This window comes from Salmonella enterica subsp. diarizonae (genome assembly GCF_008692785.1).
Lineage (GTDB): Bacteria > Pseudomonadota > Gammaproteobacteria > Enterobacterales > Enterobacteriaceae > Salmonella > Salmonella diarizonae.
On the sequence record NZ_VXJV01000005.1, the window covers coordinates 230,142 to 419,449 of the forward strand.

Annotated in this window: 168 protein-coding genes, 8 tRNA genes and 7 pseudogenes (1 of these 183 only partly in view); 66 read left to right on the forward strand and 117 right to left on the reverse strand. The window is 52.3% G+C overall.

Annotated elements, in window-relative coordinates; all coding sequences use genetic code 11:
- Positions 1–1,588: the 3' portion of a bifunctional UDP-sugar hydrolase/5'-nucleotidase UshA gene (gene ushA, locus F4V72_RS12295; RefSeq protein WP_023246719.1), read on the forward strand. Its footprint begins 65 nt before the window's first position; 1,588 of the gene's 1,653 nt are visible here — the last part of the coding sequence; its start codon lies off the left edge, out of view; the stop codon is at positions 1,586–1,588.
- A gap of 117 nt (positions 1,589–1,705) precedes the next feature.
- On the opposite strand, the gene ybaK is transcribed toward ushA, so the two are convergent.
- From ybaK to copA, 3 genes are all read right to left on the reverse strand, one after another.
- The gene (gene ybaK / locus F4V72_RS12300; RefSeq protein WP_000186618.1) at positions 1,706–2,185 is read right to left on the reverse strand and encodes a Cys-tRNA(Pro)/Cys-tRNA(Cys) deacylase YbaK; all 480 of its coding nucleotides are present in this window, start codon (positions 2,183–2,185) and stop codon (positions 1,706–1,708) included.
- 201 nt (positions 2,186–2,386) lie between these two features.
- Positions 2,387–3,181 carry a TraB/GumN family protein gene (locus tag F4V72_RS12305; RefSeq protein WP_136058428.1) on the reverse strand — a complete coding sequence of 265 codons (795 nt, stop codon included), beginning with the start codon at positions 3,179–3,181 and terminating at the stop codon, positions 2,387–2,389.
- Between the two features lie 138 nt (positions 3,182–3,319).
- A complete protein-coding gene (gene copA / locus F4V72_RS12310) occupies positions 3,320–5,821 on the reverse strand; it encodes a copper-exporting P-type ATPase CopA (RefSeq protein ID WP_136058427.1) in 2,502 nt (833 codons plus the stop codon).
- Positions 5,822–5,930: 109 nt separating this feature from the next.
- Here copA and cueR point away from each other — a divergent pair, with 109 nt between their 5' ends.
- Positions 5,931–6,347, forward strand: a complete 417-nt coding sequence (gene cueR / locus F4V72_RS12315) for a Cu(I)-responsive transcriptional regulator (protein ID WP_001026761.1) — start codon at positions 5,931–5,933, stop codon at positions 6,345–6,347.
- On the opposite strand, the gene F4V72_RS12320 is transcribed toward cueR, so the two are convergent.
- Positions 6,348–6,800, reverse strand: a complete 453-nt coding sequence (locus F4V72_RS12320; RefSeq protein WP_000561177.1) for an NfeD family protein — start codon at positions 6,798–6,800, stop codon at positions 6,348–6,350.
- Positions 6,797–7,714 carry an SPFH domain-containing protein gene (locus F4V72_RS12325; RefSeq protein WP_000906147.1) on the reverse strand — a complete coding sequence of 306 codons (918 nt, stop codon included), beginning with the start codon at positions 7,712–7,714 and terminating at the stop codon, positions 6,797–6,799. The genes F4V72_RS12320 and F4V72_RS12325 overlap by 4 nt, the downstream gene beginning before the upstream one ends.
- Before the next feature lie 146 nt (positions 7,715–7,860).
- On the opposite strand from F4V72_RS12325, the gene fetA reads away from it, so the two are divergent.
- Positions 7,861–8,538: an iron efflux ABC transporter ATP-binding subunit FetA gene (gene fetA / locus F4V72_RS12330; protein WP_136058426.1), complete on the forward strand. Its 678-nt coding sequence runs from the start codon at positions 7,861–7,863 to the stop codon at positions 8,536–8,538.
- Positions 8,525–9,304, forward strand: coding sequence for an iron efflux ABC transporter permease subunit FetB (gene fetB / locus F4V72_RS12335; RefSeq protein WP_053529252.1), 780 nt, complete (start codon positions 8,525–8,527; stop codon positions 9,302–9,304). Before fetA ends, fetB begins: the two co-directional genes overlap by 14 nt.
- A gap of 2 nt (positions 9,305–9,306) precedes the next feature.
- Here the strand turns inward: fetB and F4V72_RS24795 are convergent.
- The 4 genes and pseudogenes from F4V72_RS24795 to tesA all read right to left on the reverse strand — a co-directional run.
- A pseudogene (locus F4V72_RS24795) lies at positions 9,307–9,388 on the reverse strand (hypothetical protein); the annotation flags it as partial.
- Between the two features lie 4 nt (positions 9,389–9,392).
- Positions 9,393–10,247, reverse strand: a complete 855-nt coding sequence (cnoX, locus tag F4V72_RS12340; RefSeq protein WP_023246724.1) for a chaperedoxin — start codon at positions 10,245–10,247, stop codon at positions 9,393–9,395.
- Between the two features lie 59 nt (positions 10,248–10,306).
- Complete coding sequence (locus F4V72_RS12345) at positions 10,307–11,077, reverse strand: SDR family oxidoreductase (RefSeq protein ID WP_023246725.1); 771 nt, start codon at positions 11,075–11,077, stop codon at positions 10,307–10,309.
- A gap of 154 nt (positions 11,078–11,231) precedes the next feature.
- Positions 11,232–11,846, reverse strand: a complete 615-nt coding sequence (tesA, locus tag F4V72_RS12350) for a multifunctional acyl-CoA thioesterase I/protease I/lysophospholipase L1 (RefSeq protein ID WP_121768012.1) — start codon at positions 11,844–11,846, stop codon at positions 11,232–11,234.
- On the opposite strand from tesA, the gene ybbA reads away from it, so the two are divergent.
- The 6 genes from ybbA to F4V72_RS12380 all read left to right on the forward strand — a co-directional run bounded on the left by ybbA (position 11,817) and on the right by F4V72_RS12380 (position 19,026).
- Positions 11,817–12,503, forward strand: a complete 687-nt coding sequence (gene ybbA / locus F4V72_RS12355; RefSeq protein ID WP_136058425.1) for a putative ABC transporter ATP-binding protein YbbA — start codon at positions 11,817–11,819, stop codon at positions 12,501–12,503. The two genes, tesA and ybbA, sit on opposite strands and share 30 nt — an antisense overlap.
- The gene (gene ybbP, locus F4V72_RS12360) at positions 12,500–14,914 is read left to right on the forward strand and encodes a putative ABC transporter permease subunit YbbP (protein ID WP_079796338.1); all 2,415 of its coding nucleotides are present in this window, start codon (positions 12,500–12,502) and stop codon (positions 14,912–14,914) included. The genes ybbA and ybbP overlap by 4 nt, the downstream gene beginning before the upstream one ends.
- A 185-nt stretch (positions 14,915–15,099) precedes the next feature.
- Positions 15,100–16,233, forward strand: coding sequence for a porin (locus tag F4V72_RS12365; protein WP_136058424.1), 1,134 nt, complete (start codon positions 15,100–15,102; stop codon positions 16,231–16,233).
- A 257-nt stretch (positions 16,234–16,490) separates the two neighbouring features.
- Positions 16,491–17,321, forward strand: coding sequence for a MetQ/NlpA family ABC transporter substrate-binding protein (locus F4V72_RS12370; protein WP_023246729.1), 831 nt, complete (start codon positions 16,491–16,493; stop codon positions 17,319–17,321).
- Positions 17,322–17,357: 36 nt separating this feature from the next.
- Positions 17,358–18,374 (forward strand): virulence-associated ABC transporter ATP-binding protein SfbB, encoded by a 1,017-nt coding sequence (sfbB, locus tag F4V72_RS12375; protein WP_053529255.1) that lies wholly within the window; start codon positions 17,358–17,360, stop codon positions 18,372–18,374.
- A complete protein-coding gene (locus tag F4V72_RS12380; RefSeq protein ID WP_000342247.1) occupies positions 18,367–19,026 on the forward strand; it encodes a methionine ABC transporter permease in 660 nt (219 codons plus the stop codon). Before sfbB ends, F4V72_RS12380 begins: the two co-directional genes overlap by 8 nt.
- A 38-nt stretch (positions 19,027–19,064) precedes the next feature.
- Here F4V72_RS12380 and mnmH read toward each other — a convergent pair whose 3' ends face one another.
- From mnmH to ppiB, 5 genes are all read right to left on the reverse strand, one after another.
- On the reverse strand, positions 19,065–20,150 hold the full coding sequence (gene mnmH / locus F4V72_RS12385; protein WP_023246731.1) for a tRNA 2-selenouridine(34) synthase MnmH: 1,086 nt from the start codon (positions 20,148–20,150) through the stop codon (positions 19,065–19,067).
- Positions 20,151–20,245: 95 nt separating this feature from the next.
- Positions 20,246–21,313: a 5-(carboxyamino)imidazole ribonucleotide synthase gene (gene purK, locus F4V72_RS12390; RefSeq protein WP_053508502.1), complete on the reverse strand. Its 1,068-nt coding sequence runs from the start codon at positions 21,311–21,313 to the stop codon at positions 20,246–20,248.
- On the reverse strand, positions 21,310–21,819 hold the full coding sequence (gene purE, locus F4V72_RS12395; RefSeq protein WP_023246733.1) for a 5-(carboxyamino)imidazole ribonucleotide mutase: 510 nt from the start codon (positions 21,817–21,819) through the stop codon (positions 21,310–21,312). Before purE ends, purK begins: the two co-directional genes overlap by 4 nt.
- A 117-nt stretch (positions 21,820–21,936) precedes the next feature.
- Entirely contained in the window at positions 21,937–22,659 is a 723-nt protein-coding gene (gene lpxH, locus F4V72_RS12400; RefSeq protein WP_136058423.1) for a UDP-2,3-diacylglucosamine diphosphatase, read from the reverse strand.
- Positions 22,660–22,661: 2 nt separating this feature from the next.
- The gene (gene ppiB / locus F4V72_RS12405) at positions 22,662–23,156 is read right to left on the reverse strand and encodes a peptidylprolyl isomerase B (protein ID WP_023246735.1); all 495 of its coding nucleotides are present in this window, start codon (positions 23,154–23,156) and stop codon (positions 22,662–22,664) included.
- A 172-nt stretch (positions 23,157–23,328) separates the two neighbouring features.
- Between ppiB and cysS the strand changes: the two genes are divergently transcribed.
- A complete protein-coding gene (gene cysS, locus F4V72_RS12410) occupies positions 23,329–24,714 on the forward strand; it encodes a cysteine--tRNA ligase (RefSeq protein ID WP_079836136.1) in 1,386 nt (461 codons plus the stop codon).
- A 109-nt stretch (positions 24,715–24,823) separates the two neighbouring features.
- Here the strand turns inward: cysS and ybcJ are convergent, their stop codons facing one another.
- Positions 24,824–25,036 (reverse strand): ribosome-associated protein YbcJ, encoded by a 213-nt coding sequence (gene ybcJ, locus F4V72_RS12415; protein WP_000190276.1) that lies wholly within the window; start codon positions 25,034–25,036, stop codon positions 24,824–24,826.
- Position 25,037: 1 nt separating this feature from the next.
- Entirely contained in the window at positions 25,038–25,904 is an 867-nt protein-coding gene (folD, locus tag F4V72_RS12420; RefSeq protein ID WP_079836137.1) for a bifunctional methylenetetrahydrofolate dehydrogenase/methenyltetrahydrofolate cyclohydrolase FolD, read from the reverse strand.
- Between the two features lie 546 nt (positions 25,905–26,450).
- Here folD and fimA point away from each other — a divergent pair.
- The 6 genes from fimA (at position 26,451) to sfmF (ending at position 32,538) form a co-directional block, all read left to right on the forward strand.
- Positions 26,451–27,008 carry a type 1 fimbrial protein subunit FimA gene (gene fimA / locus F4V72_RS12430; RefSeq protein WP_150342456.1) on the forward strand — a complete coding sequence of 186 codons (558 nt, stop codon included), beginning with the start codon at positions 26,451–26,453 and terminating at the stop codon, positions 27,006–27,008.
- Positions 27,009–27,081: 73 nt separating this feature from the next.
- Positions 27,082–27,615 carry a type 1 fimbrial protein subunit FimI gene (fimI, locus tag F4V72_RS12435; RefSeq protein WP_023246739.1) on the forward strand — a complete coding sequence of 178 codons (534 nt, stop codon included), beginning with the start codon at positions 27,082–27,084 and terminating at the stop codon, positions 27,613–27,615.
- A 43-nt stretch (positions 27,616–27,658) separates the two neighbouring features.
- Positions 27,659–28,351 carry a type 1 fimbria chaperone FimC gene (gene fimC, locus F4V72_RS12440; RefSeq protein ID WP_023246740.1) on the forward strand — a complete coding sequence of 231 codons (693 nt, stop codon included), beginning with the start codon at positions 27,659–27,661 and terminating at the stop codon, positions 28,349–28,351.
- 30 nt (positions 28,352–28,381) lie between these two features.
- Positions 28,382–30,988, forward strand: a complete 2,607-nt coding sequence (locus F4V72_RS12445; protein ID WP_150342457.1) for a fimbrial biogenesis usher protein — start codon at positions 28,382–28,384, stop codon at positions 30,986–30,988.
- 13 nt (positions 30,989–31,001) lie between these two features.
- Positions 31,002–32,009, forward strand: coding sequence for a type 1 fimbria D-mannose specific adhesin FimH (gene fimH, locus F4V72_RS12450; protein ID WP_136058422.1), 1,008 nt, complete (start codon positions 31,002–31,004; stop codon positions 32,007–32,009).
- 10 nt (positions 32,010–32,019) lie between these two features.
- Entirely contained in the window at positions 32,020–32,538 is a 519-nt protein-coding gene (gene sfmF / locus F4V72_RS12455; RefSeq protein ID WP_053508489.1) for a fimbria assembly protein, read from the forward strand.
- Positions 32,539–32,583: 45 nt separating this feature from the next.
- Here the strand turns inward: sfmF and fimZ are convergent, their stop codons facing one another.
- From fimZ to fimW, 4 genes are all read right to left on the reverse strand, one after another.
- A complete protein-coding gene (fimZ, locus tag F4V72_RS12460; protein WP_023246744.1) occupies positions 32,584–33,216 on the reverse strand; it encodes a fimbria biosynthesis transcriptional regulator FimZ in 633 nt (210 codons plus the stop codon).
- Between the two features lie 603 nt (positions 33,217–33,819).
- On the reverse strand, positions 33,820–34,542 hold the full coding sequence (gene fimY, locus F4V72_RS12465) for a fimbria biosynthesis regulator FimY (RefSeq protein WP_136058421.1): 723 nt from the start codon (positions 34,540–34,542) through the stop codon (positions 33,820–33,822).
- An 18-nt stretch (positions 34,543–34,560) separates the two neighbouring features.
- Positions 34,561–35,286, reverse strand: coding sequence for an EAL domain-containing protein (locus tag F4V72_RS12470; protein WP_226295977.1), 726 nt, complete (start codon positions 35,284–35,286; stop codon positions 34,561–34,563).
- Between the two features lie 164 nt (positions 35,287–35,450).
- A complete protein-coding gene (fimW, locus tag F4V72_RS12475; RefSeq protein ID WP_121767838.1) occupies positions 35,451–36,047 on the reverse strand; it encodes a fimbria biosynthesis transcriptional regulator FimW in 597 nt (198 codons plus the stop codon).
- A 254-nt stretch (positions 36,048–36,301) separates the two neighbouring features.
- Here fimW and F4V72_RS12485 point away from each other — a divergent pair.
- Positions 36,302–36,378: transfer RNA gene (locus F4V72_RS12485), tRNA-Arg, on the forward strand.
- Between the two features lie 15 nt (positions 36,379–36,393).
- Here the strand turns inward: F4V72_RS12485 and F4V72_RS24425 are convergent.
- From F4V72_RS24425 to F4V72_RS12505, 4 genes and pseudogenes are all read right to left on the reverse strand, one after another.
- A pseudogene (locus F4V72_RS24425) lies at positions 36,394–36,534 on the reverse strand (integrase); the annotation flags it as partial.
- Positions 36,535–37,111: 577 nt separating this feature from the next.
- Entirely contained in the window at positions 37,112–40,225 is a 3,114-nt protein-coding gene (locus tag F4V72_RS12495; protein ID WP_136058420.1) for a chondroitinase family polysaccharide lyase, read from the reverse strand.
- Between the two features lie 121 nt (positions 40,226–40,346).
- Positions 40,347–42,575 (reverse strand): autotransporter outer membrane beta-barrel domain-containing protein, encoded by a 2,229-nt coding sequence (locus F4V72_RS12500; protein WP_023246750.1) that lies wholly within the window; start codon positions 42,573–42,575, stop codon positions 40,347–40,349.
- A gap of 102 nt (positions 42,576–42,677) precedes the next feature.
- The gene (locus F4V72_RS12505; protein WP_023246751.1) at positions 42,678–43,607 is read right to left on the reverse strand and encodes an OmpG porin family protein; all 930 of its coding nucleotides are present in this window, start codon (positions 43,605–43,607) and stop codon (positions 42,678–42,680) included.
- A gap of 1,117 nt (positions 43,608–44,724) precedes the next feature.
- Here F4V72_RS12505 and F4V72_RS24800 point away from each other — a divergent pair.
- Positions 44,725–44,811: pseudogene (locus tag F4V72_RS24800) on the forward strand (hypothetical protein); the annotation flags it as partial.
- A 20-nt stretch (positions 44,812–44,831) separates the two neighbouring features.
- Here F4V72_RS24800 and rclR read toward each other — a convergent pair.
- Positions 44,832–45,686, reverse strand: coding sequence for a reactive chlorine-specific transcriptional regulator RclR (gene rclR, locus F4V72_RS12515; protein ID WP_053508485.1), 855 nt, complete (start codon positions 45,684–45,686; stop codon positions 44,832–44,834).
- A gap of 215 nt (positions 45,687–45,901) precedes the next feature.
- On the opposite strand from rclR, the gene rclA reads away from it, so the two are divergent.
- From rclA to rclC, 3 genes are all read left to right on the forward strand, one after another.
- Positions 45,902–47,227, forward strand: a complete 1,326-nt coding sequence (rclA, locus tag F4V72_RS12520; protein ID WP_136058419.1) for a reactive chlorine resistance oxidoreductase RclA — start codon at positions 45,902–45,904, stop codon at positions 47,225–47,227.
- Between the two features lie 156 nt (positions 47,228–47,383).
- Positions 47,384–47,620 carry a reactive chlorine resistance periplasmic protein RclB gene (gene rclB, locus F4V72_RS12525; RefSeq protein WP_053529289.1) on the forward strand — a complete coding sequence of 79 codons (237 nt, stop codon included), beginning with the start codon at positions 47,384–47,386 and terminating at the stop codon, positions 47,618–47,620.
- A 12-nt stretch (positions 47,621–47,632) separates the two neighbouring features.
- Positions 47,633–48,193 (forward strand): reactive chlorine resistance membrane protein RclC, encoded by a 561-nt coding sequence (rclC, locus tag F4V72_RS12530; protein WP_023246757.1) that lies wholly within the window; start codon positions 47,633–47,635, stop codon positions 48,191–48,193.
- Between the two features lie 80 nt (positions 48,194–48,273).
- On the opposite strand, the gene F4V72_RS12535 is transcribed toward rclC, so the two are convergent.
- The gene (locus F4V72_RS12535) at positions 48,274–49,449 is read right to left on the reverse strand and encodes a DNA repair protein (protein WP_053508482.1); all 1,176 of its coding nucleotides are present in this window, start codon (positions 49,447–49,449) and stop codon (positions 48,274–48,276) included.
- 325 nt (positions 49,450–49,774) lie between these two features.
- Here F4V72_RS12535 and pheP point away from each other — a divergent pair, with 325 nt between their 5' ends.
- The gene (pheP, locus tag F4V72_RS12540) at positions 49,775–51,169 is read left to right on the forward strand and encodes a phenylalanine transporter (protein WP_136058418.1); all 1,395 of its coding nucleotides are present in this window, start codon (positions 49,775–49,777) and stop codon (positions 51,167–51,169) included.
- 41 nt (positions 51,170–51,210) lie between these two features.
- Here pheP and F4V72_RS12545 read toward each other — a convergent pair whose 3' ends face one another.
- Positions 51,211–52,458, reverse strand: coding sequence for a mechanosensitive ion channel family protein (locus F4V72_RS12545; protein WP_079836142.1), 1,248 nt, complete (start codon positions 52,456–52,458; stop codon positions 51,211–51,213).
- A 310-nt stretch (positions 52,459–52,768) separates the two neighbouring features.
- Between F4V72_RS12545 and F4V72_RS12550 the strand changes: the two genes are divergently transcribed.
- The gene (locus F4V72_RS12550) at positions 52,769–54,739 is read left to right on the forward strand and encodes an autotransporter outer membrane beta-barrel domain-containing protein (RefSeq protein ID WP_070801474.1); all 1,971 of its coding nucleotides are present in this window, start codon (positions 52,769–52,771) and stop codon (positions 54,737–54,739) included.
- A 342-nt stretch (positions 54,740–55,081) separates the two neighbouring features.
- Here the strand turns inward: F4V72_RS12550 and F4V72_RS12555 are convergent, their stop codons facing one another.
- The 5 genes from F4V72_RS12555 to F4V72_RS12575 all read right to left on the reverse strand — a co-directional run bounded on the left by F4V72_RS12555 (position 55,082) and on the right by F4V72_RS12575 (position 60,386).
- Positions 55,082–56,521, reverse strand: a complete 1,440-nt coding sequence (locus F4V72_RS12555; protein ID WP_150342458.1) for a 6-phospho-beta-glucosidase — start codon at positions 56,519–56,521, stop codon at positions 55,082–55,084.
- Positions 56,522–56,550: 29 nt separating this feature from the next.
- The gene (locus tag F4V72_RS12560; RefSeq protein WP_150342459.1) at positions 56,551–58,224 is read right to left on the reverse strand and encodes a carbohydrate porin; all 1,674 of its coding nucleotides are present in this window, start codon (positions 58,222–58,224) and stop codon (positions 56,551–56,553) included.
- A gap of 60 nt (positions 58,225–58,284) precedes the next feature.
- Positions 58,285–58,596 carry a PTS lactose/cellobiose transporter subunit IIA gene (locus F4V72_RS12565; protein WP_023246764.1) on the reverse strand — a complete coding sequence of 104 codons (312 nt, stop codon included), beginning with the start codon at positions 58,594–58,596 and terminating at the stop codon, positions 58,285–58,287.
- A gap of 31 nt (positions 58,597–58,627) precedes the next feature.
- The gene (locus tag F4V72_RS12570) at positions 58,628–59,947 is read right to left on the reverse strand and encodes a PTS sugar transporter subunit IIC (RefSeq protein ID WP_150342460.1); all 1,320 of its coding nucleotides are present in this window, start codon (positions 59,945–59,947) and stop codon (positions 58,628–58,630) included.
- 115 nt (positions 59,948–60,062) lie between these two features.
- Positions 60,063–60,386, reverse strand: coding sequence for a PTS sugar transporter subunit IIB (locus F4V72_RS12575; RefSeq protein WP_070801472.1), 324 nt, complete (start codon positions 60,384–60,386; stop codon positions 60,063–60,065).
- Between the two features lie 198 nt (positions 60,387–60,584).
- Between F4V72_RS12575 and F4V72_RS12580 the strand changes: the two genes are divergently transcribed.
- A complete protein-coding gene (locus tag F4V72_RS12580; RefSeq protein WP_053508470.1) occupies positions 60,585–61,283 on the forward strand; it encodes a GntR family transcriptional regulator in 699 nt (232 codons plus the stop codon).
- Between the two features lie 430 nt (positions 61,284–61,713).
- Here F4V72_RS12580 and nfsB read toward each other — a convergent pair whose 3' ends face one another.
- From nfsB to F4V72_RS12595, 3 genes are all read right to left on the reverse strand, one after another.
- On the reverse strand, positions 61,714–62,367 hold the full coding sequence (gene nfsB, locus F4V72_RS12585; RefSeq protein ID WP_136058416.1) for an oxygen-insensitive NAD(P)H nitroreductase: 654 nt from the start codon (positions 62,365–62,367) through the stop codon (positions 61,714–61,716).
- A gap of 107 nt (positions 62,368–62,474) precedes the next feature.
- Entirely contained in the window at positions 62,475–62,843 is a 369-nt protein-coding gene (locus tag F4V72_RS12590; RefSeq protein ID WP_023246769.1) for an MmcQ/YjbR family DNA-binding protein, read from the reverse strand.
- Positions 62,843–63,424 carry a TetR/AcrR family transcriptional regulator gene (locus tag F4V72_RS12595; RefSeq protein WP_023246770.1) on the reverse strand — a complete coding sequence of 194 codons (582 nt, stop codon included), beginning with the start codon at positions 63,422–63,424 and terminating at the stop codon, positions 62,843–62,845. Before F4V72_RS12595 ends, F4V72_RS12590 begins: the two co-directional genes overlap by 1 nt.
- Before the next feature lie 289 nt (positions 63,425–63,713).
- Here F4V72_RS12595 and F4V72_RS12600 point away from each other — a divergent pair, with 289 nt between their 5' ends.
- Positions 63,714–64,055 carry a RamA family antibiotic efflux transcriptional regulator gene (locus tag F4V72_RS12600; RefSeq protein ID WP_000155633.1) on the forward strand — a complete coding sequence of 114 codons (342 nt, stop codon included), beginning with the start codon at positions 63,714–63,716 and terminating at the stop codon, positions 64,053–64,055.
- A gap of 5 nt (positions 64,056–64,060) precedes the next feature.
- On the opposite strand, the gene F4V72_RS12605 is transcribed toward F4V72_RS12600, so the two are convergent.
- The 4 genes and pseudogenes from F4V72_RS12605 to F4V72_RS12620 all read right to left on the reverse strand — a co-directional run bounded on the left by F4V72_RS12605 (position 64,061) and on the right by F4V72_RS12620 (position 68,514).
- Positions 64,061–64,309, reverse strand: a complete 249-nt coding sequence (locus F4V72_RS12605) for a DUF1158 family protein (protein WP_000682500.1) — start codon at positions 64,307–64,309, stop codon at positions 64,061–64,063.
- 66 nt (positions 64,310–64,375) lie between these two features.
- Positions 64,376–65,494: a YbdK family carboxylate-amine ligase gene (locus F4V72_RS12610; RefSeq protein WP_053508466.1), complete on the reverse strand. Its 1,119-nt coding sequence runs from the start codon at positions 65,492–65,494 to the stop codon at positions 64,376–64,378.
- An 11-nt stretch (positions 65,495–65,505) separates the two neighbouring features.
- Positions 65,506–66,211, reverse strand: a pseudogene (gene entD / locus F4V72_RS12615) (enterobactin synthase subunit EntD).
- A 47-nt stretch (positions 66,212–66,258) separates the two neighbouring features.
- Complete coding sequence (locus F4V72_RS12620) at positions 66,259–68,514, reverse strand: TonB-dependent siderophore receptor (protein WP_150342461.1); 2,256 nt, start codon at positions 68,512–68,514, stop codon at positions 66,259–66,261.
- A 188-nt stretch (positions 68,515–68,702) separates the two neighbouring features.
- Here F4V72_RS12620 and fes point away from each other — a divergent pair, with 188 nt between their 5' ends.
- The 4 genes from fes (at position 68,703) to wzz(fepE) (ending at position 75,430) form a co-directional block, all read left to right on the forward strand.
- Positions 68,703–69,917 carry an enterochelin esterase gene (fes, locus tag F4V72_RS12625; RefSeq protein ID WP_053529297.1) on the forward strand — a complete coding sequence of 405 codons (1,215 nt, stop codon included), beginning with the start codon at positions 68,703–68,705 and terminating at the stop codon, positions 69,915–69,917.
- A 30-nt stretch (positions 69,918–69,947) separates the two neighbouring features.
- Positions 69,948–70,166: an MbtH family protein gene (locus F4V72_RS12630; RefSeq protein ID WP_053508460.1), complete on the forward strand. Its 219-nt coding sequence runs from the start codon at positions 69,948–69,950 to the stop codon at positions 70,164–70,166.
- Positions 70,163–74,047 carry an enterobactin non-ribosomal peptide synthetase EntF gene (gene entF, locus F4V72_RS12635; protein ID WP_136058415.1) on the forward strand — a complete coding sequence of 1,295 codons (3,885 nt, stop codon included), beginning with the start codon at positions 70,163–70,165 and terminating at the stop codon, positions 74,045–74,047. The genes F4V72_RS12630 and entF overlap by 4 nt, the downstream gene beginning before the upstream one ends.
- A 246-nt stretch (positions 74,048–74,293) precedes the next feature.
- Entirely contained in the window at positions 74,294–75,430 is a 1,137-nt protein-coding gene (wzz(fepE), locus tag F4V72_RS12640) for an LPS O-antigen length regulator Wzz(fepE) (RefSeq protein ID WP_070803499.1), read from the forward strand.
- A gap of 54 nt (positions 75,431–75,484) precedes the next feature.
- Here the strand turns inward: wzz(fepE) and fepC are convergent, their stop codons facing one another.
- The 3 genes from fepC to fepD are packed head-to-tail and all read right to left on the reverse strand — an operon-like array spanning position 75,485 to position 78,272.
- Positions 75,485–76,279, reverse strand: a complete 795-nt coding sequence (fepC, locus tag F4V72_RS12645; protein WP_000140616.1) for an iron-enterobactin ABC transporter ATP-binding protein — start codon at positions 76,277–76,279, stop codon at positions 75,485–75,487.
- Positions 76,276–77,265, reverse strand: coding sequence for an iron-enterobactin ABC transporter permease (fepG, locus tag F4V72_RS12650; protein WP_072162034.1), 990 nt, complete (start codon positions 77,263–77,265; stop codon positions 76,276–76,278). Before fepG ends, fepC begins: the two co-directional genes overlap by 4 nt.
- On the reverse strand, positions 77,265–78,272 hold the full coding sequence (gene fepD / locus F4V72_RS12655; RefSeq protein ID WP_053529301.1) for a Fe(3+)-siderophore ABC transporter permease: 1,008 nt from the start codon (positions 78,270–78,272) through the stop codon (positions 77,265–77,267). The genes fepG and fepD overlap by 1 nt, the downstream gene beginning before the upstream one ends.
- Before the next feature lie 110 nt (positions 78,273–78,382).
- Between fepD and entS the strand changes: the two genes are divergently transcribed.
- On the forward strand, positions 78,383–79,627 hold the full coding sequence (entS, locus tag F4V72_RS12660) for an enterobactin transporter EntS (RefSeq protein ID WP_136058414.1): 1,245 nt from the start codon (positions 78,383–78,385) through the stop codon (positions 79,625–79,627).
- Positions 79,628–79,689: 62 nt separating this feature from the next.
- Here entS and fepB read toward each other — a convergent pair whose 3' ends face one another.
- Entirely contained in the window at positions 79,690–80,610 is a 921-nt protein-coding gene (gene fepB / locus F4V72_RS12665) for a Fe2+-enterobactin ABC transporter substrate-binding protein (protein ID WP_264165272.1), read from the reverse strand.
- Between the two features lie 219 nt (positions 80,611–80,829).
- Between fepB and entC the strand changes: the two genes are divergently transcribed.
- The 7 genes from entC (at position 80,830) to F4V72_RS12700 (ending at position 88,215) form a co-directional block, all read left to right on the forward strand.
- Positions 80,830–82,005 carry an isochorismate synthase EntC gene (gene entC, locus F4V72_RS12670; protein WP_136058413.1) on the forward strand — a complete coding sequence of 392 codons (1,176 nt, stop codon included), beginning with the start codon at positions 80,830–80,832 and terminating at the stop codon, positions 82,003–82,005.
- Positions 82,006–82,014: 9 nt separating this feature from the next.
- Positions 82,015–83,625 carry a (2,3-dihydroxybenzoyl)adenylate synthase EntE gene (gene entE, locus F4V72_RS12675; protein ID WP_053529304.1) on the forward strand — a complete coding sequence of 537 codons (1,611 nt, stop codon included), beginning with the start codon at positions 82,015–82,017 and terminating at the stop codon, positions 83,623–83,625.
- Between the two features lie 13 nt (positions 83,626–83,638).
- The gene (locus F4V72_RS12680; protein WP_053529305.1) at positions 83,639–84,496 is read left to right on the forward strand and encodes an isochorismatase; all 858 of its coding nucleotides are present in this window, start codon (positions 83,639–83,641) and stop codon (positions 84,494–84,496) included.
- A complete protein-coding gene (gene entA, locus F4V72_RS12685) occupies positions 84,496–85,251 on the forward strand; it encodes a 2,3-dihydro-2,3-dihydroxybenzoate dehydrogenase EntA (protein ID WP_023246784.1) in 756 nt (251 codons plus the stop codon). The genes F4V72_RS12680 and entA overlap by 1 nt, the downstream gene beginning before the upstream one ends.
- A gap of 2 nt (positions 85,252–85,253) precedes the next feature.
- The gene (gene entH, locus F4V72_RS12690; RefSeq protein WP_023246785.1) at positions 85,254–85,667 is read left to right on the forward strand and encodes a proofreading thioesterase EntH; all 414 of its coding nucleotides are present in this window, start codon (positions 85,254–85,256) and stop codon (positions 85,665–85,667) included.
- Between the two features lie 181 nt (positions 85,668–85,848).
- Positions 85,849–87,954: a pyruvate/proton symporter CstA gene (cstA, locus tag F4V72_RS12695; protein ID WP_023246786.1), complete on the forward strand. Its 2,106-nt coding sequence runs from the start codon at positions 85,849–85,851 to the stop codon at positions 87,952–87,954.
- Between the two features lie 63 nt (positions 87,955–88,017).
- The gene (locus F4V72_RS12700; protein ID WP_000460619.1) at positions 88,018–88,215 is read left to right on the forward strand and encodes a YbdD/YjiX family protein; all 198 of its coding nucleotides are present in this window, start codon (positions 88,018–88,020) and stop codon (positions 88,213–88,215) included.
- Positions 88,216–88,250: 35 nt separating this feature from the next.
- Here F4V72_RS12700 and F4V72_RS12705 read toward each other — a convergent pair whose 3' ends face one another.
- Positions 88,251–89,339, reverse strand: a complete 1,089-nt coding sequence (locus F4V72_RS12705; protein ID WP_150342462.1) for an oxidoreductase — start codon at positions 89,337–89,339, stop codon at positions 88,251–88,253.
- Positions 89,340–89,465: 126 nt separating this feature from the next.
- Here F4V72_RS12705 and F4V72_RS12710 point away from each other — a divergent pair, with 126 nt between their 5' ends.
- Positions 89,466–90,626, forward strand: coding sequence for a pyridoxal phosphate-dependent aminotransferase (locus F4V72_RS12710; RefSeq protein ID WP_079817231.1), 1,161 nt, complete (start codon positions 89,466–89,468; stop codon positions 90,624–90,626).
- Here the strand turns inward: F4V72_RS12710 and F4V72_RS12715 are convergent, their stop codons facing one another.
- The 4 genes from F4V72_RS12715 to dsbG all read right to left on the reverse strand — a co-directional run bounded on the left by F4V72_RS12715 (position 90,627) and on the right by dsbG (position 94,585).
- The gene (locus tag F4V72_RS12715; RefSeq protein ID WP_044136115.1) at positions 90,627–91,244 is read right to left on the reverse strand and encodes an IbrB-like domain-containing protein; all 618 of its coding nucleotides are present in this window, start codon (positions 91,242–91,244) and stop codon (positions 90,627–90,629) included. It abuts the gene before it with no gap.
- Entirely contained in the window at positions 91,217–92,452 is a 1,236-nt protein-coding gene (locus F4V72_RS12720) for a phosphoadenosine phosphosulfate reductase (protein ID WP_150342463.1), read from the reverse strand. The genes F4V72_RS12715 and F4V72_RS12720 overlap by 28 nt, the downstream gene beginning before the upstream one ends.
- A 134-nt stretch (positions 92,453–92,586) precedes the next feature.
- A complete protein-coding gene (gene citR / locus F4V72_RS12725) occupies positions 92,587–93,522 on the reverse strand; it encodes a DNA-binding transcriptional repressor CitR (RefSeq protein WP_053529310.1) in 936 nt (311 codons plus the stop codon).
- A gap of 316 nt (positions 93,523–93,838) precedes the next feature.
- Positions 93,839–94,585 carry a thiol:disulfide interchange protein DsbG gene (gene dsbG, locus F4V72_RS12730; protein WP_079813417.1) on the reverse strand — a complete coding sequence of 249 codons (747 nt, stop codon included), beginning with the start codon at positions 94,583–94,585 and terminating at the stop codon, positions 93,839–93,841.
- A 440-nt stretch (positions 94,586–95,025) separates the two neighbouring features.
- Here dsbG and ahpC point away from each other — a divergent pair, with 440 nt between their 5' ends.
- Positions 95,026–95,589 carry an alkyl hydroperoxide reductase subunit C gene (gene ahpC, locus F4V72_RS12735; protein ID WP_000052802.1) on the forward strand — a complete coding sequence of 188 codons (564 nt, stop codon included), beginning with the start codon at positions 95,026–95,028 and terminating at the stop codon, positions 95,587–95,589.
- A gap of 241 nt (positions 95,590–95,830) precedes the next feature.
- Positions 95,831–97,396: an alkyl hydroperoxide reductase subunit F gene (ahpF, locus tag F4V72_RS12740; RefSeq protein ID WP_079836152.1), complete on the forward strand. Its 1,566-nt coding sequence runs from the start codon at positions 95,831–95,833 to the stop codon at positions 97,394–97,396.
- A gap of 76 nt (positions 97,397–97,472) precedes the next feature.
- Here ahpF and uspG read toward each other — a convergent pair whose 3' ends face one another.
- The gene (uspG, locus tag F4V72_RS12745; protein ID WP_000278499.1) at positions 97,473–97,901 is read right to left on the reverse strand and encodes a universal stress protein UspG; all 429 of its coding nucleotides are present in this window, start codon (positions 97,899–97,901) and stop codon (positions 97,473–97,475) included.
- Positions 97,902–98,124: 223 nt separating this feature from the next.
- Between uspG and F4V72_RS12750 the strand changes: the two genes are divergently transcribed.
- Positions 98,125–99,363 carry a zinc-dependent alcohol dehydrogenase gene (locus F4V72_RS12750; protein ID WP_053529311.1) on the forward strand — a complete coding sequence of 413 codons (1,239 nt, stop codon included), beginning with the start codon at positions 98,125–98,127 and terminating at the stop codon, positions 99,361–99,363.
- Positions 99,364–99,445: 82 nt separating this feature from the next.
- On the opposite strand, the gene rnk is transcribed toward F4V72_RS12750, so the two are convergent.
- The 9 genes from rnk to citC all read right to left on the reverse strand — a co-directional run bounded on the left by rnk (position 99,446) and on the right by citC (position 107,744).
- Complete coding sequence (gene rnk, locus F4V72_RS12755) at positions 99,446–99,856, reverse strand: nucleoside diphosphate kinase regulator (protein WP_000089752.1); 411 nt, start codon at positions 99,854–99,856, stop codon at positions 99,446–99,448.
- 234 nt (positions 99,857–100,090) lie between these two features.
- Positions 100,091–100,897: a ribonuclease I gene (rna, locus tag F4V72_RS12760; protein WP_053508431.1), complete on the reverse strand. Its 807-nt coding sequence runs from the start codon at positions 100,895–100,897 to the stop codon at positions 100,091–100,093.
- A 109-nt stretch (positions 100,898–101,006) separates the two neighbouring features.
- Complete coding sequence (gene citT, locus F4V72_RS12765; RefSeq protein ID WP_023246796.1) at positions 101,007–102,470, reverse strand: citrate/succinate antiporter CitT; 1,464 nt, start codon at positions 102,468–102,470, stop codon at positions 101,007–101,009.
- Between the two features lie 37 nt (positions 102,471–102,507).
- Positions 102,508–103,404, reverse strand: a complete 897-nt coding sequence (gene citG / locus F4V72_RS12770; RefSeq protein ID WP_053529312.1) for a triphosphoribosyl-dephospho-CoA synthase CitG — start codon at positions 103,402–103,404, stop codon at positions 102,508–102,510.
- Positions 103,376–103,927, reverse strand: a complete 552-nt coding sequence (gene citX, locus F4V72_RS12775; protein WP_053529313.1) for a citrate lyase holo-[acyl-carrier protein] synthase — start codon at positions 103,925–103,927, stop codon at positions 103,376–103,378. The genes citG and citX overlap by 29 nt, the downstream gene beginning before the upstream one ends.
- Before the next feature lie 3 nt (positions 103,928–103,930).
- Complete coding sequence (gene citF / locus F4V72_RS12780; protein ID WP_136058412.1) at positions 103,931–105,460, reverse strand: citrate lyase subunit alpha; 1,530 nt, start codon at positions 105,458–105,460, stop codon at positions 103,931–103,933.
- A gap of 9 nt (positions 105,461–105,469) precedes the next feature.
- Complete coding sequence (gene citE / locus F4V72_RS12785; RefSeq protein WP_053508425.1) at positions 105,470–106,378, reverse strand: citrate (pro-3S)-lyase subunit beta; 909 nt, start codon at positions 106,376–106,378, stop codon at positions 105,470–105,472.
- The gene (gene citD, locus F4V72_RS12790; RefSeq protein WP_023246801.1) at positions 106,375–106,671 is read right to left on the reverse strand and encodes a citrate lyase acyl carrier protein; all 297 of its coding nucleotides are present in this window, start codon (positions 106,669–106,671) and stop codon (positions 106,375–106,377) included. The genes citE and citD overlap by 4 nt, the downstream gene beginning before the upstream one ends.
- A complete protein-coding gene (citC, locus tag F4V72_RS12795) occupies positions 106,668–107,744 on the reverse strand; it encodes a [citrate (pro-3S)-lyase] ligase (RefSeq protein WP_085347752.1) in 1,077 nt (358 codons plus the stop codon). The genes citD and citC overlap by 4 nt, the downstream gene beginning before the upstream one ends.
- A 384-nt stretch (positions 107,745–108,128) precedes the next feature.
- Between citC and dpiB the strand changes: the two genes are divergently transcribed.
- Together dpiB and dpiA are read left to right on the forward strand one after the other, a co-directional pair.
- Positions 108,129–109,790 carry a sensor histidine kinase DpiB gene (gene dpiB / locus F4V72_RS12800; protein ID WP_023246803.1) on the forward strand — a complete coding sequence of 554 codons (1,662 nt, stop codon included), beginning with the start codon at positions 108,129–108,131 and terminating at the stop codon, positions 109,788–109,790.
- Complete coding sequence (dpiA, locus tag F4V72_RS12805) at positions 109,759–110,439, forward strand: two-component response regulator DpiA (protein WP_000138786.1); 681 nt, start codon at positions 109,759–109,761, stop codon at positions 110,437–110,439. The genes dpiB and dpiA overlap by 32 nt, the downstream gene beginning before the upstream one ends.
- A gap of 55 nt (positions 110,440–110,494) precedes the next feature.
- Here dpiA and dcuC read toward each other — a convergent pair whose 3' ends face one another.
- Entirely contained in the window at positions 110,495–111,880 is a 1,386-nt protein-coding gene (gene dcuC, locus F4V72_RS12810; protein ID WP_023182931.1) for an anaerobic C4-dicarboxylate transporter DcuC, read from the reverse strand.
- 379 nt (positions 111,881–112,259) lie between these two features.
- Between dcuC and pagP the strand changes: the two genes are divergently transcribed.
- Both pagP and cspE read left to right on the forward strand, forming a co-directional pair.
- Positions 112,260–112,832 (forward strand): lipid IV(A) palmitoyltransferase PagP, encoded by a 573-nt coding sequence (pagP, locus tag F4V72_RS12815; RefSeq protein WP_072162039.1) that lies wholly within the window; start codon positions 112,260–112,262, stop codon positions 112,830–112,832.
- 187 nt (positions 112,833–113,019) lie between these two features.
- Positions 113,020–113,229 (forward strand): transcription antiterminator/RNA stability regulator CspE, encoded by a 210-nt coding sequence (gene cspE, locus F4V72_RS12820; RefSeq protein WP_000034826.1) that lies wholly within the window; start codon positions 113,020–113,022, stop codon positions 113,227–113,229.
- 56 nt (positions 113,230–113,285) lie between these two features.
- Here the strand turns inward: cspE and crcB are convergent, their stop codons facing one another.
- Positions 113,286–113,669, reverse strand: a complete 384-nt coding sequence (crcB, locus tag F4V72_RS12825; RefSeq protein ID WP_000939753.1) for a fluoride efflux transporter CrcB — start codon at positions 113,667–113,669, stop codon at positions 113,286–113,288.
- A gap of 90 nt (positions 113,670–113,759) precedes the next feature.
- Here crcB and F4V72_RS12830 point away from each other — a divergent pair, with 90 nt between their 5' ends.
- Together F4V72_RS12830 and tatE are read left to right on the forward strand one after the other, a co-directional pair.
- Positions 113,760–114,548, forward strand: a complete 789-nt coding sequence (locus F4V72_RS12830) for a deaminated glutathione amidase (RefSeq protein ID WP_053508417.1) — start codon at positions 113,760–113,762, stop codon at positions 114,546–114,548.
- A 128-nt stretch (positions 114,549–114,676) separates the two neighbouring features.
- Positions 114,677–114,880, forward strand: coding sequence for a twin-arginine translocase subunit TatE (gene tatE, locus F4V72_RS12835; protein ID WP_000503937.1), 204 nt, complete (start codon positions 114,677–114,679; stop codon positions 114,878–114,880).
- 85 nt (positions 114,881–114,965) lie between these two features.
- Here the strand turns inward: tatE and lipA are convergent, their stop codons facing one another.
- The 11 genes from lipA to F4V72_RS12890 all read right to left on the reverse strand — a co-directional run bounded on the left by lipA (position 114,966) and on the right by F4V72_RS12890 (position 125,732).
- Entirely contained in the window at positions 114,966–115,931 is a 966-nt protein-coding gene (lipA, locus tag F4V72_RS12840) for a lipoyl synthase (protein ID WP_023246807.1), read from the reverse strand.
- A gap of 204 nt (positions 115,932–116,135) precedes the next feature.
- Positions 116,136–117,089, reverse strand: a complete 954-nt coding sequence (locus F4V72_RS12845) for a YbeF family transcriptional regulator (RefSeq protein WP_136058411.1) — start codon at positions 117,087–117,089, stop codon at positions 116,136–116,138.
- A gap of 301 nt (positions 117,090–117,390) precedes the next feature.
- Entirely contained in the window at positions 117,391–118,032 is a 642-nt protein-coding gene (gene lipB, locus F4V72_RS12850; RefSeq protein WP_023246809.1) for a lipoyl(octanoyl) transferase LipB, read from the reverse strand.
- A gap of 99 nt (positions 118,033–118,131) precedes the next feature.
- A complete protein-coding gene (gene ybeD / locus F4V72_RS12855) occupies positions 118,132–118,395 on the reverse strand; it encodes a DUF493 family protein YbeD (RefSeq protein WP_000850547.1) in 264 nt (87 codons plus the stop codon).
- A 107-nt stretch (positions 118,396–118,502) separates the two neighbouring features.
- Positions 118,503–119,714, reverse strand: coding sequence for a D-alanyl-D-alanine carboxypeptidase DacA (dacA, locus tag F4V72_RS12860; RefSeq protein WP_023246810.1), 1,212 nt, complete (start codon positions 119,712–119,714; stop codon positions 118,503–118,505).
- 139 nt (positions 119,715–119,853) lie between these two features.
- Positions 119,854–120,948, reverse strand: a complete 1,095-nt coding sequence (gene rlpA, locus F4V72_RS12865) for an endolytic peptidoglycan transglycosylase RlpA (RefSeq protein ID WP_023246811.1) — start codon at positions 120,946–120,948, stop codon at positions 119,854–119,856.
- Between the two features lie 10 nt (positions 120,949–120,958).
- Positions 120,959–122,071 (reverse strand): peptidoglycan glycosyltransferase MrdB, encoded by a 1,113-nt coding sequence (mrdB, locus tag F4V72_RS12870; RefSeq protein WP_000131713.1) that lies wholly within the window; start codon positions 122,069–122,071, stop codon positions 120,959–120,961.
- Between the two features lie 2 nt (positions 122,072–122,073).
- Entirely contained in the window at positions 122,074–123,975 is a 1,902-nt protein-coding gene (gene mrdA / locus F4V72_RS12875; RefSeq protein ID WP_000828702.1) for a peptidoglycan DD-transpeptidase MrdA, read from the reverse strand.
- A 30-nt stretch (positions 123,976–124,005) separates the two neighbouring features.
- Positions 124,006–124,473, reverse strand: coding sequence for a 23S rRNA (pseudouridine(1915)-N(3))-methyltransferase RlmH (gene rlmH, locus F4V72_RS12880; protein WP_023246812.1), 468 nt, complete (start codon positions 124,471–124,473; stop codon positions 124,006–124,008).
- Positions 124,474–124,476: 3 nt separating this feature from the next.
- Positions 124,477–124,794, reverse strand: coding sequence for a ribosome silencing factor (gene rsfS, locus F4V72_RS12885; protein ID WP_150342464.1), 318 nt, complete (start codon positions 124,792–124,794; stop codon positions 124,477–124,479).
- 329 nt (positions 124,795–125,123) lie between these two features.
- Complete coding sequence (locus tag F4V72_RS12890) at positions 125,124–125,732, reverse strand: adenosylcobalamin/alpha-ribazole phosphatase (RefSeq protein ID WP_023246814.1); 609 nt, start codon at positions 125,730–125,732, stop codon at positions 125,124–125,126.
- 97 nt (positions 125,733–125,829) lie between these two features.
- Here F4V72_RS12890 and cobD point away from each other — a divergent pair, with 97 nt between their 5' ends.
- On the forward strand, positions 125,830–126,924 hold the full coding sequence (gene cobD, locus F4V72_RS12895) for a threonine-phosphate decarboxylase CobD (protein WP_023246815.1): 1,095 nt from the start codon (positions 125,830–125,832) through the stop codon (positions 126,922–126,924).
- Here cobD and nadD read toward each other — a convergent pair.
- Genes nadD through leuS form a run of 4 tightly spaced genes read right to left on the reverse strand, consistent with a single transcriptional unit; the run spans position 126,899 to position 131,760 of the window.
- Entirely contained in the window at positions 126,899–127,540 is a 642-nt protein-coding gene (nadD, locus tag F4V72_RS12900) for a nicotinate-nucleotide adenylyltransferase (RefSeq protein ID WP_023246816.1), read from the reverse strand. The genes cobD and nadD overlap by 26 nt on opposite strands.
- A 1-nt stretch (position 127,541) precedes the next feature.
- Positions 127,542–128,573 carry a DNA polymerase III subunit delta gene (gene holA, locus F4V72_RS12905; RefSeq protein WP_023246817.1) on the reverse strand — a complete coding sequence of 344 codons (1,032 nt, stop codon included), beginning with the start codon at positions 128,571–128,573 and terminating at the stop codon, positions 127,542–127,544.
- Complete coding sequence (gene lptE / locus F4V72_RS12910; protein ID WP_023246818.1) at positions 128,573–129,163, reverse strand: LPS assembly lipoprotein LptE; 591 nt, start codon at positions 129,161–129,163, stop codon at positions 128,573–128,575. Before lptE ends, holA begins: the two co-directional genes overlap by 1 nt.
- Positions 129,164–129,177: 14 nt before the next feature.
- The gene (leuS, locus tag F4V72_RS12915) at positions 129,178–131,760 is read right to left on the reverse strand and encodes a leucine--tRNA ligase (protein ID WP_023246819.1); all 2,583 of its coding nucleotides are present in this window, start codon (positions 131,758–131,760) and stop codon (positions 129,178–129,180) included.
- A gap of 287 nt (positions 131,761–132,047) precedes the next feature.
- On the opposite strand from leuS, the pseudogene F4V72_RS12920 reads away from it, so the two are divergent.
- Both F4V72_RS12920 and F4V72_RS12925 read left to right on the forward strand, forming a co-directional pair.
- A pseudogene (locus tag F4V72_RS12920) lies at positions 132,048–132,236 on the forward strand (UxaA family hydrolase); the annotation flags it as partial.
- Positions 132,237–132,371: 135 nt separating this feature from the next.
- Positions 132,372–132,845, forward strand: a complete 474-nt coding sequence (locus F4V72_RS12925) for a zinc ribbon-containing protein (RefSeq protein WP_023246821.1) — start codon at positions 132,372–132,374, stop codon at positions 132,843–132,845.
- Positions 132,846–132,930: 85 nt separating this feature from the next.
- Here F4V72_RS12925 and rihA read toward each other — a convergent pair whose 3' ends face one another.
- From rihA to miaB, 10 genes are all read right to left on the reverse strand, one after another.
- On the reverse strand, positions 132,931–133,866 hold the full coding sequence (rihA, locus tag F4V72_RS12930) for a pyrimidine-specific ribonucleoside hydrolase RihA (RefSeq protein WP_063390249.1): 936 nt from the start codon (positions 133,864–133,866) through the stop codon (positions 132,931–132,933).
- A gap of 116 nt (positions 133,867–133,982) precedes the next feature.
- On the reverse strand, positions 133,983–134,708 hold the full coding sequence (gene gltL / locus F4V72_RS12935) for a glutamate/aspartate ABC transporter ATP-binding protein GltL (RefSeq protein ID WP_000631371.1): 726 nt from the start codon (positions 134,706–134,708) through the stop codon (positions 133,983–133,985).
- Entirely contained in the window at positions 134,708–135,382 is a 675-nt protein-coding gene (gltK, locus tag F4V72_RS12940; protein ID WP_000272799.1) for a glutamate/aspartate ABC transporter permease GltK, read from the reverse strand. Before gltK ends, gltL begins: the two co-directional genes overlap by 1 nt.
- On the reverse strand, positions 135,382–136,122 hold the full coding sequence (gene gltJ, locus F4V72_RS12945; RefSeq protein WP_000020930.1) for a glutamate/aspartate ABC transporter permease GltJ: 741 nt from the start codon (positions 136,120–136,122) through the stop codon (positions 135,382–135,384). Before gltJ ends, gltK begins: the two co-directional genes overlap by 1 nt.
- Before the next feature lie 160 nt (positions 136,123–136,282).
- Positions 136,283–137,191: an amino acid ABC transporter substrate-binding protein gene (locus tag F4V72_RS12950; RefSeq protein WP_053508403.1), complete on the reverse strand. Its 909-nt coding sequence runs from the start codon at positions 137,189–137,191 to the stop codon at positions 136,283–136,285.
- Positions 137,192–137,544: 353 nt separating this feature from the next.
- Positions 137,545–139,083, reverse strand: a complete 1,539-nt coding sequence (lnt, locus tag F4V72_RS12955; RefSeq protein ID WP_053508402.1) for an apolipoprotein N-acyltransferase — start codon at positions 139,081–139,083, stop codon at positions 137,545–137,547.
- A 19-nt stretch (positions 139,084–139,102) separates the two neighbouring features.
- Entirely contained in the window at positions 139,103–139,981 is an 879-nt protein-coding gene (gene corC, locus F4V72_RS12960; protein ID WP_053508400.1) for a CNNM family magnesium/cobalt transport protein CorC, read from the reverse strand.
- A gap of 132 nt (positions 139,982–140,113) precedes the next feature.
- Positions 140,114–140,581: an rRNA maturation RNase YbeY gene (gene ybeY, locus F4V72_RS12965; RefSeq protein WP_053508398.1), complete on the reverse strand. Its 468-nt coding sequence runs from the start codon at positions 140,579–140,581 to the stop codon at positions 140,114–140,116.
- A complete protein-coding gene (locus F4V72_RS12970) occupies positions 140,578–141,624 on the reverse strand; it encodes a PhoH family protein (protein ID WP_053508396.1) in 1,047 nt (348 codons plus the stop codon). The genes ybeY and F4V72_RS12970 overlap by 4 nt, the downstream gene beginning before the upstream one ends.
- Positions 141,625–141,828: 204 nt before the next feature.
- Positions 141,829–143,253, reverse strand: a complete 1,425-nt coding sequence (gene miaB / locus F4V72_RS12975) for a tRNA (N6-isopentenyl adenosine(37)-C2)-methylthiotransferase MiaB (RefSeq protein WP_121767824.1) — start codon at positions 143,251–143,253, stop codon at positions 141,829–141,831.
- 143 nt (positions 143,254–143,396) lie between these two features.
- On the opposite strand from miaB, the gene ubiF reads away from it, so the two are divergent.
- Positions 143,397–144,572 carry a 3-demethoxyubiquinol 3-hydroxylase gene (gene ubiF / locus F4V72_RS12980; RefSeq protein WP_053508392.1) on the forward strand — a complete coding sequence of 392 codons (1,176 nt, stop codon included), beginning with the start codon at positions 143,397–143,399 and terminating at the stop codon, positions 144,570–144,572.
- Between the two features lie 132 nt (positions 144,573–144,704).
- Here the strand turns inward: ubiF and F4V72_RS12985 are convergent.
- From F4V72_RS12985 to nagB, 12 genes and pseudogenes are all read right to left on the reverse strand, one after another.
- A tRNA-Gln gene (locus tag F4V72_RS12985) sits at positions 144,705–144,779 on the reverse strand.
- 106 nt (positions 144,780–144,885) lie between these two features.
- Positions 144,886–144,960: transfer RNA gene (locus F4V72_RS12990), tRNA-Gln, on the reverse strand.
- A gap of 94 nt (positions 144,961–145,054) precedes the next feature.
- Positions 145,055–145,131 (reverse strand) — tRNA-Met (locus tag F4V72_RS12995).
- A 15-nt stretch (positions 145,132–145,146) separates the two neighbouring features.
- A tRNA-Gln gene (locus tag F4V72_RS13000) sits at positions 145,147–145,221 on the reverse strand.
- A 35-nt stretch (positions 145,222–145,256) separates the two neighbouring features.
- Positions 145,257–145,331: transfer RNA gene (locus tag F4V72_RS13005), tRNA-Gln, on the reverse strand.
- A gap of 23 nt (positions 145,332–145,354) precedes the next feature.
- Positions 145,355–145,439: transfer RNA gene (locus F4V72_RS13010), tRNA-Leu, on the reverse strand.
- A gap of 8 nt (positions 145,440–145,447) precedes the next feature.
- Positions 145,448–145,524 (reverse strand) — tRNA-Met (locus tag F4V72_RS13015).
- Positions 145,525–145,745: 221 nt separating this feature from the next.
- Positions 145,746–147,410: an asparagine synthase B gene (asnB, locus tag F4V72_RS13020; RefSeq protein WP_070789306.1), complete on the reverse strand. Its 1,665-nt coding sequence runs from the start codon at positions 147,408–147,410 to the stop codon at positions 145,746–145,748.
- A 288-nt stretch (positions 147,411–147,698) separates the two neighbouring features.
- Positions 147,699–148,451, reverse strand: a complete 753-nt coding sequence (nagD, locus tag F4V72_RS13025; RefSeq protein ID WP_000153143.1) for a ribonucleotide monophosphatase NagD — start codon at positions 148,449–148,451, stop codon at positions 147,699–147,701.
- 46 nt (positions 148,452–148,497) lie between these two features.
- Entirely contained in the window at positions 148,498–149,718 is a 1,221-nt protein-coding gene (nagC, locus tag F4V72_RS13030) for a DNA-binding transcriptional regulator NagC (protein WP_023248889.1), read from the reverse strand.
- Between the two features lie 4 nt (positions 149,719–149,722).
- Positions 149,723–150,878, reverse strand: a pseudogene (gene nagA, locus F4V72_RS13035) (N-acetylglucosamine-6-phosphate deacetylase).
- Positions 150,879–150,937: 59 nt separating this feature from the next.
- Complete coding sequence (nagB, locus tag F4V72_RS13040; protein ID WP_023248887.1) at positions 150,938–151,738, reverse strand: glucosamine-6-phosphate deaminase; 801 nt, start codon at positions 151,736–151,738, stop codon at positions 150,938–150,940.
- 326 nt (positions 151,739–152,064) lie between these two features.
- Here nagB and nagE point away from each other — a divergent pair, with 326 nt between their 5' ends.
- The 4 genes from nagE (at position 152,065) to chiQ (ending at position 158,142) form a co-directional block, all read left to right on the forward strand.
- Positions 152,065–154,023 carry a PTS N-acetyl glucosamine transporter subunit IIABC gene (gene nagE / locus F4V72_RS13045; RefSeq protein WP_053529327.1) on the forward strand — a complete coding sequence of 653 codons (1,959 nt, stop codon included), beginning with the start codon at positions 152,065–152,067 and terminating at the stop codon, positions 154,021–154,023.
- A 210-nt stretch (positions 154,024–154,233) separates the two neighbouring features.
- Entirely contained in the window at positions 154,234–155,901 is a 1,668-nt protein-coding gene (glnS, locus tag F4V72_RS13050) for a glutamine--tRNA ligase (RefSeq protein WP_023248885.1), read from the forward strand.
- Positions 155,902–156,353: 452 nt separating this feature from the next.
- A complete protein-coding gene (gene chiP, locus F4V72_RS13055; RefSeq protein ID WP_136058409.1) occupies positions 156,354–157,760 on the forward strand; it encodes a chitoporin ChiP in 1,407 nt (468 codons plus the stop codon).
- A 49-nt stretch (positions 157,761–157,809) separates the two neighbouring features.
- Positions 157,810–158,142, forward strand: coding sequence for a ChiQ/YbfN family lipoprotein (gene chiQ, locus F4V72_RS13060; RefSeq protein WP_023248883.1), 333 nt, complete (start codon positions 157,810–157,812; stop codon positions 158,140–158,142).
- A 49-nt stretch (positions 158,143–158,191) separates the two neighbouring features.
- Here the strand turns inward: chiQ and tcuC are convergent, their stop codons facing one another.
- The 9 genes and pseudogenes from tcuC to ybfF all read right to left on the reverse strand — a co-directional run bounded on the left by tcuC (position 158,192) and on the right by ybfF (position 165,829).
- On the reverse strand, positions 158,192–159,496 hold the full coding sequence (tcuC, locus tag F4V72_RS13065) for a tricarballylate/proton symporter TcuC (RefSeq protein ID WP_053529328.1): 1,305 nt from the start codon (positions 159,494–159,496) through the stop codon (positions 158,192–158,194).
- 50 nt (positions 159,497–159,546) lie between these two features.
- A complete protein-coding gene (tcuB, locus tag F4V72_RS13070) occupies positions 159,547–160,686 on the reverse strand; it encodes a tricarballylate utilization protein TcuB (RefSeq protein WP_121767821.1) in 1,140 nt (379 codons plus the stop codon).
- Complete coding sequence (gene tcuA / locus F4V72_RS13075) at positions 160,673–162,076, reverse strand: FAD-dependent tricarballylate dehydrogenase TcuA (protein ID WP_053529329.1); 1,404 nt, start codon at positions 162,074–162,076, stop codon at positions 160,673–160,675. The genes tcuB and tcuA overlap by 14 nt, the downstream gene beginning before the upstream one ends.
- Positions 162,077–162,173: 97 nt before the next feature.
- Entirely contained in the window at positions 162,174–163,100 is a 927-nt protein-coding gene (tcuR, locus tag F4V72_RS13080) for a tricarballylate utilization LysR family transcriptional regulator TcuR (protein ID WP_053529330.1), read from the reverse strand.
- Positions 163,101–163,216: 116 nt separating this feature from the next.
- Complete coding sequence (gene fur, locus F4V72_RS13085; protein WP_023248877.1) at positions 163,217–163,669, reverse strand: ferric iron uptake transcriptional regulator; 453 nt, start codon at positions 163,667–163,669, stop codon at positions 163,217–163,219.
- Positions 163,662–163,747: pseudogene (locus tag F4V72_RS24250) on the reverse strand (fur leader peptide). The gene fur and the pseudogene F4V72_RS24250 overlap by 8 nt, the downstream one beginning before the upstream one ends.
- A gap of 203 nt (positions 163,748–163,950) precedes the next feature.
- A complete protein-coding gene (gene fldA / locus F4V72_RS13090) occupies positions 163,951–164,481 on the reverse strand; it encodes a flavodoxin FldA (protein WP_001018620.1) in 531 nt (176 codons plus the stop codon).
- Between the two features lie 150 nt (positions 164,482–164,631).
- Positions 164,632–164,925: a LexA regulated protein gene (gene ybfE, locus F4V72_RS13095; protein ID WP_023248876.1), complete on the reverse strand. Its 294-nt coding sequence runs from the start codon at positions 164,923–164,925 to the stop codon at positions 164,632–164,634.
- Between the two features lie 133 nt (positions 164,926–165,058).
- Positions 165,059–165,829 carry an esterase gene (gene ybfF, locus F4V72_RS13100; protein WP_121767820.1) on the reverse strand — a complete coding sequence of 257 codons (771 nt, stop codon included), beginning with the start codon at positions 165,827–165,829 and terminating at the stop codon, positions 165,059–165,061.
- Between the two features lie 184 nt (positions 165,830–166,013).
- Here ybfF and seqA point away from each other — a divergent pair, with 184 nt between their 5' ends.
- Together seqA and pgm are read left to right on the forward strand one after the other, a co-directional pair.
- Positions 166,014–166,556: a replication initiation negative regulator SeqA gene (seqA, locus tag F4V72_RS13105; RefSeq protein ID WP_023248874.1), complete on the forward strand. Its 543-nt coding sequence runs from the start codon at positions 166,014–166,016 to the stop codon at positions 166,554–166,556.
- Between the two features lie 24 nt (positions 166,557–166,580).
- Positions 166,581–168,221 carry a phosphoglucomutase (alpha-D-glucose-1,6-bisphosphate-dependent) gene (gene pgm, locus F4V72_RS13110; RefSeq protein ID WP_023248873.1) on the forward strand — a complete coding sequence of 547 codons (1,641 nt, stop codon included), beginning with the start codon at positions 166,581–166,583 and terminating at the stop codon, positions 168,219–168,221.
- A gap of 129 nt (positions 168,222–168,350) precedes the next feature.
- On the opposite strand, the gene F4V72_RS13115 is transcribed toward pgm, so the two are convergent.
- The 10 genes from F4V72_RS13115 to kdpF form a co-directional block, all read right to left on the reverse strand.
- Positions 168,351–168,836, reverse strand: coding sequence for a pyridoxamine 5'-phosphate oxidase family protein (locus tag F4V72_RS13115; protein ID WP_023248872.1), 486 nt, complete (start codon positions 168,834–168,836; stop codon positions 168,351–168,353).
- 64 nt (positions 168,837–168,900) lie between these two features.
- Positions 168,901–170,220, reverse strand: a complete 1,320-nt coding sequence (potE, locus tag F4V72_RS13120; RefSeq protein ID WP_000042655.1) for a putrescine-ornithine antiporter — start codon at positions 170,218–170,220, stop codon at positions 168,901–168,903.
- Complete coding sequence (speF, locus tag F4V72_RS13125) at positions 170,217–172,415, reverse strand: ornithine decarboxylase SpeF (RefSeq protein WP_053529333.1); 2,199 nt, start codon at positions 172,413–172,415, stop codon at positions 170,217–170,219. The genes potE and speF overlap by 4 nt, the downstream gene beginning before the upstream one ends.
- Before the next feature lie 379 nt (positions 172,416–172,794).
- Entirely contained in the window at positions 172,795–172,899 is a 105-nt protein-coding gene (speFL, locus tag F4V72_RS13130; RefSeq protein ID WP_015632840.1) for a leader peptide SpeFL, read from the reverse strand.
- A 277-nt stretch (positions 172,900–173,176) separates the two neighbouring features.
- Positions 173,177–173,854, reverse strand: a complete 678-nt coding sequence (kdpE, locus tag F4V72_RS13135) for a two-component system response regulator KdpE (RefSeq protein ID WP_023180512.1) — start codon at positions 173,852–173,854, stop codon at positions 173,177–173,179.
- A complete protein-coding gene (kdpD, locus tag F4V72_RS13140) occupies positions 173,851–176,535 on the reverse strand; it encodes a two-component system sensor histidine kinase KdpD (protein WP_136058408.1) in 2,685 nt (894 codons plus the stop codon). The genes kdpE and kdpD overlap by 4 nt, the downstream gene beginning before the upstream one ends.
- Positions 176,532–177,116, reverse strand: a complete 585-nt coding sequence (kdpC, locus tag F4V72_RS13145) for a potassium-transporting ATPase subunit KdpC (RefSeq protein WP_023248869.1) — start codon at positions 177,114–177,116, stop codon at positions 176,532–176,534. The genes kdpD and kdpC overlap by 4 nt, the downstream gene beginning before the upstream one ends.
- An 8-nt stretch (positions 177,117–177,124) precedes the next feature.
- Positions 177,125–179,173, reverse strand: a complete 2,049-nt coding sequence (gene kdpB / locus F4V72_RS13150; RefSeq protein ID WP_053510858.1) for a potassium-transporting ATPase subunit KdpB — start codon at positions 179,171–179,173, stop codon at positions 177,125–177,127.
- 20 nt (positions 179,174–179,193) lie between these two features.
- On the reverse strand, positions 179,194–180,873 hold the full coding sequence (kdpA, locus tag F4V72_RS13155) for a potassium-transporting ATPase subunit KdpA (RefSeq protein ID WP_079836160.1): 1,680 nt from the start codon (positions 180,871–180,873) through the stop codon (positions 179,194–179,196).
- The gene (gene kdpF / locus F4V72_RS13160) at positions 180,873–180,962 is read right to left on the reverse strand and encodes a K(+)-transporting ATPase subunit F (RefSeq protein WP_001670793.1); all 90 of its coding nucleotides are present in this window, start codon (positions 180,960–180,962) and stop codon (positions 180,873–180,875) included. Before kdpF ends, kdpA begins: the two co-directional genes overlap by 1 nt.
- A gap of 336 nt (positions 180,963–181,298) precedes the next feature.
- Here kdpF and F4V72_RS13165 point away from each other — a divergent pair, with 336 nt between their 5' ends.
- Both F4V72_RS13165 and phrB read left to right on the forward strand, forming a co-directional pair.
- Positions 181,299–181,505: a YbfA family protein gene (locus tag F4V72_RS13165; RefSeq protein ID WP_000401437.1), complete on the forward strand. Its 207-nt coding sequence runs from the start codon at positions 181,299–181,301 to the stop codon at positions 181,503–181,505.
- A gap of 110 nt (positions 181,506–181,615) precedes the next feature.
- The gene (gene phrB / locus F4V72_RS13170; protein ID WP_121767818.1) at positions 181,616–183,037 is read left to right on the forward strand and encodes a deoxyribodipyrimidine photo-lyase; all 1,422 of its coding nucleotides are present in this window, start codon (positions 181,616–181,618) and stop codon (positions 183,035–183,037) included.
- Between the two features lie 38 nt (positions 183,038–183,075).
- Here phrB and F4V72_RS13175 read toward each other — a convergent pair whose 3' ends face one another.
- Positions 183,076–184,557, reverse strand: coding sequence for an MFS transporter (locus F4V72_RS13175; RefSeq protein WP_121767817.1), 1,482 nt, complete (start codon positions 184,555–184,557; stop codon positions 183,076–183,078).
- Between the two features lie 328 nt (positions 184,558–184,885).
- Here F4V72_RS13175 and ybgI point away from each other — a divergent pair, with 328 nt between their 5' ends.
- From ybgI to F4V72_RS13205, 6 genes are all read left to right on the forward strand, one after another.
- A complete protein-coding gene (gene ybgI / locus F4V72_RS13180; protein ID WP_023248864.1) occupies positions 184,886–185,629 on the forward strand; it encodes a radiation resistance protein YbgI in 744 nt (247 codons plus the stop codon).
- 15 nt (positions 185,630–185,644) lie between these two features.
- Complete coding sequence (gene pxpB / locus F4V72_RS13185; protein ID WP_001188371.1) at positions 185,645–186,301, forward strand: 5-oxoprolinase subunit PxpB; 657 nt, start codon at positions 185,645–185,647, stop codon at positions 186,299–186,301.
- Positions 186,295–187,227 carry a 5-oxoprolinase subunit PxpC gene (gene pxpC / locus F4V72_RS13190; RefSeq protein WP_023248863.1) on the forward strand — a complete coding sequence of 311 codons (933 nt, stop codon included), beginning with the start codon at positions 186,295–186,297 and terminating at the stop codon, positions 187,225–187,227. The genes pxpB and pxpC overlap by 7 nt, the downstream gene beginning before the upstream one ends.
- Positions 187,217–187,966 (forward strand): 5-oxoprolinase subunit PxpA, encoded by a 750-nt coding sequence (gene pxpA / locus F4V72_RS13195; protein ID WP_053529338.1) that lies wholly within the window; start codon positions 187,217–187,219, stop codon positions 187,964–187,966. The genes pxpC and pxpA overlap by 11 nt, the downstream gene beginning before the upstream one ends.
- 308 nt (positions 187,967–188,274) lie before the next feature.
- Positions 188,275–188,397, forward strand: a complete 123-nt coding sequence (locus tag F4V72_RS13200) for a hypothetical protein (RefSeq protein ID WP_044136514.1) — start codon at positions 188,275–188,277, stop codon at positions 188,395–188,397.
- 69 nt (positions 188,398–188,466) lie between these two features.
- Complete coding sequence (locus F4V72_RS13205; RefSeq protein ID WP_000824704.1) at positions 188,467–189,033, forward strand: tyrosine-type DNA invertase; 567 nt, start codon at positions 188,467–188,469, stop codon at positions 189,031–189,033.
- The last annotated feature ends 275 nt before the right edge of the window (positions 189,034–189,308 follow it).

Sequence of the window (189,308 nt, forward strand, 5' to 3'; positions counted from 1 at the left end):
TGCACAGGCTTACGAAAAAGATAAAACCTATAAAATTACTATCCTGCACACCAACGATCACCACGGTCACTTCTGGCGCAGCGAATATGGTGAATATGGTCTGGCGGCGCAAAAAACGCTGGTGGACAGTATCCGTAAAGAGGTGGCGCAAGAGGGGGGAAGCGTCCTGTTGTTATCCGGCGGCGACATTAATACCGGGGTGCCGGAATCCGATCTCCAGGATGCGGAGCCCGATTTCCGCGGGATGAATCTTATTGGCTACGACGCTATGGCCGTCGGTAATCATGAATTTGATAATCCGCTCACCGTATTGCGCCAGCAGGAAAAGTGGGCGAAGTTTCCTTTTCTTTCCGCCAATATTTATCAAAAAAGTACCGGCGAGCGTCTGTTTAAGCCGTGGGCTATTTTTACACGCCAGGATATAAAAATCGCGGTAATCGGCTTAACCACCGATGACACAGCGAAAATAGGCAACCCGGAATATTTCACCGATATTGAGTTTCGTAAACCTGCTGAAGAAGCAAAGGTGGTGATTCAGGAACTCAATATGAATGAAAAACCGGACGTGATTATCGCGGCCACGCATATGGGACATTATGACAACGGCGATCACGGTTCGAATGCGCCGGGCGATGTAGAGATGGCGCGTAGCCTGCCTGCCGGTTCGCTGGCGATGATTGTGGGTGGCCACTCACAAGACCCGGTATGCATGGCGTCGGAAAATAAAAAACAGGTGAATTACGTACCGGGAACGCCCTGCGCGCCGGATAAGCAAAACGGCATCTGGATCGTGCAGGCGCATGAGTGGGGTAAATATGTGGGCCGCGCGGATTTCGAATTCCGTAACGGCGAGATGAAAATGGTTAACTATCAGCTCATTCCGGTAAATCTCAAGAAAAAAGTGACCTGGGATAACGGGAAAAGCGAGCGTGTACTTTACACGCCGGAAATCGCAGAAAATCCGCAAATGCTCTCGTTATTAACGCCGTTCCAGAATAAAGGTAAAGCGCAACTGGAGGTGAAAATTGGTAGCGTGAATGGGTTTCTTGAAGGCGATCGTAGTAAGGTCAGATTTGTCCAGACCAATATGGGGCGGGTGATTCTGGCCGCGCAGATCGCGCGCACTGGCGCCGATTTTGGCGTGATGAGCGGCGGCGGCATTCGCGACTCGATTGAGGCGGGAGACATTACCTATAAAAGCGTGCTCAAGGTGCAACCGTTCGGCAACATTGTGGTGTATGCCGATATGAGCGGTAAAGAGGTGGTTGATTATCTCACTGCCGTAGCGCAGATGAAACCGGACTCCGGCGCCTATCCACAGTTCGCCAATGTGAGCTTTGTCGCCAAAGAGGGCAAGCTCACCGATCTGAAAATCAAAGGCGAGCCTGTTGATCCGGCCAAAACCTACCGCATGGCGACGCTGAGTTTCAACGCCACGGGCGGCGATGGTTATCCGCGCATTGATAACAAACCGGGATACGTGAATACCGGGTTTATTGACGCGGAAGTGCTGAAAGAGTTTATTCAGCAGAATTCGCCGCTGGATGCGGCGGCTTTTGCGCCAAAGGGTGAGGTGAGCTGGCTGTAGCGGTACTGATAGCCATCACTGCCTGATGGCGCGCAGCTTTAAGGCCTACGGATTATATATGCTGTAGGCCGGATAAGGCGTTTGCGGCGCCATCCGGCAAAACTATTTCGCGCAGGCTTAATCCCGACGCGCGATATCAGCGAATTTGGCACCCAGTATGGCAGCCAAATCGTCAGCCGCCAGTTCAATATCCAGTCCGCGTTTACCGCCGGAAACATAAATAGTGGCAAACGTGCGGGCGGGCGCGTCAATCAACGTGGGCAGCCGTTTTTTCTGCCCCAGCGGACTGATCCCGCCGACCAGATATCCCGTGGTACGTTGTGCTACCATCGGGTCGGCCATATCGACCTTTTTCGCGCCCAGTGCTTTGGCGACTTTTTTCAAATCCAGTTGCCCGGCTACAGGCGTCACGGCGACTGCCAGTTGCTTCATATCGCCATTCACGGCAACCAAAAGCGTTTTATACACCTGATCGGCGTTTAGCCCGAGCTTACGCACCACTTCATCGCCAAAGTTAGTTTCATTCGGATCGTGATCGTAGGTGTGAATGTTAAACGGAATCTTGTTCTTTTCGAGTAACTTAACTGCGGGTGTCATAACGTTCCTTCTTACTACAGACGTGATTTGCCATCAGCATACGCCCGAAGGCGGACTAAAAAATAGTATAATCTTGTGCATTAGGTCTTGGCAGTTGCGGCAACTTTGAGCGACAATCTGAAGATCCGAAGCGAAAGCGTCGGGATAATAATAATGATGAAATTCCTCTTTGACGGGCCAATAGCGATATTGGCCATTTTTTTAACGCATCAATTCCGGCAGATTTCCTTCCCCATAAAGATGGAGCGCGCCAACGGCGACCACGTATTGTCCTGGCGGCATGGCATTCAGGCGATCCCGCCAGGCAAGATTACGTTGATGCATCAGCACATCATACAGTGACTGGCTAAAGGTTTTGGGTAAGGTGATATGGCCATTCTGCTGCGGCATTTTTAACCACCAATTCATCATTTGTTGTAGCAGACGGGCGTTGGTATGCCAGTGCGTCAGCGTATCATCCAGCAGCGCCAGCCCGTTATCCGGTAACTGACACAGTAGCGCAATCTGACTGGCTGCGCCTTCCAGTTCGATCACCGGTTTTTGCGTCTGTTTCGCGGCCTGCAACAGTTGATAATCGATTCCGTATTCGGGGCGTAAGCCTAACTGTTGCGCTTGCGTCGCCTGTAAAATCATGGCGATTTGCCATAGCGGCTGAGTGGAAAACAGCGACAGGGAAATGCCTAACTCTTCGACGACTTTTCGCAGGTTGCGCAACTGCTCTTCGCTGATGCGATCTTCCAGCGCAGCAAACGTCGGCAGACTGGCAAACGGGGAATCATGACCGGAGACATCGGCTTCGACAATCAGCGCATCGGCGCGTTTAAGCTTTTTAAGCAGTCTGGAGGGAAGGGGCGCCATATCGCGCGTACCCATATGGATACTGCCGACGAGGTGAAAATGACGGTTGCCAGGCAAAAAGATATCGATGGCAGGCCAGGTATAATGATTGCCGCGCAATGCGGCCCACAGCGTTTTTACCCGGTACAACAGATCCATACGACCTCCTTGAGTAGACAGCCATGCTAGCGCGTGGCCCAGGAAGATACAATGAATTCGCGACGAGAGAAAAGGCCGGATAGCAACGCGAACGCGTCTTATCCGGCCTGGAGAAATCCCGTCAGACCGGATAAGCGTTTACGCTTTTGGTTTAAAGCGCAATAATCGGTTGGCATTGCTCACGACGGTAATGGAAGACAGCGCCATTGCCGCGCCCGCCACTACCGGGTTTAACAAGGTACCGGTAAACGGCCACAGAATACCGGCGGCCACCGGAATACCAATGCTGTTGTAGATAAACGCGCCAAGCAGGTTCTGCTTCATATTGCGCAACGTCGCGCGCGAAATGGCCAGCGCATCCGCCACGCCCATCAGACTATGGCGCATCAGCGTAATCGCCGCGGTTTCAATCGCCACATCACTGCCGCCGCCCATCGCGATACCGACGTCCGCCTGCGCCAGCGCGGGTGCATCGTTGATACCATCGCCGACCATCGCGACCTGACGACCCTGGCTTTGTAGACGTTTAATCGCATCGGCTTTGCCATCTGGCAGAACGCCCGCAATCACTTCATCAATGCCCGCTTCTTTGGCAATTGCATTAGCCGTCGTTGGGTTATCCCCGGTGAGCATCACCAGACGGTATCCGGCGCTGTGCAGGCGTTCAAGCGCGGCAATACTATCGCTACGCAATGGATCGCGTACTGCCAGTAACGCCGCCGCTTTACCGTCAATCGCCAGCAGGACCGGGGTAGAGCCTTGCGAGGCCTGCGCGGTGATTTCCGCCGTCATGTCATCCGTGGCGACGTGTTGTTCGTTCAGTAACGCCTGGTTCCCAAGAAGCAGTTGATGACCTTCCGCTTCACCGCTGATGCCCAGTCCGCGCAGCGTTCTGAAACCGTTCACCTGCGGCAGTTTATCGTCGCCGGCTTTTTCCAGAATTGCATGGGCCAGCGGGTGGCTGGACCCTTGTTCGAGCGCGGCTGCCAGACGTAACGCCTGAGCTTCATCAACGCCATTAAAGGTTTTTACCGCCACTACTTGCGGCTTGCCTTCCGTCAGAGTCCCGGTTTTATCAAAAACGAGGGTATCCAACGTACTGGCGCGTTGCAGGGCATCGGCGTCGCGTACCAGCACGCCGAACTCGGCAGCGCGGCCTACGCCGGAAATAATCGACATTGGCGTCGCCAGGCCTAATGCGCAGGGGCAGGCGATAATCAGTACGGTTGTGGCGATGACCAGCGTATAAACAATTTGCGGCGCCGGACCGAAGAAATACCAGATAGCGGCGCTGATCAGCGCAATGGCCACCACCACAGGAACGAATACTGCGGAGATTTTATCGGCCAGTTGGCCTATTTCCGGTTTACTACTTTGCGCCTGGCGTACCATGCGAATAATGCGTGACAGCGTGGTATGACTGCCCACCGCGCTGGCGCGGAACAGGACGCTGCCGTCCTGTACAACGGTACCGGCATGAACGCTGTCGCCTTCGCCTTTTTGCTGCGGAATAGGCTCGCCGGTCAGCATGGCTTCATCAAGCCACGCTTCGCCCTGGGTAATGTCGCCATCCACCGGCACGCGATCGCCGGTAGTTAGCCGCAATAGCATCCCCGGCTGAACGTCCGCCAGCGGGACGCTTTTTTCGCCGTCTTCTGTCACTACGCGTGCGGTTGGCGGGGTGAGGTCGAGTAATTTTTCCAGCGCTTTTGAGGAACGCTGACGGGCGCGCGCTTCCAGCATGTGTCCGAGATTAATCAGACCGATAATCATCGCGCTGGCTTCGTAATAGAGGTGCCGCGCTTCCATCGGGAACCACTGCGGCCACAGGTTGACGCTCATGGAGTAGAGCCAGGCGACCCCGGTGCCGAGCGCCACCAGCGTATCCATCGTCGCCGTGCCGTTCAGCAGGCTTTTCCACGCGTTACGGTAAAAGTGACCGCCCGCAAAGACCATCACCGCAAGCGTGATGAGGCCAATAGCCAGCCACAGGCTGCGGTTGTCGCCGGTCACCATCATGTTATCGCCGATCATCCCCCAGACCATGACCGGTATACCGACCGCCAGAGCGACGATTGCCTGCCAGCGAAAACGTTTCATGGTGGCGATGGCGGTTTCCTGCTGACGCTCGCGGCGTTTAATGTCATCTTCAATCGCTTCTGCGCCGTAGCCAGCTTTTTCCACCGCCTGCACTAAATCAGCGGCGGACGCGCTGCCCATCACCAGCGCAGTGCGTTCCGCCAGGTTTACCCGTGCCTGCGTGACACCCGGTACGCTTTGCAGCGCGTGTTGTACGCGGGTGACACAACTGGCGCAGCTCATGCCGCTTAACAGCAACTGTTGGCTTTCTTCATCGGCCGTCGCTACCGGAAGCTCATGAGGAACCGCTGCCAGTGCTTCCGACGGGATTGATGACTCCGTCAGCGGTTTAGCCTTTGGGTGGCTTAACGTCGCACCATACCCGGCTTGTTTGATGGTTTCAATTAACGCGTCCGCACTGGCGGTACCGGTAACGTGCGCTTCGGTTACGGTGACGTCCGCCTGCTCAACATCCGGACGTTGTTCAAGACTTTCTTTCACGCGTTTAACGCAATGACCGCAGGACAAACCGTCCAGGGTCAGGTCGATAGTTTGAGACATAGTAAAAACTCCTTTATGATTGGTCATCAATTCATTGACCTTAGTAATCGTAGTGACTCACTGTGATAAAGGTTAAACCTTCCAGCAAGGTTAAGGTCAAGGGGGAAATATGAATATTAGCGATGTGGCGAAAAAAACCGGTTTAACCAGCAAAGCCATTCGGTTTTATGAAGAGAAAGGGTTAGTGACGCCGCCATTACGTAGCGAAAATGGTTATCGCACCTACACGCAGAAGCATTTAAACGAGCTGACGTTGCTGCGACAGGCGAGGCAGGTGGGGTTTAATCTGGAAGAGTGCGGCGAACTGGTCAATCTGTTTAACGATCCGCGACGTCATAGCGCAGATGTGAAAAAGCGGACGCTGGAAAAGGTCGCGGAGATTGAGCGCCATATCAGCGAGCTGCAATCAATGCGCGATCAACTGCTGGCGCTGGCGGAGAGTTGTCCCGGCGATGACAGCGCCGACTGCCCGATTATTGATAATCTTTCCGGCTGCTGCCATCACAAGGCACAAAAGTCACGTTGATTAAACAGCACGAATGCGTAGGGTGATGCCTTCCACGGCGATCACTTCGACATGCGTACCTGCGCGCAGGTCTTCGTCAGCGCATACCGGCCACGAGCTGTCGCCGACACGCATATGCCCCCGTCCGTTAACTAACGCGGCATCAAGCATAAACCGGCGGCCTACCAGTTGTTGTCCGCGTTGGTTAAGGCGGCTGTCGGTCGGCTTCTGTTCCCGCACGCGACGCGCCAGCCAGCGCCACCAAAGCCAGGCTGCCAGTAACGTTAAGGCCGCAAACAGCACGCCCTGCCATTCCCAGCCGAGCGGTAAGAGCCAAACGGTTAAGCCGGTAATCACTGCCGCCACGCCGCTCCACAGCAAATAGCCGTTACCGCCGAGCATTTCCGCGGCCAACAACAGGCCGCCGAGGCTAAGCCAGAAGATATGCGGATGTACCAGAATCATCGCTATCATGGTTTTTTCCGTTCGCTGGCGCTGTCCTTAACCAGCTCGCTGATCCCGGCGATAGCGCCCATCAGACTGCTGGCATCCAGCGGCATCATGACCACTTTGCTGTTATTCGCCGAGCCGATTTGCTGTAACGCTTCGGTGTATTTCTGCGCCACAAAGTAGTTTATCGCCTGAATATCCCCGGCGGCGATGGCTTCAGACACCATCTGCGTAGCGCGGGCTTCTGCTTCGGCGGAACGTTCGCGCGCTTCCGCCTGCAGGAAAGCGGACTGGCGTTCGCCTTCGGCTTTCAGAATCTGCGACTGTTTTTCCCCTTCGGCTTTCAGGATTTCCGCCTGACGTACCCCTTCGGCCTCAAGGATATAGGCGCGTTTGGTACGTTCCGCTTTCATCTGGGCGTTCATCGAGGAGATCAATTCCGCGGGCGGGCGGACATCGCGAATTTCGATACGGGTAACTTTAATTCCCCACGGATTGGTGGCTTCATCGACAATATGCAGCAGCCGCGTGTTGATGCTGTCGCGCTGGGAAAGCATTTCATCCAGCTCCATCGAACCGAGCACCGTACGGATATTGGTCATGGTAAGGTTAATGATCGCCAGTTCCAGGTTACTGACTTCATACGCGGCGCGCGGTGCATCGATAACCTGAATAAAACAGACCGCATCGATAGTGACGTTGGCGTTATCTTTTGAGATCACCTCCTGAGACGGAATATCCAGCACTTGCTCCATCATATTGATCTTGCGGCCAATTCTGTCCATAAACGGTACAACAAGGCTTAATCCCGGCTGCAGAGTTTTGGTGTAACGTCCAAAGCGCTCCACCGTCCACTGGTATCCCTGCGGAACGATTTTGACGCCCGCGCCGACGATCACCAGCGCGACGAAAATGAGAATAGGGATAAGAATGAGCATAGCTAAACCTCCTGTTGCGTTGTCCATAAACCAATTTTGCTGACGAATTAAGCGAATTATACCTGATTCAGTAAAGCATGTTCCCCCCTTATTAATTACAGGGATACACTATCGCTATAAAAATATGAACAACGGATGCGCAATAAATGACAGAACATAGCATGTTGCTTGAGTTAAAGCAGGTCGGTTACCAGACCGCGACAGCAAAGATATTGAATAACATCAGTTTTACGCTGCAACACGGCGAATTTAAGCTCATTACCGGCCCTTCCGGCTGCGGAAAAAGTACGCTGCTGAAAATGGTGGCCTCGTTAATAAGTCCTGATATCGGCGTGATTCTTTTTGAGGGACAGGATATTACTACTCTGAGCCCGGAAGCCTATCGCCAGCAGGTTTCTTATTGCGCTCAGACGCCAGCGCTATTTGGCGATACGGTTTACGATAATCTGATTTTTCCCTGGCAAATTCGTCATCAGCGCCCGCAGCCGAAAGCCTTCGCAGGCGATCTGGCGCTTTTTGAACTGCCGGAGACGATTCTGCAAAAACCGATTTCCGCACTTTCCGGCGGGGAAAAACAGCGTATTGCTTTAATTCGTAATCTTCAGTTTTTGCCGAAAATACTGTTACTCGACGAAATAACCAGCGCGCTGGATGAACATAACAAACGGAATGTGAATGATATTATTCATCGCTATGTTCGCGATAAGCAGGTAGCTGTTTTATGGGTAACGCATGATAAAGATGAAATTCAACACGCGGATAAGGTGATAACGCTAACACCATCTGCCGGAGAGATGCAGGAGACGCGTTATGAACGAGCATAATATTACCAATACGTCGCTGGCGTTATCGATGCTGCTGGTGGTGGTCGCGATGCTCATCAGTCACAAAGAAAAACTGGCGCTGGAAAAAGATATTCTGTGGAGCGTATGCCGGGCGGTGATACAGCTCATTATTGTCGGCTATGTACTGAAATACATCTTTGGCGTTAACCATGCCGCTCTGACGCTACTGATGGTGCTGTTCATCTGTTTTAACGCCGCCTGGAACGCGCAAAAGCGCAGTAAATATATCGATAAGGCATTTCTCTCCTCGTTTATCGCCATCACCATCGGCGCCGGGCTAACGCTGACGGTACTGGTGCTTACCGGTTCGATTGAGTTTGCGCCGATGCAAGTTATTCCCATCGCTGGCATGGTCGCCGGCAATGCGATGGTGGCGGTAGGGCTGTGCTACAACCAACTGGGGCTGCGTTTTCACAGCGAGCAGCAGCAAATCCAGGAAAAGTTAAGTTTGGGCGCCACGCCGAAAATGGCCTCCGCCGGGCTTATCCGCGACAGTATCCGCGCATCGCTTATCCCGACGATCGATTCGGCAAAGACCGTTGGGCTGGTGAGCCTGCCAGGGATGATGTCCGGGCTGATTTTTGCCGGGATCGATCCGGTAAAAGCGATTAAATATCAAATTATGGTAACGTTTATGCTGTTGTCGACAGCCAGCCTGTCTACCATCATTGCCTGCTATTTAACCTACCGGAAATTCTATAATTCGCGTCATCAGTTGGTAGCGACGCAGCTCAAGAAATCATGATATTTGCCGGATGGCGGCGTGAACGCCTTATCCGGCCTGAGGACGATGGGTAGGCCTGATAAGCGCAGCGTCATCAGGCAAGAGATGATTAGTACAGCAGCGCGTACAACTGGCGGCGGTATTTTGAGGCCAGCGCGTCGCCGGTGCCGAGCGCGGCAAGAATCTCCTGGAAGGTTTTGCGCGTCTGTCCCTCGGCGGCGGCAAGATCTTTTCTCAGATGGCTGAACAGCAATTCCAGCGCTTCTTCATTACGTCCGACCTGGTGCAACTGTAACGCCAGTTGCGTTGCCAAAGCCGCATCCTGCGGATTCTCCTCTACCTGCTGCTGAAGCTGTTGAATTTCCGGCGTATCCGCTGCCTGTTTAAGCAGCTCGATCTGCGCAACCAGCCCCTGATAACGGGTATCCTGATCCTGTAGCGGGATGGTTTTTAATACCGCCTCGGCCTCTTCAGAGCGGTTCAGAGCAATTTGCGCTTCCGCCAGTAACAGGCCAATCTCACTGTTCTGCGAAGAGAGCTGCCAGGCGTCTTTTAGCAACGGCAGCGCGTCAACGTAGTTGCCCTCCTGCATTAACTGCATCGCCTGCTGCGCTTTTAGCTCTTCTTCGCGCGGCAGTACTTTATCCAGCAGAGCGCGGATCGCCTCTTCCGGCTGCGGCCCCTGGAAACCATCGACCGGTTGGCCATTCTGGAACAGATAGACTGTCGGGATAGCGCGCAGACCAAACTGAGCGGCGATCATTTGTTCAGCGTCACAGTCCAGTTTTGCCAGAATAAACTGACCGTTGTACTGGGTAGCCAGACTTTCCAGCACTGGCGTTAATTGCAGACAGTGTTGGCTGCGTTCAGACCAGAAATAGAACAGTACCGGCGTGGTCATGGACTGTTCTAAGGTTTGCTGCAGGTTGGATTCATTAATATTGACAATGTTCTGTACGGACATGGCGTCGCTCTCTTTTGTCTGTGTCACGTTTACATGGGGGCTGACGGGCGCGCTTCAACTCAGCTTTGTAAAATTTTATCCAGTATACGGCCCGGTAATATGCGTTTCAGCGCCATCACCACCCAGGTGACCAGCGTAACGGGGTAGCGCAGCTTGGGTTTATCGCTTTCAAAAGCATGGCGGACTTTCGCCACCACTGCGTCAGGATCGCGGGTGAAACGTGCGGCAATGCCGGGATTTTCTACCGGTTTATCGCGTTGCGTTTGGTTAACGTTATCCGTAAAACGGGTACGAATCGGTCCGGGCTCTATCAGGCTCACTTTAATACCTGTGTGCCGTAGCTCCATACGCAGCGCGTCAGACCAGGCTTCAAGCGCATATTTGCTGGCGGCGTAAGCGCCGCGCCCTGGGGTGGAAATCAGCCCCATCACCGATGAGGTCATCACAATGCGCCCTTCGCCATGCGGCAACATGGCGGGAAGTAAGCGCATGGTAAGCTGATGCGCGCCGAAAAAATTACTGGAAAACTGTTGTTCCATCTGCTCGCGGCTGATGGTGGAAAGGGGGCCATACACACCGTAGCCGGCATTGTTAAAGATCCCGTACAGACGATTATCGCTCAGGGCGATCACATCGTCGGCGGCACGATCCACGCTTTCAGGGGAGTCGAGATCGATCAACACGCCGGTAAATCCCATACTGTTCATCCGGGCAACATCATCGGGTTTGCGGCAGCCCGCCAGGATTTGAAAGCCCTGGCGTTTAAGTTCAAGCGCACTGTCCAGACCGATTCCGCTGGAACATCCTGTTATTAAGACCGATTTTTGCATAACTTTACCTGTCAGGATCTCCGTTGATTTAAGAGTCGTGGTTAACTATATCCGTCATACTTCAAGTTGCCTGTGCGTTCGTTCACCCCAGTCACATAGGTATCTATGCTCCAGGAGATTCTCTTACGTGCTGCCTTCATGCAACTCGAATTATTCAGGAGAGAAAAGGGGTCAACTGCTTCGCCATCCAGTCGGCAATAAACGGCTGCGCATCGCGGTTGGGATGAATACCATCATCCTGCATCCACTGCGGTTTCAGATATACCTCTTCCATAAAAAACGGTAACAGAGGAATATCGAACTCTTTGGCGAGCTTAGGATAAATGGCGCTAAAGGATTCATTATAACGGCGACCGTAGTTCGCGGGCAGATGAATTTGCATCAGTAACGGTTGGGCATCGGCGGCTTTCACCGCCTGAATGATTTTACGTAGCGTCTGTTCGGTTTGCGCAGGCGCAAAACCGCGCAAGCCATCGTTGCCGCCAAGCTCCACCAGTACCCAGCGCGGTTGATGCTGTTGCAACAGCGCCGGCAAACGCGCCAGTCCCTGCTGCGAGGTATCACCGCTTATACTGGCATTAACGACCGGCGTTTTGTTTTGCCATTTATCATTAAGGAGCGACGGCCATGCCGCGCTGGCGGCCATACGGTAACCGGCGCTGAGGCTATCGCCCAGGATTAATAAGGTGTCTGTGGCGGCGGCGCGGAAAGTTAACAGGATCAAAAACAGGAAGGGCAAATGCCAGCGGAAAACAGTGTTGAAGTTCATCGTCTCAGGAAGTCCGTCGGTCAGGGTGAGCATGAGCTTTCCATCCTTACCGGTGTTGAACTGGTTGTCAAACGCGGCGAAACCATTGCGCTGATTGGCGAATCAGGATCGGGAAAATCTACGTTGCTGGCGATTCTCGCCGGACTGGATGACGGCAGTAGCGGGGAGGTCAGTCTGGTGGGGAAACCGCTTCACCAGATGGACGAAGAGGCGCGGGCACAGCTTCGCGCTCAGCATGTCGGTTTTGTTTTTCAATCCTTCATGCTCATTCCTACGCTTAACGCGCTGGAAAACGTTGAACTGCCGGCCCTGCTGCGCGGTGAAAACAGCGGTCAGCGCAAGGCGGGGGCGAAAGCGCTGCTTGAACAACTAGGGCTGGGAAAACGGCTTGACCACCTTCCGGCGCAGCTTTCCGGCGGCGAACAGCAGCGCGTAGCGTTGGCGCGTGCGTTTAACGGGCGTCCTGATGTGCTGTTTGCCGATGAGCCGACGGGCAACCTTGACCGTCAGACCGGAGATAAAATAGCCGACCTGCTATTTTCGCTTAACCGCGAGCACGGCACCACGCTGATTCTGGTGACGCACGACCTGGCGCTGGCGGCGCGCTGTGACCGGCGGCTGCGGTTGGTCAACGGTCAGTTACAGGAGGAGGCATGATAGCCCGCTGGTTTTGGCGCGAATGGCGCTCGCCCTCGCTGATTATTGTCTGGCTGGCATTGAGTCTGGCGGTGGCCTGCGTACTGGCGCTCGGCAGTATCAGCGACCGGATGGAAAAAGGGTTAAGTCAGCAAAGTCGCGAGTTTATGGCGGGCGATCGGACGCTACAAAGTTCGCGAGAGGTGCCGAAAGCCTGGATTGAGGAGGCGCATAAACGCGGCCTTAACGTGGGCGAGCAGTTAATCTTTGCGACCATGACGTTTGCCGGCGATACGCCGCAACTGGCTAGCGTGAAGGCGGTAGATAGCGTTTATCCGATGTACGGCGAATTGCAAACCCGTCCTGGCGGAGTGAAACCGCAGCCGGGTAGCGTACTGCTGGCGCCGCGTCTGATGGCGCTGCTTAATTTGAAAACGGGCGATACCATTGATGTCGGCGACGTGACCTTGCGTATTGCCGGTGAAGTGGTGCAGGAGCCGGATTCCGGGTTTAACCCTTTTCAGATGGCGCCGCGTCTGATGATGAATATGGCCGATGTGGCAAAAACCGGTGCGATACAGCCGGGGAGTCGCGTGATGTGGCGGTATAAATTCGGCGGAACGCCGCAACAGCTTGCTGGCTATGAAAGCTGGCTGTTACCGCAGCTTAAACCGGAACATCGCTGGTACGGACTGGAGCAGGATGACGGGGCGTTGGGGAAATCGCTCGAACGTTCGCAGCAGTTTTTGCTGCTTTCGGCGCTACTAACGCTACTGCTGGCGGTAGCTGCCGTCGCGGTGGCGATGAGCCATTACTGCCGTAGCCGCTACGATCTGGTGGCGATTTTAAAAACGCTGGGCGCGGGCCGGGCCCAGTTGCGTAAGATTATCATCGGACAGTGGTTGATGGTGCTGGGGCTTTCCGCCGTCACGGGAGGCGCGATTGGGTTACTGTTTGAAAACATATTACTGGTGCTGCTAAAACCGGTGCTGCCCGCCGATTTGCCGTCCGCCAGCCTGTGGCCCTGGCTGTGGGCGCTGGGTGCGATGACGGTCATCTCTCTGCTGGTCGGTTTACGGCCCTATCGATTGTTGCTGGCGACCCAGCCGCTACGGGTACTGCGACGAGATGTCGTCGCTCGTGTCTGGCCGTTAAAAATTTATTTGCCTGTCGCCTGCGCCGTCGTGGTGGCGCTGCTCGCCGGATTGATGGGCGGAAGTATGCTGTTGTGGGCGGTTCTGGCGGGCGCCGTGGTACTGGCGCTGTTGTGCGGCCTGGTGGGCTGGATACTGCTTAACGTGTTGCGCGGCATGACGTTGACGTCGCTACCGTTGCGTCTGGCCGTCAGTCGCCTGCTGCGTCAGCCGTGGTCAACGTTGAGTCAGCTTTCGGCGTTTTCGCTTTCGTTTATGCTGCTGGCGCTCTTGCTGGTGCTGCGCGGCGATCTCCTTGAACGCTGGCAACAGCAGCTCCCGCCGGAAAGTCCGAACTATTTCCTTATCAATATTGCTTCAGAGCAGGTTGCGCCGCTGAAAGCCTTTTTGTCGGAACATCAGGTGATCCCGCAGACGTTTTATCCGATTGTACGGGCGCGGTTAACCAGGATAAACGATAATCCGACGGAAGGTCAGCAGGATGAGTCGCTCAACCGTGAACTGAATTTGACCTGGCAGGATACGCGCCCGGAGCATAATCCGCTGGTCGCCGGTCACTGGCCGCCAAAACCGGGCGAAGTCTCCATGGAGGAGGGGCTGGCGAAGCGGCTGAACGTCAGGCTCGGCGATAGCGTAACCTTTATGGGCGATACGCAGGCGTTTAGCGCCAAAGTCACCAGCCTGCGCAAAGTAGACTGGGAAAGTCTGCGGCCTAACTTTTTCTTCATTTTTCCTTCCGGGGCGCTCGACGGGCAACCGCAAAGTTGGTTGACCAGTTTTCGCTGGGAGAATGGCAACGGCATGTTAACGCAGCTCAACCGCGAGTTTCCTACCGTCAGCCTGTTAGATATCGGGGCGATCCTGAAACAGGTGGGACAGGTGCTGGAGCAGGTCAGCCGGGCGCTGGAGGTGATGGTTGTGTTAGTCACCCTCTGCGGCATGTTGCTATTACTGGCCCAGGTGCAGGTGGGAATGCGTCAGCGCCATCAGGAGCTGGTGGTGTGGCGCACGTTGGGGGCTGGAAAGAAACTGCTGCGTACCACACTCTGGTGCGAATTCGCCATGCTGGGGTTAGTTTCCGGGCTGGTCGCCGCGATTGGCGCGGAAACGGCGCTGGCGGTCTTACAAATCAACGTTTTTGATTTCCCCTGGGAACCGGACTGGCGTTTATGGATAGCGCTGCCGTTTTGCGGCGCGCTACTGCTTTCCGTATGCGGCGGCTGGCTTGGCGTCCGTTTGCTGAAAGGTAAAGCGCTATTTCGCCAGTTTAGCGGATGATTCATAATGTGAATAATTTCGCGCCGGTTTTTAAAACGGCGCATACTTGTTTAGTTGCATAAATTGATAACTCCTTGATTTTTAGTAGCACAAATCATTAAAAAATACACAACACGTAAGGTTTTATAACAGTTATTATTAGTCTGCTAAATGATTTGGATTGGCTATCTATCAAGGAAAATATAATGACAATTAAAATAACAGCGTTGGCGGCATCGATCGGCGCGGCAGTGGCTGTCATGCCTTTCGCCACTCAGGCGGAAATCACCGTTTTAAAACAAGATCCCCAGGCGGGTAATCCACTCAGCCGACTCAATTTCACCGTCGGCGGGAGTATTCGTCCACAGTTCCAGAATATGACCGGCAATGATGGCGCTAACGGCTATAAACGTAATGGTTTTGATGGCGGGACGCGTTTCCGCTTCGCTGCGGATTACTATCTGTTTGATGATATCAATTGGATTAGCTATTACGAGCTGGGCGTCAATATCCCTGCGGTATTTGACTGGGATAACCATTATGCGAAGGGCGCGACTGATACCACTCGCCGTATGCTGTATACCGGCTTCAAGAGCGCGACGTGGGGGACGCTGACCTTCGGTCAACAGAACAGCATTTATTACGATGTGGTGGGCGTAAAAACCGATATCTGGGATTACGACATGATAGGTCAGGCGCCGGGCAACGGGATTAACGGCGATTACGATGGTTCTTACCGTACACGTAAATCATTGAAGTATAAGAAAACCGTTGGCGACGTTGATCTCTACGCGTCTTATCTGTTCAGCGACGATTATAATGCCAATAACGGCCTGAATTACAAACGTAAAGGCGGCGGTTCTTTAGGCGCGGATTACCATCTTACCGACGATCTAACCTGGGGAACGGCATGGAACTATACCCGTGCGGAGATGCGCGGCAACGGCAATAAAACTTACGATCAAAATATTGTCGGTACCGCGTTAAGCTGGACGCCGGAAAACTGGACTATCGCCGCAGGCGGCGGCTGGTATCAGAACTTTATGACCACCAAAAAAGTGTCTGTGAATGATTACTTTGTCGGCGATGCGTGGGGTCTGGAATATTTTGTCGGTTACGCTTTCCCGATTGGTCAGTATGCTGTGAAAGCTATTCAACCGTACTTTATGGGCGACCGCATTGAATATGTGAATGGCCGCGACTATCTGCGTATCGATAATGGCGTGGGGATCACCTTCCAACTGGATTATGGTTTCCGCGTTGATTATGAACATGTTTTCACCTCCAGTACTGACAACCTGGGCGATATGAACCTGGTGCGTCTGCGTTACGATTTCTAAAGCGTTTTCCTGTGCCGGATGTTGGCATTAAGACGTCTTATCCGGCATTTTTCCTTTACGCTATTCCATCCTGACAAACGCCTGAGCGCCTGCCTCGCACATTCAACGACACACCTGGAAACATCATGAAATAATTTCAAGGACAGCAGGCTGTGATCTGTGTCATGTTAAGAAATAGCCTTTCGTTTGGGCCAAAACAGACGATGCCGCATGAACGGCGTCCAGCACAGCATCACACTATTTAAAATGGAGAAATTATGGGATTGCGTCAGAGTTTACGCATTGCGGCCAGCACACTATTACTGGCCTGCGGATTACAGTTTGCCCATGCTGATGGTTCCCCGCAAACGATCGTATTTGGCGTCGCGCCAGGTCCGTATGGCGACATGGTTAAGCAGGCGATTGCGCCGACATTAAAAGAAAAAGGGTATAAGGTCGTGGTGCGCGAGTTTAGCGACTATGTCCAGCCCAATATGGCGTTAGCTAACGGCAGCATCGACGCCAACCTCTTTCAACATACCCTCTATTTTGACAAATTTACCGCTGACAAAGGGCTGAAGCTCAGCAAACTTATTGTTGTACCGACAGCCGGGATGGGCTTCTATTCACGTAAAATCAAAAGCCTGAATGCGCTTAAAAAAGGGGACATTATTACCCTCTCCAACGATCCGACCAACCTGGCGCGCGGCCTTCGCTTCCTGCAATCGTTGGGGCTTATCACGATTAAGGACAGTATCGATCCGACTAAAGCCTCTGAACGAGATATCGCCAGCAATCCAAAAGGACTGGTTTTCAAACCGCTGGAAGCCGCACAGCTACCACGCACGCTGGATGGCGTGACCGGCGCGTTGGTTAACGGGAACTTTGCGGTGGCGGCAGGACTGGATCTCTCTGGCGCGATTAAGCAGGAACAACTGGATGAGAATCTGAAAAATATCATTGCGGTACGCAGTGAAGATGCCGATAAGCCGTTTGCCAAAGATATTGTCGAGGCGGTGAAATCGCCGGCTTATCGCGCGGTCATCGACGATCCAAAGAATATTTATAGCGCCTTCCAGAAACCGGAATGGATGACCGCGACACCCTGATCACAGCGGCGATCATCCCCAATCTCTGAGGTGAATATGATTGAAATAGAAAAAGTCTGCGTCGATTTTACCGCAGGCCGCGGCACCCCGACGCGCGCGGTGGATAATGTGAGCCTGCATATCGCCGCAGGCGAGATTTTTGGTATTGTCGGTACCAGCGGCGCAGGAAAAAGCACTCTGCTGCGTACCCTGAACGCCTTAACGCGTCCCAGTCAGGGGCGCGTCAACGTCAACGGCGTGGAGATTTCGGCGCTGGACGGAAAAGCGTTACGCCAGGCGCGGCAGCGTATTGGTATGATTTTCCAGCATTTTAACTTAATGCATACCCGGACAGTGGCGCAAAACGTTGCGTTTAGCCTGAAAGCGGCTGGCTGGGAGCGCAGCAAAATCGCGCCGCGGGTGGCGGAAATTTTAACGCTGGTGGGCCTGGCCGATAAAGCGGACCGTTTTCCGGTACAGCTCAGCGGCGGGCAAAAACAGCGGGTGGGGATAGCCCGCGCCATCGCTAACCACCCGGATGTTTTGCTGTGTGACGAACCGACTTCCGCTCTGGATCTGGAAACCTCCGCCACTATTCTGGCGCTGCTCAGACAGATCAATGCACAGCTCGGGATCACTATTGTGCTGATCACCCATGAAATGAACGTGATCAAATCTATTTGCGATCGCGTGGCGGTGATGTCGGGCGGTAAGGTTGTGGAGTCTGGCGAGGTGTTTGATGTGTTTGCCCACCCGCAACATGCTTTCACACAGCAGTTGGTGTCCCATACCCTTAATTTGACCCTGCCGGAACGTTTACGGGAACACCTGCCCGGGCAGTTGCTGAAAATTTTGTTTATCGGCGATTCGGCGGAGCAGCCGGTGCTGTCGGAGGTGGCGATCAAGTTTGGTGTCGCGGTCAATATCCTGCATGGCAAGATTGAGTATATCGGCGAACGCGCGTTGGGCATTCTGATGGTGCAATTAACCGCGCCGCATAATCCAACGGCGGTGGCGGCCGCCGTGGAGCATATCCGTCAACGTACCGCACAGGTGGAGGTGATCCGTGGATGATTTACTGCCGGATTTAACGCTGGCGTTCAATGAAACTTTCCAGATGTTGAGTATTTCAACGGTACTGGCGATTCTTGGCGGCCTACCACTCGGTTTTCTGATTTTTGTCACCGATCGTCATTTGTTCTGGCAGAACCGTTTTATTTATCTCGTTGCCTCGGTTCTGGTGAATATTATCCGCTCGGTGCCATTTGTTATTTTACTGGTGCTGTTACTGCCGCTAACGCAGCTTTTGCTGGGCAATACGATAGGCCCGATTGCGGCCTCCGTCCCGCTGTCGGTGGCCGCAATAGCGTTTTATGCGCGCCTGGTAGATAGCGCGCTCCGTGAAGTCGATAAAGGGATTATTGAGGCGGCACTGGCATTCGGTGCCAGTCCGATGCGTATTATCTGTACCGTGCTGTTACCGGAAGCCAGCGCAGGGTTACTGCGCGGCCTGACGATTACACTGGTGAGCTTAATCGGCTACTCGGCGATGGCCGGGATTGTCGGCGGCGGCGGGGTAGGCGACCTGGCGATTCGCTATGGCTACTACCGTTACGAAACCGAAGTGATGGTCGTTACCGTAGTGGCGTTGATTGTGCTGGTTCAGGTCGTTCAGATGCTGGGCGACTGGCTGGCGAAACGTGCCGACAAGCGCGACAGACACTAAGCCGGATCAATGTAGCGTCATCCGGCAATAAAAATAAGCTATTGCGCTTTTAGCCAGTCGGCAGCCTCTTGCCATGTGCCGCGAAAAACGATATTCGCGGCTTTTTTCTCCAGTTGATAGCGATACATTGGGTCGTAATATTCATTCAGTAGCGGAACCAACCATGCCATATGTCCGTCTGTGCTGCCGCTGGATAATTGATCCGCCAGCGCCATATCCAGCGTGTTCGTCAGTTCAACAAAGCGTTGCAGCCCCAGACGGCGGCGAATAGCGAAAAGTCCGTGGCGCAGGTACTCGCTGTACGCCTGCCAGCCACGTTCATCGCCGTAGGCGCGGGTGAAATCGTGATGCATACGGATGAAATATTCTTCACGCAATCGTTCCAGACGAAGCGCAAATGGATCTTCCACTACCGCAATGGGTGCCTGCGCCATTCTTTCGCGTAAACACTCAGGCAGATGGTTGGCGCCGATCGTTCGCCCTTCATCTTCCAGTACCCACCTTTTTAGCGCCTGACGCGCGTTAATTTTCAGCAATTCAACGGCAAGTTTGTTTTCAAAGCTGGCCTGGCTGAGTTGTGGTTTCAGCGTGCGGCCAAAAGAGGAGCCGCGATGATGCGCGAGGCCTTCCAGATCGACACCGTTGGGCTGTTGTCGCACCAGTTGCGTTTTGCCGCTGCCAGTACAGCCGCCAATTAAGAGAATAGGTTTTTGCACCAGTTGCCAGGTCGTCTGAATTGCCGTCTGGCGCAGCGCCTTATAGCCGCCTTCAATAAGCGGGCAGTCAATCCCTGTTTCTTGCAGCCAACGTTGTACGATATGCGACCGCTGACCGCCGCGCGCGCAACACAGATATCCGTTGGGGAAACGTCGATATGCGGCTTTCCAGGTTTCAAGCCGCTGCTGGCGAATGTCGCCGCAAACCAGCCGATGCCCCAGCGCTAACGCTGCATCCGCGCCCTGACGTTTGTAGCAGGTGCCGACGGCGGCTCGCTCATCATCCATCATCAATGGCAGGTTGATAGCGCCTGGCATGGCGCCCTGTTGAAACTCAACCGGCGCGCGTACATCAATTAAAGGCGTATCGGCAAGAAGGAGCGCGCGATAATCCGTTCCATCGTTCATGTGTAATCCCGAAAAACAAAACAGCAATAGCGAGATTTTACGCGCTGAGGGAGGAGCCGGGAAAGGGGAAGATCATTCTCCCGGCATTTTATGTGTTATTTAAGCTTACTTTGCGCCCAGATAATGCCGCTGGCGTATTCTGGCGGCAGGAGCGGAGAGAGCGCTTCCAGGGTGGCGCTAAGACGTGACGTATCGCTGTCGGTCAGATTCAGATGGCCGACTTTTCGCCCCGGACGTACCGCTTTATCATACCAGTGCAGATGTATCAGCGGCAGCTTCAGCCAGTCGTAATTCAGCTCGCTGCCGATCAGATTGATCATCACCGACGGGGCGTTAATCACCGGCGCGGGCAACGGCAGGCCGGTAATCGCGCGCAGATGCAATTCAAACTGACTGATGCTGGCGCCATTTTGCGTCCAGTGTCCGCTGTTATGCACGCGCGGCGCCAGTTCATTAATTAACAGGCCTTCCGGCGTGATGAAACACTCCATCGCCATTACGCCGACGTAGTTCAGCGCCTGCATAATTGCTGACAACATCGATTCCGCCTGCTCCTGCTGTTCGGCGTTCGCCTGTGGGAACGCGACGCTGGTCCGCAAGATACCGTCCTGATGCAAATTGTGCGTCAGCGGGTAAAACACGGTGCTGCCGTCGTGAGCACGCGCGCCAACTAACGACACTTCGCCGGAAAAACGGATGCCGCGCTCAACAATACATTCGCCATAGCAGTCATCCGGTAGTTGCCCGGTTTCGTCCGCGTGTAGACGCCACTGCCCGCGGCCGTCGTAGCCGCCAACGCGACGCTTAACAATCGCCAGTTCGCCCAGTTTATTGAACAGACCAGACCATTGGCCTTTATCCGTCAACCGTTCCCAGGGGGCGGTCGCCAGTCCCAGTTTATCGAAAAGCTGTTTTTGTGTCAGACGGTCGGCGATGATCGGAAATACATCGCGATTGACAAATGCCGGGTGGCGCGCCAGCTCACGGGTAAGCGCGGTTTCCGGCCAGCGCTCAATCTCTGCGGTAATGACGCTCTGCTGTACCGGAACGGCGGTAGGCTCTGCATCCAGGCCAACCGGCCAGACGGCGATACCCAGCGGTTCGCCCGCCTGGCGCAGCATTCGGCCCAGTTGTCCGTTGCCGAGAACGCAAACTTGCTTCATAGCGTCCCCCGCGGATCGGGATTTTCCAGAACTTCATCGGTTTGCGCTTTGCGCCAGTCGCTCAGGCGCTGATGCAGCTCACTATCATGCGTAGCCAAAATTTGCGCTGCCAGCAGCGCGGCGTTCGCCGCCCCGGCTTTGCCGATCGCCAGTGTACCCACCGGAATGCCGCGCGGCATCTGCACAATGGAGTAAAGGCTATCCACGCCGCTTAGCGCAGCGCTTTGTACCGGCACGCCGAGTACCGGTATCAGCGTTTTTGCCGCAATCATTCCCGGCAGGTGCGCCGCGCCGCCCGCGCCGGCAATAATCACTTGATACCCGTTGTCTTCCGCCGTTTCGGCGAAGCTGAACAGTTTATCGGGGGTTCGATGGGCGGAAACCACTTCTACATGGTGCGGAACATCCAGAATTTCAAAAATTTCGGCGGCGAATTGCATGGTAGCCCAGTCGCTTTTGGACCCCATCACGATGGCGACACGCGCCGGATTATTGCGGGAAGACATGCGTCTTAAAACTCCTGTGGTGCGGGACACGCTGCTTTTGAGGTGTCAGAGAATAGCATGATAATCGGGCAAGGAAAACGGTTGCGTGCGCGCCGTAACGGACGATTCGACGAATATTTACAAGGGGAAGGCGATTAACTCAACATTGTCCGGCGTGACTTTTACCATTGAACCTTCATGGTGCCATGCACCTAACACCACGCGGAACGCGGGCTGGCCGTTGGCGGAAAGTTCATGCACTGCCGGGCGGTGGGTGTGACCGTGAATCAGCCACTGTACGCGGTGTTTCTCCATTTCGGCGACGACGGCCTGCGAATTGACGTCCATAATATCCAGCGATTTGCTGCTGTTGGCGGCTTTACTGCCGGCGCGCATTCTGGCGGCGATACGGCGGCGGATAAACAGCGGCAGGGTAAGGAACAGTCGTTGAACCCACGGATTATGGACTTTGGCGCGAAACGCCTGATAACTGGCATCATCGGTACAGAGCGTATCGCCGTGCATGATCAACACGTTGCGGCCATACAGGTCGAGGACCTTTTCCTGCGGCAGTAGCGTCATGCCGCTTTCGCGGGCAAACCGCTTGCCAATCAGGAAGTCGCGATTACCATGAATAAAGAAGCAGGGAACGCCAAAATCCACCACCGCTTTGATGGCGACGGCTATCTCTCGATGTAACGGATTAGGGGAGTCATCGCCAATCCAGGCCTCGAAGAGATCGCCAAGAATATACAGCGCGTCGGCCTGACGGGCTTCCGCGGCTAAAAAACGCAGAAAACCGGCGACGATCGCCGGTTCTTCCGTTTGCAGATGTAGATCGGCAATAAACAGTGTCGCCACGATTACTCGCTGACGGTCACGTTTTCAATGATGACGTCTTCTTTTGGTACGTCCTGGTGCATACCGCTACGGCCAGTGGCGATGCCTTTGATTTTATCTACCACGTCCATACCCTCTACGACTTCCGCAAAGACGCAGTAGCCCCAGCCTTGCAGACTTTCGCCGGAGAAGTTCAGGAAGTCGTTGTCTGCCACGTTGATGAAGAACTGCGCGGTAGCGGAGTGTGGCGCCTGAGTACGCGCCATTGCCAGCGTACCACGGGTATTTTTCAGACCGTTGTTGGCTTCGTTTTTGATCGCTTCTTTGGTGGCTTTCTGTTTCATGCCCGGCTCAAAGCCGCCGCCCTGAATCATAAAACCGTTAATCACACGGTGGAAAATGGTGTTGTTGTAAAAACCTTCGCGGCAATAGTCCAGGAAGTTTTTAACTGTTTCAGGCGCTTTATCGTCAAAGGTTTTGATTACGATATCGCCGTGATTAGTGTGGAAAGTAACCATTTTTGCATCCTGTTCCAATAGAGTGGTGCTTTAGCCCGCAATGGGGCCCATATAGGGGCTTGTTATAGCATAACCGTAAGCTGCGATCACCTTGCAAAGTGTGCTGCTTCGATTACGAATAATATGTATTATACGGAGATTATTACCCACACACGTCTATACGGAATCTTCGATGTTAAAAATTTTTAATACACTGACGCGCCAAAAAGAGGAATTCAAACCCATTCATGCCGGGGAAGTCGGCATGTACGTGTGTGGTATCACCGTTTACGATCTCTGCCACATTGGCCACGGGCGCACGTTTGTCGCTTTTGACATTGTCGCGCGTTATTTGCGTTTTCTCGGCTATAAGCTGAAGTATGTGCGTAACATTACCGATATCGACGATAAAATCATTAAGCGCGCCAATGAAAATGGCGAAAGTTTTGTCGCGCTGGTCGACAGAATGATTGCGGAAATGCATCAGGACTTCGACGCGCTGAATATTCTGCGTCCGGACAGCGAGCCGCGTGCGACGCACCATATTCAGGAAATTATCGAGATCACCCGAACTTTAATCGAGAAAGGGCACGCCTATGTGGCGGATAACGGCGATGTAATGTTTGATGTACCGACCGATCCGACTTATGGGCAGCTTTCTCGTCAGGATCTTGAGCAGCTTCAGGCGGGCGCGCGCGTGGATGTGGTTGACGTGAAGCGTAACCCGATGGACTTCGTGCTGTGGAAGATGTCGAAAGAGGGCGAGCCGAGCTGGCCGTCGCCGTGGGGCGAAGGGCGTCCGGGCTGGCACATTGAATGTTCGGCGATGAACTGCAAGCAACTGGGCAACCATTTTGATATTCACGGCGGCGGTTCCGATCTGATGTTCCCGCACCATGAAAACGAGATTGCCCAGTCTACCTGCGCGCATGATGGTGAATACGTCAACTACTGGATGCACTCCGGCATGGTGATGGTGGATCGCGAGAAAATGTCCAAATCGCTGGGCAACTTCTTTACCGTGCGCGACGTGCTGAAATATTACGATGCGGAAACCGTGCGCTACTTCCTGATGTCCGGGCATTACCGTAGCCAACTGAACTACAGCGAAGAGAACCTCAAGCAGGCGCGCGCCTCGCTGGAGCGGTTATACACTGCGTTGCGCGGAACGGATAAATCAGCGGCCCCGGCGGGCGGCGAGGCGTTCGAAGCGCGTTTCGTGCAGGCAATGAATGACGATTTCAATACGCCGGAAGCCTACTCCGTCCTGTTTGATATGGCGCGTGAAGTCAACCGTCTCAAGGGTGAAGATATGACCGCTGCGAATGCGATGGCGTCTCATCTGCGGAAGATTTCCGGCGTGCTGGGACTGCTGGAACAGGAGCCGGATGTTTTCCTGCAAAGCGGCGCGCAGGCGGATGACGGTGAAGTCGCGGAAATTGAAGCCTTGATTCAACAGCGTCTGGATGCCCGTAAAGCGAAAGACTGGGCGGCGGCGGACGCGGCGCGCGATCGTCTCACTGAAATGGGCATTATTCTGGAAGATGGCCCGCAGGGTACCACCTGGCGACGTAAGTAATTGCCGTATTGCCGGATAGCGACGCAAGGCGTCTTATCCGGTCTACCGTTCATCGTATCGTAGACCGGATAAAGCGTTAGTCGCCATCTGGCGCATTCACCGCCGCAACTCAGGCGGTGACTTTTACACTTTGGCCTTCAAAGCTAACGGTTTGCCCGGCGACAATTTTGCAGCGTTTACGCGTTTCAACCGCACCATCAACCTTAACCAACCCGTCGGCAATAGCGATTTTTGCCTGCGCGCCGCTTTCGCTCCAGCCTTCCAGCTTGAGCAGATCGCACAGTTCAACGTGCGGGTGCTTGCCTAAAGAGAATGTCGCCATGTTATTTTCCTTGTGGATCGTGATATTCAATGCACGCCTGCAGCGTGTTTTCGATAAGCGTGGCGACCGTCATCGGGCCGACGCCGCCCGGAACTGGCGTGATGTATGACGCGCGCGCCGCGGCTTCTTCAAACACGACATCGCCAACGACTTTGCCATTTTCCAGACGGTTAATACCGACATCAATCACAATCGCGCCTTCTTTAATCCATTCGCCGGGAATAAAGCCCGGTTTACCTACGGCGACAATGAGCAAATCAGCATGCTCGACATGATGACGCAGATCTCTGGTAAAGCGGTGCGTGACGGTAGTCGTACAGCCAGCCAGCAGCAGCTCCATGCTCATCGGGCGTCCAACGATATTGGATGCGCCAATGACCACCGCATTCAGGCCGTAGGTATCAATGTTGTAACGCTCAAGCAGGGTCACAATACCGCGGGGCGTACAGGGACGCAGGCGCGGTGCTCGCTGGCACAGACGACCGACGTTATAAGGATGAAAACCGTCTACGTCTTTATCTGGCGCGATACGCTCCAGCACTTTAACGTTGTCGATACCTGCCGGTAAAGGCAACTGCACCAGAATACCGTCGATCGTGTTATCTGCATTCAGAGTATCGATAAGTGCCAGCAGTTCGGCTTCGCTGGTGGTTTCCGGCAGGTCATAGGAGCGGGAGACGAACCCCACTTCGTCGCACGCTTTGCGTTTGCTTGCCACATAAATCTGTGAGGCTGGGTTGCTGCCGACCAGCACCACAGCCAGGCCGGGAGCGCGAAGACTTGCTGCGACGCGTGCCTGAACTTTTTGAGCAACCTCAGATCGCACCTGCTGCGCAATCGTTTTACCGTCAATAATCTTTGCTGCCATCAGAGAGAGGATTCCATCTGTTACTTCAAGTCAAAGGGGATAGCGCTATTTTGTCAGAAGCGAGCCTCGCTGTCAGTTAACGTTTGTGTTTCCGATGCGAATACGACGTCTATCTCCTCCGTTGACGACGGTGATACGTGACCCGTGGGTGCGCCACGATTAACCAAAAAGAAACAATTTATCACCCTGTTCATGGTTAACGTTATCCCTCGTCGTTAATAGCACCAGACGGCATAACGCAATATTTTATACAAAATAAGATTAGACCCTTCTTATATCCTAATAAGAATTAGCTTAGGTCATTAAAAGAGTTTGCGGCTATTTTTTATTTATCGAAATGTTTAATTTATTACCGTGACAAAATGTCATATTCGCAGAAATTAATTATTGCATCTGATACTCAGGGGAGAAACAGAAAGCTAATTAATTTGCGATATCTATCTTTACAGGATGAAGAGATAACTTTTCTGACATGCTATGTCGATAATAATTCAAACGGAGCCGACAGGATGCCGGAACCGGGTGTGTGTAATTCAAGGGAAATCCATGAAACATAAATTAATCACTTCTACCATTGCGAGTCTGATGTTTGTCGCTGGCGCAGCGGTTGCGGCTGATCCTACTCCAGTGAGCGTGAGCGGCGGTACTATTCATTTCGAAGGTAAACTGGTTAATGCCGCCTGTGCCGTTAGCACTAAATCCGCCGATCAAACGGTGACTCTGGGGCAATACCGTACCGCCAGCTTTACGGCGATTGGCGATACGACCGCACAGGTACCTTTCACCATCGTCCTGAATGACTGCGATCCGAAAGTGGCGGCCACCGCTGCCGTTGCCTTCTCTGGTCAGACAGATAACACCAACAATAATTTGCTGGCTGTCTCCTCTGCGGACAATAGCACCACCGCGACCGGCGTTGGGATTGAGATTCTTGATAATACCTCCTCACCGTTGAAGCCGGACGGCGCGACTTTCTCGGCGAAGCAGTCGTTGGTTGAAGGTACCAATACGCTGCGTTTTACCGCACGCTATAAGGCAACTGCCGCCGACACGACGCCAGGCCAGGCTAATGCCGATGCCACCTTTATCATGAAATACGAATAATCCCGTCAGGAGACGCCAGGGAAGGAAGGCGCCTCAATGGAAGAGGCTATCGGGGATAAAAGAGAACATACAGATGATAAGGAAAGGCGCGGCGCTAGTGGGGCTTATTTTGATGTCGCCCGTCATTGCGCAGCCGGTAATTGTGGAGAGCGGGCATGTTCACCTGCGCGGACAACTGGTCAATGGCGGCTGCGCTGTCGCCACTGAAAGCCAGGATTTGCGCGTATTGATGGGACAGTACCGTACGAATACGTTTACCGGTCCTGGCAGCTTCGCTCCCGTCAGCGTTCCATTTTCGTTACGGTTAATCTCCTGTAGCGCGGAGGTCTGGCGTCATGTCGGCATTGCGTTTGCCGGCGTTACGCCTGCGGAAGATCCCCATGTTTTTCTGGCCAGCGGCGAAGGTATCGGTAATGCCGGAATCGGCCTGGCGTTATTTGATGACCAGCAGCGACAAATCATACCTAACACGTTACCGCTTCATTACGCGCCCATTTTAACGCAAGAAATGACTTTGCATTTTACCGCCCGCTATCGGGCAATTTCAGAAAATATGACGCCGGGACGAATTCATTCAGAAGTGTGGTTTACGCTAGTTTACCCGTGATTTTTCTTGCCGACGTGACTCAATGCAAAAGGTATTTTTTACCATGCTGAATAGTATAAAATTAGGGTTTATTGTTCTTCTCACGCTATTTACCTCACTGAACGTACAGGCGGCGGGGGGGATTGCATTAGGCGCCACGCGCGTTATTTATCCCTCGGCGGCGAAACAGACTTCTCTGGCAATCAGTAATAGCGATACTAAAGAACGTTACCTCGTCAATTCATGGATCGAAAATAGCGCCGGGCAGAAAGAAAAAACGTTTATCGTTACGCCGCCTTTATTCGTCAGCGAACCAAAAAGCGAAAACACGCTGCGTATTATCTACGCCGGGCAACCGCTACCCGTGGATCGGGAGTCGTTATTCTGGATGAACGTGAAAGCCATCCCGTCGGTAGATAAAAGTCATATTGAAGGAAAAAACGTTCTGCAACTGGCGATTCTGTCGCGCATTAAACTGTTCGTGCGTCCGGCGAATTTGCCGCAGACGCCGGAGGACGCGCCGACCTTGCTGAAATTTTCCCGTGTCGGCAACCATCTCAAGATAACCAACCCATCTGCTTATTACCTCACTCTGGTCAATATCAGCATGGGTGCGAAAAAGATCGATAACGTGATGATCGCGCCAAAAAGCGACGTGCAAATTCCCTTACCGGCTGGCGCGCAGGGCAGCGTGACATTTCAGACCGTCAATGATTACGGCGCATTGACGACGGCGACAACGGCCAGTCTCGGTTAAGCAGGATGCGTGAAGCCACACGAGAAAACGATGAAGAAGACAACCTTGTTTGCAGGACGATTTCCTGGCTATGTGTCACCGTTAAGCGGCGTAGCGCTGTCGGTACTGGCGACGCTGTATCCGCTGACGAGCCGCGGCGAAAGTTATTTCAACCCTGCGTTTTTGTCGGCGGATACCGCGTCCGTGGCGGATTTATCTCGCTTTGAAAAAGGTAATCATCAGCCGCCCGGTATCTACCGGGTAGATATCTGGCGTAACGACGAATTCGTAGCGACGCAGGATATTCGTTTTGAGGCTGGCACAGTGGGTACCGGCGATAAATCCGGTGGCCTGATGCCTTGTTTTACACCGGAGTGGATTAAACGGCTGGGCGTAAATACCGCGGCGTTTTCGGTCTCAGATAAAGGCGTCGATACTACGTGTATTCACCTTCCTGAGAAAATTCCGGGCGCGGAGATCGCGTTCGATTTCGCGTCGATGCGCTTAAATATTAGCTTGCCGCAGGCGTCAATGCTCAACAGCGCGCGTGGATATATCCCGCCGGAGGAGTGGGATGAAGGGATACCCGCCGCACTCATTAATTACAGTTTTACCGGTAGCCGCGGAACAGACAGCGATAGCTATTTTTTGAGTCTGCTGAGCGGTTTGAACTATGGCCCCTGGCGGCTGCGTAATAACGGAGCCTGGAACTATTCGAAAGGGGATGGCTATCATTCGCAACGATGGAACAACATTGGCACCTGGGTACAGCGCGCCATCATTCCGCTGAAAAGCGAGCTGGTCATGGGGGACAGCAATACCGGGAACGATGTTTTCGACAGCGTCGGCTTTCGCGGAGCGCGTCTGTACTCTGCTGACAATATGTATCCCGATAGCCTACAGGGCTATGCGCCCACGGTCAGAGGGATCGCCCGGACGGCGGCAAAGCTGACAATACGACAGAACGGATATGTTATCTACCAAAGCTATGTGTCGCCGGGCGCGTTTGCGATTACCGATCTCAATCCCACCTCTTCCAGTGGCGACCTTGAGGTGACGGTAGATGAAAAAGACGGTAGCCAACAACGTTACACGGTGCCTTACTCTACCGTTCCGCTATTGCAGCGTGAGGGAAGGGTGAAGTATGACCTGGTGGCCGGGGATTTTCGCAGCGGCAATAGTCAGCAGTCTTCGCCATTCTTTTTCCAGGGAACGGTGATTGCCGGCCTGCCTGCGGGAATGACGGTTTACGGCGGTACGCAACTTGCCGATCGTTACCGCGCCGTGGTGGTCGGGGCGGGGAGAAATTTGGGCGACTGGGGCGCCGTGTCGATCGATATCACACATGCGCATAGCCAACTGGCAGATGACAGTACCCATCAGGGGCAATCGCTGCGTTTTCTGTACGCCAAATCGCTGAATAACTACGGGACTAATTTTCAATTGCTGGGCTACCGCTATTCCACGCGCGGATTTTATACCCTGGATGATGTGGCATACCGCAGTATGGAAGGGTACGAATACGATAGCGACGGACGCCGCCACAAAGTGCCGGTGGCGCAGAGCTACCACAATCTTAGTTACAGCAAAAAAGGCCGCTTTCAGGTCAATATTTCGCAAAACTTGGGTGATTACGGGTCACTGTATCTTTCCGGCAGTCAACAAAATTACTGGAATACGGCGGATACCAATACCTGGTATCAGTTAGGATACGCCAGTGGGTGGCAAGGCATGAGTTATTCGCTGTCATGGTCGTGGAACGAATCGGTGGGGATCTCTGGCGCCGATCGCATTCTGGCATTCAATATGTCCGTTCCGTTTAGCGTTCTGACCGGACGGCGCTATGCGCGCGACACTATTCTCGATCGTACTTATGTTACGTTTAACGCCAACCGCAACCGCGACGGCGACAATAGCTGGCAGACCGGCGTGGGCGGCACGCTTCTGGAAGGACGTAATCTGAGCTACAGCGTGACGCAGGGGCGTAGCAGTACCAATGGTTATAGCGGCAGCGCCAGCGCTAACTGGCAGGCGACGTATGGCACGCTGGGCGTAGGATATAACTACGATCGCGATCAGCATGACTATAACTGGCAACTTTCCGGCGGTGTGGTCGGTCATGCGGATGGTATTACGTTTAGCCAACCGTTGGGCGATACCAATGTCTTGATTAAAGCGCCGGGAGCGAAAGGCGTGCGCATCGAAAACCAGACCGGCGTGAAAACGGACTGGCGGGGCTATGCGGTAATGCCCTACGCCACGGTATATCGCTATAACCGCGTCGCGTTAGATACCAACACGATGGATAACCATACCGATGTCGAGAATAACGTCAGCAGCGTGGTGCCGACTGAGGGCGCGCTGGTGCGGGCCGCTTTTGATACGCGGATAGGCGTAAGGGCAATCATTACCGCGAGGCTTGGCGGCCGTCCGTTACCGTTTGGCGCGATAGTACGAGAAACCGCCAGTGGCATTACCAGTATGGTCGGCGATGACGGGCAAATTTATCTGAGCGGCTTACCGCTAAAAGGTGAACTGTTCATCCAGTGGGGAGAGGGGAAAAACGCGCGTTGTATCGCCCCCTACGCCCTGGCGGAGAATAGCCTGAAGCAGGCGATTACGCTAGCCAGCGCGACCTGTATCCGTCCGTCGTCATAAAGGAAAAATAGAGATGAAAATATACTCAGCGCTATTGCTGGCGGGGACTGCGCTCTTTTTCACCCATCCCGCGCTGGCGACGGTTTGCCGCAATTCAAACGGGACGGCGACCGATATCTTTTACGACCTGTCAGATGTTTTCACCAGCGGCAATAATCAGCCGGGACAGGTGGTTACGCTGCCGGAAAAATCAGGTTGGGTCGGCGTAAACGCGACGTGCCCGGCCGGGACAACAGTGAATTATACCTACCGAAGCTATGTATCAGAATTACCGGTACAAAGCACCGAGGGAAATTTTAAATACCTCAAGCTGAATGACTACCTTCTGGGCGCGATGAGCATCACCGATAGTGTCGCTGGTGTATTTTATCCGCCCCGTAACTATATTCGCATGGGGGTCGACTCTAATGTGTCGCAGCAAAGGCCGTTCGGCGTGCAGGACTCAAAGCTGGTTTTTAAATTAAAAGTGATACGGCCTTTTATTAATATGGTGACAACCCCTCGCCAGACGATGTTTAGTGTCTATGTGACGACCTCTACCGGCGACGCGTTGAGAACGCCAGTGTATACCATTAGCTACAGCGGTAGAGTGGAAGTACCGCAAAACTGTGAAGTGAATGCCGGACAGGTAGTGGAGTTTGATTTCGGCGATATTGGCGCGTCGTTATTTAGTCAGGCGGGGACGGGTAATCGTCCGCAAGGCGTCACGCCGCAAACGAAAACCATTGCCATCAAATGTACCAACGTCGCGGCGCAGGCCTATTTATCGATGCGGCTTGAAGCCGAAAAGGCCTCAGGGCAGGCGATGGTGTCCGATAATCCGGATCTAGGCTTTGTGGTTGCTAATAGCAACGGCATGCCGCTTATCCCCAATAATTTGTCGAGTAAAATTCCGTTTCGTCTTGATGATAACGCCGCCGCTCGCGTAAGTATCCGCGCCTGGCCAGTCAGCGTGACGGGGAATAAACCGACCGAAGGGCCGTTTACTGCGCGCGGCTATCTACGAGTCGATTATGATTAAAGGAGGCGTTATGATCCTTCGGCGTGTTTTCGTCGCTATCGGTTGTGTTTTATTCAGCCCGCTGAGTCAGGCCAATTCATCTCTGGGCGAAGTGAATATTGAACTGCGCGGTAACGTGGTGGATTTTACCTGCGCCGTGATTGGGGGCGACAGTAACAAGTCGGTTAACCTCGGCACCTGGCCGACAAAACAGCTTCACGCTGCCGGTGACGTCACGCAACCGGTAGCATTTAGCCTAAAACTTGAAGGCTGCCCGCCGGGTTCGGCGTCGATAACGTTTTCCGGGACGCCAGCGCCCGGCACTGCATTATTGGCGCTTGCTGATACGGCAATGGCGCAAAAACTGGCGATTGAAATTCGCGATGGCGATCAACGTCGATTGCCACTTGAACAGGCCAGCAAGGCCGTCGATATTGACAATAACGGCAATGCTACCCTGAAATTCTATGCGAACTATATCGCCTTAGCAGATGGCGTACAGCCCGGTCTTGCTAATGCGGATGCGACCTTCATGATCAATTACAATTAATGTACACTGTTGTGGCTCCCGAACGATAATTCGCCGGGAGTATGCTTACAATAATTCGTGTGATTTGGCGTAATCGATAAGCTCAACGATAGAGTGAAGGCCAAGTTTAGAAAATATATTGGCCTTATGCGCACTGATAGTCTTATTACTTAATAAAAGTTGCTCGGCAATTTCTTTGTTAGACATTCCGTTTGCCAGATAACGTAGCACGGTAACTTCGCGGTTAGAAAGTGGCATATCATGGTGCCCGCCTTTGAGCGTACGGGTACTGCTGATGAAATTAAGCGTCTCAGATGGAAAAAAAGAATATCCGGATAAAATCATTTTTACCGCATTATAAATATCATTGAGATCTTTGCGCTTACTCACAAAACCGTTTGCGCCCGCTCTTATTGCTCTTCCAGCATAAAAAGCCTCTGATTTTGACGATAAAAAAAGTATCCGGGTATTTTCCTGGATAGATTTGATTCGTTTAAGTAAGGTAAACCCGTCGGTACCCGGTAATTCAATATCCAGAATGACAAGGTCGACAGGATAAGTGCGCAGATACTCTATCGCTGTTCGGCTATCATCCGTTTTCAGGACAACCTGAATATTACTATTTTTTCCGAGTAAAACTTCTATCGACATTCTTACAATAGGGTGTTCGTCCATAATGATAACAGATGCAGGTTTCATTGATGTATGCCTCAGACTGTTATGCGTCCTTCGTTTTAGAATAAGCGTCAGACACCTTGAAGGTTGTTAAATAGCCAGATCTACACGCCACACAGTGGAGCAATATTAAAGAATGAGACCTCCCTGTTGACTGGCTATTTTGCGTAAGAGCAATAAATATGAGGAATATCCATTTCGCACCAATAAAAAAGAAATTTCTGATTAAGTAAAAACAATATGGATTATACCTGGTCTGATTTCTCGGAAAAGTCTTGCGAAATGCGAATTATGGATGGCGGGTAGGATGTTCTGTTGTGTTATATAGAATCCGCGCATTATAGAATTATTTTCTTTGGAATTAATGCTGGCAAGATTAATTCATTATTTTTAAGCATAAAAATAATATAAAAAACTAATTGTTTAGTGTTTGTTATGTAACAAAAGAAAGATGTTTACGCTGAAAACCTCAAGAAACGAGGAGGGACAGGGGATGGCGTAGGGAGAGAATCTTTATCGCTTACCAGGACGAGTTGCAAATATTAATTTTATGTGAAACATTTACATTTCATGGATGTGAAAATAAGTAATTTCTTAAAAAATCTTATTCACCAGAAAGTTAGTTCGTTAAAAAATGTCGGGGAAAGTAACGTTTAGCTGCTGCATTAGCCGAAGAAAGCTTTGCCTGTGGGGAAGGTTAAGGAGGGTGATCAGTTGTTTAAGCCGGTAAACCACACGATGATAAGGTACGCTTTGCTGACGTGCTATTTCTTTTAAAGAGACGCCTTGCGCTAAAGTTTCAATCATCAACCAGTCAGTGTGGCTAAAGCTTTCCGATAAGTGAGGTTCGGCAGTTGATAACAAGGCTTCGCGTAACGAGGCCAGATTTTGTCGTCGCGACAGGACAAAAAAACGCCCAGCCATACGGATAAACTGTGCTATAGCGGGGGTTTTATCTGATACCAGCAGGTAAATCTGTATATCGCTTTGTTGCCAACTGAGCGCACGTAGCTGCTTAAGCGCCTCAACACAGGAGATGGGTAGCGCCTCCATATCTACAATCAGTTGTCTGAGCGAACCCTCTTCGATCCACAAAGAAATGTCGTCTAATGAGCGGAAAGCTGCGGTGCGCTTGCCGGAAAATAAGTAGCGACTCAGCGAATATGCCAGGTAGCTGTCAGTTGTAATGATTGCCTGGGAAATGATACCAACCGGCAAGGCATAATTGAGCTGTTGGTTCAGTAACTCAAGGCAATCAAATATCTGTGGCGTTGGAGAGTGATAACGGCAGGCGCAGTCTTTGGCATTTCTTGAACGGCGGTGTCTTTCCCTGCGTGGTACGCTGCGCATCCTGCTTTTTCCATTGCTTTAATATATATCTGGTAATATTGCTGGCCATAAATAACCTTGTCCCATCGTTGCACCAGCGTAAAAAGCAATGCTTCGTTGCTCTGATGTTTCAATGCCTTCCATCAGCATATCGGCTGCGATCTTATATCCAATGAGAATAGCCTGGCGCATTTTTTGCGGATCAGATACAAGGTTCCAGAATGTTTTTTTATCGAATTTAACTCCGCTTAACCGCCAGTTTTCGTTAGAAAAGGTAGCAAACATTTTTTCATTGATATCATCCAGCCAAACGGGCAGCCCGCTGGTTTCAGGTTGTTGAATTTTTTCATAGAGGCGAAACTGCTGACCTGTACTTAAGGTGTAAAAAGCGCCAGAGTCTTGCTGTTCAATAGTGAGATTTGATGAATGCGAGCGTACTTTTAAAAGTAATACATCAATATTTAACAATACCTTCACCGGTAACTTCAGAAGATATCTACTATTTTGAGGGAAGAAAGGTAGAGTGTCTATTTGTTGGAAAAAGTGATTATGTAACGCCTGTTGACTGAACTGCTGAAAAAAAGCTTTACTATCACTTCCCGACGGAAGTTGAGTCAGGACCTCATAGCCGATTAATTGTGCAGTTGAGAGATGAACGATAGGCTCAAATTTTAACAACCCGTTGCTGTGATATGAATGACGTATTGGCGAAGACGTCGGACTCGGGGTATTTATCCTTTCCTTTAATAAAGTATCCTGTGCCACCAAACACTCCTTCAGGCATTTAAGATGCAGCCATATATTTTCGACCCATGAATCTGGCAGGGTATTATGTGCATCATTGTGGCAGTGTTAAAAAAATGCCTGTAGGTATCGTTACTTAATTATTGATGAGATATTTCGTAAGCCTTGTAAAAAATTAAGTGAGTTTACTTACTGAGTAAGAAATTAAGATTAACTCTAATATACTTTAAAAACTGCTGCTCTGTTTTAACATGTAATTTTCGCATAATGCTCCGTCGGAGTAACCTGGTCTGTTCTTCAGAGAGTGAAAGTAAAGCGGCCGTTTCGCTTAAATGATAACCACTGGCGATCAGTTTTAACAGATGACGTTCTGTTACTGAAAAATGACGAGTCGTGCAGTAGTGGCAAATGGTAGAAGGGACGCTATGTCGAAGCGCTCGCTTATGCAAAATTAATATCATCTTTCGGGTGATTTCTTCAATATCATCTTCCCGGTAAATATGCGGCAGCATATACAGACATGGCCTGAACATGAGCTTTTCTTTATCGGATTCATTACAAATAATCACCCGTAACTGATGTTGGGTATGCATGGGTATCTGGTAACAACCTGCGCTGAACCAATCATCGTCCAGTGCCAGAAAAGCGATATCGGCATTATCTATCTCTTCTGGTGGCAGAAAATAAATTTTCTGCTGCCATTGATTCGCCAGACGCGTCATGATGATTTTCAAACCATGCTCAAAGTGACTGTTTTGTTCCTTAATCGCGATACTCAGCATAAAAAATATCCTAAACGGCAGGTGAATCATGGTGAAATATTAAAGAAACTTATTGATTTTCTAAATACTGGCGGCCTTAATTCCCACTTTATGCGTGCTGAGTTGTGTCCAGGCGATTTCCTGGAACCTGCCGTGGCGCCAGAAAAGACGATATTCGTACACTTAGTCAGCAACCGGAACAAAAGCCATTGACTCAGGAGTGCCTGACCGTATAATTCTCGCGTTTCGTCTACACGAAGTCTTCACTTCACAAGGCGCCCTTAGCTCAGTTGGATAGAGCAACGGCCTTCTAAGCCGTGGGTCGCAGGTTCGAATCCTGCAGGGCGTGCCATTATATTTCAGCAAGTTACCTATTTTCTGCAAGTTCCTTATTTTCCTGGTGGGACATATTTTGGACATCATCACTGAAAATTGAGTCAATTTGCCTCGTATGTTCAGTTAAATGGTTCGGTGCAAGGTGAGCATATTCCCGGACAAACAACATCGACAGCACTGATGAGGTACGGAACCGTCGGCCACAATCTTCTCAACTTCCTTCCCTCCAGTATCCTGGGAGTTTGATGATGGAACGGTGATGTGATGGGGCATATATGGGACATACAAAGCTTTGCATCGGCTGCAAGGCTTTGCATGTTTTTCGAAGATGGGACGTGTGAGCGCAGTGTTGATGGGATAAGTTGTTGTTAGCTAAAGTCGTTCCAGGAACGTCTAAGCCGTGGGTCGTAGGTTCGAATCCTGCGGGGCGCGCCATTTAAAATCCAATAATCATCTCAATAATCTTTACTAATAAAACAACCTGACAGTGCAAACAATAGGGTAAGTTTTAAATTTGCGAGTCACCCACGGCATAAATCGCCGATCCTGGCAGTGCCAAAAATATCTTCAGTCTATGAGTAACAATTAGAAAACCTCGTAGTAAAGCGCCAGAAGTGGAGGGAGTATTAAAGAAAGATCACAGTACGGGGAAAAGATTCAAAAAATCCCCCGACAAAATTGTCGGGGGATTTATGTATAAGAGGCAGAGCTATGTCGGAGGATATTTATTAACGCAATGACTAACCTGGCTACGGCTGTTGCTTCAGAGTTATCTCCTGCGGAATACCAAAATAGCTCGAGAACGTCAACTCCGTGGTACCTCCCGCGGTCCTGACGCTAACCTGCGGGTTCGGGGCGCTAGCCTGCCACTGACCGTTAAGCGTCACTGAAATAGGCACCGGGGTTGCCGCCGTGGTTCGGGTCATGTTCAGGTCTGGTGTAACGCCGCTAACAATAAGTTCTTTGTCTCCCCGTGATTGGGTCATAATTATCGCGGGCTGAGGAATATTTTTCACCACGCCGTCGGCAGGTGTCACCGCACTAAATGCGGTATAACCGATGGTTTGGGTCACATTATCACGCACAATGTGTGCAACATTGTCTTTACGCAATACCTCATACGGTTTCTTGCCTGCGCGATAATCGTTAGCCAACTGTTGCATACTCCCGGGCGTGGCTTCAAGCACCATCAGGTACTCATATTCAGCATCTTGTGGTTTCTTGCCGTGAGAGAGCCACGCCACGCTGATGTCAGCTTCCGTTGGTTTACGGGTTTTATTATTCGCCGAGACCTGATGCTGACGGCGTACTTCTCCTTTCGCGCCGGCCGTTAATAAATAACCGGTACCATGACCGTCGATTAACCAATCACCTTCCCCAAGAGTACGCTGATACGGGAATGCGGTAATGCGTTCGCCGTTCACCCATAGAGCGTGCGCTTTATCCGTGATGCCGTGCTGGAAAAGCGTTGTTTCTGTTGGGTATTTAGTCGTACTGTTGCTAATATTACTGCCTAATAAGACCAGACGATTTTCCGTCTCTAACGCGGTTTTACGGGCAGTAAAGCTGCTATCAAATTTCGGCATTGATGGCGCATCAAACTTAAAGGCGAACATACCATATTTACCCGCCAACGATGAATGACCGCTGAAAGGCTGATCGCCACGTAACATCAGCGTATGCGGGTTAGGGCTGTCCAGCTCGGCTAACGGTAAATGAATCGTGGTGGTCCCCGGATTGCGGTTCCAGTCCCAGCCGTCTTGTGTAAAACCTATCTCTTTCTGGCTACCATAAGGCAGAACCTGAACAGCACCATGACTTTGATAGCGGCCATAACGGTTATCGGCATAGTAAATCTCTGAAGACCAAACATTGCTGTTGTAGGCTTTCAGGGTCACCATTTTGTCGCTAAAACGATGAATTCCGAACGCGCCGCCGTTAAAGGTCCAGTTACCCTGAGGTAAAGAAGCGGGCTTAATTGTCTGACCAAAGAGCGCTTCGCTTTCGCTCTCTGGCGTTCTGGTAATTTGCAGATAGATGGCGGCCAGATCTTTATCCACTTTTTCGCCGGTTTGCGGATTGCCGGTCAGGGCCAACCACCGGAACGAGTCCTGGAATAATTTCACGCTTGATGAATTGAACGGGTGACGACCCGCGAGCCCCATTGAGGTCGCCGGGTTGCTGTAAATCCATGCTGAAACCATCGCTTTTTTCAGCGCAGCACGTCCTTCTTTGCTGACCTCAAACGGCGAGCCTTGCAGCATGTAAACCAGCTGGCTGGCATTTTTAAAAGCCGGGAATGAGTAACCTGGATAGTTGCCTTCGTGACGCCATGCCGTACCGTCAGGACGTAGGCCATCTTGTGCGCCGGGTGGGATTTGCGACAGCGCCACGTTGATATACTCACCAAAACGTTTTAATAATGCAATACGTTTTGCCGGATCGGGCTCAAGCATCAGCAGTGCTAAGTGCTGACGCGAAAGTGTATTAAAATAGTCCAGATCCGAACTCTCGGGCCCCGGTTGCATGTCAAAGTTAGCTTTGAATTCCCGTGAATACCACAGCAGGGCATCAGCGACCTGCTGACGTAACTGATGTTTTTCCAGTTCATCGCTCATCATCATCGCCGAGATATACCACCAACGAGAACTGTATCCCCAGTGGTGGGTCGTAACCAGCGCGCTGCCGTCAACGAATCCCTGATCCAATAAATGTTGGGTCATCAGTATATACATGTCGACCAGTTCCTGACGCTGCGCAGGCACAGTACTGATCTGATAGGCACGGCTGATATTAAACATCAGCGTGGCATAATCAGCGAGATAAACATAATCGTCAAAACGCTGTTTGTCGACGGCGCTCATAAATTCAGGTTGATACAATACCTTCTGTTTATCTGTAATTATATGCCACCCGGACAATTTACCCTCTGCGTTACGTTTAATACGTAATGCTGCAAATTCACTGCGTAATTTTTCGTAATTATCGACAATGACCAGTCCACTCTCGTCGATTTTCCCTTGGATAAATACGCGTACCAGGGCATCGCGAATGCCCTCAGTAGCGGCTAACTCACTTGCCGTTGGGGTCGGTAATTTTTTAGGTAGCCGGAAATCAATTTCTGGAATGTGAAGCCGCGTTTTTACCTGGTCATCAGACCATTGATAGCGAGCGTCATCGATAGACAACATGATACGGTCGATATAAAAAGTGCCGGAGGGCGCTTTAAGCGGCGCTTTAAAGCGAATGTCATCCATATCACTTTTTGCCCCACTGGCAATGGTATTGCGGGCGCCGCTCTCACCGGCTTCGTTTTCGCTGATGCCCAAGCCTTCAATTTCGCGTCCTTCAAGATCGTTTTGCAGTGAAACGCCGATTGCGCGCCAGCCGCTAAAGTTCATTTTGACTTTAATGCCGGTATCAGGTGAGCCAGAAGGTCCCAGGCCGCGGCCAAGATCAACAATCATGTAATCGTCAACCGGACTTTCGTTATAAATCCAAAACGAGAGCACTTGCGTGGCTTTACGACCCCATATCTTAGACGCAACAGAGTCGGGTACTTGTTTGATAGGGTGATGAATCGTCACGGTACTGCCCGCCTGCCAGTCCCATTTAAGCGATTTATTGCCCATGATATAGCGCTCAGGACTCAACGACAGTGTTGAATCTTTACTTGCGGAGACAAAATCAGGGATGCTATTGCCGTCAAAATCAATAATCGACGCCTGCATCAGCATTTTTTTATTGATTTCATTATTTGTACTTTTAGCGTTATTCACTGATGGATGTGATGTACAGGCGGCTGCTCCCAGCAAGGTTGCGACGGTGAGGGCTATAAGTTTAAATCTGAAAGGTGTATACATAATCTTCGCTACTCAATAAAAGGATGCAACAGAGAAATGAAGAGAGGCGATACCCATCGGGATACAGGTCATGCTGTATCCCGATGCGTTATACCTACAAAAGAGTTCTGGCGACTTGCACTTAAAAGTATTTAGAAACGCTCAGACCTATATATCCTTCGTTATAACCATCACGTTTGTAGTAATTCAAATTACCGTCCAGGATAATATTATTTTTTAGCGTTAAAGAAGATTTCAGTGTGGCTTCAAAAATATCATTACCGATGCTATCGCCGGTGATAGTGAAACGGCCTTTGCCTTTACCCTGATCCATCACTAAACCCGCAGTTTCGGTTATGACTTCTGAATCATTTAAATCACGGTATCCCATTAAGGAGAGTGATGGGGTAAATTTACCAAACGCCAAATCGTAGGTATTGAAGGCGGTAAAACCGGCACCCAGGTGTTTCACTGAATAAGACTGCCGATCTACTTCCAGACTGGCTGGTGAACCGCTTTCGGCATAATCTTCCACCCGGAACCACTGATAGTTATATTCTACTCGCGGCTGTAATTTAACGATATCAAGGTCAAATGTTATACCGGCGCTGGCCTGATAACCCATCTGCAAGCTGTTATAGTCGGCTTCAGCCCTGGTATTTCCCTGATAACCATTTAAGGAACCAATATTACGGGTGCTGCTATTTTTATTATAGCCCATATTAATGTTACCGTTAATAAAATAGCGGTCGTTGAACCAACCAGTATAGGCCATAGCTTCATAGCTATTTACATCTTTTGTATTACCATAACCATTTATATTTATATGGCTGTTTTGATAACCGAAAGCGACACCGAATAAAGCTTCATCTCTGAAGCGGCGATCCATACCAATATTTATGCCATAAGCATTAGTTTGATAACCGAAAATATCAGCCTCATTGCCCTGGCGTCCATGCGTATACAGAGTTTGCGCCCAGAAATTCCACGGCGTTGCGGTCTCCTGATTGCGTAAATAGAAGCTACGGTTATTTGCCTGATCACGCATCTTATCGACCACACGCAGGGCGGCGCGGACCTCACTGCCTTCAGCATTCGGGGTTAATTGTTCAACTAACCGGGCAATACCATTGCTGCCGCTGTCAACAACAGATGAATTCGCACCGTCGTCGCCTGTATTACTGTTACCCGCTGAGGTTAACAGTGCCAGGAGTTCACCGCTTCGTACGGACTGAGTTTTGTTGTATTCGGACAGTGCATAGTTAACGATATAACTTGCTGCCTGGAGCCTTTGCTCACTTATGCCACCTTGTTTAGCGATGTTGACAAAATTATCACCGCCTTCGTAGTTCACCCCGTAGCGTACCACCAGTTGATTGCCTTGAATGCCACCATTGACAACCGGATCGGTGGTGGTTATCCAGGAGTCGATTTGTTTTAGCAATGGCGAAAGATCGCTAACCGCGTTTACGCCACCTTGTCCGACCTCAACAGTACCACTCATTCCCCCATTTGATTGAATGAGGATGATATCCTTATTGACGATATCGTTGATGTTACTCCCTACATAAGAGAATAATGCCTTACTTCCTGTATTAAATACGGTCTTGCCTTCAATCAATAATAGAGGTGTGTTTAAATTAGCGGAGTTACCAATCTTAAAATCCAAAATCGCATTTTTTTTATTATTAAAATCACCACTCCAGAAAATGGTCCTGTCTTTAGCAATGATGCTTAGATTCCCCCAGTTATCTATTTTCTCAACCCCGGAAATAGTATAACCATCAAATAACCCTTGCTGTGCTCCGCCCTGGTAAGCAAAGTTAATCTTATTTCCTTCCAGACCATTGCCTACAATATTCCCGTAGACGTTACCGTTGACATCTATTCTCAGAGCTGTCTTTGCTCCTGAGAAGTCAATGGCATTTTCTTTACCTTTAACCGTCGACCCATCTTTTATTGATATACCTATATTAGGAACGGCCGGTTGTTTAAATGAACCGTCAATTTTAATTGCTGTGCCATTTTCACTGATAATATTAATCCCTTTTTCAAGGTTAATATTATTATTAAAAAACGTATTACCATCGGCGTAGATAGCGTACGCATTTTCTCCGCTAACAGTAATGTTTTTACGGATATACTGGGCGACAAATGGCGTGTTGCCAGTATAGGTCAGAGCATTACCTTCGGCAACGTATAAGTCTGACGTTAAGGTCACGGCTTTACCATCGGAGGCAATTATTGCATCACAAGTACTGCCCGCAGGTGTATAAGGTGGACAAACACTCGCAGCTGTATTAAATGCAGTTGATAGTAAAATAGTGGATATACTGACCGCGAGAATTTTTGCCCTAAAATTTTTAGACATAATAACACCTTCCATTTCTCAGGAATGAATCTAATACTGTATTGAAACCCGGAATTATTTAATGCTGGATTTTACGTTTCTATGCCAGGCATAAGTAAATATTCAGAATGTTGCGCGTACACCAACTTTCATATATTTAGATGAAGAGTCTTCTTTACCCATGGTATAGCCTTTTTTATATTTAACATCTTCAATATAGTATTCTGCCTGAAGTCGGAAGCTATCGGATAAAGGGTAAGCCATTTGCAGGGCTAAACGGTTAACTTTACTTTTTGTTTTGGTTTCACTGTATGCCGCGCTTTCGTACCATCCGGACGTTTCACCATAATTAAGGGCATAGCGAACATATGGGGTGAGCACCAGACCAATTGGCGTATTCCAGTTAAAATAGAAACGCATTTGCTGGTTTCTTGAGTTATCGGTCAATCCCCAGGTATCGCCTTTGTCACTGCGTTTACCAGCATTAAAATAGTTCAACGTCATCATGGTATTAGCACTCGACTTGAAACGTACGCCTGGTTCAATTTCCCAGGTTAAGCGATCTGCACGGCGTACAGATTGATTCGATGCCGTATTTACCTCTTCACGTTCAATACCCAGAATCACACTGCTCGCAAATGTAAAACGTTCAGATAACAGACGCTGGCCGGTCAAATGTGCGGTATAAAAATCAATGGTAGTTCGATTGCCGTTATCGTAAGTGGTTAAATCTTCACGAATACGAAAGCTCGGTTGGATCCAACCCTCGTCAAAACGGAAACGATAGCCGACCATAGCCTCAGCACGTTGATAGCGCTGGCGGGAGTCGTGGAATTGTTTACGAAAACCTAAATCATAGTACCAGTTAGAACCGTCAGGATTAAGGTTCATATCCAGGCGCGGACCACTGTAATCATATGGTGTACCGTAATCTCCCGTCACCCAACTCAGTGTTGCATTCACTTTCGCAGCGTGAACGCAGACGGGCAGAAGTGTAGCAATGATCCCCAGACAGACTGCTGTTCCAGAAGTAACTAACAACTTCGCTTTCATAATGATATCTAACCCTTGTAATTATAGAAATACGCTACATTGCAGGATTTATAGGGAGGTTTCCTGCATCTGTAGATCCACTGCCGGAAAAATGTGGTCCGGACATCAGGTATGGGCAATGAGTGTTTGCTGGCTGCCAACTCGCAGATATATTATCTTTTACATGCTTTCGTTTCCTTACGTTAGATCACAAAAAAACATATCGAAAGGATTTTTAAGCAATAAAAGACTTAAAAAGCGATAAAGAAGAAAATCAAAAGGTATCGAAAGTTTTGTTTAAGTGTTATAGAAAATCACGCAGGCTTCATGTTTTTCTAAAATCACTCCGATCAGCCCGGAGCAGGGGATAGGGTGAGGCCTGCCGTCCATATCAGGCGTTTCAATAGGATACTAATGAAAAACGATAAGGCAGCCCCTGTAATCCCTCAATTAACAGCGTAAATTAATTATCGTGCGCTACCCGTATCCGCTGCGCTGGATCAAACTTGGCACGCCAGTTTCCTGTAAGCGTTATCTCTACTGACGATTGAAATCGTGTCGGCTCGCTGATGCCAAATAGCGTTTCTTTGTGTCAGGTGGGGCGCAGGTTCGAATCCTGCAGGGCGCGTCATTTAACCTCTTCAAAATTAGGTTAATCTGTATGCTTCTGCGGCGGCGATGTTGCGCCATCCGCAGTACGTGACGTTAAATATACAAATAACTAGTTGCGTCTAATCTGTTTATGGTGCTCCTCTGCCTGAATCTCATGGGCGAAAGAATGGGCATTATTCATCGATTGATGGACGACCATTGCTTTTTCATAGTCGTCCATTTCAGAAAAGGGGGCGCATTTTGTCGCTGCGCCACGGTTGCCGGGGCGCTGGTTTTCTGTATCTGAGCCATTTGCTGATGTGCGAAGGCGTCACCGTTATTCATCATTTCATGCGCCGTGGTGGATAACTGACGGGATTCCATTTTCTCAGCGGCGTTTACGCCAGCCGAGATAAAAAAACGACAGCTAAAAGGGATGTAAACTTATTCATCTTATTTCTCCGGTGTGGGTTAATAAGAGAAATAATAAAACAGTCGTTGGGTCTGGCGCGTGACGGAATAATGACGATAATGTCAGATTACTCTACTGGTTAACGATCTTAAAAAAGCCATCGCTGAACAGGTACAGCTAAAACCCGGTACCAGCGTGGCGTTTTCCGGGCAGCTCAAACTGCAGGCGGGTTCGGCGTACGTTTATCGTCCGAGCGTGTTGGCCCGTTTGCGGTACTCGCCTGGCGTACAACTGAATTCGCGGACAAAAGCTTTGTGAAAAGAAGATTCGCTCGCATAACCTACCGACTCGGCAATCACCATCACCGGCAGCGCTTCACGTGACAGGGTTTGGGCGGCAATTTGTAGGCGCAGCGTCGTTAACACGGCTAAAGGCGTCGTAGCGGACACGTCGCGAAATAGCTGGGCGAAGCTCGCCCGCGACATGTGTACCCGTTGCGCCAGCGTTTCGACCGTCCAGGGATGTGCCGGTGTTTCCAGCATGTGAATAATCACGCGGCCCAGTCGGGGATGCAGTAATAAATTGAGCACGTTTTTCGCCGTGCCAGCCTGCGACAACCAGTCGCGAACAGCGAGGGTAAACAGAGTGGCGCACTGCTGACTGCATAAGACGTCAGCGCCGGGTAAATGGCGTTCTGACTCCTGCTGTAACAGCAAAATGGCGGCGTTAAACCAGATACTGGCGGGGCTATGCGGCGGCGGGGCAAGACATAACACTTCCGGCAACGCGGTAAGAAAATAACGTGACGTCGTGTGCAGGCGTAGACTACCGCACACGATATGTGTCGGTGCTTCGCCAGACTGGCGCAAACGGTGGGCGGAGTTTTGCGGCAGAATCACCACCCTTCCCGGCGTAAGCGTCATGGCGTCGCCGGTAGGCATTTCCAGTTGCGCTTCGCCCTGCGTAACGGTATGCCAACGAATCACCGATAGCTCGCCAGCGGCGTGCGGCAACTGCCAGTCGCCGCCTAACGGGCAATTCTTGTCGATTGAGCCTTGAGGGTCGTTAAGCATCAATAGCCGACTAAGCGCGTCCATATAGACTCCAGAACAGATTGTTGTTAAAAAATAGGGATAACTATTTCTGTCTATCGTCACTATATTTCGGACTTAATATCATTTCTACCCTTGTTTTCGCCAAACGCTAATTTAGACGATAAGACAAAAAATGGCGCGTTGCGAATAACTCTGTTTTTTCTGACGTTACTTATACTAGGCCTGACAAACAGAGGGTGATTTGGCGGAGAAAGAAGATGACACAGTATCAGGCGCTCATTATTGGTTTTGGCAAGGCAGGAAAAACGTTGGCGGCAACTCTGGCGAAGACGGGATGGCGCGTGGCGATTATCGAACAGTCCGCCAGTATGTTCGGCGGAACCTGTATCAACATTGGCTGTATTCCAACGAAAACGCTGGTGCATGACGCGGAACGTGAGGGCGATTTTTCTGTCGCCATGCAACGTAAAGTGGCGGTCGTAAATTTTTTACGCGACAAAAATTTTCATAATCTTGCCGACCTGGACAATGTCGATGTGATTGAGGGAAGGGCGGAGTTTATTGATAACCATACCTTACGAGTATTTCAGGCGGACGGCGAGCGGGTGTTACGGGGAGAAAAGATCTTCATTAATACTGGCGCAGAGTCGGCGATCCCGGCAATTACGGGCTTAACAACTACGGCGGGGGTGTTCGATAGCACCGGGCTACTCAGCCTGAGCCAGCGCCCGGCGCGCCTGGGGATTTTAGGCGGCGGTTATATTGGCCTTGAATTTGCCTCAATGTTCGCCAACTTCGGTACGAAGGTCACTATCTTCGAAGCAGCACCGCAATTCCTGCCTCGTGAAGATTGGGATATCGCGCAGGCAATTGCCCGCATTTTGCAGGAAAAGGGTGTCGAGCTGATTTTAAACGCCAGCGTACAGGCCGTATCCTCACAGGAGGGCGCGGTACAATTAGAAACGCCGGAAGGCGCGCATCTTGTGGATGCCCTGCTGGTGGCGTCGGGGCGAAAACCGGCGACGACTGGCTTACAGTTGCAGAATGCCGGAGTGGCGGTGAACGAACGCGGTGGGATCATCGTGGATGATTATCTGCGTACCACGGCGGAAAATATCTGGGCGATGGGCGACGTTACCGGTGGGTTGCAGTTTACCTATATTTCACTGGATGATTTTCGTATTGTACGAGACGGTTTATTGGGGGATGGCAAACGCAGTACCCGCGATCGCCAGAACGTGCCGTATTCCGTCTTTATGACGCCGCCGCTCTCTCGTGTCGGGCTAACGGAAGAACAAGCACGGGCGAGCGGCGCAACGGTGCAGGTGGCGACATTACCGGTGGCGGCGATCCCTCGCGCCCGTGTTATGGACGATACCCGTGGCGTACTAAAAGCGGTAGTGGACGTGAATACGCAGCGTATCTTAGGCGTATCATTGTTATGCGTCGATTCTCATGAAATGATTAATATCGTTAAAACCGTTATGGATGCGGATTTACCTTATACGGTGTTACGCGATCAGATATTTACCCATCCTACAATGAGCGAGTCCTTAAACGATCTCTTTTCTCTCATTAAGTAAAACATAAATAGCATAGCCCTGTTAATCAGGGCTTTTTTTTGCCTGTTAGGCCATAAAAATACGCCAGGACAAATATGCTGGCGTCTGAAAGAAAAGGCTTTAGTAAGGAGTAACGTATTATAACACCATTGAAATAACCCACGACTGGAAATCACGATGTTAAAAGTTACAACGTTTATTACCTCATTATTGGCTGCGCCGCTGGCATTTTCCGCCTCCGCCCAGCCGCTAGCTGACGTTGAATATATCAGCGTTTCTGCGGTTTCAGCGACGCCGTCGATGCTTGAAGACGCTATTGCCAGACTGGCGCAAAGTAAACAGGCGTCGTCATGGAAAATTACGTCAATGCGTATTGATAATACAGGTTATGCCACTGCGATTTTATATAAATAAGGAGGGCCTGGTATGGATAAATATCTTCGTCTGTTAAGTCGGGGGGATCGGCTTGGATTAACCTTAATTCGCCTGAGTATCGCCATCGTTTTTATCTGGATTGGATTACTGAAATTTGTGCCCTATGAGGCAGACAGTATTACCCCGTTTGTGGCGAACAGTCCGTTTATGTCATTTTTCTATGAACATCCGGAGGAATATCGTCAGCATCTGACTCATGAGGGCGAATTAAAACCGGAGGAACGCGCCTGGCAAACAGCCAATAATACGTATGCGTTTTCGGATGGTCTGGGCGTGGTGGAATTAATTATCGCGGCGCTGGTACTGGCTAACCCTTTCAGCCGCTGGTTAGGGCTGGCGGGCGGCGTACTGGCATTCCTGACGCCATTTGTCACGCTATCGTTTTTAATCACCACGCCGGAGGCCTGGGTTATGCCGCTGGGCGATGCGCATTATGGTTTCCCGTATTTATCGGGCGCCGGACGGCTGGTATTAAAAGATACATTAATGCTGGCAGGCGCGGTGATGATCATGGCGGATTCCGCCCGTTCGCTACTTTTACAGCGACAGTAGCGACCCTCTTACCCTTTTATGCCACGATTCGTCGGATGGTTGAGCAAGCGTCATCCGACAATCTGTTTATGGCTGATGGACTACCCTGTCAGAAGTTCCTGTTCCACCTGTTGAACCTGCGCCTCCAGCGTATTGCGAATTTCGGTTAGCGCTCGTTCCTGCTCGGAGAAATAGGCCTCCTTATCCGTAACGGAAGAGGCGAGCCGCCAGGCGTTTTCCGCTTCCAGTTGCGTAATCTCTTTCAACAGCGCGTCGATTTGCGTGCGGAGCTGGCGTATTTTATGGCGCAGATGTTCCAGGTTATTTAGCCTGTCGCTTGCCATCATCGGTTCCAGACCGCTTTGCAACTGCGTCAATAACGCGCGAATTGCCGCCAGATCGGCATTCTGCCGCGCCTGATTAAGCTGTACCATCATCTGGTGCGCTTTTTCTTTCAATTCATCGGCGACCACATCCGGGTGGCACAAGCGGCTGGCCTGGCGCCACAGACGTTTTAATTCACTGCGTTCGTCAGCCGACAAACGTTGATCGCGGGCGTAGCGAAATTGCGCTTCCTGCTGCTGCTTCCGGTACTGGTGATAGTCCTGTTCCGCGTCCTCCTGCGCCTGGCGGGATGTGCTGTCGTCCTGATGGGAAAAATCCGCTTCCAGCTCGCGAATTTCCTCCAGCAACGCGGTGATTAACTCCGTCTGCTGCTGGATTCGCTGACGGATGCCCACCGCTTCCCGCGAGGCGGCATTCAATCCTGTCCACTGCTGTTTTAGCGTTGCCAGTTGATCCACGGCCTGGGAAATAAATTGCAGGCAGGATTGATAATCCTTTTCCCGGCGTTTTATTTCAGCTTCTTGCTTACGCTGCATACTTACAGCGAGCTGTTTACGCAACTCCAGAATACGGCTCATCAACGGCCCGAGACGCAGATGATAGAGGTCGTTGAAATCGTCGAGGATTTGTACCCGCGCATTTCGTTTGTCAATCAGATCGCGAAGTTGGGCTTCAAGCGCTTTCAGCTCCAGTTTACTGGCGGCGATAGAGGGATCTTGCCACGTCGAGAGCGCCCGTTGGGCCTGTAGCCAGGCGGAGATCTCTTGCATGGCGTCACTGAAACGACGGGCTTCAATCGCCTGGGCAATCGCGCTGATTACAGCATCCTGCGGCTCATTTTTCAGGTAGATGAGCTGCTGACGGATAATCTCTTCGTCCTCAAGTTCGATGGCGCTTTTGATGATCTCTAAACGTTTAATGATCTTATTCATGACGTTGATGCCTGGCGTGGCTCAAAAACGGATAACAGATACCAGGTCTGATTCACCTTTTTGAAAATACTGAAAAAATACTAAATGTATTCTGTAGGGTGTCGTACTTTTCGTCCAGAGTTATTCACACATTTTATACTCGTCGTCTTTCACCCGTAACTCTCTATATCGGCGCGCATTCTTTTCTTTTTACTCCCCGCGATATCTTTTTTTACACGATAACGTTAACGTCCGGGGCTGAACCGTGACAAACGATTGCGCCTTGCGGCAGCGAGAACGAAATGTTAAAAGGTGCCCCTCAATAAAAACGATACAGGGGTAGGACGTGAAAAACGCGTCAACTGCATCCGGCGCCAGCGTGTCGGATGCCGCGTCGAAGAATGAACCGACGCTTCAGCGGGGGTTGCAAAACCGTCATATTCAGCTAATCGCGTTGGGCGGCGCCATTGGCACCGGACTGTTTCTGGGTATCGGCCCGGCGATTCAAATGGCGGGGCCGGCTGTTTTGTTGGGCTACGGCGTTGCCGGGATTATCGCTTTTCTCATTATGCGCCAGTTGGGTGAAATGGTCGTGGAAGAGCCGGTTTCCGGATCGTTTGCTCACTTCGCCTGGAAATATTGGGGGCCGTTTGCGGGCTTTTTGTCGGGCTGGAACTATTGGGTTATGTTTGTGCTGGTTGGGATGGCGGAGCTGACCGCGGCGGGCATCTATATGCAGTACTGGCTGCCTGACGTACCAACGTGGATATGGGCGGCGGCGTTTTTTATTATCATTAATGCCGTGAATCTGGTGAACGTTCGTCTGTATGGCGAAACGGAATTCTGGTTCGCGCTGATTAAAGTGCTGGCGATTATCGGCATGATAGGTTTTGGTCTGTGGCTGCTGTTTTCCGGCCACGGCGGCGAACATGCCAGCATTGATAACCTCTGGCGTTATAACGGTTTCTTCGCTACCGGTTGGCATGGTTTGCTTCTGTCGCTGGCGGTGATTATGTTTTCTTTTGGCGGACTGGAGCTGATCGGCATTACTGCGGCGGAAGCGCGCGATCCGCAAAAAAGCATCCCGAAAGCGGTTAATCAGGTGGTATACCGTATTTTGCTGTTCTACATCGGTTCGCTGGTGGTTCTGCTGGCGCTCTATCCGTGGGTAGAGGTGAAATCCAATAGCAGTCCTTTTGTAATGATCTTCCATAATCTTGACAGCAATGTGGTGGCTTTGGCGCTGAATTTCGTTATTCTGGTCGCGTCGCTTTCGGTGTATAACAGCGGCGTTTATTCGAATAGCCGAATGCTGTTCGGCCTGTCCGTACAAGGCAATGCGCCGAAATTTTTAACCCGCGTCAGCCATCGCGGTGTGCCGGTGAACTCGCTGATGCTTTCCGGGGCAATTACCTCTCTGGTGGTGTTGATCAACTATCTGCTGCCGCAAAAAGCGTTTAGCTTGTTGATGGCGCTGGTTGTCGCGACACTGTTGCTAAACTGGATAATGATTTGTCTCGCGCATTTACGTTTTCGCGCGGCGATGCGCCGTAAAGGGCGCGAGACGCAATTTAAGGCGTTGCTCTATCCCGCCGGGAACTATTTGTGCATTGCGTTTCTGGCGCTGATTCTGGTGTTAATGTGTACGATGGACGATATGCGATTGTCGGCGATTTTGCTGCCAGTATGGATTGTTTTCCTGTTTATCGCGTTTAACGTTTTGCGCCGTAAGGCCCATTAACTTTTTTGCCCGATCCCATGCTCATGCGATCGGGCAATCCATTAATGCCTCAACGTCCCTGACAGCGCACGAATATCGCTGCCGGTCGGCGTCTGATGAATACGTAAGCCGAACTCTTCCACCACGGCAAAAATATGGTCGAAAATATCGGCCTGAATGCTCTCATATTCCAGCCACACGACGGTATTGGTAAAGGCATAGATCTCTATCGGCAAACCATGATCATCAGGCGCCAGTTGGCGCACCATCAGCGTCATATCTTTACGGATGCGCGGATGGTAGCGTAAATATTCGTTCAGATAGGCGCGAAATGTCCCGATATTGGTCATTCGGCGGTGATTTAAGGCTGATTCTGGCGCATCCAGTTGTTTATTCCATTCATCGATTTCCTGATGACGGCTGGTAAGGTACGGCTTTAACAGTTGCGCGGTTAACAGTCGCTGTTTTTCATCGTCATCCAGAAAATGGATGCTGGTCGCGTCAATATTAATGCTGCGTTTAATCCGGCGTCCGCCGGACGCAGACATGCCGCTCCAGTTTTTAAACGAATCGGAAACCAGCGACCAGGTGGGAATGGTGGTGATGGTATTATCCCAGTTGCGCACTTTTACCGTAGTTAAACCAATATCAATGACCGCGCCATCTGCACCATATTTCGGCATCTCCAGCCAGTCGCCCAGTTTGAGCATATCGTTGGCGGAAAGCTGTATACCGGCAACCAGTCCAAGAATCGGGTCTTTAAAGACCAGCATTAATACCGCAGCCATCGCGCCCAGACCGCTGATTAAAATCGCCGGTGACTGGCCAATCAGCAGTGAGATCATCAAAATGCCAACGATAATCGCGCCGATGAGCTTAATGCCCTGGAATATTCCTTTTAGCGGCAGTTGAGAAGCGGCGGGCCATTTTTGCGACAGATTGAAAATCACGTCCAGCAGGGAAAACAATGACAGCAGAGCGTAGGTCATAATCCATAACTGCGCGCAGGTCGTCAGGATATCCGCAGCCTCACTGCCTTTTTGCAGCCAGAGCGCGGCCTGAATATTGACAATGATGCCTTGTAGCGTAAAAGCCAGACGATGGAATAATTTATTCTGGGTGATAATTTGCAGCCACAGGCGGGAACTGGCGCTGACGCGTTTTTCAAAAGCGCGCAGTACTATCCAGTGCAAAATAATATGCACGACAACAGCCGTCAGAAAAATAATACCAAATATCACCACCAGCGACGTGGTGTGATTCATTTCAATACCCGCTAAATCTTCTACCTGGGATATCAATTCCTGCATAATCTCTCCTTTATAAACAGCAGCCTATGATGACTGCTGAATGGCATTTATGCAAATCAGGATGCCTGCGCTTCAGGCATAAACAGCGGGAGACGGATAAAAATGCTTTTGGATTTATCCATACGCTATATTTTATTCAGCGCCCCACAAACGTCATTATTTTACGCCGGCCCCCCTTTTTTAACAGGCGCCAGTCCGTAAACAATGGATGAAAACATTTTAACCAGAATGCTTAAAACGATTGCAATGTCTCTGTCGGATGATGATTAGCATCGTCGTACCTACCAACAATAACATTAAGGAACATGGGATGACTCAAAAGCGTACCCTGGTAAAACACCACATACTCTTGCTGGCGCTGGCCACGCCATTATCCGCCTGGGCGTTTGACTCTCTTACGGTATTTGGCGATAGCCTTAGCGATACCGGGAATAACGGTCGCTGGACCTGGGATGGTGGTCAAAATAAGCTCTACGACGAACAGTTGGCCGAGCGATATGGGCTGGCATTAAGCCCCTCCAACAAAGGCGGTTCTAATTATGCCGCCGGCGGCGCGACGGCGACGCCGGAATTAAACCCCCAGGATAATACGGCGGATCAGGTACGGCAGTGGCTTGCCAAAACGGGCGGAAAAGCCGATCACAACGGCTTGTATATTCACTGGGTCGGTGGAAACGATCTGGCGGCGGCCATCACGCAGCCAGCTATGGCGTGGCAAATAGCCGGTAATAGCGCCACTAACGCGGCGGCGCAGGTAGGGCTGCTAGTGGATGCAGGTGCCGGGCTGGTCGTGGTACCAAACGTACCGGACATTAGTGTGACGCCAATACTCCTGGAGGCGGTAATCACCGCCGGGCTGGGCGCCGCTGCGCCCCCGGCGCTAAAGGCGGCGTTAGATGCGCTGGCGATGGGGGAGACGCCTGATTCCGCCAGTCGGCAGCAGGCGATCCGCAAGGCGTTGCTGGCGGCGGCTGTAACGGTAAGCAGTGACCCGTCTATTCAGCAACGGATCGTTGAGCAACTGCTGGCGGGCTATAAAACGGCGGCAGGCCAGGCGTCAGATCTGACCGATTATTATAATCAGATGGAAGAAAAGGGGCTGGAGCAACACGGTGGTAATATTGTCCGTGCCAATATTAACGGTCTTTTTAAGGAAGTTCTCGCCAATCCACAGGCGTTTGGTCTGACAAATACCGTGGGTATGGCCTGCCCGCCGGGCGTATCCGCCTCGGCGTGCTCTTCGGCAATGCCGGGATTTAATGCGTCGCAGGACTATCTGTTTGCCGATCATTTACATCCCGGTCCGCAGGTCCATACCATTATTGCGCAATATATCCAGTCGATTATTGCCGCGCCGGTACAGGTGACATATCTGAACCAAAGCGTTCAGTCGATGGTGCGCGGCAGTCGTGACACGCTTGACAGCCGTTATCAGCAGCTTCGCCAGGGGGAAAACCCTGTCGGTTCGTTGGGCATGTTCGGCGGATACAGCGGCGGATATCAGCGTTATGATAATAACGAGGCCGATGGCCACGGTAATCATAATAATCTGACGGTTGGCGTCGATTATCAGCTTAACGAGCAGGTACTGCTGGGAGGGCTGATAGCCGGTTCTCTGGATAAGCAACGTCCTGACGATAATTATCGTTATGACGCCCGCGGCTTGCAGGCCGCCGTGTTCAGCCATTTACGCGCCGGGCAGGCGTGGCTGGATGGCGATTTACACTACCTGTCCGCTAACTTCAGCAACGTTCAGCGCAGTATAACGCTTGGTGCGCTAAGACGCGTGGAAGAGGGCGAAACCAACGGCCGGCTGTGGGGCGCCAGGTTAACCAGTGGTTACGATTTTGTTCTGATGTCGTGGTTAACGACTGGACCAATGTTGCAATATGCGTGGGATTATAGCCACGTTAATGGTTATAGCGAGAAACTCAATACCAGCACATCAATGCATTTTGGCGACCAAAACGCCCATTCGCAGGTGGGTAGCGCTGGTTGGCGTCTGGATATCCGCGATAGCGTCATTCATTCCTGGGCGCAGATTAATTATCGCCGCCAGTTTGGCGATGATGCGTATGTGGCAAACGGCGGCCTTAAATCGACCGCGCTGACGTTTAGCCGCGCCGGGAAAACGCAGGATAAAAATTGGATCGATATGGCGGTTGGCGCAGATTTTCCGCTGTCGACAACGATGTCAGCCTTTGCCGGGTTGGCGCAAACGGCAGGGCTAAGCGATGGCAATCAAACCCGCTATAACATCGGGTTTAGCGCACGATTCTGATGACACGCCAGGGAGGGCTGCCCGGTTCATTCGTGTAACGTTAGACACTGAAAAAAATAAGTTTTTTCACAGAAGTGGGCGAAGCCAGTGACGCCAGTTAAATTTATAATCAGTAGTTTGAATTTTAAATATTATAGGTTTCTACATGATGGTATAAGTATCTAAAGTTACAAGTTGATAAGAAGTTTACCAAATCGATTAACATTAGGATTTAGAGTTGAATCATTTTTATTGGTAGTTAGTATCTCAATACTGATTGGCATGTTTATCATTATCTAACGTCAAATAAAGGGGCTCCGGTGGAGTCCCTTTTGAATTTAAATTAAAAAATCAAAGTAAAAATTAAATATTATTACCATTCTGAGAAATCAATTCTTTATACCAGTAAAAAGAATTTTTACGACGCCGTTCGAGAGTACCATTCCCATCATTATCTTTGTCAACATAAATCATCCCATAACGTTTTTTCATTTCTCCAGTACCAGCAGATATTAAGTCTATACATCCCCATGGGGTATATCCTATTAAATCAACACCATCTTCAACAACGGCTTTTTTCATCTCACGAACATGCGCAGCGAGATAATCGATGCGATATTTATCGTCTATTGTTCCATCATGTTGAACAAAATCAACGGCTCCGAAACCATTCTCCACAATAAACATTGGTAACTGGAAACGATCCCAGAACCAATTGAGGGAATAACGTATGCCACAAGCATCTACTTGCCACCCCCAGTCTGAAGTTTGAATATATGGATTTTTAACCAAATGATGCGGTTCAACATAGTTGAAATCAGGGTTATCTTCCGTAGATTTAGTTACAAATGACATATAGTAACTAAATCCGATATAATCCACACAGCCATATTGGAGAATATTAAGATCATTTTCGGTAATATCAAGATGAAACCTCTGTTTATCGAAATAGTTGAGCATGTATTGTGGGTAATAGCCACGTACATGCACATCAGTGAACCAATAACGGCGATGCATCGCACTTACAGACATCATCATATCTTCAGGAGTGCAAGTAAGAGGATAGATGGGGCACATAGCAATCATGCAACCAATTTTAAAATCTGGATTGATTTCATGCCCGACACTAACGGCAATGGCACTGGCGACCAGTTCGTAATGTACAGCCTGATACATAATTCTTTCTCGGTCATGTTCCCCTTCATCATCAGAATACAGAATTCCAGAATTAGTAAACGGGCAGAGACTTTCACAGAAATTTACCTGGTTATTTATTTCATTAAAAGTCATCCAGTATTTTACTTTCGACTGATAACGGTTAAAAACTACTTTCGCAAAGCGTGTGAAAAATTCAATCATTTTGCGATTACGCCAACCACCATATTCAGTCACCAGATGATATGGCATTTCAAAATGAGACAATGTGATTACAGGTTCGATATTGTATTTGAAACATTCATCAAATACCGCATCGTAAAATTGTAACCCCTCTTCATTAGGTTCAATCTCATCCCCATTAGGAAAAATTCTGGTCCAGGCTATTGATGTGCGAAAACATTTAAAACCCATTTCCGCGAAAAGTTTAATGTCATCTTTATAGCGATGATAAAAATCAATTGCTTCATGATTGGGATAATTACGACCCTCTATTATTCCTGGGGTGATTTCACGCGAAACACCATAAGCTCCAGCCGTCATAACATCTGCAATACTAATCCCTTTTCCCCCTTCGTTCCAGCCTCCTTCCAGTTGATGTGCAGCAACAGCTCCCCCCCATAGAAAATCACTTTTAAATCCTGACATAACCTTGCTCCTTAATGAGAAATTTTAAATTACCACCAAACTTCAGCCTGAACACCAGCCATAAATTCGTCTTTGCTATTATCGTTAAAATTGAAATTAGATAATTCATTATCCAGAATGTTAATGTATGTTCCATAGAAACGGATTTCCGGTCTTGAACCTAAAATACTGGTGCCAACTTTAAAAGCATGATAGAGCGTAGTTTTATAGGCTGACTCATCCAGACTAATACCTTGCTGAGTTTTATTTTTTTGTTTAAACCAGCCTAATTCTATCCCCGTCTGGTTCCAGGTATTCCAGATCCATGCTGGACGAATAACGGTACGTATGCTATCAAAATCGCTATGTGCGCCACTCTCATAGCTATAAATATCTTCCCCGTGAGAATAAACAAGGGCATTTGCAATAATGATATTATTACCAAGATACATTTCCCCCTGTGAAATTAAACGCCAGGCAATACCATTTGTATGATCACCATAATAATAACGACCATGAGACATAGTATTGCTTGCATCAGAGAAACTAGAAAAACTGCTGGCAAATGAATTATTAGCAATTTGTAATGTGAATTCGTTAAAGGCATCCCGGTCAAGATTTTGATGAATAATTGAAGTTAACATCCAACTATCTTTCATTTCAAAATAACTATCATTATTTTCATTGTCTTTTTGCTGATCGGTTTTATTCGGGGAAGAATATTTAGCCATTAATGATAATGTGCCATCTTTCCATAAAGGAATATTTCGATAACGTAAGTCAATAGAGTTTGTGTTCATTTGAGTAGTATGCTCAAAATTACGAGAATATACATCAACATCATCACGACTTAACGAAACATCAAGCATCCCCGGCCCTAAGAGCCAATTTTCAATACCAACCCCCGCAGCCACATCTGCTGTGAGAGTTTTCCAGTCAAGCATCTGAATTTCATATTGTGGTAATTTATGTTTACCAACCCAAAAATCAGCATCAGGAGCAAATGGTAAAAATCCTCGAGTGGTCAGAAAAATATCGCTGAACTGCATGATATTTTCATTATCACTATCGCCAAACCATGCATCATTGTATTGTTCACCAACGTTACCATCATACGTGACAACAGCAGTAGCTGTTTTACCGTCCTGGTTATAAACACGCTGGTTTAGCGTTAAATCGAACCATCCGCTTGTTTCGTTACCAAAGCGTCCTAGTGATCCGGCGGCATAGGTTTCCGGGGAACCATGATTACCCGTCGCCCAGCCAGAACGGAAGTAGCCCTGATAACTAAAGCCAATATCATCTTTTACATATTTACTGATATCTTTTAGAGTAACGCTTTCAATAGTTGTATTTTTGCCATTGCTGTCTATTACTGCTACTTGTTGTGTGCCTTTGACTGGAACATGGGAACCAGATTGGTTGATTTCACCGTTTTCATTGTTAATGTTTTCAGAAACAGGTGATGTGGCCGTAATATCTGGAATGGCAGTATTACGATAGCTATTTTCAGCAACACTTTTCTGTAAGGTCGCAATTTTATTTTTATATGTGCTAAGTTCATATTTTGTTTTCTGCAATTCTTTTTTATTTGCAGATAATTCAGATTCCAGAAGTTCGAGCCGTTGCTCAACCGTTAATTTACTGGCAAGAACATCAGCAGGATATAACGCCATGCCAATAAATATGCACAACAGGCTGAGTTTTACATTTTTTGCTTTCATTTAAATACTCTTGACAGGTAGAAGTAAGTTCCTCCAGCTTTAACTGGAGGAAAAAATTTATTAACTGGTTAAATCCCTTCTGAGGGAAATAATTTCTTTTGCCAAATCCTGGCACAATATGGCAGTCATTAAATGATCCTGAGCATGGATAAGAATCAAATTGACACTAATTTTCCCGCATCCTTCATCCTGACCGATTAAAGCAGTCTGAATTTTGTGAGCATTCAGACATGCTTCTTCCGAGCTTTTCATTAGTCTGGTAACAGAATCCCAGTCTTTCAATCGTGCATATTTGATAGCTTCCATTGCATCAGAGCGTGCTTGACCAGCATGAATTAATAATTCCATGACAGTTTCTTCATCAGCAAACATACAACACTCCTGAATATTAATTAAAAATCTGTTAATCAGTCATCGCGGTATTGACTTTATTTGACGCAATGACAAACGGTAAATAAATTAACGTAGCAACTCCCAGACACAGGAATCCGACAAGCAAAGCTAACCAGTTCCCCCCCGTTCCGAGAAATGCAATCAATGGTCCGGGTGTTGTCCAGGGAACAGCATAAGCAACTGGAGGAATGATCTTCATTGAGACAAAGAAATAACCAATTGTACAGTTAACGATTGGCACAAGAATAAATGGAACCATCATAATCGGGTTCAGAACAATAGGTAATCCAAACATGACAGGCTCATTGATATTAAAAATACCAGGGATAAATGACATCTTTGCCAAATCCCTATACTCAGCACGACGAGAAGCTATCAGAATGGCTATTAGTAGTCCTAATGTCATACCTGAACCGCCGCAATTTGCAAACGCATCATTAATTGACGTCCAGGTTATTGGATAAGGAGCCCCCCATGTTGATCCGTGTTGTGCAGCCCATGAGAGATTTTCAAGATTAGCTTCGGAGAATACCGTTTCACGAATTGCAGATGTCGTGTTAGGACCATGTATCCCAAGTACCCACAAAAAATTGCCGACCGCGCCAAGAATAATCACTGCAAATATGTTTGTTCCCATATGTTTTAGTGGTGCCTGAATTAATGTATAAATAAGATCATTAAGCCCATTAGGTGAAATTAATGATAATAAATAATTCAGTGCAGAGAAGAACACCATCACAAAAAAGATAGGCAATAACACCTTGAATGAGCGAGCAACAGCGGGTGGAACAGCCGCTGGCATAGTTATCGCAATTTTGGGATTTCTTGCCATTCGACAAAAAATTTCACTTGTTAATAATGCCACAATTACTGCGACAAAAAGCCCCTGTGCGCCTAAATATTTTGTTGTCAAAAATGCCTGATTATCAATCAGTTGATATGGCGTGTAGACAATAAAAAATGCACCTATAGCGGTCAGTCCGCACAAGAGATCGTCTTGTTCGTAACTGATAGCCATGTTGCGGGCTACAAGAAACACAATCATTATAGACATTATGTTTACAGAACCATTCATTACAGGTGTAAATATGGCCTGTGCTTTTTCCAGATGAGGGAAAACACTACCAAGATGTAATAGTCCTGCTATAAATCCGTCAGGCGACAATATTGCAAAGTTGATTAAGATAATTAATGAACTCGCCATAATAATAGGGAATGTATAAACAAATCCATCCCTGACAGCTGCTACATGCTTCTGTGAATTCAGTTTTATTGCTATTGGAACAAGAAAGCGCTCCATCCCACGTTCAAAGGAATTCATTAATCCCATTGTAATCACCTGCAATTATGAAAAACTTATTTTTTGAATATGAGGATTCGTTCCTGATTATGATCAGAACTAACTTTCCAGTTTTTTTCAGGAACAAATCTATTAATGGATAATGTTATTGGTTGTATTGTTGTTCAAGAAGCTTAAAGGCAAATTCAAGAACTGATTTACCATTCATCGCCCCATAATCTTTCATGTCAATCACTGCTACAGGGATTCTTCCCTGAGCAATGCCTTCAATTTCAGATTTCTGGAAGCGGACTTGTGGGCCTAACAAAACAATATCCGCTTCATTGTTTTTAATCTTGTTTTTAGCCTCTGCAATTGCCAGTGCATTGATATTGACCTCAGCATTTATAGTTGCAGCGTACTCACACATGCGTTTAACCAGCATACTGGTAGACATACCAGCCGCACAAACCAATAATATATTTTTCATATGCATCCCTCTTTAGTATATTAAATCTCAATCAGCGCATTTTATGTTATTTATTCCTTGGTTTATTTTTTGTTACATTGGTCACAATAGATTTTAATAAATAGGTGCATTTTGAGGTGGAAAAGTGAACCATTGGTGAGAATTGGTTTTTTTTGATGCATAACTTATTGTTTTTAATGATTTTAAAGAGGTGCAAAAGTGGTATTTCAGGACATTGCAAGAAAGCTAAAAGATAATATTAATGGATACACATATAATGTAGGGGATCTGCTACCAACCGAAATCCAGCTTTCTCAGACTTATAACGTATCACGTAACACATTACGAAAGGCATTAGATATTTTAGAAAAAGAAGGTATGATCGAACGTAAGCATGGGGCTGGAACTTATGTGAGAAGAAAGAGCTTCATTGCACATGTAGAGCATATGAATTGTCTGAGTGAAATAGCTAAAAATAGTGGTAAAGAAATTGTTAGCCAGATTATGAGATTTGAAGTGCAGGGAGCTACACATCTTATTTCAAGGGAACTGAATATAACAGAAAATGAACCAGTGTATTATATAAAACGATTGCGTATTATTGATAATAAACTCGCGCAGTTAGAAGAAACCTGGCTATCTGTAGGGCGTTTCCCGGAACTAACAGTCTCACATATGAAAAAATCTAAATTCTCATATATTGAAAATGAATGTAATGTTAAAATTATTGGTACTTTTGAAACATTTTCTCCAATATTTCCAACACCTGAAATTGCAAGTGTTCTTCATATAAGTACTAAAGATCCTATTTTAAAAATTCAGACGCAAGCAATTGATGAGAAACATCAACCAATTGATTATTCAATTCTGTATTCTAATATATTAGAGTTTCAGGTTAAATATTTCTTACCGCGATGAGTGTATATTGTATATATATCCGCGATAATCGTGATTATTCGCCATGAAAATTTCCCTCACTGACAACAAAAAGCGGACTTGAGCGCCTGCATGGTTCCAGTTGTGATGGGCGAGCCAGGATTCGTATTAAAGCTATCTTTCTGGCTGGCGTTCGGCAATGCTGGCGCCGCCAGCAAGCGGCCCTTACGATGCGCAAATATTAATACTCAGCCTTTCACATATAGCAGCGGGTAGTCAGTGGATGGTTACGGGCCGACACTGCGTTGCTGTAAAATAAACGGCGTACCAGGTTTAAATGTTATTCTTTTTCAGTGTATTACAGGAATAAGTTAACACTAGTGATGTAAAACCTGGCACTTCGCGCCATTTATCATTGGGGAACCTGGCAGAAAGTGAAAAAGCCGGACGGGCGTCCGGCTTAGGCAGAGGTTCAGACTTCCGTCAGTGTGGTTTCAAGCGGCAGACGTGATTTCGGCAGCCCGGCATTGAAATCCTCGACGCTATGATGGCCGACCGGCACCACCACCAGACTGGTATAGCCTTTTTCTTTCAGACCAAATTCGGCGTCGAGCACGTCAGCGTCGAAACCTTCAATGGGGACGGCGTCGAGACCCATCGCGGCGACGCCCAGCAGAAAGTTGCCGACGTTCAGATAAACCTGTTTCGCCATCCATTGATGGTCATCTCTTAGCGAGACGCGGTGCATATCGGCGAAAAAGCGGCGACCTTTATCATTTGCCGCTTTAACTTCCGGCGTAGCGAAACGGCCATCGGCTTCCTCCTGATCGACGACGCGCTCAAGCCATGCGTCATCCATTGCGGTTTTTGCGCAAAACACGACGACATGGGATGCGTCCAACATTTTACGTTCGTTAAACACATAATTGGCGGCAGCGGATTTTGCGACGCGCGCTTTGCCTTCTTCCGTACTGGCAACAATAAAGTGCCACGGCTGGGAGTTGGTGCTGGAGGGGCTGTACTGTAGCAGTGTTTTTACTTTATCCGCTTCTTCGGCGGTCAGTTTTTTGCTGGGATCGAACGCCTTGGTGGAGTAGCGTTTTAAGGCGACAGAAACGATGTCCATAAATGCTCCTGGTTGGTTTAGTACCCTTTTGTATCAGCAGGGTACCGGGTTATCGGCAAAAAGATAAGGGTGGAAAATGCGAAACAATTATTGCGACGAGTATTGCATCAGCGCGGCCGCAGGCGCTGTTGCTCTCGTTTGGGTAACCCATCTACCACCAGATCCCATGAGTCATTTATCAAATCGTTGAGTAGCGAGACGGTGATATCCTCGCCTGCATAGACTGAAATCCAGTGTTTCTTATTCATGTGATAGCCAGGCACAATACTGGGGTAAATTTGCTGATTCAACAGAGATTTTTGCGGGTCCGACTTTAGGTTCACCAGCGGACGGCAGTGATGTTCAGTGAAAAGCATGAATATTTTGCCGCCGACTTTAAACACATCGTACTGTGGGCCGAAAGGCCAGCAGTGTTCGGTAAAAGGCAGTTCCAGCGCAAAGCGTTTTGCACAGGCGTGCAGTGTGTGACCGTCCATTATTGCTCCTCGCGAGTCAGCGCGCGCCACATGGCTTCGAATCCCAGCGCAATAAATTCGCCAGCGCGAGCGGGATCGCGCGCGGCGAAATCCATTGTCGTTTCGGCCAGTGCCAGAAAAAGGCCGTCGCCGAAGGCGCGGTACTCATCTGACATAAACACCATCAAAACGGAGCGATGACATAAATCGCGCAGTTCGGGGAACATATCGTCGGCCCGTTGTTCCGTCTCTTTGGTGATCTTTTCGCTGACGGCCAGTTGACGGATCGCCCGGTGCCGTGCGGGATAGTTCAGGCCCCAGTTGATATAACTGTTCCAGATAAAACGGGTCATCGTTTTGGCATCGGTAATGGATCGATCCAGCTCCATGATCATTGACCGGCAGAGATCCTGCTTTAAATGCAAATACAACGTGTTAATCAGCTCATCTTTGGTCGCGAAATAGCGAAACAATGTTCCTTCTGCAACGCCTGCGTTACGCGCAATCACCGCCGTTGAGGCGGCGATGCCGGATTGCGCTATTGCCTGGGTTGCCGCTTCCAGTAATGCCTGTTTTTTATCTTCACTCTTCGGACGAGCCACTACACGTTACCCTTATGTCTGTAAAAACACGATTGAATCATGCCCGTTCTCACGTCGCAACGGTGAATGTCAACCTTTGAAAAGTACCTTGACGGCGTATCTTTGCTTTCTATAATGAGTGCTTACTCACTCATAATCAAGGGCTATCCGCGTGAAGTGGTGGAAAAGCGTATTGCAGGCCATGCCATAAGCCATCTCACAATTTGTGTGGTTATTACTATGCTTATTGCTATTGCAGTAAATGTGCGGTGTGGGAGCCGTTGACGAGTTTGATAGAGAGGAGAGCACGATGACCATTTCCGCTCAGGTTATCGACACGATTGTCGAGTGGATTGATGATAATTTGAATCAGCCGTTACGTATTGATGATATTGCCCGTCATGCGGGGTATTCCAAGTGGCATTTGCAGCGCCTTTTTATGCAGTACAAAGGGGAGAGTCTGGGGCGCTACGTGCGTGAACGGAAGCTAAAACTGGCGGCGCGCGATCTGCGCGACACCGACCAGAAAGTGTATGATATTTGTCTCAAGTATGGTTTTGATTCGCAGCAAACCTTTACGCGCATTTTTACCCGCACGTTCAACCTGCCGCCAGGCGCTTATCGCAAAGAAAAGCATGGCCGTACGCATTGAAATGTTTAATCGGCCAGCGAAAACCAGCGCCGCCAGATAAAGCGAATAACATAATATTCCAGCGTGCCGAGCAGCAGAAACCATAAACAAAACAGCAAAGTATAAAGCTGGTTGAGATCCATAAGATGAAAGATCCCGACCAGCTTTTGCGCCAGCGCAAGGCCGAGCGAAGGGGCGGGCAATAGCAGGCTGGAGAGCAACGCCATCAGCAAAATACCGGCAGCGGTCATCAATGATTCAAGCGGGTGTTTCATGGTTTTGTTAAACGTAAGTTAAAACACCATTGTCCGGGATATCGCCTGGTAAGGCAAATATGCTGTCTATTGTCCCGCCCAGATTTCACAATGTTTTTGTACCAGGCCTATCAGCGATCCGCCGTCGGCAATAAACTCCCGCATATATTGCGCTTCGTTACCGCCTTTTTTCACCTGCAGACGTAGCGCGTCAATTGCGCTGTCGGCGCCCAGCTTGCGCGCAGAGGGGGTAACGTTGTCCAGCAGATGCAGCGTATCATCTGCCAGCCGACGGCGGTCGCTGGTATAGACATCGGTTAGCACGCCCTCCAGACCATAGCGGCAGGCCTGAAAACGGTTGAATTTATATAACAGATAGTCTTGCTCCTGCGGTTTAAAGGGACGTTCGGTCAGCAGCCAGTGAGCGGTCGCCTGAATCAGCCCTGCCATATTGATAGCATGATCAAGGGTGAGCGGCGTATCCATCACCCGAACTTCTACCGTGCCAAAGGCAGGGCTGGGGCGGATATCCCAGTGCAAATCTTTGATGCTGTCAATCATCGTGGTGTAAGACAGACGACGAAATAATCCGGCAAATTCTTGCCAGTTACTGACCCACGGCATGGGACCGTTATCGGGAAAAGCGGAAAAAATATTCAGACGCGCACAGGCAAAACGGGTGTCAGAGCCTTGCATATAGGGGGACGCGGCGGAGAGCGCAATAAAATGCGGCACAAAACGCGACAGCCCGTGTAAAAGGTAAATCGCATCGTCGCCATTCGCGCAGCCGACGTGGACATGCTGGCCGAAAACCGTCGCCTGTTGAATTAAGTAGCCGAAATTTTCCAGCGTGCGCTGATAGCGCTCATTATCACAGACCTCCTGACGCTGCCATTTTTGAAAAGGGTGCGTACCGCCGCCGCAAATGCCGAGATGGTGTTCCGACGCCGCCTGTAAAATAACGTGTTGTATGGCAGAAAGCTGGGCCGCCGCCTGGTCAATGTCGCGGCAGACGTCCGTGGCCATCTCCAGCATACTTTCGGTGATATCGTGTTTAATTTCTCCCGCAGTAACTTGGGGCTTAACGGTGTCAATCAGCGTAGAAGAGTCCTGACTTAAATCGTAGCCTGGCGGGTTGACCACCTGCATCTCCAGCTCAATACCAAGCGTATAAGGTTCAGAAACGTGAAAATCATTCAGCACCATAGCGATCTCATTTATCGGGTTATTGCGCTAAGTATAGAAGCGGGAGCGCTCCTGTCGTGGGGAAAGCGCGTCATTCCAGGAGCAGAGCGTAATAACGCTATTATCACGCTGGAACCACCCTATATGGACGATACGTTCAGCCATCGTGGTGACAAAGGCTGGCAGCAGATTTAACGAGATTTGCGTGGCGGTAAGCGAAGTAATTTTTGCGCTATCGAATCCCGGTAGTGTGGCGTGGTCTGAAAAGGCTTTATAAACGCTCTCCTTGGCGGAAAAAGCCAGCGTCAGGGCAAGCGGAAAAGGGAGCGAGCTCGCCTGGAGAATTTGGCGCTCATCGCTATCAATAATGGATGACGCCAGTTCTGTCGCGGTATGCTGACTCATGATTTTTTCTATATCAACGCCGATGCGCTGTCGGGATATGACTGCCAGCGCCGTTGACGCGCAGTGGCTGATGCTGCCAAATACGCCGTCCGGCCATAGCGGCTGTCGCTTATCGCCAATACCGGGCGCCGTCCTGACACCCACCTTGCGTAGCGCATGAACGGCGGCGATGCGGCCAGCTAAATGTTCAGCTTTACGCTTGCGTCCGGCAGACCGGAGCCGATCATGATGAGGAAGCCATAACAGGTCGTGTTCATGAAAGCTGCTCGCATCAAAGTCGACGATATGCAGCCTGTGTTCGGCAAAGGGAAGGGAAAAATGGGATGTCAGCATGGTCTCTTTCAAACTCCCTCCCCCGAACGAGGGAGGGAAGATTGGCATCAGAAATGGGTATTAATGCTCATATACCACGTACGGCCCGGTTCGTTATAGGTGTACGCGCCAGCGCCTGCCATATAGGCGCCAGTTTGAGTATCTCTAACGGTTTGCGCATTACCTTCACGCCACAGACGTTTGTCAAAGAGGTTATCCACGCCGCCGGTCAGGCTGACGTTTTTGGTCACGTCCCAGGTCGCGCTCAGGCCAACAATACTGTATGGGCTGACCGCTTGCTTATCTGTTCCGGTAACGGGTTTCCCCTGATAATCATATTTCTTCGGCGCTTGTTTACCGTACCAGGTGAAGGTCGATTGCAGAGAAACGTCCTGACGTACCTGCCAGCTCAGGGTTGAGTTAAGCGTGTACTGTGGAATAATCGACAGACGTTCGCCGGTCTCTTTGTTTTTGCTCTGCAGCATATACGTAACGTTATTTGTCCAGTTTACGGTGTCGCTAACCGGTACGTTTAACGTGCCTTCCAGACCTTCAACGACCGCTTTCGGCACGTTCTCCCACTGATAGACATCCGTTTTGCCGTTGTTGATACGCTGCAACGGCACCGTACCCGCTTCAATCTTATTGCGGTAATCATTGCGGAACCAGGTGACGCCGGCCAGCCAGCCATCGCGTTTAAATTCCAGACCAATCTCTTTGTTGATGCTGGTTTCGGCTTTCAGATCATCGTTGCCCATCATATAGCAGCCGATGCCGGTGCCAGCGCCAGTCGCGTAACAGCCCTGACCTTTACTATACAGAATATAGTTCGGGTTAGTCTGGTACAGACTCGGGGCTTTATAAGCGCGGGCGATACCCATTTTCAGAGTAAAGTCATCCCCCAGACCTTGCGACAGGTTCAGCGACGGGCTCCAGTTATCCCCCACAATACTGTGATGATCGAAACGTAGCCCCGGCGTCAGCATGGTGCTGTCGGTCAGTTCCATGTTGTTTTCGGCAAACAGAGAGAAAATTTCCGCTTTTGAATAGGGGCTACGATTGGTACTGCTGTAACCCGGGATATTTCCCCCCATAAAGGTTTGCGAGTTGGAGAGCATGTCTTTCATACGCTGTTGGGTCCATTCGGTACCCAGCGTCAGGTTTTGATTGACCAGCAGATCAAAAGGAATGCTCACTTCGCTGTGTAGGGTGACGTCATTCAGATCGGCATCGGTATATTTTTGCGACGCTTTTGGATCGAAAATCCCTTCGGTGCCGCCTGCTAAGCCTTCCGGCATACGGGAGTTACGGGTATGTTCGTATTGCACCCAGTTACTGGTGGTTACGCCATTATCCCAGCCGCCGTTCCAGGTCAGAGAGTAGTTTTGCCGATAAAGACGATTCGTCTCTTTTCCGTAATTATCTTTCACCAGTTGGTTCGTATTGGTGTTCTGGGTATCGCCGGCATAGAGGTTGCCCTGGCGACTGTAACCGGCCTCCAGCTCCAGAGACTGAAGCGGAGCAAAATCCCAACGAACCACGCCGTTGATATCTTTGTTAATTACCCCCTCACGCCCTGCCGGTAACGTGTCGGCGTAACTCCCGGTACGTTCAGATTGATGCCCCTGGTTAATATTACGCGCATCAGCCTGCGTTTTATCGAGGTTGCCATACAGACGGAAGCTGAAATCCCCGCCCAGCGGGCCGTTCAGGCTAAAGTTAGTGCGTTTGGTCGCGCCTTCGTCTTTATGTTCCGGCGCGTTGAAATATGTATTCCAGGAGCCGTGCCACTCGCTACTGCCTTTTTTGGTAATGATATTGACCACGCCACCCGCTGCGCCGTTACCGTAACGTGCGGCGGCAGGACCACGCAGCACTTCAATTCGTTCGATCATCTCCGGCGGTACCCACGCGGTATCGCCGCGGGTATCGCGTTCGCCGCGCCAGCCCAGACGTACCGAGTTACGGCTGGTAACGGGTTTACCGTCAATCAGGATAAGGGTGTTTTCCGGCCCCATGCCGCGAATATCGATTTGGCGATTATTCCCGCGCTGACCGCTGGTGGAGTTGCCGGTCAGGTTCACGCCCGGCATGGTGTGGATGATTTCTGATACGTCGCGCGCGGGCGGATTTTTGCGGATCTCATCGGCGGTGATGGTGGATACGCCTGGCGCCTGTAGGTTTTGCTGGGCGGCAGTCACCACGATGGTATCTTCATTGTTGAGCGCAGCGCTATCGGTTTTCTCTTCCGCCATCACGGGCAGAGCGGCCCCGTAAATCCCTAAATTGGCCAGTAAGGCCAGGGAATGAATCTTCTTGTTCATTGTATATCCTGCTTTTCTTTAGCCACATAAGCCCAGGCGCCCGTCAAAGGCATTGGTCGGGTGGTGAAATTGTGTTCGCGCTTCCCATAGCGCGACAATACGCTATTGCAAATGCAAATTGTTATCAATAATATTATCAATATATTTCGCTATTTATATGCAAAATTCATAATAAACATAGGGTTATAATGGAAGAGGCGCTGGCGACGGGAAGTGAGGCCTGGTGGAGGACCAAAACCGGGCCGGAATGGGTACGGGAAAAAAACGGAAATTATCGGGTCACTTTTTGGTGGCGCGACCCGCAGGGAAATGAAACACATTCCCCGATACGGCGTGTCTGGGTCTACATCACTGGCGTGACCGATCATCATCAAAACGCGCAGCCTCAGACGATGGCGCGTATTGCCGGAACGGATGTCTGGCGCTGGAGCACGGTGCTTAGCGCTAACTGGCGCGGCAGCTACTGTTTTATTCCTACCGAACGCGATGACGTTTTTGCCGCTTTTGCGCCGGGCGAAACGCCCGATCGAAACGTACTGCGTGAAGGCTGGCGACAGTTATTACCGCAGGCGATTGCTGACCCGCTTAATTCACAAAGCTGGCGGGGAGGGCGTGGTCATGCGGTTTCGGCGCTGGAAATGCCGGATGCGCCCCTTCAGCCGGGATGGGATCGCCCTGAAACGCCGTATTCACCGCCTTTGAGGATGCAGTGGCATAGTGAACGTCTGGGCAACTCCCGCCGCGTATGGATATTGACGACCGGAGATGAGGCGCCGGAAGAAAGACCGTTGGCTATTCTGCTGGACGGTCAATTCTGGGCGGAAAGTATGCCCGCCTGGCCCGCGCTCGCCTCGCTGACTCATCAACATCTTCTTCCCGGCGCCGTCTATCTGCTGATTGACGCGATTGATACTCAACACCGTAGCCAGGAGTTGCCCTGCAATGACGACTTCTGGCTGGCGGTGCAGCAGGAACTGTTGCCGCAAGTCAGAGCGGTGACGCCTTTTAGCGATGATGCCGGGCGAACGGTGGTTGCCGGACAGAGTTTTGGCGGCCTGTCGGCGCTGTATGCCGGCCTGAACTGGCCGACGCGTTTTGGCTGTGTACTGAGCCAGTCAGGGTCTTTCTGGTGGCCCCATCGCGTCAACTCGCTGGAGGGGGAGGTGATTACCCGACTGAAAACCGGCGCATTATGCGCGCGCGGACTGCGCATCGTACTGGAAGCCGGCGTGCGTGAGCCGATCGTTTTTCAGGCGAATCAGGCGCTTTATGCCCAACTGAATACCTCGCAGCAGTCCATTTTCTGGCGTCAGGTTGACGGCGGACACGATGCGCTTTGTTGGCGCGGCGGGCTAACGCAAGGGCTGATGCTGCTTTGGCAGCCGCTTATCGACACGCTTTAATCGGGCACATGTCCACGACAGGAGTTGAGTATGGAATTCAGTAATCCCTTCGATAATCTGCAGGGACAGTTTTATATGCTGCAAAATGCGCAGCGTCAATTCAGCCTTTGGCCAGCAGAGTGCGCGCTTCCCGCAGGCTGGGACGTGGTATGCGAACCGCAATCGCAGGACGCGTGCCAGCAGTGGCTTAATACGCGCTGGACAACACTGAATCCGGCGCATTATGCCGATAAGCAGGAGGCGAAATGACGCAGCGTTTACCGTTAGTCGCCGCCCAGCCGGGGATCTGGATGGCGGAAAAACTCTCTGATTTACCCTCCGTCTGGAGCGTGGCGCACTATGTGGAACTGAACGGCGAGCTGGATGCCGCCTTGCTGGCAAAAGCGGTAGCGGTAGGGATGCAGCAGGCGGATACGCTACAGATGCGTTTTACCGAAGAGAATGGCGAGGTCTGGCAATGGATCGATCCCGAGCGCACGTTCGGCGAGCCCGCGATTGTCGATTTACGCGACCAGGCCGATCCGCATCACGCGGCGCTGGCGTTAATGCAGGCGGACTTACGGCAAAACCTGCGCGCAGATAGCGGTAAGCCGCTGGCGTTTCACCAGTTAATACGCATTGATGATACCCGCTGGTATTGGTATCAGCGCTATCACCATTTGCTGGTGGATGGCTTTAGTTTCCCGGCGATAACCCGCCAGATTGCGACGATTTATTGCGCCTGGCAGAGCGGCGCCCCTACGCCGGATTCGCCTTTTACCCCCTTTGCGGATGTGGTTGAAGAGTATCAGCGCTATCGCCAGAGCGAGGCCTGGCAGCGTGATGGCGCCTTCTGGGCGCAGCAGCGTTGCGAGCTGCCGCCGCCAGCGTCAATTTCTGCCGCGCCGTTGCCGGGGCGATCGGCGAGCGCGGATATTCTGCGTATGAAATTGAGCGCGCCGGAGGGGGCGTTTCGCCAACTGGCGGCGCACATGCCTGAGATACCGCGAGCGGATCTTGCCCTGGCGCTGGTGACCTTGTGGCTGGGACGATTGTGCGGGCGGATGGATTACGCCGCCGGATTTATCTTTATGCGGCGGATGGGCTCGGCAGCGTTAACGGCGACCGGGCCGGTCCTTAACGTTTTGCCGCTGGCGATTAACCTTAATGCGACGGAAGACCTGCCAACGCTGGCGAAGCGTCTTGCGGCGCAGTTAAAGAAAATGCGCCGCCACCAGCGTTACGACGCCGAACAGATTGTACGCGATAGCGGGCGAGCCGCTGGGGAGACTCCGCTATTTGGTCCGGTGCTCAATATAAAAGTGTTTGATTATCATCTGGATCTTCCTGGTATACAGGCGCAAACCCATACCCTGGCGACGGGGCCGGTTAACGATCTTGAACTGGCGCTCTTCCCGGATGAAAACGGTGGTCTGGATATTGAATTGCTGGCGAATGCACAGCGTTACGATGACGCCACGCTCTCCCGCCATGCCTTACGGTTGATGGCGCTTATCACGCAGTTTGCTGATAACCCGGCGCTGCGCTGTGGCGATGCGCAAATGCTGCTGGCGGAAGAACAAACGCAATTAACACACCTTAATAATACGGTGGTAACTATTCCCGTCGCCACGCTCAGCGATTTGGTGGCGCAGCAGGCGCAAAAAACGCCAGAGGCTTCCGCACTGGTAGATGCGCATTATCACTTTACCTACCGTGAAATGCGCGAACAGGTTGTGGCGCTGGCGCACGCGCTGCGGGAACGCGGCGTTCAGCCTGGCGATAGCGTGGCGGTGGCATTGCCGCGGTCGGTTTTCCTGACCTTAGCGCTGCATGGTATTGTCGAGGCGGGTGCCGCCTGGCTGCCGCTGGATACCGGTTATCCTGACGATCGGCTACGAATGATGCTGGAGGATGCGCAGCCGAAACTGTTAATTACGACTCAGGCGCAGCTGGCGCGCTTTCACGATATTCCGGGGATGGAATATTTGAGCTATAGCGAACCGCTACCGATCAGTGACGCGACTCCGCTGGGGCTGTCGTTACCGCATCATACCGCTTACATCATTTTCACCTCAGGTTCGACGGGCAGACCGAAAGGGGTGATGGTGGGGCAAATGGCGATAGTGAACCGGCTGCTGTGGATGCAGGATCACTATCCGCTGACGGCGGATGATGTAGTGGCGCAAAAAACGCCGTGCAGTTTTGACGTCTCAGTATGGGAGTTTTTCTGGCCGTTTATCGCCGGGGCGAAACTGGTGATGGCCGAGCCGGAAGCGCACCGCGACCCGCTCGCGATGCAGCGGTTTTTTGCGCAATACGGCATCACGACCACCCATTTTGTACCGTCGATGCTGGCGGCCTTTATTGCCTCGCTAACGCCAGCGTCGGCTGAAAAAAGTTGCGCTTCCTTAAAGCGGGTTTTCTGTAGCGGCGAGGCGCTGCCGACGGCGCTGTGCCGCGAATGGGAGACGTTAACCGGCGCGCCGCTACACAATCTGTACGGGCCGACGGAGGCCGCGGTGGATGTGAGCTGGTATCCGGCCTGCGGTAATGAGCTGGCGGCCATTGACGGCAACAGCATCCCGATTGGTTATCCCGTCTGGAATACCGGCTTGCGTATACTCGATGCGCATATGCAGCCGGTGCCGCCGGGCGTGGCTGGCGATCTCTATCTCACCGGTATCCAACTGGCGCAGGGCTATCTGGGGCGTCCGGATCTTACCGCCAGCCGTTTTATCGCCGATCCTTTTGCGCCAGGCGAACGAATGTACCGTACCGGGGATGTGGCGCGCTGGCTGGATTCCGGCGCGGTGGAATATCTGGGGCGCAGCGACGATCAGCTCAAAATTCGTGGTCAACGTATTGAACTGGGTGAGATTGACCGCGTCATGCAAACGCTGCCGGATGTTGAACAGGCGGTAGCGCATGCCTGTGTCTTTAATCAGGCGGCGGCGACGGGCGGAGATGCCCGGCAACTGGTCGGCTATCTGGTTTCTCACTCCGGTTTGCCGCTGGATTTACCGGCGCTGCAGGAAAAATTACGCCAAAAACTTCCCGCGCATATGGTGCCGGTTGTGCTGTTGCAACTTGCCAGTTTACCGCTTAGCGCTAATGGCAAGCTGGATCGCAAAGCCCTGCCGCTGCCGGACCTGACGCCGCGCGTGAAAGGGCGTGCGCCGCAGTCCGCAACGGAGATTGCTGTCGCAGCGGCGTTTTCCCGCCTGCTGGGCTGTGAGATTAACGATGTTGAAAGTGATTTCTTTGCGCTGGGCGGACACTCGCTGCTGGCGATGAAACTGGCCGCACAGCTAAGCCAGACGTTTAACCGCCAGGTGACGCCGGGACAGGTGATGGTGGCATCTGACGTGGCGCAATTGAGCAAGCTGCTCGATACTGACGATGATGAATGCTCGCGCAATCTGGGGTTCGGGCCGCTGTTGCCGCTGCGTGAAAGCGATGGTCCAACGTTATTCTGTTTCCATCCGGCGTCGGGGTTCGCCTGGCAATTTAGCGTATTATCACGCTATCTCAGCCCGTCGTGGTCGATTATGGGGATTCAGTCGCCGCGCCCCGCTGGCCCTATGCAAACCGCAACCACCCTTGATGAGGTATGTGAACATCATCTGGCGACATTGCTCGCCCGGCAGCCGCATGGCCCTTATTATTTATTAGGCTATTCGCTGGGTGGGACGCTGGCGCAAGGGATCGCCGCCCGGTTGCGCGCGCGCGGCGAAACGGTGGCGTTTTTGGGATTACTGGACACCTGGCCGCCGGAAACACAAAACTGGCGGGAAAAAGAGGCGAATGGCCTTAATCCGGACGTGCTGGCGGAAATTGAACGCGAACGCGCGGCGTTTGTCGCCGCTCAGCAGGGAAATGCATCCGAAGCCTTATTTGCCGCTATTGAAGGCAATTATGCTGATGCCGTCCGTTTGCTGACGACGGCGCATAGCGTACCGTTTGATGGACATGCTACGCTTTTTGTGGCGGATAAAACGGTGCCGGAAGGCGTATCGCCAGAACAGAGCTGGTCACCGTGGATAGACTCTTTGGCTATTTATCGCCAGCCGTGCGCGCATGTGGATATTATTTCGCCCGCCGCTTTTGAAGCTATTGGGCCCATCATCTGTAAGCTAATTAATAAATAACGGGCATTGCTTTTGCTTTTAACAAATTAAATCGCGAAACCCATAATAATTAGTAATTATGGGTTTTTTATTGCAACTATTAATTCATTTAACATAAGTGATACATGCTGCAGGCAAGTTCAATTCCGAGTATTGTGCTTTTCTGACGCTGGCGTGCAAAGATTGTTTCAGATAATTCTTACTTACTGTTAGAATCTCCAACAGGAAGGTGTTTTTTCATTAGATAAAGTTTTCAGGTCATACGGCATGTCATCTCTTAATATAAATCAAGAAAAAAATCAGCAATTTGCAGGTTACCCACTGCCGCCCGCCAACAGTCATGAAATCGATTTGTTTAGCCTTATGGATGTGTTATGGCAGGCGAAGCGTCGTATTCTTGTTACCGTTTTTGCCTTCGCGTGTATGGGGTTGCTCCTGTCCTTTCTGCTGCCGCAAAAATGGACCAGCCAGGCAATTATCACACCGGCGGAATCGATACAGTGGCAGGGACTGGAGAGAACGTTGACCACGCTGCGCGTGTTGGATATGGATGTAAGCGTTGATCGGGGCGGTGTATTTAATCTGTTCATTAAAAAGTTTAGCTCGCTGTTGCTGCTGGAAGAATATCTTCGTTCTTCTCCGTATGTCATGGATCAATTAAAAGGTGCGAAAATAGACGAGCAGGATCTTCATCGGGCGATTGTCGCGCTGAGCGAAAAAATGAAAGCGGTGGACAGCAATGTCGGCAAGAAAAATGAAACGTCGTTATTCACGTCGTGGACGTTGAGTTTTACCGCACCGACGCGGGAAGAAGCGCAAAAGGTGCTGGCTGGCTATATTCAGTACATCTCTGCTATCGTCGTGAAAGAGACGCTGGAAAATATTCGTAACCAGTTGGAAATCAAAACCCGCTATGAGCAGGAAAAGCTGGCGATGGATCGGGTACGCCTCAAAAATCAACTTGATGCCAATATTCAACGTCTTCATTATTCGCTGGAAATAGCCAATGCCGCCGGAATTAAGAAACCGGTTTACAGCAATGGCCAGGCGGTAAAAGATGATCCGGATTTCTCTATTTCCCTCGGCGCGGATGGTATTTCCCGCAAACTGGAAATTGAAAAAGGGGTAACGGACATAGCCGAGATCAACGGTGATTTGCGTAACCGTCAATACCATGTTGAACAACTGGTGGCAATGAATGTGAGCGACGTGACGTTTACCCCGTTTAAATATCAACTGTCGCCGTCTCTGCCAGTGAAAAAGGATGGCCCGGGTAAAGCGATCATTATTATCCTGGCGGCGCTAATTGGCGGTATGATAGCCTGTGGCGGCGTATTACTGCGTCATGCGATGGTCTCGCGTAAAATGGAAAACGCGCTGGCGATAGATGAACGGTTAGTCTGATTTACACCAAAAAGCCGGATAGCGATTATCCGGCTTTTTCATATGTGTGGGTGACTATTGCCGCCCCAGCGGTACAACCAGCGGCGTACCGGCAACCGGATCGTCGATAATCATACAGCGCAGGCCATAGATTTTTTCGATAAGCTCCGCGGTAACAATCTCTTTCGGCGCACCCTGCGCCACAATGTTACCTTCGCGTAATGCAATCAAATGGGTGGCGTATCGGCAAGCCTGATTCAGGTCGTGCAGGACGGCGGCGAGCGTATAGCCTTTTTCGCGGTTGAGATCGCTTAACAATTCCAGCAAATCAATTTGATGGCTAATATCCAGCCACGTCGTCGGCTCATCCAGCAGCATGATGGACGTTTCCTGCGCCAGCACCATGGCTATCCACGCCCGCTGGCGTTGGCCACCGGACAGAGTATCTACGCTTTGCGTCGCCAGTGAAGTGATACCCGTTGCACGCATGGCATTAGCGACGGCGTCGGCATCTTCCTTACGCCAGCGGGTAAATAAGGGCTGATGTGGATAACGCCCCCTGGCGACCAGCTCTTGTACGGTGATATCGCCCGGCGTGGTGGCGTTTTGCGCCAGCAAACCGATTCGCCGCGCCACCTCTTTACTGGCGTAACGCTGTATTTGTTCGCCATCCAGCCAGACATGGCCGTCAATGGGCGTCATTAGACGGCTTAGCGTGCGTAGCAGAGTTGACTTGCCGCAGCCGTTAGGGCCGATGATGGCGGTAAAATGGCCGTCCGGAATCGAAACGTTAAGGTTTTTTGCGACGGTATAGCTGCCATAACCCAGAGTTAACTGGTCGCCGCGCAAACGGGCTACGGATTCGGTCATTTTTTGCGGGACTCCTGAATTAACAAGACGATAAGGTAAATACCGCCGAGGCTGACGGTGACCACGCCCACCGGAAGCTGATAAGGCATAAACAGTTGCTGCGCGCACGCATCGGCGGCCAGTAGTAATAAGGCGCCACACAGCGCCGACTGGGTTAATCCCCAGCGAGCTGTGCCGCTAAGGCGGCGGGCGATGTGCGGCGCGACAAGGGCGATAAACGAGATGGGGCCAGCCAGCGCCGTTGCGGCGGCGGTGAGAGCCACCGCCACCAGCATCATCATCAGGCGTGACCGTTCCACGCTAACACCCAGCGCGCAGGCGCTGTCATCGCCCATCTCCAGCAGCCGCATGCGACGTACCAGTAGCGCGGCGCCTGTCAGCATCACAATAATCAGCGGCGCCGAAGGCCAGGTTTTCGCCCATGTCAGACCGTTGAGCGACCCGGCGTTCCATAAGCCGGCGGTGAGCGCCGTTTCCAGCGATGCCTGCAACAGAAGCCAGGTATTAAAGGCGACCAGCATAGCGCGGATGCCGATACCGATGATAATCAGCCGGAAGGTTTCAATCCCGTTACGCCAGGCCAGCAGCCAGACAATCAATGACGTGACGATACCGCCTGCCATTGCCGCCAGCGCGATCGCGGTAAGATGCTGGCCAAACAGGACCATTGCGACCAGTACGCCGCTCCAGGCGCCGGTATTAAAGCCCATCACATCAGGGCTGCCTAGCGGGTTACGCATCAACGACTGGAAAATCGCTCCGCTGACGCCAAGCGCAGCGCCAATCAGCAGCGCCATTAATACGCGCGGTAGCCGCCATTCGGTTACGACAAGGGTGATGTTACGCGGCGCGTCGCCCAGCAGCGCGGCAATAATCTGCCCGGTATCAAGAGGCACGGCGCCGCGTTGCAAACTCCATAAGCCAATGGCCAGGCAGCCTGCCGCCAGAAGCAGGCAGCTTACGATAAGCCGACGAGAAAGAAACATCACAGGCCGCCTCCGCCTGATTTACGGCGTACCAGAAAAATAAGTACCGGCGCGCCGATAAACGCGCTGACGACCGATACGCGGAGTTCGCCCGGCACCAACAGACGTCCAATAATATCGGCGAAAAGCAGCAGAGCAGGGGTCGCCAGTAGCGTCACCGGCAGCGACCAGCGGTGGTCGGCGCCCACCAGCCAACGCGCCATATGCGGCATCATCAGACCAATAAAGGCGATAGGGCCAACCAGCGCCGTTGCGCTGCCGCACAGGACGGTAATCGCCAGTAAACCGATAAGTTGGGTGCGCGCCACTTTACTACCCAGCGCCGTCGCGGTATCACTGCCGAGGCTCAGGCTGTTCAGCGTACGGCTCAGAAATAGTGCCACGATCCCGGCTATAACCACGGGCGCGAGCGCGACTTTCAACGTTTGCAGGCTGCGAATGTCCAGCGATCCCGCCTGCCAGAAGCGAAGCTGGTCATAGACCTCTGGATTTAACAGCGCGATGCCGCTGGTCAGTCCTTCCAGTACCGCGCCAAGCGCCACGCCCGCCAGTGTCAGGCGGACCGGGCTTAACTGACCGCCGCCCTGACTGCCGGTGAAGGCGACAATCAGCGATGCGATAAGCGCGCCGCTAAATGCCATGAAAAGCTGCTGCAGCGGCGTGGAGAAACCAAACAGCACCGCGCCCAGTACAATGGCGAAACTGGCGCCGTTGTTAACGCCCAGAATCCCCGGATCGGCGAGCGGGTTACGGGTGAGCGTTTGCATGAGTGCCCCGGCAAGACCCAAAGCGCCGCCTGCCAGTAATCCGGCCAGTGTTCGCGGCAAACGCGCATCCAGGACGATGGTGCAATCGGCGCTTTGGCAAACACCGGTGAACGCGTCCAGCACGACGGCGGCAGGCAGCGGTTTCGCGCCAATGACCAGACTTAAAACCGCGGCGAGAATCAGCAATAACAACAATCCGGGCACGGCAAACGCGCGCGTCACGGAAAACGAGCATGGCATAATAACTTCCCTGATAATGATAGTAATTATCGTTATCTATCTTATTTGGTTATGTTAGCATGTGCAGCCATTGAATGGATATTTAAAAAAACTCGCATTAAGGCGTTGTAATGAATCGACAATCCTGGCTGCTCAATCTCAGCCTGTTGAAGACGCATCCTGCATTTCGCGCAGTATTTCTGGCCCGATTTATTTCTATTGTCTCGCTGGGGCTGCTTGGCGTAGCGGTTCCGGTACAGATCCAAATGATGACGTACTCCACCTGGCAGGTGGGGCTGTCGGTAACGTTAACCGGCGGTGCCATGTTTATTGGCTTAATGGTGGGCGGCGTACTGGCCGATCGTTACGAACGCAAAAAGGTGATTCTGCTGGCGCGCGGTACTTGCGGTATTGGTTTTATTGGCCTGTGCGTGAACGCGCTGTTACCGGAACCGTCATTGCTGGCGATATATCTTCTTGGCCTGTGGGACGGCTTTTTCGCGTCTCTGGGCGTGACCGCTTTACTGGCGGCGACGCCAGCACTGGTCGGAAGAGAAAATCTGATGCAGGCCGGTGCGATTACCATGCTGACGGTACGTCTGGGATCGGTTATTTCGCCGATGTTGGGGGGCATATTGCTTGCCAGCGGCGGCGTAGCCTGGAACTACGGGCTGGCGGCAGCCGGGACGTTTATCACGTTACTGCCGTTACTGACATTACCGCGACTGCCTGTTCCTCCGCAGCCGCGGGAAAATCCTTTTATCGCGTTGCTGGCGGCATTTCGTTTTTTGCTCGCCAGTCCGCTTATCGGCGGTATTGTGCTACTTGGCGGTCTGGTGACGATGGCAAGCGCGGTACGCGTACTCTATCCGGCGCTGGCGATGAGCTGGCAGATGTCGGCGGCGCAAATCGGTTTACTGTATGCGGCAATTCCGCTGGGGGCGGCCATTGGTGCGCTAACCAGCGGACAACTGGCGCATAGTGTTCGTCCGGGACTCATTATGCTGGTTTCGACGGTCGGTTCCTTTCTGGCGGTGGGACTGTTCGCCATCATGCCGGTCTGGATCGCGGGGGTTATCTGTTTGGCGCTGTTTGGCTGGCTGAGTGCCATCAGCTCGTTATTACAATACACCCTGCTGCAAACCCAGACGCCGGAAAATATGCTGGGGCGAATGAACGGCCTGTGGACCGCGCAAAACGTCACGGGAGACGCTATCGGCGCGGCGCTGTTAGGCGGTTTTGGCGCAATGATGACGCCGGTCGCTTCCGCGAGCGTGAGTGGATTTGGACTGGTGATTATCGGTTTGCTGCTGCTGTTAGTGCTGGGCGAGCTACGCCGTTTTCGCCAGACGCCGCCGGTTAGCGATGCTGGCTGATGACGACGCGTTTATCCGACCGACAAAATCTGTCTGGTCGGTCGGATAAGACCCCGGCAACGCTAAAATAGGGCGGCAAGCCGGTTAAGCAGCAACGTTGCGCTGTAATAATCCAGACGGAACGTCTCCGTACCCAGCGCATAGACGCGCTTATTTTGCACCGCTGGCAGGTGCGCCAGCAGCGGATTGGCGTAAAGGGCCGCGACATCTTTGCTGTCGCCGGCAAACAGGAAGAGAGATTCACCGTTTAACCCGGCGGCCAGATTTTCACCGCCAAGCTGAATGATATCGTGGCGCTTACCCTGGCTTTTGCTGGTTTGCAGCCCACGGGGCAATGTTGCCAGCGTAAAGCCTAACTGTACCAATAGTTTGCCCTGTGCTGATTCTGGCGTCCATAGATTGGCGCTATGCGCGGCAGGGGTATACACCAGCGCGCTAACCGGCTGAGGCGGCAGGGCGATTTGCTGTTTTACCGTCGTCAGTTGCGCCTCAAATTTCGCTATTCGCGCGGCGGCCTGTTTCTCCTGACCGGTGATCTCGCCAAGCTGAGTGAGCAAACTCTGCCAGCTTTTATCGTCATAATTGATGACGAGCGTCGGCGCGATAACGGAGAGCTGATCGTAAAGCGCCAGCGCCGAATCGCCGCCAGTGGCGCTAATCAAAATGAGATCCGGCAGTTGCGCGGCGATTGCTTCGGCATTCGGTTCGCCGATGTACAGACGGGCGACATGACGAGCCTTTGCTACGTCACTCCACTGGCGCATAAACCCTTGATCGTCAGCAAAGCGGTTATTCGGGGTAGTGGCACCGCTGGCGACGACGGGCGCATCAATCGCCAGCAGCGAGCCTGTTAACGTCACGCTGGTAGAGACGATACGCGCGGGCTTGTGGTCCAGGGTATGAACGCCGCGGTTGTCCTGGATTTGCCGGGGCCAACCCGCATCCTGGGCTAAGGATATTCCTGAAACAGATAAACCAACCATTAGAAGCAGCAAACGATGAAAGGCGGGAAGTCTCACAATAGCGTCCTGTTATTAATAAAGTTAATGCTTCTCATTTTCATGTTAGCGGCAGCGAGATGCAAGCCTTAGCGCCATTTAAGTCATGACCAGAGTTGACAGAGCGACGTTTTACTCTTAGGTTAGCGCACTAAAAATAGAAATGATAATCATTATTATAAGCCTTTATCATTGGAGGATGATATGGATATGCCACTGACCGAGGACGCTCAGGAGACAATGGCAACGCTTGCTCCCGACTGCTTTTTCTTCATGTCGCCGTATCGCAGTTTTACCACCTCTGGGTGTTTCGCCCGTTATACCGAGCCTGCGGCCGCCGGGGATTCGCCGGATAGCCCTTTCCAGCAGAAATTGCGCCAGCAGTTTACCGAGGCCAAATCGCAGGGCATCGCCAACCCTATCCTGGTGGGGGCGATCCCCTTTGATACCCGCCAGCCGTCGTCGCTATTTATTCCGATGGAGTGTCAGTGCTTTTCCCGCCAGGAAAAGCAGCGCACGGCGCGTTATTTTACCGACCATCAATCGCTGACGGTGACGGCGCGAAAGGCGATTCCGGAGCAGGATGCTTTTGAAGCGATGGTCGCACGCGCGGCTATGCTGACCGCCACGCCAGATGTCGATAAAGTGGTGCTTTCCCGGCTGATAGATATCACCACTGACATGGCGGTGGATAGCGGAGCATTGCTGGAGCGGATGGTTGCGCAGAATCCAGTTAGTTACAACTTCCATGTGCCGCTGGCGGATGGCGGCGTTCTGCTGGGTGCCAGCCCCGAATTGCTGCTACGCAAAGAGGGCGATAGGTTTAGTTCGCTGCCGTTAGCAGGCTCAGCGCGCCGACAGCCGGATGACGTTCTGGATCGCGAGGCGGGAAACCGACTGCTGGCTTCACAAAAAGATCGCCATGAACATGAGCTGGTGACTCAGGCGATGAAGCAGATCCTGCGCGATCGCAGCACGGAACTGCAATTACCTTCCTCTCCGCAGTTGATCACCACGCCGACGCTATGGCATCTCGGTACGCCGTTTGAGGGCAAGGCCAACGCCGGAGAAAACGCGCTGACGCTGGCCTGTCTGCTGCATCCGACGCCTGCGCTAAGCGGTTTCCCCCATCAGGTCGCGAAAAAGCTGATCGCTGAACTGGAACCGTTCGATCGGGAACTGTTTGGCGGTATTGTCGGCTGGTGCGACGCCGAAGGAAACGGCGAGTGGGTAGTGACGATTCGTTGTGCGAAATTGCACGGTAATCAGGTGCGCCTGTTCGCCGGCGCCGGGATTGTCCCCGCCTCTTCGCCAGTCGGAGAGTGGCGGGAAACGGGCGTCAAACTCTCTACGATGTTGAACGTTTTTGGACTGCATTAAGGAACGATGATGCGTATACCTTTCACCCGTTGGCCGGATGAATTTGCCCGCCGTTATCGTGAAAAAGGCTACTGGCAAGACGTGCCGTTGACCGATATTCTGACCCGCCACGCTGACAGCGACAAGACGGCGGTCATTGAAGGCGAGCGCGCGTTCAGCTATCGCCAGCTCAACCAGGCTGCGGATAACCTGGCCTGCAGTTTACGCCGTCAGGGTATCAAACCTGGCGAAACCGCTCTGGTGCAACTGGGGAATGTGCCGGAACTGTATATCACCTTTTTCGCCCTGTTGAAGCTTGGCGTAGCGCCCGTTCTGGCGCTGTTTAGCCATCAACGCACCGAACTTAACGCCTATGCGACGCAGATCGCGCCGACGCTGGTAATTGCCGATCGCCAACATACGCTGTTCACCGGGGAGGACTTCCTCAACACGTTTGTGGCTGAGCACCGCTCTGTGCGGGTGGTATTATTGCGTAACGACGATGGCGATCACAGCCTGGACGCGGCGATGCGTCAGACGGAGGAAGATTTCACCGCCACGCCATCACCTGCTGACGAGGTGGCCTACTTTCAGCTTTCCGGCGGTACTACCGGCACGCCAAAGCTTATTCCCCGTACCCATAACGACTATTACTACAGCGTGCGCCGCAGCAATGAGATTTGCGGTTTCAACGAGGAGACGCGTTTTCTGTGCGCGATTCCCGCCGCGCATAACTACGCCATGAGTTCGCCGGGTGCCCTGGGCGTCTTTCTCGCCAAAGGAACGGTGGTGCTGGCGACCGATCCCAGCGCCACCCTCTGTTTTCCGTTGATCGAAAAACACCAGATTAATGCCACGGCGCTGGTGCCGCCAGCGGTCAGTCTATGGCTACAGGCTATCCAGGAGTGGGGCGGCAATGCGCCACTGGCGTCATTAAGGTTATTGCAGGTTGGCGGCGCGCGGCTTTCCGCGACGCTGGCCGCCCGTATTCCGGCTGAAATTGGTTGTCAGTTGCAGCAGGTCTTCGGCATGGCGGAAGGGTTAGTGAACTATACCCGGCTGGACGATAGTCCGGAACGGATTATCAATACCCAGGGAAGACCCATGTGCCCGGACGACGAAGTGTGGGTGGCGGATGCCGACGGAAATCCTCTGCCGCCGGGCGAGATTGGCCGTCTGATGACGCGCGGTCCCTATACTTTCCGCGGCTATTTCAACAGTCCGCAACACAATGCCAACGCTTTTGACGCCAACGGCTTTTACTGTTCCGGCGATCTGATCTCCATTGATCAAGACGGTTACATCACCGTCCACGGACGTGAAAAAGATCAGATCAATCGGGGCGGCGAGAAGATAGCCGCCGAAGAGATAGAAAACTTGTTACTGCGCCACCCGGCGGTGATCCATGCGGCGCTGGTCAGCATGGAAGATGAACTACTGGGGGAAAAAAGTTGCGCATACCTGGTGGTAAAAGAGCCGCTGCGTGCGGTACAGGTACGCCGTTTCCTGCGAGAGCAGGGAGTGGCGGAATTTAAATTACCGGATCGTGTAGAGTGCGTTGCGTCACTGCCGCTGACGCCGGTTGGTAAAGTCGATAAAAAACAATTACGCCAGCGGTTGGCGTCACGTTCACCGCTCTGAAGGAGAAAGAGAGATGGCAATTCCGAAATTACAGTCTTACGCGCTGCCTACCGCACTGGATATCCCGACCAACAAAGTGAGCTGGACATTTGAACCGGAGCGCGCTGCGCTGCTCATCCACGATATGCAGGAGTACTTTGTCAGCTTTTGGGGCCGCAACTGTCCAATGATGGACCTGGTGATTGCCAATATCGCCGCCCTGCGCCAGTACTGTAAAGAGCATCATATTCCGGTCTATTACACCGCTCAGCCGAAAGAGCAAAGCGATGAAGACCGCGCGTTACTCAATGATATGTGGGGGCCGGGACTGACGCGCTCTCCGGATCAGCAGAAGGTGGTAGAAGCCTTAACGCCGGATGAGGCGGATACGGTGCTGGTGAAGTGGCGTTATAGCGCGTTTCACCGCTCGCCGCTGGAACAGATGTTAAAAGATACCGGACGCAATCAACTCATCATTACCGGCGTGTATGCGCATATTGGCTGTATGACCACCGCTACCGATGCGTTTATGCGCGACATTAAGCCGTTTATGGTGGCGGATGCGCTGGCGGATTTCAGCCGGGAAGAGCATCTGATGGCCCTGAACTATGTGGCGGGGCGTTCAGGTCGCGTCGTCATGACTGAATCGCTGTTGCCGGCGCCGGTTCCTGCCAGTAAAACGGCGCTGCGGGCGTTGATTCTGCCGTTGCTGGATGAGACCGACGAGCCGCTGGACGATGAAAATCTGATTGATTATGGCCTGGACTCTGTACGAATGATGGGACTTGCGGCGCGCTGGCGTAAAGTACACGGCGATATCGACTTCGTGATGCTGGCGAAAAATCCGACCATTGATGCCTGGTGGGCACTGCTTTCTCGCGAGGTGCAGTAATGCCTGGTATTGATTTTTCAGACCAAACGGTGTGGGTGACCGGTGCGGGGAAAGGGATTGGCTACGCGACGGCGCTGGCCTTTGTCGACGCCGGAGCCCGGGTAATCGGCTTCGATCGTGAATTTACGCCAGCGGATTACCCCTTTACTACCGAAGTTATGGACGTGGCGGATGCCGCGCAGGTCGCGCAGGTGTGCCAGCGCATATTGCAAAAAACACCACGGCTGGATGTGTTGGTCAACGCCGCCGGTATTTTGCGTATGGGAGCGACCGACGCGCTTAGCGTCGACGACTGGCAACAGACATTTGCGGTCAATGTGGGCGGGGCGTTTAACCTGTTTTCGCAAACGATGGCGCAGTTTCGCCGTCAGCGAGGTGGGGCGATTGTCACCGTTGCCTCAGATGCGGCGCATACACCGCGTATCGGTATGAGCGCCTACGGGGCCTCTAAAGCGGCGCTGAAAAGTCTGGCGCTGACCGTAGGGCTGGAACTGGCGGGCTGCGGGGTGCGCTGTAATGTGGTGTCGCCTGGCTCGACCGACACCGATATGCAGCGCGCATTGTGGGTGAGCGAGGATGCCGAACAGCAGCGCATTCGCGGTTTCGGTGAACAGTTTAAACTGGGTATTCCGCTCGGTAAAATCGCCCGTCCGCAGGAGATAGCCAATACCATTTTGTTCCTTGCCTCCGATCTGGCCAGCCACATTACCTTGCAGGATATCGTGGTGGACGGCGGTTCAACATTGGGAGCGTGATGATGATCTGGAAACGACATTTAACGCTGGATGAATTGAACGCCACCAGTCAGAACACGCTGGTGGCGCATCTGGGCATTGTTTACACCCGTCTGGGTGATGGAGTGCTGGAGGCGGAAATGCCCGTCGATACCCGCACTCATCAACCGTTTGGCTTGCTACACGGCGGCGCATCGGCAGCGCTGGCGGAGACGTTAGGATCAATGGCGGGTTATCTGATGACCCGCGACGGGCAGTGTGTGGTCGGGACCGAGTTAAACGCCACCCACCACCGCGTCGTCTCGCAGGGGAAAGTACGCGGCGTTTGCCAGCCGCTGCATCTGGGGCGGCAGAATCAAAGCTGGGAAATTACTCTCTTTGATGAGCAGGGAAGGCGCTGCTGCACCTGTCGCCTGGGAACGGCAGTAATGGGATAGTACTGGCAAAGCAAAATGTAATTGCAGCGTTAACGAAGAAAGGAAGTGATCTGGTTAACACTGTAATGTAAAAAATGAGTAACGCTCCGGTTTTATCATGTTGTTGTGTTGTTAATTACGCTAAAGGTGTTATAGAAACAAAATGTAACATCTCTCTGGAACACGCAAACGGACAACAACTATGAATAAGTCAGGGAAATACCTCGTCTGGACAGCGCTCTCCGTATTGGGTGCGTTTGCCCTGGGCTATATTGCGCTAAATCGTGGGGAGCAGATCAACGCGCTATGGATTGTGGTGGCGTCGGTCTGTGTCTATCTTATTGCGTATCGTTTTTATGGACTCTATATCGCCAAAAAAGTGCTGGCGGTTGACCCAACGCGTATGACGCCCGCGGTACGTCATAACGATGGTCTGGATTATGTCCCGACCGATAAGAAAGTGCTTTTTGGTCACCATTTTGCGGCCATTGCTGGCGCTGGTCCGCTGGTCGGGCCGGTACTGGCGGCGCAGATGGGCTATCTGCCGGGGATGATCTGGCTACTGGCGGGCGTCGTGCTGGCGGGAGCGGTACAGGACTTTATGGTGCTGTTCGTCTCGACCCGGCGCGATGGACGTTCGCTTGGCGAGCTGGTTAAAGAGGAGATGGGCGCGACGGCAGGGGTGATCGCGCTGGTAGCCTGCTTTATGATCATGGTGATCATTCTGGCCGTCCTGGCGATGATCGTGGTGAAGGCGCTGACCCATAGCCCGTGGGGAACGTACACTGTCGCATTCACCATTCCACTGGCGATTTTTATGGGCATCTACCTGCGTTATCTGCGTCCGGGGCGCATCGGCGAGGTGTCGGTCATTGGGCTGGTATTTCTCATTTTCGCTATTATTTCCGGCGGATGGGTGGCGGCAAGCCCAACCTGGGCGCCGTACTTTGACTTTACCGGCGTGCAGCTTACCTGGATGCTGGTGGGGTACGGTTTTGTCGCGGCGGTATTGCCGGTCTGGCTGCTGCTCGCGCCGCGTGATTACCTCTCTACCTTCCTGAAAATTGGTACGATTGTCGGTCTGGCGGTTGGGATTCTGATCATGCGTCCGACGCTGACTATGCCAGCGCTGACCAAATTTGTTGATGGTACAGGACCGGTCTGGACGGGTGACCTGTTCCCGTTCCTGTTTATCACCATCGCCTGCGGCGCGGTATCCGGTTTCCATGCGCTCATCTCCTCCGGCACGACGCCGAAGATGTTGGCCAACGAAGGCCAGGCCTGTTTTATCGGCTACGGCGGGATGTTAATGGAATCTTTCGTCGCTATTATGGCGCTGGTCTCCGCCTGTATTATCGATCCGGGCGTTTACTTTGCGATGAATAGCCCGATGGCGGTACTGGCGCCAGCGGGGACTGCGGATGTCGTGGCTTCTGCTGCGCAGGTGGTCAGCAGTTGGGGGTTCGCTATCACGCCGGATACGCTACACCAGATTGCCAATGAAGTCGGCGAACAATCCATTATCTCCCGCGCAGGCGGCGCGCCAACGCTGGCGGTAGGGATGGCCTACATTTTACATGGCGCGTTGGGCGGCATGATGGATGTGGCGTTCTGGTATCACTTCGCCATTCTGTTTGAAGCGCTGTTTATTCTGACGGCGGTGGATGCGGGTACCCGTGCGGCGCGCTTTATGTTGCAGGATCTGTTGGGCGTGGTGTCGCCAGGGCTGAAACGTACCGATTCGCTGCCAGCGAACCTGCTTGCCACTGCCTTGTGCGTGCTGGCGTGGGGCTACTTCCTCCATCAGGGCGTGGTCGATCCGTTGGGCGGTATTAACACATTGTGGCCGCTGTTTGGCATCGCTAACCAGATGCTGGCGGGTATGGCGCTGATGCTTTGCGCCGTGGTACTGTTCAAAATGAAGCGTCAGCGTTATGCGTGGGTCGCGCTGGTGCCGACGGCCTGGCTGCTGATTTGCACGCTGACGGCGGGCTGGCAGAAAGCGTTTAGTCCGGATGCGAAAATCGGCTTCCTGGCCATTGCCAACAAGTTCCAGGCGATGATCGACAGCGGCAATATTCCGCTGCAGTACACCGAATCGCAGCTCGCGCAGTTGGTATTCAATAACCGTCTGGATGCCGGGCTAACAATCTTCTTTATGGTGGTGGTCGTGGTGCTGGCGGTATTCTCTATTAAGACGGCGCTGGCCGCTCTGAAGATTGATAAACCGACGGCGCATGAAACACCGTATGAGCCGATGCCGGAAAATGTGGATGAGATCGTGACGCAGGCGAAAGGCGCGCACTAATCTTTTTTCATCAATAGCCCTCTCCAGGACAAGGGGAGGGCGTTTGGATGACAGGTGACAACGATGTTCGATACGCTTTCGAAAGCCGGAAAATATCTGGGACAGGCAGCAAAAATGATGATTGGCGTGCCAGACTACGACAACTATGTTGAGCATATGCGCATAACGCATCCGGATCAGACGCCGATGACCTATGAAGAATTTTTCCGCGAGCGGCAGGATGCGCGCTATGGTGGAAAAGGCGGCGCGCGTTGCTGCTGATTGTTGCCAGGCCTGATAAGCGCAACGTCATCAGACTATATCCTGAAAAATTCAACTTTTTCAAACGCCGCACGCAGAGTTGCTGGCGTTAACGTAACCGGCAAATAGTGGATGGATTCGACCGGACGCAGGGTATGTGCGATCACTTTATCGATCTCTGCGGTGTTATGAATATCCACCTCCAGCTCGCTGAGCCGGGTCGGCAGATGAAAACGCCGGTACGCCGCAATCAATTGCGTTAGCACCTCATTTTGTCCCAGCAGCGCGCTTTGTACCAGAATGCCATAAGCCACTTTCGTTCCGTGCAGGAATTTTTCCGTTTGCGGCAGGACGGTCAGGCCGTTGTGTACCGCGTGGGCGGCGGCGACACGGGTATAGCGTTCCCCAAGGCCGCCGACCATACCGCCGCCAGCGATAATCGCGTCTACCACGTCACAAAATTGCTGTGTCAGTCGGTGTTGCTGTTTATCCGCTAATGCCTGTTCGCTGCTTGCCAGCAGGAGATCGCGAATGGCGCACGCGCTGTTAATGCCCAGTCGTACGGTTAATGGCAACGTTTCAGGCTGCGGTGCAAGCACAACGGCTTCATACCATTTCGCCAGCGTATCGCCAATGCCAGCTAACAGATAGTCATCGGGCGCCTGCAGAATAATGCGCGGTTCGACCAGCACCAGAAAATTGGCATCATCAAAAATTTCGAACTGTAACGCCTGTCCCGTGTCGTTATACCAGACGGAAAGCGGTGTCCAGGCAGCGCAGGTTGCCGCGATCGTCGGGATAGCGACAAACGGCAGCGTCAGACGGCGAGCGAGCGCTTTGGCAGTATCAAGCAGTGCGCCGCCGCCGACACCTATCACCACCTGACGATCGTCGCCGCAGGCGTGCGCCAGTTGGGCAACCTGGCGTTCGCTGCAATGACCGGTAAACCGCAGATGTTTTGCGCCAGCACATTCAAACGCTTCCGGCAGGTAAGGTCGGGCGGCGGCAATCGCGCGTTCGCCGTATACCCAAACGGCGTGGCAAAGCTGTTCCGGCGTGAAAAAATCCGTCAATCTTCCAGGGCTGCCGGCATGGGAAAAATAATTCGCCGGGCCGGTAGCGACGCGGATTTCAGTGTGGTTCATGTTGTGTTGTCCTTAGGGGCTTCTGACTAATGTTATTATATTTAGACATCTAAACGTCTTGATTGCCAAATACTAGCACCGTGTTATAGTGTGTCAACAACCACATCACTGGCGGGTATGAAGATAATGAGAAATAACCCACTGATCCCACAAAGCAAATTGCCCAGTCTTGGTACCACGATTTTTACGCAAATGAGCGCGCTGGCGCAGAAACATCAGGCAATAAATTTATCGCAAGGCTTCCCTGATTTTGATGGTCCTCGTTATTTGCACGAGCGGTTGGCTTACCATGTCGCGCAGGGGGCGAATCAATATGCGCCGATGACGGGCGTGCAGGCGCTGCGGGAGGCCATTGCCGATAAAACGGCGGAAATATATGGTTATCGACCAGATGACGTGAGTGATATCACCGTCACGGCGGGCGCGACAGAAGCGCTGTATGCGGCGATTACCGCGCTGGTGCGGGCAGAGGATGAGGTTATCTGTTTCGATCCCAGTTACGACAGCTATGCCCCAGCCGTGGCGCTTTCCGGCGGCGTGCTAAAACGCATAGCGCTTACGCCGCCGCATTTTAACGTCGACTGGCAGGCGTTTTCGGCATTGCTTAGCGAGCGCACGCGGCTGGTGATCCTCAATACGCCGCATAATCCCACCGCTACCGTCTGGCGCCAGGCGGATATTGAGGCGCTGTGGCAGGCTATCGGCGAGCGGGAAATTTATGTATTAAGCGATGAAGTGTACGAACATATTTGTTTTGCCGCCGAAGGTCATGCCAGCGTATTAGCGCACCCTCAGTTACGAGAGCGGGCGGTTGCCGTTTCATCGTTTGGTAAAACCTTTCATATGACGGGATGGAAGATTGGTTACTGCGTTGCGCCTGCGGCCATTAGCGCCGAAATACGCAAAGTTCACCAGTACCTGACGTTTTGCGTCAATACGCCGGCGCAACTGGCGCTGGCGGATATGCTGCGCGCCTCGCCGGAACACTATCGCGCGTTACCCGATTTTTACCGGAAAAAACGCGATGTGCTGGTTAACGCGCTGGCGCAAAGCCGATTAAAAGTGCTGCCCTGTGAAGGTACCTATTTTCTGTTAATCGATTACAGCGCAGTGTCGACGCTAAATGACGTTGAGTTTTGTCAGTGGCTAACCCAAGAAGTCGGTGTTGCCGCTATTCCACTCTCTGTCTTTTGCGCCGCCCCTTTCCCGCATCAGCTTATACGTTTATGTTTCGCTAAACAGGAATCAACGCTGCTGGCCGCGGCAGATCGCCTGTGTAAACTGTAGTTATTTAACCGTCCACGCTCTGGAGAATCGACGGTCTGCAAAAAGCTCCTGCAGACCGTTAATCTGTTTCAGGCGCAAGACTTCATCGGCGTCCATACCTAACTCCTGACTGATTTTGCTTTCGTCCCAGCCCAACTGAGAAAGTTCGCGCACGATTTCGGACATGGCGTGGATCTGGTGGCGCCCGCGTGCGCGATTATGCCGGATGGTTGCCGCCATCCGTTCGTGACGTTCTCTGTCCAGACACGTTACCGGCAGGTAGCCTTTCAGACGCCTGTTCAGGACGGCTTTTCCTTTGCCCAGTTCATGACGGTGAAAACCATCCACAATCTCGTATTCCTCCGCATCGGCCTTTACTACCACAATCGGCTGAGTAAACCCATCTTTTTCAATCGATTTAAGCAGCAGTTTTTTCTCTGGCGGCGCAACGTTATTCGGGTTGTAGTCATTAGGCAAAATATGGTCGTTTTTCACCCACAGAACACAATCGACAGGTTCATTGCGAAAGGGACTAACGCTATGTATCGCCATTCTAAATTCATTAATGGCGGCAATCCTTTCCTCTTCTGGCAACTCAGAGAGAAAGTGAGTTATTTCGGCTGTGAGTCGGTGTTGCATAAGATCCCCCATTGCTGGCGTTTAGCTTTCATGCGTTCGTTATAGCGCTGGTAGCCCTTTGGCTTTGTCGGACTGAATGATAGCGCCCGGCACCAGTAATCATTGTTCAGTAATACTTTGCAGATCCGTCGCCACGACGGCACATCCCGCGATCCGATATCGCCCTGCTGCGTCTGCGGGATCGTGTCCATGCCTTTTTTCTTATACCACTGCAAATAAACGGCGATTTTATTACGGTAATGTTCGGCAGTTACTTCGGGCATACTGTGTAGCAGGAGCAGCGCGTATTCCTCCCAGTTAAGGTGGTCGGGTTTTAAAATTTTCCGGTGGCCGTAAAAATGGCTGTCCTGTCCGGCGTATATTCCTCCGCTAAGTACACCGCTGACTCTGGCGCACATGGCTGCCCAACGCTCAGGTTCGATAACATGATACAGCCATAATCCCTGTCGTTGTTCCGGGCCGAACGGTTCGCAGATACGCATGTAGCGGGACGGTACGCCAGCCTGATACATCAAGTTATACAAAGGGTTACATGGTTTACCTGTTTTGGCGAACCAGGTCCAGATATCTGCGGTTTTCCAGTCATAGATGGGGTAGATATACCAGGTGTGCCCCATGGGGGCTAATGTGGTCCAGGGTTTATCATCAGCAAAACGCAGCTTATGCGAGTTAGCGATAGCGACAAACCGGTTATAGGATTCGTCGGAGCGAATACCAACCAGCATAGCGGCAGGGCGCTTTTCTGAAAACCAGTCGGCAAAATCGCGAACGAACTGTTCAAAGGTCATACCGTGTTGGTAAAACGAAAAAAAGGCAAGATCGGTAATCGCATCTTCTGGCGGTTGTCGTACCCAATCGGTTCCCGGTTGCCAGCATTGCCACTCTGGCTGGTATTGGGAAAGGGAATTTTGTGTGGTTAAGGGCAATGCAACCCAATAAAAACGCTCAATAACGTCCGCGTAGTGTTCACGTAAAGATTGTACATAGGCGATAGTACAGGAGAATTGCGCTTCCCAGTCAATGAAGAGTACGTGGATCTTTTTATTCATTTTGCGCGCCAGCGTTGCCGTCAGGTGCAGCATGAGTCCTGAATCCTTTCCACCAGAAAATGAGACGCAGACCCGGGGTAAGGCTTCCAGGGTCCACATTATACGTTCTTCAGCCGCTTCCAGAACATTTTGCTCAAGCGGAACTTTATAAACCGACATCTTTGGATATTCTCCGATGTGTTAATTATAGTATACTCTAAATAATTAACACAAAGGATAAGCTGATTAGATTAACTTGCAATGTTTTATTATATTTACCAAGCAAATAAATTACGTTGATACATACATTTGATTTATATTGATTCTTGTTCATCGACATTCTTAGTAATGTTTTTTGTGATGTTTTCAATTAATTCAGCAAATCCACTATTATTCATCGAAGCTCTATTGTACATAAGGTAGAGCGGGTGGGTAGGGATAGAAAAAGGTGTTGAAACCTTTCTAAGTTTAATCGTGGGTTGATAATAATTTACGATCATTTTTGGTAAACAACCAATAAGATCTGTAACGCTAATAGTATTGGCAATAGTGATAAGCGACTTACTTTTAAAGCCTATGGTTCTTTCTGTTAATACATGATCAAGGAATGTCTGATGCTTTTTTACTGCGACATTGTCGGTGGCGATGAGATGGGTAAAAGTCTCTTTCAGCAGATCTTCAACGCTTGCGCTCTCTCGCAATCTGGGATGGTTTTCACTGCAAACCAGAACGCAATCCACCATATAAAGTTGCGTACAAACAATGGAACGATTATTGATCGGCGACGTCGAGAGGACAATATCTGCTTTACGGTAAGCGAGAAGATCCTCAGGGGATTCATCCGTTGCCAGAATATCATTATGTTCAATTTCAACCTGTATATCTTTACGAAGATACTTAATTAGATCCAGTAATGGTTTATTGATCAATAATTGTGGGCTGTAGATAATAAACTTTTTTTTCAGGCTGGACTGATTCATTATATTAATAGTCTGTTCCAGGCTATTAAGGTTATTTTCTAAATGATAATGTAAATTAATGCCTGTGATGGTAGGCGTAATTCCTTTTCCTGAACGAATAAACAGGGGGTCATTGAATTGCATGCGCAGACGTTGTAATGACTGGCTTACGGCAGAAGGCGTAATATAGAGCGTTTCTGCCGCTTTGCTGATGCTTAAATGTTGATAAATACATTCAAATATGACCAATAGGTTAAGATCGAATTTCTTGAGGTCGTAAAGGTTAGCCATAATATCTTCCCGGCGTTATCATGGTATCTTCCATGATTATGACTTAATCTAAATAATTTACCAGATTTATGTTTATTAAACTTAACGGAGAGTTTATTTAAACTAAAATACCACAGTTATGAATATTTTAGCGAGTAAATAATTACAGTAAAGGCGAACGTAATTTACACACGTAACAATCATTCAGTTAGCCTAAAAAGGCTGTACCGGATGGCATTTTGGTCTGGCGTCGCGTGATGCCTGGACGTGGTGGGCCCGATAAGCGTAGCGCTATCGGGCGTGGTACGGTTAAGCTCCTGCCTTACTGAGTTCTGCGTTAAGGTTGTCCCATCATGGCGTCCAGTTGTGCCTTTTCTGGTAAACCGACGACCTGTTGCAGCGTGTTATCTTTATTCATGTAATAAATTGCCGGCGTCGCGTTAGCGCCAAGATCGTCCATTAACTGCTGATTCTGATTAATGATTTTCATCTGTGTTGGGGGGATGGACGCCGGAACCTCCAGTTTCATCTTTCCTGCGGAAGCCTCATAGTCATGCCAGGTTTTCGCCGGGTCTTTCGCGGCTAAAATCGCTGCGGCTGTGGCCGGGCTTTCCGGTTTAATCACGCCGACCAGTAGTGTGCGTAATTGTACTTTACCGGACTCGACCCACGGACGAGCTTGCTGCCAGAACTGCTTACAATAAGGACAGAAAGGGTCGGCGAAGACATACAGCACCACCGGCGCGTCTTTTTTACCGTCGAGTATCCATGACGCTTTATCCATTTTCTGCCACATTTCACGTCCGGCTGGAGCGTAAATTTCTTTTTCGATCAAGGCGTTGCTAAGATTTTCACCTTTTTCATTATACATATAGCCGGAAATCGCGTGTTTACCGTCCGGCGTCAGGTAAATCGTGACGCCCATATCCTGATACTTCCCAAGATAGCCCTTCATGCCGCCCGGCGCCTCGAAGGATTTCAGGATAGTTATACCCTGCTTTTCAATGGCCTTAACCGGCGCAGGCAGTTCTTCCGCGTGGGCGAGAATGGGTAGCATAGCAAGCAGCAGTGTACGTTTAATCATATTTTTTCCTTTTAAGATCAAAGCGAAAAGAGTATTAATGATGATACCTATTGCAGACATAGGTAAGAGCTGGCGTGGTAAGATTGCCCTTTCTGTGCTGGGGTGATGTAATCCTTTTCGCTGTTACAGCCTTTGTTAAGGTAATGTAGAGCGCAACACTTAGCCAGCATATACGCTATGGATTTCGAATTGCAGACAATGCGCCTGTAATTTGAAAGATGAGTTGTATTGGCTCTGAAGTTACCTACGGGTAGTTCAGGTAATGGGGCCGCCTGTCAGGCGGCCTTTTTACTTTAGATGGCTGACAGGGCGCAGTGTTCACAATGTCGCCCGAATCGGGTTGTTAGTTAACGCTTATTGATTTGATAATGGAAACGCATTAGCCGAATCAGCACAATTTCGTTAACTTACTCCTCAATGAAAACACGGAGGAAGTATAGATGTCCTTAATTAACACCAAAATCAAACCTTTCAAAAACCAGGCGTTCAAAAACGGTGAATTCATTGAAGTCACCGAGAAAGATACCGAAGGCCGCTGGAGCGTCTTCTTCTTCTATCCGGCCGATTTTACCTTTGTTTGCCCGACTGAGCTGGGCGACGTTGCCGACCATTACGAAGAACTGCAGAAGCTGGGCGTAGACGTTTATTCCGTCTCAACCGATACCCACTTCACGCACAAAGCATGGCACAGCAGCTCTGAAACTATCGCAAAAATCAAATATGCGATGATCGGCGACCCGACTGGCGCCCTGACCCGTAACTTCGACAACATGCGTGAAGATGAAGGTCTGGCAGACCGTGCGACTTTCGTTGTTGACCCGCAGGGTATCATCCAGGCGATCGAAGTTACCGCTGAAGGTATCGGCCGTGACGCGTCTGACCTGCTGCGTAAAATTAAAGCAGCACAGTATGTTGCCGCTCACCCAGGCGAAGTGTGCCCGGCGAAATGGAAAGAAGGCGAAGCGACGCTGGCTCCATCCCTGGACCTGGTCGGTAAAATCTAAATTTCCGTCGTCTTTCGCGCCATCACGGCGTTGGCGTCGCCTGTTCACCCCGGTCACTTACTTATGTAAGCTCCCGGGGATTCTCAGGCTGGCCGTCTTGCTCTGACACGAAATACTTAGGAAATAACCGCATCAATGGGTGCTTGTGCGCCCATTTTATTCAACACCATGATTCAAGATGCATTCAGGCACCGCAAATAAGGCAGCTTGCATGATGATGTTTTAAGCCCAGGAGATACCCATGCTCGACACGAATATGAAAACCCAGCTCAAGGCTTACCTTGAGAAACTGACCAAACCTGTTGAGCTGATTGCTACGCTGGATGACAGCGCAAAATCGGCGGAAATCAAAGAACTGCTGGCTGAAATCGCTGAACTGTCAGACAAAGTTACGTTTAAAGAAGACAATACTCTGCTGGTGCGCAAGCCGTCTTTCCTGATTACGAATCCAGGTTCTCAGCAGGGGCCGCGCTTTGCCGGTTCTCCGCTGGGTCACGAATTTACCTCGCTGGTTCTGGCGCTGTTGTGGACTGGCGGTCATCCGTCAAAAGAAGCGCAGTCGCTGCTGGAGCAGATTCGCGATATTGACGGCGATTTTGAATTCGAAACTTATTATTCACTCTCCTGCCATAACTGCCCGGACGTGGTGCAGGCGCTGAACCTGATGGCGGTGCTGAACCCGCGTATTAAACATACGGCGATTGATGGCGGCACTTTCCAGAACGAAATCACCGAGCGTAACGTAATGGGCGTTCCGGCAGTGTTTGTCAACGGTAAAGAGTTCGGCCAGGGACGTATGACTCTGACCGAGATCGTCGCTAAAGTGGATACTGGCGCAGAAAAACGTGCGGCGGAAGCGCTGAACAAACGTGATGCGTATGACGTGCTGATTGTCGGCTCCGGCCCCGCGGGCGCGGCGGCGGCGGTCTACTCGGCGCGCAAAGGCATCCGTACCGGTCTGATGGGTGAGCGCTTCGGCGGTCAGGTGCTGGATACCGTGGATATCGAAAACTATATCTCGGTGCCGAAAACCGAAGGCCAGAAACTGGCGGGTGCGCTGAAAGCGCACGTCAGCGATTACGATGTTGACGTTATCGACAGCCAGAGCGCAAGCAAACTGGTTCCGGCAGCGGCAGAAGGTGGCCTGCATCAGATTGAAACGGCGTCCGGCGCAGTATTGAAAGCGCGCAGTATCATCATCGCCACCGGCGCGAAATGGCGTAATATGAATGTGCCGGGCGAAGATCAGTACCGCACCAAAGGCGTCACCTATTGTCCACACTGTGACGGTCCGCTGTTTAAAGGTAAGCGTGTGGCGGTTATTGGCGGCGGTAACTCTGGCGTCGAAGCGGCCATCGATCTGGCGGGTATTGTAGAACACGTTACGTTGCTGGAGTTCGCACCGGAAATGAAGGCGGATCAGGTGCTACAGGACAAAGTACGTAGCCTGAAAAATGTCGATATCATTTTGAATGCACAAACGACGGAAGTGAAGGGCGACGGTTCGAAAGTCGTGGGGCTGGAGTATCGCGACCGCGTCAGCGGCGATATTCATAGCGTCGCGCTGGCCGGGATTTTTGTGCAAATTGGCTTGTTGCCGAATACCAACTGGCTGGAAGGTGCGCTTGAGCGTAACCGCATGGGCGAGATCATTATTGACGCCAAATGTGAAACCAGCGTTAAGGGCGTCTTCGCCGCAGGCGACTGCACCACCGTTCCTTATAAACAGATTATCATCGCCACAGGCGAAGGGGCGAAAGCCTCGTTGAGCGCCTTTGATTATCTGATTCGCACCAAAATCGCATAAAAAGAAGTAGACACACCTGCAAGGTAAGAGGCTGCCCACTGGCAGCCTCTTTTTTTACCTGCTGGTCAGAAGCGAGTTAACGCACAACCAATACCGGCAGCGTCGCATGGCGTACCACGCTTGAGGCGTTAGACCCCAGCAGGTGTGTCGTGATGGACGGATTACGCGAACCGATTACCACGACATCCGCATCCAGCTCTTCGCCCATCTCATTGACGACATCGCGCACGCTACCAAAGCGAACATGCGTTTTAATCCGTGAAGGATCGATGCTGAAGTGTCCCACCATCGTTTGCAGACGCGTTTCCGCCTCATGCTGTAAATGTTCTTCAAAGCGGCGCACGTCGGCGGCAAAGCGGTGCAGGCTCATGCTTGCGGAGCCTGGCAGAACATGCAACAGATGAATGACGCCATCCTGTTGCGCCAGAAACTCAGCGTGGCGAATCGCTTTATCGCTCAGTTCCATTTCAAAAACATCAACCGGCATAATGATTGTCTTATACATACCCGTTACTCCCTGTTAATCAATACTGAACTTATTCAAACATATAATAATATTTCTTTCTGCTATTTGTCTGGCAATTTTAAATATTACGGCAACCTGGCGCTAAAAAAAGCCGTATATTTTCCAGGAAAAATCCTAAAGCCGCCTGTTTTTCCGGCAGTCACCCCGGGATAGCTACCCTTTTATAGACGAACGCGACATTCACCGTTACCCCGGAGGCTGCATGAAAGCATTGACGTATCACGGTCCACATCACGTAAAGGTTGAAAACGTACCCGATCCCGGCATTGAGCAGCCCGACGATATTATTTTGCGTATTACCGCCACCGCGATTTGCGGATCTGATTTGCACCTGTATCGCGGCAAGATCCCACAGGTAAAACATGGCGATATTTTTGGTCATGAATTTATGGGCGAAGTGGTCGAAACCGGGCGGGAAGTGAAGAACATTCAGAAAGGGGATCGGGTCGTGATCCCGTTCGTCATTGCTTGCGGCGACTGCTTTTTCTGTCGATTACAGCAATATTCGGCCTGTGAAAACACCAACGACGGACACGGCGCGGCGTTGAATAAAAAACAGATCCCGCCGCCAGCGGCGCTGTTTGGCTACAGCCACCTTTATGGCGGCGTTCCCGGCGGGCAGGCCGAATATGTTCGCGTGCCAAAAGGTAATGTCGGCCCATTTAAGGTGCCGCCGCTGTTATCTGACGATAAGGCGCTGTTTCTTTCTGATATTTTGCCTACCGCCTGGCAGGCGGCAAAAAACGCCCAGGTTCAGCAAGGTTCCAGCGTGGCGGTTTTTGGCGCAGGGCCGGTCGGATTGCTGACCATCGCCTGCGCGCGTTTGTTGGGCGCGGAGCAGATCTTTGTCGTGGATCATCATCCCTATCGCTTACGTTTCGCCGAAGAACGTTACGGCGCGATACCGATCAACTTTGATGATGAGAATGATCCGGCGGAAAAAATTATCGAACAGACGGCAGGACACCGCGGCGTGGACGCAGTGATTGATGCTGTAGGCTTTGAAGCGAAAGGCAGTATGACGGAGACAGTGCTGACGAACCTTAAACTGGAAGGCAGCAGCGGTAAAGCGCTGCGGCAATGTATCGCGGCGGTCAGGCGCGGCGGCGTAGTCAGCGTGCCCGGCGTTTATGCCGGTTTTATTCACGGTTTTTTGTTCGGCGACGCGTTTGATAAGGGGCTAAGTTTTAAAATGGGTCAAACCCATGTTCACGCGTGGCTGGGAGAATTATTGCCGCTTATTGAGAAGGGACTGCTGAAGCCGGAGGAGATTGTCACGCACTATATGCCATTTGAAGAGGCGGCGCGCGGCTACGAAATTTTCGAAAAACGCGAAGAAGAGTGCCGGAAGGTCATCTTAGTGCCGGGAGCATCGTCGGTGGAAGCGGCGCAGAAACAGGCGACGGGATTAATCAACCCGATGCCCGGCGGCGTCGTCTGAAATAGGCAGCAATGAAAGGGATAACGGAAAGAGGATGCGCAGGCATCCTCTGTGTAAACGCGTTAACGCTTATGCAGATGGTTTAACGCAGGAAGTCGCCCGCGGCTTCAGGCTGATATTCGAGTTCCAGCACTTCGAGATGAGTGGAGGCGCCGCCCGGCAGTTCCCAGTGAATGGTGTCGCCGACGCGCAGTCCCAGCAACGCCGCGCCGACGGGAGCCATTACCGAAAGCTGGGTACTGCTGTCCGTCATATTGGCGGGATACACCAGCGTCCGCACGCGTGTTTCACCGTCGCTCAAATTGCGGAATTTAACGCGGCTGTTCATGGTGACGACATCGCTCGGCATCTCTTGTGGCGAACACATTTGCGCGCGATCCAGTTCGGCGTTGAGCGCGTCGGCAATCGGCAGATCCGCATACGCAGGCTGTTCCAGCAGACGATCAATACGTTCGGCGTCAAGGTCGTTAATGATAATAGTGGGTCTGGACATTTCTTACTCCATGTCATCGATACTGCGAGTAGTGCAGGTAAATGGTCCCAAAAGAAAACCCTCACCGTCTGGCGGCGAGGGTTTAGCTCTCATGATGATACTGAGACTTACCCCGTCTTTGAAGTGATTTAGTTCACATTCGGGTAAATCCTCAAACGTCATAGCCTTGAGTGAATTTTAGTCTACATTCGGGCGTGTTCTCAAATTTGGCTACGGTTTTAAACCTCTGTTTCGTCAATAACCGGCTTTATCGATAATAAACTGTTTCCCGCAGTTGCCGGGATGCGGCTGCGGCAGGAATGAGGCGGAGGAGAGCGGAGCGTTAATCATCGACGCCTTTAATGAAAACTGAATCTCTGTTAAATAGGCGGGATTACCATGGCAGTTTACTTTAACGGCTTTGACATTATCCTTGCCCCACATTTGTTCGACTACGTTATCAAACGCGGCGCGGCTAACGGTTTTGCCGTAATTATCCGCCAGAAACTGCCCCAGCGTGCTGCCTTTTATCGCCTTATCCAGCCGTATCATGGTGCCGAAATAGGCATTTGGATCAAACCCGAAACAGGCGCCATGTTTGGCATATTCGTAGCGCTCCAGGCAGGAATTTCCTCCCGCGCCGGGCATTACTTCCCTAAGCGTTGCCGCGATGTCAGGCGAAAGTCCGGGGTCGGGGGCTGCGCATTTCCGGCTGGCCCTGACTTCCGGCAGATTCGGGATTGGCCGCGTCGCACAGCCAAAGCGTTGCCAGCGTCGCTGGTCAACGCCGCGTGCGGCGATAGATTTGGGTAATCCTGGCCACAGGCCGTGGACGGTCAGAAAGTCTGCTTTGCTGGCTGGCTCTTTTTGCAGACGGCACTCATCGGGCTCCCGATGATGGCGTTCATGCTGGCTTTGACAAAAACCGGTTTGCCAGGAAAGCGCCAGCACATAGCCAGTGAAATCACCGTACTGTTGCGCCTGAAGTTCGTCGGCGTTGGCGGCAAAAATCGGGGTTAAGAGGACAGCCAGCAGCGGACTGTAATGCCATATTGTGTTCATGATGAATTCGATAATTTATACACATTATGAATATCACTCATTTAATCATAAAAAATGCCGCTCAGGTGAATCTGACCGGCATCATTTTTAACCTACGTTGGCGAAATGTTTAATTCCACATTGCCAGAATCGGCCAGCCCACCAGCAACAGCATAGCGATATAGATAACGCCAAAGATTGCGCCAAGCCGCCAGTAATCTCTGGATTTCACGTAACCGCAGCCGTAGATAATCACGCCAGGACCGGTGGCATACGGCGTCAGACAGCCCATGATACCGATTGACAGCACCAGCAGAATACACAGTTGTTCCATCGGAACGCCCGGAATACCTTTACCCACCGCCAGAATGACCGGCAGCATGGTCGCGGTGTGAGCGGAAAGGCTGGCGAACAGATAGTGCGCGAAATAGAACACCAGTACCAGTACAATGACGGTCGCATCCGGTGAGAAACCTTCCAGATGAGTGCTCATGGTATTGGCGAACCAGTCAATAAAGCCGGAGCGGGTTAAGCCATTAGCCATGACCACCAGCGTAGCGAGGTTCACCAGGGTGTTCCAGGCGCTGTTGTAACGCGTAATGTCTTTCCACGGCACGACATGCAACGCCAGCATCAGTGAGACGGCCAACAGACCCACGGCGGTAGCGTTGATGATTTTTCCGCCAAAAACCCATAATCCTAAGCTAAGCAGCACCAGGCCAATCAGCGTCCACTCTTTGCGGGACAGACGTCCCATGCTTTTTAACTCGTCGCCAGCCCAGGCCGCGACTTCCGCACTGTGGGTCACTTCGGGTTTATAAAGCACATAGGAGAGCCACGGCGCAACGATCAGTAAAATAATCCCTACCGGCAGAAAGCTGAGAAACCACTGCAGCCAGCTAATCTGGACGCCGGCGATCTTGCTGACGAACTCCAGACCTAACACGTTTGGTGCCGCGCCAGTGACAAACATAGAAGAGCTAAGGCTGGTACTGATCACCATCATCCACATCAAATAACCGCCGATGCGGCGTGCGGAAGGATCGTTTGGAAACGATTTAAACAGCGGCGGCAGGTTTTTGATGACCGGGAAGACAGTACCGCCGGTACGGGCGGTATTGGATGGGGTAAACGGCGCCAGTAAAATATCGATAATGACAATCGCATAGCCGAGCGTCAGCGTGCGTTTGCCCATGAATTTTACCAAAAACAGCGCAATGCGGCGCCCCAGCCCGGTCACTTCGTAGCCCAGTGCGAAAATAAATGCGCCAAAGACCAGCCAGACCGTGGTGCTGGAGAAACCGGCAAGCCCCCATTTCAGCGCCTGTTTACTGGCTTTAAACGCTGGATCGGCCAGTTCTGAAGCATCAAATAGCAGGTAATTGCTGCCGATAACGCAAATGGTTACGGCGATAAAACTGATCGCCGTCGCCGGGATTGGCTCGAGGATCATACCAACAATCATCGCGACGAAAACCGCAAAATAGTGCCAGGCCTGCGGCGGCATACCATCTGGAACAGGAATCAGCAACATGACGCCCATCACCACTAATGGGGCCAACAACTTCCATATATTATCTTTGGATAAAGACATAAATGACTCTCCGGAAAGGATATTTTCTATAATTGTGTTAATGATTAACTTGCGAAATTTGCGCTAAAAACCAGGTCACGATCAGCAGATCGGCGCTACCGCCGGGGCTGAGATTGCGTTCAATGCATTGCTGATCGAACCGGTGGAGATAAACGAGATCGTCAGGAGTCCGTATGCCGCCCTGATGTAATAAGCACGCCGCCTGCTGCTGTAACCAGCGCAGGCCGTCCGCCCCGCCGCGCGACGCGACGTTGGTATCATCGTTAAGCGACATCAGCAGCAGTAAGGTATCAAGCAGTGCCAGTTCCGGATCGCGCCCCTGCGCCAGCAATGCGCGGTAGTGCGGCAGAGCGTGGCGGATGACCAGCGGGTAGCCCGCTTCCGCCTCGCCGCGCGCGCCGGTTAATCCCAGTTGCTGATACAGCCGCTGACCTGCCGTAAGCTGGAGATTGTTCTGGCGCAGTTCGCGCGTGGTCAGGCCGCGGCAAAAGTCGGCGACGGTAGCGCAGAGCGTTTCTGCGGCGATCGGCTGGCGTTGCTGATACAGGCGGCCAATAGCGGCGCACAGTAGTCCCAGTGAGAAAATGCTGCCTTTATGGGTATTGACGCCTGCTGTTGCGCGAAACATCGCCGCTTCACAGGCCATCCCCAATGGACGCAAGCCCGCCAGAACCGACTCTGGTGGCAGGCGCGTGCAACTTGCGCCATATTCCATAAAGCGCGGCAGCCAGTCTCGAATCGCCTCCGCGCTGCGGTGAAAATCCACCAGCGCCATATCTTTGTGCGCGCCGCAGTTTAGTCGGTCTACCAGACCGGGTTTTGGCGATAAATTTACCTCGGTCAGCATGGCGCGCCAGGCCAAATCGGCCCAGGCGTGGTACAGCGACTGAGGCTGAATGGAGGCGTTAGTTGGGTTGGCGGGAATCGGCATCATGCAGCAGCGCCTCCATATGAATCAGTAAATCAGCCAGCGCGTGGGTTTTACCCCGCGCGCATTCAGCCGCGCTTTGCCCGCACAGCAGACAGCGGCGGGCGGGAAGCGCGAAATGGTGGCGGGAGAGTATTTCGCCTTCCGCCGTCAGGACATCGATATCCCACAGGCGCCCCAGTGGATAACGCTGTTCAAGCGTAATGGTCGCCTGTTTGAGCGCCTGAGCGGGCGCGTCAATCGCCAGCAACCCTTCCGGTCCGCTGGCGGAAGCCAGTGCAGCCTGCTCCCGGATGGTCCAGCCATACTCTTCTGCCAGCGTGTGCAGGGCAGTCACGCCGTGATTAAAGATCCGGCGGGTTAACGCGCTGTCTTTCATCGGGCCTGGCGCCACCACGGTAAAGGAGACCAGCGGAGTGGCGTGACGGGTAAGCCAGGCGCGCTGTCTTGCTTGTCTCTCATCCCGGCTGGCGAGCAGTTCAGGAATAGAAACGTCGTGACAGGCGGCGAGTTCCGGAAGCAGGCGCATGGCTTATTCCTTCACCTGATGCACCACATCGATCACTGAACCGTCGCGATAACGCACGACAGCAATCACGCGGTCGGTGAATTCGATAGGGCAGGGCTGACCGGTAAGCAGTTGCGCGCGTTCGCGCAGCCATTCAATCGATACCACTTTCATTCCCGCTGCTTTCAGGCGTTCAGCGAGCTCCGGACGCGCCGGGTTGACGGCGATACCGTGATCGGTGACCAGAATGTCGACGTTGGAACCCGGTGTGACGCAGGTGGTGACGTTATCAACCAGCGTTGGGATGCGACCGCGTACCAGCGGCGCGACGATGATGGATAGCGCCGCCGCGACGGCGGTATCGCAGTGACCGCCGGACGCGCCGCGCAGAACGCCGTCGGAGCCGGTCAGCACGTTAACGTTAAAGTGGGTGTCTACTTCCAGTGCGCTCAGCACCACCACGTCCAGACGGTCGACGGAAGCGCCTTTAGAACCCCAGTTGGCGTACTGGTTAGCGCTGATTTCGATATGGTTCGGGTTACGCGCCAGGGATTGTGCAGCGTTACGATCGAAGCTCTGAACGTCAAGCAGTTTGCGGATTAAGCCCTTTTCATGCAGGTCGACCATGGTGGCGGTGATACCGCCCAGCGCGAAATTAGCCACAATGTTGCGACTACGCATTTTGTCTTCCAGGAAGCGGGTGACCGCCAGCGATGCGCCGCCGGTGCCGGTTTGCAGTGAGAAACCTTCGTTAAAGTAGCCGGAGTGAGCAATGACTTCCGCCGCGCTGCGGGCGATCAGCAGTTCACGCGGGTTAGTGGTCATGCGGGTCGCACCAGCGCCGATTTTGTTTGCATCACCGACTTCTTCGATTTGCACGATCAGATCAACCTGATCCTGGGCGATGCTGGCTGGGTTATGCGGGTATGGCAGCAGTTGCTCCGTCAGCATCACGACCTGCTTCGCGCTGTCGGCATCAACCATCGCATAGCCCAGTGAACCGCAACAGGCCTTGCCGGTATAACCGTTAGCATTACCGAATTCATCGCAGGAGGGCACGCCAAGAAACGCAACATCAATATTGAGTTCCCCGCTTTGTACCAGATGCACACGACCGCCGTGGGAGTGAATCTGAACCGGCTCAGCCAGCAGGCCACGAGAAATTTCTTCCGCCAGCGGGCCGCGCAGACCTGACGTGTAGATGCGCCTGACCACCCCGTTACGAATGTGTTCAACCAGCGGCGCATGGCAGTCGCTCAGCGAACTGGAGGCCAGCGTCAGGTTTTTGAAGCCCATCTTCGCGATGGTTTCCATCACCAGGTTAATCGTCAGATCGCCGCCGCGAAACGCGTGGTGAAAGGAGAGAGTCATACCGTCGCGTAAACCGGAACGGCGGATGGCCTCTTCCAGGCTGGCGCACAGTTTGTGGTTGCGCGGTTTTTGCGCTTGTAGATTCAATTTTGCCGCACTTTGGTAAGCGCTCAGTTCGCTTTCAGCGTGACGGCTCCAGGTTGCTACGCGATCCTGGCGTTGAGATTCGTTTTTCTGCGTCATTTTTTTGCCTTATTCTTCGCGAATACCGGAAAGTTCTGCACGGGAGAGCACCAGACGGGCGCGTTCAATCACCGGGCTGTCGACCATCTTGCCGTTAAGGGAAACGACGCCGAGACCTTCGCGGGCGGCGGCTTCTGCGGCTTCAACCACCAGACGCGCATGGGCGACCTCTTTACGCGTCGGCGCATAAAGGTTGTGCAGCAGTTCGATCTGGCGGGGGTTGATCAGTGACTTACCGTCAAAACCCAGTTGTTTAATGTGGGAGGCTTCTTGCAGGAAACCGGCTTCGTTGTTGGCGTCGGAATAGACGGTATCGAAGGCCTGAATACCGGCGGAACGCGCGGCCTGCAAAATGGTGCAGCGGGCGAACAGCAGTTCGGTGCCTTCCGGAGAACGTTCGGTGCGCAGGTTGCGAACATAGTCTTCCGCGCCCAGCGCAATCCCGATCAGCCGTTCAGAGGCGTGGGCGATTTCTACCGCGCGGGTAATACCCAGCGGCGATTCCACGGCGGCTAACAGGCCGGTACTGCCCGGTTCGCGACCGCAGGCGTTTTCAATGCGTAGAATTTCGTTTTCGATGTCAATGACATCCTGCGCGGTGTCGGTTTTCGGTAAACGCACCACGTCCGCGCCGCCGCGCACGACCGCTTCCAGATCGTTGACGCCCCATTCGGAGTCCAGCGCGTTCACGCGGACAATGGTTTCGACGTCACGGTAAAGAGGATGTTGCAGCGCGTGATAAACCAGACGGCGCGCCGCGTCTTTTTCGCGTAATGCAACGGAGTCTTCCAGGTCGAACATCAGCGCGTCGGCCGGATAGATAAACGAATTGCTCACCATCGCCGCGTTGGCGCCCGGTACGAATAACATGCTGCGGCGGGTGCGGGTTTTACGTTGTTGCAGAGAGGCGGAAATCATTGGCGATCCTCCCAGGGCAGAGCGGCAATACCGCTGGCACGCGCCAGTAGCGTTTCCAGTCGGGCGCGCAAAATGCAGTCCAGAGCGCCTTTATCATCGACGTTCAGTTGCACACCGCGCACATCGTAGCGAGAAAGCACCTCCAGGATAGTGGCGCGAATGGCCTCGCCAAACTGTTTTTCAACGCTACTGTTGATTTGCAGGTCAATATCCTGCGTATCGAGCGGCGCAATGCGTATCATCACATCACCGGACTCAAGCGTGCCTGCGACGGCTAGCTGCTTTATTTTCATTTTTCACCTGTTGCTAATGCGGGGGACTTTTGACGGGCTGCCGCGCTGCCCGGATGGCGTTCGTCCATGCCCTGCAAATAGCGCAGGGTGGCGTCGGGAACCAGCGGCGCGATAGCCGTGAGATCGTGTTTAACCAGCAGCTTGCGTACCCAGGAGGCGGATATCGGCGTCTCCTGGAAGCGAAGCCGCTCTATTTCCACCAGCGCAATGGGTGGGGCAGGAAGCGTTGGCGTCTCCAGCCAGAAACACATATCACGGTTGTACTGGGCGGTAACGGTGCAAAACGGCTCCGTACCGACAAAACGGTGTGTGATGCCAAGCGCGGGCGCCAGATACTGGCGGAAAATCTTCAGGTCGATTTCGGTATAACAGTGATTAATGACGCTCTGCTCTTTAATGAAATAGCAGGGGAACGTCGCACGAGAAATAATGTATTCGGAGCCGCGGTGAACGGTTAAGCGTGGGATATCGGTTGTCCCTTTAAGTACCAGATTGAGTCGGTCTTCATAGGGAAAGCGTGACGTATCCTCTTTGACCAGGAACAGATGCAGCCAGTCGCACTGCGCAGCCGCCTGTTGGATCAGATAGCGATGACCGTGAGTGAAAGGATTGGCGTTCATCACGATACAGCCAATTTTCTTTCCCTCATGACGCAATGTCGCCAGCGATTCCGCATACCGTTTCAGCCGGGTCGCGCTATTTTCCATTAATACCATCACGCCAGGGACGCTGGCTATCGTCGAAAAGCTGCACTGTTTAAACAGCGCTTCGTATTCCGTTTTTGTATAAATAAAAAGATGGGTGCAGTGCCGTTCCCAGGCGAGATTAATCAATTCCGTCGCCAGCGTTAACGCTAAACCTTCGCCGCGTACTGATTCGCTAATGGCCACGCATTTAATGATATTTCCGGCGATACCGCCGCAGGCAATAAGGCGGTCATGACGGGTGACGGTAATAAACACCTCGACGGTGGTATCGACGCTTAAATCATTCTCTTTGAGAAAGCGAGCGATCTCCGCCATTTTTTTATTTTCAGAGCGTTTTACCCGGGTGAATACATTATTGCCAAACATAGTAAGAAATATCCTGGTGATATGCTTGTTGCCACTTTTCTGTATATGTTGCGCTGTGTTGCAACTTGATAACTTTTTCTTTTCAGTCAGAGTGGGAGGGTTTTTATTGCGAATTATTTATTTTTCTCTCTGACGTATACATCGTAAGGAGTATTTTGGAGGTAAATTTTGATTTATTTCACAAAGCGTTAGATGGTTTTTAAGTGTTTTATGGTTTTAAGTTTTTTAATTAATTTAATCGCCATTCCGGCGGTGGGTTTTAGTTGTTTAATTGATTTAATGTGGGGAATCTGTAACGATCGCTTTTTATATGCCTCAAGTTAATTAAAACATTTTTATTACATTTGCGGTAAGTCCGTAGTGAAATGCCCATAAGGAACCTTAATGCCATATCAGAAAAATAAAAAGCTGTTTCCTTTTTTTCGGCAACTCGCGTTTCCGTTACGTATTTTTCTGCTCATTCTGGTGGTTTCTGTTTTCATCGTGGCAGCGCTAGCACAATATTTTTCTGCCAGTTTCGAAGATTATCTGGCGTCCCATGTTCGTGACATGGCGATGAATCAGGCAAAAATTATTGCCTCTAACGACAGCATTATCGCCGCCGTAAAAACCCGGGACTATAAACGCCTGGCGACAATTGCGAATAAACTACAGCGCGGGACGGATTTTGACTATGTGGTGATAGGCGATCGCCACTCGATCCGGCTTTACCATCCGAATCCGAAAAAAATCGGTTATCCCATGCAGTTTACGAAACCCGGCGCGTTGGAAAGAGGAGAAAGTTATTTCATTACCGGCAAGGGCTCGATAGGGATGGCGATGCGCGCTAAAACGCCCATCTTTGACAACGAAGGCAACGTGATCGGCGTTGTTTCAATTGGCTATCTGGTCAGTAAAATCGACTCCTGGCGGCTGGACTTTTTATTGCCGATGGCGGGTGTTTTTGTACTGTTGCTGGTGGTATTAATGCTGCTTTCCTGGTTTTTCGCCGCGCATATCCGCCGACAAATGCTGGGCATGGAGCCGAAACAGATTGCGCGCGTGGTACGCCAGCAGGAGGCGCTGTTTAGTTCGGTCTATGAAGGATTGATCGCCGTTGATCCGGAGGGACATATCACCGCGATTAACCGCAATGCGAGAAAAATGCTGGGGCTGCCGTCGCCGGGGCGTCAGTGGCTGGGTAAGCCGGTAGCGGAAGTCGTCAATCCTGCAGACTTTTTTACCTGCCAGATCGCAGAAAGACGCCAGGATGTGATGGCCAACTTCAATGGCTTGAGCGTCATCGCCAATCGTGAAGCTATCCGTTCCGGCGAGGAACTGCTGGGCGCTATTATTAGTTTTCGCAGCAAGGATGAAATCGCGACGTTGAATGCGCAACTAACCCAGATTAAACAGTATGTTGAGAGTCTGCGCACGCTACGCCATGAGCACCTGAACTGGATGTCGACCCTGAGCGGCCTGCTGCAAATGAAAGAGTATGATCGGGTCAGAGAGATGGTGCAGGGCGAATCGCAGGCGCAGCAGCAACTTATTGATAGTTTACGTGGTGCTTTCGCCGATCGTCAGGTGGCCGGTTTGCTGTTTGGCAAAGTTCAGCGCGCGCGTGAACTGGGGCTCAAGATGGTGATTGTTCCCGGCAGCCAGCTACATCAACTGCCGGAGGGGCTGGATAGCACGGAGTTCGCCGCTATCGTCGGGAATCTGCTGGATAATGCGTTTGAAGCAAGTTTGCGTACACAGGAAGGCGACAAGACCGTCGAACTTTTCCTGAGCGACGAGGGCGACGAGGTGGTGATAGAGGTCGCCGACCAGGGCTGCGGCGTTCCTGAAGCGCTGCGGGAAAAAATTTTTGAACAGGGCGTAAGTACGCGAACCGACGAACCCGGTGAGCATGGTATCGGGTTATATCTGATTGCAAGTTATGTGGGGCGCTGTGGCGGGGTCATTACACTGGAAGATAATGATCCTTGTGGCACCTTATTTTCTTTATTCCTTCCGAAAGTGAAAAAAAACGATGACAGAACCATTAACCCTATTGATCGTTGAGGATGAAACGCTGCTGGCGGAGATGCACGCGGAATATATCCGCCATATTCCTGGCTTTAACCAGATATGGCTGGCGGGCAATCTGGCGCAGGCGAGAATGATGATTGACCGGTTCAAGCCTGGATTAATTCTGTTGGATAATTATCTGCCGGATGGGAAGGGGATTACGCTGCTGCATGAATTAATGCAGTCGCGCTATCCTGGCGGCGTAGTGTTTACGACCGCTGCCAGTGACATGGAGACGGTAGCGGAAGCGGTACGTAGCGGCGCGTTTGATTATCTGGTCAAACCTATTGCTTATGAACGTTTGGGGCAGACGCTGACCCGTTATCAACAGCGCAGACGTATGCTGGCGAGCGCGGATAGCGCAAGCCAGAAGCAGATAGATGAAATGTTCAACGCCTATGCGCGCGGCGAACCGAAAGGTGATTTGCCGACGGGTATTGATGCCTTAACCCTTAATGCGGTGATGAAGCTGTTTGCCGATCCAACAGTACGCCATACGGCTGAAACGGTCGCGCAGGCCTTAACGATAAGCCGCACCACGTCCCGACGCTATCTGGAATATTGTGCGAGTCGGCACCTGATTGTCGCAGAGATTATTCATGGCAAAGTGGGTAGGCCGCAGCGTATTTATCACGGCGGCTAAGCCAGGCTTAAGATGCCGGGACGGTGTTTTACCTCGCCCCGGCGCTTACCGACTATCAGCCGCCAGTGACGGCGGAGGAGGCGCCTGGCACCATAATTTCCGTGGCGATAATGACTATCAACAGACCGACCATGACCGGAACGGACGTGCGTTTCACCACTTCAAACGGTGAAATTTTAGCCATCCCGGCGACAGCGACCACCACGCCGGAGACCGGCGAAATCGTGCGCCCCAGGTTTGAGGCTTGTAGCATTGGGATTGATAAATAGGCTGGGTTAATACCGGAGGAGTGCGCCAGTTTAGGAATCATCTCAACAAAAGCGTAAAAAGGCGCATTGCCTGAACCAGTGGTCATCGCGGCCAACATGGTTAAAATCACTAATACCAGCATCAGAATAATGCTGGCGGAGCCAAAAGAGGTGGCGATCGAGATCAGACTTTGGATAAAGCCAATGGTGCTCAGCCCCTGGGCGAAAACGCCCGCCGCGACCAGCAGCATCACGACGCCGGCAAACGCATCCGCCATGCCGCGATAAGCCACTTCCAGACCGGAAAACACATTTTGCGTATTGAAGCCGCGCACGAATTCCAGCACGGCGGCAAGCAGCATACAGATCACCAGGATGGTAATAATGTGTAGCTGAGGCCCCCATTTACCGTCAAAAATCAGTACGCCGATAATGGGCGTGAACGGCAAAAGGGCATAAAACGCAGGGGCAGTTGTGGTAATCTCCGCCACGTCCAGCATCTCATGTGAAATGTTCTCTTTTTTATCCAGATAGCGCTGCCAGAAAAAGTGCGCAATCGCCATACCGATAATTGCGGCGATGGAAATCGGTAGAGTGGTTTTGAACGCAAAGTCGATTAATGGCATTTCCGCCGCTTTTGCGGCTAAAACCACATCGCCAGACGTTGGCGAGAGGATGATGGCGGCCGGAGAGGCGCAAATAGCCGCCGCCGCGCCGCGGCTAATGCCGACGTTTACCATCACCGGGAAGAGTGTGGCCATGAGCAGTACGCCAAGTCCTGTCGCGGAAGAGACGGCCAGCGACATCAGACAGGCGACAAAGTAGGCGGCAATCATTAATAGATAGGGCGAATTGATGTATTGCAACGGCTTCGATGCCAGCTTCACGACCATATCATTCGCGCCGATATGCGTCATATAGGCGGCAAAACCGCACAGCATCATGATCATCATGCCAAGATCGCCGCCGCGACTCATGAGCAAAATTTTGATGTATTCAACAATATCGGTTGCGGTATAGCCAGTACTGGTTTCGCTGGCAGGTAATACGTTATGTCCCATCAGCGCGCTGATAATAAGCAGAACCAGACCGCCGACAAATAAAACGCCAGTGGCGGAATATCCCTTAATGATGTAGCGCGCTACGCCCACAATAACGACGACTCCGATAAGGAGCTCTATAACTGTTAGCATTGTTTCCCCTGTCTTATCGACATCCAGAGTAAAAAATAAGAGCCACAAAAGTGGTATAAAAATGTACCGAATAAAGGATGGCGCCTTACTGATTAAAATCACGGCGCTGTTATTTTTTCATGTCACCGCTAAAGATGAAATATGTTTATACGACATTTTCCGCAGTGCTATAAACATCAATTTATTGTTATTTTATTGTTTTGTTTTTGTGCTTTGTTTTGTGTTATTTGTGAAAACTTAGTAAGGAGCGCGCGACGGTTCTGAGTGCTAAATCAAACGCCGTTAACCCGATACTCTCTCAGGTTATTCTCTGTTTATAGTTTGTTAAGATTTTATTCAGGTTAATGTTGTTATTATCACGGTCGAATTTTTGAACGGTATGTATGTTGTGATGATCATCAGAAAGCATTTTTTTATTATCGCTCTCCTTGTTATGCCATGGCTGGCTATTCCTTCAGTCGCTGCGGCGGATAAAGGGTGGTTTAACACGTTTACCGATAACGTTGCAGAAACGTGGCGACAGCCTGAGCATTATGATTTGTATGTCCCCGCCATTACCTGGCATGCGCGCTTTGCCTACGATAAAGAGAAAACGGATCGCTATAACGAGCGGCCGTGGGGCGTTGGTTTTGGTCAGTCGCGCTGGGACGACAAAGGCAACTGGCATGGCCTTTATATGATGGCCTTTAAAGATTCATTTAACAAATGGGAACCCATAGGCGGTTATGGCTGGGAAAAAACTTGGCGACCGCTGGAAGACGATAATTTTCGTCTGGGACTGGGCTTTACCGCAGGCGTTACCGCGCGCGACAACTGGCATTATATTCCCATCCCTGTGCTGTTGCCTTTAGCGTCGATAGGCTATGGTCCCGCCACCTTTCAGATGACCTACATTCCGGGTTCGTATAACAATGGAAACGTCTATTTTGCCTGGATGCGTTTCCAGTTTTGACGAGGAATGGTATTCTTCTGTTGTGAATTAAAAATCCTTAAAAAACAATAAGTAGATAGGGTTAGCTAAAAATTAACGCGATATTTATCACTTTTTCGCAAAGTTCGACTGGACAAAATGCATCACAATTGTTGTACTGGTATCCGACACAGCATTTGTGTCTATTTTTCATGTAAAGGTAATTTTGATGTCTAAGATTAAAGGTAACGTTAAGTGGTTTAATGAATCCAAAGGATTCGGTTTCATTACTCCGGAAGATGGCAGCAAAGACGTGTTCGTACACTTCTCTGCAATCCAGACCAATGGTTTTAAAACTCTGGCTGAAGGTCAGCGCGTAGAGTTCGAAATCACTAACGGTGCCAAAGGCCCTTCTGCTGCAAACGTAACTGCTCTGTAAGCATACGTCCGACAGCAAGATTTCAAAACCCGCCCTTTCGGCGGGTTTTTTTGCGCTTAACGCGCCGCTGCGGCGGAAAATAGCCAGAATGCCAGCGCCGTCATGGCAAACGAACCCAGTAAGTTAATTAGCACATTCAGTAACGCCCAGCCAAAGCGCCCCTCTTGCAGCAAAAATACCACTTCGGCAGAAAAAGTAGAAAAGGTCGTCAGGCCGCCGCAAAAGCCGGTAGTGATGAGCACTTTCCACATCGGATCGATATGTGTCATGCGGTTAAACCAGGCGAACCCCATGCCGATAATAAACGCGCCAAGCAAATTTGCTGTTAGCGTACCGATGGGAATCGCCTGATGGAGCGGGTTAAAACGCATACTTAGCATCCACCGGGCTACGCTCCCCGTTCCACCGCCGATAAAAACTGCTAAAAGAAGCTGTAACACTGCCGAATCCTTTATTTAATTGCTATACAGGAGGAGTGTAACGCCGAACAAGCATAATTGGCGAGTCCTGACAGATGTGTGGGAGGTGATATGTTCGTTGCAGCCGGACAGTTTGTCGTAAGCCCTGTATGGGAAAATAATGCGCAAGTCTGCGTTTCGTTAATGTCTCAGGCGGCGGAGCGCGGCGTATCGCTTCTGGTGCTGCCTGAGGGGATATTAGCGCGAGATGACATCGATCTTGACCTGCCGATTCGCGCCGCGCAGCCGCTGGATGGCGCGTTTATGACGCGGCTTCAGGAAGAAAGCGCTCATAATAATATGACGACGATATTCACTGTCCCTGTCCCGTCAACGCCCGGACGGGCGGTTAATATGTTGGTGGCGTTGCGGGCGGGTAATATTGTCGCGCGTTACGCGAAGCTGCATCTCTATGATGCGTTTTCGATGCAAGAGTCTAAAAGTATTGATGCCGGAGCCCTTATCGCGCCGGTACTGGACGTCGAAGAGTTTAAGGTGGGGCTTATGACCTGTTATGATCTGCGCTTTCCTGACATGGCTCTGGCGCTGGCTTTACAGGGAGCCGACGTATTGGTGCTGCCGACGGGCTGGATTCGCGGCCCGTTGAAAGAGCAGCAGTGGTCGACGCTGCTGGCGGCGAGAGCGCTGGATACCACCTGCTATATGATTGCGGCCGGGGAGTGTGGTAATCGTAATATTGGTCAAAGTCGTATTATCGATCCGTTGGGCGTAACGATAGCGGCGGCTGCCGATCGCCCGGCGCTGATCGTCGCGGAAATATTCAGAGAACGAATAGACCAGGTGCGGGAGCAGCTTCCTCTTTTGCAGCAACGACGATTTGCGCCACCGCAATTATTATGATGTTTTTTTACGCAAGGCTTGATTCACCTTGTTACAGATTGCTATTGTGTGCGCGCGTCGAAAGACCGTTAATATTCTCAGGTTAATCCGGCGCGTTACGCAGCCTGTTTTTAGTGAAGAAGGTATCTATGGGTGAGATTAGTATTACCAAACTGCTGGTGGTTGCCGCACTGGTTGTTCTGCTGTTTGGTACCAAGAAGTTACGTACGCTGGGCGGAGACCTGGGCACGGCGATTAAAGGATTCAAGAAAGCGATGAACGATGAAGACGCGGGCGTGAAGAAAGACGTTGACGGCGGCGTTCAGGCTGAAAAGCTCTCGCATAAAGAGTAATGGCGCGATGCGCTTGCTCTGCAGAGTAAAAAACCGGCGAGTTGCCGGTTTTTTTCTGCCTGAAATGTAAGCGTGTATTACACGATCATTTCACTTCCATGCCTTTGGCCTGTAGATCAGCATGGTACGAAGAACGCACAAAGGGACCACAGGCAGCATGGGTAAAGCCCATCGCCAGGGCTTCCGCTTTCATCTCGTCAAACTCTTCCGGGCTGACATAACGCTGTACCGGCAGGTGATGGCGGCTTGGCTGTAGATACTGGCCAAGCGTCAGCATGGTGACGCCGTGACGGCGTAAGTCGCGCATAACCTCAATGATTTCTGCGTTGGTTTCGCCTAAGCCGACCATCAGACCCGATTTTGTCGGAATTTGCGGGTGCGCTTCTTTGAAGCGTTCCAGTAATTTCAGCGACCAGTTGTAATCGGCGCCCGGACGTACCTGGCGGTAGATACGCGGCACGTTTTCAAGATTATGGTTAAACACATCCGGCGGCGTTGCGTTAAGGATATCCAGCGCACGATCCATACGTCCACGGAAGTCTGGCACCAGCGTCTCTATTTTTATCTCCGGGCTTTTGGCTCGGATGGCGGTGATGCAGTCAGCAAAATGCTGGGCACCGCCGTCACGCAGATCGTCACGGTCGACAGAGGTGATTACCACATAGCGTAGCGCCATGTCGGCGATCGTTTGCGCCAGTTTCTGCGGCTCTTCCGCATCCGGCGCAACAGGGCGGCCATGGGCGACATCACAGAACGGACAGCGGCGGGTGCAAATGGCGCCGAGGATCATAAACGTGGCGGTACCGTGGTTGAAACATTCAGCCAGGTTCGGGCAAGACGCTTCCTCGCAGACAGAATGCAGGCCATTTTTGCGCATTGCGGCTTTGATGCCCTGGATACGGGTAGAATCCGCCGGAAGTTTTATTTTCATCCATTCCGGTTTACGTAGCAGAGCGTCGCGCTCTGTGACCACATTTTTTACCGGGATAAGAGCCATCTTATCGGCATCGCGGTATTTTACACCGCGTTCCATCACAATGGGTTTACTCATAGCGTGCGTGTTCCAGTTGCGAATAACGAAGAAAGCGTTTCAATTCAAGGGAAAGTTGTATTTATCAACTATTTTTGAATTTGTGACACGCAGTATATCATTGATAAGGGCCATAAAGCAGCCTGACAGCCCGGCAAAATGTAAAATAGTTGTTGTTTTGTGCTGTTTGCCCATCTCTTCCGTGACCTGAATGCAACATTTTTGTCAGAACGCCTCACGAATAATATCAATGACGTTCTCCAGCACCGGATCGCGCAGACTCAGTTTATTGTAATGCAGCGAGAACTCGACCTGTTCACTATTCACCGGCACGTAGGGAAGGCGTTCAAGCGGCCAGCAGCGGCTAAATAAGGTGTAGAAGCGGGTGGGCATCAGACCCAGCAGATCGCTGCTGGCGATCAGCGAGGCAATGGTAAAAATATTGTAACTACTAAAACTGATTTGCTGATCGGGAAATGTCTCCTGCAGCCGCTGGCGCAGTAGGGAAAGATTTTGTCCCTCCAGCATCAGAAAGGTGTGATCCGCGTTGTTCAGTTTCTCTTCAGTAATGGCGTTCGCCAGACACGGGTGATGCTGGCGACAGACAATCTCAAGCGTATCGCTAAACAGGACGTGATGCTGAATGCTCCGGTTGTTATAGCTATGGGTATTGATAATGAGATCGGTCTGAAACTGGCTAAGCTGGCTTTCGGCATCGTCTACCGGAATATTGCGCAGCAAAAGCTGAGGATAACGCGTCCTGATGGCCTGATAAATCACCGGCATCACCAGCGCGCCGACCGAAGGCGTCGTGCCAATCGTAATGGTGCGTTGCTTATCATAGCTGCCCGTAAGATCCAGGGCACCAAGAATAGACTCCAGCCCCTGGCTGATGTATTCGTGCAGATGCGTAGCATACGTCGTGGGCGTTACGCCCTGGCCTTTGCGAATAAACAACGGATCGGGAAATATGGTCCGTAATTTTTGAATGGACTGGCTGATAGCTGACGGCGTCAAATTAAGAATTTTCGCTGCATTGACGATCCCTTTATGGACATACACGGCTTCGAAAATCGTCAATAGATTGAGGTCGATATTTCTCAGTGTTCTGAAAATTTGCGGTTTGTCTTGTAGGTGTTGATCGGCAGGCTGTCTTTCTGTCTGATTATTATCACTCACGCTCTGGCTCCGAATTTATTCGTATTATGAATAATAGATGAAATAACATATCTTGCATTTATAAGTTGCTTTAAAAATTGCTCTAATGAATATATCTTTAGTCATTTCAATAAGGTAAGTAACAGCAAGGTCGATATTTTGCTCACGGAAAATGCCTCATCGTGAGGACTGAAGAGACCATGCCGCCTGGCGGGTACAGCAGGGATATAACGAAAATATAGAAAGCGAGGGGAGAAGTAAAGTATTCAAATCATATATGATTAATGACCCATAAATTTCTTGGGCCATTATATTTTACTCATTAAGCGGCAATATATTCATGCGGTGGATTATTTAGCAGGGCTAAAATATTCGCCAGCAAGCGGGGCGCAATATTATCCGTGGTAGCGTCTTCCTTCCATTGCGTTATTTTGGCCATTTCCATTCCGGCATAACCACACGGGTTGATACGTAAGAAAGGGGAAAGATCCATGTTAACGTTTAGTGCTAAACCGTGGAAGGAGCAGCCGCGACGGATACGTAAACCCAGCGAGCAGATTTTCTTTTCACCCACGTAGACGCCCGGCGCATCGGCGCGCGGATGCGCCTCAATACCAATTTCAGCCAGCGTATTCACCACGGTCTGTTCGAGTAGGGTGACTAAATCACGCACGCCCAGTTTACGTCGCTTCAGGTTAAGTAAAACGTACATCACCTGTTGGCCCGGACCATGATAGGTCACCTGCCCCCCTCGATCGCTCTGCACAACGGGAATATCGCCAGGCATCAATATATGTTCCGCTTTACCGGCCTGGCCCTGGGTAAACACCGGGTAATGTTCAACCAACCAGATTTCATCATTGCTGTTTTCATCGCGCATATCGGTAAAGTCATGCATGGCCTGAGAGATAGCCTCATAGGGCCGAAGGCCGAGCTGGCGGACAAGGATTTTATCCTGATACAAAACGGCATCTCCGTAGAGAATGAAAAAAGAGAGGAAAGTATATCACAGCGGGGAAGGCGAGGAGTTACCCGGATAAGACCGGGTAACCGTCTGGATGTATTACAATACCATTCGTACGATATCAATATTGCCCAGTTCTTCGTACAGCGTTTCAACCTGTTCAATATGGGTGGCGTTAATGGTGATAGAGACCGAGTGGTAGTTGCCTTTGCTGCTCGGTTTTACCGTCGGAGAGTAATCACCAGGCGCATGGCGCTGTACCACTTCAACCACCTGATCAACCAGCTCAGGTAACGCCTGCCCCATTACTTTGTAAGTAAATGGCGTAGGGAATTCAAGCAGTTCGTTAAGTTTGGTTTTCATGTCAGCTCCGGCATTACGTAAAAAAATAATAACTCCCGCCACAGGACGGGAGTTTTACTGATGCATAGTATATGGGGACGAAAATCACACTTTCAAGCGTTCAATTTTTATCCAAACCAGTGATGGAACATTAATTTAATGTAATCAATGATTTTACCGAAGAAGTTCCCCTCCGGGATCTCTTGCAGTACGACTAGCGGACGCTGCTCGATGGTTTTGCCGTCCAACTGGAAGTTGATGGTGCCGACCACCTGGTTTTTCTGCAGCGGCGCGTGCAGTTCCGCAGTATTCAGTACATAGCTCGCTTTCAAATCTTTCATGCGGCCGCGAGGGATCGTCAGGTAAACGTCTTTATCGACGCCCAGCGAGGCGCGATCGGTATTACCAAACCAGGCGGGTTCAGAGGCGAACTCTTTACCAGCCTTCAGCGGATTAACGGTTTCAAAGAAACGGAAGCCCCACGTCAGCAGTTTTTTGCTTTCTGTTTCACGGCCTTTATAGGTCCGTCCGCCCATCACGGCGGAGATCAAGCGCATCTGGCCTTCGGTTGCGGAAGCGACCAGATTATAGCCCGCTTTGCTGGTATGCCCGGTTTTGATGCCGTCCACATTTAGGCTGTTATCCCACAGCAAACCGTTACGGTTTAACTGGCGAATGCCGTTAAAGGTGAACTCTTTTTCTTTATAAACGGCATATTCGTTAGGCACATCGCGAATTAACGCCTGGCCAATCAGCGCCATATCGCGAGCTGAACTGTATTGTCCGTCGGCGTCCAGGCCGTGTACGGTCTGGAAATGGGTATTTTTCAGTCCCAGCGCGTTCACATAGCTGTTCATCAGCCCGACGAAAGCATCCTGGCTACCGGCGGCGAAATCAGCCATCGCCACACAGGCGTCATTACCGGATTGCAGATTGATGCCGCGTATCAACTGGGAGACCGGTACCTGCATTCCCGGCTTGAGGAACATCAGCGAGGAGCCTTTAAATACCGGATTGCCGGTGGCCCAGGCGTCATTACCGACGGTAACCAGGTCGGTTTCTTTAAATTTACCCGCTTTCATTGCCTGTCCGATGACGTAACTGGTCATCATCTTCGTCAGACTCGCCGGGTCGCGACGTTCGTCGGCGTTTTGTTCCGCCAGAACTTTGCCGGAGTTGTAGTCGATCAGGATGTAGGATTCCGCATCGATCTGCGGAACACCCGGGATCATAGTTTTGATATTCAGGTCATCGGCATGTGCGGCTGAGATAAACGAGGCACAAAGCGCCGTGGTGAGCGCCATGCGCTGCATAAAACGAGCGGAAAAAGTGGTCTTCATGGTCTGAACTACGACGTCCGTGATGAAATTAAAAAAAGAGCCCTACTATAGCAAAAGCATAACTGGCAGGCATCTGACTTTCCGCGTGACTTTGTTAATGTCATTTACAGAAATTGACAGTACAGATGCCTGCAATATGTTACTGCGCGCTGGCGATAAAGGACTGTAATTGTGCTTCTGTTTGCAAACGTTGCTGTAACGCGCTGGCTTCCGTTTTACTGGCAAAAGGCCCCAGTTGAATACGCCAGACCGCGCCGTTTTGCATTACGCGGCCTGGTACACTGAACTGCTGGCTTAAACGCTGTTGGTACTGCTGCGCGCGCGTTTGATCGCTGACGGCGCCGACCTGGACGACGAAACGACCGCTCGCCGCGGCGGCAGGCGCGCTAACCGTCGCCGTAGCCGCTGGAGCCGTCACCGGCGCGGAGACCGGCGCTGGCTGTGGAGCCGGCGTCGGTTCGTTACCCTCCAGCACGCCAGGCGCCAGCGTGGTCGGCGCGCCAAGGAAGCCGCTGCTGCTCACCGGCGCGCCGGTAGTATCGTCACTTTTCAATGTGGAATTGCTGACCGGAAGTACGTCGCCTTGCGGTTGCGCAGGCGCTGAGGAGACACTTCCCATGCCGCCGCTTAAATCAGGGCGAGGAGGCAGAGCGTAGGTCTGTTTCGCCACCGTCGTACAGGCCATCCCCGGGCCGGAAAGCGAACCGTCCGGCGCCACGATAATAGGGTCAATCCGTACTTTAGTATTATTCGAGGTATTCAGACGATCGGCTGCCGCGCGGGAAAGAGAGATGACCCGATCGGTGCCATAGGGGCCACGATCGTTAATACGTACGACGATCATGCGTCCGTTAGCCAGGTTGGTAATTCGCGCATAGCTGGGGATGGGCAGCGTCGGATGAGCGGCGGTAAGCTGCATCGGATCGAACATCTCCCCGGAGGCGGTTAAATTACTGCCGGGTTCCGCATCATAAATAGCGGCCAGGCCAGCCTGGCTAAAGCGGGACGGGTCCTGAACGATTTTATAACTTTTACCGTCACGCTGATAATCCTGGTTTGCAGTCGGATTCAGAGGTTCATAACGCGGTTCCGCTCCGCTGATTTCCACCGCCGGACCATTACATACCGCAGGCTGCGGCGCGACGGTGGGTTGCTGCTGACCGCCGTCATTAGTACATGCCGCGAGTAGTACTATCCCTGCCGCGACGCAGATTACAGGCAACTGCTTACGCATTGCGCACCCCTTATACGCTTTTCGACAACATTTTTCTGTGGGTGTGGATCGACATCACAATCCCGAACCCGGCCATCAGCACGATCAGTGCGGAGCCCCCGTAGCTGACCAGGGGTAAAGGTACTCCAACCACAGGCAGAATACCGCTCACCATACCAATATTTACGAAGACATAAACGAATAATATTAACATTAATCCGCCAGCCATCACGCGACCAAATGTAGTTTGCGCTCTGGCGGCAATCCACAGACCGCGCATTATCAGCAAAATATAGAGCGCGAGCAGAATCAGGATGCCCACCAGACCGAGTTCTTCCGCCAGTACCGCGAAGATAAAGTCGGTATGGCGTTCGGGTAAAAACTCCAGTTGCGACTGGGTGCCATGGAGCCAGCCTTTACCGCGCAGGCCGCCTGAGCCAATGGCGATTTTAGACTGAATAATATGATAGCCCGCGCCCAGCGGATCGGTCTCCGGATCAAGGAGCATCATGACACGCTGGCGTTGGTAATCGTGCATCAGGAAGAACCACAAAATAGGAATAAATGCAGCGATCAATACAATGGCGACCCCAATTAAGCGCCAGCTCAGACCAGACAAAAATAGGACAAAGAGACCGGAAAGGGCGACCAGAATAGACGTCCCCAGGTCCGGCTGGGCGGCGACCAGCAGGGTAGGCATAAAAATTAATACCAGGGCGATGGCGGTGTTTTTCAGCGAGGGTGGGCAGACGTCGCGATTAATAAAGCGGGCGACCATCAGCGGCACGGCGATTTTGGCTATTTCCGAAGGCTGAAAGCGAACGATTCCTAGATCGAGCCAGCGCTGCGCGCCTTTGGATATTGCGCCAAAGGCATCAACGGCGACCAGCAGAATGATACAAATGATATAGAGATAGGGTGCCCAGCCTTCATACACGCGCGGCGGGATCTGCGCCATCACCACCATGACCACCAGCCCCATCGCAATCTGGCCAATTTTACGCTCCATCATGCCGATGTCCTGGCCGCTGGCGCTCCAGATGACCAACGCGCTGTAAACCAGTAACGCCAGCAGAATCAGTAGCATCGTGGGATCGATATGAATTTTATCCCAGAAGGTTTTTTTGTTCGGATTATCCGTCATGATTATTGGTCCTCCGCCGCTGCAACCACCGGGTTTTCCGCAGGCAAATGGGTGTTGTTGTCGCCCAGCATGATGTGATCAAGAATTTGGCGCATGATTGTACCTACTGCCGGGCCTGCGCCGCCGTTTTCAAGGATGATCGCGACGGCGACCTGGGGATTGTTATACGGCGCAAAAGCGGTCATCAATTTATGGTCGCGCAGGCGCTCGGCGATTTTATGCGCATTGTACGTTTCGTTGGCCTTCAGGCCAAAGACCTGCGCGGTGCCCGATTTCGCCGCGATTTTATAGGGCGCGCTGGCAAAATATTTATGCGCCGTGCCGTTAGGGCGGTTGGCGACGCCATACATGCCATCTTTCGCAATTTCCCAATAGCCGGAGTGAATATCACCCACCGGCGGCTCATGCGGCTGTACCCACGGCACCTGTTTACCGTTTTCCGCGGTGCTCATTAACAGGTGCGGGACTTTAACTACGCCGTCGTTAATAAGGATCATCAGCGCCTTACTCATCTGAATTGGCGTCGCTGTCCAGTAGCCCTGGCCGATACCCACCGGAATCGTATCGCCCTGATACCACGGTTTTTTAAAGCGTTTCTGTTTCCACTCGCGGGTCGGCATATTACCAGAGCGCTCTTCTGCGAGATCAATTCCGGTATAGTGACCATAGCCGAACTTACCCATCCATTCTGACAGGCGATCGATCCCCATGTCATAGGCAACCTGATAGAAGAAGGTATCCGCCGACTCTTCAAGGGATTTGGTGACGTTCAGATGCCCGTGGCCCCATTTTTTCCAGTCGCGGTAGCGTTTCTCAGAGCCCGGCAACTGCCACCAGCCAGGGTCGAAAAGACTGGTGTTACGGGTGATGACGCCAGCGCTTAAGGCCGATACGGCGACGTAAGGCTTAACGGTAGAGGCCGGTGGGTAGACACCCTGGGTCGCGCGGTTCACTAATGGCGTGTTCGGATCGTTAAGCAGCCCGGAGTAATCTTTGCTGGAGATGCCGTCCACGAAAAGGTTAGGGTCGTAGCTTGGCATGGATACCAGCGATAGCACGCCGCCGGTACGCGGATCGGTGACAATTACCGCCGCGCGGCTGCCTGCCAGCAGCGTTTCAATATACTGCTGGAGTTTGAGATCCAGCGTCAGGTAGATATCGTGCCCTGCTTGCGGCGGCACCTCTTTGAGCTGGCGAATAACGCGACCGCGGTTGTTGACTTCAACCTCTTCATAACCGGTTTGCCCATGCAAAATATCTTCATAGTAGCGCTCAATGCCCAGCTTGCCGATGTCATGGGTGGCGGCGTAGTTCGCCAGTTTGTTTTCTCTGTCGAGGCGCTCGACGTCTTTATCATTGATTTTCGATACGTAGCCGATAACGTGAGTCAGCGCCGATCCGTATGGATAATAGCGGCGTTTATAGCCTTTGACTTCGACGCCTGGAAAACGGTATTGGTTAACGGCAAAGCGCGCGACCTGAACTTCCGTCAGGTTCGTTTTCACCGGAATAGAGGTAAAGCGATGCGAGCGGGCGCGCTCTTTTTTAAAGGCGGCGATATCGTCGTCGTTTAAATCGACCACACTGCGTAGCGCATCCAGCGTTTGCTGAACGTTATCCACCTTTTCCGGCATCATTTCAATCTGATAGATAGTGCGGTTCAGCGCAAGGGGAATGCCGTTACGGTCGTAGATTATTCCGCGGCTTGGCGCAATTGGCACCAGCTTGATACGGTTTTCGTTCGAGCGGGTCTGGTAATCGGTAAAACGGAGGATTTGCAGATTATACAAATTGGCGATCAGTACGCCGGTCAGCAGCAAAATACCCAAAAAGGCGACCAGCGCCCGACGCACAAACAGTGCGGACTCAGCCGTATAGTCACGAAAAGAATTTTGTCGTTTCATCCGCTGCTTAATCTTCTCAAGACTTCACGATCACTCACGGTGATAAGGGTGGTTGGTCGTGATGCTCCACGCCCGGTATAAACTCTCCGCGACCAGAACCCGAACAAGCGGGTGAGGGAGCGTTAACGCCGAGAGCGACCAACTCTGTTCCGCTGCCGCTTTGCAGGCGGGAGATAATCCTTCCGGCCCGCCAATCAGCAAACTGACGTCGCGCCCGTCCTGTTTCCAGCGCTCCAGCTCATTGGCTAACTGCGGCGTATCCCACGGCTTGCCTGGAATATCCAGGGTAACAATGCGATTCTTACCGGCGGCGGTCAGCATCTGCTCGCCCTCTTTGTCGAGAATGCGTTTGATATCCGCGTTCTTGCCGCGTTTGCCCGCAGGGATTTCGATCAGTTCAAAGGGCATGTCTTTCGGAAAACGACGCAGATATTCCATAAATCCCGTTTGAACCCAGTCGGGCATTTTCGTGCCGACAGCGACAAGTTGCAGCTTCACGCATTAACTCCAGAGTTTTTCCAGTTCATACAGGCGGCGACTTTCTTCCTGCATGACATGCACAATCACATCGCCCAGATCGACGACAATCCAGTCAGCCGCATTTTCGCCTTCGACGCCCAACGGCAGCATACCGACCGCGCGCGACGACTGCACAACGTGGTCGGCAATAGACATAACGTGACGGCTGGAGGTGCCGGTACAAATAATCATACAGTCGGTGATACTGGATTTACCCTGAACATCTAAGGCGATGATGTCCTGACCTTTCAGGTCATCAATTTTGTCGATAACAAAATCCTGGAGTGCTTTACCCTGCAAGTTTTCCCCCTGGGTGAATAATTGCGTTATAACGATAGAAAAAAGGCCAACAGGCTGGACCGGTAAGGCGTTGCGAGGTTAACGCTAACCTTCCGGCGGGACGCCGTGTAGTATACCTGAATCAGCGGCGATACCGGGACTTATGTCACCGGATCGGCGTTTAAAACCAGATTATCATCCCATCCCACGTCACAGAAAGCATCGCCATTTTTGTAAAACAATTTCTGCAAAGCTCTGAAAGGTGAAAATAGCCTGGCTGCGGAGAATAACAGCCTGTCGGGGGCTGTCAATGGGCGAAACCGCTGCGGCGAGAAAAAACGGAAAATTCATCACTCAGGCCGCCAGACGGCACGACTATTTAATACCTTCAGGGTGGCGAACCCTTCGCATATGTCGATTGCGCTCCAGCATCCCTGTTCTACCCGGAAATGCCATAGCGAGGCGGCGGGCATCGCGAGCAGGCGGGCAATCAACAGACTGAGTACGCCCTGATGGCTGACGATCAGCAGGCTCTGGCAATCGCTGAACGCGTCGAGTCGCGAGATAAAGCGCTCTACGCGCTGGGTAAAAGCCTGAAAACCCTCGCCATTGGTCGGAACCGCATTCTGCCAGTCCGTACACCAGGCGGCATAGCTTTCGGCATCTTCATGGGTGAGGTCGCGGTGATGGCGCATTTCCCAGTCGCCGAAATACATCTCATTAAGCTCAGGTAAGATGTGTTGCGGCGCATCCCGGCCCTCCAGTACGAGCCGGGCGGTATGGCGCGCGCGCTCCAGTTCGCTGCATAACACCCTGTCAAATGGCGCGTGGCGCAATAAGGTATGTAGCGTTTTCGCCTGGCCAATCCCTTTTTCCGTTAACGGCGTTGGAGCATGTCCGCTATACAACCCGGCGACATTGGCCTCGGTTTCGCCATGACGCACCAGCCACAATCGCATGGTATCCCTCATGATGGTTAAATGCGCAAAACATGATAATGGCCCTGATTGCGCAACGTTTTTTTCACTAAAATAGCCTTTTTTGGCCGGAGGCATAATGGCGTTATTCAACAGCGCGCATGGCGGTAACATTCGGGAAGCCGCGACGGTGTTGGGCATCTCGCCTGACCAGTTACTGGATTTTAGCGCAAACATTAATCCGCTGGGTATGCCTGTCAGCGTGAAACGCGCGCTTATCGACAATCTGGATTGCATTGAGCGCTACCCGGATGTCGATTATTTTCATTTGCACCAGGCGCTGGCGCGTCATCATCAGGTGCCGGCATCGTGGATACTGGCGGGAAATGGCGAGACGGAGTCAATCTTTACCGTGGCGAGCGGCCTTAAACCGCGTCATGCGATGATTGTCACGCCAGGTTTCGCGGAGTATGGTCGGGCGCTGGCGCAAATTGGCTGTGAAATTCGTCGCTGGTCTCTACGCGAAGCGGATGGCTGGCAACTTACCGATGCCATTCTTGAGGCGTTGACGCCCGATCTGGACTGCCTGTTTCTGTGTACGCCCAATAATCCTACCGGCCTGCTGCCGGAGCGTCAGTTATTGCAGGCCATTGCCGATCGCTGCAAATCGCTGAATATTCATCTGATCCTGGATGAAGCGTTTATCGATTTTATTCCGCATGAGACGGGCTTTATTCCTGTTCTTAAAGATAATCCGCATATCTGGGTGCTGCGTTCGCTGACCAAGTTTTATGCCATTCCCGGCCTGCGGCTGGGATATCTCGTCAACAGTGATGACGCGGCGGTGGCGCGGATGCGTCGCCAACAAATGCCGTGGTCGGTTAACGCGCTGGCGGCGCTTGCCGGTGAGGTAGCGTTACAGGATAGCGCCTGGCAGCAGGCGACCTGGCGTTGGTTACGGGAGGAGGGCACCCGGTTTTATCAGGCGCTTTGTCAGATCCCGCTGTTGACGGTTTATCCCGGGCGGGCGAACTATCTGTTGTTACGCTGTGAGCGAGAGGATATTGACCTGCAGCGACGGTTGCTGACGCAGCGGATTTTAATCCGTAGCTGCGCTAACTATCCGGGGCTGGACAGCCGCTATTACCGCGTGGCGATACGCAGCGCTGCGCAAAACGAGCGTCTGCTGTCGGCGTTGCGCAATGTGCTTACCGGTATAGCCCCTGCTGATTGATGTAGTTCAGCACGTTTTCTGGCAACAGATCGTCGCAGGATTCGCCTTTTTCCAGCCGTTCGCGGATGAGGGTCGCGGAAATATTAAGCCAGGGCGTTTCCGCCAGGTAAATTTTACCGGCTGGCAACTGGTGCAGATCGTCCGGCGTATGGGTCAGATGCTGTTCCAGCCACTGTTGGTGTTGCGCCTGCGTCATTTCAAGCGGGTAGCCCGGACGACGACAAACGATCAGGTGAGTGTTATCGAGGATGGTGTCGTAATCATGCCAGGTGGGGAAGTTAAGCAGCGAGTCCTGGCCGATAATAAACGCCAGCGGCGCTTCGGGACCCTGTTCTTCGCGCCATTCTTTCAGCGTTTGCGCAGTGTAAGAGGGCGCGTTTCGCTGTAGCTCGCGTTCATCCAGCGTAAAAAGCGGCTTATCGGCGATAGCCAGCTCCAGCATATATTTACGCTGCGCGCTGGAGGCTTCCGGCTGGGGGCGATGCGGCGGCACATTGTTAGGCATAATAATCACCCGCGATAAGCCGATCAGATTCGCCAGCGTTTCAACAGGTTTAAGATGTCCATAATGCACCGGATCAAAGGTGCCGCCGAATAAAGCCTGTAACGATTTCATATCACCCATCAATAAATACGTCTGCCAGCGCCTTATGGCAAAGCAGGAGCGATAGCCCTTCAAGCTCTGCCCATACTGACTGACCATAATCCTGTTTGAGCGTAATTTCCGTACGCGTCAGTAACTGCACGGCCTGTCGAAGCTGTGTAGGATGGAGACGCTGCAACGCGTCGCCGATCATGGGGCGACGGTTTTGCCAGACCCGGTGTTTATCAAACAGCGTGCGTAACGGCGTATGGGCGGACTGACGTTTGAGATTTACCAGCAGCAGCAGCTCTCGCTGGAGCGTACGCAGTAGAATGACCGGCTCGCTGCCTTCAAGGCGTAGCTGTTGCAGGATATGCAGCGCGCGTTTGCTTTTCCCCATCAGTAACGCATCCACCCAGTGGAAAGGGGTAAAGTGGGCGGCGTCATTGACGGCCTGCTCCACGCGAGGAAGCGTTAACTTACCGTCAGGCCAAAGCAGCGACAGTCGTTCAAGCGCCTGTGCCAGCGCCAACAGATTGCCCTCATAGCAATAGCACAGCAGTTGGTTCGCGGCGTCATCCAGTTGCAAATTCTGCGCTTTCGCTCTGGCGGCAACCCAGCGGGGAAGTTGCGCCTGTTCCGGCGTCTGACAACTGACCTGAACGCTCCGGTCTGCCAGTGCGGTATACCAGGCGGCGTTTTCCTGCGCTTTGGTGAGCTTGTTTCCGCGCACTATTAACAACAGGTCGTCATGCAGTAGGCCGCTCAGCGTGGCGAGTTGCTCATTCATTGCCGCGTTAGGCCCGTTTTCCGGCAGTTGCAGCACCAGCGTTTGACGGCTGGCGAACAGGCTCATCGCCTGGCAGAGTGAGAAAAGCGATCCCCAGTCGGTACTGGGATCGAGAGTAAAAGCGTGGTGCTCTTCGAATCCTTGCGATGCAGCCGCCAGACGAATAGCGTCCTGGCTTTCCTGCAATAGCAGCGGATCGTTGCCCAATAGCAGATATGCCGCGCGCAGCCCTTCTTTGAGCTGCGCGCGGAGTTGTTCAGGATATAACCTGATCATTAGTTACTCAGCGTAGTGGAAACGCGTGCTGGCGTAGAGGCGGGTGCCGCCGTCTCATTGTCTGCGGTAGCCTCCTCTTTTGTCGCCTGAATATCCGCCGCGCGGACGCTGGTCAGCTTACGAATGAGCTGTTCAGCGGCTTTGTCGTACATCTCCTGAACAATCATGGCCTGCTCGTTATCCTTCGCCAACGCCATTTGCGGGTTATCGAAGAACGAACGGTACACTTTCGTGCTGATAGGATAGATGTCATGGCCCGGAATCAATACCGAGGCGTTGACGGTCATTACCATCTGATATTCCGCCGTCTGGCCGTCCTGGAACACTGACGCCGTATCCTGCGAAATAGTCACCGTTCCAAGTCGCAGAGACGGAACGTCTTTGCGCGTTGTGTTTTTATCAAGCAGGTTTACGTTATTCAGCCGTAACTGATTACGTACCGCACGACTTAGCGGACCGTTCGGATCGCCTGAATCGAGGATCATCGTTTTCATTGAAGCCGGGACCTGCGTAGTACTACGCAGATGCCAGCCGCATCCGGCGGTGACCAGCACCGCCAGAGATAACAACAGTGTTACCAGATATCGCACGCTTCCTCCCGCGCTTAGCCAACAACCAGATTGAGGAGTTTACCCGGAACGTAAATCACTTTACGCACGGTAACGCCATCAAGATATTTTGCCACCAGGTGTTCCTGGCCTGCGCGCTCGCGTACCTGTTCTTCGGTAGCATTTACCGGTACGGTGATTTTTCCGCGCACTTTACCGTTTACCTGTACCACAACCAGCGTGGACTCTTCGACCATCGCTTTATCGTCCGCCACCGGCCACGGCGCGTTATCAATATCGCCTTCGCCTTCCAGCGCCTGCCACAAGGTAAAGCAGACGTGTGGCGTGAACGGGTTAAGCATACGCACGACCGCCAGCAGCGCTTCCTGCATCAGCGCTCTGTCCTGCTCGCTGTCCTGCGGCGCTTTCGCCAGTTTATTCATCAGTTCCATAATCGCCGCAATGGCGGTGTTGAACGTCTGACGGCGGCCGATATCATCGGTCACTTTGGCAATGGTTTTATGCACATCGCGACGCAGCGCTTTTTGATCGTCGTTCAGCGTATCTATGTTCAGCGCCGCGACAGAACCTTTAGCGGTGTGTTCGTAAACCAGCTTCCAGACGCGTTTAATAAAGCGGTTTGCGCCTTCTACGCCGGACTCCTGCCATTCCAGAGTCATATCCGCCGGAGAAGCGAACATCATAAACAGGCGTACCGTGTCCGCGCCATAACGTTCAACCATTACCTGCGGATCGATACCGTTATTTTTGGACTTGGACATTTTACTCATGCCAGTGTAGACCAGCTCATGACCCGCTGCGTCTTTTGCTTTTACGATGCGGCCTTTTTCATCGCGCTCGACGATAGCGTCAACTGGCGAAACCCAGTTACGTTCGCCGTTCTCGCCGACATAATAGAACGCATCCGCCAGTACCATGCCCTGACACAGCAACTGTTTAGCCGGCTCGTCAGAGGTGACCATGCCCGCATCGCGCATCAGCTTATGGAAGAAGCGGAAGTAGAGCAGGTGCATGATGGCATGTTCAATACCGCCGATGTAGATGTCGACCGGCAGCCAGTAGTTTGCCGCTTTCGAATCCAGCATCCCTTCCTGATACTGCGGGCAGGTGTAACGCGCGTAGTACCATGACGATTCCATAAAGGTGTCGAAGGTGTCGGTTTCACGCAGCGCAGGCATACCGTTAACGGTGGTTTTCGCCCACTCGGGGTCGGCCTTGATTGGGCTGGTGATACCGTCCATGACTACGTCTTCCGGCAGGATCACCGGCAGTTGATCTTCTGGCGTCGGGATCACGGTGCCGTCTTCCAGGGTAACCATCGGGATCGGCGCGCCCCAGTAGCGCTGACGGGAAACGCCCCAGTCGCGTAGACGGTAGTTCACTTTACGTTCGCCAACGCCTTTTTCCGCCAGCTTATCGGCAATGGCGTTAAACGCCGCTTCAAAAGCCAGGCCGTCGAACTCGCCGGAGTTAAACAGCACGCCTTTTTCGGTCAGCGCCTGTTCGGAAAGATCCGGCTCGGAACCGTCGGCAGCCAGAATAACCGGCTTGATGGTCAAACCGTATTTGGAGGCAAATTCGTAGTCGCGCTGATCGTGACCCGGAACGGCCATCACCGCGCCGGTGCCGTACTCCATCAACACGAAGTTTGCCGCCCAGACCGGGATCTCTTCGCCGGTTAACGGATGAATCGCTTTAAAGCCGGTGTCGACGCCTTTTTTCTCCATGGTCGCCATTTCGGCTTCGGCCACTTTGGTGTTACGGCATTCGTCGATGAACGCCGCCAGCTCGGCGTTGTTCGCGGCGGCCTGTTGCGCCAGCGGGTGACCGGCGGCCACCGCCAGGTAAGTGGCGCCCATAAAGGTATCCGGACGGGTGGTATAGACGGTCAGCGTGTTATCGTAACCCTTCACGTCGAAGGTGATTTCCACGCCTTCAGAGCGGCCAATCCAGTTGCGCTGCATCGTTTTCACGGTATCAGGCCAGTGGTCCAGCTTATCCAGATCGCGCAACAGTTCGTCTGCGTAAGCGGTGATTTTGATAAACCACTGTGGGATCTCTTTACGCTCAACTTTGGTATCGCAGCGCCAGCAGCAGCCGTCGATCACCTGTTCGTTGGCGAGAACAGTCTGATCGTTCGGACACCAGTTAACGGCAGAGGTCTTCTTGTACACCAGGCCTTTTTTATACAGCTCGGTGAAGAATTTCTGTTCCCAGCGATAGTATTCTGGGGTGCAGGTCGCCAGTTCGCGGCTCCAGTCATAACCAAAGCCCAACATTTTGAGCTGGTTTTTCATGTACGCGATGTTGTCGTATGTCCACGGCGCCGGCGCAGTGTTGTTTTTCACCGCCGCGCCTTCCGCGGGCAGGCCAAACGCGTCCCAGCCAATAGGCTGCAACACGTTTTTACCTAACATACGTTGGTAGCGGGCGATCACGTCACCGATGGTGTAGTTACGTACGTGGCCCATGTGTAGTCGGCCAGAAGGATAGGGAAGCATCGACAGGCAGTAATACTTCTCTTTGCTCTCGTCTTCGGTCACTTCAAATGTGCGCTTCTCATCCCAGTGAAGCTGTACTTTGGATTCTATCTCTTCCGGGCGGTATTGCTCTTGCATGGCAGCCAGTAGTCCTGTTTTCAATACAGCTACAAATGTAGCTTTAGAGGTGGTGTTTAGATCCGCATAGCATAGCCCAAACGCCCGCGCCAAAACAGGGGTTAGCACATTTGTCGCGTCTGGCGCGCATGAAGCGATGATGCAAAATGTGGCACGACTGCAGCAAATTGCCGTATTTCCTTCCGCCATCTGGCAAATCACTCAAAATAAAATCATATAAAACAGCCTGTTAAAAAATAACATGCCTGTTGATTAGGGAAAGCAGGACTATAGCAAAGGAGTGACCCGTGAAAAAAAATACGGTAATGATTCACCCTTAAGATGGCGTTGTGACGACTATCATGGCGCTCAAGGCTGACGAAACCGCCACGATGTTTATTGATGAACGCGTGATAAGCGCTGTGTTACGTCAGGACGTGCCGTTTGGCCATAAATTCGCAATCTGCGATGTGCCTTTTCATGGCGAAGTTTATAAATAGGGCGAATCAGGCAGGGGGTAGGCGATGCGCGTCAGCCTGACAAGAATTTACAGACTCTGTGGGCAGTCTTGCAAAGCGTAACGTAAATAAGGTCTATTATTATAGGCAGTTAACGATCCGGGAGACGAAGTGATGAATAAAGTTGCTCAGTATTACCGTGAACTGGTGGCTTCATTAAGCGAGCGTTTACGCAATGGCGAGCGCGACATTGATGCGCTGGTGGAGCAGGCGCGCCAGCGTGTGATGCAAACAGGGGAGTTAACGCGAACCGAAGTAGACGAACTGACGCGCGCCGTCAGACGCGATCTGGAAGAGTTCGCCATGAGCTACGAAGAGAGTCAGGACGACAGCGTCTTTATGCGGGTCATTAAAGAGAGTCTGTGGCAGGAGCTGGCGGATATTACCGATAAAACCCAGCTGGAGTGGCGTGAGGTTTTTCAGGATCTCAATCACCATGGGGTTTATCACAGCGGAGAGGTAGTGGGGCTGGGCAATCTGGTATGCGAGAAGTGCCACTTCCATTTAGCGGTTTATACGCCGGATGTGCTGCCGCTGTGCCCGAAATGCGGTCATGACCAGTTTCAGAGAAGACCGTTTGAGCCGTGAGTGGAAGAGCGCCGGTGCGTCTTATCCGGCCTACCAAAAATCGTTCACGTAGGCCGGATATGGCGAAGCTGCCATCCGGCAAATATTACGCGTAAAACTTCAGCCGCTCAGCCAGCAGATCGACAAATCCTTGCCGGTCGACATCGACCATCACCATGGCGTTAGGTTTATTCCCGGTCAGGAAATAATAATCCACCACCGTCATTCCCTGAGTATATTTTCCCTGCGTTTCGACGCCGACCCAGCGTTCAATCGTCGTGAAAAGCTCTGGTTTTAATAGCCAGGCTATCGTACACGGATCGTGCAGCGGCGCGCCGACAAATCCCCATTTTTCGTCTTTGTGATATTCAAAGAAGAAGTCGAGTAGTTCAGCCACGATCGTCGAAATTGGATTGCCGATGTCGCGGAAACGCTCGATATCGGCGGCGTGAATCTGCGCCTTATGGGTGACGTCCAGCCCGGCCATCACCACCGGAATGCCTGACTGGAAGACAATTTCGGCGGCCTCCGGGTCGACGTAAATATTAAATTCCGCAGCGGGTGTCCAGTTACCCAGCGCCATCGCGCCGCCCATGATCACAATGCGGGCGATTTTCGTATGCAGTTCAGGATGGCTATTCAGCAGCAGCGCCACGTTGGTCTGTGGGCCAGTGGAGACGATGGTGACTGGCTGTGAGCTTTCGCGCAGTGTTTTTGCCATCAGCTCAACGGCAGTGCCGCTTTGCGGGGCGAATGACGGCTCGGGCAGCGCCGGGCCGTCAAGACCGCTTTCGCCGTGAACGTTATCGGCGATAATCAGTTCGCGCATGAGAGGTTTCACCGCGCCGCCCGCCACTGGAATATCCGGGCGTTTGAGCAGCGTCAGCATCCGCAGTACGTTGCGCAGGGTCTTCTCCGGCGTCTGGTTGCCGGCGGAAGAGGTGATCGCTTTCACTTCCAGTTCAGGGGAGGCGAGGGCGAGAACGAGGGCGATCGCGTCATCATGACCCGGATCGCAATCAATAATAATGGGCAGTGCCATTATGGCTCCTTGTAAGTGGTACTTTGTGACAAGGTTAACGCTCGGCTGGATACGTTTCGAGAAGCGAAGAGGTAAAGCGTGAGATAGCGCGCACTCTGACATGCGCGCCGGGAAAATTAGTGCAGGATTTTCGCAAGGAAATCTTTTGCGCGATCGGAACTGGGGTTAGCGAAGAACTCCTCTTTTGGCGAATCTTCGACGATTTTTCCTTCATCCATAAAGATTACCCGGTTAGCCACTTTACGGGCAAAACCCATTTCGTGCGTCACTACCATCATGGTCATGCCTTCATGGGCCAGTTCGACCATGACGTCCAGCACCTCGTTGATCATTTCCGGATCGAGCGCGGAAGTAGGTTCATCGAATAACATGGCAATGGGGTCCATACACAGCGCGCGGGCAATCGCCACGCGCTGCTGCTGACCGCCGGAAAGCTGGGCGGGATATTTATTGGCGTGCGCCGAGAGCCCAACGCGCTCCAGCAGCTTGAGCCCTTTATCGCGGGCGGCGGCCTTATCGCGTTTCAGCACTTTCACCTGCGCCAGCGTCAGGTTTTCGATGATCGACAGGTGGGGAAACAGCTCGAAGTGCTGGAATACCATGCCCACGCGGGAACGCAGTTTCGCCAGGTCGGTTTTTTTGTCGTTCACAATAATGCCGTTAACGGTAATTTCGCCTTTTTGCACCGGTTCCAGACCGTTGACGGTCTTAATCAGCGTGGATTTACCGGAACCCGATGGCCCGCAGACTACCACCACTTCGCCTTTTTTCACTTCTGTTGAACAATCGGTCAGCACCTGAAAGTGACCATACCATTTTGAAACATTTTTCAGGGTAATCATTAAACTGTCCTTTTCTTCAAATAGCTGACCAGCAACGACGCGCTCAGGCTGATAACAAAATAAACGGCGCCGGCGAACAGAATCATTTCGACCTGAGTACCGTCACGCTCGCCGATAGTAGACGCGGTGCGGAAGAAGTCCGCCAGGCTTAGTACATAAACTAAAGAGGTGTCCTGAAATAGCACAATGCCCTGCGTAAGCAACAGCGGCACCATCGCCCGAAACGCCTGCGGCAGAATAATTAGCTTCATCGACTGCCAGTGGGTCATCCCCAGCGCCAGCGCCGCGCTGGACTGCCCGCGGGAAATACTTTGAATACCGGCGCGAATAATCTCGGAATAGTAGGCCGCTTCAAACATGGAGAATGCCACCATCGCGGAGATCAGGCGGATATCGGTTTTCGGCGATAGCCCCAGCACGTTTTGCAGAAAGCCGGGTACAATCAGATAGAACCACAGTAAGACCATGACCAACGGGATGGAACGGAAAACGTTAACATACGCTTTAGCAAACCAGGCGATGGGGGCAAAGCTTGAGAGGCGCATGACGGCCAGAATGGTTCCCCAGACTATCCCCACGACAACGGCGGTGACGGTGATCTTCAGCGTGATGACCAACCCGGCCAGCAGGTAAGGCAGTGAGGGGATAATCGAACTCCAGTCAAATTCGTACATTATTTGCTCCCCACGTTGCCCGGCAGGCGGACTTTGCGTTCAACCAGGCTCATGACCAGCATGATAACGGCGTTAATCAGCACATAGGCCAGCGTAATGGCGGTGAAGGATTCCCAGGCGTGCGCCGAGTAATCCAACAGTTTGCCTGCCTGCGCCGCCATATCCACCAGACCGATGGTTGAGGCGATAGCTGAGTTTTTCACCAGATTCATCATCTCTGACGTCATTGGCGGCACAATAACGCGATAGGCATTCGGCAGCAGGACATAGCGATAAGCCTGCGGCAGCGTTAGCCCCATCGCCAGCGCCGCGTTCTTCTGTCCGCGAGGCAGAGACTGAATAGCGGCGCGCACCTGTTCGCAAACGCGGGCGGCGGTAAACAGTCCCAGACAGATCATTGAGGAGAGGAAAAACTGAATATTGGGATCGAGTTCCGCCTTAAACCACATGCCAAGATCTTCCGGCAACAGTTCAGGCACCACCAGGTACCAGGTGAAGAATTGCACGATCAGTGGCACGTTACGGAACAGTTCTACGTACAATGTGCCCAGTCCGGAGAGGAAACGGTTGGGAACGGTACGTAAAATGCCGAAAATAGATCCTACCAGGAAAGCGATAATCCAGGCGGTAATCGAAAGGGCTACGGTGACCTGAAAACCACTCCATAGCCAGCCAAGATAGGTGGTGTTGCCGAAGGGGGCTTCTTGTAAAAAAATACCCCAGTTCCAGTCTATTGACATACATCTACTCCGAAAAAAAAGGGTAGCAGCGCTACCCTCGAAGATTGTTGCCCGGCGATTTGCGGTTTCAGGCCCGATGGGGAACGACCATTAGGCTTATAGTCTGTCCGTGCTGAGCGACAATCGAGAGGACAGGAGGTCCCGCCCCATTTAGTTTTAGTTAGTTAAGCGCTTTATCATTCGGTGCTTTGAACAGGGCTTTCATCTCGTCAGACAACTCGAAATTCATGTTCAGATTTTTCGGGGGGATCGGATTTTTAAACCACTTATCAAACCACTTCGCCGCTTCGCCGGAGGTTTGCGCCTGGGCGATAGTGTCATCCATTAACTTTTTGAATTGCGGATCGTTTTTACGCAGCATACAGCCGTAGGCTTCCTGGGACTGCGGTTTACCGACAATCTCCCAGTTATCCGGTTTCTTCGCTTTGGCGCGCTCGCCGGCCAGCAACGCGTCATCCATCATAAAGGCGACAGCGCGACCGCTTTCCAGGGTGCGGAACGAGTCACCGTGGTCTTTCGCGCTAATAATGCGCATATCCATCTTTTGCTCTTCGTTAAGCTTATGCAGCAGAATTTCAGAGGTCGTCCCGGAGGTTACGACGACCGCTTTCCCTTTCAGGTCCGGGAAATCTTTAATATCGCCGCCTTTTTTAGTCAGCAGTCGCGTGCCGACGACGAAAATCGTATCGGAGAAGGCAGCCTGTTTCTGGCGTTCAAGGTTATTAGTCGTTGAACCGCATTCAAAATCGAACGTTCCGTTTTGCAACAGCGGAATACGGTTTTGCGAGGTGATCGGGATCAGCTTCACCTGCAGATCGGGCTTGTTAAGTTTCTTTTTTACCGCTTCCACAATGGCGTTGGAGTAGTCCTGGGAATAGCCGACCACTTTCTGCTGGTTGTCGTAATAAGAAAAGGGCACAGATGATTCGCGATGCCCGACGACGATCACGCCATTTTTAGCGATCTTATCCAGGGTGCTACCAGCGGCAGGGGCGCTATCTTCTGCGTGCGCAAGGCCCGCAGACAGTCCCATGACCAGCATTGCTGTGGTTAGCTTACGTAATTGCATATCCAACTCCTTTATCATCTGCGCCGTCGACGCATTGATAGCTATTGTGATGTTGTTATTGCCTGCAACTTGCGCGTGCAGTGTTATATGTGTTTGTTAACATTTAGTGTGGCTTGTTGTAAATATTTTGCTGCGATATTGTTTATTTTTGCGAAGTGCGCCGCACCGTTCAGAGGCAAAAATCCTACATTGCACCGTTCAGGTGCTACCGACGATCGATTTTGGTGCGACCCGGTTGCACAAGCAGCCCGAACAGGTTTGTCATGTATAACAAAGCAATAGACGTGCCAGAATAGGGTAAAAGGGGGATTTCCAGGCCGGATAAGCGAAGCGCCATCCGGCCTGGGGAGAGATTATTTCCGCCGTTGCCGCAGACTCATTACCACCGCGCCAAAAGCAAACAGCGCGGTCAGTATCCATAGCGGCCAGTTGCCGGTACGGGCATAGGGGGTTAAACCTGTGGTTGGCGTGACGTTGGTTGTCAGTACCTGGCGAGTGAACTGCGGGATCATCGCCTGGATTTCGCCCTGCGGGCCAATCACCGCCGTAATACCGTTATTAGTACTGCGCAGCAACGGACGCGCCAGCTCCAGCGAACGCATCCGCGCCATCTGGAAATGTTGCCACGGGCCAATGGACTTACCAAACCAGGCGTCGTTAGAAATAGTCAGCAGATAGTCGGTGTCCGGGCGGAAGTTATCCCGCACCTGTTCGCCAAGAATTATTTCATAACAGATTGCCGCCGTCAGCTTATAGTCGTGCGCATGTAACTGCGGCTGGATATAAGGGCCACGGCTAAAGGAGGACATGGGCAGATCGAAGAACGGCGCCAGCGGACGCAGGATAGACTCCAGCGGAACAAACTCGCCAAAGGGCACAAGGTGATTTTTATTGTAGCGATTGGGCGAGTCATAACTGTATGGATTATCCTTGCCCAGCGTGATAATCGTATTGTAGGTGTCGTATCGATTCTGTTTATTGAGACGCGCATCGACAATACCGGTGATCAGCGTGCTATTTTTTTCGCGTAACATCTCGTCCAGCGAACGAAGGAAGGGCTGCTGATTGATTTCGAGATCCGGAATCGCCGACTCCGGCCAGATAATAATTTGTGATTTGCCTAACTCTGGTCGGGTTTCGTTGAGATAGATTTTTAGCGTATTCAGTAGCTGGTTTTCGTCCCACTTCAGCGACTGCGGGATATCGCCCTGTACCAGCGATACCTGGGTCGTTTTGGCCGGTTCCAGCGTAAACCACTGGATATAGCGTAGCGGAAAGGGCAGAGCAAACAGAATCACGGCGACAGCCAGCGGACGCCAGTTCCGCGTCGCCAATGCCAGCGCTAACAGACCGCTGACCATCATCAGCAGGAAGTTGATCGCTTCGACGCCCATCACCGGCGCCAGACCTTTTAGCGGGCCGTCGACCTGACTATAGCCAAATTGCAGCCAGGGGAAGCCGGTCAGCACCCAGCCGCGTAAAAATTCGGTGATTTGCCATATTGCAGGCGCGGCGATAGCGACGCGCAGCCAGTTGGTTTTTGGCCACAGGCGCGACAAAATCCCGGCAAACAGTCCGGTATACAGCGAGAGATAAGCTGCAAGCAGCACCACCAGAAAAACGTTAACCGGACCCGGCATTCCGCCAAACTGCGCGATACTGACATAAACCCAGTTAATCCCGCTACCGAAAAGTCCGAGTCCCCAGCAATAGCCGATGGCGGCAGACTGGAGCGGGCGGCGATTGAACGTTAAGGCCTGCAGCCCGATAAGCGACACTATCGCTGCGGGCCAGACGTCATACGGAGAGAAAGCCAGTGTTCCGCAGGCGCCGAATAATAACGCCAGCAGCAGGCGAAGACGCTGGCGTTCAATTAACGAGGCAAATGCCATTTTTAGTCCACTATTGCTGTTATTCGTTCAGTTTTGGCTGGGGCGAGTCATCCGGGATTCTGACATGCACCTGAATGATACGGCGACTATCGGCCATCGCCACTTTGAACTGGTAACCATCAATGTCAATGGTTTCGCCGCGGGCCGGTAAATGACCGAACGCCTGCATCACCAGCCCGCCGATGGTATCGACTTCTTCATCGCTGAAGTGGGTGCCGAAAGCGTCATTGAAGTCTTCAATTGACGCCAGCGCGCGAATCGTCCAGGTATGGCGGCTAAGCTGACGGAAGTCGATATCGTCTTCTTCGTCATACTCATCTTCAATTTCACCGACAATCAGTTCGAGGATGTCTTCGATAGTCACGAGGCCGGAAACGCCGCCGAACTCATCAATCACGATCGCCATATGGTAACGCTGGGAGCGGAACTCCTTGAGCATACGATCGACGCGTTTGCTCTCCGGTACGACAACGGCGGGGCGTAACACTTTGTCCATGCTGAAGGCTTCGGCATCGCTGCGCATAAACGGCAGCAAATCTTTGGCCATCAGAATCCCTTCAATGTGATCTTTATCTTCGCTGATCACCGGAAAACGCGAGTGGGCGGACTCGATGATAACATCGAGACATTCGTCCAGCGTCTGGTTGCGTTTCAGGGTAATCATCTGGGAGCGTGGGATCATAATATCGCGAACGCGCTGGTCGGCGATGTCCATTACCCCTTCGAGCATATCGCGCGTATCTTCATCGATAAGCTCGTTCTGCCCGGAATCACGGATCAGCGCCAGCAACTCATCACGGTTTTTAGGTTCACCGTGGAAAAGCTGGCTGAGTAGTAGGGAAAAAAATCCCTTTTTACTGTTTACTGTGTCACTACTGTGTGAATTGTCGTCGCTCATGGCGTCGTATGGGTTCTCATGTTAGTTAATGTGTTGCACATGCGCGTAAATTCAGCACATGGCGGTGTGATACAGGTAGGCCGGAGCATCAGGCATTGTGCCGGATGCTCCGGCCTGCAAGATTTCGGCATCCTATTCCTTCTCGGCAATGTACGGATCCTCATAGCCCATAGCAAGCATAATCTCCGTTTCGAGAGACTCCATCTCTTCCGCCTCGTCATCGTCGATATGATCGTAACCCAGCAAATGCAGGCTACCGTGCACGACCATGTGCGCCCAGTGCGCCTCCAGCGGCTTGCGCTGCTCCTGCGCTTCCTGCTCCACGACCTGACGGCAAATAATCAGATCGCCCAGTAGCGGCATTTCAATGCCTGGGGGCGCTTCAAACGGGAAGGAGAGAACATTAGTGGGTTTATCTTTCCCGCGGTACGTCAAATTAAGGTCGTGGCTTTCGGCCTCATCCACCAGACGGATTGTGACTTCCGCCTCTTCCTGAAACTGCGGAATAACGCCGTCCAGCCAGCGTTGAAACTGAGCTTCATCCGGCAGGCCCGCGTGGTTTTCACAGGCCAACTGTAAATCGAGGATCACCTGGCTCATTTCTGTTCCTGCTCCTGGGCTTCACGCTTACGCTCCGCCGCCTGCGCCGCTTTGCGTTTTTGTTCGGCCTCTTCCCAGGCTTCATAGGCGTTAACAATGCGGGCAACGACCGGATGGCGCACCACGTCTTCGCTGTGGAAGAAGTTGAAACTGATTTCATCTACTTCCGCCAGCACTTCAATGGCATGACGCAAGCCGGATTTGGTATTACGCGGTAGGTCAATCTGCGTCACGTCGCCGGTGATTACTGCTTTCGAGTTAAAGCCGATACGCGTCAGGAACATCTTCATCTGTTCGATAGTGGTGTTCTGGCTTTCATCCAGAATGATAAAGGCGTCGTTTAACGTGCGTCCGCGCATATAGGCCAGCGGCGCGACTTCAATCACATTGCGCTCGATAAGCTTCTCGACTTTTTCAAAGCCGAGCATTTCGAACAGCGCGTCATACAGCGGACGCAGGTACGGGTCCACCTTCTGGCTTAAATCGCCCGGCAGAAAGCCCAGTTTTTCCCCGGCTTCCACCGCCGGACGAGTCAGAAGAATACGGCGAATCTCCTGGCGCTCCAGGGCGTCTACCGCAGCGGCGACCGCAAGATAAGTTTTACCGGTACCCGCCGGGCCGACGCCGAAGGTAATGTCATGATCGAGAATATTGGCGATGTACTGCGCCTGGTTCGGCGTACGCGGTTTAATTACGCCGCGCTTGGTTTTGATATTGATAGCTTTGCCATAGTCAGGCACGCTTTCCGCGCTCTGTTCCAGCACCCGCGCTTCTTTAATCGCCAGGTGAATTTGTTCCGGTTCGATATCCTGAGTCTGGCCGCGCATCGGAGCGGTATCGACATACAGGCTTCGCAAAATATCTGTCGCCGCGGTCACGCAAATCGGACGACCGGTCAGTTTAAAGTGATTGTCACGGCGGTTGATTTCAATACCGAGACGACGTTCGAGCTGTTTAATATTGTCATCAAACGGCCCGCAAAGGCTCAATAGACGGGCGTTGTCTGCGGGCTCAAGGGTAATTTCGCGAGTGTCTATATTCAAACCGTTCCTCTTGTATCTGTATCGCCGGACAACGGATGGTTACCGGCCTGTAAGGAAATTATTCACGCCAGTGGGTAAAGGCGCAAGCATTGCAATGAAGATGGGGATGAAGAGGGAAAATTGCAAGGCCCGTCGGGCGACGGGCCATGATCACCAGGCCCGATAAGCGCAGCGTCATCGGGCCTTATTGTCTTTCCTGCAGGATTAAGGCTGGTAGAATCCTACGCCCAGCTCATTTTCTTTACGGGTACGGGCAATGACGGACTCCGGCGTTTCAGCGACGCGCAGCCCCATTTCATCTTCAGTGCGCACCACTTTCCCGCGCAGGGAGTTCGGATAGACGTCGGTAATTTCCACATCGACAAACTTACCAATCATCTCCGGCGTGCCTTCAAAGTTCACCACCCGGTTGTTTTCGGTACGGCCAGACAGCTCCATAATATTTTTACGCGACGTGCCTTCCACCAGAATGCGCTGTGTCGTGCCGAGCATACGGCGGCTCCACGCCATTGCCTGCTGATTGATACGCTCTTGCAGAATATACAGACGCTGCTTCTTCTCTTCTTCCGGTACGTCATCAACCATATCGGCAGCCGGCGTTCCCGGACGCGCAGAGAAGATGAAGCTGTAGCTCATATCAAAGTTAACGTCGGCGATAAGCTTCATAGTTTTTTCGAAATCAACGGTAGTTTCGCCAGGGAAACCGACGATAAAGTCAGAGCTTATCTGAATGTCCGACCGCGCCGCGCGCAGTTTACGGATGATTGCTTTATATTCCAGCGCAGTATGGGTGCGCCCCATCAGATTCAGCACGCGATCGGAACCGCTCTGTACCGGCAGATGCAGGAAACTGACCAGTTCCGGCGTATCGCGGTACACCTCGATAATATCGTCAGTGAACTCAATCGGATGGCTGGTGGTAAAGCGAATACGGTCAATGCCGTCGATGGCGGCAACCAGACGCAGCAAATCGGCAAAGGTGCCGGTGGTGCCGTCGTAGTTTTCTCCGCGCCAGGCGTTAACGTTCTGGCCAAGCAGGTTGACTTCACGCACGCCCTGCGCGGCTAACTGGGCGATTTCAAACAGGATATCGTCTGAGGGACGGCTGACTTCTTCACCGCGGGTATACGGCACTACGCAGTAAGTACAATATTTATTGCAGCCTTCCATGATGGAAACGAAAGCGGTCGGGCCTTCTGCGCGCGGTTCCGGCAGACGGTCGAACTTCTCGATTTCCGGGAAGCTGATATCTACCACCGGGCTGCGGTCGCCGCGCACGGAGTTAATCATCTCCGGCAGGCGGTGCAGGGTTTGCGGACCAAAAATAATGTCGACGTAATGGGCGCGTTGACGAATGTGTTCGCCTTCCTGGGAAGCCACGCAGCCGCCGACGCCGATAATCAGATCGGGATTCTTCTCTTTTAACAGTCTCCAGCGACCTAATTGATGGAAGACTTTTTCCTGAGCCTTCTCGCGGATTGAGCAGGTATTCAACAGCAGCACATCCGCCTCTTCCGCCACGTCGGTCAGTTGATACCCGTGGGTGGCGTCCAGCAGATCGGCCATCTTCGATGAATCGTACTCGTTCATCTGACAGCCCCAGGTTTTAATATGGAGTTTTTTAGTCATCGACTTGCTCTTGCGAAATAGTGGCTGAAAAGCAGGGCGCATAGTGTAATGCTTTGGCGCGGTTGTGACCAGTATGACTGACGTCAGCCCTAATGGGTAAAAAATCCTGTAAACTTGTCTAAAACGTAACAGGATGAATGACCATGACAAATCAACCAACGGAAATTGCCATTGTCGGCGGGGGAATGGTCGGCGGCGCGCTGGCGCTGGGTCTGGCGCAGCAAGGGTTTACGGTGATGGTAATAGAACATGCCGCGCCTGCGCCGTTTGTGGCTGACAGCCAGCCTGACGTGCGGATTTCGGCTATTAGCGCGGCATCCGTAGCGCTGCTCAAGGGGCTGGGCGTCTGGGAGGCGGTGCAGGGAATGCGTACCCATTCTTATCGGCGACTGGAAACCTGGGAGTGGGAAAACGCCCATGTGGTGTTTGACGCTGCCGAACTCAAGCTGCCACTGTTGGGCTATATGGTAGAGAACAACGTTCTGCAACAGGCGCTATGGCAGGCGCTGGAAGCGCACCCCGGTGTGACGTTGCACGTTCCGGCTTCACTAACGGCGTTGCATCGCCACAATGATGGTTATGCGCTGGAACTGGCCGACGGCGAACGTATTACGCCGAAGCTGGTGATTGGCGCCGACGGCGCGAATTCGCAGGTTCGGCAAATGGCGGGAATTGGCATCCACGCCTGGCAATATGCGCAGTCGTGTATGCTTATCACCGTCAAGTGTGAAAATGCGCCAGGCGACAGCACCTGGCAGCAGTTTACGCCGGATGGGCCGCGCGCCTTTTTGCCGTTGTTTGACGACTGGGCGTCGCTGGTGTGGTATGACGCTCCGGCACGTATTCGCCAGCTACAGGGGTTATCGATGACGCAATTGCAGGTGGAAATTAACCAGCACTTTCCGGCGCGTCTGGGGGCTGTGATGCCTGTCGCGGCGGGCGCGTTTCCGCTAACCCGTCGTCACGCGTTGCAGTATGTGCAACCGGGGCTGGCGCTGGTGGGCGACGCGGCGCATACCATTCATCCGCTGGCCGGACAGGGCGTCAACCTGGGGTATCGGGACGTTGATGCGTTGATTGATGTACTGGCGAATGCCCGTAGCTATGGCGAGTCCTGGGCCAGCTATTCGGTGTTGAAACGCTATCAGATGCGGCGCATGGCAGATAATTTTATGATGCAAAGTGGAATGGATCTGTTTTATGCCGGATTCAGCAATGAGCTGCCGCCGCTGCGTATTTTACGCAATATGGGGCTGATGGCGGCGCAGCGCGCAGGCGTGCTAAAACGTCAGGCGCTGAAGTATGCGCTGGGGTTGTAGTTTGTGTTATGCCGGGTGGCGGCAATACCTTACCCGGTCTGTATTCGCCCGCAGGCCTGATAAGCGTAGCGCCATCAGGCAGTCCGAGTCGCCAGAAAAGCAAAAAGCTCGCCGAAGCGAGCTTTTTAAATGTGGCTGGGGTACGAGGATTCGAACCTCGGAATGCCGGAATCAGAATCCGGTGCCTTACCGCTTGGCGATACCCCAGTGATATGTTGGTTTATCTCGCCATATGCGTCTGACTCAGCCCGACGCCTTACAGCCTGGAGATACCCCAACGGTGGCGCTCATCGAAATGAACGGCTTTTAAATGTGGCTGGGGTACGAGGATTCGAACCTCGGAATGCCGGAATCAGAATCCGGTGCCTTACCGCTTGGCGATACCCCAATTTAGTATCAGTAATCATACCGGAATCGAACCGGTGGCTAATACTTCAACAAATTGTTTTCGGATTAGCGGGCGAACCCGATGTTCCTCAATATGGTGGCTACGACGGGATTCGAACCTGTGACCCCATCATTATGAGTGATGTGCTCTAACCAACTGAGCTACGTAGCCAGATAATTTCTTCGATGGCTGGGGTACCTGGATTCGAACCAGGGAATGCCGGTATCAAAAACCGGTGCCTTACCGCTTGGCGATACCCCAATACCGTCGCGGTGAACCGCAAACTCGAAGAAATATGGCTGGGGTACCTGGATTCGAACCAGGGAATGCCGGTATCAAAAACCGGTGCCTTACCGCTTGGCGATACCCCATCCGTACAACGCTTATCGGTGAATGGTGCGGGAGGCGAGACTTGAACTCGCACACCTTGCGGCGCCAGAACCTAAATCTGGTGCGTCTACCAATTTCGCCACTCCCGCAAAAAAGATGGTGGCTACGACGGGATTCGAACCTGTGACCCCATCATTATGAGTGATGTGCTCTAACCAACTGAGCTACGTAGCCATCTTTTTCCGCGTTACCTTATCGGCGTTGCGGGGCGCATTATGCGTATTGAGCCTTGAAGCGTCAACCTCTTTTTCATCGAAAAACGTCGGAAAGTGTCTGTTTGGTTAGGTTGCGAACAGCGTGGCGCAATATTCGGCAATTATTGGTTATTAATCGTTTTTCTGAAAGTGGTTTGCCATAAAAAAAGAGCCCCTAAGGGCTCTTTCGTCATCGTTAATTTACTGGTACGCCGACTGATGCACGCCGACCGCGCGGCCTGACGGGTCATCCATCGTTTTGAATGCTTCATCCCACTCAATGGCTTTGGCGGAAGAACAGGCTACGGACGGGCCGCCGGGTACGCACTCCGCCGCGCTTGGCACCGGGAACAGCTCTTCAAAAATTTCCCGGTACAAGTACGCCTCTTTAGACGACGGCGTGTTGTATGGAAAGCGGAAGCGCGCGGTTTCCAGTTGTTGATCGGAAATCTGTTTCGCCGCCACCTCTTTTAGCGTATCGATCCAACTGTAGCCTACACCGTCAGAGAATTGCTCTTTCTGACGCCACGCGACGCTGGCCGGCAGATAAGACTCGAAGCACTCGCGCAGCACGTGTTTTTCCATCTTACCGTTGCCGCACATTTTATCCTGTGGGTTGATACGCATCGCCACGTCGAGGAATTTTTTATCCAGGAACGGTACGCGCGCTTCCACGCCCCAGGCGGACATCGCTTTGTTGGCGCGGGCGCAGTCATACATATGCAGCGCCTGTAGCTTACGGACCGTCTCTTCATGTAACTCTTTGGCGTTCGGCGCTTTATGGAAGTACAGGTAGCCGCCAAACACCTCATCGGAACCTTCGCCGGAGAGCACCATTTTGATGCCCATCGCTTTGATCTTACGCGACATCAGATACATTGGCGTTGAGGCGCGGATAGTGGTCACGTCATAGGTTTCGATGTGGTAAATTACGTCGCGAATCGCATCCAGACCCTCCTGGACGGTGAAATGAATTTCGTGATGTACGGTGCCGAGGTGGTTAGCCACCTCCTGGGCCGCCTTCAGGTCAGGCGAACCTTCCAGACCCACCGCAAAAGAGTGCAACTGCGGCCACCAGGCTTCGGAGCGCTCCTGATCTTCGACGCGACGGGCGGCGAATTTTTTGGTGATCGCCGAAATAATCGACGAGTCCAGGCCGCCGGAGAGCAGTACGCCGTAGGGCACGTCGGACATCAGGTGGCTTTTCACCGCCTCTTCCAGCGCCTGGCGCAGCTCGTTTTTGTCGGTGACGTTGTCTTTTACCGCGGCGAACTCAAACCAGTCGCGCTGATAGTACTGGCGGATCTCCCCATCTTTGCTCCACAGGTAGCTGCCCGCCGGGAACTCTTTAATAGTGCGGCAGACCGGCGTCAGCGCTTTCATTTCTGAAGCCACATAGAAGTTGCCGAATTCGTCATAGCCCATATAGAGCGGAATAATACCGATATGGTCACGACCAATCAGATAAGCGTCTTTTTCGCTGTCATACAGGGCGAAGGCGAACATCCCCTGTAAATCGTCAAGGAAATCCGGCCCTTTTTCCTGATATAGCGCGAGGATAACTTCGCAGTCGGAACCGGTCTGGAACGCGTAACGATCGCCATACTCCGCGCGTAACGCCTGATGGTTATAAATTTCACCATTCACCGCCAGCACGTGAGTTTTTTTGGCGTTATACAGGGGCTGGGCGCCGGCGTTAACATCAACAATCGACAAGCGTTCATGTGCGAGAATCGCGTTATCGCAAGCGTAGATGCCGGACCAGTCCGGGCCGCGATGGCGCATCAGGCGTGACAGTTCAAGGGCTTTTTTACGCAGTTCCACTGCATCTGTTTTGATATCGAATACGCCGAAAATAGAACACATAGCCTTCTCCGTTAATCTGTTGCGTCGTACTTTTTGTGTTTGCTTGATTAAAAAATGCCGCAAAGGCGTGGAAGGCGCAAGGGGTTTACCGTCTGAAAAAGAAAAAACGCAATAGTCATTGTTGATTAGTGAAAAATGATTACGTATTGCGCGAATTTATTGATGAATCTTCAGTTTTATCGTGATTTAATTGAATAATGTTTTTGCTGGTGGCGCCTCGCTATCAGGCCTACGGTTCGAACAACATTGTAGACCTGTAAGCTGCGCGCCATCAGGCAGGTGACCGTTTTAGATAACGTCGATCTCGGCGACGGAAGGGTAAATCCAACTCGGGCGGAACGGCATACTATCAATATCATTGATCGTTGATACGCCAGAAAGTACCAGAATGGTCTCCAGACCGGCCTGGAACCCCGCCAGAATGTCGGTGCGCAGGTTGTCGCCGACGATAACGGTCTCTTCCGAGTGCGCCTGCATTTTGTTTAACGCCGCGCGGATGATCCACGGGCTTGGTTTGCCGACATAAAACGGCTTCCGGCCGGAGATTTTTTCAATGCCTGCGCACAGCGCGCCGCAGGCCGGGTAAAAACCGCGACCGTGAGTATCCGGGTTGGTGGCGATAAAGCGCGCGCCGTTGGCGACGAAAAATGCCGCTTTATGCATCATGTCCCAGTTGTAGGAGCGGGTCTCTCCAACAATGACAAAATCAGGGTTCACATCGGTAATGGTAAAACCCGCTTTATAGAGCTCGTGAATGAGCGCGCCTTCGCCCACGACATACGCTTTCTTACCTTCCTGACGGCGCAGAAAATCGGCTGTCGCCATTGCTGAGGTATAAAACACGCTGTCCGGCACGTTAACGCCAGCGGTGGCAAAACGGTTCGCCAGATCCTGTCCGGTTTGCGACGGGTAATTGGTCAGCAGCACCAGCGGCAGACCTTTTTCCAGAATCCCCGTCAGAAATTCCGCCGCACCGGGTACGGCTACGTTGTCGTGCATCAGCACGCCGTCGATATCGCAGATTACATTCTTGATGGTCATGAACTACCCAGGGAATTTGTGAATAATCCGATACTATAAGAGCGCATCAACTTTCCAGCAAACGTTGCAGCAATGTTCCGTTGAGCATAGCGCGTTTAACTAAGGCAAATGCACCGATAGCGGAACGGTGATCGAGCGTGGAGCGTACCACCGGCAAATTTTTGCGAAATGCCTTCAACGCCTGCGTATTGATGCAGCTTTCAATAGCAGGCAACAGGACTTTATCGGCTTCAGTGATCTCGCCGGCAATGACGATTTTTTGCGGATTAAACAGGTTGATAGCAATGGCGATCGTTTTGCCCAAATGACGGCCGACATGCTCGATAACTTCCGAGGCCAGGCTGTCGCCCTTATTTGCCGCCTTACAGATAGTTTTAATCGTGCAGTCGTCAGGCGGAACACGGCTTTGATAGCCTTGTTTAAGCAAATTCAGCACCCGTTGTTCAATTGCCGCATTGGCGGCAATGGTTTCCAGGCAGCCAAAATTACCGCAGTGGCAGCGCTCGCCCAGCGGTTCCACCTGAATATGCCCAATTTCGCCGACGTTGCCGTTACGGCCAATGAAGATGCGCCCGTTGGAGATAATCCCGGCGCCTGTACCGCGATGGACGCGTACCAGAATGGAGTCCTCGCAGTCCTGGCTGGCGCCAAAGTAGTGTTCCGCCAGCGCCAGGCTACGGATATCGTGCCCGACAAAACAGGTGACGTGAAACTGTTTTTCCAGCGCTTCGACCAGTCCCCAGTTTTCAACCTGAATGTGCGGCATGTAACGAATCACGCCGCTTTCCGGATCAACAAGCCCTGGCAGGATCACGGAAATAGCGATCAATTCGCGGATTTTACGCTGACAGCTATCAATAAAGACGGCGATAGTATTGAGCAGCGCGTGTTCCAGCGTCTGCTGGGTGCGCTCCGGCAGCGGATAATGCTCCTCAGCGACCACTTTACTGCTCAGATCGTAAAGCGTTAAGGTGGTATCATGACGCCCCAGGCGAACGCCAATGGCATGGAAGTTGCGGGTTTCCGTGACGATAGAGATAGCGCGGCGGCCTCCGGTGGAGGCCTGCTGATCGACTTCTTTGATCAGCCCGCGTTCAATGAGTTGACGCGTAATTTTTGTTACGCTGGCGGGAGCAAGCTGGCTTTGCTCGGCAATTTGTATGCGCGAGATAGGACCATGCTGGTCAATCAGGCGGTAAACGGCTGCGCTGTTAAGCTGTTTTACGAGATCAACATTACCTATCTGAGCTTGTCCGCCTGGTGTCATATTCTCACTTACTCAAGTCAAACGACCTCGTTACCATTAACGATGGTCTTGATAATTTTAAAATCGTGGGTGAACGCGGTCAGGTTCGCGACTTTACCGGGCGCAATGCTACCGAGATGCTTATCAACACCGATAGCGCGAGCCGGGTAGAGCGTTGCCATGCGCAGCACTTCATCCAAAGCGATGCCGCAATGCGCGACCAGGTTGCGTACGCCTTCAATCATGGTTAAGGAGGAACCGCTCAGCGTACCGTTTTCATCCACACACAGTCCATTGCGGTAGTATATTGTTTTACCTGCGAAAATGAACTGCTCAATGTTGGCCCCCGCCGGTGCGGTGGCGTCTGTCACCAGACAAAGTTTGTCGCCTTTCAGGCGCTTGGCATTGCGAATGTTGGCGTAGTCGACATGCAGACCATCGGCAATAACGCCGCAATAAATATCCGCTTCGTCCAGAATAGCGCCAGCAAGACCGGGCTCACGGCCTGTAATATATGGCATCGCGTTAAACAGGTGAGTCGCAAAGGTAATCCCGGCGCGGAAGCCCGCTTTTGCCTCTTTTAACGTCGCGTTGGAGTGGCCTGCGGAAACCACAATGCCTACATTTGCCAGTTTAGCGATCACGTCAGCAGGAACCATTTCCGGCGCGAGTGTGACTTTGGTAATGACGTCGGCATTATCGCACAAGAAATCGACCAGCGCAGCGTCTGGTTTACGCACGAAATCAGGATTATGGGTGCCTTTTTTTACCAGATTAAGCCAGGGGCCTTCCAGGTGGAGTCCCAGCGCCTGGTGCGGATGTTTTTCCAGGTACTCGCGCATGACGCGAATGCCCTGTTTCATCAATTCGTCGCTGGTAGTGATAAGCGTTGGCAGAAAGTTAGTACAGCCCGATTTTTCATTGGCTTTCTGCATAATTTCCAGCGTTTCAACGCTGACAGCTTCTGCGGTATCGTTAAACTGCACGCCGCCGCAGCCGTTTAGCTGCACGTCAATAAAACCGGGGGTGAGAATGGCCCCATTCAATGAGCGTTGTTCTATTCCCGGCGGCAGTTCGACCATCGGACAAACGCGGTCAATCAGGCCATTAGCGACAACAAGCGCATGGTCATCAAGAATTTCGTGACCGGTATAGATCCGGCCCTGGGTTAAAGCATACATTCCGACCCCCGATATCAAAAATTTACCGCCCCGCGTTGACTGTTGGGGCGGAGACAACATTACAGACCTTTAATATTTTCTGCTTCTAATTCATTGAAGTATTTCAATGTTTTAACTTTAAGCTCCATTGTGGAGGGCTCATCGCATACCACAACCGCTTTCGGATGGAGTTGCAGGCAGCTAATGGTCCACATGTGGTTGACGTTGCCTTCAACCGCCGCTTGCAGCGCCTGGGCTTTCTGATGGCCCAGCACCAGAATCATGACTTCTTCCGCATCCAGCAGCGTGCCTACGCCTACCGTCAGCGCATATTTCGGCACCTGGTTTACGTCGCCGTCAAAGAAGCGGGAGTTCGCTACACGAGTATCATGGGTTAACGTTTTGATACGGGTACGGGAAGCCAACGAAGACGCCGGTTCGTTAAAGGCGATGTGACCGTCGTTGCCGACGCCGCCCATAAACAGATGGATTTTACCGTAAGAACGAATTTTTTCTTCATATTGACGGCATTCTGCATCAATATCCGGTGCATTACCGTTGAGAAGATTAATGTTTTCTGCTGGAATATCAACGTGATCGAAAAAATTACGATGCATAAAGCTGTGGTAGCTTTCCGGGTGCTCTTTCGGCAGGCCGACATATTCGTCCATATTAAAGGTGACCACATGCTTAAAGCTGACCTCGCCCGCTTTGTGCATCTCAACCAGCGCTTTATAGGCCGTCAGCGGCGTACCGCCGGTAGGCAGTCCCAGGACAAACGGACGATCGGCGGTCGGTTTGAACGCATTAATACGGTTAACGATATGGCGAGCGGCCCATTTGCCAACCTGTTCTGCGGTATTCAGGGGGATCAGTCTCATTCTTCACCTCAATAATCAATGTCAAAATTTGGCGGATCGTATTAAGCGTAACCTGGATATCCAGGGTTCGCGTTCAATCCGTCCTGATTTTTTGAATCATAAAATAAGTTTTCCGTGTTAGCCAGTGGATGGTAGGGGTGATTACGATATTTAGTGATTATAATCACAAAAAACACGCATTTAATTTGCGAGGCGAATTAATTTTTCACACACTCTGCAGGAGATGATCTCACCGTTCGATTACAGAACATCACGTTTTTAACGTTTGCAGCACAATAAAAAACGGCTTCAAAGAAGCCATATCGGCGTCTCGTAGGGGGAATAAGATGAATATTTTAGGTTTTTTCCAGCGGCTGGGTAGGGCGTTGCAGCTCCCTATCGCCGTGTTGCCGGTAGCAGCGTTGTTGCTGCGATTCGGCCAACCAGATTTGCTGAATATGCCGTTTATCGCACAAGCGGGCGGGTCTATTTTCGATAACCTGGCGCTGGTTTTCGCTATCGGCGTGGCATCCAGTTGGTCTAAAGATAGCGCGGGCGCGGCAGCGCTGGCGGGGGCCGTGGGTTACTTCGTCATGACCAAAGCGATGGTGACGATTAACCCGGAAATTAACATGGGCGTGCTGGCGGGGATTATTACCGGTCTGGTTGGCGGCGCGGTTTATAATCGCTGGTCTGGTATTAAACTGCCTGATTTTCTCAGTTTCTTCGGCGGAAAACGTTTTGTGCCGATCGCAACGGGCTTTTTCTGTCTGGTGCTGGCCGCTATTTTCGGTTACGTCTGGCCGCCGGTACAGCATGGCATCCATGCGGGCGGTGAATGGATTGTTTCTGCTGGCGCGCTGGGTTCCGGTATTTTTGGCTTCATCAACCGTCTGCTGATCCCAACCGGCTTACATCAGGTACTGAACACCATCGCCTGGTTCCAGATTGGCGAATTCACCAATGCCGCAGGCACCGTATTCCACGGTGACATCAACCGCTTCTATGCTGGTGACGGCACGGCGGGGATGTTTATGTCCGGCTTCTTCCCGATCATGATGTTTGGTCTGCCGGGCGCCGCTCTGGCGATGTATTTCGCCGCGCCGAAAGAACGTCGTCCGATGGTGGGCGGTATGCTGCTGTCTGTCGCGATTACAGCCTTTCTGACCGGCGTAACCGAGCCGCTGGAATTCCTGTTTATGTTCCTGGCGCCGTTGCTGTACCTCCTGCACGCCATTTTGACCGGTATCAGCCTGTTTGTCGCGACGCTGCTGGGTATCCATGCGGGCTTCTCTTTCTCGGCAGGTGCGATTGACTATGTACTGATGTATAACCTGCCAGCGGCCAGCAATAACGTCTGGATGTTGCTGGTGATGGGCGTTGTATTCTTTATCATCTACTTCCTGCTGTTCAGCGCGGTTATTCGTATGTTTAACCTGAAAACGCCGGGCCGCGAAGATAAAGTTGATGAGATGGTAACGGAAGAAGCCAACAGCAACACTGAAGAAGGGTTAACGCAACTGGCGACCAGCTATATCGCTGCGGTTGGCGGTACGGATAACCTGAAAGCGATCGATGCGTGTATTACCCGTCTGCGTCTGACCGTGAATGACTCTGCTCGCGTCAACGATGCGGCCTGCAAACGCCTCGGCGCTTCCGGTGTGGTGAAACTGAACAAACAGACCATTCAGGTTATTGTCGGCGCGAAAGCGGAATCGATTGGCGATGAAATGAAAAAAGTGGTGGCGCGGGGTCCGGTCGCGGCAGCGGCAGCGTCTGCTGATGCGGCTCACGTTGCAACACCTGCTCCGGCGGCCAAACCCCAGGCGGTGCCGAATGCGGTGACTATCGCTGAGCTGGTCTCTCCGATTACCGGTGAGGTAGTGTCGCTGGATCAGGTACCAGATGAAGCCTTCGCCAGTAAAGCGGTCGGTGACGGCGTGGCGGTGAAACCCACCGATAAAACTGTGGTTTCTCCGGCGGCGGGCACTATCGTGAAAATCTTCAACACTAACCACGCGTTCTGTCTGGAAACCGAAAAAGGCGCGGAGATCGTTGTCCATATGGGTATCGATACCGTCGCGCTGAACGGTCAGGGCTTCAAGCGTCTGGTAGAAGAGGGTGCAGAAGTAACGGCGGGTCAGCCGGTTCTGGAACTGGATCTGGACTTCCTGAATGCCAATGCGCGCTCCATGATAAGTCCGGTTGTTTGCAGCAATATCGATGACTTCAGCGGTCTGGTCATCAAAGCGGATGGTCACGTGGTGGCGGGTCAAACGCCACTGTACGAGATCAAGAGCAAATAATCGCTTCCTGGCCGGATAAGGCGTAAGACGCCATCCGGCGATATCACATAAAACATAAGCGGCAGAGGGAAACCTTCGCCGCTTTTTTTTACCGCAATTAGCCCCAATATTTTCTGCAAAGCCACTTTTTAAGTAACTAAAGGTTGTCAGTCTGTCCGGCTTATAAGATCATATGCCGTTATACGTTGTTTACGCTTTGAGGAATCCACGATGAGTGAGGCTGAAGCCCGCCCGACTAACTTTATTCGTCAGATTATTGATGAAGATCTGGCGAGTGGTAAACATACCACTGTCCATACCCGTTTTCCGCCGGAGCCGAATGGCTATCTGCACATCGGCCACGCGAAATCTATCTGCCTGAACTTTGGCATCGCGCAAGATTATCAGGGCCAGTGCAACCTGCGTTTCGATGACACCAACCCGGTAAAAGAAGATATCGAGTACGTTGATTCGATCAAAAACGACGTCGAGTGGTTAGGCTTTCACTGGTCTGGCGATATTCGCTACTCCTCCGATTACTTTGACCAACTGCACGCCTATGCGGTCGAGCTCATCAATAAAGGCCTGGCCTACGTTGATGAGCTAACGCCGGAGCAGATCCGCGAATACCGCGGCACGCTGACCGCGCCGGGTAAAAACAGCCCGTTCCGCGATCGCAGCGTGGAAGAAAACCTTGCGCTATTTGAAAAAATGCGTACCGGCGGTTTTGAAGAGGGTAAAGCTTGTCTGCGTGCCAAAATCGACATGGCGTCGCCATTTATCGTGATGCGCGATCCGGTGCTGTATCGGATTAAATTCGCCGAGCACCATCAGACCGGCACGAAGTGGTGCATCTATCCGATGTATGACTTTACTCACTGCATCAGCGATGCGCTGGAAGGCATTACTCATTCTCTGTGTACGCTGGAGTTCCAGGACAACCGTCGTCTGTACGACTGGGTGCTGGACAACATCACCATTCCGGTTCACCCGCGCCAGTACGAATTCTCGCGTCTGAATCTGGAATACACCGTGATGTCCAAGCGTAAGCTGAACCTGCTGGTGACCGACAAACACGTAGAAGGCTGGGATGACCCGCGTATGCCGACCATCTCGGGTCTACGCCGTCGCGGCTATACGGCGGCCTCCATTCGGGAGTTCTGTAAACGCATCGGCGTCACCAAGCAGGACAACACCATTGAGATGGCGTCTCTTGAATCCTGCATTCGCGAAGATCTGAACGAAAACGCGCCGCGTGCGATGGCGGTGATCGATCCGGTAAAACTGGTTATCGAAAACTATCCGCAGGGTGAGAGCGAAATGGTTACCATGCCTAACCATCCGAATAAACCGGAGATGGGCAGTCGTGAAGTGCCGTTTAGCGGTGAGATCTGGATCGATCGCGCGGATTTCCGCGAAGAAGCTAACAAGCAGTACAAGCGTCTGGTGATGGGCAAAGAAGTGCGTCTGCGTAATGCCTACGTCATTAAAGCGGAGCGCGTAGAGAAGGATGGCGAAGGGAATATCACCACCATCTTCTGTACCTATGATGCCGATACGCTGAGTAAAGATCCGGCTGACGGACGTAAAGTGAAGGGCGTAATCCACTGGGTTAGCGCAGCTCATGCGCTGCCGATTGAAATTCGTCTCTACGATCGTCTGTTCAGCGTACCGAATCCGGGCGCCGCGGAGGACTTCCTGTCCGTTATCAACCCGGAATCATTAGTGATTAAGCAGGGTTATGGCGAGCCGTCGCTGAAAGAGGCGGTAGCAGGGAACGCTTTCCAGTTTGAGCGTGAAGGCTACTTCTGCCTCGACAGCCGCTATGCGACAGCCGATAAGCTGGTCTTTAATCGCACCGTGGGCCTGCGTGATACGTGGGCGAAAGCGGGCGAATAAGCGCAGCGCCATCAGGCAAACGCTGTAAAAAATACCTTGCCAACGCCGCATTCTGCGGCGTTTTTTCTCTGTATTTCTCAGTGGCTTCTCTTTTTTGTGAAGCGAATTAATTATTCTTCGAAAGTTATTATTCTGATAAATGCTTCTTAAGCTAAATGTTATTAGCATCAGGTCAACAGGAGACAATTATTTTCATTCGTATGGAAAATAAGTCAATTTTCTTTCTGACAGTCTGCTTTCCCCACCTGGAGTTGAATGTAACAGAAAGCGATAAAATATGTGCGGTTGCTCATATTATTACATACTGGTTACAGAAAGAGATTGATAATTCGCATCGCGAAAAATAGTCTGTTTAACGTAGTTAATGAGGTTTCTCAGCACTACTTTTTATTTTTATTTTTTCGCTGTTCGCTTTTGTCGACAGCAATTTATACGTCAAAGAGGATTAACTTATGCGTACGTTTAGTGGCAAACGTAGTACGCTGGCTCTGGCTATCGCCGGTATCACAGCAATGTCGGGGTGGATCGTTGTTCCGCAGGCGCAAGCCTCCGGCTTTTTCGACGACGCCACGTTAACGGGCGGCATCTATTATTGGCAGCGTGAACGCGATCGTAAAGATGTGACCGATGGCGATAAATATAAAACCAACCTTTCTCATGCGACCTGGAACGCTAACCTGGATTTTCAGTCTGGTTACGCCGCGGATATGTTCGGTCTGGATATCGCGGCGTTTACCGCGATTGAAATGGCGGAAAACGGCGACAGCGGTCATCCAAACGAAATTGCCTTCTCGAAAAAGAATAAAGGCTACGACGAAGACTATTCCGGCGATAAGAGCGGTATCAGTCTTTATAAAGCCGCCGCGAAATTTAAATATGGCCCGGTCTGGGCGCGCGCCGGTTATATTCAGCCTACCGGACAGACGCTGTTAGCGCCGCACTGGAGTTTTATGCCGGGTACCTATCAGGGAGCGGAGGCCGGCGCAAGTTTTGACTATGGCGATGCGGGCGCGTTAAGTTTCTCCTACATGTGGACTAACGAATATAAAGCGCCGTGGCATACCGAAATGGATAAGTTTTATCAGGCGGATAAAAAAACTAATGTGGATTATCTCCACTCTATCGGCGCGAAGTACGACTTCAAAAATGACCTGGTGCTGGAAGCGGCGTTTGGTCAGTCCGAAGGCTATGTCGATCAATATTTCGCGAAGGCCAGTTATAAATTTGATTTAGGCGGCAATCCGTTCACTACCAGTTACCAGTTCTACGGCGCGCGCGACAAAGTAGATGATCGCAGCGCGAATGATATTTACGACGGTACGGCCTGGCTGCAGGCGCTAACCTTCGGCTACAAAGTCGCGGAAGTGGTTGACCTGCGTCTGGAAGGCACCTGGGTGAAAGCGGACGGTCAGCAGGGCTATTTCCTGCAACGTATGACGCCAACCTACGCCTCTTCAAACGGTCGTCTGGATATCTGGTGGGATAACCGTTCCGACTTTAACGCTAATGGCGAAAAGGCGGTTTTCTTCGGTGCGATGTATGACCTGAAAAACTGGGACCTGCCAGGATGGGCTGTGGGCGCGTCTTACGTTTACGCCTGGGATGCCAAACCGGCAACCTGGCAAAGTAATCCGGATGCTTACTACGACAAAAACCACACTATCGAAGAGTCCTCATACAGTCTGGATGCGGTCTATACCCTGCAGGAGGGGCGCGCCAAAGGCACCATGTTCAAACTGCACTTCACTGAATACGACAACCACTCCAATATTCCAAGCTGGGGCGGTGGTTACGGCAACATCTTTCAGGATGAGCGTGACGTGAAATTTATCGTTATTGCGCCATTCACTATTTTCTGATGTCAGATGTGGCAGGCTGCAGGTCTGCCGCGCTGTTGAGGAACGACCTATGAAAAAAATTTTACTCATCGCCAGCATGACCGCCGGTTTGACGGCCTGTGCGTCATCAACCACGCCGGAAGAAGATAGCCGCCTGAAAGAGGCGTACAGCGCCTGTATCAATACCGCACAGGGCTCGCCTGAGAAGGTAGAGGCCTGCCAAAACGTGCTGAATGTGCTTAAAAAAGACCGCAAACACCAGCAATTTGCTAATGAAGAAAGCGTACGGGTTCTGGACTATCAGCAGTGCATTCAGGCGACGCGTACGGGTAACGATCAGGTGATTACGGCTGACTGCGATAAGGTCTGGCAGGAAATTCGCAGCCATAATAGCGCGCGATAAAGCTTTTTATTGCTGCCCCCGGACGGGGCATTTCCCGTCCGGGGCTTTTTCAGGCTTTATTTTCTGCCGCGATATAGCCGCGACTCAGACGCACAAACAGCATCGCCGTCGCGGCAAGTCCACATAACGCCGCGCACATCAGCCACCAGCCGGGCGAGCTTTTATCGCCGGTTAATTTTACCAGCGCGGTAGAAATGGCCGGCGTCAGGCCGCCAAAAATCGCCGTCGCCAGGCTAAAGGCCAGCGAGAAACCGACGGTACGCACATAGACTGGCATCACTTCGGTTAACGCCGCGACCATTGCGCCGTTATACATGCCAAAAAAGAAAGAGAACCACAGCAGTACCAGCGTCATGCGGGTAAAGTCGGGCGCGGCGGTCAGCCATTGCATGACAGGCCAGGTGGTGATCAGCGCCAGTAAAGTAATGCCCATTAACACGGCGCGACGGCCAATCCGGTCGGAAATCGCGCCACCAATGGGTAACCAGATAAAATTGGACACGCCCACCAGCATGGTGACGATCAAACTGTCCCGCGCGCTGAGATTAAGCACGGTTCTGCCATAGGTCGGCGTATAAACGGTGATAAAATAAAACGTTGTGGTGGTCATCGCTACCAGCAGCGTTCCGGCCGTAATAATGCGCCAGTTTTTGGCGATAGTAGCAAAGATTTCCCTGGTGTCGGGGCGATGCTTGCGTTGTAAAAACGCCTCTGTTTCTTGTAATGAACGACGTAAAACAAAAATCAGCGGAATGATCATACAGCCGATAAAGAACGGAATTCGCCAGCCCCATTCCGATATCGCGTCGTGTCCCAGCGTGAGATTCAGGCTATAACCAATCAACGCGGCAACAACGATCGCGACCTGCTGACTGGCGGATTGCCAACTGGTATAAAATCCTTTATTGCCTGGCGTTGCGATTTCGGACAGATAGACCGAAACGCCGCCTAACTCAACGCCTGCAGAAAATCCTTGTAATAACCGGCCCAGCAGCACCAACGCAGGTGCCGCCAGGCCGATCGTTTGGTAGCCGGGGACGAGGGCGATGAGCAACGTACCGCAGCCCATAATCGCCAGTGTCACCATCAGCCCTTTACGACGTCCGATTCTGTCAATATAGGCGCCAAGCACAATCGCGCCGACGGGGCGCATTAAAAAACCGGAGCCAAAGACGGCAAAGGTCAACATTAATGAGGCAAATTCGCTTTCCGCCGGAAAAAACGTTCTGGCGATATAGGTGGCGTAAAATCCGAACAAGAAAAAATCAAACTGTTCAAGAAAATTGCCGCTTGTCACGCGCAGTATTGCGCCGAACGTGCCGGCGCGCGATGTTGCAGGTGTGTGTTGTGCCATAGGGTTTGCTCTCCACTGTCTTTATTGTTTTATGGGTAAGATGCTGCGGGTCAGTTGCCTGTATCCCCCGCATGTTTTCCGCGTCGCCTCTCAACTGCCCATTTGAGTAAGGCCGCGCAGCGGAAAAATCCGTGGGCGAATTTTCCGTAGGGAAGGGTGAGAAAGAGTGCCATCACCACGCCTAAATGGAGCGCCAGCAGTATGCCCATTCCGCTGGTGTCTCTGCCTGCCAGCAGCGCCAGCCCGGTAAGACTGGTTAAGAACAGAAGCAGAATAAAGCCGCGATCCATTGGTTTCTGGCGCGCATCGCCATGTAACGGCGACCGCCGCAGATTGAGCCATAGTAGCCCCGCTGGGCCGATAAGCAGACCGATACCGCCCAGCGTGCCAAGCATGACCGGCAGGCTAAAGAACGGGTAGGGCGCTTCCCAATCGGCGACGTAGTGATAGCCCGTCGCCACGACTGTGGCGGCAAAACAGAGCATAAAACCGTAAAAGGTAAAGTGATGAAAGCGACGGCGTAGCAGCGTGAACGCATCATCCGCTTCGTTACAGCCTTTGCCGTGTCCACCATCGAGATATTTCAGCGTTAACGCATTGTGCGAAGCTTCCGCAATCTCCGCCGAACGCGGTACGCCCGGCGAGATCTCACGCCAGAAGCGGATTAGGCCCACCATAAGCAAACCGATTGCCAGCACAAAAACTGAGCCAAACATCCATGCCAGCAGGCTATGCGGAAAAATTTGATAGAAGTCACCGGCCAACGGCGGATGAATTAGCGACCCTTTCAGCGCCATCGCCAGTAATAAAAAGAGCGTCAGACCGACTATCAGCGCCAGCGCGACGGTGATCCCCGCCCGACGGTATAACGCGCCAAAAGCGGCGGGCTGGGCATACTGTTGATATGTTTCCAGGCGGACTTGCGCCATCGCTTTCGGCACGTTAATGGCAAATTCATGGGGCGGCGCGTACTGGCACGCGTGCAGGCAGGCGCCGCAGTTATGACATAAATTCGCCAGATAATGAACATCGGCTTTACCGAATTCGAGTCGCTGGGTCATCGCCGGAAATACCGCGCAAAATCCTTCGCAGTAGCGACACGCGTTACACACTTGCATGACGCGTTCGACCTCAGCTTCCGGTTCGGTAAGTACGGTGGTCTCAATGATTAATTTTTCAAGCTGTTTCATGATGCGCCTCCTTGTGCGCCGCGCGGGCGGCTTCTATCCCCGCAATGCGGCCAAAGGTTGTGCCGATAGACATGCCTACGCCTGCGGTATACCCCTTGCCCAGTACATTTCCTGCCATCATCTCGCCGGCAACAAACAGGTTGCGGCTTGGATGACCGGCAAAATGTACGGCGGCACGTTCATTGACTTTCAGGCCCAGGTAGGTAAAAGTGATTCCGGGTCGCAGCGCATAACCGTAGTAGGGCGGTGCATCAAGCGGGCGCGCCCAGTGGGTTTTCGCCGGCGTCAGGTTTTTGGTGGCGCAGTTATCAAGCAAGGTATGATCAAAATGACCGGGTTGGCAGGCCTGGTTATACTGCGTGACGGTGCGGGTAAATTTTTCCGCGTCCAGCCCCAACTGGCAGGCCAATTCAGCCAGCGTATTGGCCTGCGCGCCAGGAAAAACCGGCGGCATAAAGTGGCCGATGGCTTTGCTGTCAATAATCGAATAGCCAATTTGTCCTGGCTGTTGAGCAACCAGACGCCCCCAAATGGCGTAACGCTTCGGCCAGAAATCTTCGCCTTCATCATAAAAACGTTCGGCGTCGCGATTCACGACAATACCCAGCGATACGCAATCAACGCGAGTACAAATACCGCCGTCGTACAGCGGCGCCCTGGCATCAATCGCTACGCAGTGCGACTGGGACGGATCGCCAATGATATCCGCGCCGGCATCCATCATAAATTTGAGCAATACGCCCTGGTTAAAACGCGTGCCACGAATCAGAAAATTATCCGCGGGCCATTCGCCGCGCGCGTTTTCTCCCCAGGCCTTCCGCAGCCATTCACGATTTGATTCGAAACCGCCAGCCGCCAGTACGCAGGCTTTGGCAGTAATACGTTCGTTGCCCGCCAGCGCTGCTACGAATTCGCCGTCATGAAGTTCAAGCGCATGAACCGGCGTGTTATAACGAATCTGCACGCCCAGCCGTTCGGCGCTACGGTAATAGGCATTGACGAGCGCTTTCCCACCGCCCATAAAAAATGCATTAGTGCGCGCGACGTGGAGCGCCCCCGATAGCGGCGGTTGAAAGTTAACGCCATGTTTGCGCATCCAGTCGCGGCATTGCGAAGAGGTGCGAATGACCAACCGCGCCAGCGCTTCGTTGGTGTTGCCGTCGGTGACGCGCCACAGATCCTGCCAGAACTCCTCTTCAGGATAGCGTTCCACCAGCACATCCTGCGGCGCATCATGCATACAACGCAGGTTTCGTGTGTGCTGAGAGTTTCCGCCGCGCCATTCCCGCGGGGCAGCCTCCAGCAGCAGAACCGATGCGCCCGCTTCCCGTGCGGTCAGGGCGGCGCATAATGCGGCATTGCCTCCGCCTATCACCAGTACATCAACCATCTTATGCTCCCGTACCATTTAACTATTTGTTAAATTTGTAATTAAAATGTATACGGATAAATAAGCGGCGCGCTATCAGGTAGCGCTAAACAGGGGTTTAGTAAGCGTAAAGGGTAGCACCTGGCCATTCGCCGGCGTCGACTAACTGACGCATGACTTTGGTGAGTACCACTCTGGCGGCAAGACCGGCGGGCGTCAGCTCATCATCCGACAGGCTGACTAAAAAGTTGGGGCGGCTGAGTATCGGATTATGGACGCCGATCACGCGTAGCGCGTCGTTATCCAGATGAGAAATCGCCGCGCCGGGCTGTAACGTGGCGCCAAGGCCGTCGCGCACGGCGCGCATCAACAACGCCAGGCCGTCAATTTCCGCAACGATATCAACGTTAAGCGCATGTTCCTGGCATACAGCGTCCAGCCTGCCGCGCAGTCCGTGTCCCTGGCTCGGCATAATGAGCGGAATGTCTGCCAGTTGTTCAGGCGTGATCGGGTTATCAGGAAGCGCCGCCAGCAGGGCATGGGAGCCAATCAGAAAAAGCTGTTCTTCAAGGATCGGTCTGGCGCTCCAGCGCAGGATTTTATCTTTTTGAAAGACAACGGCTAAATCAATCTGGCGGGTATTAATCATTCTTTCCAGATTACCGGACAAGCTTTCCACCACATGCAGTCGGACATCGGCATAGTTTTCCTGCATGGCATGGATAAAAGGTATACCCAGTATGGAGGCGGTACTGGGGGCCATTCCTACGCTCACATGACCGGAAAGACGAGCTTCTCTGGCGGCGAGAATCGCGTCGTCGGCATGACGCAGGGCGAGTTGTGCCTGTGAATAAAAGGCCAGCCCGGCGTTGGTCGGCGTTACGCCGCGCGAGGTGCGCTGCAACAGACGGATGGCAAGCTCGTTTTCCAGACGGGACATCTGCTGGCTTAAGGCTGAAACGCCAATATCAAGATCCTGCGCGGCGCTACCCATACTGCCGGTTTCAATAATACGCACGAAATAGCGTAACTGGCGAAGCTCCATTCCTGCTCTCCTGAGATGCGATAGCGGTTTTTTTACATTAAATCAACATCAAGCAGCAGGAAAGAGGAGGATATAAAAAAGCCAACCGGGCGGTTGGCTCTTCGAAAGATTTATACTTATTTGGTCGCGTCATCGTGCGCGTGCTCGTCTTCGCGGCAGTCGCCTTCAGCGCAGTGGCCGTAAAGATAGAGGCTGTGATTAGTTAAACGAATACCGTGTCTCGCCGCAATTTCACGCTGGCGCGCTTCAATAGAATCATCACTAAATTCAATCACTTTTCCGCAGTCAAGGCAGATAAGATGATCGTGATGATGCTGTTGCGTCAGTTCAAAAACGGATTTACCGCCTTCAAAATTATGGCGGGTCACGATACCGGCATCGTCAAACTGGTTCAGCACACGGTACACGGTTGCCAGACCGATTTCTTCACCCATGTCGATCAGGCGTTTGTATAAATCTTCCGCACTGACGTGATGGTTATCTGGTTCCTGAAGAACTTCCAGAATTTTTAAACGAGGAAGCGTTACTTTCAGGCCAGCCTTCTTTAATGCGGTATTGTTGTCAGTCATGCGGAATCTGTCCTGTTGCTAAACGATTCACTTCATTAGAGAAGTGACAGAAATTGCACTCAAGATAATGCGTATCATTATAGGACTGCCATGCCGAAATGAAAACCGCAAGTCTCTCGCAGATGTTAATAAAACTGTGGTTTTGCCTGCAAATTCTGGCGCCACCTGATTACACCCGGACATTGTACAGGGATGGGTGTGAAAGTTACAAATTTGTAGCAATTATTTTGATTGGTCTTGTCTATTGATGCGGCGCAGACGTAATGCTGCGCCGCATAAGATTAGGCGTTGAGGATGTCGTCGAGGTGCAATTCAGCCGAAATTTGCTTGACCCATTTTTCAACACGCTCGGCGGTCAGTTCAGGCTGACGGTCTTCGTCAATCGCCAGGCCGACAAAATGATCGTCATCAGCCAGACCCTTAGAGGCTTCAAAATGATAGCCTGCGGTTGGCCAGTGACCCACAATCGTGGCGCCGCGCGGCTCAATAATGTCGCGAATAGTGCCCAGCGCATCACAGAAGTATTCCGCGTAGTCTTCCTGATCGCCACAGCCAAACAGCGCCACCAGCTTACCGTTAAAGTCAATCTCTTCGAGAGTCGGGAAGAAGTCATCCCAGTCACATTGTGCTTCGCCATAGTACCAGGTTGGGATGCCCAGCAGCAGAATGTCATACCCTTCCAGGTCTTCTTTACTGCTTTTTGCAATGTCATGCACATCGGCAACGTCTTTACCAAGCTGTTTTTGAATCATTTTTGCGATATTTTCGGTATTACCGGTGTCGCTGCCGAAAAAGATGCCAGTGATTGCCATGAGTAAAATAACCTCTTGAAACTTATTGAAATGGTGGTGGCGAATTGCCCACGGATAAGGGCAATCATAGCAGAACAGGCAGATATGCGGAAACAGCAATCACGCGGGACTGCACGCTCTGCTACACGAAATATGAAACAAAACTTGTTTTCAGACTAAACCCTGGCCGCGCAGCGCCATAAGCTGCTTCATTAACATTTCTTCAATGAGCTCGCTGCGGCTAATATTGCGCGCTTCGGCCAGTTCATTCAGCGCGTCAACAGCTTGTGCGTTGAGTTTTAATTCGACACGCTTGAGGCCACGAACTTTGTCGCGTTTTAACTGGTTACGCTTATTGATGCGTAACTGTTCATCGCGCGAAAGCGGATTCGTTTTAGGTCGTCCCGGGCGACGCTCGTGCGCGAACAGATCTAATGTCGTACGGTCCGTTTGTTCTTTGGCCATGATTTTGGTGACTTCGGGGGAAACAATCAGCCAGGCTTATGCCCGGATGGATAGCGCGCCATCATACATCAGCGAGGAAGCGACGCCAACGCCCGCGCGCGTAATCGCGCACAGGCGATGAGTTTTTAATCAGTTAGCGCTTATCGTGCAGATAACGGCGGATGGCGCGCAGAACCGCCTCTGGTTTTTCGGCATGTACCCAGTGGCCCGCGCCGGCTATCACATGCGCGCGCGCCAAAGGGAATTGCGCCAGCAGCGCGTCGCGGTACGCTTCGGTCACGTACGGCGAGTTACCGCCTGGAATAAACAGCGCCGGATGTTCCCAGGCCGGAATGGTTTTCCAGCCGACGATATGCGGATACTGCTCCCATAATACCGGAACATTAAAACGCCATTCGCCTTCAGCCCAGGATTTTAACAGAAACTGGATCACGCCTTCTTCGTTAAGATGCTGGCGCATAATACCTGCCGCCTGTTGGCGGGATGTAGCGTCGGATTCGCTTACGGCGTTAATGGCCGCGAAAATGCGATCGTGGCGGCGAACGTGATAATCCACGGGGGCGATATCAATCGCGACCAGACGATCGATGCGATCTCGCGCCAGCGCCGTCAGCGCCATTACCGCTTTTCCGCCCATGGAATGACCAATAAAAGTCGCTTTCTCGATCTGCTGCGCGTCAAGCGTATCCAGCAGATCCTGGGCCATTGCCGGATAATCCATGACCGGATCGCGCGGCGATAAACCATGATTGCGCATATCGACCTGAATAATGTCGTGATCGGTCACCAGATCGCGCGCCAGTACGCCGAGGTTGTCCAGGCTGCCAAACAGGCCATGAACGAGAACGATGGGGGAATTATTGTGCAGGTTTTGTGCAGATTGCGCTCGGATATTTAATTTCATGGCAAAGTTCTTTTTTTCGCTCTGTCGGGTTAGGGTATTATGTTGACCATTCTGCCACTGGGCTGCAACCTCTAAGGTTTACTCCGAGTTTTTTTGTCAGCCGGGCTTAACGCTATCCGCTGTTGGGATTTGTTCCTATAATCCCAATGACTTGTATTCAGCAAAGACATCGCACTGGATTAAGATGAAAACGATTGAAGTTGATGATGAACTCTATAGCTATATTGCCAGCCACACCAAGCATATCGGCGAGAGCGCATCCGACATTTTACGGCGTATGTTGAAGTTTTCCGCCTCTACACAGCCAACTGCTTCGGCACCGAAAGGGACGCCTGCGGCGCAACCCGTCGCAGAAGCGAAACCGGTCAATCCGGTAAAAGACAAAGTTCGCGCGATGCGTGAGTTGCTGCTGTCTGACGAATATGCCGAGCAGAAAAAAGCGGTCAATCGCTTTATGCTGATTCTGACTACACTCTATTCACTGGATCACCACGCGTTTGCGGAGGCGACGGAGTCGTTGCATGGCCGCACGCGCGTCTATTTTGCGGCGGATGAACAAACGCTGCTGAAAAATGGGAATCAAACTAAACCTAAGCACGTTCCCGGCACGCCGTATTGGGTGATCACCAACACCAACACCGGCCGTAAATGCAGCATGATCGAACATATCATGCAGTCAATGCAATTCCCGGCGGAATTGATTGAAAAGGTTTGCGGAACAATTTAATCCTTGCATTAGAAGGACCAGGCAATGGCAATCCACAACCGCGCAGGACAACCCGCGCAACAAAGTGATTTGATTAACGTCGCCCAACTGACGGCGCAGTATTATGTACTGAAACCGGAGGCAGGGAATGCAGAACATGCCGTGAAATTTGGCACCTCCGGCCATCGCGGTAGCGCAGGTCGTCACAGTTTCAACGAACCGCATATTCTGGCAATCGCCCAGGCGATTGCTGAGGAGCGGACGAAGAACGGCATTACCGGCCCCTGTTATGTGGGGAAAGACACCCATGCGCTCTCGGAACCGGCCTTCATTTCCGTGCTGGAAGTGCTGGCAGCAAACGGCGTAGACGTTATCGTGCAGGAAAATAATGGCTTCACGCCAACGCCTGCTGTGTCAAATGCTATCCTGGTCCATAACAAAAAAGGCGGCCCGCTGGCAGACGGTATTGTGATTACGCCGTCGCACAACCCGCCGGAAGATGGCGGCATTAAATATAATCCGCCTAATGGCGGCCCGGCGGATACCAACGTCACTAAAGTCGTGGAGGACCGCGCCAATGCGCTGCTGGCTGACGGCCTGCAAGGCGTTAAACGTATTTCTCTGGATGCGGCAATGGCCTCGGGTCACGTTAAAGCAGTAGATCTGGTACAACCGTTTGTCGAAGGGCTGGCGGATATCGTTGATATGGCAGCGATTCAGAAAGCCGGTCTGACGCTGGGCGTTGATCCGCTGGGCGGCTCCGGTATCGAATACTGGAAACGTATCGCTGAGCATTACAAACTTAACCTGACGTTAGTCAACGATCAGGTTGATCAAACCTTCCGCTTTATGCACCTTGATAAAGATGGCGCGATCCGCATGGATTGCTCCTCCGAATGTGCGATGGCGGGTTTGCTGGCGCTGCGGGACAAGTTTGACCTGGCCTTCGCCAACGACCCGGACTATGACCGTCATGGCATCGTGACGCCTGCGGGGCTGATGAATCCGAACCATTATCTGGCGGTCGCCATCAACTATCTGTTTCAGCATCGCCCACAATGGGGCAAAGACGTGGCCGTCGGTAAAACGCTGGTCTCTTCCGCGATGATTGACCGCGTGGTGAATGATTTGGGACGCAAGCTGGTGGAAGTGCCGGTAGGCTTCAAATGGTTTGTTGACGGTTTGTTCGACGGCAGCTTCGGTTTCGGCGGGGAAGAAAGCGCGGGCGCTTCGTTCCTGCGTTTCGACGGTACGCCGTGGTCTACCGATAAAGACGGTATCATTATGTGCCTGCTGGCGGCGGAAATCACCGCCGTTACCGGGAAAAACCCGCAAGAGCATTACAATGAACTGGCAGCGCGTTTTGGCGCGCCGAGCTATAACCGTCTGCAGGCGGCAGCGACATCGGCCCAGAAAGCGGCATTGTCTAAACTGTCTCCGGAAATGGTGAGCGCCAGCACGCTGGCAGGCGACCCGATCACCGCGCGTCTTACCGCAGCGCCGGGTAATGGCGCATCGATTGGCGGCCTGAAGGTAATGACCGACAACGGCTGGTTCGCCGCGCGTCCATCCGGTACGGAAGACGCTTACAAGATCTATTGCGAAAGCTTCCTGGGGGAAGAACACCGCAAGCAAATTGAGAAAGAAGCCGTTGAAATCGTTAGCGAAGTATTGAAAAACGCCTGATGGGTGATACTGAAGAAAAAGGAGCCGTGAGGCTCCTTTTTTGTATTAACGTCTATTTGCCTGATAGCGCTGTGCTTATCAGGCCTATAAATCGCCCCCAGGCCGGATAAAGCGCTTGTGATGTCTGGCTTATTCGCTCTGAGTCGCCAGATGTCGGCGGCAGGTGAGGGCGTCGCATTCAATACGCACCACGCAAACCGCTTTCATCATATCTTCCCGATAACTGAAGGTTTTTCCCGGATCGGTCTGGCGCATAATGACGTCCAGGCCATAGCGCATCTCCTCGCGCGTTTGCAATATCGATGCCAGCCCGGTGGCGAAAACGCTGGTGTAGGCGTAGCTATAATCACAGGGGTCATCGGCGCGCAGTAATGCGTGGTCGCCGTCCATTTCAATGCATACTGCCGGGTTTTTGCGTAACAGACGCATCTTTTTCCCGGTGCGTGCGCCGTGAAAATAAAATATCCAGCGCCCGTTCTGATACTCATAGCCAAAATTTACGGGGACAACATACGGGCAGAGATTGTCGTTAAATCCTATCCGACACACTTCGTGTTTACCGAGAATAGCCAGTATTTCTGCTATGTCAGTGACTTCCCGTTCTGGATTACTCATTTCTATTATCTTATTCAAAGAGTGAAAATACCCGGACTGCCGTTACCGCAGTCCGGGCACGCCATCAGCCGTGTTTATTTTTCAATTCAAAACGCGGTGAGACCAGGCCATATAACGTCCAGCCGAGGAAGGTCACAATTGAGCCGTACAGCATGGCTTCTTCACCGGAGGAATATAGCGCGTAGAAGCTATACATGGCGCCTACGAAGGCCACGAAGTTAGCGACTTTCGCTTTTGATGACGGCACATTCGCCATTTTCTGAATGATAACCAGCGCGGCCATCGACAGAATATACGGAATAATGTTCGTCACCACCGCCAGGTTAACCAGGACGTTAAACTGACTATTCAGCGACGGGCTAATAGTCATCAGCGACAGGCCAGTCTGAATAATCACAATAATCAACATCCCCTGTACCGGCGCGTCGACTTTCGTTACGCGAGAGAAGACTTTCGGGAAATAGCCTTCGTCAGCGGAGGATTTAAAGACCTGGGCGATAGTGAACTGCCAGCCCAGCAATGAGCCGCAGCAGGACATCACCATCAGCGCCATGATCACTTTACCTACCGCAGGCGTGAACATCTGTGCAAACGCCAGACCAAACGGTGCCGTGGAGTTCGCCAGATCCATGTTTGGCACAATCCCGGCAATCACGTTAGTCGAAACGATATAGATGACCGCCGCGCCCAGCGTACCGCCCAGTACCGCGATGGGGACGTTCTTTTCCGGATTCTCGACCACGTCTGCGTTGGCGCAGGCGGATTCCAGTCCAAGAAATGCCCACAACGTCATCGCGATGGAAGAGCCGACCGCGCTAAAGAACGGAACATGGTGCGGGTTCCATGACGCCACGTACATGCTGGGGCTAAACCAGAACCAGCCGATGATGCACAGGCCGACAACCGGGATGATGACGCCCCAGACGGTAACGCTACTGATCTGTCCGGTGATACGCGCGCCGCCAAAGTTTGCGATGGTACAAATCCATAATACGGCGATAGTCGCTAGCCCGATCTGGATCGGCGTCAGCGCGGCGCCGAACAACTCGGTGCCATAACCGACAGCGGAGATGGCGATAGCAACGTTGGCGATCAGCAGCGAGACGCCGTAGGTATAGTTCGCCATAAAGTTGCCGGATTTACCGAAGGCATATTCGGCGTAGCCGCCCATGCCGCCGGATTTACGGCTAAACATACCGCATTTCGCAAACGCCCATGCCAGCGCCATCGAGCCGACGGCGGTGACCAGCCAGGAGATAATGGATATCGTGCCGACTTCAGACAGTTTGGTCGGTAGCATGATGATCCCGGAACCCATCATGTTGACCATGGTCAGAATTGTGAGCTGCACGACACCCATTTTATTGGATTTAGGTTTACTCATAATTTTTCCTCCTTCAGCAGGGAGCGCTGCGCGTCGCGAGGCTTAATCACGTAGCACCAGACCTGCTTACGGCCGTCGTGTTCTTCGATATAAACGCCCTGCAGTTCAGGCGCAAAGCCCGGCAGCAGGTTGATCCCTTCTTCCAGGGCGCTGAAGTAACGCAGGACAGAACCGCCCCAGATTTCACCCGGAACTACACACAGTACTCCCGGCGGGTAAGGCAGAGCGCCTTCAGCCGCGATACGACCTTCCGCTTCCGGCAGGCGAACCAGTTCGACCTCGCCGCGCAGATAGGCATAGTTGGCCTCTTGCGGATTCATACTGACTTTCGGGAAATGCGATTTACGGAACATCTCTTTTTGCAGTTGTTTCACATTATGCCGCGCATAGAGATCGTGCATCTCCTGGCAAAGCTGACGCAGGGTATAGCCGGCATAACGCGCTTCATGCTGTTTGTAGATGGACGGTAATACTTCCGCTAACGGCGCATCGGCTTCCAGCAGTTTTTCGAAACGAGCCAGCAGAGCGACAAGCTGTTGCAATTTCGCCATGTCTTCTGCCGGTGTCAGCAGGAACAGAATGGAGTTGAGATCGCATTTTTCCGGCACAACGCCGTTCTCGCGCAGGAAGTTGGCGAGGATCGTGGCAGGAACGCCAAAGTCTTCATATTCGCCGCTCGCTGCATTAATGCCCGGCGTGGTGAGCAGCAGTTTGCAAGGGTCGACAAAATACTGATGTTCGGCATAGCCTTCAAACGCATGCCAGTGTTCGCCCGGGACGAAGTGGAAGAAACGCAGATCGCTGGCGATTTCCGACGTCGGGTATGACTGCCACGGCTTGCCGTCAATCAGTTCCGGTACGAACGGACGGATGTGATGACAGTTTTCGAGGATTAATTTACGGGCATCGATGCCGTTGACCACGCAATCCATCCACATATTGCGACCGCTGACGCCTTCGTGCATTTTGGCGTTAACGTCCAGCGCGGCGAACAGCGGATAGAACGGGCTGGTGGAGGCGTGCATCATAAAGGCGTTGTTCATGCGCTTATGCGGAACGTAGCGCGGTTGCCCTTTGATATGGCTATCTTTTTTATGGATCTGCGAGGTCTGGGAGAACCCGGCTTGTTGTTTGTGAACGGACTGCGTCACCAGAATACCCGGATCGTTTTCGTTCAGTTCCAGCAGCAGCGGCGAACAATCGGCCATCATCGGAATAAATTGTTCATAGCCGACCCAGGCGGAGTCAAACAGGATGTAGTCGCACAGATGACCAATTTTATCGACGACCTGACGGGCGTTATAGATGGTACCGTCGTAGGTACCTAACTGGATGACGGCCAGACGGAACGGACGAGCCTCGCGGGCGCGCTGCGGTGAGACTTCGTTAATCAGCTCGCGCAGGTAATCTTCTTCGAAGCAGTGAGCGTCGATCCCGCCGATAAAACCATACGGGTTACGCGCGGTTTCCAGATAAACTGGCGTTGCGCCCGCCTGCAATAATGCGCCGTGGTGGTTAGATTTGTGGTTGTTACGGTCAAACAGTACCAGATCGCCCGGCGTTAACAGCGCGTTTAGTACGACTTTGTTAGAGGAGGAGGTCCCGTTCAGCACAAAGTAGGTCTTATCGGCGTTAAAGACTTTCGCCGCATGTTGCTGCGCAATGCAAGGTGCGCCTTCGTGAATCAGCAGATCGCCCATAGCCACATCCGCGTTGCATAGGTCGGAGCGGAAGAGCGTTTCGCCAAAGTATTCCACGAACTGATTACCGGCAGGATGACGGCGGAAGAATTCGCCGCCCTGGTGCCCCGGGCAGTCAAATGCGCTGTTGCCCTGGTTGACATAATCCACCAGCGCGCGGAAAAACGGCGGACGTAACTGCGTTTCGTAATGGCTTGCCGCGGTTTCCAACTGGCGGCCATAGAAAGCAGTACGGGATTCATTATATTCGAATACACCAGAGATACGCGGCAGATACTCAGGCGGTACGCGCCCTTCGTCATGTGTCGCGACAAAGACGGGAATACCGTAACCCGTTGCGTCTATTTCATCGAGTTTTCCTCGTTCAATATCGTCGATGGATAACACGATGGCAGCCACGTCGATGAAACGACTCTCATCAACATTTACAATATTACGCTGTGTAGAAAAACAATCCGGGCAATGACGGCTAACGGCAATTTTTAATTCTGACATTTTTTCATCTCTTTATTTCAGGTAATAGCAGGCCCTCAATTTCTCGAATGAGAAACTGATTCTTCCGGAAAAAATAAAAGCTATCCCGCTGATAAAAAATCAGTAAATTAGCTTTATTTTAGATGTAATAAACCCTAACCCGTCCGGTCGCAGGAAATACAGGATTTAAGAGGTTGAGTACTACGATATACAGGCGGAAACCGTGATAACTAAAACTGCGCTGAGTCGGGATTTCTTCTGTCAGACCAGGTGGTTACCGGGATTGGCGTAAAGAAATTACCGTACTGCTGCTTTTAACAATTCGAGTTATTTAGGCAATAGACCTGAATGACATAAGGGTCGGAAAGACCTGTATGCTGAAGTACCCGTAGCAGAAAAACTACCGGGCATTAAAGAAATGAAAGTCGAAACTATTACGGTGGGCAAACATCATAATATGCGTTGTCCGCCTTATATGGGGCATAAAACGATTATTATTTTCCATTTTGAGATCCTTTCATTGATTTATTGAAAGCATGGATATTTTATCCAGGAAGCGCCAGCGATCTGTGAACCAGATCAACAAAAAACGATCATTTGAAAAATAATTAGTCGGCGATTATGCATATCGTGCTGTGAGATAATAAGTTGTTTATTCAATGTTAATTAAATGTTTTTTATATTCTCCATAAAATATAATATCGCCGCGAAAATAATTATTCGCGGTACCGAAAATAAATGACATAAAAGTTATAATTTATTTAAAAATAATGAATAGCTATTCATGGCATAAAGCGATAGCCAATTCCTGTTTCGGTAATAAAATGGCGTGGACGGGTGGGATCTTGTTCCAGTTTCTGGCGTAAATGTCCCATATAGATGCGCAAATAGTGGCTATGCTCCACGGCGTTAGGGCCCCAGACCTGGTTTAATAACTGCCGTTGGGTTAATACTTTGCCGGCATTATTGAGTAATACCGCCAGCAGGCGGAACTCAATCGGCGTCAGATGGATTTCTTCGTCGCCACGGTGGATCAACCGTGCGGCGAGATCGACCGTCACGCTGGAAAAGCGGACGATCGGATCGGCACAAGGGCTGGCGGCGTGCCGTCGCAGCGCGACACGCAAACGCGCCTGCAACTCGCCAATGCCGAATGGCTTGCTCAGGTAATCGTCAGCTCCGGCGTCAAGCGCGGCAATCTTATCGCTTTCTTCGCTGCGGGCGGAAAGGACAATCACCGGTATTGCGCTCCACTGACGCAGGTCGCGAATGAAATCGATTCCGTCGCCGTCCGGCAGGCCGAGATCGAGAATAATCAGGTCGGGCTTTCGCGTGGCGGCTTCCAGTAAACCACGTTGTAATGTTTCAGCTTCATACACGCGCAGGCCGTCGCCTTCCAGCGCGGCGCGCAGAAAGCGGCGGATGGCCTGTTCATCTTCAACAATCAGAACGTTTGTCACATATCCTCATGAAAATCATCAAGTTCAGGTGGCTTTCCTTGCGGCAGCGTAACACGGAAACAGGCGCCGCCCTGCGGTCGATTATAGGCGGTAAGCGTGCCGCCGTGTACCTCTACGATAGCATGGCAAATCGCCAGCCCCAGCCCCACGCCGGGAACGGCGGACTCTTTGTTGCCGCGGGCGAACTTATCGAAAATCATCTGTTCCTGCCCCGCAGGAATACCCGGACCGTTATCCCAGACATCCAGTTGTAAACGATTGTCCTTAACCGCAGCATCAATGCCGATACTGGCCTGCGGTCCGGCGTACTTAACCGCGTTTTCCAACAAGTTGATCAGGACACGCTCAAATAAGGGGCCATCGACATGGATAAGTGTTAACTGTTGCGGCAGCGACAGGGTAATCGGATGCAATAAACCCGGTTCTAACATCTGTAACGCGCTCCCGACGACCTCTTCCAGCGTGAGCCACTCTTTCTTAAGATTAAACCCGCCGGACTGAATACGCGCCATATCCAGCAAATTATTCACCAGCCGGGTGGTGTTGAGAATATGCTGGCGGATTTCACTGGCCTGACGCGCGTGGGGCGATCCTGCGCTGGCTAAATCCAGCGTCAAAATTTCCGCCTGGCCGAACAATACCGTCAGCGGCGTGCGTAAATCATGCGACAGCGCCGCCAACAGAGCGTTGCGAATACTTTCGCGCTCGCTGGCGAGACGCGCCTGTTCTTCGCTGGCGGTCAGCGTCAGTCGTTCCAGCGCGTTGGCGACAAGCAGAGTGAATGTTTCCAGCAGGCGTTGCTGCTCCGGCACCATTAACTGACGCAAATTACCCGGTTCGACGATAGCCAGACCGTGCGTTTTATCGGCGCTTTTCAGCGGCAGGATTTGATAAGGCACGCCAGGGAGGGTATCGGTGCCTGCGCCGGCAGGCTGGCCTTTATCAAAACTCCAGCGTGCAATCGCGTCGTCCCACGGCGTTATGCCTTGCTGGTGGGTGAGAGGCAGCAACTTACCGTTAGCATCAGGTAATAAAATTTGGCTGCGCGCCTGAAACGTCGAGGCGATAAACCGCTCGCTGGTCGCGGCGATATCATGTTCGCTACGCCCGACGGCCAGCGCTTTAGACATTTCATATAAATGGCGGGTACGCTGTTCCCGATAACGGGCGACGCGCGCCTGATAGCGCACCCCAGCAGTAAGATTGCCAATTACCAGACCTACCGTCAGCATCACGGCAAAGGTCAGTAAATACTGCACGTCCGAAACGGCGAGCGTACCGCGTGGCGCGATAAAAAAGAGATCGAAACTCGCCACGTTAATCACCGTCGCCACCACCGACGGCCAGCGTCCGTAAAGCAGCGCAATCACCACTACGCCCAGCAAATAGAGCATCACCAGATTGGCGGCGTCGAAGGTGACAAGCCACTGCATAGCGATAAGCGTGGTGATGGCGCAAAGCGCCACGGCGACCAGACAGCCCTGAATCTGCCCGCGCCATTTCTCTTTAAAAGGTCGGTTATCAGGCGCTTGCGTCAACGCGCGGGCAGGCGGCTCTTCCAGCGCGACGATCACCTGATCGAGATCCGGCGCGCGCCTGGCAAGACGGTCGGCGAAAGCGTTACGTCGCCACCAGCGTCGCGACGCCGGACGGCCCATGACGATTTTCCCCAGATTATGCTCGCGGGCATAGCGCACGACCGCTTTCTCTTCGGCGGGATCGGACAGGGTGGCGGTTTCCGCGCCAAGTTCCTGCGCCAGGCGCAGCGCGCTTAAAATAGCCCGCCGTTGCTTTTCCGGTAAGCGGTGTAACGTCGGCGTTTCGACATAGACGGCGTGCCAGACGCTGCCGAGCCGGGAGGCCAGACGCGCCGCGGTACGCACCAGTTTTTCGCTGCCGGTGTTATGCCCGATACACAGTAAAATCGCATCGCGGGTATGCCATACTTTTTCTTCGCCCGGATGCGCGCGCCAGGCGCGCATTTGATCGTCCACGCGATCGGCTGTCCGGCGCAGCGCCAGCTCGCGTAGGGCGATCAGATTTCCCTTGCGGAAAAAATGTTCAATAGCGCGTTCCGCCTGACCGGCGATATACACTTTACCTTCGTTGAGCCGTTGGCGCAGATCGTCGGGCGGCAGATCGACCAGTACGATTTCATCGGCGGCATCGAAAAAGGGATCGGGGACGGTTTCGCGCACCTGAATCCCCGTGACGCCGCTTACCACATCGTTCAGACTTTCCAGATGTTGTACGTTCACGGTGGTAAAAACGTCGATTCCCGCTTCCAGCAACTCTTCAATATCCTGCCAGCGCTTAGGATGGCGTGAGCCAGGCGCGTTACTGTGCGCCAGCTCATCCATTAAAATCAGCGCTGGACGCCGGGCGAGGGCGGCATCCAGGTCAAATTCGCGAATTTGCCGCCCCCGGTGCGTGTGACGTTTTGGCGGCAGGACGGTCAGCCCGTCAAGCAGTGCGGCGGTCTCTTTACGGCCGTGTGTCTCTACCACGCCGATCACCACATCCAGCCCCTGCGCTCGCAGCCGCTGCGCTTGTGCCAGCATCGCCCAGGTCTTTCCGACGCCTGCGCAGGCGCCGAAGAAAATTTTCAACTTCCCCCGGTGGGGCGGGGGCGTTTGTTCCAACAAGCGATCCGGGTCAGGACGCAAGGGTTCGTCGTTCATTTCGCTTTGTGTCCCTGTAGCGCATCCAGCGCCAGATTAAGCTCAACAATATTTACCACCGGTTGCCCAAGAAAGCGCGTCAGCGGCCTGTGCGTATATTCTGCAACCAGTTGCGCCACCTGTTCAACGGGAAGCTGGCGAGCCGCCGCCACGCGGGGGATTTGCCATGCCGCGGCGCCGGGCGTCAGGTTATTATCCAGCCCGCTTGCCGACGCCGTCGCCAGCTCAACCGGAACCGCGGAGCCTGCCTGGGGGTTAGCGGCGCGTAGCGCGGCGACGCGGGCCTGTATTTGCGCATCCAGTTCGGGATTGCTGGTGGCCAGGTTGCTCCCGCCCGACGCCAGTGGATTATAAGGCATATCGGCGGTGGCGGAGGGCCGGCCATGAAAATAGCCCGCGGCGGTAAACGATTGTCCGATAAGCGCTGAGCCGCGTATCACATTGCCTTTATGAATCAGCGATCCATTAGCCTGCCAGGGAAACCACCACTGCCCCAGCGCCGTGGTCAGAAGCGGATACACGCCGCCGGTCAATAACAGCAGAAATAACATTGTCGAAAAAGCAGGACGTAAACCGATCATCATACACCTCACGCCAGACCCAGCAGGGTCAGCAGCACATCAATTACTTTGATGCCAATAAACGGCACCACCAGACCACCCAGACCATAGATCCATAAATTACGGCGCAGCATGGCCGACGCTGAGAGCGGTTTATAACTCACGCCTTTTAATGCCAGTGGGATCAGAAAAATAATAATCAGGGCGTTAAAGATCACCGCGCTCAGAATGGCGGAGTTCGGCGAATGCAGACCCATCACGTTGAGCGCGTTTAGCTGCGGGTAGGTAGCGGCAAACGCGGCGGGAATAATGGCGAAATATTTCGCTACATCATTCGCGATACTAAAAGTGGTGAGCGAGCCGCGCGTCATCAGCATCTGCTTACCAATATGCACCACTTCAATCAACTTGGTCGGGTTAGAGTCCAGATCCACCATATTACCGGCTTCTTTTGCTGCCTGGGTACCGGAGTTCATCGCCACCGCGACGTCGGCCTGCGCCAGCGCCGGGGCATCGTTAGTGCCGTCGCCGGTCATGGCGACCAGCCGTCCTTCCGCCTGATATTGACGGATCAGCGCCAGCTTGGCTTCCGGCGTGGCTTCGGCAAGAAAATCGTCCACACCGGCTTCGGCGGCAATCGCTGCCGCCGTCAGGCGGTTATCGCCAGTGATCATCACCGTTTTAATGCCCATCTTTCGTAGCTGGGCGAAGCGTTCTTTAATGCCGCCTTTAACGATATCCTTGAGGGCGATAACACCCAGTACGCGCGAGCCTTCCACTACCACCAGCGGCGTCGCGCCAAGACGTGCCACGTTCTCGACGTTTTGCTCGACATCGGCGGGAAAATGGCCGCCATTGCTCTCGACATGACGACGAATCGCGTCCACCGAGCCTTTACGGATCATTCGGTTATCGATATTAATTCCACTCATGCGGCTTTGCGCGGTAAACGGAACAAAGGTGGCATGAAGCGACTGCACATCGCGTTCACGCAGGTTAAAGCGCTGTTTGGCGAGGATCACAATGCTGCGGCCTTCCGGCGTTTCGTCGGCCAGCGAAGCGAGTTGCGCGGCGTCAGCCAGCGTGCGTTCGTCCACCCCCCGGGCGGGAATAAAATCGGACGCCTGGCGGTTGCCGAGCGTGATAGTGCCGGTTTTATCCAGCAGCAGCACGTCGACATCGCCCGCGGCTTCTACGGCGCGGCCGCTGGTGGCAATTACGTTCGCGCCCAACATTCGGCTCATTCCGGCAACGCCAATGGCGGAGAGTAGCCCGCCGATGGTGGTGGGGATCAGGCACACCAGCAACGCCACCAACACGGTGACGCTGACCGCGTTTTCGCCCCAGGCAGAGAAGGGCCACAGGGTGGCGGTCGCCAGTAAAAAGACAATGGTCAGGGCGATGAGTAAAATCGTCAGGGCAATTTCGTTAGGCGTTTTCCGCCGCTGCGCGCCTTCCACCATCGCGATCATCCGGTCAAGAAAGGTTTCACCAGGATTGACGCTACAGGCAATCACCAGCCAGTCGGAAAGAATTCGCGTGCCGCCGGTGACAGAGGCGAAATCGCCGCCGGACTCGCGGATCACGGGCGCAGATTCGCCGGTAATCGCACTTTCATCCACCGAGGCGCCGCCTTCGATTACCTCGCCGTCACAGGGAATAATATCGCCCGCTTTGACCAGTACAATGTCGCCTTTACGCAGTTCAGCGGCGGGAACGTTATCCGCCTGCGCATCATGGCGCGGGGCGCGCAGGCGGCGAGCGAATGCGGTCTTTTTCACCCCTTTCAGACTGTTTGCCTGGGCTTTGCTGCGGCCTTCCGCCAGCGCTTCGGCAAAATTGGCGAACAGTACGGTGAACCATAGCCACAGGCTGATCACCCCTGTGAACAAGGCGCTTCCCGCTGTTTGTCCTGTTACCATAGCGAGCGTTAACAGGGTGGTTAGTACGCTGCCTGCCCAGACCACAAACATCACCGGGTTACGCCACTGGGCGCGTGGGCTTAATTTTTTTACGGCATCCGTTAGTGCCTGTACGAATAAAACAGGTTCAAACAGCGCCAGTTGCTTGCGACTCATATCAATGTACTCCGCATCGCTCAAGGTAAAGAGAAATGTTCCGCTACCGGACCAAGCGCCAGGGCAGGAATAAACGTCAGCGCGCCGACCAGCAGTACCGTGCCGATGAGCAGTCCAATAAATAGCGCGCCGTGGGTCGCCAGCGTTCCCGGACTAGCCGGCTGGGCTTTTTTACTGACCAGCGATCCGGCGATGGCCATGACAGGAATAATCACGCCGAAACGTCCGACGAACATGCAGAACGCCAACAGACAGTTCCAGAAAGGCGAGTTAGTGCTCAGACCCGCAAAGGCACTACCGTTGTTATTGGCCGCAGAGGAGACGGCATACAGCACTTCGCTAAAACCGTGCGGGCCAGGGTTTAGCATTGCGCTGCGCCCGGCATCCGTCATCATTGCCAGCGCCGAACCCAACAAGACCAGCATCGGCGTGACCAGAATCGCCAGCGCGGTCATCTTCATTTCGCGCACGTCGATTTTTTTCCCCAGATACTCCGGCGTGCGGCCGATCATCAGCCCAGCGATGAACACCGCCAGCAGGACAAACAGCAACATGCCGTACAGACCTGAACCGACGCCGCCGAAGACCACTTCGCCAATTTGCATCAGCCACATCGGCACCATACCGCCCAGTGCGGTAAACGAGTCGTGCATGGCATTTACCGCCCCGCAGGATGCCGCGGTAGTGACGACGGCAAACATGCTGCTGGCCAGCACGCCAAAGCGGGTTTCTTTACCTTCCATGTTGACGCTACTGTCCGCGCCTGCCGCCAACAGATGTGGATTTCCCTGAACTTCCGCCCACATCACTACCGCTACGCAGACAACAAAAATGAATGACATTGCCCACAGTAGTGCGCGTCCCTGACGGCGATCGCCCGCCGCTTCGCCAAAGGCGAAACAGAGCGCGGCTGGAATCAAAAATATCGCCAGCATCTGCGCCAGATTAGTAAGCGCGGTGGGGTTTTCGAACGGATGCGAAGAGTTGGCGTTAAAGAAACCGCCGCCGTTGGTGCCAAGCATTTTGATCGCCTCCTGCGAAGCAACCGGCCCCATCGGCAAGAGCTGTTTAGCGCCTTCAAGGGTGGTAATGGGCTGATAAGCCGACAGGTTTTGCAGTACGCCTTGTTGAATAAAAAACAGCGCGATAATTAACGCGACAGGAAATAATATCCATAGCGTAATACGTACCAGATCTTGCCAGGCATTACCCAGCGTGTGCATATTCTGGCGCGTAAAGGCGCGGATAAGCGCAAAAACCACCGCAATCCCGGTCGCCGCCGACAGGAAGTTTTGCACCGTTAGCCCCGCCATCTGGCTAAAGTAGCTCAGCGTGCTTTCGCCGCTGTAGGCTTGCCAGTTGGTATTGGTGACAAAGCTGACGGCGGTATTCAGCGCCAGATCCCAGGACAGCCCCGGTAGCCGCTGCGGATTTAAGGGTAGCCACTCCTGCCAGAATAGCAGGCAAAACAGGATGCCCAGTCCCAGCAGATTGAGCGTCAGTAACGCCAGTAAATACTGACGCCAGTTCATTTCGTGGTCGGTAATGCCAAGAGTCCGCCAGAGGACACGCTCAACGCCAGCCACGCCCGGCAACGGAACGGCGGCGATGAGCCTTGCCAGGCCCGAACCCAACGGTTTCGCCAGTACAAATAAAATCAGTAAAAAACTGGCGATCAGTAAAAATCCTTGCGCGGCCATCAGAACGCCTCCGCATTAATCAGGGCATAGACCAGATAACCCAAAAGTAAGAAAACCAGCACGATGCCGGTTATCACGCCTGCACTCACAGAGCACCTCCAGTGGCATTGTTTTACTCCTGAGAAAGGTAATTTTTTGGCTGCAAAGATTTCGCAAAAATTGGCGGGCGGAGTGTAAAAAAAATATAAAAATGGCAAAGACCATTATTTAACTAATGATTAGTATTAATTTAACTTTTTTGTAACTAATTTACGCTTTAAATGTAAATCTGCTGGAAAAGCGAGAAAATAAGTGGTCGGATGAGTAGTAAAATTACACCGAAAGCGGTACTATTTTAATCAGGTAACGAGGTTCAATTTTTCGGTGCTATTCACCGATTCAATCTATACCGGGGCGGGTAGCGTCGGTATAAAGGGGGAAAACGTATGGAACACTATAAAGACTATCCGGCGCATGTCATTTTTGTCCGTCGTGCTTTCGCGGTGATCGCAGGCGTGCTGGCGCTGCCGGTGATGCTCTTCTGGAAAGACCGCGCGCGTTTTTATAGTTATCTGCACCGTGTCTGGTCGAAAACCAGTGATAAACCGGTATGGATGGCGCAGGCTGAAAAAGCCACCTGCGACTTTTATTAATCGCGACCAGCCTGAAAAACCGTCAGCCGCCACGCTGGCGGTTTTTTTATGCGCCAGGGTCTACACTGTTTAACGCTATTCGCCGTGACGTTTCATCTTTCAGGAGTTGTATGCCCACCCATTTAGTCTGGTTCAGGCGCGATCTGCGTTTACAGGATAACCTTGCGCTGGCCGCCGCCTGCCGCGATGCATCCGCGCGGGTGCTGGCGCTTTATATTTCCACCCCCGCGCAGTGGCAGGCCCATGATATGGCGCCGCGGCAGGCGGCATTCATCAGCGCGCAGCTCAATGCGCTACAGACGGCCCTTGCAGAGAAAGGGATTCCGCTGCTGTTTCATGAAGTGGCGGATTTTAGCGCCAGTATTGAAACGGTCAAAAACGTTTGCCGACAGCATGACGTCAGCCATCTGTTTTATAACTATCAGTATGAGTTTAACGAGCGTCAGCGTGATGCGGCGGTGGAAAAAACGCTGCCATCGGTCATCTGCGAAGGCTTTGACGATAGCGTGATTCTGGCGCCCGGCGCGGTGATGACCGGCAATCATGAAATGTATAAAGTTTTTACGCCGTTTAAAAACGCCTGGTTGAAACGGCTAAAAGAGGATATTCCGCCATGCGTTCCGGCCCCGAAGATCCGGGTGAGCGGCGCGCTTTCTACACCCTTAACGCCAGTCTCGCTTAACTACCCGCAACAGGCGTTTGACGCCGCGCTTTTCCCGGTTGAAGAAAACGCGGCCATCGCGCAGTTACGTCAGTTTTGTGCGCAGGGCGCAGGCGGGTATGAGTCACGGCGCGATTTCCCTGCGGTTGAAGGCACCAGTCGGCTTTCCGCCAGCCTGGCGACTGGTGGCCTGTCGCCGCGACAGTGCCTGCACCGATTATTGGCGGAGCAGCCGCAGGCGCTGGATGGCGGACCGGGAAGCATCTGGTTGAATGAACTCATCTGGCGGGAATTTTACCGTCATTTAATGACCTGGTATCCGGCATTATGCAAACACCAGCCGTTTATCCGCTGGACAAAACGCGTCACGTGGCAGGAGAACTCACACTATTTTCAGGCATGGCAGAAAGGCGAAACCGGTTATCCCATTGTCGATGCGGCGATGCGCCAGCTTAACGCGACGGGCTGGATGCATAACCGTTTACGCATGATTACCGCCAGCTTTCTGGTGAAAGATCTGCTGATTGACTGGCGGTTGGGGGAGCGCTATTTCATGTCGCAGCTCATTGACGGCGATCTTGCCGCCAATAATGGCGGCTGGCAGTGGGCCGCCTCAACCGGTACTGATGCCGCGCCTTATTTTCGTATTTTTAATCCCACGACCCAGGGGGAAAGGTTCGATCGCGACGGCGAATTTATCCGTCGGTGGCTACCGGCGTTACGCGATATCCCCGGAAAAGCAATTCACGAGCCGTGGCGGTGGGCAGAAAAATCGGGAGTCGCGCTTGATTATCCTCGGCCCATTGTGGATCACAAACAGGCGAGAATCGCGACGCTTTCCGCCTATGAAGCAGCGAGAAAAGGGGCGTAATGCAGGCCCGGTAGTGCAGACTACCGGGCATTTTGATGTCAGGGTTCGACGGCCAGCGAGCGTTTTTTGAATTTGAAGGACTGATACAGCCAAATCAGCAGGACAACGCCTACGCAGGCTAAAGCGCCCCAGGTGATCTGTTCAAAAACATCGATATAGGCGTTGATGGTGTAATTAACCGCGCCGCTGGCGTCGAAGGCGCTTTGCGAGGTCTGATCAGCGATGACGCCTGCCAGATAGTTAGCTATCGCGCCGGACAGCAGCATATAAATTCCGGTTAATACGCCAGTGACGCCGGGGATGTCAATGCGCGTAATTTGCGACATGGCGACCGGGTCGATAAACAGCTCGGCAAAGCCCATCACCGCCAGCCCCAGCACCATTAGCGGCATTGAAGAGTGCCCATAAGCGGCGGACCAGCGCGCGCTCAGGGTCAGAATGCAGAATCCGGCGCTCATCAGACCGAGACCCAGCGCGAATTTTCCCCAGATACGCACGGTGCGATTACCGCTTACGCTCTCTTTAACCAGCCAGGCCAATACGACCCCACACAGCATCACGGCAAAGGCGTTCACCGACTGGAACATGGCGGTGGGAACGGAATAGCCCAGAATATCGCGGTTCACAAAGCGGTCGATATACAGGCTGATAGAACTGCCGCCCTGCTGAGCAAACGCCCAGAACAGCATACTGAACAGGGTCAGGATGACAATCAGCCCCAGCTCTTTGCGCTGTTTTGCCGTTTGCGCCTGGCGATAAATTTTTGTCAGCACGCCCAGGCCGATCGCGGTCGCCACGATTAAGGCATAGACTGACCATTCTTTCCAGAATAGAACGGTAATCAGCAATGGCGCCGCTACCAGCAGAATTAACAGCCAGCCCCAGTTCGGCAACAGGTAGTTTCTGGCACACAACACGGCTTTATTAACGCCGGTGGTGTGGGTGAAATGACGATTCCCACACAAGAAGATCACCAGTCCCGCCAGCATACCAATGGCGGCGAGCGCAAAGCCCATTGCCCAACTGTATTCCTCTTGCACATAGCCGCAGGCGATAGGGGCCACGATCGAACCAATATTGCCCGCCGCGTAAAGCAGCGAGAACCCGCCGTCGCGGCGCGGATCTTCCGGCTGGTACAGTTCGCCCAGCAGGCAGCTAATATTCGATTTAAACAGGCCGTAGCCGCAGACAATGATCGCCAGCGACAGATAAAGAAATGTCGGCGCGATCTCACTGGCGCCCAGCACTAAATGACCGACCGCCATTAAAAATGCGCCCAGCATGACTGCCATTCGGTTGCCAAGCACCTTATCCGCCAGATAGCCGCCAAGAATCGGCGTTACGTAGACCAGCGAACAATAAGCGCTGAATAACTCATAGGCGTGGTTATCGTCGTATTTTAGCTGATTGGTGAGATAAAGAATCAACAGGGCGCGCATACCATAAAAGCTGAAGTACTCCCAAATTTGCAGGGCGACAACGTAGTAAATGGCGCGGGGTTGAGATGCTTGTTTATTCATCGTATTTCCGGGATAGAGGCGCTGTGGCAAGAAATAGACATTCTCAGATAATGCCTTTCTTTGTGGACTTATTAAGCCTGCCGTATCGCCGTGTTTCCTTAAAGTTACCAACTTGATACAGAACTGATTTCTTCTGCAATATGCGTTCTGATTGCATAAATATACATGAAACCGATCGTGTTTTGCTAAGTAATTTGCACCAAACCAGGGGGTGATTGTTTCTTGATGTGTCAAACAAATGTTTATCGACGAACTGCTAACGGGAGGCTATGTTAACGGAGGCTGAACCCGTAATGGGAAAGCAGAACGTGGGTTAAAGGAAGCGATGATGAAAAACACCGAGCTGGAACAACTGATTAACGACAAGCTGAACAGTGCGGCGATAAGTGATTATGCGCCGAATGGTTTACAGGTCGAAGGAAAAGAGACGGTACAGAAAATCGTTACCGGCGTGACCGCAAGTCAGGCGCTGCTCGATGAGGCGGTGCGTTTGCAGGCCGATGCGGTCATTGTTCATCATGGTTACTTCTGGAAAGGCGAGTCTCCGGTTATTCGCGGCATGAAACGCCGTCGCTTAAAAACGTTACTGGCAAATGATATTAACCTTTACGGTTGGCATCTGCCGCTGGATGCGCACCCTGAACTGGGCAACAATGCGCAGTTGGCGACGCTATTGGGTATTACCGTGAAAGGAGAGATTGAGCCGCTGGTGCCGTGGGGGGAGCTCTCAATGCCGGTGCCGGGGCTGGAACTGGCCTCATGGATTGAAGCGCGTTTGGGGCGTAAACCGCTATGGTGCGGCGATACCGGGCCAGGGAATGTCCAGCGTGTCGCCTGGTGTACCGGCGGCGGACAAAGTTTTATTGATAGCGCCGCCCGCTTCGGCGTTGACGCCTTTATTACCGGCGAGGTGTCTGAACAGACCATTCATTCCGCGCGCGAACAGGGGCTGCATTTTTATGCCGCCGGGCACCATGCCACTGAACGCGGCGGTATTCGCGCCCTGAGCGAATGGCTGAACGAAAACACGGAGTTGGATGTGACGTTTATTGATATCCCTAACCCGGCATAACTGAGAGGCAATAAAGTGCAGCGAGCGCGTTGTTATCTGTTAGGCGAAACGGCGGTCGTCCTGGAACTTGAACCGCCAATTACGCTGGCGAGCCAGAAACGCATCTGGCGTCTGACGCAGCGTCTGGTCGATATGCCGAACGTGGTGGAAGCGATTCCTGGGATGAACAATATCACCGTGATCTTGCGGGAACCGCAAACTCTGGCGCTGGATGCGATTGAGCGTCTGCAGCGCTGGTGGGAAGAGAGCGAGGCGCTGGAGCCGGACTCGCGTTCGGTTGAGATCCCGGTGATCTATGGCGGCGCAGGCGGGCCGGATCTGGCGGCGGTGGCGCGGCACAGCGGTTTGAGTGAAAAGCAGGTCGTGGAGCTACATGCGTCCGTTGAGTATGTCGTCTGGTTTTTAGGCTTTCAGCCTGGCTTTCCCTATCTTGGGAATTTACCAGAACCGCTCCATATGCCCAGACGCGCGGAGCCGCGCCTGCAGGTTCCGGCAGGTTCTGTCGGCATCGGCGGCGCACAGACGGGTATTTATCCATTATCCACGCCGGGAGGCTGGCAACTGATCGGCCTCACGCCGTTGAAGTTATTCGATCCGATGCGGGAGCCTCCGGTTCTGCTACGCCCTGGAGATAGCGTACGCTTTGTGCCGCAAAAGGAGGGAATATGCTGAATATTATTCGCGCGGGGATTTACACCTCCGTGCAGGATAGCGGGCGTCACGGTTTTCGTCAGTCGGGACTGAGCCACTGTGGCGCGCTGGATAAACCCGCCTTTCAGACCGCTAATCTCCTGGTCGGGAACGATGCGAATGCCCCGGCGCTGGAAATCACTCTCGGTCAACTGGTCGTCGAGTTTGAAAATGAGACCTGGTTCGCTCTTACCGGCGCGGGCTGCGAGGCGCAGTTGGATAATCAACCGGTCTGGACAGGCTGGCGATTGCCGGTAAAAGCGGGCCAGCGTCTCACTCTGCATCGACCGCTTCACGGGATGCGTAGCTATCTGGCGGTGGCGGGCGGTATTGCTGTGCCGGAGGTGATGGGCTCTTGCAGTACCGATCTGAAGTCCGGTCTCGGTGGGCTGGAAGGGCGGCTGCTAAAAGATGGCGATCGGCTGGCGACGGGCAAACCATCGCGGCAGTTTAGCGGGCCGCAGGGCGTGAAACAGTTACTGTGGGGTAATCGCATTCGTGCGCTGCCGGGGCCGGAATACCGTGAGTTCGATCGCGCATCGCAAGAAGCGTTCTGGCGTTCGCCGTGGCAACTCAGTCCGCAAAGTAATCGCATGGGCTATCGTTTGCAGGGACAATCGTTAACGCGGACAACGGATCGCGAACTGCTGTCGCACGGTTTGCTGCCCGGTGTCGTGCAGGTGCCTTACAACGGTCAACCTATTGTGCTGATGAATGATGCCCAGACCACCGGCGGCTATCCGCGTATTGCCTGCATCATCGAGGCGGATATGTACCATCTGGCGCAAATCCCGCTAGGGCAACCGATCCATTTTGTGCAATGTTCGCTGGAAGAGGCGCTCAACGCGCGTCGCGAGCGTCAGCGCTATCTGGAACAGCTTACCTGGCGACTTCAGCATGAAAATTGATTTAAATGCGGACGTGGGCGAAGGTTGCGCCAGCGACGGCGAATTATTAACGCTGGTCTCCTCCGCCAATATCGCCTGTGGTTTTCACGCCGGCGATGCGCAAACCATGCTGACCTGCGTGCGCGAGGCGCTGAAAAACGGCGTGGCGATCGGCGCGCATCCCAGCTTTCCGGATCGGGATAATTTTGGGCGGACGGCGATGGTTTTGCCGCCGGAAATGGTATACGCCCAGACGCTGTACCAAATCGGCGCGCTGGGGGCGATTGCTCAGGCGCAAGGCGGCGTGATGCGCCATGTCAAACCGCACGGTATGCTCTATAACCAGGCGGCGAAAGATCCCCGTCTGGCACAGGCGATTGCGAAAGCGGTACACGACTATGATCCGTCATTGATTCTGGTTGGACTGGCGGGCAGTGAGTTGATCCGAGCCGGTGAGCGCTATAGTCTGACGACGCGGCAGGAGGTGTTTGCCGATCGCGGCTATCAGGCCGACGGTAGCCTGGTGCCGCGCACGCAGCCTGGCGCGCTGATTCACGACGAAGGGCAGGCGCTGGCGCAAACGCTGGATATGGTGCAAACCGGGAGAGTGAAAAGCGTTACTGGCGTGTGGACGACTGTCACGGCGCAAACGGTGTGCATTCATGGCGACGGCGAGTATGCGCTTGCGTTCGCACGCAGGCTACGCGCCGCGTTTAATGCGTGTAATATACACGTTATTGCCGGAGAGCCAGACGATTGAAGCTATTATATTCCGTCTGCTAAAGTTTATCGTATACCGCTCACTTAATGTTAAGAAGGGGGATTTATTCAATATTACATAAATCCCCTCTTAATATATTATTTTAAAAATAACTCAGTGATGCTGTAATAGTCAGTATGACGAGTTTATTGTTGTCAGCAGCAGAATTTTTGAAAATCTTTATGAGATTGTTAGCTATCGCCATCTAATTAAATGTCCGGGGCGGGTAAGTTACCTGACTCTTTATAAACACTTTCTGATTGATTTACCTCACGATAGCCTCATTTTTAGCATTTATATTCCTCGTCATGATGACTTATCAGGAGACTGAAGCCAGATTGATTCGCTGTTTTACTATCACGTCATGGATAGCGTGCCAGATTGCCAGGTATATGGATTTTAAGCTGTTTACGCGTAACAACTTTTTTTAGCGAAAATTAAACTCATCTGATCAGTGATTTTTTAGTATATTACTCATTTTGTTATGATGGATTTGTTTTGTGAAAAGAAAATATCTTACTCAAGAAGAGATCGAAAAACTGCTGTCAGCGACTGACAGAATGCCCTTCCCGGAAAGAAACCGCTGCTTAATCCTGATGGCGTTTATTCATGGCTTCCGGGCCAGTGAGTTGCTGGGGCTGCGCTTATCGGATATTGATCTTGCAGGGAGACAGCTTTATATCCGGCGCCTCAAAAATGGCTTTTCAACGTGTCACCCCCTCCTTCCTGATGAGTATAACGTATTGAAAAGCTGGCTCAGGGCCAGGAAGTATCTTGAGAAAGGAGCTGACGGAGACTGGCTGTTCCTGTCGCTGCGGCGGCATCCGCTCAGCAGGCAACAATTTTTTTACATACTCCGTGAGGCAGGGCGGCTGGCCGAATTAACGATAGCGCCACATCCTCATATGCTGCGACATGCCTGCGGCTACGCCCTTGCTGACAAAGGGATTGATACACGACTCATACAGGACTATCTGGGACACAGGAATATCCAGCACACCGTAAGATACACCGCAAGTAACGCCGGGCGCTTTCATGGAATATGGCGAAAAAAACGCCGGGTATGACCGTACGTTCTGACTCAAAAAGTTAAGTCCTCTCCGCGCTTTCATCATCCTCTCAGATTTACCCCTTCCACACAAGAGTAATGGAATCGTAATCTATTGCTTATTAAGGATTTATTCCTATAACAATAAAAAAACTAAGGGAAAATATATCTGGTCCAACCAGCACTGTTCTGTATTCATCTTTGCCCTGTCTGCACAAAATGTTAATTTTAAGTGTTAAAAAAACGCATTAAATAATATTTACTACTGTTTAGTTTTAATTATTAAGCATTAAA

Coding starts and splice junctions, on each gene's coding strand:
- citG (WP_053529312.1), bottom strand. CDS start 103,404: ATGATGCCGATTCCCGCCAACCCAACTAACGCCTCCATTCAGCCTCAG.
- F4V72_RS12680 (WP_053529305.1), top strand. CDS start 83,639: ATGGCAATTCCGAAATTACAGTCTTACGCGCTGCCTACCGCACTGGAT.
- F4V72_RS12370 (WP_023246729.1), top strand. CDS start 16,491: ATGGGATTGCGTCAGAGTTTACGCATTGCGGCCAGCACACTATTACTG.
- F4V72_RS12550 (WP_070801474.1), top strand. CDS start 52,769: ATGACTCAAAAGCGTACCCTGGTAAAACACCACATACTCTTGCTGGCG.
- cysS (WP_079836136.1), top strand. CDS start 23,329: ATGTTAAAAATTTTTAATACACTGACGCGCCAAAAAGAGGAATTCAAA.
- phrB (WP_121767818.1), top strand. CDS start 181,616: ATGCCCACCCATTTAGTCTGGTTCAGGCGCGATCTGCGTTTACAGGAT.
- ahpC (WP_000052802.1), top strand. CDS start 95,026: ATGTCCTTAATTAACACCAAAATCAAACCTTTCAAAAACCAGGCGTTC.
- miaB (WP_121767824.1), bottom strand. CDS start 143,253: ATGACTAAAAAACTCCATATTAAAACCTGGGGCTGTCAGATGAACGAG.
- F4V72_RS13200 (WP_044136514.1), top strand. CDS start 188,275: ATGATGACTTATCAGGAGACTGAAGCCAGATTGATTCGCTGTTTTACT.
- copA (WP_136058427.1), bottom strand. CDS start 5,821: ATGTCTCAAACTATCGACCTGACCCTGGACGGTTTGTCCTGCGGTCAT.
- F4V72_RS12925 (WP_023246821.1), top strand. CDS start 132,372: ATGAATAAAGTTGCTCAGTATTACCGTGAACTGGTGGCTTCATTAAGC.
- sfmF (WP_053508489.1), top strand. CDS start 32,020: ATGATCCTTCGGCGTGTTTTCGTCGCTATCGGTTGTGTTTTATTCAGC.
- rclC (WP_023246757.1), top strand. CDS start 47,633: ATGGATAAATATCTTCGTCTGTTAAGTCGGGGGGATCGGCTTGGATTA.
- citD (WP_023246801.1), bottom strand. CDS start 106,671: ATGAAAATAAAGCAGCTAGCCGTCGCAGGCACGCTTGAGTCCGGTGAT.
- holA (WP_023246817.1), bottom strand. CDS start 128,573: ATGATCAGGTTATATCCTGAACAACTCCGCGCGCAGCTCAAAGAAGGG.
- potE (WP_000042655.1), bottom strand. CDS start 170,220: ATGAGTAAACCTAAATCCAATAAAATGGGTGTCGTGCAGCTCACAATT.
- ubiF (WP_053508392.1), top strand. CDS start 143,397: ATGACAAATCAACCAACGGAAATTGCCATTGTCGGCGGGGGAATGGTC.
- F4V72_RS12715 (WP_044136115.1), bottom strand. CDS start 91,244: ATGCAACACCGACTCACAGCCGAAATAACTCACTTTCTCTCTGAGTTG.
- F4V72_RS12710 (WP_079817231.1), top strand. CDS start 89,466: ATGAGAAATAACCCACTGATCCCACAAAGCAAATTGCCCAGTCTTGGT.
- nagC (WP_023248889.1), bottom strand. CDS start 149,718: ATGACACCAGGCGGACAAGCTCAGATAGGTAATGTTGATCTCGTAAAA.
- ybbP (WP_079796338.1), top strand. CDS start 12,500: ATGATAGCCCGCTGGTTTTGGCGCGAATGGCGCTCGCCCTCGCTGATT.
- ybaK (WP_000186618.1), bottom strand. CDS start 2,185: ATGACACCCGCAGTTAAGTTACTCGAAAAGAACAAGATTCCGTTTAAC.
- fepD (WP_053529301.1), bottom strand. CDS start 78,272: ATGCCATGCTCGTTTTCCGTGACGCGCGCGTTTGCCGTGCCCGGATTG.
- kdpD (WP_136058408.1), bottom strand. CDS start 176,535: ATGAACGACGAACCCTTGCGTCCTGACCCGGATCGCTTGTTGGAACAA.
- purE (WP_023246733.1), bottom strand. CDS start 21,819: ATGTCTTCCCGCAATAATCCGGCGCGTGTCGCCATCGTGATGGGGTCC.
- ybcJ (WP_000190276.1), bottom strand. CDS start 25,036: ATGGCGACATTCTCTTTAGGCAAGCACCCGCACGTTGAACTGTGCGAT.
- F4V72_RS12610 (WP_053508466.1), bottom strand. CDS start 65,494: ATGGTGCTGAATGATTTTCACGTTTCTGAACCTTATACGCTTGGTATT.
- cueR (WP_001026761.1), top strand. CDS start 5,931: ATGAATATTAGCGATGTGGCGAAAAAAACCGGTTTAACCAGCAAAGCC.
- purK (WP_053508502.1), bottom strand. CDS start 21,313: ATGAAGCAAGTTTGCGTTCTCGGCAACGGACAACTGGGCCGAATGCTG.
- ppiB (WP_023246735.1), bottom strand. CDS start 23,156: ATGGTTACTTTCCACACTAATCACGGCGATATCGTAATCAAAACCTTT.
- citR (WP_053529310.1), bottom strand. CDS start 93,522: ATGGCTAACCTTTACGACCTCAAGAAATTCGATCTTAACCTATTGGTC.
- mrdA (WP_000828702.1), bottom strand. CDS start 123,975: ATGAAACGACAAAATTCTTTTCGTGACTATACGGCTGAGTCCGCACTG.
- chiQ (WP_023248883.1), top strand. CDS start 157,810: ATGAAAAAAATTTTACTCATCGCCAGCATGACCGCCGGTTTGACGGCC.
- F4V72_RS12555 (WP_150342458.1), bottom strand. CDS start 56,521: ATGTCAGGATTTAAAAGTGATTTTCTATGGGGGGGAGCTGTTGCTGCA.
- fur (WP_023248877.1), bottom strand. CDS start 163,669: ATGACTGACAACAATACCGCATTAAAGAAGGCTGGCCTGAAAGTAACG.
- F4V72_RS13115 (WP_023248872.1), bottom strand. CDS start 168,836: ATGAGTAATCCAGAACGGGAAGTCACTGACATAGCAGAAATACTGGCT.
- rclR (WP_053508485.1), bottom strand. CDS start 45,686: ATGGACGCGCTTAGTCGGCTATTGATGCTTAACGACCCTCAAGGCTCA.
- F4V72_RS12535 (WP_053508482.1), bottom strand. CDS start 49,449: ATGAATAAGATCATTAAACGTTTAGAGATCATCAAAAGCGCCATCGAA.
- rnk (WP_000089752.1), bottom strand. CDS start 99,856: ATGTCCAGACCCACTATTATCATTAACGACCTTGACGCCGAACGTATT.
- fimC (WP_023246740.1), top strand. CDS start 27,659: ATGCTGAATAGTATAAAATTAGGGTTTATTGTTCTTCTCACGCTATTT.
- fimZ (WP_023246744.1), bottom strand. CDS start 33,216: ATGAAACCTGCATCTGTTATCATTATGGACGAACACCCTATTGTAAGA.
- F4V72_RS12630 (WP_053508460.1), top strand. CDS start 69,948: ATGGAATTCAGTAATCCCTTCGATAATCTGCAGGGACAGTTTTATATG.
- mnmH (WP_023246731.1), bottom strand. CDS start 20,150: ATGAACGATGGAACGGATTATCGCGCGCTCCTTCTTGCCGATACGCCT.
- tcuA (WP_053529329.1), bottom strand. CDS start 162,076: ATGGTTGATGTACTGGTGATAGGCGGAGGCAATGCCGCATTATGCGCC.
- rclA (WP_136058419.1), top strand. CDS start 45,902: ATGACACAGTATCAGGCGCTCATTATTGGTTTTGGCAAGGCAGGAAAA.
- nadD (WP_023246816.1), bottom strand. CDS start 127,540: ATGAAATCGTTACAGGCTTTATTCGGCGGCACCTTTGATCCGGTGCAT.
- fimY (WP_136058421.1), bottom strand. CDS start 34,542: ATGCGCAGCGTACCACGCAGGGAAAGACACCGCCGTTCAAGAAATGCC.
- entA (WP_023246784.1), top strand. CDS start 84,496: ATGCCTGGTATTGATTTTTCAGACCAAACGGTGTGGGTGACCGGTGCG.
- kdpC (WP_023248869.1), bottom strand. CDS start 177,116: ATGATCGGTTTACGTCCTGCTTTTTCGACAATGTTATTTCTGCTGTTA.
- fimA (WP_150342456.1), top strand. CDS start 26,451: ATGAAACATAAATTAATCACTTCTACCATTGCGAGTCTGATGTTTGTC.
- sfbB (WP_053529255.1), top strand. CDS start 17,358: ATGATTGAAATAGAAAAAGTCTGCGTCGATTTTACCGCAGGCCGCGGC.
- tesA (WP_121768012.1), bottom strand. CDS start 11,846: ATGAACTTCAACACTGTTTTCCGCTGGCATTTGCCCTTCCTGTTTTTG.
- mrdB (WP_000131713.1), bottom strand. CDS start 122,071: ATGACGGATAATCCGAACAAAAAAACCTTCTGGGATAAAATTCATATC.
- gltJ (WP_000020930.1), bottom strand. CDS start 136,122: ATGTCAATAGACTGGAACTGGGGTATTTTTTTACAAGAAGCCCCCTTC.
- pgm (WP_023248873.1), top strand. CDS start 166,581: ATGGCAATCCACAACCGCGCAGGACAACCCGCGCAACAAAGTGATTTG.
- entF (WP_136058415.1), top strand. CDS start 70,163: ATGACGCAGCGTTTACCGTTAGTCGCCGCCCAGCCGGGGATCTGGATG.
- lnt (WP_053508402.1), bottom strand. CDS start 139,083: ATGGCATTTGCCTCGTTAATTGAACGCCAGCGTCTTCGCCTGCTGCTG.
- F4V72_RS12830 (WP_053508417.1), top strand. CDS start 113,760: ATGTTCGTTGCAGCCGGACAGTTTGTCGTAAGCCCTGTATGGGAAAAT.
- entC (WP_136058413.1), top strand. CDS start 80,830: ATGGATATGCCACTGACCGAGGACGCTCAGGAGACAATGGCAACGCTT.
- dsbG (WP_079813417.1), bottom strand. CDS start 94,585: ATGATTAAACGTACACTGCTGCTTGCTATGCTACCCATTCTCGCCCAC.
- ahpF (WP_079836152.1), top strand. CDS start 95,831: ATGCTCGACACGAATATGAAAACCCAGCTCAAGGCTTACCTTGAGAAA.
- kdpB (WP_053510858.1), bottom strand. CDS start 179,173: ATGAGTCGCAAGCAACTGGCGCTGTTTGAACCTGTTTTATTCGTACAG.
- F4V72_RS12545 (WP_079836142.1), bottom strand. CDS start 52,458: ATGCAGGAATTGATATCCCAGGTAGAAGATTTAGCGGGTATTGAAATG.
- dpiB (WP_023246803.1), top strand. CDS start 108,129: ATGCCATATCAGAAAAATAAAAAGCTGTTTCCTTTTTTTCGGCAACTC.
- nagE (WP_053529327.1), top strand. CDS start 152,065: ATGAATATTTTAGGTTTTTTCCAGCGGCTGGGTAGGGCGTTGCAGCTC.
- F4V72_RS12720 (WP_150342463.1), bottom strand. CDS start 92,452: ATGTCGGTTTATAAAGTTCCGCTTGAGCAAAATGTTCTGGAAGCGGCT.
- ybeD (WP_000850547.1), bottom strand. CDS start 118,395: ATGAAAACCAAACTTAACGAACTGCTTGAATTCCCTACGCCATTTACT.
- kdpA (WP_079836160.1), bottom strand. CDS start 180,873: ATGGCCGCGCAAGGATTTTTACTGATCGCCAGTTTTTTACTGATTTTA.
- dcuC (WP_023182931.1), bottom strand. CDS start 111,880: ATGCTAACAGTTATAGAGCTCCTTATCGGAGTCGTCGTTATTGTGGGC.
- F4V72_RS12570 (WP_150342460.1), bottom strand. CDS start 59,947: ATGGGATTAATGAATTCCTTTGAACGTGGGATGGAGCGCTTTCTTGTT.
- dacA (WP_023246810.1), bottom strand. CDS start 119,714: ATGAAGACCACTTTTTCCGCTCGTTTTATGCAGCGCATGGCGCTCACC.
- F4V72_RS12345 (WP_023246725.1), bottom strand. CDS start 11,077: ATGCAAAAATCGGTCTTAATAACAGGATGTTCCAGCGGAATCGGTCTG.
- F4V72_RS12605 (WP_000682500.1), bottom strand. CDS start 64,309: ATGAAACACCCGCTTGAATCATTGATGACCGCTGCCGGTATTTTGCTG.
- gltK (WP_000272799.1), bottom strand. CDS start 135,382: ATGTACGAATTTGACTGGAGTTCGATTATCCCCTCACTGCCTTACCTG.
- entH (WP_023246785.1), top strand. CDS start 85,254: ATGATCTGGAAACGACATTTAACGCTGGATGAATTGAACGCCACCAGT.
- F4V72_RS12600 (WP_000155633.1), top strand. CDS start 63,714: ATGACCATTTCCGCTCAGGTTATCGACACGATTGTCGAGTGGATTGAT.
- ybfF (WP_121767820.1), bottom strand. CDS start 165,829: ATGAAATTAAATATCCGAGCGCAATCTGCACAAAACCTGCACAATAAT.
- nagB (WP_023248887.1), bottom strand. CDS start 151,738: ATGAGACTGATCCCCCTGAATACCGCAGAACAGGTTGGCAAATGGGCC.
- fimI (WP_023246739.1), top strand. CDS start 27,082: ATGATAAGGAAAGGCGCGGCGCTAGTGGGGCTTATTTTGATGTCGCCC.
- uspG (WP_000278499.1), bottom strand. CDS start 97,901: ATGTATAAGACAATCATTATGCCGGTTGATGTTTTTGAAATGGAACTG.
- fepB (WP_264165272.1), bottom strand. CDS start 80,610: ATGGTTGGTTTATCTGTTTCAGGAATATCCTTAGCCCAGGATGCGGGT.
- F4V72_RS12560 (WP_150342459.1), bottom strand. CDS start 58,224: ATGAAAGCAAAAAATGTAAAACTCAGCCTGTTGTGCATATTTATTGGC.
- tcuR (WP_053529330.1), bottom strand. CDS start 163,100: ATGGAGCTTCGCCAGTTACGCTATTTCGTGCGTATTATTGAAACCGGC.
- F4V72_RS12750 (WP_053529311.1), top strand. CDS start 98,125: ATGAAAGCATTGACGTATCACGGTCCACATCACGTAAAGGTTGAAAAC.
- rihA (WP_063390249.1), bottom strand. CDS start 133,866: ATGGCACTGCCCATTATTATTGATTGCGATCCGGGTCATGATGACGCG.
- chiP (WP_136058409.1), top strand. CDS start 156,354: ATGCGTACGTTTAGTGGCAAACGTAGTACGCTGGCTCTGGCTATCGCC.
- cstA (WP_023246786.1), top strand. CDS start 85,849: ATGAATAAGTCAGGGAAATACCTCGTCTGGACAGCGCTCTCCGTATTG.
- citT (WP_023246796.1), bottom strand. CDS start 102,470: ATGTCTTTATCCAAAGATAATATATGGAAGTTGTTGGCCCCATTAGTG.
- leuS (WP_023246819.1), bottom strand. CDS start 131,760: ATGCAAGAGCAATACCGCCCGGAAGAGATAGAATCCAAAGTACAGCTT.
- ybgI (WP_023248864.1), top strand. CDS start 184,886: ATGAAAAACACCGAGCTGGAACAACTGATTAACGACAAGCTGAACAGT.
- pxpC (WP_023248863.1), top strand. CDS start 186,295: ATGCTGAATATTATTCGCGCGGGGATTTACACCTCCGTGCAGGATAGC.
- pagP (WP_072162039.1), top strand. CDS start 112,260: ATGTATGTTGTGATGATCATCAGAAAGCATTTTTTTATTATCGCTCTC.
- nfsB (WP_136058416.1), bottom strand. CDS start 62,367: ATGGACATCGTTTCTGTCGCCTTAAAACGCTACTCCACCAAGGCGTTC.
- rclB (WP_053529289.1), top strand. CDS start 47,384: ATGTTAAAAGTTACAACGTTTATTACCTCATTATTGGCTGCGCCGCTG.
- corC (WP_053508400.1), bottom strand. CDS start 139,981: ATGAGCGACGACAATTCACACAGTAGTGACACAGTAAACAGTAAAAAG.
- fes (WP_053529297.1), top strand. CDS start 68,703: ATGGAAGAGGCGCTGGCGACGGGAAGTGAGGCCTGGTGGAGGACCAAA.
- F4V72_RS12305 (WP_136058428.1), bottom strand. CDS start 3,181: ATGGATCTGTTGTACCGGGTAAAAACGCTGTGGGCCGCATTGCGCGGC.
- fetB (WP_053529252.1), top strand. CDS start 8,525: ATGAACGAGCATAATATTACCAATACGTCGCTGGCGTTATCGATGCTG.
- nagD (WP_000153143.1), bottom strand. CDS start 148,451: ATGACCATCAAGAATGTAATCTGCGATATCGACGGCGTGCTGATGCAC.
- F4V72_RS12950 (WP_053508403.1), bottom strand. CDS start 137,191: ATGCAATTACGTAAGCTAACCACAGCAATGCTGGTCATGGGACTGTCT.
- seqA (WP_023248874.1), top strand. CDS start 166,014: ATGAAAACGATTGAAGTTGATGATGAACTCTATAGCTATATTGCCAGC.
- fimW (WP_121767838.1), bottom strand. CDS start 36,047: ATGCTGAGTATCGCGATTAAGGAACAAAACAGTCACTTTGAGCATGGT.
- cnoX (WP_023246724.1), bottom strand. CDS start 10,247: ATGTCCGTACAGAACATTGTCAATATTAATGAATCCAACCTGCAGCAA.
- cspE (WP_000034826.1), top strand. CDS start 113,020: ATGTCTAAGATTAAAGGTAACGTTAAGTGGTTTAATGAATCCAAAGGA.
- entS (WP_136058414.1), top strand. CDS start 78,383: ATGAATCGACAATCCTGGCTGCTCAATCTCAGCCTGTTGAAGACGCAT.
- F4V72_RS12320 (WP_000561177.1), bottom strand. CDS start 6,800: ATGATAGCGATGATTCTGGTACATCCGCATATCTTCTGGCTTAGCCTC.
- F4V72_RS12575 (WP_070801472.1), bottom strand. CDS start 60,386: ATGAAAAATATATTATTGGTTTGTGCGGCTGGTATGTCTACCAGTATG.
- fldA (WP_001018620.1), bottom strand. CDS start 164,481: ATGGCAATCACTGGCATCTTTTTCGGCAGCGACACCGGTAATACCGAA.
- fepC (WP_000140616.1), bottom strand. CDS start 76,279: ATGACCGAATCCGTAGCCCGTTTGCGCGGCGACCAGTTAACTCTGGGT.
- speFL (WP_015632840.1), bottom strand. CDS start 172,899: ATGGAAAATAATAATCGTTTTATGCCCCATATAAGGCGGACAACGCAT.
- glnS (WP_023248885.1), top strand. CDS start 154,234: ATGAGTGAGGCTGAAGCCCGCCCGACTAACTTTATTCGTCAGATTATT.
- F4V72_RS12590 (WP_023246769.1), bottom strand. CDS start 62,843: ATGGACGGTCACACACTGCACGCCTGTGCAAAACGCTTTGCGCTGGAA.
- citE (WP_053508425.1), bottom strand. CDS start 106,378: ATGATTTCCGCCTCTCTGCAACAACGTAAAACCCGCACCCGCCGCAGC.
- F4V72_RS12890 (WP_023246814.1), bottom strand. CDS start 125,732: ATGCGATTGTGGCTGGTGCGTCATGGCGAAACCGAGGCCAATGTCGCC.
- folD (WP_079836137.1), bottom strand. CDS start 25,904: ATGGCAGCAAAGATTATTGACGGTAAAACGATTGCGCAGCAGGTGCGA.
- gltL (WP_000631371.1), bottom strand. CDS start 134,708: ATGATTACCCTGAAAAATGTTTCAAAATGGTATGGTCACTTTCAGGTG.
- rna (WP_053508431.1), bottom strand. CDS start 100,897: ATGAACACAATATGGCATTACAGTCCGCTGCTGGCTGTCCTCTTAACC.
- F4V72_RS12705 (WP_150342462.1), bottom strand. CDS start 89,339: ATGAACCACACTGAAATCCGCGTCGCTACCGGCCCGGCGAATTATTTT.
- F4V72_RS12700 (WP_000460619.1), top strand. CDS start 88,018: ATGTTCGATACGCTTTCGAAAGCCGGAAAATATCTGGGACAGGCAGCA.
- cobD (WP_023246815.1), top strand. CDS start 125,830: ATGGCGTTATTCAACAGCGCGCATGGCGGTAACATTCGGGAAGCCGCG.
- tatE (WP_000503937.1), top strand. CDS start 114,677: ATGGGTGAGATTAGTATTACCAAACTGCTGGTGGTTGCCGCACTGGTT.
- speF (WP_053529333.1), bottom strand. CDS start 172,415: ATGTCAGAATTAAAAATTGCCGTTAGCCGTCATTGCCCGGATTGTTTT.
- fetA (WP_136058426.1), top strand. CDS start 7,861: ATGACAGAACATAGCATGTTGCTTGAGTTAAAGCAGGTCGGTTACCAG.
- tcuB (WP_121767821.1), bottom strand. CDS start 160,686: ATGAAACAGCTTGAAAAATTAATCATTGAGACCACCGTACTTACCGAA.
- F4V72_RS12365 (WP_136058424.1), top strand. CDS start 15,100: ATGACAATTAAAATAACAGCGTTGGCGGCATCGATCGGCGCGGCAGTG.
- ybeY (WP_053508398.1), bottom strand. CDS start 140,581: ATGAGCCAGGTGATCCTCGATTTACAGTTGGCCTGTGAAAACCACGCG.
- F4V72_RS13175 (WP_121767817.1), bottom strand. CDS start 184,557: ATGAATAAACAAGCATCTCAACCCCGCGCCATTTACTACGTTGTCGCC.
- citC (WP_085347752.1), bottom strand. CDS start 107,744: ATGTTTGGCAATAATGTATTCACCCGGGTAAAACGCTCTGAAAATAAA.
- F4V72_RS12495 (WP_136058420.1), bottom strand. CDS start 40,225: ATGTATACACCTTTCAGATTTAAACTTATAGCCCTCACCGTCGCAACC.
- fepG (WP_072162034.1), bottom strand. CDS start 77,265: ATGTTTCTTTCTCGTCGGCTTATCGTAAGCTGCCTGCTTCTGGCGGCA.
- citX (WP_053529313.1), bottom strand. CDS start 103,927: ATGCGCCTGCTTCCGGAACTCGCCGCCTGTCACGACGTTTCTATTCCT.
- F4V72_RS12500 (WP_023246750.1), bottom strand. CDS start 42,575: ATGTCTAAAAATTTTAGGGCAAAAATTCTCGCGGTCAGTATATCCACT.
- lipA (WP_023246807.1), bottom strand. CDS start 115,931: ATGAGTAAACCCATTGTGATGGAACGCGGTGTAAAATACCGCGATGCC.
- F4V72_RS12445 (WP_150342457.1), top strand. CDS start 28,382: ATGAAGAAGACAACCTTGTTTGCAGGACGATTTCCTGGCTATGTGTCA.
- F4V72_RS13165 (WP_000401437.1), top strand. CDS start 181,299: ATGGAACACTATAAAGACTATCCGGCGCATGTCATTTTTGTCCGTCGT.
- F4V72_RS12565 (WP_023246764.1), bottom strand. CDS start 58,596: ATGTTTGCTGATGAAGAAACTGTCATGGAATTATTAATTCATGCTGGT.
- dpiA (WP_000138786.1), top strand. CDS start 109,759: ATGACAGAACCATTAACCCTATTGATCGTTGAGGATGAAACGCTGCTG.
- fimH (WP_136058422.1), top strand. CDS start 31,002: ATGAAAATATACTCAGCGCTATTGCTGGCGGGGACTGCGCTCTTTTTC.
- asnB (WP_070789306.1), bottom strand. CDS start 147,410: ATGTGTTCTATTTTCGGCGTATTCGATATCAAAACAGATGCAGTGGAA.
- F4V72_RS12505 (WP_023246751.1), bottom strand. CDS start 43,607: ATGAAAGCGAAGTTGTTAGTTACTTCTGGAACAGCAGTCTGTCTGGGG.
- pxpA (WP_053529338.1), top strand. CDS start 187,217: ATGAAAATTGATTTAAATGCGGACGTGGGCGAAGGTTGCGCCAGCGAC.
- entE (WP_053529304.1), top strand. CDS start 82,015: ATGCGTATACCTTTCACCCGTTGGCCGGATGAATTTGCCCGCCGTTAT.
- rlpA (WP_023246811.1), bottom strand. CDS start 120,948: ATGCGTAAGCAGTTGCCTGTAATCTGCGTCGCGGCAGGGATAGTACTA.
- citF (WP_136058412.1), bottom strand. CDS start 105,460: ATGACGCAGAAAAACGAATCTCAACGCCAGGATCGCGTAGCAACCTGG.
- F4V72_RS12620 (WP_150342461.1), bottom strand. CDS start 68,514: ATGAACAAGAAGATTCATTCCCTGGCCTTACTGGCCAATTTAGGGATT.
- ybfE (WP_023248876.1), bottom strand. CDS start 164,925: ATGGCCAAAGAACAAACGGACCGTACGACATTAGATCTGTTCGCGCAC.
- tcuC (WP_053529328.1), bottom strand. CDS start 159,496: ATGGCACAACACACACCTGCAACATCGCGCGCCGGCACGTTCGGCGCA.
- ybbA (WP_136058425.1), top strand. CDS start 11,817: ATGCCAGCGGAAAACAGTGTTGAAGTTCATCGTCTCAGGAAGTCCGTC.
- F4V72_RS12325 (WP_000906147.1), bottom strand. CDS start 7,714: ATGCTCATTCTTATCCCTATTCTCATTTTCGTCGCGCTGGTGATCGTC.